At 37.8% G+C, this 230,686-nt stretch carries 233 protein-coding genes, 9 pseudogenes and 3 riboswitches (2 of these 245 only partly in view); of the genes and pseudogenes, 62 read left to right on the top strand and 180 right to left on the bottom strand.

Annotated elements, in window-relative coordinates; genetic code table 11:
- From Q5794_RS06370 to Q5794_RS06350, 5 genes and pseudogenes are all read right to left on the bottom strand, one after another.
- On the bottom strand, positions 1-989 hold the 5' portion of the coding sequence (locus Q5794_RS06370) for a M20/M25/M40 family metallo-hydrolase (RefSeq protein ID WP_192996895.1). 625 nt of this gene lie to the left of the window's left edge; 989 of the gene's 1,614 nt are visible here — the first part of the coding sequence; its start codon is at positions 987-989; its stop codon lies beyond the left edge, outside the window.
- A gap of 469 nt (positions 990-1,458) precedes the next feature.
- A complete protein-coding gene (locus Q5794_RS06365; protein ID WP_028414204.1) occupies positions 1,459-1,701 on the bottom strand; it encodes a hypothetical protein in 243 nt (80 codons plus the stop codon).
- 67 nt (positions 1,702-1,768) lie between these two features.
- A riboswitch (SAM riboswitch) is annotated at positions 1,769-1,870 on the bottom strand.
- A 63-nt stretch (positions 1,871-1,933) separates the two neighbouring features.
- Positions 1,934-3,087: pseudogene (locus Q5794_RS06360) on the bottom strand (amidohydrolase).
- 47 nt (positions 3,088-3,134) lie between these two features.
- A complete protein-coding gene (locus tag Q5794_RS06355) occupies positions 3,135-3,641 on the bottom strand; it encodes a GNAT family N-acetyltransferase (RefSeq protein WP_214985469.1) in 507 nt (168 codons plus the stop codon).
- A 204-nt stretch (positions 3,642-3,845) separates the two neighbouring features.
- The gene (locus tag Q5794_RS06350) at positions 3,846-4,040 is read right to left on the bottom strand and encodes a hypothetical protein (protein WP_223272336.1); all 195 of its coding nucleotides are present in this window, start codon (positions 4,038-4,040) and stop codon (positions 3,846-3,848) included.
- Between the two features lie 301 nt (positions 4,041-4,341).
- Between Q5794_RS06350 and Q5794_RS06345 the strand changes: the two genes are divergently transcribed.
- Positions 4,342-5,094 carry a M48 family metallopeptidase gene (locus Q5794_RS06345; RefSeq protein WP_192996892.1) on the top strand — a complete coding sequence of 251 codons (753 nt, stop codon included), beginning with the start codon at positions 4,342-4,344 and terminating at the stop codon, positions 5,092-5,094.
- 212 nt (positions 5,095-5,306) lie between these two features.
- On the opposite strand, the gene Q5794_RS06340 is transcribed toward Q5794_RS06345, so the two are convergent.
- Positions 5,307-5,714, bottom strand: coding sequence for a DUF1259 domain-containing protein (locus Q5794_RS06340; protein WP_016763340.1), 408 nt, complete (start codon positions 5,712-5,714; stop codon positions 5,307-5,309).
- A gap of 253 nt (positions 5,715-5,967) precedes the next feature.
- Between Q5794_RS06340 and Q5794_RS06335 the strand changes: the two genes are divergently transcribed.
- From Q5794_RS06335 to lepB, 3 genes are all read left to right on the top strand, one after another.
- Complete coding sequence (locus tag Q5794_RS06335; RefSeq protein ID WP_214985467.1) at positions 5,968-6,306, top strand: YmaF family protein; 339 nt, start codon at positions 5,968-5,970, stop codon at positions 6,304-6,306.
- Positions 6,307-6,709: 403 nt separating this feature from the next.
- Positions 6,710-7,045 (top strand): lipopolysaccharide assembly LapA domain-containing protein, encoded by a 336-nt coding sequence (locus Q5794_RS06330; protein ID WP_014461129.1) that lies wholly within the window; start codon positions 6,710-6,712, stop codon positions 7,043-7,045.
- Positions 7,046-7,235: 190 nt separating this feature from the next.
- Entirely contained in the window at positions 7,236-7,787 is a 552-nt protein-coding gene (gene lepB / locus Q5794_RS06325) for a signal peptidase I (RefSeq protein WP_374988893.1), read from the top strand.
- 36 nt (positions 7,788-7,823) lie between these two features.
- Here the strand turns inward: lepB and Q5794_RS06320 are convergent, their stop codons facing one another.
- A complete protein-coding gene (locus Q5794_RS06320; RefSeq protein ID WP_374988892.1) occupies positions 7,824-8,270 on the bottom strand; it encodes a YndM family protein in 447 nt (148 codons plus the stop codon).
- A 140-nt stretch (positions 8,271-8,410) separates the two neighbouring features.
- Here Q5794_RS06320 and Q5794_RS06315 point away from each other — a divergent pair, with 140 nt between their 5' ends.
- Positions 8,411-9,286, top strand: coding sequence for an aldose 1-epimerase family protein (locus tag Q5794_RS06315; protein WP_214985461.1), 876 nt, complete (start codon positions 8,411-8,413; stop codon positions 9,284-9,286).
- Here the strand turns inward: Q5794_RS06315 and Q5794_RS06310 are convergent.
- The 3 genes from Q5794_RS06310 to Q5794_RS06300 all read right to left on the bottom strand — a co-directional run bounded on the left by Q5794_RS06310 (position 9,239) and on the right by Q5794_RS06300 (position 10,877).
- Positions 9,239-9,487, bottom strand: a complete 249-nt coding sequence (locus Q5794_RS06310) for a hypothetical protein (RefSeq protein WP_374989253.1) — start codon at positions 9,485-9,487, stop codon at positions 9,239-9,241. The two genes, Q5794_RS06315 and Q5794_RS06310, sit on opposite strands and share 48 nt — an antisense overlap.
- A 119-nt stretch (positions 9,488-9,606) precedes the next feature.
- Positions 9,607-10,473 (bottom strand): gamma-glutamylcyclotransferase, encoded by an 867-nt coding sequence (locus tag Q5794_RS06305; protein ID WP_192996887.1) that lies wholly within the window; start codon positions 10,471-10,473, stop codon positions 9,607-9,609.
- Between the two features lie 5 nt (positions 10,474-10,478).
- Positions 10,479-10,877: a VOC family protein gene (locus Q5794_RS06300; RefSeq protein WP_192996886.1), complete on the bottom strand. Its 399-nt coding sequence runs from the start codon at positions 10,875-10,877 to the stop codon at positions 10,479-10,481.
- 147 nt (positions 10,878-11,024) lie between these two features.
- Between Q5794_RS06300 and Q5794_RS06295 the strand changes: the two genes are divergently transcribed.
- The 3 genes from Q5794_RS06295 (at position 11,025) to Q5794_RS06285 (ending at position 13,233) form a co-directional block, all read left to right on the top strand.
- The gene (locus Q5794_RS06295) at positions 11,025-11,225 is read left to right on the top strand and encodes a hypothetical protein (protein WP_029325051.1); all 201 of its coding nucleotides are present in this window, start codon (positions 11,025-11,027) and stop codon (positions 11,223-11,225) included.
- Between the two features lie 227 nt (positions 11,226-11,452).
- The gene (locus Q5794_RS06290; RefSeq protein WP_013055894.1) at positions 11,453-11,818 is read left to right on the top strand and encodes a MerR family transcriptional regulator; all 366 of its coding nucleotides are present in this window, start codon (positions 11,453-11,455) and stop codon (positions 11,816-11,818) included.
- A gap of 59 nt (positions 11,819-11,877) precedes the next feature.
- Positions 11,878-13,233, top strand: a complete 1,356-nt coding sequence (locus Q5794_RS06285; protein ID WP_374988891.1) for a hemolysin family protein — start codon at positions 11,878-11,880, stop codon at positions 13,231-13,233.
- A 52-nt stretch (positions 13,234-13,285) separates the two neighbouring features.
- Here Q5794_RS06285 and Q5794_RS06280 read toward each other — a convergent pair whose 3' ends face one another.
- The 5 genes from Q5794_RS06280 to Q5794_RS06260 all read right to left on the bottom strand — a co-directional run bounded on the left by Q5794_RS06280 (position 13,286) and on the right by Q5794_RS06260 (position 18,063).
- Positions 13,286-13,996, bottom strand: coding sequence for an ABC transporter ATP-binding protein (locus Q5794_RS06280; RefSeq protein ID WP_374988890.1), 711 nt, complete (start codon positions 13,994-13,996; stop codon positions 13,286-13,288).
- Positions 13,993-15,144 carry an ABC transporter permease gene (locus Q5794_RS06275; RefSeq protein ID WP_374988889.1) on the bottom strand — a complete coding sequence of 384 codons (1,152 nt, stop codon included), beginning with the start codon at positions 15,142-15,144 and terminating at the stop codon, positions 13,993-13,995. The genes Q5794_RS06280 and Q5794_RS06275 overlap by 4 nt, the downstream gene beginning before the upstream one ends.
- Entirely contained in the window at positions 15,132-16,355 is a 1,224-nt protein-coding gene (locus Q5794_RS06270; RefSeq protein ID WP_374988888.1) for an ABC transporter permease, read from the bottom strand. The genes Q5794_RS06275 and Q5794_RS06270 overlap by 13 nt, the downstream gene beginning before the upstream one ends.
- Positions 16,356-16,369: 14 nt before the next feature.
- The gene (locus Q5794_RS06265; RefSeq protein ID WP_374988887.1) at positions 16,370-17,446 is read right to left on the bottom strand and encodes a hypothetical protein; all 1,077 of its coding nucleotides are present in this window, start codon (positions 17,444-17,446) and stop codon (positions 16,370-16,372) included.
- 152 nt (positions 17,447-17,598) lie between these two features.
- Complete coding sequence (locus Q5794_RS06260; RefSeq protein ID WP_374988886.1) at positions 17,599-18,063, bottom strand: hypothetical protein; 465 nt, start codon at positions 18,061-18,063, stop codon at positions 17,599-17,601.
- Positions 18,064-18,575: 512 nt separating this feature from the next.
- Here Q5794_RS06260 and Q5794_RS06255 point away from each other — a divergent pair.
- On the top strand, positions 18,576-18,893 hold the full coding sequence (locus Q5794_RS06255; protein WP_192996882.1) for an iron-sulfur cluster biosynthesis family protein: 318 nt from the start codon (positions 18,576-18,578) through the stop codon (positions 18,891-18,893).
- 55 nt (positions 18,894-18,948) lie between these two features.
- Here Q5794_RS06255 and Q5794_RS06250 read toward each other — a convergent pair whose 3' ends face one another.
- Positions 18,949-19,266, bottom strand: coding sequence for a hypothetical protein (locus tag Q5794_RS06250; RefSeq protein ID WP_328244541.1), 318 nt, complete (start codon positions 19,264-19,266; stop codon positions 18,949-18,951).
- Between the two features lie 15 nt (positions 19,267-19,281).
- Positions 19,282-19,752, bottom strand: a complete 471-nt coding sequence (locus Q5794_RS06245; RefSeq protein WP_013055886.1) for a MarR family winged helix-turn-helix transcriptional regulator — start codon at positions 19,750-19,752, stop codon at positions 19,282-19,284.
- 160 nt (positions 19,753-19,912) lie between these two features.
- Here Q5794_RS06245 and Q5794_RS06240 point away from each other — a divergent pair, with 160 nt between their 5' ends.
- Complete coding sequence (locus tag Q5794_RS06240; RefSeq protein WP_374988885.1) at positions 19,913-21,583, top strand: alpha-keto acid decarboxylase family protein; 1,671 nt, start codon at positions 19,913-19,915, stop codon at positions 21,581-21,583.
- Positions 21,584-21,635: 52 nt separating this feature from the next.
- Here the strand turns inward: Q5794_RS06240 and Q5794_RS06235 are convergent, their stop codons facing one another.
- A complete protein-coding gene (locus Q5794_RS06235; protein WP_016763328.1) occupies positions 21,636-22,355 on the bottom strand; it encodes a DUF554 domain-containing protein in 720 nt (239 codons plus the stop codon).
- Positions 22,356-22,547: 192 nt separating this feature from the next.
- A complete protein-coding gene (gene nagE / locus Q5794_RS06230) occupies positions 22,548-24,428 on the bottom strand; it encodes an N-acetylglucosamine-specific PTS transporter subunit IIBC (protein ID WP_374988884.1) in 1,881 nt (626 codons plus the stop codon).
- 327 nt (positions 24,429-24,755) lie between these two features.
- On the opposite strand from nagE, the gene nagA reads away from it, so the two are divergent.
- The 4 genes from nagA (at position 24,756) to Q5794_RS06210 (ending at position 28,285) form a co-directional block, all read left to right on the top strand.
- A complete protein-coding gene (nagA, locus tag Q5794_RS06225) occupies positions 24,756-25,940 on the top strand; it encodes an N-acetylglucosamine-6-phosphate deacetylase (protein ID WP_214985436.1) in 1,185 nt (394 codons plus the stop codon).
- A gap of 2 nt (positions 25,941-25,942) precedes the next feature.
- Entirely contained in the window at positions 25,943-26,674 is a 732-nt protein-coding gene (gene nagB / locus Q5794_RS06220; RefSeq protein WP_192996877.1) for a glucosamine-6-phosphate deaminase, read from the top strand.
- A 144-nt stretch (positions 26,675-26,818) separates the two neighbouring features.
- Complete coding sequence (locus Q5794_RS06215; RefSeq protein WP_214985430.1) at positions 26,819-27,544, top strand: GntR family transcriptional regulator; 726 nt, start codon at positions 26,819-26,821, stop codon at positions 27,542-27,544.
- A 15-nt stretch (positions 27,545-27,559) separates the two neighbouring features.
- Positions 27,560-28,285 carry an SIS domain-containing protein gene (locus tag Q5794_RS06210; protein ID WP_328244536.1) on the top strand — a complete coding sequence of 242 codons (726 nt, stop codon included), beginning with the start codon at positions 27,560-27,562 and terminating at the stop codon, positions 28,283-28,285.
- A gap of 216 nt (positions 28,286-28,501) precedes the next feature.
- On the opposite strand, the gene Q5794_RS06205 is transcribed toward Q5794_RS06210, so the two are convergent.
- The 4 genes from Q5794_RS06205 to Q5794_RS06190 all read right to left on the bottom strand — a co-directional run bounded on the left by Q5794_RS06205 (position 28,502) and on the right by Q5794_RS06190 (position 30,845).
- Positions 28,502-28,987 carry a hypothetical protein gene (locus Q5794_RS06205; protein ID WP_192996874.1) on the bottom strand — a complete coding sequence of 162 codons (486 nt, stop codon included), beginning with the start codon at positions 28,985-28,987 and terminating at the stop codon, positions 28,502-28,504.
- A gap of 476 nt (positions 28,988-29,463) precedes the next feature.
- Positions 29,464-29,922: a GNAT family N-acetyltransferase gene (locus Q5794_RS06200; RefSeq protein WP_214985422.1), complete on the bottom strand. Its 459-nt coding sequence runs from the start codon at positions 29,920-29,922 to the stop codon at positions 29,464-29,466.
- Position 29,923: 1 nt separating this feature from the next.
- Positions 29,924-30,202, bottom strand: coding sequence for a YesK family protein (locus tag Q5794_RS06195; protein ID WP_192996872.1), 279 nt, complete (start codon positions 30,200-30,202; stop codon positions 29,924-29,926).
- 133 nt (positions 30,203-30,335) lie between these two features.
- Entirely contained in the window at positions 30,336-30,845 is a 510-nt protein-coding gene (locus tag Q5794_RS06190; RefSeq protein ID WP_268587865.1) for an SUKH-4 family immunity protein, read from the bottom strand.
- Between the two features lie 453 nt (positions 30,846-31,298).
- Between Q5794_RS06190 and Q5794_RS06185 the strand changes: the two genes are divergently transcribed.
- Complete coding sequence (locus Q5794_RS06185) at positions 31,299-34,487, top strand: Ig-like domain-containing protein (RefSeq protein WP_374988883.1); 3,189 nt, start codon at positions 31,299-31,301, stop codon at positions 34,485-34,487.
- Positions 34,488-34,525: 38 nt separating this feature from the next.
- Here the strand turns inward: Q5794_RS06185 and corA are convergent, their stop codons facing one another.
- A complete protein-coding gene (gene corA / locus Q5794_RS06180; protein ID WP_013055874.1) occupies positions 34,526-35,497 on the bottom strand; it encodes a magnesium/cobalt transporter CorA in 972 nt (323 codons plus the stop codon).
- A 549-nt stretch (positions 35,498-36,046) separates the two neighbouring features.
- On the opposite strand from corA, the gene Q5794_RS06175 reads away from it, so the two are divergent.
- Together Q5794_RS06175 and Q5794_RS06170 are read left to right on the top strand one after the other, a co-directional pair.
- Positions 36,047-36,418, top strand: a complete 372-nt coding sequence (locus Q5794_RS06175; RefSeq protein ID WP_028407825.1) for a PilZ domain-containing protein — start codon at positions 36,047-36,049, stop codon at positions 36,416-36,418.
- A 76-nt stretch (positions 36,419-36,494) separates the two neighbouring features.
- Entirely contained in the window at positions 36,495-37,325 is an 831-nt protein-coding gene (locus Q5794_RS06170) for an LCP family protein (RefSeq protein WP_374988882.1), read from the top strand.
- Positions 37,326-37,376: 51 nt separating this feature from the next.
- Here the strand turns inward: Q5794_RS06170 and Q5794_RS06165 are convergent, their stop codons facing one another.
- The 6 genes from Q5794_RS06165 to Q5794_RS06140 all read right to left on the bottom strand — a co-directional run bounded on the left by Q5794_RS06165 (position 37,377) and on the right by Q5794_RS06140 (position 43,753).
- Entirely contained in the window at positions 37,377-38,012 is a 636-nt protein-coding gene (locus Q5794_RS06165; RefSeq protein ID WP_374988881.1) for a cupin domain-containing protein, read from the bottom strand.
- 110 nt (positions 38,013-38,122) lie between these two features.
- Positions 38,123-39,445: an MATE family efflux transporter gene (locus tag Q5794_RS06160; RefSeq protein WP_240717448.1), complete on the bottom strand. Its 1,323-nt coding sequence runs from the start codon at positions 39,443-39,445 to the stop codon at positions 38,123-38,125.
- Positions 39,446-39,507: 62 nt separating this feature from the next.
- The gene (locus Q5794_RS06155; RefSeq protein ID WP_374988880.1) at positions 39,508-40,641 is read right to left on the bottom strand and encodes a DUF2087 domain-containing protein; all 1,134 of its coding nucleotides are present in this window, start codon (positions 40,639-40,641) and stop codon (positions 39,508-39,510) included.
- Between the two features lie 106 nt (positions 40,642-40,747).
- Complete coding sequence (locus tag Q5794_RS06150) at positions 40,748-41,194, bottom strand: VOC family protein (protein ID WP_251442261.1); 447 nt, start codon at positions 41,192-41,194, stop codon at positions 40,748-40,750.
- A gap of 261 nt (positions 41,195-41,455) precedes the next feature.
- Complete coding sequence (locus tag Q5794_RS06145; RefSeq protein ID WP_374988879.1) at positions 41,456-42,319, bottom strand: GRP family sugar transporter; 864 nt, start codon at positions 42,317-42,319, stop codon at positions 41,456-41,458.
- Between the two features lie 456 nt (positions 42,320-42,775).
- Entirely contained in the window at positions 42,776-43,753 is a 978-nt protein-coding gene (locus Q5794_RS06140) for a carbohydrate kinase (RefSeq protein ID WP_374988878.1), read from the bottom strand.
- Between the two features lie 455 nt (positions 43,754-44,208).
- Between Q5794_RS06140 and Q5794_RS06135 the strand changes: the two genes are divergently transcribed.
- Positions 44,209-44,535, top strand: coding sequence for a cyclic-phosphate processing receiver domain-containing protein (locus Q5794_RS06135; protein ID WP_063670890.1), 327 nt, complete (start codon positions 44,209-44,211; stop codon positions 44,533-44,535).
- 218 nt (positions 44,536-44,753) lie between these two features.
- Here Q5794_RS06135 and Q5794_RS06130 read toward each other — a convergent pair whose 3' ends face one another.
- The 5 genes from Q5794_RS06130 to Q5794_RS06110 form a co-directional block, all read right to left on the bottom strand.
- Positions 44,754-45,590 carry a formate/nitrite transporter family protein gene (locus tag Q5794_RS06130; protein ID WP_374988877.1) on the bottom strand — a complete coding sequence of 279 codons (837 nt, stop codon included), beginning with the start codon at positions 45,588-45,590 and terminating at the stop codon, positions 44,754-44,756.
- A 24-nt stretch (positions 45,591-45,614) separates the two neighbouring features.
- Positions 45,615-46,385, bottom strand: coding sequence for a uroporphyrinogen-III C-methyltransferase (gene cobA / locus Q5794_RS06125; RefSeq protein WP_057274502.1), 771 nt, complete (start codon positions 46,383-46,385; stop codon positions 45,615-45,617).
- 71 nt (positions 46,386-46,456) lie between these two features.
- On the bottom strand, positions 46,457-46,783 hold the full coding sequence (nirD, locus tag Q5794_RS06120) for a nitrite reductase small subunit NirD (protein WP_025749523.1): 327 nt from the start codon (positions 46,781-46,783) through the stop codon (positions 46,457-46,459).
- 18 nt (positions 46,784-46,801) lie between these two features.
- Positions 46,802-49,216 carry a nitrite reductase large subunit NirB gene (gene nirB / locus Q5794_RS06115; RefSeq protein WP_374988876.1) on the bottom strand — a complete coding sequence of 805 codons (2,415 nt, stop codon included), beginning with the start codon at positions 49,214-49,216 and terminating at the stop codon, positions 46,802-46,804.
- Positions 49,217-49,593: 377 nt separating this feature from the next.
- Entirely contained in the window at positions 49,594-50,340 is a 747-nt protein-coding gene (locus Q5794_RS06110) for an SGNH/GDSL hydrolase family protein (RefSeq protein WP_063670882.1), read from the bottom strand.
- Positions 50,341-50,708: 368 nt separating this feature from the next.
- On the opposite strand from Q5794_RS06110, the gene Q5794_RS06105 reads away from it, so the two are divergent.
- Complete coding sequence (locus tag Q5794_RS06105) at positions 50,709-51,200, top strand: sigma-70 family RNA polymerase sigma factor (RefSeq protein WP_268587849.1); 492 nt, start codon at positions 50,709-50,711, stop codon at positions 51,198-51,200.
- A 106-nt stretch (positions 51,201-51,306) separates the two neighbouring features.
- On the opposite strand, the gene Q5794_RS06100 is transcribed toward Q5794_RS06105, so the two are convergent.
- On the bottom strand, positions 51,307-51,786 hold the full coding sequence (locus Q5794_RS06100) for a competence protein ComK (RefSeq protein WP_374988875.1): 480 nt from the start codon (positions 51,784-51,786) through the stop codon (positions 51,307-51,309).
- A gap of 353 nt (positions 51,787-52,139) precedes the next feature.
- On the opposite strand from Q5794_RS06100, the gene Q5794_RS06095 reads away from it, so the two are divergent.
- Positions 52,140-52,766 (top strand): GntR family transcriptional regulator, encoded by a 627-nt coding sequence (locus Q5794_RS06095; protein WP_374988874.1) that lies wholly within the window; start codon positions 52,140-52,142, stop codon positions 52,764-52,766.
- 25 nt (positions 52,767-52,791) lie between these two features.
- Here the strand turns inward: Q5794_RS06095 and Q5794_RS06090 are convergent, their stop codons facing one another.
- The 4 genes from Q5794_RS06090 to Q5794_RS06075 all read right to left on the bottom strand — a co-directional run bounded on the left by Q5794_RS06090 (position 52,792) and on the right by Q5794_RS06075 (position 57,882).
- On the bottom strand, positions 52,792-54,372 hold the full coding sequence (locus Q5794_RS06090; RefSeq protein WP_374988873.1) for an FMN-binding glutamate synthase family protein: 1,581 nt from the start codon (positions 54,370-54,372) through the stop codon (positions 52,792-52,794).
- 43 nt (positions 54,373-54,415) lie between these two features.
- On the bottom strand, positions 54,416-56,137 hold the full coding sequence (locus Q5794_RS06085) for a pyruvate oxidase (RefSeq protein WP_374988872.1): 1,722 nt from the start codon (positions 56,135-56,137) through the stop codon (positions 54,416-54,418).
- A 100-nt stretch (positions 56,138-56,237) separates the two neighbouring features.
- Positions 56,238-57,005, bottom strand: a complete 768-nt coding sequence (locus tag Q5794_RS06080; RefSeq protein WP_374988871.1) for a tyrosine-protein phosphatase — start codon at positions 57,003-57,005, stop codon at positions 56,238-56,240.
- 634 nt (positions 57,006-57,639) lie between these two features.
- Positions 57,640-57,882: a hypothetical protein gene (locus Q5794_RS06075; RefSeq protein WP_374988870.1), complete on the bottom strand. Its 243-nt coding sequence runs from the start codon at positions 57,880-57,882 to the stop codon at positions 57,640-57,642.
- Between the two features lie 334 nt (positions 57,883-58,216).
- Here Q5794_RS06075 and Q5794_RS06070 point away from each other — a divergent pair, with 334 nt between their 5' ends.
- Both Q5794_RS06070 and Q5794_RS06065 read left to right on the top strand, forming a co-directional pair.
- Positions 58,217-58,429, top strand: coding sequence for a helix-turn-helix transcriptional regulator (locus Q5794_RS06070; RefSeq protein ID WP_098598508.1), 213 nt, complete (start codon positions 58,217-58,219; stop codon positions 58,427-58,429).
- A gap of 222 nt (positions 58,430-58,651) precedes the next feature.
- Complete coding sequence (locus Q5794_RS06065) at positions 58,652-58,840, top strand: hypothetical protein (RefSeq protein WP_374988869.1); 189 nt, start codon at positions 58,652-58,654, stop codon at positions 58,838-58,840.
- 199 nt (positions 58,841-59,039) lie between these two features.
- Here the strand turns inward: Q5794_RS06065 and Q5794_RS06060 are convergent, their stop codons facing one another.
- On the bottom strand, positions 59,040-60,746 hold the full coding sequence (locus tag Q5794_RS06060) for a hypothetical protein (RefSeq protein WP_374988868.1): 1,707 nt from the start codon (positions 60,744-60,746) through the stop codon (positions 59,040-59,042).
- Between the two features lie 298 nt (positions 60,747-61,044).
- Between Q5794_RS06060 and Q5794_RS06055 the strand changes: the two genes are divergently transcribed.
- Complete coding sequence (locus Q5794_RS06055; protein WP_374988867.1) at positions 61,045-62,136, top strand: acyltransferase family protein; 1,092 nt, start codon at positions 61,045-61,047, stop codon at positions 62,134-62,136.
- Between the two features lie 63 nt (positions 62,137-62,199).
- Here the strand turns inward: Q5794_RS06055 and Q5794_RS06050 are convergent, their stop codons facing one another.
- From Q5794_RS06050 to Q5794_RS06005, 10 genes are all read right to left on the bottom strand, one after another.
- Positions 62,200-63,024 carry a peptidoglycan-binding protein gene (locus Q5794_RS06050; protein ID WP_374988866.1) on the bottom strand — a complete coding sequence of 275 codons (825 nt, stop codon included), beginning with the start codon at positions 63,022-63,024 and terminating at the stop codon, positions 62,200-62,202.
- A 270-nt stretch (positions 63,025-63,294) separates the two neighbouring features.
- Positions 63,295-63,492 carry a GH25 family lysozyme gene (locus Q5794_RS06045; RefSeq protein ID WP_374988865.1) on the bottom strand — a complete coding sequence of 66 codons (198 nt, stop codon included), beginning with the start codon at positions 63,490-63,492 and terminating at the stop codon, positions 63,295-63,297.
- A 54-nt stretch (positions 63,493-63,546) separates the two neighbouring features.
- Positions 63,547-63,741 carry a hypothetical protein gene (locus Q5794_RS06040; RefSeq protein ID WP_374988864.1) on the bottom strand — a complete coding sequence of 65 codons (195 nt, stop codon included), beginning with the start codon at positions 63,739-63,741 and terminating at the stop codon, positions 63,547-63,549.
- A 25-nt stretch (positions 63,742-63,766) separates the two neighbouring features.
- Positions 63,767-64,150, bottom strand: a complete 384-nt coding sequence (locus tag Q5794_RS06035) for a phage holin family protein (protein ID WP_374988863.1) — start codon at positions 64,148-64,150, stop codon at positions 63,767-63,769.
- Between the two features lie 148 nt (positions 64,151-64,298).
- Entirely contained in the window at positions 64,299-64,724 is a 426-nt protein-coding gene (locus Q5794_RS06030; protein ID WP_098598514.1) for a VanZ family protein, read from the bottom strand.
- Between the two features lie 42 nt (positions 64,725-64,766).
- A complete protein-coding gene (locus Q5794_RS06025; protein WP_374988862.1) occupies positions 64,767-66,041 on the bottom strand; it encodes a cellulase family glycosylhydrolase in 1,275 nt (424 codons plus the stop codon).
- A gap of 1 nt (position 66,042) precedes the next feature.
- The gene (locus tag Q5794_RS06020) at positions 66,043-67,323 is read right to left on the bottom strand and encodes a hypothetical protein (RefSeq protein WP_374988861.1); all 1,281 of its coding nucleotides are present in this window, start codon (positions 67,321-67,323) and stop codon (positions 66,043-66,045) included.
- 239 nt (positions 67,324-67,562) lie between these two features.
- Positions 67,563-67,757, bottom strand: a complete 195-nt coding sequence (locus Q5794_RS06015) for a phage terminase large subunit (RefSeq protein WP_374989200.1) — start codon at positions 67,755-67,757, stop codon at positions 67,563-67,565.
- A 22-nt stretch (positions 67,758-67,779) separates the two neighbouring features.
- Complete coding sequence (locus Q5794_RS06010; protein WP_374988860.1) at positions 67,780-68,460, bottom strand: FtsK/SpoIIIE domain-containing protein; 681 nt, start codon at positions 68,458-68,460, stop codon at positions 67,780-67,782.
- Positions 68,461-68,631: 171 nt separating this feature from the next.
- Positions 68,632-68,865, bottom strand: coding sequence for a hypothetical protein (locus Q5794_RS06005; RefSeq protein ID WP_374988859.1), 234 nt, complete (start codon positions 68,863-68,865; stop codon positions 68,632-68,634).
- 347 nt (positions 68,866-69,212) lie between these two features.
- Between Q5794_RS06005 and Q5794_RS06000 the strand changes: the two genes are divergently transcribed.
- Together Q5794_RS06000 and Q5794_RS05995 are read left to right on the top strand one after the other, a co-directional pair.
- The gene (locus tag Q5794_RS06000) at positions 69,213-69,437 is read left to right on the top strand and encodes a helix-turn-helix transcriptional regulator (RefSeq protein ID WP_374988858.1); all 225 of its coding nucleotides are present in this window, start codon (positions 69,213-69,215) and stop codon (positions 69,435-69,437) included.
- A 251-nt stretch (positions 69,438-69,688) separates the two neighbouring features.
- Positions 69,689-69,859 carry a hypothetical protein gene (locus Q5794_RS05995; protein WP_374988857.1) on the top strand — a complete coding sequence of 57 codons (171 nt, stop codon included), beginning with the start codon at positions 69,689-69,691 and terminating at the stop codon, positions 69,857-69,859.
- Between the two features lie 53 nt (positions 69,860-69,912).
- Here the strand turns inward: Q5794_RS05995 and Q5794_RS05990 are convergent, their stop codons facing one another.
- Positions 69,913-71,190 (bottom strand): cellulase family glycosylhydrolase, encoded by a 1,278-nt coding sequence (locus Q5794_RS05990; RefSeq protein ID WP_374988856.1) that lies wholly within the window; start codon positions 71,188-71,190, stop codon positions 69,913-69,915.
- A gap of 116 nt (positions 71,191-71,306) precedes the next feature.
- Positions 71,307-71,528: a hypothetical protein gene (locus Q5794_RS05985; RefSeq protein WP_374988855.1), complete on the bottom strand. Its 222-nt coding sequence runs from the start codon at positions 71,526-71,528 to the stop codon at positions 71,307-71,309.
- 217 nt (positions 71,529-71,745) lie between these two features.
- Between Q5794_RS05985 and Q5794_RS05980 the strand changes: the two genes are divergently transcribed.
- Positions 71,746-73,071, top strand: a complete 1,326-nt coding sequence (locus Q5794_RS05980) for a hypothetical protein (protein ID WP_374988854.1) — start codon at positions 71,746-71,748, stop codon at positions 73,069-73,071.
- 471 nt (positions 73,072-73,542) lie between these two features.
- Here the strand turns inward: Q5794_RS05980 and Q5794_RS05975 are convergent, their stop codons facing one another.
- From Q5794_RS05975 to Q5794_RS05955, 5 genes are all read right to left on the bottom strand, one after another.
- Complete coding sequence (locus Q5794_RS05975) at positions 73,543-74,595, bottom strand: acyltransferase family protein (RefSeq protein WP_374988853.1); 1,053 nt, start codon at positions 74,593-74,595, stop codon at positions 73,543-73,545.
- Positions 74,596-74,729: 134 nt separating this feature from the next.
- Positions 74,730-75,473, bottom strand: coding sequence for a LysM peptidoglycan-binding domain-containing protein (locus Q5794_RS05970; RefSeq protein WP_374988852.1), 744 nt, complete (start codon positions 75,471-75,473; stop codon positions 74,730-74,732).
- The gene (locus tag Q5794_RS05965; RefSeq protein ID WP_374988851.1) at positions 75,419-75,736 is read right to left on the bottom strand and encodes a hypothetical protein; all 318 of its coding nucleotides are present in this window, start codon (positions 75,734-75,736) and stop codon (positions 75,419-75,421) included. The genes Q5794_RS05970 and Q5794_RS05965 overlap by 55 nt, the downstream gene beginning before the upstream one ends.
- 59 nt (positions 75,737-75,795) lie before the next feature.
- On the bottom strand, positions 75,796-76,035 hold the full coding sequence (locus tag Q5794_RS05960) for a hypothetical protein (protein WP_374988850.1): 240 nt from the start codon (positions 76,033-76,035) through the stop codon (positions 75,796-75,798).
- Positions 76,036-76,048: 13 nt separating this feature from the next.
- On the bottom strand, positions 76,049-76,327 hold the full coding sequence (locus Q5794_RS05955) for a hemolysin XhlA family protein (protein ID WP_374988849.1): 279 nt from the start codon (positions 76,325-76,327) through the stop codon (positions 76,049-76,051).
- 368 nt (positions 76,328-76,695) lie between these two features.
- Between Q5794_RS05955 and Q5794_RS05950 the strand changes: the two are divergent.
- Positions 76,696-77,925: pseudogene (locus tag Q5794_RS05950) on the top strand (IS110 family transposase).
- 295 nt (positions 77,926-78,220) lie between these two features.
- Here the strand turns inward: Q5794_RS05950 and Q5794_RS05945 are convergent.
- The 8 genes and pseudogenes from Q5794_RS05945 to Q5794_RS05910 all read right to left on the bottom strand — a co-directional run bounded on the left by Q5794_RS05945 (position 78,221) and on the right by Q5794_RS05910 (position 88,186).
- Entirely contained in the window at positions 78,221-78,562 is a 342-nt protein-coding gene (locus Q5794_RS05945) for a hypothetical protein (protein WP_374988848.1), read from the bottom strand.
- 134 nt (positions 78,563-78,696) lie between these two features.
- Positions 78,697-79,704: pseudogene (locus Q5794_RS05940) on the bottom strand (PBSX family phage terminase large subunit); the annotation flags it as partial.
- Positions 79,705-79,729: 25 nt separating this feature from the next.
- Positions 79,730-80,575 (bottom strand): phage terminase small subunit, encoded by an 846-nt coding sequence (gene terS / locus Q5794_RS05935; protein WP_374988847.1) that lies wholly within the window; start codon positions 80,573-80,575, stop codon positions 79,730-79,732.
- A gap of 221 nt (positions 80,576-80,796) precedes the next feature.
- On the bottom strand, positions 80,797-83,814 hold the full coding sequence (locus Q5794_RS05930; protein ID WP_374988846.1) for an Ig-like domain-containing protein: 3,018 nt from the start codon (positions 83,812-83,814) through the stop codon (positions 80,797-80,799).
- A 542-nt stretch (positions 83,815-84,356) separates the two neighbouring features.
- Positions 84,357-85,004: a sugar transferase gene (locus Q5794_RS05925; RefSeq protein WP_374988845.1), complete on the bottom strand. Its 648-nt coding sequence runs from the start codon at positions 85,002-85,004 to the stop codon at positions 84,357-84,359.
- A gap of 855 nt (positions 85,005-85,859) precedes the next feature.
- The gene (locus tag Q5794_RS05920; protein WP_374988844.1) at positions 85,860-86,168 is read right to left on the bottom strand and encodes a hypothetical protein; all 309 of its coding nucleotides are present in this window, start codon (positions 86,166-86,168) and stop codon (positions 85,860-85,862) included.
- 251 nt (positions 86,169-86,419) lie between these two features.
- A complete protein-coding gene (locus Q5794_RS05915) occupies positions 86,420-87,148 on the bottom strand; it encodes a CpsB/CapC family capsule biosynthesis tyrosine phosphatase (protein ID WP_374988843.1) in 729 nt (242 codons plus the stop codon).
- A gap of 249 nt (positions 87,149-87,397) precedes the next feature.
- Entirely contained in the window at positions 87,398-88,186 is a 789-nt protein-coding gene (locus Q5794_RS05910) for an SGNH/GDSL hydrolase family protein (RefSeq protein WP_374988842.1), read from the bottom strand.
- A 196-nt stretch (positions 88,187-88,382) separates the two neighbouring features.
- On the opposite strand from Q5794_RS05910, the gene Q5794_RS05905 reads away from it, so the two are divergent.
- Entirely contained in the window at positions 88,383-89,333 is a 951-nt protein-coding gene (locus Q5794_RS05905; RefSeq protein WP_374988841.1) for a LytR family transcriptional regulator, read from the top strand.
- A 51-nt stretch (positions 89,334-89,384) separates the two neighbouring features.
- On the opposite strand, the gene galU (Q5794_RS05900) is transcribed toward Q5794_RS05905, so the two are convergent.
- The 14 genes from galU (Q5794_RS05900) to galU (Q5794_RS05835) all read right to left on the bottom strand — a co-directional run bounded on the left by galU (Q5794_RS05900) (position 89,385) and on the right by galU (Q5794_RS05835) (position 104,963).
- Positions 89,385-90,266, bottom strand: coding sequence for a UTP--glucose-1-phosphate uridylyltransferase GalU (gene galU / locus Q5794_RS05900; RefSeq protein WP_374988840.1), 882 nt, complete (start codon positions 90,264-90,266; stop codon positions 89,385-89,387).
- Between the two features lie 46 nt (positions 90,267-90,312).
- On the bottom strand, positions 90,313-91,080 hold the full coding sequence (locus Q5794_RS05895) for a tyrosine-protein phosphatase (protein WP_374988839.1): 768 nt from the start codon (positions 91,078-91,080) through the stop codon (positions 90,313-90,315).
- Between the two features lie 212 nt (positions 91,081-91,292).
- Complete coding sequence (locus tag Q5794_RS05890) at positions 91,293-92,006, bottom strand: CpsD/CapB family tyrosine-protein kinase (RefSeq protein WP_374988838.1); 714 nt, start codon at positions 92,004-92,006, stop codon at positions 91,293-91,295.
- Positions 91,996-92,754: a YveK family protein gene (locus Q5794_RS05885; protein WP_374988837.1), complete on the bottom strand. Its 759-nt coding sequence runs from the start codon at positions 92,752-92,754 to the stop codon at positions 91,996-91,998. Before Q5794_RS05885 ends, Q5794_RS05890 begins: the two co-directional genes overlap by 11 nt.
- Before the next feature lie 120 nt (positions 92,755-92,874).
- Positions 92,875-94,623: a phospho-sugar mutase gene (locus Q5794_RS05880; RefSeq protein ID WP_374988836.1), complete on the bottom strand. Its 1,749-nt coding sequence runs from the start codon at positions 94,621-94,623 to the stop codon at positions 92,875-92,877.
- A complete protein-coding gene (gene manA / locus Q5794_RS05875; protein WP_261591088.1) occupies positions 94,583-95,590 on the bottom strand; it encodes a mannose-6-phosphate isomerase, class I in 1,008 nt (335 codons plus the stop codon). Before manA ends, Q5794_RS05880 begins: the two co-directional genes overlap by 41 nt.
- A gap of 100 nt (positions 95,591-95,690) precedes the next feature.
- Entirely contained in the window at positions 95,691-97,076 is a 1,386-nt protein-coding gene (locus tag Q5794_RS05870; RefSeq protein ID WP_374988835.1) for a sugar phosphate nucleotidyltransferase, read from the bottom strand.
- 16 nt (positions 97,077-97,092) lie between these two features.
- Entirely contained in the window at positions 97,093-98,163 is a 1,071-nt protein-coding gene (locus tag Q5794_RS05865) for a glycosyltransferase family 4 protein (RefSeq protein WP_374988834.1), read from the bottom strand.
- Between the two features lie 39 nt (positions 98,164-98,202).
- Positions 98,203-99,261 carry a glycosyltransferase family 4 protein gene (locus Q5794_RS05860; protein ID WP_374988833.1) on the bottom strand — a complete coding sequence of 353 codons (1,059 nt, stop codon included), beginning with the start codon at positions 99,259-99,261 and terminating at the stop codon, positions 98,203-98,205.
- Between the two features lie 87 nt (positions 99,262-99,348).
- Positions 99,349-100,677, bottom strand: coding sequence for a UDP-glucose dehydrogenase family protein (locus tag Q5794_RS05855; protein ID WP_374988832.1), 1,329 nt, complete (start codon positions 100,675-100,677; stop codon positions 99,349-99,351).
- A 38-nt stretch (positions 100,678-100,715) separates the two neighbouring features.
- A complete protein-coding gene (locus Q5794_RS05850; RefSeq protein ID WP_374988831.1) occupies positions 100,716-101,855 on the bottom strand; it encodes a glycosyltransferase family 4 protein in 1,140 nt (379 codons plus the stop codon).
- A gap of 41 nt (positions 101,856-101,896) precedes the next feature.
- Complete coding sequence (locus Q5794_RS05845; RefSeq protein ID WP_374988830.1) at positions 101,897-103,333, bottom strand: lipopolysaccharide biosynthesis protein; 1,437 nt, start codon at positions 103,331-103,333, stop codon at positions 101,897-101,899.
- Between the two features lie 36 nt (positions 103,334-103,369).
- Entirely contained in the window at positions 103,370-104,002 is a 633-nt protein-coding gene (locus Q5794_RS05840) for a sugar transferase (RefSeq protein ID WP_374989199.1), read from the bottom strand.
- Positions 104,003-104,081: 79 nt separating this feature from the next.
- A complete protein-coding gene (galU, locus tag Q5794_RS05835) occupies positions 104,082-104,963 on the bottom strand; it encodes a UTP--glucose-1-phosphate uridylyltransferase GalU (protein ID WP_374988829.1) in 882 nt (293 codons plus the stop codon).
- Between the two features lie 1,877 nt (positions 104,964-106,840).
- Here galU (Q5794_RS05835) and Q5794_RS05830 point away from each other — a divergent pair.
- The 3 genes from Q5794_RS05830 (at position 106,841) to Q5794_RS05820 (ending at position 108,140) form a co-directional block, all read left to right on the top strand.
- Positions 106,841-107,194, top strand: a complete 354-nt coding sequence (locus tag Q5794_RS05830; protein WP_374988828.1) for a helix-turn-helix domain-containing protein — start codon at positions 106,841-106,843, stop codon at positions 107,192-107,194.
- A gap of 209 nt (positions 107,195-107,403) precedes the next feature.
- Positions 107,404-107,532, top strand: coding sequence for a DNA-binding anti-repressor SinI (gene sinI / locus Q5794_RS05825; protein WP_328575119.1), 129 nt, complete (start codon positions 107,404-107,406; stop codon positions 107,530-107,532).
- Positions 107,533-107,654: 122 nt separating this feature from the next.
- Complete coding sequence (locus Q5794_RS05820) at positions 107,655-108,140, top strand: VanZ family protein (RefSeq protein WP_374988827.1); 486 nt, start codon at positions 107,655-107,657, stop codon at positions 108,138-108,140.
- 17 nt (positions 108,141-108,157) lie between these two features.
- Here Q5794_RS05820 and Q5794_RS05815 read toward each other — a convergent pair.
- Positions 108,158-109,894: pseudogene (locus Q5794_RS05815) on the bottom strand (phospho-sugar mutase).
- Between the two features lie 237 nt (positions 109,895-110,131).
- Positions 110,132-110,224: riboswitch (cyclic di-GMP riboswitch) on the top strand.
- 19 nt (positions 110,225-110,243) lie between these two features.
- On the opposite strand from Q5794_RS05815, the gene Q5794_RS05810 reads away from it, so the two are divergent.
- Positions 110,244-110,369, top strand: coding sequence for an anti-repressor SinI family protein (locus tag Q5794_RS05810; RefSeq protein WP_268587862.1), 126 nt, complete (start codon positions 110,244-110,246; stop codon positions 110,367-110,369).
- Positions 110,370-110,413: 44 nt separating this feature from the next.
- On the opposite strand, the gene Q5794_RS05805 is transcribed toward Q5794_RS05810, so the two are convergent.
- Positions 110,414-111,205 (bottom strand): histidinol-phosphatase HisJ family protein, encoded by a 792-nt coding sequence (locus Q5794_RS05805; RefSeq protein ID WP_374988826.1) that lies wholly within the window; start codon positions 111,203-111,205, stop codon positions 110,414-110,416.
- Positions 111,206-111,438: 233 nt separating this feature from the next.
- Between Q5794_RS05805 and Q5794_RS05800 the strand changes: the two genes are divergently transcribed.
- Positions 111,439-111,996 carry an HPP family protein gene (locus Q5794_RS05800; RefSeq protein ID WP_252284778.1) on the top strand — a complete coding sequence of 186 codons (558 nt, stop codon included), beginning with the start codon at positions 111,439-111,441 and terminating at the stop codon, positions 111,994-111,996.
- A gap of 95 nt (positions 111,997-112,091) precedes the next feature.
- Here the strand turns inward: Q5794_RS05800 and Q5794_RS05795 are convergent, their stop codons facing one another.
- Both Q5794_RS05795 and Q5794_RS05790 read right to left on the bottom strand, forming a co-directional pair.
- Positions 112,092-113,549: a zinc ribbon domain-containing protein gene (locus Q5794_RS05795; protein ID WP_374988825.1), complete on the bottom strand. Its 1,458-nt coding sequence runs from the start codon at positions 113,547-113,549 to the stop codon at positions 112,092-112,094.
- Between the two features lie 64 nt (positions 113,550-113,613).
- Complete coding sequence (locus Q5794_RS05790; protein WP_374988824.1) at positions 113,614-114,525, bottom strand: zinc ribbon domain-containing protein; 912 nt, start codon at positions 114,523-114,525, stop codon at positions 113,614-113,616.
- 375 nt (positions 114,526-114,900) lie between these two features.
- Here Q5794_RS05790 and Q5794_RS05785 point away from each other — a divergent pair, with 375 nt between their 5' ends.
- From Q5794_RS05785 to Q5794_RS05770, 4 genes are all read left to right on the top strand, one after another.
- Positions 114,901-115,605, top strand: coding sequence for a DUF969 domain-containing protein (locus Q5794_RS05785; RefSeq protein ID WP_013055804.1), 705 nt, complete (start codon positions 114,901-114,903; stop codon positions 115,603-115,605).
- Positions 115,606-116,571, top strand: a complete 966-nt coding sequence (locus Q5794_RS05780) for a DUF979 domain-containing protein (protein WP_374988823.1) — start codon at positions 115,606-115,608, stop codon at positions 116,569-116,571.
- Positions 116,572-116,585: 14 nt separating this feature from the next.
- Positions 116,586-117,227, top strand: a complete 642-nt coding sequence (gene pcp / locus Q5794_RS05775; protein ID WP_374988822.1) for a pyroglutamyl-peptidase I — start codon at positions 116,586-116,588, stop codon at positions 117,225-117,227.
- A gap of 230 nt (positions 117,228-117,457) precedes the next feature.
- Complete coding sequence (locus Q5794_RS05770) at positions 117,458-118,150, top strand: flagellin (RefSeq protein ID WP_374988821.1); 693 nt, start codon at positions 117,458-117,460, stop codon at positions 118,148-118,150.
- A 60-nt stretch (positions 118,151-118,210) separates the two neighbouring features.
- Here the strand turns inward: Q5794_RS05770 and Q5794_RS05765 are convergent, their stop codons facing one another.
- The 18 genes and pseudogenes from Q5794_RS05765 to Q5794_RS05680 all read right to left on the bottom strand — a co-directional run bounded on the left by Q5794_RS05765 (position 118,211) and on the right by Q5794_RS05680 (position 135,940).
- The gene (locus Q5794_RS05765; RefSeq protein ID WP_374988820.1) at positions 118,211-118,642 is read right to left on the bottom strand and encodes a peptidoglycan-binding protein; all 432 of its coding nucleotides are present in this window, start codon (positions 118,640-118,642) and stop codon (positions 118,211-118,213) included.
- Positions 118,643-118,666: 24 nt separating this feature from the next.
- On the bottom strand, positions 118,667-120,316 hold the full coding sequence (gene ggt / locus Q5794_RS05760; protein ID WP_374988819.1) for a gamma-glutamyltransferase: 1,650 nt from the start codon (positions 120,314-120,316) through the stop codon (positions 118,667-118,669).
- Positions 120,317-120,320: 4 nt separating this feature from the next.
- On the bottom strand, positions 120,321-121,478 hold the full coding sequence (locus Q5794_RS05755) for a CapA family protein (RefSeq protein WP_374988818.1): 1,158 nt from the start codon (positions 121,476-121,478) through the stop codon (positions 120,321-120,323).
- Positions 121,479-121,487: 9 nt separating this feature from the next.
- Positions 121,488-121,940 carry a poly-gamma-glutamate biosynthesis protein PgsC gene (pgsC, locus tag Q5794_RS05750; protein ID WP_098534743.1) on the bottom strand — a complete coding sequence of 151 codons (453 nt, stop codon included), beginning with the start codon at positions 121,938-121,940 and terminating at the stop codon, positions 121,488-121,490.
- 11 nt (positions 121,941-121,951) lie between these two features.
- Positions 121,952-123,139, bottom strand: a complete 1,188-nt coding sequence (gene pgsB, locus Q5794_RS05745; RefSeq protein ID WP_374988817.1) for a poly-gamma-glutamate synthase PgsB — start codon at positions 123,137-123,139, stop codon at positions 121,952-121,954.
- Positions 123,140-123,939: 800 nt separating this feature from the next.
- Complete coding sequence (locus Q5794_RS05740; protein ID WP_374988816.1) at positions 123,940-124,866, bottom strand: NAD(P)/FAD-dependent oxidoreductase; 927 nt, start codon at positions 124,864-124,866, stop codon at positions 123,940-123,942.
- Positions 124,867-124,902: 36 nt separating this feature from the next.
- Complete coding sequence (folE, locus tag Q5794_RS05735) at positions 124,903-125,547, bottom strand: GTP cyclohydrolase I FolE (RefSeq protein WP_029324984.1); 645 nt, start codon at positions 125,545-125,547, stop codon at positions 124,903-124,905.
- Positions 125,548-125,586: 39 nt separating this feature from the next.
- On the bottom strand, positions 125,587-126,411 hold the full coding sequence (locus Q5794_RS05730; protein WP_374989198.1) for a putative bifunctional diguanylate cyclase/phosphodiesterase: 825 nt from the start codon (positions 126,409-126,411) through the stop codon (positions 125,587-125,589).
- Between the two features lie 63 nt (positions 126,412-126,474).
- A pseudogene (locus Q5794_RS05725) lies at positions 126,475-126,923 on the bottom strand (diguanylate cyclase domain-containing protein); the annotation flags it as partial.
- A gap of 17 nt (positions 126,924-126,940) precedes the next feature.
- Positions 126,941-128,134, bottom strand: a complete 1,194-nt coding sequence (locus Q5794_RS05720) for a HAMP domain-containing protein (RefSeq protein WP_374988815.1) — start codon at positions 128,132-128,134, stop codon at positions 126,941-126,943.
- A gap of 326 nt (positions 128,135-128,460) precedes the next feature.
- Positions 128,461-128,820 (bottom strand): helix-turn-helix domain-containing protein, encoded by a 360-nt coding sequence (locus Q5794_RS05715; protein ID WP_374988814.1) that lies wholly within the window; start codon positions 128,818-128,820, stop codon positions 128,461-128,463.
- A 151-nt stretch (positions 128,821-128,971) separates the two neighbouring features.
- The gene (locus Q5794_RS05710) at positions 128,972-130,759 is read right to left on the bottom strand and encodes an ABC transporter ATP-binding protein (RefSeq protein ID WP_374988813.1); all 1,788 of its coding nucleotides are present in this window, start codon (positions 130,757-130,759) and stop codon (positions 128,972-128,974) included.
- 93 nt (positions 130,760-130,852) lie between these two features.
- Positions 130,853-132,025: a nucleotidyltransferase family protein gene (locus Q5794_RS05705; protein WP_374988812.1), complete on the bottom strand. Its 1,173-nt coding sequence runs from the start codon at positions 132,023-132,025 to the stop codon at positions 130,853-130,855.
- Positions 132,022-132,501, bottom strand: coding sequence for a lasso peptide biosynthesis B2 protein (locus Q5794_RS05700; RefSeq protein WP_374988811.1), 480 nt, complete (start codon positions 132,499-132,501; stop codon positions 132,022-132,024). The genes Q5794_RS05705 and Q5794_RS05700 overlap by 4 nt, the downstream gene beginning before the upstream one ends.
- A gap of 43 nt (positions 132,502-132,544) precedes the next feature.
- Complete coding sequence (locus Q5794_RS05695; protein WP_374988810.1) at positions 132,545-132,844, bottom strand: lasso peptide biosynthesis PqqD family chaperone; 300 nt, start codon at positions 132,842-132,844, stop codon at positions 132,545-132,547.
- Positions 132,837-133,769 (bottom strand): aldolase, encoded by a 933-nt coding sequence (locus Q5794_RS05690; protein ID WP_374988809.1) that lies wholly within the window; start codon positions 133,767-133,769, stop codon positions 132,837-132,839. Before Q5794_RS05690 ends, Q5794_RS05695 begins: the two co-directional genes overlap by 8 nt.
- Positions 133,770-133,862: 93 nt before the next feature.
- Entirely contained in the window at positions 133,863-133,988 is a 126-nt protein-coding gene (locus Q5794_RS05685; protein WP_014461234.1) for a paeninodin family lasso peptide, read from the bottom strand.
- Positions 133,989-134,002: 14 nt separating this feature from the next.
- Positions 134,003-135,940 carry an asparagine synthase-related protein gene (locus Q5794_RS05680; protein WP_374988808.1) on the bottom strand — a complete coding sequence of 646 codons (1,938 nt, stop codon included), beginning with the start codon at positions 135,938-135,940 and terminating at the stop codon, positions 134,003-134,005.
- 450 nt (positions 135,941-136,390) lie between these two features.
- Here Q5794_RS05680 and Q5794_RS05675 point away from each other — a divergent pair, with 450 nt between their 5' ends.
- Complete coding sequence (locus Q5794_RS05675; protein ID WP_374988807.1) at positions 136,391-136,597, top strand: DUF3231 family protein; 207 nt, start codon at positions 136,391-136,393, stop codon at positions 136,595-136,597.
- A gap of 151 nt (positions 136,598-136,748) precedes the next feature.
- Here the strand turns inward: Q5794_RS05675 and Q5794_RS05670 are convergent, their stop codons facing one another.
- The 9 genes and pseudogenes from Q5794_RS05670 to Q5794_RS05630 all read right to left on the bottom strand — a co-directional run bounded on the left by Q5794_RS05670 (position 136,749) and on the right by Q5794_RS05630 (position 147,400).
- Positions 136,749-137,387: an SdpI family protein gene (locus Q5794_RS05670; protein WP_374988806.1), complete on the bottom strand. Its 639-nt coding sequence runs from the start codon at positions 137,385-137,387 to the stop codon at positions 136,749-136,751.
- Positions 137,388-137,651 carry an autorepressor SdpR family transcription factor gene (locus tag Q5794_RS05665; protein ID WP_374988805.1) on the bottom strand — a complete coding sequence of 88 codons (264 nt, stop codon included), beginning with the start codon at positions 137,649-137,651 and terminating at the stop codon, positions 137,388-137,390.
- Between the two features lie 101 nt (positions 137,652-137,752).
- Positions 137,753-137,926 carry a Fe3+ hydroxamate ABC transporter substrate-binding protein gene (locus Q5794_RS05660; protein ID WP_328244469.1) on the bottom strand — a complete coding sequence of 58 codons (174 nt, stop codon included), beginning with the start codon at positions 137,924-137,926 and terminating at the stop codon, positions 137,753-137,755.
- A complete protein-coding gene (locus Q5794_RS05655) occupies positions 137,914-138,192 on the bottom strand; it encodes a hypothetical protein (protein ID WP_374988804.1) in 279 nt (92 codons plus the stop codon). Before Q5794_RS05655 ends, Q5794_RS05660 begins: the two co-directional genes overlap by 13 nt.
- Before the next feature lie 146 nt (positions 138,193-138,338).
- A complete protein-coding gene (locus Q5794_RS05650) occupies positions 138,339-141,368 on the bottom strand; it encodes an efflux RND transporter permease subunit (RefSeq protein WP_374988803.1) in 3,030 nt (1,009 codons plus the stop codon).
- 331 nt (positions 141,369-141,699) lie between these two features.
- The gene (locus Q5794_RS05645) at positions 141,700-143,037 is read right to left on the bottom strand and encodes an MFS transporter (protein WP_374988802.1); all 1,338 of its coding nucleotides are present in this window, start codon (positions 143,035-143,037) and stop codon (positions 141,700-141,702) included.
- 130 nt (positions 143,038-143,167) lie between these two features.
- Complete coding sequence (locus tag Q5794_RS05640) at positions 143,168-144,574, bottom strand: sodium:solute symporter (RefSeq protein ID WP_374988801.1); 1,407 nt, start codon at positions 144,572-144,574, stop codon at positions 143,168-143,170.
- Positions 144,575-144,640: 66 nt separating this feature from the next.
- Positions 144,641-145,956 (bottom strand): annotated as a pseudogene (locus Q5794_RS05635) (aspartate aminotransferase family protein).
- Between the two features lie 73 nt (positions 145,957-146,029).
- Entirely contained in the window at positions 146,030-147,400 is a 1,371-nt protein-coding gene (locus Q5794_RS05630) for a sigma-54-dependent Fis family transcriptional regulator (protein ID WP_251033935.1), read from the bottom strand.
- Between the two features lie 192 nt (positions 147,401-147,592).
- Between Q5794_RS05630 and Q5794_RS05625 the strand changes: the two genes are divergently transcribed.
- The 5 genes from Q5794_RS05625 (at position 147,593) to Q5794_RS05605 (ending at position 152,147) form a co-directional block, all read left to right on the top strand.
- Complete coding sequence (locus tag Q5794_RS05625) at positions 147,593-148,399, top strand: MurR/RpiR family transcriptional regulator (protein ID WP_374988800.1); 807 nt, start codon at positions 147,593-147,595, stop codon at positions 148,397-148,399.
- 22 nt (positions 148,400-148,421) lie between these two features.
- Entirely contained in the window at positions 148,422-149,249 is an 828-nt protein-coding gene (locus Q5794_RS05620; RefSeq protein WP_374988799.1) for a GNAT family N-acetyltransferase, read from the top strand.
- Positions 149,246-150,355, top strand: coding sequence for an o-succinylbenzoate synthase (gene menC, locus Q5794_RS05615; protein ID WP_374988798.1), 1,110 nt, complete (start codon positions 149,246-149,248; stop codon positions 150,353-150,355). The genes Q5794_RS05620 and menC overlap by 4 nt, the downstream gene beginning before the upstream one ends.
- Positions 150,356-150,405: 50 nt before the next feature.
- Positions 150,406-150,546, top strand: coding sequence for a hypothetical protein (locus Q5794_RS05610; protein WP_374988797.1), 141 nt, complete (start codon positions 150,406-150,408; stop codon positions 150,544-150,546).
- 245 nt (positions 150,547-150,791) lie between these two features.
- Entirely contained in the window at positions 150,792-152,147 is a 1,356-nt protein-coding gene (locus tag Q5794_RS05605) for an arsenic transporter (RefSeq protein ID WP_029324963.1), read from the top strand.
- A 529-nt stretch (positions 152,148-152,676) separates the two neighbouring features.
- On the opposite strand, the gene Q5794_RS05600 is transcribed toward Q5794_RS05605, so the two are convergent.
- From Q5794_RS05600 to Q5794_RS05540, 13 genes are all read right to left on the bottom strand, one after another.
- A complete protein-coding gene (locus Q5794_RS05600) occupies positions 152,677-152,880 on the bottom strand; it encodes an IDEAL domain-containing protein (RefSeq protein ID WP_016766443.1) in 204 nt (67 codons plus the stop codon).
- A 49-nt stretch (positions 152,881-152,929) separates the two neighbouring features.
- Complete coding sequence (locus tag Q5794_RS05595; RefSeq protein WP_192996821.1) at positions 152,930-153,097, bottom strand: Fur-regulated basic protein FbpA; 168 nt, start codon at positions 153,095-153,097, stop codon at positions 152,930-152,932.
- A gap of 404 nt (positions 153,098-153,501) precedes the next feature.
- A complete protein-coding gene (locus Q5794_RS05590; RefSeq protein ID WP_374988796.1) occupies positions 153,502-154,344 on the bottom strand; it encodes an aldo/keto reductase in 843 nt (280 codons plus the stop codon).
- Positions 154,345-154,527: 183 nt separating this feature from the next.
- Positions 154,528-157,842: an Ig-like domain-containing protein gene (locus Q5794_RS05585; RefSeq protein ID WP_374988795.1), complete on the bottom strand. Its 3,315-nt coding sequence runs from the start codon at positions 157,840-157,842 to the stop codon at positions 154,528-154,530.
- 218 nt (positions 157,843-158,060) lie between these two features.
- Entirely contained in the window at positions 158,061-158,936 is an 876-nt protein-coding gene (locus Q5794_RS05580) for an N-acetylmuramoyl-L-alanine amidase (protein WP_214985244.1), read from the bottom strand.
- A gap of 196 nt (positions 158,937-159,132) precedes the next feature.
- Positions 159,133-159,597 (bottom strand): C40 family peptidase, encoded by a 465-nt coding sequence (locus tag Q5794_RS05575; protein WP_214985241.1) that lies wholly within the window; start codon positions 159,595-159,597, stop codon positions 159,133-159,135.
- A gap of 437 nt (positions 159,598-160,034) precedes the next feature.
- Positions 160,035-160,214 (bottom strand): YfhD family protein, encoded by a 180-nt coding sequence (locus tag Q5794_RS05570; protein ID WP_013055768.1) that lies wholly within the window; start codon positions 160,212-160,214, stop codon positions 160,035-160,037.
- Positions 160,215-160,284: 70 nt separating this feature from the next.
- Complete coding sequence (locus Q5794_RS05565; RefSeq protein WP_214985238.1) at positions 160,285-160,479, bottom strand: hypothetical protein; 195 nt, start codon at positions 160,477-160,479, stop codon at positions 160,285-160,287.
- Positions 160,480-160,551: 72 nt separating this feature from the next.
- On the bottom strand, positions 160,552-161,823 hold the full coding sequence (locus tag Q5794_RS05560) for a cation:dicarboxylate symporter family transporter (RefSeq protein ID WP_074894094.1): 1,272 nt from the start codon (positions 161,821-161,823) through the stop codon (positions 160,552-160,554).
- A gap of 216 nt (positions 161,824-162,039) precedes the next feature.
- Complete coding sequence (locus Q5794_RS05555; RefSeq protein ID WP_214985235.1) at positions 162,040-162,963, bottom strand: response regulator; 924 nt, start codon at positions 162,961-162,963, stop codon at positions 162,040-162,042.
- 1 nt (position 162,964) lies between these two features.
- Positions 162,965-164,272 carry a HAMP domain-containing sensor histidine kinase gene (locus Q5794_RS05550; RefSeq protein WP_214985233.1) on the bottom strand — a complete coding sequence of 436 codons (1,308 nt, stop codon included), beginning with the start codon at positions 164,270-164,272 and terminating at the stop codon, positions 162,965-162,967.
- 580 nt (positions 164,273-164,852) lie between these two features.
- Positions 164,853-166,307 (bottom strand): sodium:solute symporter, encoded by a 1,455-nt coding sequence (locus Q5794_RS05545; protein WP_214985230.1) that lies wholly within the window; start codon positions 166,305-166,307, stop codon positions 164,853-164,855.
- On the bottom strand, positions 166,304-166,504 hold the full coding sequence (locus tag Q5794_RS05540) for a DUF3311 domain-containing protein (protein WP_013055761.1): 201 nt from the start codon (positions 166,502-166,504) through the stop codon (positions 166,304-166,306). Before Q5794_RS05540 ends, Q5794_RS05545 begins: the two co-directional genes overlap by 4 nt.
- 201 nt (positions 166,505-166,705) lie before the next feature.
- Between Q5794_RS05540 and Q5794_RS05535 the strand changes: the two genes are divergently transcribed.
- Positions 166,706-167,668 carry a bile acid:sodium symporter family protein gene (locus tag Q5794_RS05535; RefSeq protein ID WP_374988794.1) on the top strand — a complete coding sequence of 321 codons (963 nt, stop codon included), beginning with the start codon at positions 166,706-166,708 and terminating at the stop codon, positions 167,666-167,668.
- 194 nt (positions 167,669-167,862) lie between these two features.
- On the opposite strand, the gene gdh is transcribed toward Q5794_RS05535, so the two are convergent.
- Positions 167,863-168,648: a glucose 1-dehydrogenase gene (gdh, locus tag Q5794_RS05530; protein WP_025749618.1), complete on the bottom strand. Its 786-nt coding sequence runs from the start codon at positions 168,646-168,648 to the stop codon at positions 167,863-167,865.
- A 62-nt stretch (positions 168,649-168,710) separates the two neighbouring features.
- Positions 168,711-169,562, bottom strand: coding sequence for a RhaT/GlcU family sugar-proton symporter (locus Q5794_RS05525; RefSeq protein WP_374988793.1), 852 nt, complete (start codon positions 169,560-169,562; stop codon positions 168,711-168,713).
- Positions 169,563-169,851: 289 nt separating this feature from the next.
- On the opposite strand from Q5794_RS05525, the gene Q5794_RS05520 reads away from it, so the two are divergent.
- Positions 169,852-170,166 (top strand): helix-turn-helix domain-containing protein, encoded by a 315-nt coding sequence (locus tag Q5794_RS05520; RefSeq protein ID WP_057239017.1) that lies wholly within the window; start codon positions 169,852-169,854, stop codon positions 170,164-170,166.
- 23 nt (positions 170,167-170,189) lie between these two features.
- Here the strand turns inward: Q5794_RS05520 and Q5794_RS05515 are convergent, their stop codons facing one another.
- The 8 genes and pseudogenes from Q5794_RS05515 to Q5794_RS05480 all read right to left on the bottom strand — a co-directional run bounded on the left by Q5794_RS05515 (position 170,190) and on the right by Q5794_RS05480 (position 178,149).
- Positions 170,190-172,163, bottom strand: a complete 1,974-nt coding sequence (locus Q5794_RS05515) for a PAS domain S-box protein (RefSeq protein ID WP_374988792.1) — start codon at positions 172,161-172,163, stop codon at positions 170,190-170,192.
- Between the two features lie 219 nt (positions 172,164-172,382).
- The gene (locus tag Q5794_RS05510; RefSeq protein ID WP_374988791.1) at positions 172,383-173,156 is read right to left on the bottom strand and encodes an EAL domain-containing protein; all 774 of its coding nucleotides are present in this window, start codon (positions 173,154-173,156) and stop codon (positions 172,383-172,385) included.
- A gap of 240 nt (positions 173,157-173,396) precedes the next feature.
- Positions 173,397-173,581 (bottom strand): annotated as a pseudogene (locus Q5794_RS05505) (hypothetical protein).
- A 174-nt stretch (positions 173,582-173,755) separates the two neighbouring features.
- Complete coding sequence (locus Q5794_RS05500) at positions 173,756-174,145, bottom strand: PepSY domain-containing protein (RefSeq protein WP_192996811.1); 390 nt, start codon at positions 174,143-174,145, stop codon at positions 173,756-173,758.
- Positions 174,146-174,350: 205 nt separating this feature from the next.
- Complete coding sequence (locus Q5794_RS05495; RefSeq protein WP_192996810.1) at positions 174,351-174,533, bottom strand: DUF3973 domain-containing protein; 183 nt, start codon at positions 174,531-174,533, stop codon at positions 174,351-174,353.
- Positions 174,534-174,762: 229 nt separating this feature from the next.
- Positions 174,763-175,743, bottom strand: coding sequence for a UDP-glucose 4-epimerase GalE (gene galE / locus Q5794_RS05490; RefSeq protein WP_374988790.1), 981 nt, complete (start codon positions 175,741-175,743; stop codon positions 174,763-174,765).
- 325 nt (positions 175,744-176,068) lie between these two features.
- Positions 176,069-176,953, bottom strand: coding sequence for a fumarylacetoacetate hydrolase family protein (locus Q5794_RS05485; protein WP_164797255.1), 885 nt, complete (start codon positions 176,951-176,953; stop codon positions 176,069-176,071).
- Positions 176,950-178,149 (bottom strand): amidase, encoded by a 1,200-nt coding sequence (locus Q5794_RS05480; protein WP_374988789.1) that lies wholly within the window; start codon positions 178,147-178,149, stop codon positions 176,950-176,952. Before Q5794_RS05480 ends, Q5794_RS05485 begins: the two co-directional genes overlap by 4 nt.
- Before the next feature lie 203 nt (positions 178,150-178,352).
- On the opposite strand from Q5794_RS05480, the gene Q5794_RS05475 reads away from it, so the two are divergent.
- From Q5794_RS05475 to Q5794_RS05460, 4 genes and pseudogenes are all read left to right on the top strand, one after another.
- The gene (locus Q5794_RS05475; RefSeq protein ID WP_214985209.1) at positions 178,353-179,063 is read left to right on the top strand and encodes a M50 family metallopeptidase; all 711 of its coding nucleotides are present in this window, start codon (positions 178,353-178,355) and stop codon (positions 179,061-179,063) included.
- Positions 179,064-179,211: 148 nt separating this feature from the next.
- Entirely contained in the window at positions 179,212-179,925 is a 714-nt protein-coding gene (locus Q5794_RS05470; RefSeq protein WP_308345815.1) for a suppressor of fused domain protein, read from the top strand.
- A 184-nt stretch (positions 179,926-180,109) separates the two neighbouring features.
- On the top strand, positions 180,110-181,042 hold the full coding sequence (locus Q5794_RS05465) for an aldo/keto reductase (protein WP_057239041.1): 933 nt from the start codon (positions 180,110-180,112) through the stop codon (positions 181,040-181,042).
- Between the two features lie 125 nt (positions 181,043-181,167).
- A pseudogene (locus Q5794_RS05460) lies at positions 181,168-181,397 on the top strand (hypothetical protein).
- Here Q5794_RS05460 and Q5794_RS05455 read toward each other — a convergent pair.
- The 3 genes from Q5794_RS05455 to Q5794_RS05445 are packed head-to-tail and all read right to left on the bottom strand — an operon-like array spanning position 181,377 to position 182,633.
- Positions 181,377-181,730, bottom strand: a complete 354-nt coding sequence (locus tag Q5794_RS05455) for a DUF4181 domain-containing protein (RefSeq protein WP_374988788.1) — start codon at positions 181,728-181,730, stop codon at positions 181,377-181,379. The pseudogene Q5794_RS05460 and the gene Q5794_RS05455 overlap by 21 nt on opposite strands.
- 32 nt (positions 181,731-181,762) lie before the next feature.
- Positions 181,763-182,440 (bottom strand): substrate-binding domain-containing protein, encoded by a 678-nt coding sequence (locus Q5794_RS05450; protein ID WP_374988787.1) that lies wholly within the window; start codon positions 182,438-182,440, stop codon positions 181,763-181,765.
- Positions 182,406-182,633: a LysR family transcriptional regulator gene (locus Q5794_RS05445; protein ID WP_374988786.1), complete on the bottom strand. Its 228-nt coding sequence runs from the start codon at positions 182,631-182,633 to the stop codon at positions 182,406-182,408. Before Q5794_RS05445 ends, Q5794_RS05450 begins: the two co-directional genes overlap by 35 nt.
- A 131-nt stretch (positions 182,634-182,764) precedes the next feature.
- Here Q5794_RS05445 and Q5794_RS05440 point away from each other — a divergent pair, with 131 nt between their 5' ends.
- Positions 182,765-183,439, top strand: coding sequence for a class I SAM-dependent methyltransferase (locus Q5794_RS05440; protein WP_374988785.1), 675 nt, complete (start codon positions 182,765-182,767; stop codon positions 183,437-183,439).
- A gap of 567 nt (positions 183,440-184,006) precedes the next feature.
- On the top strand, positions 184,007-185,071 hold the full coding sequence (locus Q5794_RS05435) for a peptidoglycan-binding protein (RefSeq protein ID WP_374988784.1): 1,065 nt from the start codon (positions 184,007-184,009) through the stop codon (positions 185,069-185,071).
- A 68-nt stretch (positions 185,072-185,139) separates the two neighbouring features.
- Here Q5794_RS05435 and Q5794_RS05430 read toward each other — a convergent pair whose 3' ends face one another.
- Positions 185,140-187,071 (bottom strand): hypothetical protein, encoded by a 1,932-nt coding sequence (locus Q5794_RS05430; RefSeq protein WP_214985161.1) that lies wholly within the window; start codon positions 187,069-187,071, stop codon positions 185,140-185,142.
- A gap of 136 nt (positions 187,072-187,207) precedes the next feature.
- Between Q5794_RS05430 and Q5794_RS05425 the strand changes: the two genes are divergently transcribed.
- Positions 187,208-187,801, top strand: a complete 594-nt coding sequence (locus Q5794_RS05425) for a YdbC family protein (RefSeq protein WP_013055735.1) — start codon at positions 187,208-187,210, stop codon at positions 187,799-187,801.
- A gap of 32 nt (positions 187,802-187,833) precedes the next feature.
- On the opposite strand, the gene rpiA is transcribed toward Q5794_RS05425, so the two are convergent.
- From rpiA to Q5794_RS05340, 17 genes are all read right to left on the bottom strand, one after another.
- Entirely contained in the window at positions 187,834-188,502 is a 669-nt protein-coding gene (gene rpiA, locus Q5794_RS05420; protein ID WP_013055734.1) for a ribose-5-phosphate isomerase RpiA, read from the bottom strand.
- Positions 188,503-188,584: 82 nt separating this feature from the next.
- Positions 188,585-188,827, bottom strand: coding sequence for a hypothetical protein (locus tag Q5794_RS05415; protein WP_374988783.1), 243 nt, complete (start codon positions 188,825-188,827; stop codon positions 188,585-188,587).
- Entirely contained in the window at positions 188,797-189,174 is a 378-nt protein-coding gene (locus Q5794_RS05410; RefSeq protein WP_374988782.1) for a hypothetical protein, read from the bottom strand. The genes Q5794_RS05415 and Q5794_RS05410 overlap by 31 nt, the downstream gene beginning before the upstream one ends.
- A 132-nt stretch (positions 189,175-189,306) precedes the next feature.
- Complete coding sequence (locus Q5794_RS05405; RefSeq protein WP_374988781.1) at positions 189,307-190,065, bottom strand: carbon-nitrogen hydrolase family protein; 759 nt, start codon at positions 190,063-190,065, stop codon at positions 189,307-189,309.
- A gap of 67 nt (positions 190,066-190,132) precedes the next feature.
- Entirely contained in the window at positions 190,133-191,395 is a 1,263-nt protein-coding gene (locus Q5794_RS05400) for a PTS ascorbate transporter subunit IIC (protein ID WP_013055731.1), read from the bottom strand.
- A 3-nt stretch (positions 191,396-191,398) separates the two neighbouring features.
- Entirely contained in the window at positions 191,399-191,674 is a 276-nt protein-coding gene (locus Q5794_RS05395) for a PTS sugar transporter subunit IIB (protein WP_013055730.1), read from the bottom strand.
- Between the two features lie 15 nt (positions 191,675-191,689).
- Entirely contained in the window at positions 191,690-193,708 is a 2,019-nt protein-coding gene (locus Q5794_RS05390; protein WP_374988780.1) for a BglG family transcription antiterminator, read from the bottom strand.
- Positions 193,709-193,876: 168 nt separating this feature from the next.
- The gene (gene murQ, locus Q5794_RS05385) at positions 193,877-194,791 is read right to left on the bottom strand and encodes an N-acetylmuramic acid 6-phosphate etherase (protein ID WP_374988779.1); all 915 of its coding nucleotides are present in this window, start codon (positions 194,789-194,791) and stop codon (positions 193,877-193,879) included.
- 35 nt (positions 194,792-194,826) lie between these two features.
- Positions 194,827-195,735 (bottom strand): BadF/BadG/BcrA/BcrD ATPase family protein, encoded by a 909-nt coding sequence (locus Q5794_RS05380; RefSeq protein ID WP_268588123.1) that lies wholly within the window; start codon positions 195,733-195,735, stop codon positions 194,827-194,829.
- Positions 195,725-196,813: a DUF871 domain-containing protein gene (locus Q5794_RS05375; RefSeq protein WP_374988778.1), complete on the bottom strand. Its 1,089-nt coding sequence runs from the start codon at positions 196,811-196,813 to the stop codon at positions 195,725-195,727. The genes Q5794_RS05380 and Q5794_RS05375 overlap by 11 nt, the downstream gene beginning before the upstream one ends.
- Positions 196,810-197,145 (bottom strand): PTS lactose/cellobiose transporter subunit IIA, encoded by a 336-nt coding sequence (locus Q5794_RS05370; protein ID WP_214985141.1) that lies wholly within the window; start codon positions 197,143-197,145, stop codon positions 196,810-196,812. The genes Q5794_RS05375 and Q5794_RS05370 overlap by 4 nt, the downstream gene beginning before the upstream one ends.
- A 17-nt stretch (positions 197,146-197,162) precedes the next feature.
- Entirely contained in the window at positions 197,163-198,308 is a 1,146-nt protein-coding gene (gene anmK, locus Q5794_RS05365; RefSeq protein WP_374988777.1) for an anhydro-N-acetylmuramic acid kinase AnmK, read from the bottom strand.
- 1 nt (position 198,309) lies between these two features.
- Entirely contained in the window at positions 198,310-199,626 is a 1,317-nt protein-coding gene (locus tag Q5794_RS05360; RefSeq protein ID WP_214985135.1) for a 6-phospho-beta-glucosidase, read from the bottom strand.
- Between the two features lie 16 nt (positions 199,627-199,642).
- The gene (locus tag Q5794_RS05355; RefSeq protein ID WP_214985133.1) at positions 199,643-199,909 is read right to left on the bottom strand and encodes a hypothetical protein; all 267 of its coding nucleotides are present in this window, start codon (positions 199,907-199,909) and stop codon (positions 199,643-199,645) included.
- A 54-nt stretch (positions 199,910-199,963) separates the two neighbouring features.
- The gene (locus Q5794_RS05350) at positions 199,964-201,265 is read right to left on the bottom strand and encodes a PTS sugar transporter subunit IIC (RefSeq protein ID WP_374988776.1); all 1,302 of its coding nucleotides are present in this window, start codon (positions 201,263-201,265) and stop codon (positions 199,964-199,966) included.
- 82 nt (positions 201,266-201,347) lie between these two features.
- Positions 201,348-201,653, bottom strand: coding sequence for a PTS sugar transporter subunit IIB (locus Q5794_RS05345; protein ID WP_214985127.1), 306 nt, complete (start codon positions 201,651-201,653; stop codon positions 201,348-201,350).
- A 14-nt stretch (positions 201,654-201,667) separates the two neighbouring features.
- Entirely contained in the window at positions 201,668-202,522 is an 855-nt protein-coding gene (locus tag Q5794_RS05340; protein ID WP_214985124.1) for a MurR/RpiR family transcriptional regulator, read from the bottom strand.
- Positions 202,523-202,737: 215 nt separating this feature from the next.
- On the opposite strand from Q5794_RS05340, the gene Q5794_RS05335 reads away from it, so the two are divergent.
- The 3 genes from Q5794_RS05335 to Q5794_RS05325 all read left to right on the top strand — a co-directional run bounded on the left by Q5794_RS05335 (position 202,738) and on the right by Q5794_RS05325 (position 205,196).
- The gene (locus Q5794_RS05335; protein WP_374988775.1) at positions 202,738-204,288 is read left to right on the top strand and encodes a family 10 glycosylhydrolase; all 1,551 of its coding nucleotides are present in this window, start codon (positions 202,738-202,740) and stop codon (positions 204,286-204,288) included.
- Between the two features lie 90 nt (positions 204,289-204,378).
- The gene (locus Q5794_RS05330) at positions 204,379-204,873 is read left to right on the top strand and encodes an NUDIX hydrolase (protein WP_214985118.1); all 495 of its coding nucleotides are present in this window, start codon (positions 204,379-204,381) and stop codon (positions 204,871-204,873) included.
- A gap of 140 nt (positions 204,874-205,013) precedes the next feature.
- Positions 205,014-205,196: a CsbD family protein gene (locus Q5794_RS05325; protein ID WP_374988774.1), complete on the top strand. Its 183-nt coding sequence runs from the start codon at positions 205,014-205,016 to the stop codon at positions 205,194-205,196.
- A gap of 30 nt (positions 205,197-205,226) precedes the next feature.
- On the opposite strand, the gene Q5794_RS05320 is transcribed toward Q5794_RS05325, so the two are convergent.
- The 3 genes from Q5794_RS05320 to Q5794_RS05310 form a co-directional block, all read right to left on the bottom strand.
- On the bottom strand, positions 205,227-205,886 hold the full coding sequence (locus Q5794_RS05320; protein ID WP_214985112.1) for a haloacid dehalogenase type II: 660 nt from the start codon (positions 205,884-205,886) through the stop codon (positions 205,227-205,229).
- 129 nt (positions 205,887-206,015) lie between these two features.
- Positions 206,016-206,489, bottom strand: a complete 474-nt coding sequence (locus Q5794_RS05315; RefSeq protein WP_214985109.1) for a hypothetical protein — start codon at positions 206,487-206,489, stop codon at positions 206,016-206,018.
- 231 nt (positions 206,490-206,720) lie between these two features.
- Positions 206,721-206,888 carry a hypothetical protein gene (locus Q5794_RS05310; protein WP_013055713.1) on the bottom strand — a complete coding sequence of 56 codons (168 nt, stop codon included), beginning with the start codon at positions 206,886-206,888 and terminating at the stop codon, positions 206,721-206,723.
- Between the two features lie 148 nt (positions 206,889-207,036).
- Here Q5794_RS05310 and Q5794_RS05305 point away from each other — a divergent pair, with 148 nt between their 5' ends.
- Positions 207,037-207,486 (top strand): staygreen family protein, encoded by a 450-nt coding sequence (locus tag Q5794_RS05305; RefSeq protein WP_214985106.1) that lies wholly within the window; start codon positions 207,037-207,039, stop codon positions 207,484-207,486.
- A gap of 26 nt (positions 207,487-207,512) precedes the next feature.
- On the opposite strand, the pseudogene Q5794_RS05300 reads toward Q5794_RS05305, so the two are convergent.
- From Q5794_RS05300 to pgsB (Q5794_RS05275), 6 genes and pseudogenes are all read right to left on the bottom strand, one after another.
- Positions 207,513-209,074, bottom strand: a pseudogene (locus Q5794_RS05300) (gamma-glutamyltransferase family protein).
- 123 nt (positions 209,075-209,197) lie between these two features.
- Positions 209,198-209,401 (bottom strand): CapE family protein, encoded by a 204-nt coding sequence (locus Q5794_RS05295; RefSeq protein ID WP_013082014.1) that lies wholly within the window; start codon positions 209,399-209,401, stop codon positions 209,198-209,200.
- A gap of 20 nt (positions 209,402-209,421) precedes the next feature.
- Complete coding sequence (locus tag Q5794_RS05290) at positions 209,422-210,984, bottom strand: gamma-glutamyltransferase family protein (RefSeq protein ID WP_214985103.1); 1,563 nt, start codon at positions 210,982-210,984, stop codon at positions 209,422-209,424.
- A 29-nt stretch (positions 210,985-211,013) separates the two neighbouring features.
- The gene (locus Q5794_RS05285) at positions 211,014-212,210 is read right to left on the bottom strand and encodes a CapA family protein (protein WP_374988773.1); all 1,197 of its coding nucleotides are present in this window, start codon (positions 212,208-212,210) and stop codon (positions 211,014-211,016) included.
- A 40-nt stretch (positions 212,211-212,250) separates the two neighbouring features.
- Positions 212,251-212,700, bottom strand: coding sequence for a poly-gamma-glutamate biosynthesis protein PgsC (pgsC, locus tag Q5794_RS05280; RefSeq protein WP_013055707.1), 450 nt, complete (start codon positions 212,698-212,700; stop codon positions 212,251-212,253).
- Between the two features lie 16 nt (positions 212,701-212,716).
- Positions 212,717-213,898 (bottom strand): poly-gamma-glutamate synthase PgsB, encoded by a 1,182-nt coding sequence (gene pgsB, locus Q5794_RS05275; RefSeq protein WP_268576386.1) that lies wholly within the window; start codon positions 213,896-213,898, stop codon positions 212,717-212,719.
- A 909-nt stretch (positions 213,899-214,807) separates the two neighbouring features.
- On the opposite strand from pgsB (Q5794_RS05275), the gene Q5794_RS05270 reads away from it, so the two are divergent.
- The 5 genes from Q5794_RS05270 (at position 214,808) to Q5794_RS05250 (ending at position 217,083) form a co-directional block, all read left to right on the top strand.
- Entirely contained in the window at positions 214,808-215,461 is a 654-nt protein-coding gene (locus Q5794_RS05270; RefSeq protein ID WP_374988772.1) for a hypothetical protein, read from the top strand.
- 135 nt (positions 215,462-215,596) lie between these two features.
- On the top strand, positions 215,597-216,136 hold the full coding sequence (locus tag Q5794_RS05265) for a TetR/AcrR family transcriptional regulator (RefSeq protein ID WP_374988771.1): 540 nt from the start codon (positions 215,597-215,599) through the stop codon (positions 216,134-216,136).
- A gap of 42 nt (positions 216,137-216,178) precedes the next feature.
- Positions 216,179-216,520: a quaternary ammonium compound efflux SMR transporter SugE gene (gene sugE, locus Q5794_RS05260; RefSeq protein WP_192996761.1), complete on the top strand. Its 342-nt coding sequence runs from the start codon at positions 216,179-216,181 to the stop codon at positions 216,518-216,520.
- Between the two features lies 1 nt (position 216,521).
- Positions 216,522-216,836, top strand: a complete 315-nt coding sequence (locus Q5794_RS05255; RefSeq protein ID WP_047933611.1) for a multidrug efflux SMR transporter — start codon at positions 216,522-216,524, stop codon at positions 216,834-216,836.
- A gap of 73 nt (positions 216,837-216,909) precedes the next feature.
- Positions 216,910-217,083 carry a twin-arginine translocase TatA/TatE family subunit gene (locus Q5794_RS05250; protein WP_013055701.1) on the top strand — a complete coding sequence of 58 codons (174 nt, stop codon included), beginning with the start codon at positions 216,910-216,912 and terminating at the stop codon, positions 217,081-217,083.
- Positions 217,084-217,181: 98 nt separating this feature from the next.
- On the opposite strand, the gene Q5794_RS05245 is transcribed toward Q5794_RS05250, so the two are convergent.
- The 11 genes from Q5794_RS05245 to Q5794_RS05195 form a co-directional block, all read right to left on the bottom strand.
- Complete coding sequence (locus Q5794_RS05245; RefSeq protein WP_374988770.1) at positions 217,182-218,006, bottom strand: GGDEF domain-containing protein; 825 nt, start codon at positions 218,004-218,006, stop codon at positions 217,182-217,184.
- 18 nt (positions 218,007-218,024) lie between these two features.
- On the bottom strand, positions 218,025-218,645 hold the full coding sequence (locus Q5794_RS05240) for a LytS/YhcK type 5TM receptor domain-containing protein (protein ID WP_214985085.1): 621 nt from the start codon (positions 218,643-218,645) through the stop codon (positions 218,025-218,027).
- 373 nt (positions 218,646-219,018) lie between these two features.
- A complete protein-coding gene (locus Q5794_RS05235) occupies positions 219,019-219,246 on the bottom strand; it encodes a helix-turn-helix domain-containing protein (protein WP_214985081.1) in 228 nt (75 codons plus the stop codon).
- A 4-nt stretch (positions 219,247-219,250) separates the two neighbouring features.
- Complete coding sequence (locus Q5794_RS05230) at positions 219,251-219,397, bottom strand: YvrJ family protein (RefSeq protein ID WP_013055696.1); 147 nt, start codon at positions 219,395-219,397, stop codon at positions 219,251-219,253.
- Positions 219,390-220,001, bottom strand: a complete 612-nt coding sequence (locus Q5794_RS05225; protein ID WP_048020133.1) for a sigma-70 family RNA polymerase sigma factor — start codon at positions 219,999-220,001, stop codon at positions 219,390-219,392. Before Q5794_RS05225 ends, Q5794_RS05230 begins: the two co-directional genes overlap by 8 nt.
- A gap of 241 nt (positions 220,002-220,242) precedes the next feature.
- Positions 220,243-220,377 carry a hypothetical protein gene (locus Q5794_RS05220; RefSeq protein ID WP_264295255.1) on the bottom strand — a complete coding sequence of 45 codons (135 nt, stop codon included), beginning with the start codon at positions 220,375-220,377 and terminating at the stop codon, positions 220,243-220,245.
- 148 nt (positions 220,378-220,525) lie between these two features.
- On the bottom strand, positions 220,526-220,969 hold the full coding sequence (locus Q5794_RS05215) for a redoxin domain-containing protein (protein WP_192996758.1): 444 nt from the start codon (positions 220,967-220,969) through the stop codon (positions 220,526-220,528).
- 116 nt (positions 220,970-221,085) lie between these two features.
- Positions 221,086-221,628, bottom strand: a complete 543-nt coding sequence (locus Q5794_RS05210; protein ID WP_014461319.1) for a peroxiredoxin — start codon at positions 221,626-221,628, stop codon at positions 221,086-221,088.
- Positions 221,629-221,985: 357 nt separating this feature from the next.
- Entirely contained in the window at positions 221,986-222,186 is a 201-nt protein-coding gene (locus Q5794_RS05205) for a hypothetical protein (protein WP_374988769.1), read from the bottom strand.
- A 142-nt stretch (positions 222,187-222,328) separates the two neighbouring features.
- The gene (locus tag Q5794_RS05200) at positions 222,329-223,315 is read right to left on the bottom strand and encodes a Gfo/Idh/MocA family protein (RefSeq protein ID WP_214985079.1); all 987 of its coding nucleotides are present in this window, start codon (positions 223,313-223,315) and stop codon (positions 222,329-222,331) included.
- 171 nt (positions 223,316-223,486) lie between these two features.
- Positions 223,487-224,119, bottom strand: a complete 633-nt coding sequence (locus tag Q5794_RS05195) for an NAD(P)-dependent oxidoreductase (RefSeq protein ID WP_214985077.1) — start codon at positions 224,117-224,119, stop codon at positions 223,487-223,489.
- 425 nt (positions 224,120-224,544) lie between these two features.
- Here Q5794_RS05195 and Q5794_RS05190 point away from each other — a divergent pair, with 425 nt between their 5' ends.
- Positions 224,545-224,742 carry a cold-shock protein gene (locus tag Q5794_RS05190; RefSeq protein WP_013055689.1) on the top strand — a complete coding sequence of 66 codons (198 nt, stop codon included), beginning with the start codon at positions 224,545-224,547 and terminating at the stop codon, positions 224,740-224,742.
- A 47-nt stretch (positions 224,743-224,789) separates the two neighbouring features.
- Here the strand turns inward: Q5794_RS05190 and Q5794_RS05185 are convergent, their stop codons facing one another.
- The 5 genes from Q5794_RS05185 to Q5794_RS05165 form a co-directional block, all read right to left on the bottom strand.
- Positions 224,790-226,118, bottom strand: coding sequence for an amidohydrolase family protein (locus Q5794_RS05185; protein ID WP_214985075.1), 1,329 nt, complete (start codon positions 226,116-226,118; stop codon positions 224,790-224,792).
- Between the two features lie 505 nt (positions 226,119-226,623).
- A riboswitch (purine riboswitch) is annotated at positions 226,624-226,725 on the bottom strand.
- Between the two features lie 161 nt (positions 226,726-226,886).
- Positions 226,887-227,762: a sugar phosphate isomerase/epimerase family protein gene (locus Q5794_RS05180; protein ID WP_374988768.1), complete on the bottom strand. Its 876-nt coding sequence runs from the start codon at positions 227,760-227,762 to the stop codon at positions 226,887-226,889.
- A gap of 91 nt (positions 227,763-227,853) precedes the next feature.
- Positions 227,854-229,302 (bottom strand): aldehyde dehydrogenase family protein, encoded by a 1,449-nt coding sequence (locus tag Q5794_RS05175; protein WP_374988767.1) that lies wholly within the window; start codon positions 229,300-229,302, stop codon positions 227,854-227,856.
- 151 nt (positions 229,303-229,453) lie between these two features.
- On the bottom strand, positions 229,454-230,410 hold the full coding sequence (locus tag Q5794_RS05170; RefSeq protein ID WP_164797217.1) for a hydroxymethylglutaryl-CoA lyase: 957 nt from the start codon (positions 230,408-230,410) through the stop codon (positions 229,454-229,456).
- Positions 230,410-230,686 carry the 3' end of a CoA transferase gene (locus tag Q5794_RS05165; protein ID WP_214985051.1) on the bottom strand. 932 nt of this gene lie beyond the right edge of the window, so only the last 277 of its 1,209 coding nucleotides appear in the window; its start codon lies beyond the right edge, outside the window — the gene reads right to left on this strand; the stop codon is at positions 230,410-230,412. The genes Q5794_RS05170 and Q5794_RS05165 overlap by 1 nt, the downstream gene beginning before the upstream one ends.

Genomic DNA, 230,686 nt, shown 5'->3' with positions numbered 1-230,686 from the left:
TTTTTCACATTCAAAGCCGATTTGTCAGCCGATTTCAACAGCAGATCTGTTACTTCTTTAAGAGAGCGGTTTAACATAAATAAATTAAATAATACAACAGCAGAGTGCGGAACTTGAACTGAATACTCTTCTTTTAAATCTTTTTGTATCAGCACCGTAGGAGGTGGACTCGTTTCTTCTCTTACTTTTTCGCAAAAATCAACGTTTAATTCTATTTCTTTTGTTAAATAAGAAGCTAGTAAATTAGCATTTAAACCAGCTAGCGGTTCCCCTACATGAGTTTCTTTTCCATAACACAAAAAGCTTGGCATGATTTTCCCAATCGATCCTGAGTACACATAGTTCGTTTGATCTCCAGGATAGCGGCTGAACACTGGTTCTGCATTTAGCATGAGAGAAAAATCCAGCTGATGTTTGCGGGCAAGTTCTAAAAGAACAGGCACTGCTTTTCTCATCCCAAGCGAATTTACTTCTTCATCCGGTACCGACAGCAGCAGGATGTTTCCGTCAAACTCTCCGTTGCATGCTCGTTCAACCATACTGATATGCAGGGCAATGCCTGCTTTCATGTCCATCGTTCCTCGGCCAAAAAGCCAGTCTCCTTTTATCATATCTTTTTGTACGTGCGCCGGAACTTGTTCCATATGGTTATAAAAAGTACTCGTTAATGTATCAGCGTGAAAAGCATCCTTTTTCCACTGTCCATAATCTTGTACATCCACTACATCGTAATGACTTACTAGTACAACTGTTTTATTCGTATTTTTCCCTTGAACAAAAGCTGTGACAATCGATCGCCCGTCTCCTGTTGAATGAAGCTCGACTTGCTCGTTTCTTTGAAAGTAAGGCAGCTTCAATAAATAAGACGCTATCGATTCAGCCATTTCCACTTCTGCCATCGTTCCTGTCACGCTAGGTATAGAAACCAATTCGCTTACAAGCTTTTTTAATTGTTCTTTTGTTTGATACAAAGATGTTTTGTTCGACATACCCTTCATCTCTTTCCTTTTTCTAAATTTTCTATCAAACAAAACCATTCGTCAATCCCTTTGACAGAGACCCTTTCATTCTATCCCTATGTATCATAGTATGGCGCTGCCTTTACGCACATGATAAAAAAAGAGTGCGCGGCTAGGGATAGCACCGCACACTCTTTTTTTACTTTTCGTCATCTTCTAAAAAGTCTAGGATACGATCAATAAGCTGTTCGCTTCCTGCATCGTTTCCATGTTCAAGAGACATTTCCATTTCAATGCTCCTTTCATAAAATATTCTTGTTTTATAACATACCACAATTCATTTCGAATGTAACCTTTAATTTGTGTAAAAATTTCGACAATTTATGATTAATTTTAAAAGCTAGTGAGTATTGATTATACCCACCAGATTCTTTGCTTGTCAAAAACCATGCTTTCTATTTAAAAACACTTAAATAATAGAGGCGCGAGCAGACTTCTTCTATAAAAGACAGCCTACTCGCTCAAGCTTGGAACAGCATGATGAATAAATTTCTAGTTCATTTGCTTTTTGTACATCTTTAATATCTATGCCTACAGCATATGTACGAACATGGTTTTCGACCACAATTTCATAAAATGTTTCTAATTCACGATAAGCTACTTGATAATGCTTTCCTAATAATTTCACTGCTTCCTTTAATGCTTTCTCTCCTGTATGTGCTGCAACTGCTGTATGACTCATAAAACCCTCTCCTTTTAGAAAAATAAAAAAACTCATTTTGCTTTGATGCAAAATGAGTTTTTCACCCGTTTTATCACCCAAAGCACATGCTTTGCTGGTAGGAGCACCTTACATTCGTAGGTTGCTGTGGAGTCAAAGAGCCAGATCTCTCGTCCACTCGTGATAACTTTTTTAATTTAAAATTTATTCTATCAAACAATTTCATCCGCGTAAATAGAAAAATAAAAATATTTTAATTTTTTGGGTAATGGAATGAATTCAAAAAATGAAAGCTTAGATTAGCAAAATAAGAAGCTGCTACAAGTAATGCCTCTTCATTTAATGAAAAAGAAGGATGGTGCCATTCATATTCTCCAGCTGTACCCATCCATACAAAAAATCCTGGTACATGCTTCTGATATACGGCAAAATCTTCTCCTCCAGGCGATTGTTCAGCTTCTACGACTTGATAACTAAGACCCTCTGCCGCTTTAATAGCCAGTTTTTCCAGCGTATCATCATTGTCTACTACAGGAAGATATGGGTACCATTTAACGTCTACTGAAGCCCCGAAAGCTGCACCAATCCCTTCAGCAGTTCGTTTCATAAGAGCCGGTATTTTTTCTCTTGCTTCTTCTTGAAAAGTACGCACCGTTCCTTCAAGCGTTACTTTGTCAGGAATGACGTTCCACGAGCTTCCCCGTGGATTTGAGTTATGCTGACAACAACATTTTGAAATGGGCTGAGATTACGGCTGACAATGGTTTGTAAACTAGTGACAATTTGACCAGCAGCAGCAATCGAATCTATTGTTTTTTCAGGAATACCCGCGTGACCTCCTACTCCTTTGACCTCAATTTCAAAACGATCAACACTTGCCATTAAAGGTCCCGGTTTGATACCAATGGTTCCTACAGGAAGATCCGGTTTGTTATGCATCCCAAATATCGCTTCCACTCCTTCAAGCACACCTTTTTCAACTAGCATTTTTGCCCCAGAAGCCGTTTCTTCGGCTGGCTGAAAGATAAATCGAACCGTGCCGCAAAGCTCCTGCTGACGCTCTTTAAGAAGAATGGCTGCTCCGATTATAGAAGCCGTATGAAAATCATGGCCGCATGCGTGCATAACACCGTTCACTTCAGAAGCAAATGGCAGATTTGTTTTTTCTTCAATTGGCAGCGCATCAATATCAGCTCGAATAGCGATAGTAGGTCCCGGCTTTCCTCCCACAATTTCTGCTACTGCTCCTACGTCTAAATGGAATGTATCCGCTATAGAAATATCATAGTGCTTTAACCACTTTTTAATACGTTTAGTTGTTTCATATTCTTTCATTGAAAGCTCTGGAAACCGGTGCAGCTCACGGCGTATGTCTATTAGCTTGTTTAGTAGTAATTGATCTGTCATATTTATCACTCTTTCACATTTCTTAATTTGGAGCACTTCTCTATCTTTTACGACAAAGAGTGTATCTCATTGAGTTTTTTATAAAGAAATACGGTCGTATAACCTTCTGCAAGGTGCTTTTCTTTAGCTTGAACATATCCTTTTCGTTCATACATCTCAACTAACCAAGGATGTTCTTTTGCTGTTCCTAAAGACACACCTGGTGATTTAAACGTATTTTTTATTACCTCTTCCTCTACTAGATGCAGCAGCTTAGATCCAACGCCTTTCCTGGCAAACGACGGGTCTACTGCAAACCACCAAAGATGCGGTACAGCAAACGGACCTGGATGTTCTCCCCAAGGCATTCGTATGGAGACAGTTGCAGCGATTCTTTTATCTTCTTCATATACATAGCAAAGGTTTTGAGAAATATTTTTCTTGACAAGGGCAAGATCAGCAGTAGCTGCTAAGAAAGGAATGCCTAGCTCTCGAATAGGCTTATATGCTTGTAGAGTTAAGTTCAATAAGTTATCTGCATCGTCATTTGTTGCCAAACGGAATTCATTTTTCATCTCTTCGTCTCCTTATGCAGTGCTTAAATATTTTATTTAACTTATATGTTTACTAAGAATTAAAAAAGACAGACTGCCGCCTTGCGTACTCACTATACAACTGCTTTTATAACGTGTCAATTTTCATTATCTCTTTCTATGAAAGCTATCATAAAAACCAATACTTACAGTTTATTATACTGAACAAATATCAATAAATCCCCCTTACGAAACCCCTTTCATTACTTTCGTTAAATTTTCAACCGCAATTATAGAGCGACGTATGATAAAATAGAACACGGTAGTTGTGAGAAAAGCAAACAGAAATGTAATCACTAGCATAATCGAGGCTGCTTGCTCTTGTTTCATAATAAGATAATAATTTGTCACTTCAATTACAGTAAGTGTTATAACCATCATATATAGCATTTCACATGTAAACTTTGAAACGCTTTTTTTATTTTTCATTCCCTATACCATCTAAAGACATAGAATGTCTAATCTATATTAGTAGTATCGGCATATTTTTATATGTTTTTGTAAAAACTAAAGAAGAATTGAAGCAATTATTATTGGCGCTTTTCCACTAAATATTGGAATACATATCATTCTGCAAGGCGCTGCAACAGCAGTTGATAACTGTCTGATTATTCTTTCATTTGACCAAACTCTACCTTTGCTTATAAAATGAAGATTTGTAGAAAGGAGTACGAAAAATTTTATGTATACGTATCAAACAGGCAATCAAACAATTGACTACAAAATTGAAGTCGTTCCAAATAGAACCGATATCACGGTGCAAATTTGTGACAAAGAAGGGGTAAAAGTTATTATCCCAAGAGGTCTTAATGAAAACAATGTGCGTTCAATCATCGCACGCAAAGCAACATGGATTTTAAAACAACTAAACGGTTCACAACCAGCTGAGGAAAAGCCAGCTGCTCCAAAGAAAGAAGCAGTAAAAAAAGAAACAGCTAAAAAAGAGGCTCCTAAAGCAGCAGCTTCTGCAGCTAAAACTGGTTCTTTTGAAGAGGGAGACAAATTCCCTTACCTAGGACGTCAATACCGCTTAAACATCGTTCGTGGAGATGTAGCAAAGGCTGAAATGACATTCCGTGCAAAATTCATTGCTACAGTACCTGAAAGCTGGAACGAGCAGCAAACAAATGAAGGTATTGGACAACTATTAACAGAATGGTACCAAGGCCGCGCAGGTGAAAAATTCCAAGAAGCTTTAAAATCTGTTAAAAAAGCAGCAGACAATGCTCCTGAATCTGTTAAGTGGGGCGAGTTAGGTGAAGAATACGCTACGACTCAAGATAATACAATCGTATTAAACTGGCGTTTGCTAACAGCTCCTCTTGCAACAATTGAATATGTCATTGCTTCTCAATTTACAAATGCAGATGAGTTATTCGAAGATGCAGCTGAACGAAAACAGTGGTTAAGCGATAACACCCTAAACGCATTTTAAATTTATACATAAAAAAAGCACGCGGCGAACGCGTGCTTTTTTTATTTGGATAGAAGTACTCGAATAATCTCACTGCTCAAAAATCAGTTAACCTGATAGGTTCATTCAAGTGCAGTTTATAAACCAATATATAATATATATGTTTAAAGTTTTATTAATCTAATTTTAAAAGCAGTAATTAAGAATAAACTGATTCTATAAAAAACTGCTTTCTATCCTTTTAATACTCTAAACGCTTCTCTTACTTTTCGTGCAAAATCTAACGGTGGCTCTACGGATTCAAAATGCATATACATTGCTCTCGGCTCTTCAAATAGCCAATGGTTGTGAACGGCCGTAACCTTAATATCCCTTTTTCTAAGCTCCGTTAATAATGGATTTACCTCTTCTTGCAAAAGCACGGTTTCACCTAGATTTAGCGCTCTTCCTTTGCTATCTAAATCTTCAAAAGTGAAAAATTGAGGAGTAACTAATGGAGAGCGTGTTGGACGTCCTAAAATTTTAAAACGAATCGTCCGAAACTTTTGTACCAAACAAACGCCATTTTCATCTAAACTGCCTTGTCCACCTAGAATTCTCGCAAACTCCTGACATAGACTCTTTTTATTTTCCCAACTCATTATGCTGACTTCCTCTCTTATAATAACTTGTCCTTCCTTAATAAATGTATGTGAAAGTTATCAAGTAGAAACGGCAAACACACAGGAAAACTGCCCATTTTATAAATCCTGATTATCAAAAGTCATATTTATTTTTCTTTATTCATATCAATAGCATGTATTTTTGAATTTAACTAAAAAGAGAAATTCAGATGCTCATTTAAAGAATTGATTTAAACAGTTTTTTTAAATTGAATTTGTAGGGGGAAGTAAAATGAAAAAAATAGGCAAAGATGATTTTATTTCAGGGTTTGTTCCTCATCATAATCATGGCTCAGTGGACTACACTTCTGTTGCGTCAGGACATGTCCATCAGTGCCTCGATGTAACGTCTCCTCCAATTCAAAGCGAGGAGGGAAGCCATATTCACTATACAGAAGGCTATGTTGTTTTTGAAGACGGACATACACATCATTACAAAGCCTACTCTGGTCCCGCTATTCCCATTGGCAACGGTATGCATGTTCACTATTATGATTTTTATACCAGTGAAGACAACCAGCATCGGCATCATGTCAAAGGTGTAGACCACCCTGCTCCGGGCGATAGATAATGAAATAATTTAATGCAATTAAGCCAAAGTCTCAGCTTCTGTACTGATTTATATCTTGCGTTTATATACCCCTTTATTAAAAGTGAGACCTTTAATAGATAAAGGTCTCTTTGTACATATATGATTTAAATGAAAGTCTCTCCCCCTGCTTAATCTGCTTAAGCAAAAAAGGATACGCGAGCTCTTTATTCCAAAAATTCGATATACCAGGTCTTTGGACATGTCAAAGTTTCTACACCAATCGATATATTCTGTTTTAAAAGAAAGATATATATAATCAAGAAAATGTTTGATTTTGTTTAAATGTGGATACGTATACCTATAAGCAAGATAGCAAACACTTAAGATGAGTGGTTACGCTGTAAAAGTTGTAATGACCATGTAAAGAAAGGAAGTGCAGCTTATGAAAGGACAGAGCTTTTTTATTTTAGGACTTATATTTGCTCTTATCATTGCTGTTTTAGCTGTAATTAACAACGATCCTGTACAATTTAACTATGTATTTGGTTCACAAAAATGGCCTCTTATTTTAATTATCTTAACAACGGCCGTGTTTGGAGGAGTTGTTGCTGCTTCATTAAGTTTTGTAAAAATTGTTCAATTAAGAGGACAAGTGAAGCAGAAAAACAAGCGAATTGCTGAACTTGAAGAAGAAATCAAGCAGCATAAGCCTGTTGAGCCTGTTGTGGAAGAAGAACCAAATCAACCAGCTACTCGAACTGAGCGCGCTCAGTTATAATAAAGAAGAGCCGTTATTCTCTCGAATAACGGCTCTTTTCATTTTTTGTTCCGCCAAGCATATTTTTGGCATACACGCATAAACAGATAGATATGGAAAACTTTAGTTCTGAATGGTACAATCAACACTGTTATATCTCTATGAAAAACTTAAATTGACAGTCTTACCGTTAAGAAGGTGTTCATCCATTATGGTCAATAAAAAAATAAAGCGTGAAATTCTTACATACACAAGCGTCATCCTCGGCACCGTTTTGCTTTCTGTTGTCGTTCAGCACTATTGGTTTCAGCCCTACACTGTAAAAGGCGATTCTATGAAGCCTATTTTGCACGAAGGCAATCGAATTATTATTAACAAACACAGCAAGCTAGAGCGCTTTGACATTGTTGTTTTGCAAGCTCCCTACAGCAGTGATTTTCTAGTAAAGCGTATTGTGGGCTTACCAGGAGAAACGATTGAATACAAAGATGATGTTCTGTATATAAATAACAAAGTCAAAAAAGAACCGCATCTTCATAAATATTTATCCAAAGTGCCCGCTTACGAGCGATTTACTGAAAATTTTTCCACGTCCGAACTGTCTCCAGACGGCACGATACCCGATGGATACGTATTAGTGCTAGGTGACAACAGACGCATTAGCCGAGACGGCAGACATTTTGGCCTCACTCCGATTTCTTCAATCATGGGAGAAGTCAATATGAAATACTGGCCTTTAAAGGAAATAACTTTTATGCATTAACACATAAAAAAGAAAGCTCAAAAGTGAGCTTTCTTTTTATTTTGGATTTTCTCTGTTTTCTACATGCTGTTCTTCTGCAAATTCTGTGTCATACGCTAGTTTTCGCTTAAAAGCCGGACGCGTTCTCGCTGTATGTCTGGTTTCAATATGGTTGAATAAGTAGCGGTGAACAAAAACCTCGGCAAATGTAATAATAGCTGCAGAAATAATACTTCCCCAAGCAATTTGAACGTAGCTGTCTAATAACAATGTTCCAAAAATCCATACGCTCATATAGGTTAGAACAAATTCAACAATAATGGCATCACGGTTGCCCACTCGAGGCAGTACAATTCGATCCACTACTAAATATGTCACAACTGTCGTTAGCAAGCTAAAGGAGATAATGTCTCCGATGGTTGCATCAAAAAACAAATCAAGGCCTATACCAAACGCAATAAGTGCCGCTGCAAATTTAATGAGCAATAATGTTGCATGATTCATATTTGAACCCTCCTTTTTCTATTTAATTTGAACAAAAATAGGGAAATTAATACCTTTTTTGCCAAGAAGGGTATAATATAAGCAAAGCCAGTACGTTTGAGACTGCTCTAGCGTACAAGAATGATTTGGGAGATGTTGTAATGATTGTACTAGAAAACAACGAAATGAAAGTCAGCATTCAAGAAAAAGGAGCGGAAGTTGTAGAAGTATTTCATAAAGAAAAAGACCTGCAGTTTATGTGGAGCGGCGACCCCGCTTATTGGGGAAGAGTATCGCCCGTATTGTTTCCGATTGTAGGCCGATTAAAAAATGATCAGTATACCGTTGATCAGCGCGTATACTCTTTGCCTCAGCACGGTTTTTTACGTGATTCTGCTTTCAGCGTGATCGAACAAACAAACGAAACAGCACGGCTGCAATTTGCTACAAACGGCCGTTTTAAAGACATATATCCGTTTGAATGTGCAGTTGAAATCAGCTATCGTCTGGAAAACAATCGATTAACGTTTCAGTGGAAAGTAGTGAATGAAGATAAAGACGATATGTATTTTTCAATTGGAGCCCACCCTGCTTTTCGTATTCCGTTACGTGAAAACGAGCAGATTTCTGATTACTTTTTAGAAATAGAGCCTTCTGAAACTACGCCGAAGGAATTTGTATTAAAAGACGCTCTTATTCATGAAAAAGGGGCTGCAGAAAATTTGCACCAGCTGCCGCTAAGCGCAGATTTATTTGCAAATGATGCGTTAATTTTTAGTCATATTGACGAAATTACGATTAAATCGGCGGTTAATGAAAATCAAATTAACGTTCAGTTTAATGATTTCCCGTATGTCGGTATTTGGTCAAAGTATGATGCAGAAAATCATACAATCGCTCCTTTTCTTTGCATCGAACCTTGGTTTGGAATTGCAGATACGCATGATCACAACGGAAATTTCAAAGAAAAATTAGGCATCAACCGTTTATCAAAAGACGGTGTATTTCAAACAGAATTCTCTGTTTCCTTTAACTAATTCAACACATAACAAAATCGATCCAATCTTGAGACGAACAAATGGGGTCAATGATCTGGACTGCTTGTTACACCGCTGTTGATTTCCGTGCAAGACTTCGCTTTCCGCGGGCGGCTGGTGAGCCTCCTCGTCGCTTAGCTCCTGCGGGGTCTCACCTATTCCGCTTTTCCCGCAGGAGTCTTCGCCTTGCCCTCCAATCAACAGCTAGAAGCAGTTAAATAGATTAAGCCTGCGTTCACCATAACAATGAAAAGCTCCGAACGATTACTCGTTCGGAGCTTTCTTCAACTAAACTGCTTTTGTCCCTGCTTCTTTTTATATTAGTTATTTACAACATCACTATTTTTTAGCGCATGGACTTGCTCTATTAGCTTCTGAACGTATTCTTCACTGAGTACACCTGTTGCTCCTCGAATAATTTCAGTCGAATAGTGATCCGGAGGTGCGACTTCTCTTTCTTTATTTAACACAAAAAAAGTAAGAACATGATCTACCATCTTACCTTCATGCTCGACAGAAATAATAGCAGGACGATAGCCGTTATTATCTACTCCTTCTCTGCCATACAGGTACGTAATTGCTTCAGGCGGCACGCGGTATAGTTTGCCTTCAACGACTCCGCCTTCTTCAACCATGTCTGCACGTCCTCCGTCATGAATAACGTGGTTATATCGAAGCGTATAGCCTTTAAAAACAGCTCTGCCGAGACAGTCTTGGAAATGCTGATCTACCCCGTGCTTAATAAAACGATCGTTATCCATACATGAACCATAAGCAAAATACAGCATACCTTCTAATAAATCTTCTTTCCACACGCGCCAGTTTCCGCTCGGGATAAATTCGTGCAGCAGCGAACGATCGCTTGCCACATAAACAACGGCTTCAAATTCACCTTGGTCCGTTTCAACCGTTTGCACAACTTTATCATATTCATTGTCTTTATGACCTTCATGAATGTATCCTTCTAATTCATCAAGAGCCTTCCACATAAGCTGATCGGTCACTTCATATACTTCTCCGTACACAATGTGTTCACTGTCGATATCAAGCATAGGATAGCCTTGCTTTGTGTCATATAATTTCCCTTTCGTTTTTGCCTGCTTAGCAATAGGGCGCGCATGATGCAGCAATCCGTGATTACCTTCTCCTTCAAGAAGCGTTCCGTATACAAATAAATAATTGCACATACTCCTTATTCCCCCTCTTTCTCTTCATAAAGCTCTAGCGGTAACCCGTCCGGATCAGCAAAAAAAGTGAATTTTTTTCCCGTTAGTTCATCTACCCTAATAGGTTCCACATCAATCCCTTGCTGCTCTAGTTCACGCTTGGAATCCTCTACGCTTTCAACCGCAAAAGCTAAATGGCGTAAGCCGCACGCTTCAGGTCTTGAAGGACGTTGTGGCGGATTGGGAAACGAGAACAACTCAATTTGAAAGCCAGGAGCTACTTCTAAATCTAGCTTATATGAATCTCTTTCTTTTCTATATGTTTCTTCTATAATCTTGCATCCTAACACATTTACATAAAAAGTTTTTGAACGTTCATAATTACTTCCTATAATGGCTACGTGGTGCATTCGTTTTAAATTCATTTCATTCTCCCATAAAAACCCTTTTCTAATCATCCTACACAAAATGCCGGCAAACATCAAATAATTACGTTATCACCTTTGACTAGAGTGATAAAAGTCACGGACATAGCGCCTCATAACAAGTAACATAACAACGAGGTGAATAACATGATTTCGTTAACATTTAAAGCAAGAATTGACCGAACTCAAAATTTAGATTCGTTAAAAGAAGAAGCTGCTATTATGCACCGTATTGCTGATCAGCTATCTCCAATGAGCCCTGAGTTCATAGAATATACTGAACGTATTCAATATGTGTATGAACGCATGCACATTATCGTACGTCATCCTACTAAAAAACTCGCTTAATATAAGCGAGTTTTTTTATAAAATCTTTGTCAAACTACCTTATTTTGAGATATACTGAATGCTAATAAAAAAATGAAACTTTTTGATCTTACGCGCGTATACTTAATTACGATAGGATAAAAGATAAATAGTTACGTAGATAAAAACCATCACGTGATGGTTGACATAGTTAAAGGAGGTGGTATTCTGATGGGGTTGCGACATACAAAATTGGCGAACTTGCAGAGATGGCACATGTAACGAAACGCACGGTTGACTATTATACCAACATTGGGTTGTTAAAAGCAGAACGCTCTGCTTCTAACTATCGCTTTTATAACGAAGAAGCGCTAAAACGTCTTTACTTAATTGAAAAATTAAAAAGCGAAGGCCGTTCTCTTGAAGAGATTTCTTCTCTATTTTCTATAGAGCAATCCGAGAATAGCCACTCCAAAGACGAATTAGCATCCAAATTTTACGTACTAAACGACAGTTTAAAAGAAGTTGCACCGCTTATGGAAAAGCTTAATGAAGAAGATCGAAAAGTAATGATGAATCGGCTTTCACCAGAAAGCGTCACTCTTTTGCACTCTTTACTGCTGCTGCTGTCGTAAATTTATTATTTACAGGAGGTGTTTACTTACTTTATAGCATTATAAAGTAAGTATATTCATTGATAACCATTAACTTAATTATTTTTGCGATTTTAATTGTACTCACTGCTTTTTTCGTTGCTTCAGAGTTTGCAATTGTGAAGCTTCGTAGTTCACGGGTAGATCAACTTGTTGCTGAAGGAAAAAAAGGAGCGAATGCGGTTAAAACCGTGACGACACACTTAGATGAGTATTTATCTGCGTGTCAGCTTGGTATTACGATTACTGCTTTAGGACTCGGTTGGTTAGGAGAACCGACTGTTGCGAAGATTTTAGAACCCCTGTTTGAAAAAATGAGTGTTGCTGCATCTTTAACACATATTCTTTCATTCATTATCGCATTTGCGCTTGTAACGTTTGTTCACGTAGTCGTTGGTGAATTAGCGCCAAAAACATTTGCGATTCAAAAAGCTGAAACAGTTACGTTATTGTTTGCTCGTCCGTTAATTTTATTCTATAAAATTATGTTCCCCTTCATTTGGTTACTAAATGGTTCTGCCCGTTTATTAACTGGAATGTTTGGATTAAAGCCAGCTTCAGAGCATGAACTTGCGCACAGTGAAGAAGAGCTGCGCATTATTTTATCAGAAAGTTTTAAAGGCGGGGAAATTAACCAGTCTGAATATAAGTACGTGAACAACATTTTCGAATTCGATAACCGTGTTGCTCGCGAAATCATGGTACCAAGAACAGAAATTTCAGCTGTTTCTGAAGACGACAGCATTGAAGATTTCTTAAAGCTTGCTGTAGAAGATCGCTACACTCGTTACCCTGTTACCGTTGACGGAGACAAAGATAACATTATCGGCTTAGTCAACGTCAAAGAGATTCTAAACGATGTCGTAATTAACGATGCGTTAAAAAAGCAAAGTGTGAAGCTTTATATGAATCCTATTATTCAAGTAATTGAAACCGTAGCGATTCAAGACCTATTGCGCTCGATGCAAAAGAAACGTACGCATATGGCTGTGTTGATTGACGAATACGGCGGTACGGCTGGTATCGTTACCGTTGAAGATATTTTAGAAGAAATCGTTGGAGAAATTCGAGATGAGTTTGATACAGATGAAAAGCCGCTTGTTCAAAAAATCAGCGATCAGCATTTTGTCTTTAACTCAAAAGTACTGCTTGAAGAAGTCAACGAAGTGCTTCATATCGAAATTGAAAACGACGATATCGATACAATTGGCGGCTGGATGCTAATGCAAAATATCGATATCCAGGAAAGCGAATCGTTCAAACTTTTTGGATACGAGTTTATTGCAAAAGAAATGGACGGTCACCAAATGAAAGAAGTAGAAGTACGTGCCCTTCCTGAAGAAGAACGCGTGCAGCCTGAAAGTCATTCACCAGAACAAGAAGTTACACAAGCATAATAGAAAGAGCCGCTTCTTCATGAAGCGGCTCTTTTTTCATTATTGCTTTACTTTAATTATGCAGCAGCTTATACACAACGTTCTCTTCTGCCTCTTCCCCAGTCTTTTCCTTCGCTTGGTCCATCGTGCCGACAAATTCCAGCTTTCCTTCCTTTAAGACCGCAAACCGATGACACACGTCTAAGATTTCATTCAAATCGTGGGTAATATAGATAATCGTCTTTCCTTTTGCCGCCAGCTGTTTAATATAACGAATGATTTCAAGCTTGGACTGTAAATCAATTCCGACTGTCGGCTCGTCCATTAACAATACGGACGGTTCATGAATAAGTGAAACGGCTATGTTGAGCTTTCGCTTCATGCCTCCTGATAAATTTTTCACTTTTTCCTTCCATCTTCTTTCGAGCTGTACAGCTGAGCAAAGAGACTGAAGCTGTTCATTCGACAGAGAGCGTGAAGTCATTTTGCTCCACATTTTCATGTTTTCTTTTACGCTAAGCTCTTCCCACAGCGCTATGTCCTGTGGAACGTAGCCAATGACTTCTCGAATCGCTTTTTGATTTTTCTTAAGCGATAAGCCTCCAATCGTGACATCCCCGCTTGAAGGAGCCGTAATGGTAGACAAAATAGACAGAAGCGTCGACTTACCAGCGCCGTTTGGTCCTAAAAGACCAATGACTTCTCCACTTTCTACGGTCAGCGTAACATTTGCTAACGACCGTTTTTTTCCGTATGTTTTGCTAACATTGTTAATTTCAATCATTTGATGCTCCTCACATTCCACACTATTTTAAACGCGCACAAACATATACATGCAATGGAAACAGCTATCTCTTTCCAAATGAACGTAAGCGGCAGTGCATGCTGATACAGAAGCAGATGCTGCGGAAGCCACTGACTTATTCTTTCAATCGTTGCAGAAAGCTCTCCTACCGGGAAAAAGCTCCCTCCTATTATACTGATTCCTGTGACCATGACAACGCTGATCATATAATAAGATCCAACTCGCTGACTTTCACTTGCAAGCCACGTGCTAAAAGCAACGCACACAATCACATAGATACACATATACAGCAGCACACCGTAAGACTCTATTCCATAAAGCCATTTAAATAGAGCAAAGCTTATGAGAGCTTGAAACACGTATAGCACAGCATAAGCAGCGCTGACGCTTCGAATATAACCGTAAAGTCCTTTTTGCACCGTTTTCATTCGTTTGAAAAGGTGCCTCCGCTCTTTAATCATCCAATCTGATGTGAGGCAGCAAAGTAAAAGCGTAAAGAATCCCCATAGCGGCACGTATCCGGTCATTTGAACGTTCCCTTGCTTCGTATGCTTCGTTCCTTGCGCCTCGTAATCAATTGTCATCAGCGGCTTTGGCTTCCACTGGTTATCGGTATAACGATACGCTTCTTTCCATAAATCCGGTCCTGCATGAATGTTATAGACTTTATATAAAAAACGCACTTCATTTGCCGCTTTAACATTTGTCGTTAACCTTGTCACTTCACTCGCCACGACTTCTCGAACCGCTTCTGTGGCAACTGAAGAAGGCAGCGTGAGCAAATCAATGACTCCTTGATAATTCCCCGCTTCTACTTCTTGTTGAAATCCGTTAGGAAACATAAAAATGCTGTCAATTTTATTTTTGGCCAGCTGCTTTCTCGCTTGTTCTTCGTTCAGAGAAAGAAACTGAATTTCTGTTGTTTTCTTTAGTCGATTGATCACTTGTTTAGACATTTTGCTATGATCTTGATCGACAAGAGCAACAGGTATTTTTGAATCACTTTGTACTTTTGCTAAAAACGAGTTGCTAATAATCGTTCCTATTAAAGGTAAAAAGAAAAGCATGATAACAAGCATAGGGCGCTTCAGCAGCTGCTTTATTTTTTCACTGATTATTTTCTCCACCGCCTTTGCAAAGTCATCACGTAGCCAACAGCAAGAACAAAACTTCCTGCTGCCGTAATGAGAATAGGCTTAAGGTAAAGAAAAGCTTCGTTTGTGTTATATCCATCAAATTCATAAAATAACAGCTCTAAAACGTGGGTATTGAGTGACCCTTTCTGAAAACCACTCGCCCAGTCTGGTAAATAGACGACTGGCACGACATGTCCACTTAAAATCGCACTCAGCAAAATAAACAGCAAACCGGTTATTTGATAAGCTTTTTGTGATAAAAAAAGAACCCGAAGCAGTAAAAACAAACATAAAAAAGCAAACAAAATTCCGCTTACCCCTAAAAAAAGCTCTCCGTACGTACCGGTTACAGGCAGTTTTAGTCCTTTAATGAGGCTTCCAAACAAAACGACAGATACCGGTAGCAAAAGAACATACAGAGCCGTCAGCTGCGCTAAATAAATGTGGACAAACGATACACCTCTTGTTTTCATTCGAGCCAGCACGGGAGAAGTCTGCGTTTCACTAGCAAGCAGCCATCCGCCGTAGCTCCAAATCATAAGCAGCAAAGCAGCAAAAGACAGGACATAATATTGCTTCATATCCTGCTGAAAGAAACTCGTTTCTATTTGTTCATTAAATAAACTTCCTCGATCTAATACATGAAGACCAAACGTCACTAAGCTCTTTTTAAACTCTGTTCGTCGATTTTCATCAGAAACGTTTCCTTTTTCTAAAAAGGCGTCAATCGTATTAATACCGCTTTGAGCGGCTGACGTATAGTCCGCTGCACTTTCCATCACGTAGCGAAACAGCTGTGACTGAAGCGGCTTATTGCTATTTCCAATGACGCTTAAAGGCTGATTTTTCCCATGAGCAATATCATGACTAAAACCTTTTGGGAGCGTCACAATGGCTGCCACTTTATTTTGCTGCAGCAGCTGTTTTGCTTTCTGTTCATTCGTGTAAAGAGGTTTCATGATCTTACGGAGCTTGCCTTCAGTGAGCTGTTCGATGACATACTTCGTTTGTGCAGTATCATCTTTATCCACAATTGCCACGGGAAAACGATTGACTTTCTCCTCATCTTGCATGGCCTGACTAATAATGATCCCTGCTCCGAGTAAAAACAGAGCAGGGATCATTATTAGCAGTATGAGAGATTTTATATTTTTCAATAGAGCTTTACATGTAAAAAGAGTCAAAGAGAAATATATCTTCATCTGCTATGCACCTTTTAGTAACCAGCGGTTCCCATATTCATCATGAGACCTTGAACATTTTTAGCAAAATTTTCTTGAATCGACAGCATGTCTTCAGGCGTTACATCTTTTACGTTTGTTGCATTAGATGCGTCAAGCTCTGGAATAGCTGCTGATTTTTTTAATTGAGAAGCAGAGTCAATTTTTAACGTAACGTTTGCCGGATCTGCTTTTGGTCCTATCTTTGTACGAATATCAAACGAATAATCTGCTTTTCCTTTTGAAGCACTTATTGCTTGATTTTGCTTTACTTCTCCTTTAAATACTAAATCTTCTTGATTGCCTAAGTCTAAAGAGAACGTACGGTCAGCCGTTTGCTTCGCATCGGTTTTACCGTTGATCACGGAATCCATTTTAAACGTCATATTCGTATCTTCATCTTTCGAACCTTTTGTTAACAAATGAATAGACATATTTTCTTTTCGTTTTTCACTTTCCGTTGTTACGTTATTTTTCATATCAAACGTAAACGCATCATCGGTAGTGCTATCCGCTAGAACTGCTTTAAACTGCTTAGCCGTTTTGTTGTCTTCATACGGAATATTTTTAGTCACTACGTTAAGTTTCCCTTTATCGTTAGAAGCATTTTTTACGCCCATGTTCATATCGCGAGCTACCACAACATCATTTTGAACGTACACAGTTGATTTAACACCGCCAGGGTAAGTCGTATCTTTTGCTTCTTTTTGGAAGTCTTGAAGGCTTTCTTTTACTGATTTTTTCAATTCTTTTGGATCTGCCATATCTTTTAATTCTGGATTTGTTGCTGCCGAAGATTTAAACAGCTTAGATACGTGATTTGCATAGATGGTATGAAGCTTGTCATCTTTTGCTACCTTCGCAATAAGCTTATCCATAAATTGTTTTGTTTCTTTATCAGACATGTTGAGCGTCACGCTTGTTAACTGAAGCGTTTTGCCATTTGTTTTATAATCCACATTTTTTTCTTTTGTAAAGTAATCGCTGTCTAACTCATCATAAATGAACGTTCCGTACTCTTTTGCAATGTAGGTCTTTTCTTTTTCCGTTAACTTTAAGTCTTCTAAACTCACGTTGCTTGTGTTAATATCAAGCGTTTCAGGACCAGAATAAGAAGGATCGAACTTACGCGCTACCTGTCCGTATTCGTCTAAGTTTAAATAGAAATATTCATTTGCTAGAATCGGAGCTTTAAAGCCTATTCTTTCTTTCGTTTGAAAACCTTCTAGGTCAAGCGCTTTTGAACCGCCGATATTAAGAGCCAGTGAACCGTATCCTTCACTTTTTTCGGATCTTGTTCCGCTTTAATTTTAATTTCAGCTTTACTGATAAGATCTTGAATCATTTTAAAGCTTGGATCATACGAAAGTGAATCCATGTTAAAGCCGCCTTTGATAGTAGCATTTGTGGTAGAAGGCTGCTTCATTGCTTTTTCCTGATAAGCCATCGTTTCACTGTACTTCGTTTCTAATTCATCAGCTGTTTTTTGATACGTATTCACTTCAGAAATTAAGTATAATTGCTTAGGAGATTTTTTAAATACCGTAGCAAATGTAATTGCTCCTCCAATAATTACAATTAAAGCTGCTAAAATGATAATCCATTTAGCCGGCGCTTTTTTGGGAGCGGGCGCTGTTTCTAGCGAAGCCGCTGTTTCGTCTGTTGTTCTGTTTTGATCTTTCTCACTCATCTACACCAGAACCTCCTATGTATTTTGTTAGTCACTTCGTACATGATAAGGAAAGGTTTCCATAAATTCTACTACTTCGACAAAATAAGACAATAATTAGTCCGATAAACCGATGTCTTTCGGTGCAATATCGTGTGCAAAGTACTCTACTTAAGTACCCAATATATTGAAAATAAAACCAATTATTCAAAACTATCTCAATAACTATTAAAATAGGTAAATGACTTAACTTCTTATTTTTTTACAATATGTTCCTATTTTTAAGCATTTACACCTAAGAATTACGAAGCGGCGTTTTTCTATAGTTGATCTCTTTTTCCTTTAATCATATACAGGTGATATCTATGTACGCCTTTATGAAAAGATGATAAAAAAGCAGCGTTTTGTTCCGGTTCGAAAGGGAAATAATATAAGAAAGCTTTTTTCTTGCCGATGATATAAAAATCGAGTAAAGTATTTCTAAATATATTTTACACAATTTAATTTGAGGATAGAAAAAGGAGGATATCATTATGAATATACGCGTCACTCCTTCTGCAAAAGAAGCTTTGCGGAACGTAGAACAAAATCAAATGATTCAGCTTTCTTTTGATCGAGGAAGCTGCGATATTGTTAATACAATTTATGAAATGAAGATCATCTCAAAGCGCAGCCTTCAGCCCTATGAAAAAATTGTAACGGTTGAAGGCTTAGAATTTATTGTTGATGATGAAATGGAAGAAGTGTACGACAATGAGCTGGTGATTGATCACGCAGCAGGCGCTTTTGTCTTCAAAAATCATAACCAAATTTTTAATAACCGCGTAGGATTGCGCTATATCAATTCATAGAAAAAAAGCAGGGAACTCCCTGCTTTTTTCCTTGCATATGTTAGGAAAATCGCTTCTATCGATTGACCTTTAACCGCTCTTGGATAAATAACAACACGTTCACAAGGCTATTTTCTTCATATACATTCACTTGCTGACGCTTAAATTCTCCTTGTTCATGGTAGTAAATAATATCTCCCGTTCCTTTGTCTTCATTCATATGTAAATGAAAACTAAGGGGCGTTGCCAAAATAGATCCGTCTTCATCTCGCTGAAGAATTTGACAAAGCGTTTGATTCCCTTGTTTTTCAGATAAAAAGTCATAGCCGAATTGACGTGCTAACTTCTCCACTTGTGCGGTAATAAGAGCTGTAATCTGTTGATTGTCTTTCATATCTCTAGTTTCTCCTTACTTATTTTCTTTTTTTATATTCCATGCTTCATAGCCGGAACGAGTTTTTGATAGTTTTTCCATAATATCGAACCACGCTTGTTCATGACCTTCACCAGCTTCAGAAAAAATAGCCGATAACTGCTCACGCTGTCGATTACTTAATTCTTTTTCTAATTCCCGTCCTTCATCCGTCAAAAACAGCTGCTTTACTCGACGATCATGCGCTGCTTCTTCACTAATCATTAATTCTTTTTCAACCAATTTTTTCATTGGACCGTGCAGCGCTTGTTTTGTGACTTCTAGCAATGCCAACAGCTCGTTTACACTAAGGCCCGGAAACCTCGCAATGAAAAATAAAATACGATGATGAACGCGCTGAATTCCATACTTTTGAATAATTTGATTCGGCTCCTCTGTAAACGTTTTATAGGCAAAATAAAATAAAGCCAGCACATCATTCATTTGCTGCTTCTTATTTTCGTCCATTTATGTCACCTGCTTTCTCTACGCTCTGAGTATCTTCTTATCAGTATACTATATTCTGGACTTATAGCACTAAAGGTCAATACACTTGACTAAAAACACTTATTCTTCTACACTGTATTTAAGTCAACCACGTTGACATATTATTTCGAGGTGATGAAGTATGAGTAGCAACTATACGATCGGACATTATTTATTAGATCGTTTAGCCGAATTAGGTGTTCACCATATGTTTGGTGTACCTGGCGATTATAATTTATCTTTTTTAGATGAAGTCATTGATCATAAAGAAATAGAATGGATTGGAAATTGTAATGAGTTAAATGCAGCTTATGCTGCTGATGGCTATGCAAGAGTTAATGGAATGGCCGCGCTCATTACAACATTTGGCGTTGGTGAATTAAGTGCTGTTAACGGTATTGCAGGATCTTACGCTGAACGTGTACCCGTCGTTAAAATTACGGGAACTCCTACAACAAATGTAATGGATAATGGTTTGTACGTTCACCATACGCTTGGAAACGGAAAGTTCGATCATTTTTCAACTATGTATAAAGAAGTAACTGTAGCTCAAACGTTCCTTACACAGGAAAATGCGGCTCAAGAAATTGACCGCGTACTTCTTACATGCTGGACTGACAAAAGGCCTGTTCACATTAATTTAGCAACCGACGTATATGATAAGCCTATTAGCAAACCCTACAACTCATTATTAGACAGTGCCATTTTAAGTAACGAAGAAACATTGAAACAAATGATAGTAGACGTCCCCGAAAGAATCAATTCAGCCAAAAGGCCTGTTATACTGGCAGACTTTGAAGTAATTCGATACGGAGCACAGAAAGCTTTGCTGCAATTCGCTGAGAAAACCGGCTTTCCTGTTGCAACATTAAGTATGGGAAAGAGTGCTTTTAATGAAGCACACCCTCAGTTTATCGGTGTTTACAACGGAGATTTAAGTTCTTCTTATGTACAAAAACGTATAGATCAATCAGATTGCATCATCAGCGTTGGAGTAAAATTAACGGATTCAATAACAGGCGGATTTTCTCACCAATTTTCAAAGGACAATGTTATTCATATTCACCCATTTTCCGTTCAGTTTAACAACACAAAATATGCACCCGCTACAATGATTGATTCTTTACACGCATTAAGCAGTGCAATTGCAAAAAGAAAAGCGGAAGATTTAGATATTCTTTCTCTCACTTCACAGATGGCTGCTAAATCATATACTGCAGCTGAAACCGAGATAACGCAAGAAAGGTTCTTTGAACGAATTGCTGCTTTCCTTCATGAAAATGATGTACTGTTGGCGGAACAAGGAACATCTTTTTTCGGAGCAGCAACCATGCCGCTGCCAAAAGACACAACATTTATCGGCCAGCCGCTTTGGGGATCTATCGGCTACACACTCCCTGCTCTTTTAGGATCACAGCTTGCCGACAAAAACCGACGCAACGTATTGCTTATCGGCGACGGTTCATTTCAATTGACAGCACAAGAGCTGTCAACTATGCTGCGTCAACATATTAAACCGGTAATTTTTCTAATTAATAATGACGGCTATACGGTAGAACGTGCGATTCACGGCGAAAATCAAGTATATAATGATATTCAAATGTGGAATTATCAAGAGCTTCCCGCTGTGTTAGGCCCTAAAGACCGGAGTATAACTTTTAAAGTTCGTACAGAAATAGAGCTGGAGGAAGCTTTAATATTGGCCGAACAGAATTATCAACATCTCGTATTTATTGAAGTTATGATGCACCGAGACGATAAACCTGCTCTGCTTGCCGAACTTTCAAAACGATTTGCAAATCAAAACGTATAAGCTAATAACTGTAACACAAAAAGCTTGTGAGTCATGCTCACAAGCTTTTTCCTCATAAAAAATATGTATGCTGCACAACTACAATCACAACCGCAATTAAAATTGAAGGCAATAAATTAGCTACTTTAATTTTAATAATTTCTAATAAATTAATCCCTATTGCTAAAATTAACACCCCGCCTACTCCTGTGACTTCGGCAATGATACTATTCATTAAATCTTGCGGCACGACCGCATTAATTTGCGTGGCAAATAACGCAATGATGCCTTCGTATAGAAACACGGGCACTGCTGAGAAAATGACGCCTATTCCAAGCGTAGTGGTTAATAATAATGAGATAAACCCATCCATCACCGCTTTTGTAAACAATACGCTGTGATCGCCGCGTATTCCGCTGTCTAATGCCCCGACAATCGCCATCGCTCCAATGACAAAGATTAACGTTCCTGTTACAAAGCCCTGTGAAATACTGAATGTTTGCTTGTCATTTTGCTGAGATTGAAATTTTCGTTCAATCATATTGCCTAAAAGGTTTAGCTTTTCATCTAAATCAATGAACTCACCAATAACCGCTCCAATGGCTAAGCTCAAAATCACAATTAAAAACTGATGACTTTTAAAGCCCATTTGCAAGCCAAGCGTGATAACGGATAAACCCATCACTTGCATCACCGTCACGCTTACTTTTTCAGGAATGCGGTGAGCAAGCTTGCCCATTAATGTTCCTACAACAATCGCTAATCCATTGACTAATGCTCCTATAATAAACATGCCGTCACCTTTACCATGAATAATGCCGTTTCTGTTTTCATTTGTTCTACTCCCTCTCTGCTCCGCACTAGCTGTATCAAACACACTAAATTTTAACACAAAATTCTTTCAATTATGAAGAAAAGAAAAAAGATCCGAACGATGAATCATTCGGATCTTTAACTAAAACACGTTTGTTCCAGCCTCTTTTGATTAAAATGTAATAACGTCTTTTGTGCCTTGCTTTTGATAGCCTGTTTTTAACAGCTTCACTTCTTTATCCGCTGGCAAGTTGGTAAATACAACTGGCGTCACAATAGACGGTGCATGCTTTTTAACATACTCTATATCCACTTGTAAAAGAGGTGTTCCTTGTTGAACACTGTCACCTTCTTGAACAAGAGCTTCGAATCCTTCTCCTTTTAAATTCACCGTATCTAACCCAACGTGAATCAAGATTTCAATTCCTTCTACTGTTTTTAAGCCAATTGCATGTTTTGTTGGGAATACGGTCATGACTTCACCGTTAATCGGTGATACGAGCGTTCCTTCAATCGGTTCAATCGCAAAGCCGTCACCCATCATTTTTTGTGAAAATACTTGATCTTCCACTTCACTAAGCGGCTTTACCACGCCTTCAAACGGTAACACAAACTCCGTGTGTGCATCTGCTTGAACAGCCTGTTGTTGTTCACCAGGTGCAGCTGTTGATGCTGTGCCGTATTTAACTAACTGATTCATTGCGTCTGCAACAAACTCTACTTCTGTTCCAACAATGACTTGAACATTTGTTTTGCTGAGCTTCATGATTCCTCTCGCTCCGTGACGCTTTAAGGCAGCTTCGTTAATGTTGCCGGCATCAGCTACTTGTAAACGAAGACGAGTCGCACAGTTATCAATTACGGTTAAGTTTTCTTTTCCGCCTAAATCTTCAATAAAGTAAGACGCCATATCAACATATTTATCGCCTGTTGCCACAACCGTTTCGTTTGACGTATCTACTTCTTCATCATCTTCACGTCCCGGTGTTTTTAAATTTAAAGCTTTGATCAGCGTGTAGAAAACGACAAAGTAAATGACTGCGTACACAATTCCAATTCCCGCTAACAGCAGCGGTTTTTGTGAAATTCCATAGTTTAAGAAGAAATCAATGGCCCCTGCTGAAAATCCAAATCCAGCGTGAATACCCAGAGCAACGGCTAAAGCCATCGAAATTCCCGTTAAAACGGCATGAATAACGTATAATAACGGTGCTACGAACATAAATAGAAATTCAATTGGTTCTGTAATTCCCGTTAAAAAAGAGGTAACAGCAAGTCCGATTAACATACCGCTGACTTGTTTGCGTTTTTCTTTTTTAGCTGCTGCAACCATCGCAAGCGCAGCTGCCGGTAGACCAAACATCATAACCGGGAAGAATCCAGACATGAATGTTCCTGCGGTTGGATCGCCTTTAAAGAAGCGGTTCAAGTCTCCCGTTACGCCGTGATAGTCTCCGAATACAAACCATACTAAGCTGTTTAACACGTGATGCAGGCCAATTGGAATCAATAGACGGTTTAAAAATCCGTATATACCTGCGCCAAGTGCTCCTGCTCCTGTAATCCACGTTCCTAAGTTGTTAATTTGATCTTGAATCGGCGGCCAGATAACTCCAAAGATTCCTGCAAGCGCGAGCATAACGACTGAAGTAATAATCGGTACAAACCGCTTTCCTGCAAAGAAGCCGAGCCACTCCGGCAGCTTAATCGCTGAGAAACGATTGTATAATAGACCAGCCGTTACCCCTGAGACGATTCCGCCGAGTACACCCATGTTAATATCTTTATCAATAGCTACAGTTCCTTTTGTTAGAACAAAATAACCGACCACTCCGGCAAGTGCTGCTGCGCCGCTTCCATCTTTTGAAAGTCCTACAGCAATTCCGAGGGCAAACAGTAGTGCTAAATTCGCAAAAATCGCATCTCCGGCTTGAGCCATAAATGGAATATCCAATAAGTCTTTTTGGCCCAAACGAAGAAGCAATGCCGCAGCAGGTAATACTGCGATTGGCAGCATAAGCGATTTACCAATACGTTGTAAAAAATTCAGCATGTTTCTATCCCCTTTGTATAACGTATTTAACCCGATGTTACGAGCAAGGATTTTCGTAACAATATTTATCGGATGACAAGTTACCGCATTCATCCCGGCCTATGATTACATCATCAGCTGAAATGACGGCGGTTTCACTGCATGGACTCATACTAGCACATAAAATATATAGTTGTCTATACCAATTTTATTTTTACAAACCTTTCTATATCAATGTTAAAAGCCCTTACAAACTTTTCTATTTTTATAAAATCACTAAACTGGTCTAGACAACTATTCCAAAAAGCGTTACACTTATATTACTACAACGAGCAAAGGAGTGTATGTATGGATACACATTCATCCATCATTATTTATAATGTAACCGTTTATAGTGAAAATCAGACATTAAAAAATGGGTATATTAAACTAACGGATAAAAAAATCACTGAAATTGGAGATATAAATCAATACGTACGTCAGCCAAAAGACCATGTCATTGAGCTTTCTCCTTCCTATAAAGTTATTCCGGGTGCCATTGATGTGCATATTCATGGCGTTAACAATGCGGATGCAATGGACGGTACGGCAGAAGCATTAAAAACAATGGCGCGCACGCTCCCAAAAGAAGGTACAACAAGCTTTTTAGCAACCACTATGACGCAGTCGAATGAAGCGGTTGAAAAAGCGCTTCGCAACGCGGGCGCTTATATCGAAGAGCAAACAAATGCGGATGCTGAAGTAGTAGGTATTCACTTAGAAGGTCCTTTTATTTCACCAAAACGTGCGGGTGCACAGCCCCCTACTCATATTCAAGATCCGAATGTGGCACTGTTTCAAGAATGGCAAAAAGCAGCCGGAGGACATATTAAACTTGTTACATTAGCTCCGGAGCAGCCAAACGGCTTAGCGCTTACTTCTTATTTAAAAGAAACAAACGTCGTCGCTTCTATTGGCCATTCTGACAGCACATATGATCAAGTTGGTGAAGCCATCGAAGCAGGAGCTTCTCATATTACGCATTTATATAACGGCATGCGCGGTCTTCACCATAGAGAGCCGGGTGTATTAGGCGCCGCTTATTTGAGAGATGAATTATTTGTAGAGCTGATTACAGACGGCATCCACTGCCGACCTGAAATGGTCAAGCTTGCGTACGATCAAATCACAAGTGAACGCATGATTCTTATCACGGATTCTCTTCGTGCCAAATGGCTAAAAAACGGTACGTATGATTTAGGAGGACAGCCTGTTCACGTAAACGACACAACGGCTACCCTTGCAGACGGAACGTTAGCAGGAAGCATCTTAAAGATGAACGATGCGATTAAAAACACGATGAGCTTTACGAACTGTTCATTAGAAGACATCGTAAAAATGACCGCCGAAAACCCAGCAAAACAGCTTAATCTGTTCGATACAAAAGGAAGCATCAAAATTGGAAAAGATGCGGATATCGTGGTGTTAAATGAAAACTTAGATGTTGAAATGACATTTTGCCGAGGCACATTGAGCTTTAAAAAGGAGGACTAACAATGAATATCATCCAAGTGAAAAATTACAGTGAAATGAGCGCAAAAGCAGCTGATATGCTGATTAGCAAACTTCATGAAAAGCCAAATATGAATCTGGGACTTGCAACGGGAGGCACGCCGAAAGGATTGTATGATCGTTTAATTCAAGATCATAAGGAGCACGGCACGTCTTATAAACACGTTACTTCCTTTAACTTAGATGAATATGTCGGAATGAAGATGCAAGATCCAAACAGCTATCACTACTATATGGCAGATGCGTTATTTAATCACATTGATATTGACGTAAGCAGCACGCACGTTCCTAACGGCCTAGCTGATACGCCTGAAGAAGAATGCCGCCGCTACGATGAAATGATTCAAAATCACGGAGGCATTGACCTTCAGATTCTTGGAATCGGCCAAAACGGACATATTGGCTTTAACGAACCTGGTACGTCATTCAATTCTCCTACTCATATTGTGACGTTAGAAGAGTCAACGCGAAAAGCGAATGCGCGCTACTTTAATTCTCTTGACGAAGTGCCTACTCAGGCTATTACAATGGGAATTGAATCGATTATGAAAAGTAAAGAAATTTTACTGCTTATCTCCGGGGAAGCCAAAGCAGAAGCGATGTATCAGCTGCTTAACGGAGAAATCACAGAGAACTTTCCTGCTTCTATTTTAAAGAAGCATCACTGTGTTACAATTATTGCGGACCAAGAAGCTTTAGCTAAAGTGAACCTTTGAAAGAATAGTCAAGTAGCCTGCCCCGGCTATAATCAATCCGTCTTTATGAAAGAAAGATATCTGACTATTAGTTAGAGCATATATAGATAATATACCTCCTCGTCTTTTTTAGATGAGGAGGTTTACATAAAGGAGAGAACTTAAGTGATTGATAAAAGCTCACCTCTTCCGATTTATTATCAAATTGAAGAACAGTTGAAAAAACAAATTGAAAACGGAGAGTTAAAACCAAATGATTCGCTTCCTTCTGAACGAGAGTTTGCAGAACGATTTGAAATCAGCAGAATGACTGTTCGCCAAGCGATTAACAATTTAGTAAACGACGGTTATTTATACCGTCAAAAAGGCCGCGGCACCTTTGTATCTGAAAAGAAACTGGAGCAGCAGCTCGTTGGATTAACGAGTTTTACAGAAGATATGAAAGCGCGCGGAATGGTGCCAAGCAGTAAGCTGCTGAGCTTTGAAATTATTGCGGCTTCAGAAAAAATTGCCGAGCAGCTGCACATTTCTCTTCATGCACCTGTTTATGAAATCAAACGTATTCGTTTAGCTGACGACGTGCCAATGGCGCTTGAAAGCGTCTATGTATCCGCTAACTTAGTCAAAGGATTAACAGAATCTATTGTTAACAACTCTCTCTATCGCTATATTGAAGAAGAGCTCGGGCTGAAAATTGGTGAAGCCAATCAAACGTTAGAATCCATCTTAGCTTCTGAAACCGAAGTGAAGCATCTTGGAATCAGCTCATATTCACCCGTTCTATTGATTCAAAGAAATACGTATTTGCAAGACGGCACGCCGCTTGAAGTGGTGAAATCTTCGTATCGAGCAGACCGCTATAAGTTTACGATTAACATGACACGATCTTAACTAAGGAGTTTTTTTATGTCTAGTTTATATCTACAGGAACTAACAAAACTGCTTGCTAAAGTGGAGGCGCATGAACAGCAGACAATGGAATCCGCAGCCGAGAAAATCTCACAGCAATTAGCTTCTCATCACCTCATTCATTTATTTGGGTGCGGTCATTCTCATATTTTAACGGAAGAAGTGTTTTACCGTTCCGGAGGGCTTGCGCCGATTCACCCTATTTTTGTAGAAGAACTGATGCTTCATAAAGGAGCTTCGCGCTCTTCACAGCTGGAGCGTAAAAACGACTATGCCTCTACCTTTATGGAAAAAGAAGATATCGTACCAGGCGATATCATGATTGTGATTTCTACGTCGGGCGTAAATCCCGTTCCGATTGATGTGGCCTTAATTGCAAAAGAAAAAGGCGCCTTTGTTATCGGGCTTACCTCTCCTTCTTATGCCACGAGCCGGGCTTCGCGACATAAAAGCGGAAAATACCTTCATGATGTCGTGGATCTTGTTATCAATAATCATATTCCAAAAGGAGACGTTCTTCTTCATCAGCAAGACATTTCTTTCGCTTCTGGTTCTACTGTAATTGGAGGCGCTATCCTAAATGATGTCCTATCTAAAGCCATCCAAAAACTGCTCAGCCGCGGCATCACGCCTCCTGTCTTTTTAAGCGGAAACATGGAAGGTTCAGATGAACATAACCAGCGGTTGATTGATGCTTACAAGGGAAGAATTACTGCCCTATAACAGCCCCCTGCGGCTGTTTTTTTGCGTAAAAAAAGATGCTTGAAAGCATCTCATCAAAGTCGGACTGTACGATTTGGACTAGATCTCCTCTTTATTAGTAGAAGTCTTGTTCACAGCACAATAACCTACTTATCCGACATAATTACTATGTTTAACATTAGTATACTCTTTTATACTTTAGGTGTCAAATAAGTTATAAGAAATTTCGTAGTGCATTCATTTGAAGATTTTTTTACGGTAATGTTCCAGCTGACTTTTAGCTTCTTTCATAATTGTTGTATGTATGATTTCATCCGTGATGTTAAAATAATTGTCTCCGTACTGATAGTCATCTATCATATCACTAATTTCAAGCCAACCTACTAACTTCGTCGGACAGTCGAGTTCAATGAACATGGTGTATAAGTGATTGGCTTCTGTTAGCGCCCTCTCTTCATGCTGCACAATTGTTTGAAGCCGCGTATAGATCAGGTAATCTGTACATTCCTGTTCACTCGGTTTCAATAAGGAAAGCTCTTTTAAAGTACGCTGAAAATAATCTTCTACTTCAAAGAGATTATAAGATGGGCGGAGAGAAGCTAAAATCGAAAGAGATAAAGAATTCTGTTCATGTTCCAGCATAGAAAGTGCCCATGGTAAATAATGTTTTTCCGCTGTGACACTCTTTTGATAAATGTAATAAAAGAGCTCGCGTGTATCCATAGAACTCCTCCTTCCTTTTTCATGCCGATACAATTTCAAATAGTTTACCATATCTATAAATCTTATCTATAAATTTCTGCTAAAGTTTTGTATAAGATTTCCTGCCGTATCTCACAAAAAAGAACCTACATCAAAACTGATGCAGGTTCTTTCCTTCATATCATGCTAATTATTTCATGTTCATTTGCCCTTGTGAGGCCCTTTCGCTACGTATATCGGTTCATAACGAGAGTGCCAATTGTCAGATCAGAATATCTGCTTTTCATGTGAGGTAATACGTTTGTTGAAGTTGCTGTTAAGTATTCCAAAACTAAACCAGTCCCTTCATAAAGCTAAGTATTTACCTTTCACAGTAGCCTTAGAAAAATTTCTATCGGCTCTGTACTATTTATATACCACGTTTCAATTGAACTAAACGAAAAAATTCATTTTAATCAAAAAATTCTTACCACAGGGATACAACCATTAACAGCGAATTACAAATGGAGCTTTAATCCTTCATGAGAAGCTGTGAACCCAAGCTTTTGATAAAAACGCAAAGCCTCTGACCTTTCCTTGTCCGTTGTTAATTGTACCAACTGACAATTACGTTCTTTCGCTCGTTCAATCGCCCATGTAATCAGCTGATATCCAACCCCTTTCCCGCGCTCTGACGAAGCGGTTCGAACTCCTTCAATCGTTGCTCTCCATCCGCCTTGTCGTACAATGTGGGGCGTAAATGTTATTTGTTGAACACCTATTACTTTACTATCTTTACATGCGACAATCAGTTCATTGTTTGGATCCCCATCAATTGCCTGAAATGCTTGAACATAAAAGTCTGGAAGCGGTAATTCGTAGCGCTCTCGTTTGCTTCCGAGCATATCATCAGCGAGCATTCCAACAATTTGATCTAAATCTTCCCGCACTGCTTCTCTAAAGGTTATTTCTCCCATTTCACACAGCACCTTTCCCTCTTCTATTTATAATGTTAAAAAGGACGCTGACGAACAAGCTCAGAATCGACGCCACAAACAAAGCAGCTGCTACGGCTCCAACTCCCATTCCTTCAAAGCCTCCTATTCTGAATATACTATATAAAAATAAAAAGATGCTTGCTAACATACCTACCAATGAAATCACATACTGAACAGGCGAGTTCTTTCTATAGAAGACATAAGACGCACTAAAAAGCAAAACAAAGAAAGCACCCATTAATCCAAATAGAGAAATCATTTATACCCTCCTCCCCCTTCAAGAAAAGGAATTTATATCCATTATATACTATCATTTTTATTTATTCTATCTAGCCCTTCAGCCACAACTAAATAGACATGACCAAAATGGCCATGTCTATTTTTCTACTATATTAAAAAGAAAGTTCTTTGAACCAAAAAGAATAAGGTGCTAAGCAAGCTTCATCAATTTCATTCATACGTTTTCTGCATCGCTGCAGCACCTCAGCAGGAATGTGTCTTTCTAAGTATGCAGATTCTCCGTTAGCTTGAATCGTTTCTTCTACTAGCTCTTCAAACACATCTAAGCATGCTAAAAACTGCGGAAAAGTTGTATTCACGAAGCGCTCGCAGTCATCGTTGGACGTATCGAGCAGCACAACTGAACCGTTTTTTTGATGAAGACAAATTGGATCTCCAGCGCCTGTTGTTCCTAAAAACCAATAGTGCTGGTAGCGAGATGATAACTCAAATGTTTCGCATAGCGTTGTTAGCTTTCCTTTGGATGAAACGAACTCTAGAAATGGTGAAGCTTCTTTGGGCAATCCTTTTTCTGTTAGCAACTTCTTTGTCTCTTTATCAATATCAAGGGGTGCAAGCTGTTCGGCATCAAACTTCATTCGTTTTTCCTGTCGTTGCATCACATTTGACAACTTCTTTCACTCCTTTTCACCATTTGCTCTTTCTTTGCTTTTGTTTATTATAAAAGAAATCCAGCTCGTATTATATGCTACAAATGAACTTAATTAGACTGAAAATTTTTCCAATCTTTATTTATATAGCCCGATTTCCTCTTTATAAACACAGGTAAAAAGAAACCGATCAGATTTTCTCCAGTGAATTCTGCTTTGAAAAATAATTCTCATTCCCTTCTTCCCTATTCAGCGTACTCTCGCCTCTTATAAACAGGCTCAACCTTTATTATTCCAATTTTTTCTACTTTTTGCAACTAGGACTTATCTCACCATTTATCCTATGAGATTAATAACTTGACAAAATACCAAAATAAGCAACAGTAATTATTTACAAATTTTTAAACTTTATGGTTTAATAGGTATGTAATTCCTGTTTTTTACTATATTTTTTGGAGGTTTAACATGAAAAAAGGGTCAATTTATCGTTTTATTGCTTTTGCTTTAATGTTCACCTTGTGTTTTAGCCAATTAGGCTTATTGAAAACACAAGCGGCAGGCAATCCTCCTGCTAATGAAAAAACATTAAGCATTGGTAAAGCAGCAAAAGGAACATTTACAGAACCAGAACAAGCACAGTGGTACAAAATTAATCCTTCTAAGCAAGAAGTAGCAAAGTTTTCACACTACCGAATTAAGCTTCAAAGTGATGATGAAGTAAACATCACGGTTTACTCTAGTCTTGAAAATGCCAAAAACAACGTGGCATTTGACCGTTATATGGGATACTCTTACAAAGATGAGCCTGCTCAGCTTGATTTTCCAATCGCTTGGACTGGCCCTTATTATGTGAAAGTTGAGTATTATGGAAGCGAAGACGGCATGATTGAAGAAGATGCGGAAGATGGTTCGACTTCTCCAGAACTACAGCCGGAAGAAAAAACAGAAGTTCCTTACACAATCAGCTATGAAGGCGCTTCACTTCCCCCTTCTCAAATGGAGGCCGAAGAATGCCCGGCTGAATTAAGTACAAGCCAAAAAGAAAACGGAAAAGGTATTTTAAAAGATTTGCGTACGATTCGCGACGCTGTGCTTTCAAAAACAGCAAGCGGAAAAGACCTTTCTTCTCTTTACTACAAAGCCGCTCCGTTTATCAGCTCTAAAATGATTATCGATAAATCGATGCGCGAACAAGTATACAAAGATTTAGTTCAGCTAAAGGGTCTATTTACAGATGTGGCGAAAAACGGTGCATCAAGCACATATATGATTACAAGTGCTGACCAAAAAGCAATCAATGATTTATACAGCATCGCTTATAAATCCGTTCCAGCTGCTTTAAAGAAAGACTTAGAAAAAGTAGCAGCACAGACAAAATTAAAAGACGTAACGGACTTAAACGTATCGTCTGTATTAGTAAGAGCTAAATTAGTCAGCGCAAACAGCGTTTCAACAAAAGCTGAAACTCGCTATATCGTTAAATTAAAAGATGGTGCAAATGCTAAATCATTCAAAACAAAAGCACAGTCAAAATCAGCAAGCATTGAATCTATTAATCCATTAAAACAATCAGCTGCTTCTTTTGATAATATGTTTGTTATTCAATTAGATGACAGCAATGCAAAAAGCTTCAGCACGTCATCTGCTCAAGGTAAAATGACGGCAAAACAAATTCAGGCACTTCCTGAAACTGAATTTATCGAGCCAGTTCAAGAGTATCACGCTCTTTCGATGGATTCACAATATCCGTATCAATGGTCATTAAACAATACGGGTAAAAATGATGGTACTCAACATGCCGATATTCAATATGAATCGCTTGAAAAATTACTAAACGGTCAAAAATTAAAAGATACAGTTATTGCCGTTGCCGATACGGGCGTCGATTCATCACTAGCTGATTTAAAAGGCGTCGTGGATACAAAAACAGGCTATAATTACGTTGATCGTTCGTCAAATGCAACTGATGACAACGGACACGGAACTCACGTAGCAGGTATTATCGCAGCCTCTGCAAACAATAACTATTCAATGGCCGGCATCAATTCTCACGCTAAAATTTTACCGGTTAAAATTCTAGACGCATCTGGAAGCGGAGATACAGAACAAATTGCGTACGGTATTAAATACGCGGTTGATCACGGTGCAAAAGTCATTAACTTAAGCCTTGGCGGATCTTACAGCCGCGTGCTTGAATATTCGTTAAAATACGCATACGATCATAACGTAACGGTTGTAGCTGCAAGTGGAAATGACGGTATGGAAGAGCTCTCTTACCCTGCTTCATCTGCCTATGCGATATCAGTAGGCGCATCAAACCGTTTAGATATCGTATCTGACTACTCAAACTATGGAAAAGGATTAGATATTACAGCTCCTGGCTCTGATATTCCAAGTCTTGTTCCAGACGGGAACGTCACTTATTTAAGCGGAACATCAATGGCAACACCTCACGTGGCAGCCGTTGCGGGATTATTGCTATCACGAAACCCAGGCTTAAAGCCAAAAGACGTTGAAAAACGCCTAACGGATACAGCTAAAGATATTAAATTTGATGAAAAAGATGCTCCTGTATACGATGATGAAGAAAGTCCAGCAGAACCCCCTGCTCCAGGCTATGATTACGTATCAGGATGGGGACGTTTAAATGCGTACAGCGCGGTAAGTGCACAGCAGCTGCAAGCGCAGGTAAATACATTTGTCAGCACGCAAAAAATTGTTACAGGTAAAGCTCAAAGCGGTTCAACTGTTAAAGTAATGAACGGCTCAAAAACACTTGGCACAGCCAAAGCCGATGCAAAAAATACGTTCTCTGTGAACATTCCAGCTCAAAAAGCTGATACCGTTTTACAAGTGGTTGTCACAAACGGAAAAGCAAGTACGAGCATTCGTGCAGTTGTTCAAAAAGCACCTGCCAAACCAGCGGTAAAAGCCGTAACGAATAAAGATGAGTATGTAACAGGAACGTCTAAAGCGAATTTTACGGTAAATGTTAAAAACAGCGCCAAGAAAGTGATTGCTTCAGCAAAAGCTGATGCAAAAGGCGCGTTCAAAGTGAAAATTCCAAAACAAAAAGAAAATACAGTTTTGTATATCACGGCTACAAACAGCCAACAACAAGAAAGTGAAGAAGCAAAAGTAACGGTTCGTGACGTTATTGCTCCAAATGCACCTAAAGTAAATCCAGTCAGCGACGCGGATACGGCTATTAAAGGAACAACAGAAGCAAATGCATCTGTTGTAGCGAAAGTGAACAACAAAGAAATCGGCAAAGCAAAAGCCAATGCAAAAGGTCAGTACAGCATAACAATTAAAAAACAAAAAGCAGGTACAGCAATCAGCGTAACAGCAGCAGACGCAGCCAACAACACAAGTAAAGCTACGACTGTAAAAGTGAGCGATAAAACTCCCCCTGCTGCACCAAGCGTAAATGCTGTCACAACAAAAAGCACGGCTGTAACGGGTAAAGCAGAATCAAATGCTACCGTAACGGTAACAGTAAACAAAAAAAGCATTGGCTCTGCTGCTGCTAACAGCAAAGGGCAATACTCCGTAAAAATTAAAAAGCAAAAAGAAAAAACAGTCTTAAGCGTAACTGCAAAAGACAAAGCGAACAATACGAGTAAAGCAACAGCAAAAACGGTGACAAAATAACAAAAAGGCGCTTGGCTTATGGCCAAGTGCCTTTTTTGTTATAAAAGCTGTTTGTTTTTAAAGTATTTCCACATTCCCCACGTTAACACAATTAACATAACAATAATAACAGCAGTAGCCCAGTGGGAATTTTGATATGGAATCGGTACGTTCATCCCAAAAAATCCGGTTACGAACGTCAGCGGAAGCATAATCGTTGAAATCAGCGTTAAGACGTTCAGCTTTTCAGATGAAGTTGCATTGGTAATAGAATAATACGTATCAAGTGCACTGTTTACGAGGTCTCTAAATGTTTCAGCAGAGTCTACAATACGCTCTAAGTGGTCAAGCAAGTCAATGTAGAAAGGAACATTTTCTTCTCGTATGTCGAATTTCCACTTTCCATTCACCGTTAAGAAAATTCGGCGCTGAGGCAGAATAACGCGCCGGATTAAGATAATCGTTCTTTTTAACGCCAAGAACTCTTCCGTCACTCCGCGCACTTCTTTGTTGTAGATTTCATCTTCTAATTCATCAATACGCATGTCAATTCGGTCTAAAATCGGAAAATATTCGTCCGTGATGCCATCAATCAAAGCGTACAGTAAAAAGTCGGCGCCGCGGTTCATAAACTTTGGATAGCGTGAGCACACAGCATCCATTTTGCGAAGCCAGCCCATTTTATGTTTATGAATCGTCACTACGTAATTTGATCCGACAAAGGCATTTAACTCAAGCGTCGTAATCTCGTCATCACTTTCTTCGTTATAGCGAAGCGCGTGAAAAACGAAAAATTTATAGTCTTCGTAATCATCCATTTTAGCGCGAGGACTGTCGTGTAAGCAGTCTTCAATCGCCAATGGGTGAAAATCGAATAATTTAGCAATTTGAGCAAGCTCTTGTCCGTGGACATCATACAGATCAATCCACAGCAAATTATCAGGATTGCGCAATTTTTCATGCACGTCTCCTAAATCAAGATTCGTTACCATTTCTTTTGTTTCATCATCATATAAGTATGTTTTAATCATTGATTTTTCACCTCACATCATTGAGGCATTAAGGAGTATTTTCCTTCGTTGAAATGAGAGGAACATATACACCTTTGTTGCCCCTATCTTGTTTTGCAGTAACCTTCATCGAAATGGGGTCATCAGTGCCCATTCATCTCACCTCCTAATTAGTTGAAGGAACGCTGATTTGTAATACAGCTACTTCACAAAGTTTAATTTTAACATACAATCCAACTCTAGCGTAGCGCTTTTTTCAAAACCTTTCCCTCACCATTTAAAGTTTCAAACAAAACTTCCAATACTATAAAAGCAGTTATAATCGGCAATCGATAACTAAGACCTCTTGAATCCTCCCACAAAGGTTCACCTAATCGTAGGCGATCAACCCCGCAAGGGGGATCGCCTACGATTAGGTCTAGAATATCTACCATGGCCGGTCTTTGGTCATGATAGATATTCTACATCGATAAACATTATATGGGTGATGGTGAAAAACGTGTAGGAATTTTTAGACTTTCATCGAATACTTACTTAACAAACTTAGATTACGAAAAGGACTGATGATACATGCATTTCAAACGTGAAGAACCGTTTCGCTTTTTATTTGAGACTCCCATTGTTGGAACGTTTTCCATTGCTAAATACGACAACAAAGAAATCGATTCTAAGCCAGGTCCTTTGTCTGTTATCGACCTTTCACCGAAAGGAATCAAAATAATTACGCCGCTTGATTTACCTATTTTCAACCATCAAATTCAGCTAAAAATCAGCTTTTATTTAAATGAAAAACCCATCCATATTACCGGACTTTGCGTATGGAAAGAAAAACGGCACACCGAATATCTTTATGGCATTGAAGCGTTTAACGATGTGGAAGAGCAAGCGATCTTAATTACAGAACTCAAAACCTATGCCAAGAAAAAGCAAGATAAGCAATAAAAATAGCGCTCATTTGTTTTACTCCCCTTTTAAGATGGCAATACTACGAACGACTTCGATAGAAAAAGGTGAGACGATGAGCAGCAAAGCAAAAAAAGAGTGGATTGGCGGTCTCGTACTATTTTTACTCGTCAGTTTTGTCAGCATCACATTTGCAGGCTATCATACGGTGAAAGCTGCCGTTGATCAAACGTATGTACCGCTTGAGCATGGTAACAAAACACACGTCAATTTAAAAAAAGGGCAACCGTTTTCCCTGCTTTTAATTCAAGAGAACCATCAAAATACGTCATTTGTATATATGACTGTTAATAAGCAGCATGAATCAATAAAAATGACCCACTTGCCAGGGTCAACTCAGCTCGGCAATGAAACACTGCGAACGATTTATCACCAAGGAAATATGAATGCTGTCGTAAAGAACGTCGAAACGTATGCAAAGCTTCCTGTTGATTATTATGTCAAAATGGATCAGCAGTCAGTCGTCGATGCTGTAAATAAATTAGGCGGCATTATCGTCACAAACAAACGTGCTTTTGAACATAGCAACATTGTTTTTCCAAAAGGATCGATTCGCCTGAACGGAAAAGAAGCGCTTGTTTTTTTAAAGGAGCGTAATGAGCAAGACATCTTTACTGCGCATGAAAGACAGCTATCCGTCGCGAAAGCTATTTTCAGCCAAGCAGCTACGATTCCCAATGTTGCAAAGCTGCACTCTCTTGTATTTACGCTCGCTGACCACATTGAAACCAACGCAACCTTTAATGATATCAAACGGATTCAAAAAACCTACAAACCGGCCGTTTCTCACGTAGACAAGCAGCAGTTTCCCCAAAACGAATGGAACCAAAGACAAGTCACAACGCGGCTGTACAAGCACTTAGAACGTAACGAGCTGTTTTTATAAAAAACGCCTCACGAAAAAAACCATTGACCGCAGGCTCAATGGTTTTTTATGCTACTTATCTTCAGCACGCACAACTTTCTCATTTATTTTAATAACAACTTTTTCATCACGTTCATAGCCCTTCTTATAAGAAGAATGATCATTAGGCGGCCCAATCACAACCGTATCCGTAATCGGAGCAATGGCTTCTGCTACTTCACTTCCGCTTACGCCGTATGCTTTTTGAAACACGATCGGAGGCGTTAAGCGCAGCACGTCGGATCCTTCTGTAGACTCAAATTGATCATTGTTAAAAAAGAGATGAAGATGCGCTTCTTCCGATAGGGGCTCAATCCAATGCCACCAGCCCATCGGTATAAAAACAACTTCGCCTTCTTTTATCCGGTAATTGTGCATGCTGCTTGTATCAGGGTCCAAGACAGACACCTGCACTTCACCTGAAACGACAACATCTAATTCCCACGCGTTTGGATGCCAGTGCGGTTCTCTCATATGCCCTTTCGTCATATATAAATCAACAAAAGCACCTCCGAGCATAGCAGGCAGCTGAGTTGAGGTTAGTTGATACGCTATATTTTGGTCGTTTCGTTTGAACAGGATATTTTGCTTATAATTCACTGACAGATTAGGCGTTCCTGAGCTTTTTTTAATATTTGAATTATCCGGCACAAATCCAGATTTACTCATAGTGTCATACCCTCTTTTCATCAAAAAGTTATATGCACTATCCTATTAAAACTCTTAGCTAAGGGTGTTTTAATTAGGAAAAGTAAAAAACGAGCGTTTCCGCTCGTTTTTTATCCGACAAGACGTTCAATTTTCTTTTTCTTCCATACAAATTGATAATAGCTGTACTGCAGGATTAAGCTGACCACAAACGCCGCTGGATATCCAATCCAAATTCCTTTAATCGCAAGAGATGTAAACTGCGATAACACGTAGGCTACGGGCACTTCTACACACCAAATAGCCATAATGCTAAATACCGTAGGCCAAAGCACCGTACCGCTTGCTCGCATCGTGGCGGTAATAATTTGCGCATGACCGAAAATCAAATAGCTCCAAAGTGTTATCACTAACAGCTCTTCGGCAATATGGAGCGTGTGCTGACTTGTTAAAAACAGAGCTAAAATTTGATTGGAAAAGAGATAAATAAGTAAAATCAATACGCTGCCAATAACATAATTCAGCATAATTCCAGAGCGAATAACTTCTTTTAAACGCTCAAATTTATTGGCGCCAATCGACTGCGCCGCAAAAATAGAAACCGCAATTCCTAAGCTGATTGCCGGCATTTGTACATAGCTTGCCACTTGGTTCACCGCTCCGTACGCTGCTGTAGCGTCTGAGCCAAATCCGTTTACAAACGTAATAACCGCAATTTCAGAAAGAGAAACTAAAATCATATTGATACTAGCTGGAATCCCTAAACGCATAAGCAGCTTTAAAAGCGTTCCGTCCATTTTTAATGAAATAGATGAGTCAAACTTTAACGGATGATTTTTCTTGCGCAAATAAACAATCATAATAATGAACGTTAATACGGTTGAAAACACTGTTGCGTACGCAGCGCCGTACACTCCAAGCTTTGGCACTCCGATCCATCCAAAAATTAAAATTGGAAGGAAAATGATGTTTAAGACCGTACTCACAACTAAAAAATAAAAAGGCGTTTTAGAGTCTCCGGTTCCGCGCATAAACGTCGTATAAACAAAGTATAAAAACAAAACAGGAATCGCCACAAACAAAATGCGCGCATAGTGAACCGTTACGTCAATAATATTAGCCGGCGTTCCCATGATCCGAAGAATATCCGGAGCAAATATGCTTCCCAAAACAGCAAGCACAATCCCTACTAAAAACGTAAACGTGAGCGTGGTACCGATAATTTCTTTGACTCGCTTTTCATTTTGTGCCCCGTACGCTTGCCCGATTAAAATGGAACTTCCTGAACCAATTCCAATCGAAAACGACACGAGCAGAAAAAACAGAGGAAAAAAAGCGGAAATAGCGGCTAACGCATCAACTCCAAGCGCTCTTCCGACAATAATACTCCCCGCCAGCTGCCCAACTGACTGCATAGCATTACTTAACATGAGCGGAATCAAAAACACAAGCATCAGCTTACTGACGGATTCTTCTGATTCCACTACTTCACTTTTCACATCTTGATTCTTCACACCTATTTCTCCTTTGTATCAGCTTTCAGCGAATGATAGCCTTTTTCGCCGTAAGGCTGCAGCTTCTCTAACCATTTCGCTTCCAGTTTCAGCAAATCCTTTTTTGAAAGTGCTTTTTCTTCTTCTCTTTTAATCGTTTCCAGCATCTCAATTGAAAAAGCATCCGCCCCGTACGTATTCCACTCGTTTTGAAGCTCTTTATTTTGATGAGTGTTCGTCTTTAACGTGAACTTTACGCCGTTTAACGTTTTGATGTTAGGCGTAGAGCCAATGTAAATCTTATCGTTGTGAAGGTTTTTAATTTGATACACGCCGCCTTCTGTTTTTACTTCTTTCGCTAGCTGCTTCATTTGTTTTTTATAGTCTTTTGAGTCCATACTCATCCCTGTCTCTCCTTTTCTCCAGTAGCTGCTTCCGTCTGCGCTGCGCTCTAAAAAACCGTACTCAATTAAATAGCGTCGCAGCACGGCGTAGTCGTCATAAAAAGGTGTTAACCTATCATTTACTTCTTTTTCGGTATACGTGCTACCAAAATCAAAATGCCTGCTTAATTCTTCAAGAACAACAAGACGGTGTTTTTCTTGCAAGTGAAAAGTACGAAGAGGTCCGTTTAAACCTTGCGGAAAATTCTTCGCTAAAATTTTTTCACGTTCTTCATCGCTGGCGCTGTAGCGCTGACTTCTTCTAGGCGCCGTATTTGTTACGGGTACCGTCTTCTCTTCTTCCCCGTCGTTTAACAGTTCCATCAGCGTTAAAAACACTTTTGCCTGACGCTCTTTTTTCTTTAACGTAAAGCGGTGGTTCCGAATGGTGGATGAACTGCCAATTCCCATTTCTTTTTGAATATCACTATCGCTTTTTCCTTCCTTAAAAAACTTCACTAAATTTTTTTGATGATCAGACAGACCCGTTACATCTTTATCTAGCTCTATTAAATGATGGAATACAGATCCGTGCTCCTGTTCAACATGAAGCTTCATATAACGTTTTGCTTCATAAAAAACACCTTCTACTGGATAAATAATGCCTTTTTCAATGCTTTCACCGCACAGTAAGCAGTGGTAGTGATCTTCGCTTTCCCCGTATCCTTTCTTCATATCTTTAAAAGATGATTCCCAAAACAAATCATTCAACATATAAATAGACACCTTTCTGTTTTGTTTATTAATTTATAAACAAATATATTATATGTTTATTGTTATGTCAATCATACGTTTATGATACATAAAAAAACAGCAGTGCTCACTGCTGTTTTTTGTTCCATTCACTTAAATATGGAAAATCCTTAGATACAACGGGCTCATCATCCAAAAGCGTAATTAATTCCAAGCGGTTGCCGTCAGGGTCATTAAAATACACGCAAGCTGCCGGCATCCACGTATGAACAATCGGCTCTGTCTGCGGCTTTCCAAACGACGTTTCTTCGGGTTCAATGCCTTTTGAACGCAGCCACGTTAACGCTTCATGAATATCCGCTGCTTCAATTCCAAAAGCAAAATGACTCCTTTTCAACTCTTTTTCGTCTGTTTCCCAAAGCCCAAGCATCTGCTTTTGTTCACCAACAAAGAAAAAAGCACAGCGCCTCTCTTCAATTCGATGAACAAACGTCAGCCCAAGACGTTTATAAAACTCAATCGAATCCTCCAAACTCCGCACCTGTACATGCGTCTCATAAATACTCTTAATCATAGCCTTCCCTCCATCCTTTTCTACTACTATAAGCCATTTCACACAAAACAGCTTCCTAACAAAGAATGAAAAACATTCAGCCTTAAGAATGAGAAACCCTCAACAGGAACATACAGCTTTGAAATTCAGAAGAGCACTAAGGTTTTGATCTTGACTTTGACTAAGGTTTTGAGGCCACCCCGCAAGGGGTGCCTCAAAACCTTAGGTCTAGAAAAACCCCATGGCTGCACTTTAGCCATGGGGTTTTTCTACATCGATAAATTAAGCGTGTGCTTTTGCGAGGCCGATACAGATACCGCCTGAAATAATCAGTACACTCGCAAGAGATACATAGAATAATTGACGCTTTGTTTTCTTTTCTCCCAAGAAGACAATACCGCCAAAAATTGAAATAACGATACCCATTTGCGATAATGAAAAGCTTGTTGCTACGCCTAGTCTTGATTGAGATAAGAATAAGAACATGTTTCCAGATGCCCAGATTAGACCTGGTAAGATATTACGAATCGTATATTTGTTAAATGGCTTATGTTTGTATGTAATGATTAAACCGCCAATTAACATACCGATTGCTTGCGGGAATAAAGCTGCCCATGCGTCTACGTTGAAGATACGTGCGATAACTACGTAAACTAAGAATCCAAGACTTGAAATGATAAGAGTGATAACTCCTTTTTTCGTTTGTCCTGGAGCCCCTTGTGCCCCTTCTTTTTTACCATCTAATGAAGAAAGCACAACGCCTGCTAGTATTAAAAGAATCGCAATAGATCCAAGTACAATCGTTTGAAGCGTTGACCATTCTTTAAATACAATAACACCAAAAAGAGCTGTTGATACTAATTGCATACCCGTTGAAATCGGCATTGACTTTGAAACCCCAAGGTATGGAACACTTTTAAACTGATTGCTTTGACCTACTGACCAGAACAAACCTGAAATAATTCCGACAATAACGAGCGTTGGCGTTAACACCGGCTGCACAATCATAAACTGAACAAATGAAAGAATCAAAGCTCCAATAATTGTTCCCAGCGTTTGACTGTAAGGTCCACCGCCCATCTTCATACTAACTAAAATCATGCTTCCCCACGCAACGGAAGGAAGAACACCTAGCAAAATATCCATCTTTCTCTTAACCTACTTTCCTATTTCTAATCTATGTACGTAGTACGTAATAACTTACTGCTTTTCTTTCACCAAGGGCTACGCGCTCGCTTATTCCCCCTTGAATATTCCCCCAAAGGTTCACCTAAGCGGTTGCTGCCTACCCCGCAAGGGGGCAGCAACCGCTTAGGTCTAGAAAATTTAATAGGATTGCTCTTTTATCCTATTAAATTTTCTACATCGATAAATATATAACGTTTTCATAAATGGTGGTAAAACTGCTATTTCTTACTGCTCGTATTATACTAACACGAACATTTATTATTTAGCTATAAATTTTTTTGATTATTTTTTAAAAACAGAAAAAAATTTTTTCTTCTTGCTCCGCAGCTCGCTTCCCCCTCTTATGTGATCTGCAATCAGCAGAAACTAGCGCCTCTGCTGATTGAAAATAAGAAGAGATAAAGCCTTTTCATTTTAGTTAGCTACAGGCTTACAAAATTGCTCTACTACTTCTTTGGCTGGAATTGAACTGATCGCACCTTTTCCAGTTGTCGTTAAGGCACCGCTTGCATTTGCAAAGCGCAAAATAGCATCATGGTCGCGGTCAAGAATAGCCGTCAAGTTTTCTTGTGACACATCGCGGCTTAATAGCTGATAAAGGAATCCGCCAATAAACGCATCTCCTGCACCTGTTGTATCAACAACCGCTACTTTGTAACCGTTTGATTCATAGACAGCTTGTTTTGTATAAAGCATTGCGCCTTCTGCACCTTTTGTGAACACAACTACTTGAACGTCACCTGTAAATAGAGACTGAATCGCTTGCTGTTCATCTTCAATGCCTGTGATAAACGATAGCTCGTCGTCTGAAATTTTGACAATGTGCGCTTGTGGAATAAATTCTAAAATCGTTTGACGGCATAGCTCATGGTCTTTCCACAGCGGAAGACGTACATTTGGATCAAAGCTGATAACTCCGCCTTTTTCTTTCATGCTTTTAATCGCTTTCATATGAGCGTATTTCATAGGGCTTTCAACTAAATCAACCGAACAGAAGTGAAGAACATCGTTGCTTGCAAACCAATCAGGGTTAATTTCGTCTTCTGTTAGTAATAAATCTGCTGAAGGATTACGATAGAAGCTGAAATCTCTTTCTCCGTCTTCACGCAGGGAAACAAAAGCTAAAGCTGTGTTTGCTTCTTCTGTACGATAGACCATATCAGTCCCTACTCCTACTTCACGAAGCGTATCTACTAGAAAGTCTCCAAACGCATCTTCTCCAACTTTTGTAATAAGTGATGACTCATTACCGTATGTAGCAACAACTGCCGCAACGTTTGCCGGCGCTCCGCCTGGCACACGCGTAAACGATTCCACTTCTTTTAATTGAAGACCTTTTTGAGCTGGAATCATATCAATTAATACTTCACCGATACTAAATAACTTACCCATTCTATTCACCTTACTTTTCTTTTTTGTCATATTGTCATACTATGTTCCAAAAAATCCTTAAATCAAATTATACGTCCCAACCATCTTTTTCGTAAAGAGAAATTTCCAATTTATTTTTAAAAAATCGCAAATTATAGTTTTTTTCTGACAATCTTTTATAGGTCAACCCCCTTCCATCCCTTGTCAAACCTAGGAATGAGATGACCTTCTTACACAAAGATCACAGAATAAAAAAAGCTAATTTCCAGTTTAAACTGTTTTTCTATTCACTTTTCGTTCGACATCTCTTTCCTTATTCCCTGTTTATTCGCCGTAAATATGCAAATAATGATAAAAATTCGTGTTTTTACCCCTATTCAAGAAGGAATAGCTTAAAATGTGTCGAATAGACTTAGGTAGGTATATGACATTATGTATGTTACACTAAATACAAGGCAAAGAAGGGAGAATCAGTCATGAAAATCAATGTTTTTCTAGACGACTATCGCAAATGCCCTGACGGTCATGTTTTGGCCGAAACGATTGATGAATGTATTGATCTGCTAAAATCATTCGACGTTGAACATTTGTCACTCGATCACGATTTACTGAGCAAGACACGGAATGGATTAATGCTCGTGCGTTTTATGGTAAAGCATCATTTATATGCCGATCGAATTACGATTCACTCCGCTAATCATTCAGGCAGCAAAGCAATGTACAACTGCTTTAAGGAAGCTCAAAAAGAGCATAAAATGCCAAACAACATTAAAATTCTAAGATGCCCTCTGCCTCTTCGATGATACCTGCACCCTCACACATTCATTTCAACAGAATCTGTCCGATTCAACTTTCACAGACTTCCTGTTTTTATAAAATGAAGAACGATACTGCTTGTTCGATACGTATAGATGTGAATACGCTTTAAGCAGTTTATATTATATATAGAAGAAACCGCTCTAAAATACCGGGATGATAGCTTTAAAAAGCAGACTATATGGTATAAAGAGCGGTTTTTTTGCTATTTAGACAGTTTAGCAGAATCCAAGTCAGCTGAGAGAGCAGCCGGCTGTTTTGCGTTTTCTTTCAGCTGCCTAGCGTTCACGAACCAGTAAATGCTTCCTACAAACAATCCTCCCCCTACGATGTTTCCGAGCGTAACAGGAATCAAATTATGAAATAGTCCAGCGGCCGAAATCGCATCAGGATGCGGAAGTAATAAAGCTAGCCCAAGAAACGTCATATTTGCCACGCTGTGCTCGTATCCTGATGCAACAAATGCAAAAAGCATCCAAAAAATTAGCATGATCTTTGCCGCATCGCTTTTAGTGCGCGCAGCCGTCCAAATTGCCAGGCAAACAAGCCAGTTGCAAAGAATGCCGCGAAAAAACAATTCACTGACCGGCAAATTCATTTTTTTAGTTGCCAGCATCATAAGTAAATGGTTCGGTTCAATTCCTTTAAACAAACCGGTGCCGGTAATTAACAAACAAAGCCCAAATGCACCTATCGCATTTCCGATAAAACACCACGTCCAGTTTTTAAACGTATCTTTCCATGTGGTGACTCCTGATAGCGTACTGACTGTATAAATCATATGATTCCCCGTAAACAATTCAGCTCCTGCAAATACGACAAGCAGGAGAGCAACAGCAAAAGATAACCCCATCACAAGAGAAACGACCGGTAAAGAAGCAGAAGCTAAAGGCGCTCCTACCGATAGAGCTAATATAACACCAAGTCCTACGTAAGCACCCGCTAGCACAGCTAACAGCAAATAACTCGGCAAATGCTCATTCACAAGCTTCGTTTTTTCGCGGGCTAACTCATTCATTGACTGCAATGAATTCTTAAGCAAAAGTGTTTCCTCCTTTTATTCAGCTTAGACGCATACTTTTTCTTCTGTTTTTTCCAAAAACCAAGAAAGGGCAGAAGCTTGCTTCACCACTTCACCAATCACAATCATCGCGGGATTACTCACTTGCTGTTCAGCAGCCGTTTCTACAATAGTGCCAAGCGTGCCTGTAACCGTGCGCTGATAAACCGACGTGCCTTGTTCAATAAGAGCGACCGGCGTATCCGCGCTTTTTCCGGCGTCTAAAAGCTGTCGGCAAATATACGGTAAGTTTTTAACGCCCATATAAATCGCAAGCGTATCAACTCCTTTTGCTAAATGCTCCCAGCGAATACTTTCCGGCTTGCCGCTCAAACAGTGTCCCGTCACAACGGCAAACGAACGGCTCAGCTCACGATGCGTCACAGGAATTCCAGCATAAGCAGGTGCCGCAATTCCCGCTGTAATACCCGGAACGATTTCAAATGGAATTCTATGCTGAGCGAGCACTTCTGCTTCTTCACCGCCTCTTCCGAAAATAAACGGATCTCCTCCTTTTAACCGGACGACGGTGTTTCCTTTTCTTGCGTAGAATACAAGCAAATCATGAATATCCTCTTGAGAAACGCAGTGATCACCAGGCTTTTTCCCGCAGTAGACGAGTTCGGCTCCTTCTTTTGCATACTGAAGAAGAACAGGGTTCACTAATCGGTCATATAAAATAACATCTGCTTTTTCTAAACATTTGGCTGCTTTTATCGTTAGTAAATCTGGATCTCCTGGTCCGGCTCCTACAATGTACACTTTTCCTGTTCTCATTTTTGCTTCGCTCCTTTTAATGTGTCCCCTTGAATTTTTGTGGCGCGTTGAAAATCAACGCGCCACGGTACTTATTCTTCAATTAAAAGATACAGTAAATCTCCTTCAACAGACGCTTCGTACGTGTCTACACATCCGCTGTCAGGCTCTTGCACGTTGCCGTCATGCAAGCAAATTTTCCAGTCGTGCATCGGACAGAACACCGAGTCGCCGCTCACGATTCCTTCACTTAACACCCCGCCTTTATGCGGACAGCGATTTTCAATTGCTCGTATTTTTCCGCTTGATAGCTTAAACACCGCAATTTCTTTTCCGTTTACTTTCACTGTTTTACCTAGGCTTACCGGAAAATCATGAATCGACCCTATGCATACTTTTGTAATGTTTTTATTCACCATCTTTATTTCCCCCCAGCTTTATGATGTGACAACTGTTTCGAACAGCTCTTTTTTCGTCTTTTTGCTTTCGACGATTTCTTTCCAAGGATCACGGTACGTAGATAACGCTTCGTCCATACGCATATTCAGCTCTCTTCTCGTCTCAGCGTCATCAAGCACGGACTGAATGTGCGAAAGTCCCATGCGCTCAATCCATGCAGACGTACGCTCTAAGTAATTAGCCGTTTCTCGGTAATACTGCAAATAAGCTCCTGTGATGTCCATCAATTCTTCGTCTGTTTTTACTTTATACAATAAATCTCCGCCGCGAAGATGGGTACCTCCATTTCCGCCCACGTAAATTTCCCAGCCGCCGTCAATTCCAATAAAGCCAATATCTTTAATACCTGACTCAGCACAGCTTCTCGGACAAGCAGATACAGCCATTTTCACTTTATGAGGCGTCCATAATCCTTCAAATTTTTTCTCAAGCGCAATTCCAACGCCCATTGAATCCTGCGTGCCAAAACGGCAAAACTGTTCGCCGACGCATGTTTTCACCGTCCGCAGCGACTTGCCGTACGCATAGCCAGAAGGCATATCTAACTCTTCCCATACGCTAGGCAAATCTTCTTTTTTAACACCAAACAAATCAAGACGCTGACCACCCGTCACTTTTACGAGCGGAATCTCATATTTATCAACAACATCTGCAATTTTTCGTAAATCTTCTGCATTTGTGACGCCTCCGTACATGCGAGGAACAACAGAATACGTGCCGTCTTTTTGAATATTTGCGTGCATGCGTTCATTCACAAATCGTGATTCGCGTTCATCAACGTATCCGGTTGGATTCACCATACCTAAATAATAATTTAGCGCCGGACGGCATTTCGAACAGCCTTCTTCATTATTCCAGCCAAGTACATTCATAACTTCACGCGTATGCGAAAGGCCTTTTGCTTTAATTTCTTCGACAACTTCATCTCGTGACAGAGTCGTACAGCCGCAAATCGCTTCTTTTTGAACCGCCGCGTCAAAGTCAGCGCCAAGAGTATGCTGAAGCACTTCCGCTACAAGCGGTTTACATCCTCCGCAGGAGCGAGAGGCACTTGTACAAGCTTTGATTTCATCAACCGATGAGCATCCTTGTTTTTGGATAGCTTCGACAATCGTACCTTTTGTTACGCCGTTACAGCCGCAAATAATATCATCGGCGCTCATACTTGCTACTAAGCTTTCACCCGCGTTACCGCCAGATGGCTGTAAAATCGACACTTTTGCGACATCGGATACATCTTCTTGCTTTTGAATCATTGAAAACAGTCGATTTCCGTCGCTGCTGTCTCCAAAAAGAACGGCTCCTACGATTTGATTCCCTCTCAGAACAAGCTTTTTATAAATGCCGTCTTGTTCATCGAACACTTTGATCGCTTTTTTCTCTTCATCTTCCATGAAGTCTCCTGCGGAGAACACTTCAACACCTGATACCTTTAGCTGTGTTGATAAAACCGATCCTTCATAAGGCACTTTTTCTGCCCCGCAAATCGCTTTTGCTAATGCTTTTCCTTGTTCATACAGAGGTGCCACCAGTCCGTATACCATTCCTCTATGCTCTGCACATTCTCCAACCGCGTAGATGTTTGGAATATCCGTTTGCATATAGTCATTTACAACAATTCCTCGATTTACGTTAAGTCCCGCTTCTTTTGCAAGCTGAACATTTGGCTTAATTCCAACTGCCATCACGACTAAATCAGCTTCTAAAAACGTCCCGTCTTTAAAAGATAATCCTTCAACTCGCTCATCCCCGACGATTTCCGCCGTTTGTTTTTCAAGCAAAAACTTCATGCCTTGTTTTTCTAATTCGTTTTGAAGCAATTTGCCGGCTGTCGGATCAAGCTGACGTTCCATTAAATACGGAGCTAAATGAATCACAGATACGTCCATTCCCAAATTTAATAGTCCGCGCGCTGCTTCTAATCCAAGCAGTCCGCCTCCAATAACCGCTGCTTTTTTATACTGCTGAGATGCCTGCACCATTTCATCCGTGTCTTTTATATCTCGAAAAGCCGTAACTCCTTTTTTATCTGATCCCGGAATCGGAAGAATAAAAGGAAGAGAGCCCGTTGCTAAAATTAATTCATCATACGATTCCACTCTGCCGCTGTCTGTAGCTACTTCTTTTTTTATCGAATCGATACTAGTAACCGTTTCGCCCGTATATAATGTAATATTGTTTTCTTGATACCAGTTCCAATCGTTTAACGTAATGTCTTCAACATTCGTATCTCCTTGCAGCACTTTTGATAGTAAAATACGATTATAGTTCGGATGCGGCTCGCTTCCGAAAATCGTAATCTCAAACGCTTCGTTTGAAACCTTCAATACTTCTTCAACCGCTCGAACTCCAGCCATTCCATTTCCAATCAATACGAGTTTCTTTTTTTGCACGTTCCATTCCTCCCCTGACGTCTATACCTGCTTGTTTCAAAGATATATTTTCTATGCATCTTTAAAGATATACTTAAGATATACGAATTTTCTGAATCGTTCAACTTATGTGTCAGGTTATCTAACACGCTTATGGTATGTATGCGATTCCATTGCTTTAGCAGCAAGCAAAAAAAATAAGTGGTCTAATTATGTTTTAATTTATCATCCTTTGCATTTTATTTTGTGATGTTTTTCACAACATTAATGTAGCAAAAAGAAATAACCTGGGCTATGATAAAAATCACTCCTATTAAAAATGATCACTGATTTCATAGTTTTGTTCTAAAAGCTATAAAAAGACAAGCCCTATTCCGCATTTAATAGGGCTTGTCTTTTTATTCTCCTGTAAACCAATTCACAACATACTCTCCCCACACTTCATTTCCTTTTTTCGTTAAACTGCCGCTGTCTTTATTTATATACTCCCCTAAATGAAACGGCCAAATGAGCGAGTGATTCATATAATATACCCAGTTTGCTTCAGAGACTCCCCTGATCGCTTCTACCCCTTCTTCATAGGACTCGGTTTGTGAAATATATGGCTGTGACGGCTGAATCATAAGGGTTTTTTTCAAGTCTTTGAGCTGATGAATGAGCTTGTCTGTATTTTCAAGCGTCTCATCTAGCGTAAGATGCTGATAATCATTTTTAAGAGGTGCTTCAAACAGAATAATGTTTGGCTGAAGTTGATCAATTTGATCGGCAATATGTGAAGATAAAAGCTCATCAGTTGTCCTGTTACCGTATGAAAGTGTTTTAACCGTAAATACATCACTTCCATATGTAGCTGCTAGCTCTTTTTTTAACTGCTGAGGCCACCCTGTTTCCTTTGCGGATGTGGCAATTACAAGAGTCAGAGGTTTTTTATTTGCGATAGATGACTCAATTTGCTTTGTGATAAAGTCTGGAAGATTTTTTGTGTAAGCAGATACATCAGAAAACTGTCTTTCTTTATGTACAACAGCAGTTTTTACTTCACTTGCCTGCGCTTCCGTTTGCTCCTGCCAGTGCTGCGTCCCCGCATACATCACCGCCCCGCACAAAACAGCCGCCGCCACATTTACCCCAACCATCGCCTTCATTCAATCTCCCCTTTACCCGTTTTAAAAAACCAACTATATTCTCTCCACCAAACTTACATTCAATAGAATAAACAAATGGATAATAAGAAAATACTTCACTGAATGTACCCTAGAAGGTTCACATCGATATAAAGATAATTATAGATTAGTAGAATTTGGAATGGGGGACCTTTCGTACGTAAAATCTCTACAAATACACGTATACTTCGCATATTTCCTAGCGAAACGTGAAGTTTCCGGGGAAATTACGTCACGTTTCTTAAAAAGAAAACATAATGTACGTTCATTCGCACATGTGATCTTCCCCTTGTACAGTAGAGGTACCGGCGGAATACAGCAAAAACGCGTTTTTGAAAAAGGAATGCTGCATGCAAAAAAGCTCGTTTGATCAAATCGCTTCATCTTTTCATCCATTAATTGTGTCGATGATTAAAAAATTTCATATTTACAAAGACTACGACGAATATTATCAAATTGCGTTGATTGGTTTATGGAGAGCGTATCAAAAATTTGACGAAAGCAAAGGATCTTTTTCTGCTTATGCTTACACAACCGTGCGCGGTACCATTCTTTCACATTTAAAAGGAACTATTTTATACGAGGAACGCGAAACACCCGCTGAGCAGAACCTGCTTTCACTAAACGAAGATCCTGCTCTTCCCGTCCCGCTAGAAGCTGAAATCATCGAGCAGCATATCGAACATTTAACAGGAAGAGAAAAAATCTATGTACTCGAACATTTGCTAGAAGGCTACTCCTATAAAGATATCGCCTACAAATACCAAGTATCCACGGGAGCCGTTAAAAACTGGGGAAAGACAGCTCGCAGGAAGCTAAAGGCCTCGCTCCTTAAAGAGTAAGAAAAGGAGGAAGCTTATCATAAGCTTCCTCCTTCAGTACATATAAGAAGTCCTGTGCAAGCGATTGTACATATGTAGGACAAGTTCGTTTAATAAATCGAACGCATTACACTAAAAAAAGCGGACTTTCTAAACAATAATTGCGAATAACAGCCGCTCTGGCCAGCTTTTTTTCTAGACTATAATAAGAAAGCTTCACTGGGATGAACGTTCCGTCTTTGAAGTGAATCAGCATAGAGGCTGGATTAACTGTAGCAAGCGTATGTGAAGTATGAACATGAGAGGCAAAAATCCAGGCGCAGCTATAGTCGTTGGGCGAAGATGTCGGAAATGCAATGATGGCTTGTGAACGACTAATGACAAGAGGCGTAAGCTGTTTGTATGGAAACATTTTTCGAACGGCGGCAATGGAGCCGTTAAACGTACTTAATTCTCGAATGCACGCTTCTTCTAATAATTGCTTACATGTCTTGCTTAGCATGTATTCTCCTGCTTCATCTAGCACCTTTGTGCGGTGAATAGGATCGTTCACTGGAATCAGTGCTTTTGTCGTCAAACCAATTTGATAATTTTTATCATTTGTCATACATCTACCCCCTTTTGCTACTTTATAACCATTCTATACTATCGAAACGGGGAAAATCTAGTCTTTTTTTCTCATTATTTGAAATATTTTGAATTTATTTTATGTCGAAAGAAAAAAGCGCTCAAACCAGCGCTTTTTCCCTTAGATGAAAATATCTAAAATAAGAACCATCGCAAATGCTAACACGATCGCTAAAGCCAGCCATCTATCTCTAAAAACGAAACTTTACGTCCCAAGAACTCACAAATTATAGTATGATTTGGGTATATGCGTACAAAATTATCAAAAATAAAGAGAGAAAGAGAGAAAGAGACGAGATTTCCTCGTGTCGAATGCTAGAGGTGAAGCAGATTATGTTAAGAAATCAAGGGTCTCGTTCGTCTCATCACCCTTCTTATGAGATGATTCGAGATAAAATTTTAAATGGTGAGCTTGAAGGCGGTACAAAAATCGTCGAAGAAAAATTAGCAAGCGAGCTTGGATTCAGCCGAACGCCGATTCGTGATTCCATCAGACGCTTAGAATATGAAGGGCTGATTGTTCGAAAAAAAGTGGTGTCCCCTACGGAAAAAGACCTGCGTAACTTGTTTGAAGTGCGAATGCTGCTAGAAGGCTCTGCTTCTAAAGCTGCGGCAACTTTTCTGTCTGACGGAGAATTAGAAGAATTAAAGGAATGCGTAGACATCGGAAGAAACGGCTCGTTTGAAGAAATTATGAGCGCGAATGAACGTTTCCACGCCCTTATTGTGAACGCAAGCAACAATGACGTGATGATTAATATCATCGACCGGATGCAGTCAATCATTTACTTATTCCGTCATACCGTGGTGTTTTACAACCGCCCGTTTTTAATTGACGAACATGAAGACATTTATAACGCCATAAAAGAACGCAATGCTGAAAAAGCACAAGCGTTAATGCAGGAACATCTTCAAAAAGACTTAGAGTTTTGCCTGCATTTGCTTCAGCGAAGAAAATAAAAAAGCTGCCAACCGGCAGCTTTTTTTATACGTACATCTTTTCTTTTACAGAAATATCAGCTAATTGTCCGCTGCTGTTTTTGAACACTACGTGTTTTTTTGAAAACTTCGTCGGGGAATCAATACCGGCTGCTGCTGCTAAATTAAACAATCCTTCACGAAGCGACAGCACGTAGTTGCACACACGGTACGATTTTTCTTCAATAATAAGCGCTTTTTGCAGCTTTGGATCTGTTGTGGCTACACCGACTGGGCACCTATTGTTGTGGCAAACCTCCGCTTGAATACAGCCAACAGAAAACATAAAGCCTCTGGCAATATTGACGCAGTCAGCACCCAGCGATAAAGCCGTTGCAACTTTGTCAGCCGTTAACAGCTTGCCCGATGCAAACAGCTTCACTTCATCACGAACGCCATATTTTCTAAGCAGTTCATCCACAAAAGGCAGTCCTGAAAACAAAGGTACGCCGGCTCCGTCCGCTAATTCTTGAAACGATGCACCTGTTCCGCCTTCTGCTCCGTCGATTGTAATAAAATCAGGTCCACTTCCCGTCTCTTTCATATACGCTGCCATTTCTTCAAGATCATTTGTGTTTCCGACGACCATTTTAATGCCTACTGGCTTGCCGCCTATATCTCGAAGCTTTTCGATAAACTTAAACATTTCAGGATATGACGCAAACTCTTTAAAACGGTTTGGACTGTCTACCGATTCTCCTGGCTTCAAGTTGCGGATTTCGGCGATTTCTTCCGTTACTTTTGAACCGTCCACGTGACCGCCTCGCGTTTTAGCTCCTTGAGCGAGCTTAATTTCAAACGCTTTGATTTGCTTCATTTCACTTTTCTTTTTAAATTCTTCCCATGAAAATTCGCCTTCTTTTGTCCGAACGCCAAAAAGCCCTGGACCAATTTGAAAAATAATATCGACGTTTCCTTTTAAATGATACGGTGACATTCCGCCTTCTCCCGTGTTCATCCACGTGCCGCCTGCTCGTCCTAATCCTAGTGATAAAGCCGTAATCGCGTGGTCACCAAGCGCTCCAAAGCTCATTCCGGATTGACCAATTAATCCTTTTACAACAAACGGCTTTTTGCATGAAGGACCTATAACAACCGCATCTTCATCCCGCAAATAAAACGGATCCGCTTCTTTTTCTTCTCGGTGCTCTCTTCGGCTGAATAAGTTATCGGCGTCCATTTTATATACTTTTGTTTTAATTTTTTGCGTATTATCCGCTTTCATTTCATCGCGCTGCTTTGGAAACACCGCGTTTCGAATGTAATAGCCCGGTTCGCTAAAATCACGCTCTGAGCCAAACCCCATCATTCGGTTCAAGTAATTACCTGACTTAACGGTTTGTTCATATTGATTTCTAGAAAACGGCTTGCCTTCGTTATTATTTAAAAATAAATACTGACGCAGTTCAGGCCCCATTTTCTCGAAAATATAGCGCATTTTCCCAAGCAGCGGATAATTTCTAAGTACCGAATGCTCTTCTTGTTTTTCATCTTTCAGCCAAAGAATGATAGCGATGATAACCGGCACTACAATCACAAGCATCATTACCGCGCCAAAAATAAGTAAAATGATTTCAAACACTCCCATGATATCCCTCCTAAAAAGACTCTCCTGTAAGGAGAGTCACTGCTTAAAGCATTCTGCTTAGTCCTTTACGAAGCGGCGGCATTTCGAGCTCATGTTCTTTGAAGAACTTTTTCATAATATGCTTCGAATAATTGGCTGCTTGTCCGAATGAAATTTTGCCTGGAAGCGGCGGTTCATCCGCGACAACGACGTCGATTACAACAGGGATATTCGCAAGCGCTGCTTTTTCAAAAGCTGTTTCCAGCTCTTCATACTTTTCAACTCGGTAACCAATCCCTCCGCACGATTCAGCAAACTTCGCAAAGTTCATTTCACCAAGCTGCGTTTGATAATCCAAGTGACCTTGAAGCGCTTGTTCATATTTAATCATCCCGATTTCACTGTTGTTCAGCACCACTACAACAATCGGCAGCTTATACTTCACAGCCGTTACAAAATCTTGCATGACCATCGTAAAGCCTCCGTCACCGCACACGGCTACCGATTGTTTTTCAGGATGGGCAAGCTTTCCTGCAATGGCTGCCGGAAGTCCGCAGCCCATCGTTGCCAGCCAGCTGGAGACTACAAATTTTTGATTCGTCATGCGGAAATGTCTCGCCATCCATACCGTCACGTTCCCTACATCAACAGATACAATCGCGTCATCATCAACGATTTTTTGAAGCTTAGGAATGACTTGCTGAGGCTTGATTGGCGTGCTCACTTCATTTTCTTCTTTTTCTACGTGTTTCCACCAGTTTTCCATATTAACTTGACACTCTTCTAAAAAACGGCGGTTTTCTTGATAATCTAAATTATGCGTAAGCTGTGACAGCGTGGTTTTAGAGTCTCCGACTAAGCCGATTGATACAGGATAGCGCCTGCCAATTTGTGTGGCATCCGAGTCCAGTTGTATTGCTTCGACTCCATCTGGTAAAAACTCACGGTATGGATACGAAGTCCCAATCATAATTAACAAATCGGTTTCTTCCATTGCTTCATACGCAGGCTTCGTCCCAAGCTGCCCGAGCTGCCCTAGGTTATAAGGATGATGATCAGGCAGTATTCCTTTAGCGGGAAGCGTAAAAATAACCGGAGCCGCAATTTTCTCCGCAAACTGGGCTAATTCAAGCTTTGCGTGCTTTGCACCTGTTCCTGCTAAAATAACCGGTTTTTTTGCATATTTAATCGCCAACAGCGCTTTAGCTACATCTTCTGGGTCGCTGTGAGAAATCGATTTTGATACATTGGCAATTGGCGTTTTTTCATCAATTTTAATCGTTGAAGACGGAATATCATCGGGAATGACTAATACGGCGACGCCTTTTTTCGCGTAAGCCGTTCGAATCGCTTGCTGCAGCAGATGCGGAAACGATTCAGGCGAGTCCACTCGGTGATTAAATACCGATACATCGTCAAAAACACGTTCTAAGTTCACTTCTTGAAACGATTCGTTGCCAAGCTTTGCACGAGGCACCTGTCCGGCTAGCACTAACACCGGTGCTCCGTCTGCTTTGGCATCATACAAACCATTTAACAAATGAATCGCACCCGGCCCCCCAATTGACAGACATACGCCGATTTTGCCTGTAATTTTAGCGTAAGAAGATGCCGCAAGTGCACCTACTTCCTCGTGACGGACTTGAATAAATTCAATTTCGTCTTTTTCACTGCGCAAGTTGTCCATAAAATGATTGATTGAATCTCCCGGCATACCGAAAATGTGATCGATATTCCATTCTTTTAACACGGACATAGCTGCTTTTCCAGCTGTAGTTTTTATCATATTCAGCCTTCCTTTCTTTAACTTTGTTTCTATTCCATACCACAATGAGAGAAAGATAAAACAAGGGACTTTCCCGTTTTTATGGAAAAGTCCCTTGTTTTTAGCTAAATAATTTAAATAAACTAAACTTTTTCATCGGCTCAGGCTCTAACTGGTGGACCGGACGACCGTCGATAATGGCCTCTGCATTTTCAATAAAAAAATAAAGTTCTGACGCACCGTACATATCGGAAATGTAATCATACGCTTTTGAAAGTGAATAGTCGTGGTAATTGCGGGCATGAACGCCAGAGGCAATCACGTGGGCTAAGCGGTATTTAATCAACGTAAACGCTGCTTTTCTTTCTTTTTTTCCGTTTAAACCGAGAATACTAGCGGCGCTTAGCTGGACGAGTACGCCTTTTTTAACAAGCTCATACAAACGCTCAGGGTGATCTCGGAACATCGGATGACATTCTGGTGAACGCAGAATAGGCACAACGCCTTTTGTAAGAAGATCATACAGTATCTTTTCAAAATAAGGTGAGACATCAGATTCAGGCAGTGAAAGAAACAAATATTTATCGGTGTGATTAAGCGTAAGAAGCTGATTTCGCTCATAGTTTCGCAGAAGCTGAGGCGATAAAGGGACAAGCTGACCTGGTAATACTTGAAGAGGAATATATGAATTCGTGAGCAATTCATTGGCTGCATTTACGTAGAGAAATAAATGGTGTTTCATAAACTCTTGATCGCTATCATAAAGCGGTGTGGCGACCACGGACTGAACGCCTTGATCTGCTAAGGAGCGTGCCATCTTCAAAAAGCCGTCTACTTCCTCAGGTCCGCTATCGATATTAGGCAATATGTACGTATGAATATCAATCACTTTATTTCCCTCCCTGCGTTTTGTATAGCTCTATTCTACGACGATTTTAAATGTGAAACTATGTATTCTTCTCGACATTTACCACCACGAACCCCGTAAAACCGCGTACTTTCCTGTTACCTACTTAACTAACAATATTTTACTATCACCCTCTATAAAAACGCAAACAAATTTTGTAAAATAAATCCAAATAATAATGAAAAAAGAAGGACCTGAAATAGATCTTTATATGCAAATATCCTGTTTATTGTGCAAGAGGTTAGCAATGAACATTCTTAAAAAATTAGATTTTCCAAATGTAGTAGCGACAGCAATAACGATGTGGCCACTTTCTGTATCATGGATAACGGCACCGTTACGGCTTTCTCCTACATAGATTCTCCACCCGTTTGTTTGCTCAAATAGCTCAACATTAAAACTGAAGCAATCAATAAGATTTTGCTCGTAGACCTTTATACGAATGGCACCATCAAAAGACATCATGACTTCTTTACGTATTTTCTTCTTTTTGGAGAGGAGCGTTTTACTTTGCTGTATAAGATCCTTATTAATCCGAATTTGCTTAATACCATCAAAACTAATCCAGAACCTCTTTTTTATTACTTAAACCATCTTGAAGAATGTGAGCCTTATCTTAAAAATCTTGAAAGGACATTCCAAGAGGGATTTTATAAACGTACTCGGTATAATCCTTGTGTCGCTTTTTACGCTGGATAATAATCTCTTGCTTCTTTCCATTCGATTTATTAAACAACCCACAGTTGGAACAGATTTGTTTAATTTTTTCATGATCATTTGTGCGAACTGGGTCATTCTTTTTTAGAGTTGTAAAAATTAAAACTCCACCCATTGCTACTGAAGAAACTATTTCAAACATCAACACACCCTTTTCCTTAATATCCTTTAGGATATTTCACCGAAAACAGCAGGTTATTTTGATAGAGTTAACTTTGATATAACGCCGTTTTTCAATTCTTTGAATATAAAATATAGGGAAATGAAATGGGTGCTTAGAAGGGAAGATAAAGAGAATGAACTATACTTGTTTTTAGGAAATTTCTAATGAGTATAGTAAAGGGTATTAAGTACAGAATGTCTGATATGCCTGAATTCGCGAAAAAAATTTACTGCTAGTTGTAAAGGTTTTGCATACGAGCAGTGAAAAGTGGGCATGACTACGGGTATAAAGTTAGCAGAAAGGAATGAAAGTTATGCCCAAGCATCGTAGCAAGTTGGGAAAATGGATCGATAAAGAGGGAAGATCACAGGAGTGGTTAATTGAGCATTCTAAGGTGTCCAGAAATACCATTAGTGAAATTTGTGCTGGAAAAAGAAACCCTTCATTCCCCACTATACAAAAAATTATGAAGACAATTAAGAAAGTTGATAAGAAAGCTAAAACAGAAGATTTTTTCGATATATAAACAACTCTCCAGACGTGAGGAGTTGTTTATATATCAAAAATGAAATTCCCCCCAGAATTTTGGGCCTTTACTACATTTTTTACTTATAATTTATAATATAGGGATAAAAAATATAAGCCCCCTTTATTTTTAAGATTTACAAACTGTAAAAGGGACTTATACTATGGCTTCTCTCTTATCAAATACTCAACAAAAGAATATATAGAAAAAGGGGAAACAAACGTGAAAAAAAAGAAAGATTTAGAGGCTTTAATTATAACTATTGGTGAAAGTAACTATCCGAACGAGGAGCTAATAAAGGGTATTAAGAGCCTTAAACCTGTTAAATTAAAGCAGGTTATAGAACATGTTAGTACTGTAGGTTATCTGACTGAAGATCAAGAACAAGTACTTCACAATGTCTTTCAATAAAAAAATATAACAAGCCTTCTAACTTATAAAGCTAGAAGGCTTGTTATATTTCTTTATAATTTTTTGTTTTTTTCCCCTAAATAATTCGATGGTATAACACCTAATGAAATAATCATAAATCAGCCAGAGATAGAGATATAGTTTTTTTCCAAGGGAGGGCACCTACTAAAGCCAATTGAAGAGATCTTAAAGATAAAATCTATAGTTCACCTAAATAAACATCGTCAATGTAGAATGTATTACCTGCTGTAAGTTCGGATAAATTAAAATCTAGAATTATGTGTGTGGCCCATGACGGTTTACGGACTTTAGGAGAGCTTCGGACATTTACCCAATTATTAACATTGGACAAATCTAATACTGAGGATGAAAGTGGAGAAGAAGAGTATTTTATGAAAGGAACACCATCTTTATTATTTTCAACAATAGCCCACTTCATATCTACATATACCTTCCCAGCCCCAATGTTCGCATTAGCTTTTTTATAATAAAATGAACTTGAGTATCTGACATCATTGTTTGAAGTAGGCACAGCTAAACCTATTTTAGCTATTTGACCACCAAAAGTAAGTTTTTTTACTTCCAAGGATTGCGTAGAACTTTGAGAATCTTCAGCACTAATACCCAGAGACAAATTGGTAGCTTTATTTCTGTTTACAATTGGGGAACTATCAGCGGAAATAAACCAGTTATCTACTAAAGAACCATTATTAAATGAGCCGTCTGCTAACAAGTTATTTTGCAAAGACAAAAAAGCAAAATTTTCGGAATTATCATAACTAAACCAGTTTTTCATTGTAATGTATCCATTTCCACTGGCAAATATGCCTGTAGTAGGCTTTATGTTAAACATAAATACTCCATCAAATAAAGCTCCTCCACCTATACTACGATCTGATTGAGCTTGAATATTAATTACATTTGGATAGGATGGTGTGTTCCCTAATAACATTAGCTTTCCCCCACGCATGACAAGGGTTGTTCCATTTCCTTCTAATGTAAATAGTGGGGTTGTAAATGAATTTCCATCCCCCTCTATATGACAATCTGTTAAAAACACTTGAATACCAGAAATTTCGAAGAATTTAATAGAAGGATAGTCAAATGAGCACTGTGAAAAATGAAAAGCACCTTGTGGGTTTTCTCCTTTAACTAACACATCAGAATTAGAAAATTCACAACAAGAGAAACTAATTCGTTCTCCTGTATTCCTTACATACGCTGGGGCATGGATAGCACATGAAGCTTTAGAAAAAGATGATCCCAAAAAACTAATAAGATATGCATTATTTGAAAACACCACGTCTCGTTCAAAATGAGTTATATTTACACAAATAAACTTACATTCAGATGGACCAACGCTACCTACTCCATCAAATTCAATACCAATTGTACCGCTCAGGCCGCGAGGACTCTTTGTATCTCCTTGCAAAGAAAATGAAGAAAAGTATGCACAGGATTGGTCCACAGTAGGGAGACTATTTTGAGATTTTGTACCTACAACACGCAATGCTGGACCACCCACAATATTTGAAGCATTAAGAATGGCTCCTCCTCCTGATACTTGCACATATGAAACGTCTAATTGCACCAAAGAATTTATTCTAGCCTTCATTCCATTTAATTTAATTGTTCCCCGTTTACCTGTTGCTACAATTTTATTATTAGCCGCTTGTAATGCAGCAGATATATCCCAATTAGACATACTATCTGTTTTATTTGGGATTAAATCTTGGAATTCCATAATACTAACTTCTCCAGTAGATGCAAGAACTAGTTTATCCAAAAGAATTTTTTGCTCTGCAATATCTAAACCTACATTTTTAATAGTTTTATTTAAACTGTCAATAAAATTCTGACCATATGGAGTGTTCCTATCAAATGATGGGTACGGAAAGTTTGACAATTAGCCCACTTCCTTCTCTTAATAAAAGTTTTATTATTATATGTTGTGGATCTATGTCGCGCTTGGACATTTCTATAAATAATTAAATACATAGAGTATGTCATATAAAACAAAGAACCCCCTATCTATTCGAGTAGGAGATTTTTAAATATTTTTTCACAACACACTTTGTACATTCACTTAGAGATTTGTTGCTCTAGTAATCGCAAAGGCCAACTATGAAAAAAATTACTAGTATTTCTAAAATTTTACGGAATATGTGGTGCGATTCAAGTTATTAATAAAATTGGAAGTTTATATGAAAAAGAAATTAGTAAATGAAATTTTTTGGTTAAGGGCTCTCGCATGTTTAGCAGTAGTAACTATTCATTCTATTCAAAAAGGGATTGATTACTACTTTACAGGTAAAAATACACCTATGGTCTATTTTCTGCATTTGTTTTATGCGGCTTCATTATTTGGAACACCGTCATTTGTTTTCATCTCAGAATTTTTACTAGCTAAAGCATATCCTTATAGTCTACCTCAGAGCTTCTTTAAGAAGAGAGTAAAGTTTTTACTGACACCTTTTGTTTTCATGGGAATTGTTTATGCTTTCTTTGAACTCGGCACATCTATTACATTAAAATCTTTTTTAGTTGAGGCATTAAAAAATACCTTAATTGGTGATTATGTAGCCTGGTTTATTTTATTGATTTTGCAATTCTATTTGCTTCATACGTTTGCGCCAAAGTACTTAAGCAAAATGTCTCCAAAAGTGGTACTACCTATTTCATTAGTTACAAATGTTCTTTATTTATCCTTCTTTAAGTTTGTAAACCCTATTCAAGCTATACCTTTTCATAACTATATATGGGATAGAGGTTACTGGTTATTATTTATTGGATGGATCTTTTATTTTGCTCTAGGTTATTATGTTGGTAAAGATTTTGAATCATTTAAATTATGGTTACAAAAGAACGGAAAGTTAATTTTACTTTTTGCTGCAATTGCTTACTGTATGGTCGTAGGACTAAAATTAACTGGCATACTTCCAGACTCAACTTCAAAAAGACCAGATATACCAATTTATACAACTGCAATCATCTGTCTAATTTTTCATTTATCTGGAAAGCTTAACTCTACTCCGAGATTAATTATATTAATAAGTAATTACTCTTTTAACATTTACTTATTGCATATGATATTCTTGTACACTATTAAACCATTACCACATATGAATATGATTACATACACTCTATTTCTATTTGTATTAAGTATCACATGCTCAATGGTCTTAGCAACTGTAATTAATAAATTATCATTTGGTAAGTACCTTGTAGGAAATATATTAACTATAGGGAAAAAGCAAAAAGATAATGTCACTATTAAACCTGAAAAAGCAGTATAAATCCAATAAAAAAGCTATCCTTTCATGGAAAGGTTAGCCTTTTTATTGGAGGGTTTCTTTTTATTATGAATTACTTGTTTCATACCACCAGTTGTTTTTCATTAAAAGTTGTTTGACTTTTACAAGATTAAGTCCTGCTGCTGTAATTTCAGCTGTGGGATTGCCCTGGGCATATAAATTTAATTCAGCATTAATTCCTTCTGTTTTTAGAAAAGAACGGAAGTTAGTCTCCATTTCTTTATTTAACCCACCTGTAACAAGTTTAACAGGTAGAGGTTCAACATCTTTCATTTGGAGAAATCCTCCTGGAACAGCCCATGTTGCATACGTATATCCATAAACGGAAAATACCGTGCCATTTTTAATTGCACGAAAATTTTTAGATATATTAGCATACTTGTACACACCAATGTCTTTTTTGGCTTTTACTTGTACAGCGTAACGATCACCTAAGCTTGTTACCTTCGGTAAATCTTCTGCTCTTGATTTCTCAAGGTCTTCAATTAGCCCATCTACTTTTCCAAGTGTAGATTCACCTGCAATCCCATCTACACCAAGTCCATTTTTCTTTTGAAAAGCTTTTACTGCAGAAAATGTTTCATCTCCATAGTTGCCGTCATCCTTATATTTAGGAAGCTCATATCCTATTTTCATTAACTTTTGCTGTAGCTCTTTTACTCCCAGGCCGCTATCTCCTTTATGGTAGGAAGCAGGGGGATTTGCATCATCAGTTAAAACTACACCAGAATCAATACTTTTAAAAAATGTTATGTCCATTTCATTCACATCTACGTTACCACGAATACCATTAATTCTACCCTCATCTGTAAACTGAAACATTGCCCATTGATTCCAAACTTTTGATTCATCAGGATTATCAAATCCCATTGGCCGCTTAGATCCTGCTGCATAGCGGGCTACCCCTAACGGATATTTAGCTATCGCACTTGTAAAGTTACTTCAAAAACCATAACCATTGTAAAGAATAGGGCAATTGCAGTTTTCTTTTGAATATATCCTAACCAAGCTAGCGCAAATGCTTTAACCTTTGTTTTCCTCTAAATCTAAACAGTGGGGAAGATCCGCTTTCATTTTCCCTAGTTGACTTAGAAAAAAAGCAACCTCTTTTTTATAGTCATTTGTACAATGAGAATAGCATTAAAATCCTACACGTAAACCTACACTTTTAGTACCCAGATAGTTTTTATATGCACCTGCATCTACATAGCTTTTTCCTTCAGTTAGCTTAATATATACTCCTTTAACTCCTGAAGCAGCTATCTTCTTCCAATCTTGAATTAAATTGTGGTGAGATACATCAATCGCCTTAATATTTTCTTTGCTTCGATTTTGCATCTTACTTCATCCTCTCAATAATTAAATTTGTATATATAAAAAACCCACTAAAGATTAGTGGCTTAAATCAGCTTTGTTTTTTTCTGTTTTATTGTTGATTTGTAATGATGTTATAGGTTCACTTGTAGGAGCTATAGGAGGGATAGAATCTAAAGGATTTAATTCTATTTCTCCTCCTTTAATAGCTTCTCTTCGTCCTTCTGAACGTGTAATTTTCGCATTAATTTCAGAACCTACCTGTTTTAACATTTTACTTGGTATCCATTTTTCATATCTAGTTCGCACAAAATTGGCTATCATACTCATCCAGCTGTGATAAATAAAATCCACTTATCTCTACACCTGCTACTACAATAGGAATGCCTGAGATTACATCAATTAGGCGACCAATTAACGGTAACACAAACATAATGGTTGCCCTAAAAATGCCACTTATGCCATAGTCACTAGAATAAGAACTATCTTTTAATGCAACACCAATAGCCCTGAACCAATCTAAAGCCACAACAGCAAGTAGTAATAACGCTACATACATATTTACTTTTTCACTATATAGAATACTCATTACTCCGCTTATAGCTCCTCCTACAACCCCGGCCATACCTAAAGCAGGATTTGCGAGGTTTTTCAATTCATATATTTCTGGTGCAAATCTCATTTTGTTTTTCACTCCTTTAATGTATAATAAAAACCTTTTTATAAAAGTTTACATTTATATTTTCAGTTATGGACTAGCATAAAAATCACATCCTTTCCAATAAAAAAAGAGAACTGGTATCAGTTCTCTCTAATGTAAAATGTATATGTTATGTTGGTTTGTAAACTTTTTCAAGCCATCTAAATAAGCTATAGCCTATCCCTGTTCCAAGAGTATTTAAAATTACATCGTCAATATCTGTCCATCGGTTAGGCATCCACAACTGGATAATCTCAATGACAATAGAAAAAGCCATTCCAACAAAAACGCTCTTTGCCATTCGATTTACATTCTTAAATTTAATTGGCAATAAAAAACCAAAAGGAATAAATAAAATTATGTTACCAATATTGTTTACTATAAATTTACCTAGGGAATGATTAGATAATAAATCTTTTATAGTATGAAAGGGAATAACATTAATCCCTCCTGATCCTATTCCAATATCTAGTGAAGCATCCGGTAACATAGTCAAATCAGCAATAAATAAGATTGATCCTAAAAATAGGATATTAATTAGTGTTGTTTTAAACATTTATGTATCTCCTATATCTTATTTACCCATTATTGTTAGCAATTACTTAATAACAAGATAAGTAGGACTAGTAAGGAGATTTATTCCTTTTTTATTTTCCCATTTAACTTTACGCTCTGCTCCTAGCATCGAAATAATTTTCCCTTCACCACTTTTTAGAGGTACTTCAATGTAATGGCTGGTATCCGTAGTCCAGCAGACAATAACCTTCTTCATATCGTTATTTACAAATTCTAAAATATAATCATTACGGTTTTTAGTATTAATTCTCCTCGAGAATTTATAACCTTCTAAAGTTGTAGTTAGTGTTTGTATAGATAAATAAGGCAATTTAGGAGTTGAATGGTAAGAATTAATACCAAAATTGTGCTCACGGTTATTTAAGTCTTGTCCATCATTTTTCCAATCATACCATATGCTAATAGGGATCTTTTGAGAATTATTTATTAAAAGCATTCTTGCTATATACTCAGCTTGTTGCATTTCTGTAATGGGCTTTTGTTTATCAGTATTGGCTAATGAATATCCCCACTCTCCTGATATAATAGGGATATCTTTTTTGCTATATGTTTTAAGCATTTGTTTCAATCTTGAATATCGCTTAATAACAGTTTCTGGATTGTCATATTGATAGGGGTGTACAGAAACAGCGTCAATATAAGGTAAGACATTTTGACCTAGAACTTTTTCCAACCATATCAAAGCCTCTTCACTTACTCCTGCAAGTGCAGGAGCTACAGTGATAGAACTTTTATCTTTATCTTTAATAATTGGTGCTACCTTTTTCACTAAGCGAGCGTAGTCTCGTTCACTAGGCTGCTCGTTCCAAAAGGTTTGAGTATTTGGTTCATTCCATATTTCCCAAATTCCATTTTGATTACCATATCGTTCTACTGTAGCTTCTACGTATTTAGCAAAAGCCTCTCTTCCTTCATTTGTAGTAATCGACCTGTTTTTTTGATAAATAGGATTTTCATAATCTAGAATATAATAAGGCCTAATACCCTTTTTTTTAAGGGCTGAATTTAATTTATCGTAACCAGAACTTTCAAAATCGTATTTCCCTTTTACTTTTTCTACATCTGACCAAAAAATATCTATTCTGGCCCATCGAAATCCAGCATCTGCAACGGCTTGTATATCAGAATCTTTTATACCTTTGTGGATACTGACACCAAATCCATCAGGAATTTCATTATACTGCTCATTAATATCTACTGGATAATCCTTCTTATTATTAAGATAAATTACAAGAAGGACAATTAGTATTAATCCTAAAATCAATATCGATTTTCTCAACTTTATTATTTTGAACATTTCATGAAACTTTCTGCATACTTATTCTTTGTTTTCGTTCTTTTGCATAATTAATCCTCGCTATCTTTTGTTGTTTCACGTAATAATAGGATATTCCCAAAAATAGCCAAGTCGATAAATAACTAAACTCAGGAACAGATATCATCATCGCTATGTACAAAACAATTAGAGAATATTTTAGTCCAACCTCTTTGTCTGTTTTTCCTAACTTAAATACTGGATAGAAAAAAAGTAAAGTGAATAACGTTATCCCTATGAGACCCGTATTTACTAATAAAGTGCTAAAGAAATCGGTTGACCTAACATATCCAAAACCTAATCCAAACAGTTTATTAAAAAAAGGCATATTCATAAAGTAATCAATGTGTTGTTGCATAAACTCTGTTCGTGCCCCTCCAGAAACATCTTGTCCTGATAACTTTTCAACTACGTTTGTCTGAAAGATAGTTGATATCTTTTCAAAACCTATAATTAAACTACCTATAAACATAGAAGAAAATACTAAATACATTTTTATAGGACTTTTCAAGATTTTACTCCCTATTAGAAGAAAGTATATTGCAATTCCAAGAAAGGCTGTAGTTGAATTAGAAAGTATCAAGAGTGTGAAGAAAAGCAATGATAAAAACTTTTTCTTTAAACGGGCAGCATATATCCAAAAAGGAAGAATAGTTAGAGCAAACATAGAGGGCTCTCCTGTTAAACTCTTTACCCTTTGTAACGTCATTCCTGCTACAGTATATGTTTGGAATAAACTACCTTTAAATGAACCATCTCCAAACGTTCGATTACTAATAAAATCTCCGTTATCTTTAAAAATGAAGAAGTACATAAATTCATAAAGTCCATATATAGATATGAGAATAGCACCTCTAAAGATGTATTTATCCCATTTTTCGTTATAAAAGTTTTTAACAAACACGAATAAAATAAAACAGGCCACTAGATAAATAGATTGTGTAATCATAGATGAACGCATCATTATAGGTTGTAAATTTTCATCAACTAAACGTAGGCCCTCTAAGGAGACATTCTGGCGGAATCCTAAGACCATTTGTGCTGACATAGTTATAAAAATAAAAACTACCATAATTCGCATGAAATCAAAATAAAATTCACCTCGTTTATTTTTGTACAAAAGAACAAACACAGGGAGTAGGAATGTTAGCAAATACCCAAATGTTGTACCTTGTACCGACGGAATTAGTAAATAAGAAGAGATAGGTAAAAAGAATGCTAAAATAATATAGTAACGATCGAATGCTTGTAATTTACGGTTCATTTGAACCACCTCTTTTGTCTATTATGATGATTAATTTTACCACTTATCACACAATAAACAACTATGTTTTTTACAAGTTATTAAAGAAGGAACGTAGTTTCCCTTTAATATCAACATTTGTATTACTCTGTATTAAATTAGACATAAAAAATAACTAATTCGTCCTCGCTTTGAGTAAATGATAAAACTATAAATATTTACTAAATACTTTAATATTTACACAAATATATATTTTTTTGCTAAGCTGATAATCTTGTCTCCACCCATTCTTCACAAGTAAGCTTAGCTAACTCTTCATGTGTCTTAATCTCTGCTGCTTCCTCAATCCATAATAAAGCAATAGGATACTTACTCACTTTAATGGATTTCATTTTAGCGGAATCATCTGCTCCACAGAATATGATACTTGTTTCCTCTATAGTAGGAAGATAAATGTTATTAGCATCCTTATCAATATCATGGGAAAGTTCGATCTTTTCTTTCTTCAGCTCTCTTGTTAAGATTATCCTGATCTTTAATGCTTTTTAAAGGGTATTGGATCGCAAACACGAGTCTATAGCCCAAAGACGCTCCAAGCTGGGGTATTTTACTCATGAGAGCCTGGCATTTTTCCCCTAGTTCCTTTTCTGCCTTACCAACCACCATTTCAGGAGATAGCTGTGCTGCCTCATCGACAATAATGAAATGCCACTCAGGATCTTTAGCCTCTCTGATATTCTCAAACCCTTGTTCCAAATAACGTGCCTGCTTCTCCTTCATCTCATGCACAATCCCCTCAAGTACCACTAAGGAACTCTCTAAGTCTAGAGCCAACGTTGAGCATTGTTTAAGAGCATAATAACGGGCAAATGATAGACCACCTTTTAAATCGATAAGAGTAAGCTTTGTATCATCTGGTTTGTTATATAAAAGATTAGCGATAAACATTTTTAGAAAGTTAGATTTACCAAATGTAGTAGCGCCAGCAATGACGATATGGCCGGTTTCCGTATCATGAATAATAGCACCATTACGACTTTCCCCTACGTAGATTTTCCAACCAGTTGTTTGTTCAAAAAGTTCAACATCAAATCCGAAAAAATCAATTAGGTTCTGTCCATACACCTTAATGCGTAACGCACCATCAAAGGACATCATGACTTCTTTACGTATTTTTTTCTTTTTAGAGAGGAGTATCTTAATTTGGTGTATGAGGTCCTTATTAAGTCGAATTTGCTTAATATCAGTAAAGTTAATATCTAGAACTTCCTTCTTGTTATTTAAGCCATCTTGGATAACATGGGCTTTATCTTGGAAATCTTGGAAATCTTAGAATGACATCCCTAGCGGGATTTTATAGACATACTCTGTATGATCTTTGTGCCGCTTTTTACGCTGAATAACAATTTCTTGTCTCTTCCCATTGGCTTTGTTGTATAATCCGCAATTAGAACAAATTTGCTTAATCTTTTCATGATCATTTGTAGAAGTTAAGCTACCTTTTTTTAGACTAGTGAAAAGTAAAACACCACCCATTGCTACTGAAGAAACTATTTCAAACATCAACACACCCCTTTTCCTTAATATCCTTTAGGATAGTTCACCGAAAACAGCATGGTATTTTCATAGATTTATTCTTGATGTGCCGCTGTTTTTCAATTCCTTGAATATAAAACCATAGGGAAATGAAAAGGGCGCTTAAACGAGAATATAAAGAGGATGAGCTATACTTGTTTTTCAGGAATTTTTAATGAGTATAGTAAAGGGTATTAAGCACGGAATGTCCCTTATAACCAACTATTTAAAATATTTTCGTTTTCTTCTAAAAAAGTTTCCTGGAAAGGGATGTCTATGTGTATAAAACTGTGAAAGTTAGTCAAGCCTATGGGATAGAAAGGAAGGTGTCCCGCATGTGGGGATTTGGCAAAAAACGATCTAAGGTAGGTAGATTTATTGACCGAAAAGGATATACACAAGAGGACTTAATGGCAGCTTCCAAGGTTGGACGTAACACGATTAGCAAAGTCTGCAATGATCCTAGCTATACTCCATCTGTAGCAACTATCAAAAAGATCATGAAAGCTTTACGTCAATTAGATCCTAATTTGAAAACTGATGATTTTTTTGATATATAAAAAACTCTCTATAAATGGGAGTTTTTATTTTTTTTGCAAAAAATGAAAATGTTCCCTCGATTTTGGGTTTTTGAGGTATAAACTGTTTATAATTTATAAGATATAAACTGTTTATGATTTATACTGTCGAGAAAAATATGAAAAAAATTTGATTTTTTTCATTTTACAGTGAAAATTGGGCCTTAAAATATGGGACGCTTACGTAGTTTATAGTGAGCAGACAAATATACCACTAAAAAGGGGAAACAAATGTGAAAACAGAGAGAGAATTACATCTATTAGGTCACATCATTGAAAAAAGTAATTATCCAGCGGAGAAACTACAGAAAGGAATTGATTTAAAGTTTATCCTAGAACATGCTTGTACTGTAAATTGTATAACTGGGGATGAAAAATTAAAACTACAAGCTGTATTTCAATAAAAGAAAAGCCTTCTAGCTGTGTAAACTAGAAGGCTTTTCTTAAATATACAATCTTATTCGGGTGTAAATACAACATATCTTGGACTATTAATAATCTCTAAAAATATTTGCGATCCTTCACTGACATCGCCTATTTTTTCTCCAAACGTTGATAATACCCTTCCTCCTGTAGAGTTAAAAGGAATAGTGATTTGGTGAGTATCTTTAGATGTCCAGAAAACGATAACACTGTTATTGTTCTCATTAGTAAAATGAAGAACGTAATCATTTGGGTCTACAACATTAATTCTCTCCTTTAATTCATAACCATTTAGATTATAATTTAAAGCATTAGCAGCAAGATATGCTTTTTTACTTACTTTCACATCGTTCTGTACTAGCCCGTAATTTTGATCTCTATTGCTGAGGTCTGTTCCATCGTTTTTCCAACCGTACCAAATACTAATTGGTACATTAGAAAGTAAGTTAATTAGAAACATCCTAACTAGGTAATTAGCTTGTGTATATTCGTTAAAGTTAGTAGTGCCAGCACCCTGAGCGGTTGAATAACCCCACTCTCCTGAAATAATAGTAATATCTTTATTAGAATACTTACTTAGCAGAGTTCTCAATTTTGTATAGTCACCTATAACTGTTTCTGGAGTTTGAGTTCTATAAGGATGTACAGATACACCATCTATATAATCTAAGACTCCTGTTTTTAAAATTTCCTCCAACCATACTAAAGAATCATCGCTTAGTCCTGCTAATGCAGGAGCTACAACGGTTCCACTAGGATCGTTATTTCTAATCATTTCAGATGCCTCTTTGACTAAAGTAGAATAGTCAGAGTAATTGGGTTTAGGTAGCCAATACTGTCCATTGGGCTCATTCCATATTTCCCATATAATTCCGTTCCCCTTATATCTAGATGTTATGTTGTCTACATAATTAATAAAAGCTTCTCGTCCTTCTGGTGTCACAATAGACTGATTACTTTCATACAATTGATTACTATAAGCTAATATATAATATGGTCGTATTTCATTTTCTATTAAGGAGTTTGTGAGGCCATCATAACCTGTCGCACTATAATCATAAACTCCCTTTACTTGTTCAATTTGACTCCAGAAAATATCCTTTCTGACAATTTTAAAACCTGCATCTTTTATTAAATCAGTATCTATTCTGTCATCAGGATAGTGTATACTAACACCAAAACCGTTAGGAATAGTTTTCGAAAAGACATTTTCTTTCTTTAGATGTTCCGCTTCATAAATTTCTATGAAGATTGAGCTTATTATAGATAACCCTGTGAACCATGCAATATTTTCTTTTTCACTAATTTCCATGTACATCCCACTTTCTGAAGCTTTAGTAGTATCATATATACTATATGCGAGTTGTACATGTTTGGCGCATCATATGTATTTTAGTCCCCTGCTTTAGAAGCAGGGGACTTTTACTGTTATTTCGTTTTATACCACCAATTGTTCTCACTTAAATACTGCTTAACTTTTACAAGAACAAGTCCTAATGCCGTAATTTCAGCATCTGGATTACTTATTGCATGTAGGTTTAATTCTGCATTAATTCCGGCTGACTTTAAGAAAGAGCAGAAGTTACCCTTCATCACATCTACGTTACCACGAATACCATTAATTTCACCTTCATCTTTAAACTGGAACATTGCCCATCGGTTCCATACTTTTGAATCCCCAGGGTTGGAAAATCCAAAATGGTGGAAAATGTTCCCTCGATTACCGTGATATTTTTCCGTTCCGCTTTTTGTTAAATTTAGAGATTATAAACAATAAAATGAAGAAAATGTCTTTTTTTGGTGATGGATTAGTTTATAATAAACAGTGCAAAAGAATTATATTACATTTAAAGGAGTGTATTACCTGTTGGCTATAAAACGAATACCATCTAAGCTGCTTCTCCTCTTTATAGCACTGTCAATGTTAACTGGAGTTATAGCAAGGATATCTACTGTGATAAATAATCCCATTTTGAAATTATGGAAAGAGTTCTTTATTATCGGAATTTTAGGTCTTGCGATATTAGTTATATTACCAAGAATAAGAATACGTACACTATATTTATTTTGTATTACAGCACTTATAACGATTGCATTTCTGACTATGAACCTAAACATCAATATGACAATTTTATTTTATCAACTAAAATTAGACTTAGTATTATTTTTATTCATTATTGCTGCGTATGATAGTTTAATAATTTTAAAAAAGGACGAGCTTGAGAGCTACATAAAAAAGATTTATAAAATATTTATGGTATTTGCTGTAATTAATGCTATTTTGATTATAGTTGAACACTATTTCCCAGCTCAATTCATGGCATTTCTTGGTTTCCAAGATGAACAATGGGGTGCTGACACTGGAATAAAGATTGTAGCAACAGGTGGCGTCATTAGATCTCCTGGACTATTAACTTATTTTGTACCCGCTGGAACCTTAATGCTTCTAGCGTTTATTGTTACTATTGAAACGAGAAAAGCTTTTAAAATGCGTCGTAGGTTACGTTTGATATTATTAACTTTATTTGTAATATCAATCTTTTTCACAACATATAAAACTGCTATTATAGGACTTATCTTTTACTTAATTATTAAAACAATTGAGTTTTTATTCAGACAGTTACGACTGATACTTACTACTCTTTTAACATTGATTTTTTTCACAACATTCTTTATTTCAACACATTTTATGAACATTTACTACTTTGTTAATAAATATAGCCCGGACATAGCTTACAATTCTATCCTAATTCGTATTCAGCAGCATCTTGCAATTTTAGAAACTATGAAAACGACTAAACAAATGTTTTTTGGTGTAGGGATGGGACTTAACGGTAAATTCGGTTTGGATAAAACCGTTTTTAATGTTGATGCTCTACCTACAGATAGCACATATATTTATGTAGCAAGTAACTATGGATTTGTAGGTGTCTTTGCTTTCTTAGCTATTTTTATCTATGTAGCAGTCAGATTATTTAATAATCGTCCTTTTGATGTTTTCGGGATTAGATATATCGTCATCTACACAATTGCTATAGAATTCTTTTACAACAATTTCATCTCGTCATTCCCTACTAACATTCTTATTATTGCAATGATCCTGGTTCCTTTTGCAAGAAGCTATCATGTAAAAATTGCTGTTAAAAAAGAAAAGAAACTAAAAAGAGAACTAATTTATTCTAAAGCAGTATAAAAGAGCCTTTTTAAGGGCTCTTTTATACTGCTTTTTATTTTGTAAGTATTTTAATTTTAATTCAACGGACTTTTACAATTGTTGACGCTCTGAATAGAATAAAAGTGGTAAAAGTTGTTACATTCTTAGGACTATATGACATTGGCTTAGCAAGAACAAGGCTTCCCGTTTTTATTGCACCGTCGAACGTAGGAAATAGTCCTCCTTTTTGTAAATTCGTTTTATCAAATAGAGTCGGAGAAATAGAGTTTCCTATCTCGACATGAGCCTAATCGACGTGGTGGAGTCCGTCCAATGACATAACACTGGAAATTGGTTTTCCCGTTCCGTCCATCCCGTCAATCGTTCCACCCTAGTCACTTTGCGTATTTGTCTTGTTGATTTTCCATATTTGCTAGCTTACATTCTTACATTATAAACAAATAAAAAAGCCCCTACTTAAGCAAGTAGGGGTCTTTTAATGACAATTCTTTATTTAACTGAAGTTTTTCCTAGAACTCTGACTCTTCGTGAAGGATGATACAACTTTTTCTTCAATAAATCATGGACATAAGTTACAACTAGAGCACAGACAAATATGAATGCAAATCGCGTTACAAAATTATTATTAAACATTGAAAGCTCGTCTCCGAAGAACTTGAGCAAATAGATAAATATAATATGCCAAAAATACAACCATATGGAATTTTGAGCTATGAACATAATAAACTTGTTATTAAATAAAGATTGTATTCTTGTAATGTTTAAGGCTATATAGAGAAACAGACTTACAAACATTCCATAAGATATGTAGTACAATTGTGGTGGATATTTATAGTGTTGTGTAGAATTGAAATGATAGTGCCAACTAAAGAACAGGAACATCATAAGAAAGGCAATTGTCCATGTATATAGCTCTTTCTTTGATAATAGCTTCAATCTCATTCCAAACGCTGCTACTAGTCCATAACCAATACCATACAAAATAAAATTCTCAAAAAATACTTGGAATGATCCTGTTAAAATTGGATTTAATAACTGTAATAGCGCATAACCTACATAGCTACTGATTAATATAAGAAAATATTTTGTGTTTGATTCAAATTTTTGATTTAACTTTAGTAAGAAAGGACTTACTAGAGCAATTAAAAAGAATACTTTCATAATCCATACGTACCCAATGCCTTTGCTTTCATCAAACATTGAATATGACATAAATACATCGTTAAAGTTAAAATAGTACTTAGATCCTTCTATGAGTGAAATAATGTAGAATAAGACAAAAAATACAGTTAGGAAAATCCACGTAGGAACAATTAATCTTTTAAACCTCTTACCTAAATAAACTGGATAACTTACAGTTTGTTTCTTTTTTGTGTTACTTAAATAAAATGAAGTACCTAATAATAAGACCATTAATATTACATCAAAATTCCTCAATTGAAATATCAATCCGCTTGGTTCACTGTGGGCCAAGATAATCGCAACAATGGCGATGCAACGTAAGATATCAATTCTCAAATCTCTTTTTACTACTTTCTCCATCTTCTTCCTCCTTAAAATTTATAACAACTTCAAATATAAGACTATTGGAAACAGATGTAAATAAAAAAAGAATAATATAGCAATAAAAAAAAACCTTAGCTCCTACTCCGAAGAGCAAGGGCTAAGGGATTTAATTAATATCCTTTAGATTTCAAGACAGCTTGTAGTTTATCTTTCGTATTAGGCCCATATGTTCCGTCAACTTCATACGGTAAGTAAACCTTTTGAAAACGTGTCACAGCACCCTTTGTCTTAGCTCCATAAATGCCATCAGGTGTACCACATTTAAAGTTAACTGCATTTAAAGCATTTTGAAGTTGTTCAATTGCTGGTTTATCTGTTGAACCTGTTCTAAGCACCCCAGAAGGTAAAGGATACTTGTATGCTGACTGCTCTTTTTTAGGCGCTTCAGGCGTTGGTGTATACGTGTTTTTTGCGGTACCAAACTTAATTGTTTGACCTACTTTCAACTGTGATGGTTTTACATCTGGATTAGCTGCGATTAAATCATTAACGGTAATACCTTCTTTTCCGTCTTTTAAAGCAATGGACCAGAATGTATCTCCTTCTTGAACTGTGTATAGGCCTGGAACTGCTGCTGGCTTTTGCCCTTTCACAGGAAGGGTGATAATTGCTGTATCTTTAAATGCTTTTTTGTAATCATACACACAGCAAGCTTTCCAGCTGTACCCTGGCATTTCGTTGTGTGCTTTGTCATATTTACCAATGCCATCTTTGATTAAGGATGCATGCAAGTCTTGAATAGATTTAATCGTAGAAGCATCTAGTTGATCAGTGCGATAATCGCCAATAACACAAATACCTAAACCAATAGTGTTACTGTTACCAACATGATAGCTACAGAAATATCTATGCAATAATAAATAGCTGCTTTCCCATCAATTTTATGCTTTGGATCAATAATTAAAGCATAAGCAATTTCTGGCCAACCGTTTGTGTTAACATGAAAATCAGCAAAAGATTCAATTCTAGATCCACCAGCTAACAATTTGGTTAAAGAATGATGCCAACAACGAGTTGCAATAGAATCTACACCATTTTTTCGTTTTGCGTACTCACCCTTATGAACTAATTTACCTCGTTTATCAACTAACTGTGGCAACTTTTGAAATGCATACATTCTCATCTTCCTCTCAATTTTTTTATATAAAAAAGCCACCCATAAAGAGTCGCTGAGTTTTACTTATTTTGTTTTTTAGCGTCTCTTTTTCTTAGCCAAGCTTTAAGTCCTTGGGTAAAGTGTGTATTCTTCCACACTGCATATGCATTGACTGCAAGAGCTGCAAATGCTGACACAAGAATTACAAATGCATTGATACTTTCTGTGGTAAACCAATCAAATGATACACCGATTGTTCCAAAGAAAAACAAAAGAGCTGTTAAGAACCCTCCTAACAGCGTGAATACATCCTTTTTCATTTTCAACTACCTCCTAATTTTGTAGAACGGTATAAAAAATAGCGATTGCACCGCCAATTACTCCGGTACAAATCGCTGTAATAATCCCACCCGTGATAGTTCGCTTAATCCATGTAGTATTATCCTCAATTTTGCTTAATTTTTCATTTAACATAAAGATTTGTTGATCTTGTAAGTCTGATTTCCTTTCAACCGCATAAAGCCTAACACTTATTGATTCAATTTTCGCTTTCAATTCGGTTACGATATTTTGTGGTGCTTCCATTGTTTGTCCCTCCACGGTTTGTGACATCTCCCTCACCCCTCGTATATTATATTTAAGCTCTATTTCAAGCTTAGACTTTCTCTACAATGAGAGCCATTTAAATAAAACGCTTGGACGTCTCAAGATATTTCTAGATAATGATCTTAGGATCATTTGGGACAATTCTTCTCGCCCCTGTGGATCTACCACATTATAAAGAGTGTTTCTCAGTGAACGCGCGGGACATCCTACTCGCAGGCTGAGCAACCTGACCCTCGAACCTAGATGATAGTGGCTCTAGGGCGGCTTTCGATTCAGGATAAGCTCTTATACACGAGGTTGTTGGTCGGCGTACACACTAGAGATATCTCGAGACGTCCAAGAAAATGATTCTAAATCGAAAGGAGGTCTCTTACGTGAGATTATTTGTTGGTCTAGATGTAAGTTCGTTTGATATGAAAGTTTGCTTTTTGAATGAAGAAGGAGACAAAATAGATGCTTTTTCGGTCAGTAATGACTTACCAGGAGCTACCACACTAAAAGAAAAATTATTACAGTGTGTCACTGGTAAAGAGGTAGAAATGCTTAAAATAGGCCTAGAATCAACATCTGTTTACAGCTTTCATCCTTCTATGTTTCTTCATCACGATACAGACTTACAGCGCTTTGGAGCAAAGGTATTTCTCCTAAACCCTAAGCAAATCGCAAACTTTAAGAAAAGCTATTCTGATATGGATAAAACAAATGAGCTTGATGCCTTTGTCATTGCCGATTATTTACGATTTGGACGTAATCAAATGTCAATCGTGAAAGAGAGCCAATACGTGGCGCTGCAGCAATTAACAAGAACTCGCTATCAACTCGTAAAGATGTTAACAAAAGAAAAGCAGCACTTTCTTCAACATCTAAGTTTTAAATGTAATACATTTTCACAAGAAGTAGATTCTTCTGTATTTGGCAACGCTATGATGGAACTATTTCTCGAGAAATTCAGTTTAGAGGAACTCGCCAATATGCCTTTAGAAGAACTCGCTGAGTTCCTATAGGAAAAAGGCAAAAATCGCTTTGGTGATCCAAGATGTATAGCATCGTCCATTCAAAGAGCTGTAAAAGCTTCTTATCGTTTGGATAAGGTAGTCGAAGATTCCATAGATGTCATTTTAGGTACATCAATCACAGTTATTCGTACGTTTCAACAGCAAATCAAGGAATTAGAAAAGTCTATTAAGAAAATTATGGCTGGATTAACACAAACACTTGAATCCATTCCTGGAGTGGGTCCTGTATTCGCTGCCGGTATCATCGCTGAAATTGGTCAAATCGAAAGATTTGAAGATGAAACCAAAATCGCTAAATACGCCGGAATATACTGGAGGAAACATCAATCTGGTCGTTTTACAGCTGAAGATACTTCATTATCTCGCACTGGTAATCACTACTTGCGTTATTACTTAGTTGAAGCCGCCAACTCAGTAAGAAGGCATGTATCAGACTATCAAGAATATTACATAAAAAAATATAATGAAGTACCAAAACATCAACACAAACGTGCACTCGTTCTAACCGCAAGAAAATTTGTGCGATTGGTGGATGCGCTACTACGCAGTCACCAACTCTTTACGCCAGAAAGGTGCGTGAAAATATGACATAAAACTTGTCATCGCTACCTTTCAAATTATTTCCAGTAAATTACATTAGTTACTGGTCTAGTTTCGTGATGCTTTTTTTAAGTAAAATGCCCTTTGATAACTTTAGATTCTTTTATTTTTCAATTGACATAATACCGCAGGTCTTTTATAAAATTAAAAGAGGGCTAATTTCAGCCCTTTTACATACGTTTCTATCTATTAAAGTTATATTTCATACTATTTCAAAAAAATAAGTCGTCAATATTAATAGATGTCTAATTGATACTTCCGAGTTTTTATCCAACCTATTTCCTTAATTCTTTGTTATATAAACATCATCTACCCACGCACTACAATCGGTATTCCATAGACCTGTACTAAGTCGTAACTGAAACTTTTCAGTTCCAGGAGGTGCTGGTTTGTTGCCCTGAAAGATACACAATCTCCAATCTATATCCTCAGAAAAAATTTTGGTCATATCTAATAGAACATTTCCATTTGCGTCTAAATAAAGTCTTTGTATATAAAAGTTTTTTGCATTAATCGCTAAGTTTTCTGTTTTCACAAAGAGTGTAGTTGTTACCAGTTCATTAGGAGAACAAGCAAATTCTTTATTTATCACTATACCTTTAGTATCTGGGGATACAAACTTCAAAGAACTTTGTCCACTGTTATAAACTGTAGTGTCAATAATAGGAACGCCTCTTACTATATTCCAATCAAGTAAAGCATCATTATTTTTAAACTCCCCATCCCTTAAACGGTTAGATCCCTTTGAAATGGCAAACCTAAGGCATTTGCTACATTGCGAATACCCTCAATTACATCATTCTTTGCTTTAATAACCTTAATGCGATTCTTTTTCAACAAAGCAATAAAGGAGGCAGCAGGTGGATCCACTATAGCGCCTTTAAACCCTTTTATATCTCCAATAAACTCTCTCAAGTCCTCTAAGTATTCCTGATCTGTCTTTTGCTTATTGTTTTTCCGGCCGTCATAGTGATATTCCTTTACTTTGTACCAAACACCAGCACAAAGACCCCACAAACCAAATGTTGTCGGGTTTTGGGTACCATAATCGCATGATACATAATACTGTGTATAGGCTCTTTCTAGCGGTTTAACGGTATGCTTGTCTTTATCAAACATATCGTATACAACACCTTCAGCAAGCACCCTTAAACCTAAGATATACCGTTTATAGAATACGCCGCTATACATGTTGTAATAACGTTTCTTGATAGCTTCTGAAAGAGATAGGTTATCATTCATTGTAAAATGAACATGCAGCAAGTTCTTCTCTTTTTTTCTATCAATCCAGTTTGTTTTAAACCAATGATAAGGACCAGCAGGGTTACAGTTAAACTAATACTTTGAACCATCTACAGAACAACGACCTGTTGCTTGGTTAACAAAGCTCTCAGGCATTAAAGCTACCTCATCAAAGAACATACCCGCTAAGGTGATATCCTGAATAAGATCCTGTGATGCTTCATCTTTACCACCGAATATATAGAAAAAGTTAGTTACACCGTTTTTAGTAACAGATAGCATATTATCTGAGCGGTGGTCACGTACCTTGTACTTACGTGATTTAAGCATTTTCTTTAGCGGTGTAATAATATTACGTCTTAAAGAACCAATGGTTTTACCAGCACGAATAGAGCCATCGCATATAATGCCGTCACTATCCTTCACTGGCGAATCCTTACGCCACCAAGTTAATACTTTAATTTGCTTATTAGAAAATGGCTTAAATGTAAAGGGAGCGGGTTTAAGCTTCTTAGGCCTAGACATCAAAATAGTTTGAAATGACTTCTGATCAACTGTCTTTGTTTTCATCGTCATCATTCCACACCTCAGCAGTCTTACCATTTAATGCAGCAATAAAGCCGTCATCTTCATATTCTTTCTCATCACCAATAATACGAAGTTTATCAAGCTCAAGCTTCTGCTTAGAAATATCCAGCATATCCTTCTCAACAACAAGGCTCTGCTGCATCTTCTCCAATTCTAAGCGGCGCTTATCGTCTTGACCGCTAATTTGAAGAAAGTTTTTAATTAGATTACTCAGTGTACCCATTGACCTTGCTTGAGCATTCATAAAGCTGGCTTGTTTATCCCATGCAAATTGGATCTCATACTCTACCTCACTACGAGTAGGAAGAGAGACAACATTCCCATCCTTATCAATATCATTTTCAAACTCGCCTTTTTCTTTACGAATCTCCTTAGTCATATCATCCTGATCAGTGACATACATAATCCGCTGAGCACGAAGAATAGAAGCATATAACATTTTGATTTGATCCCATATCATATCAGCGGGAGAACGCAAGTCTATTTCTTCCATGATCTCCATAGTCTCTGCAGGAAGGAATTTAGAAAATAATCCATGTGTAACAGCATTCTGATTACCTTTTGGAGCTCCACCTTGATTATTAAGAGCGTTCTTGTTCCCTAATGGAGCACCGCTCTTTTTAGAAGAAGACTTTTTCTTTGGCTTACTAGCTTCAGTATCCTCTTCCCATTTATCTTGGGACTTCCATTTACGAATAGTATTACTTGTCTCACCTAACTGATTAGCTAAGTCTTTAAGCTTAATATCCTTGTCATTTAGCCATATCTCTTTTGCCTTATCACGATTAGGGTTTCTAGGTCTAGCCATATCACATTTGCACCTACCTCCTATAACTATTTACGAGTTAAATTATTCTCTCTCGACTTGAAACCAGTGTTCTCTAAACGCACTAAAAAGGATGAATAGTGCCTAACTGTTATCACGTAGACAAAGAACAAAAAACCACTCATCCTAATGGATGAGCGGTTATCATTTATTGCTTATATATTGTTACTTTATATAGCATTCAATTACATACAAACATAATATCATTTGCTTACAGTCTTTGTACTTTTACTTTCATTGCCTGCATTATCTTTAGCTATAATCGTTACTTTTGTTCCTGCCTTCTGCTTTGATATTTTAATACTAAAGGCACCTTTTGAATTAGCTTTTCCGCTCCCGATGGTTTTAGTACCGACCTTCACCGATACACTTGCATTAGCTTCTGTTGTACCTGTTACCGTTGTAGATCGAACAGAAATGTTATTTACTTTTGGAGGAACTGGTGCAGTTTTATCCTGTACCGTTACCACGGTTGGTTTGCTTTCGTTCTCCGCATTATCTTTCGCTGATACAGCGACCTTTACGCCAGCCTTTTGTTTAGAGATTTTCACGCTGTATTTCCCATTTTTATCTACTTTCCCACTCCCAATAACTTTTGTTCCTACTTTGACCGATACACTAGCATTAGCTTCTGCCGTGCCCGTTACTGTTTTGGATTGATCACTGACAGTATTTACTTTCGGGGAAGCGGGAGCTGTCTTGTCTTGTACAGTTACCACGGTTGATTTGCTTTCGTTTCCTGCATTATCTTTCGCTGAAACGGATACATTGGTTCCTGCCTTCTGTTTTGATATTTTAATACTAAAAGAACCTTTCGAGTTAGCTTTTCCACTTCCAATAGTTTTAGTGCCAACTTTCACTGATACACTGGCATTAGCTTCTGTCGTACCCGTTACGGTGATAGATTGATCACTGATAGTACCTACTTTCGGAGAAGCTGGAGCCGTCTTGTCCTGCACTGTTACCACGGTTGGCTTGCTTTCGTTTCCTTCATTATCTTTCGCCGAAACCGCTATAGGGGTTCCTGCCTTCTGTTTAGAGATCTTTACATTGTATTTCCCGTTTTCATCCGCATTTCCACTTCCAATGACCTTTGTTCCTACCTTCACTGATATATTCGCATTAGCTTCTGTTGTACCCGTTACTGTTGAAGATTGATCACTGACAGTATCTACTTTCGGAGAAACTGGAGCTGTCTTATCCTGTACTGTTACTACGGTTGGTTTGCTTTCGTTCCCTGCATTATCTTTCGCCGTTACTTCTAACAAGTTTCCTGCCTTTTGAGGTTCAATTGAAATAACAAATGTTCCGCCTGTTTGGGTATTCCCATTGTACGTCTTACTTTCTGTTTTTACTGAAACTATCGAATCAGATTCTGCTAACCCCGTTACCATCGTGTCTTGATCATTCACCATATTAACTTTCGGTGCATCTGGAGCAGTTTTATCTTCTTGGATTGATACTTTAACTTCTTGGCTTTCATTTCCATCCTTATCTGTCGTCTTAACTATTAGTACCGCTCCTATTTCTTGTGGAGCAATTTGCACTTTGAAATTCCCTTCATTATCCGTTAATGACTTACCTAGCAACTTCCCATCTAAACTTACAGTTACATCATTGTTTGGCTCTCCCTTCCCAGTAACTACTTTATCGCTATTGCTTACTGGGTTTACATTGGGAGATAATGGCCTCACTACCTTATAAGTTGTAGGTGGCACTTTAATTAATTTACCTTCTGATATAAATCCAATATTATAATCACCTGGCGCCACGTCTGGAATAATTAATCCTGTATAAAATGATCCATCTTTTTCAGAAGTTAAATTCACCTTTGTTTCATCTTCATCTAATGAACCATTGTTATTACTATCGAAATAAAGCGTTCCTACTTCATAAGGAAAGAAATTCTTTCCGGTGATAAAAACTGTATTACCAATACTTCCGGAGCCCGAAGAAGCAATTAAGGTCCGCCCTATCACCTTAAACTTCATAACCTTCTCAATTACAGGATTGGAACTCGATACATACCGAATACTATATTCACCTGGTTCAATATTAGGGATTTTCACTTGGGCAGAGAATTTCCCCTGACTATCCGAGGAAACAACTTGTTTCACTTCGTCTTCATCTAATCTCCCGTTATTGTTGTTATCAAAATAGACTGTTCCAGAAGTATAAGGTGCTGAATATGCTCCTGTTACTGCTACTGTCTTACCTGCTGCACCCTCAGACGAACTACTATTAATCGAAGGGGCCATAATACGATGCGTTAAGCTATTAATTTCAATTGTTCCAAAGGAAGACTCATATCTAATATTGTAGGTTCCCGGTTCAACATTGGGTGTTTTTAGACTAGTAGCTACATTACCTATACTGTCCGTCTTTATACTTTGGCTCGGCTCCCCATTATCTAATTCATTGTTGTTATTACTATCAAAATAGATTACACCTTCATCACTACCCGGTAAGTTCTTCCCTATAATATTTATACTAGTGTTAACTCCACTGGGATTACTATAATTCTGCAAAGACGCAGCTATTACATCGTATTGAACTGGATCCATATAGATCTTTCTAGACGAAGATATATACCTAATATTATATTTTCCTGGTTTCACATTAGCTGATTTCAACTTAACTTCAGCAGAACCTGTATCGCCTACTTGTAGACTTTGTGACGATTCACCTTCATCCAACTGATTATTATTATTACTGTCGAAATAGACCGTCCCCTGCTCTCCTACAGGAAGATATTTAGCCGTAATGTTTATCTCCTCATTAATTCCTCCTTCTTTAAAAGAAGAGACTAAAACAGGATCTAAAACTCTATATTGAGCTGGTGTAGCATCTATATTTCCTGATGAGGATACATATAGAACATTATATGTTCCTACTTGGACATCAGGTACTTTTAGTGTAGCCGTAACACATGGATTCTCTGCCCATCTCCCACAATAGGAGGCTGCTTGCATAATTTGACTAGGTTCATCACTATCCAATTGCCCATTACCATTTATATCAAAAAAAACTTTTCCTTCATCTTCGGTAGCAGACCATTCCCCCTTTACAGTTAAATCCCTATTACCCCCACCAAATGTAGGAGAAATTGACATATAACCCGCTGCAAACACAACCCCCGTATTATTTAGGAATAATACGGAACAGAAAGTTAAAACACATACCATGGAAATTAAACTCTTCTTTAACAACGTTCTCCTCAACTATAATTCCCCCTTAATATATGACTAATGTTACCTAGAAGGTTAGGATTACTGAGCACCTTCTTCTTTTGTAAACGAAGGCAACATTTTCCTGAAACTATTATACCAATTTTATGTAATTTACTACTAGATTTTCTTTCTTAAGAAGGAGGACTTATTGGTAAGAATATAATTCTTTTAACCTTTTAATAATAAATAAAATTTAAATTTGTAAAAAATAAGTATGTTCTATTAATTCTATGAGGGAACAGTGTTCAATAAAGTATACTTTTACGAACACACACAAAAGCGACGCATTTTTATTTTATTGACGTTCACAAACATATATCAAACATATATAATGATTTTACAAACGTTCTTTTTTCGAGACACACTTTATCGAACGTTTTTTATTCAAAAGGTTAATTTATAAATAGATTTCCTATAATGAAAAAAATTTACATGTAATTCTGTTTTCTAAAAATTAGAGCATGCGTATAGAAAAAATATTAAGCAAGTAAATACCTCTTTTTACACAATAAAAAAGATACACTATTAGCTATCTAGCAATGTATCCTTTCGTGCTTTATTTTAAATTTAATAAGCTCCCTTTTTTTCAATACACTTATAAAAGTTTTTCCTATTATGGAAATGTCAAAAAGAATATTTTTTCGCTCAATATAATATAATTCTAAATTAACACGTTCTGGATATCCTATATTACTACGACCACTAACTTGCCAATATCCAGTTATACCAGGTTTAACAGACAAAAATATTTCTCTCTTATTTCCGTATTCTTTTAACTCATCCAATAAAACAGGACGAGGTCCTACAATAGACATGTCACCTATTAAAACATTTAAAAATTGAGGAATTTCATCTAAGCTAGTCTTTCTTAAAAACTCCCCCAATTTTGTAATTCTAGGATCTTCTGAAGGATCTAACTTATAACTGTTTTCTATGTACTTTCTATATAAAACAGGATTTTCTTTCAATTTCTGTTCAGAATTAATTATCATAGTTCTAAATTTTAAAATTAGAAAGGCCTCTCCATCCTTTCCTATTCTTTGCTGTTTAAATAACACTGGTCCTCTTGAATCCAATTTAATTAATAAAAAAATAATTAGCATTATAGGTAACAAAATAATAATGAATGTTATTGCTAAGATAATGTCAATTAATCTACTTGCTCCTCGTTCAAACTTCAATATAAAGCCCCCTCATTTATTATTGGTATAAGAGGTAATAAATTCTACAAAAATAGACTAAATACCTTTTTTTTAGTATTTAAAGGATAAAAAAACAAGTCTGCTGATCTAATTATGAAAAATAAATTAATTTTTTGTAATATTTATCACAATGAACTATCTGCTCTTCAACTGACAAACTTAGAAATAAAAATTTCTTAGCGTGGGAAAAAGCCGTTATTGATGTTTGTACACCATTGGTTTCAACGAAAAAAATTTTTTCATATTTATTTTGCTGTTAAATAAACTATTTTTCTCACATTTATGTAAATATTATGAATAAAAAAGACTATAACAACCACATATAACAAGAAAATCAGTTTAATTTAGCATAATTTATCATAAATTAACAGAACTTCCTACCTATTAACCATTTAATATTAAAAATGTAATATTATACAATAAAATATTTGATGGAGGAATTGTATGCCTATTGCTTATTCAGTACGTAAAGTATATAAACCGTTGACCCTTATAAATGTTCATTTATACAGATCTCTCACTAGCAGTAAATACTACTATAAGAAAAGAGATGCTGCAGTATTGAGAAAACTAAACACAGATAATGTAAATTTAATGCTTCGACAATTACTTTTGAATAAGGGCTAATTATATAATTACGCTAGTTATGTTGCTTATTATATTATGGGAATCTTTGTCTGGGCTTATTCCAACAAATAACAAAGCGCTTCACTACAAATAGCGAAGCGCTTTGTTTAACCTTGTCTGTTGAGGGAATCAGTTATTGAAAAACTAGTTTATATATATAGGTGATTTTGGGGTTACAAAATGTATACGAAATGAAACATTTTAAGCTTAAAAATCCTCACTTTTTAAATTTTTCCTGTTTTTTTCAGATCTGTCCAATATGCTCTTAATTGTTCCGCTTGCCATCTTTGTATACTCCGCGATTTCTTCTACACTATAGCCGTATCCATTCGCCATCATACATACCGTTTTTTCTATTTTAGTCAAAAACCAAAGCAAGTCTAATACCTTGTCTTCAAGAATTTGAATCTCTTTATCAGTCCCACTTTCAACTTCTATACTTTGCATATGTAAAAAGCAGTTTGGATCTATGCTAATTTCGTGTTGATAAGCAACAAGATTTTCTGCACCTCTCATAGATCCCCATCCAATCAATTTCAAAAAACATATCTGTTATCATGCTACTGTATAAACTTCGCTCTGATTTAATAGCTGGTATATCATCAATAAGAGTGGCTAACTGCTCAACATTACTAATGTGACGTTTTTTAACTTCTTATCCTTCTTACGTAAATCCGCTAAAGCATACCAATATTGAATAACTAAGTCTTTCACAACTGATCCCTCTCCTAATTAAACGAATGTTAATCAGGGTATAAAAGGAAAGTTTAAAAGATTCCTAGGAATTTTGTTTTTTTGATGTGTTCAGGCTCTTGTTTATAGACAGCCTTCCCGCTTGCAATGGCTTCAGCATTTTCCATGAAATGATAAAGCTTGCTGTTGCCGTATTTTTTAGAAACTGCTGAATAAGCTTTTTGCAGCCCGTACTGCTGATAGTTTTCACGATTTACACCTGATGCAATAACATGTGCTAGTCCGTGATAAATGAATTGATAGGCTGCTCTTTTAGCTTTACTGCCGTTGCCTCCTAACATACTTTGTGAAGATAGCTGAACGACTGCCCCATTTTTTACAAGCGTGTATAAATTCGCCGGATTACCTATAAATAACGAATGGCATTCAGGTTCATTTAAAACAGGCACAACTCCCTTTAACTGCAGCTCATATGAAATATTTTCCATAACTTTATTTTCCATATACTGTGGAGTTTCCAAAAAAATATATTTTTCATTTACATTTATAGTCATCCTATAGAAATTCTGATGAAACAAAGTCATATGATTGGAGGCAGTTACTTTTTGCCCTGGTAAGATGGTTAATGAAAGTGAGGCTTTTCGTAGATACTTATTTGCAAGGTCTACCGCTGATGTACAGCTTGAAGCAAGTTCTTTATATTTAGGCGTCGCAATAACTTTTGTTATTCCGTGCTTCACCAATGTATCTGCCATCTGCAAAAGTTCACCTTGACTCTTAGGTCCATTTTCCATCTCCGGCAAAATGTATGTAAGTCAATCATTTGTTTGTCTCCTCTTTCTATGTCTCAATTTGTGGGTAATATTCCATAAATTATATTATAGCATATACGCCGAATGAGCTTTTCCACATACAGAAAAACACCTTCTTATGTACATGTTTAGAGTATTAAAAACTATATTTCCGTCTTAAGATGCACAATATCATCATTTTTAGTTCATTATATCTATAAAAATCCAAACAGATTAGCCGAAGAGGTAACCTGCTTGTTCTTATAACTCTGATGATGAATTAGTAAAATACGTTTCCAAATAGTTTGCCCATAGTTTTTCTCCATCGGCATTAGGCTGACCAGGAGTTTTCGCTAAAAATGTTAAAATATCTTTAGAACGGTAGTCAGGCCATGCATTCCAATGATCAAGATACTCGTATCCATTTTCTTTAGAAAATTTCTCTAATGCCTTTACATCATTTGGATAATTTTCTGCTTTATATACAGGTGCTGATGGCTGTAGAATCGTAACGAGTTCACTATTATGCTTTTTTAAACGGCTCATAATTACAGTAATATTTTCTAGCGTATTATTAATTCCTACTACTCCGTTATCATTTAACAGAAACGGCTCAAACAACAAAACGTCCGGTTTTTCATTTAAGATTTGTTTGTAAGCTTCATTTTTTACAAATTCCAGCGTTGTCATATCTGTATACTCATATATTTGTGTAGTTATCAAATCTTCACCGTATGTACTTTGTAAGTTTTCCTTCAGCAAAGCTCCCCAGGTCTTATCTACCTTCTCTTTAGGAGCAGAGCCTACAATTACTAGCTTGATAGGTTTTTGTGCTTTTTCAGCTTGCTCTATTTTTTCTGTTACCGATTTAGGAAGGTTTTGCGCATATTGCTTCCACGAAACGTCTTGACCTTCTGTGTAACGTGAATCTTCTATTTTCGTTGGTCTTAATGCTGACTGTTCGGAAGCCTGATGATTCCAATACATTTTTCCTGCTACTAAAGATGCTATAAGCAAAAGTAACGCTAGAATATTGACCCCTATTTTCATAAATTGTCTCCTCTACTATATCTTTCTTTTTTGCTTTTATTATAATATAATTTGAGAATAAGTGGATAAAAATAAGTCAATATGTCATATTTTTGTAGACTTGCTGTTATGTATAAAAAACAGATAAGAATTAATGAAGTACATAAGTAGTTCATTTGTTTTATCAATATATTAAGCAAAGGAAGAGAAACTGATTATGACAGAGCCTCAAACTCGACGACGTAAAAGAAGAAAACCGAAGAAAAGACGCGCTTTAAAAATTACAATGGCCATTATTTTAGTACTAATTCTTGGAGTAGGAGCTTATGCCTACAGCATTTGGCATTCGGTTGAAAAGACTTTTACACAAACGCACGAGCCGTTAAACCGTGATGTTTCAGAAAAACGCTCGGAAAAAGTCTCATTTAGTAACCGAGATCCCATCTCTATTCTGCTTCTAGGAGTAGATCAGCGCGCTGGAGATCGCGGCCGTTCAGATTCGTTAATCTTAATGACGGTGAATCCAAAAGATCAATCGATGAAAATGGTTAGTATTCCTCGTGATACGCGTACAGAAATTGTAGGAAAAGGAACTACCGATAAAATTAACCACGCCTATGCATTTGGAGGCGTAGATATGGCTGTTAATACGGTAGAAAAATTCTTAGACGTGCCTGTAGATTATTACGTCCAGGTTAATATGGAAAGCTTTAAAGACATCGTAGATGCGGTTGGAGGAGTTACGGTTAACAACGACCTGAACTTTAATTATGACGGATACAGCTTTAAAAAAGGAAACCTTACGCTTAATGGAAAAGAAGCTCTTGCTTACTCACGTATGCGTAAACAAGATCCTCGAGGAGACTTTGGACGTCAAATGCGTCAGCGTCAAATTATTGAAGGAGTTATTGAAGAAGGAGCAAGTGTTCAATCTCTTGCTAATTATGGTACAATCTTAGACACAATTGGAACAAATGTTAGAACAAACCTTACATTTGATGATATGAAACAAATTCAATCTAATTACAAGGATGCACGTCATAATGTAGAGCAGCTGCAAGTAGATGGTAAAGGTGAAAAAATCAATGGCATTTACTACTATACCGTATCAGATGCTACGCGCGAAGCGCTCTCAAGCAAGTTAAAACAGCATTTGAATATTAACTAATAAAAAAAGTGATGAAGGAAACTTCATCACTTTTTTTATTGAAAATGAGTGTTATACACGCACTTTTTCTTGCTTCAGCAACTCTTCCATAAATACAAGAAGATTTTCACGTAGATCTTCGTGCTGAAGAGCAAATTCTAAAGATGTTTGAATAAAGCCTAACTTTTCCCCTACGTCATAACGTTTTCCTTCAAAATCGTAGGCAAATACGCGTTGAATTTCATTTAGCTTTTGAATCGCATCTGTTAATTGAATTTCACCGCCCGCTCCTACTTCCTGCTCTTCTAAGAACTTAAAGATTTCCGATGTAAACACATAGCGGCCCATAATTGCTAGATTAGAAGGAGCAGTCCCTGGCGCTGGCTTTTCAACAAACGAATTAACCTGGTAACGGCGGCCCTTACTTGAAGTTGGATCAATAATACCATAGCGATGCGTTTCATTATCAGCAACAGTTTGAACACCAATAACAGATGATAACGTTTGTTCATACTCATCCATCAACTGACGTAATCCTGGCGTCTCTGCTTGTACAATATCATCTCCTAGTAATACAGCAAAAGGCTCGTTGCCAATAAAGTTACGCGCACACCAAACTGCATGTCCTAATCCTTTTGGATCTTTTTGGCGAATGTAGTGAATTTCTACGTTTGAAGATTGACGAACTTTCTCTAGCAGCTCAAATTTTCCTTTTTCAGCTAAGTTTTGCTCTAGCTCAGGTGCATTGTCAAAATGATCTTCAATCGCACGCTTGCCTTTACCCGTTACAATAATAATATCTTCAATTCCTGATTCAATTGCCTCTTCGATAATATATTGAATCGTTGGTTTATCCACGATTGGAAGCATTTCTTTTGGCATAGCTTTTGTTGCTGGTAAAAAACGAGTTCCTAATCCTGCTGCTGGAATAATGGCCTTTTTAACTTTTTGCATGTTCATTTCTCCTTTTTAATACGTAGTTTAGTATAAATAAAGCACTTTAAAAAATGCCTAAAAACTTTTTCTTTTTCACCATCTCTGGGGGCTCTTTGTAGCACATTTGCCCCTGTATCACATACTGAGCATTTTCTAGAAACGAATATACTGTATCCTGTCCATGCTCCCTTTGTATGACTTCTAAAGCTTCTCTCATATAAAACGAGCGGCCTTCAAGATTATGGGCATCAGAGGATACAAAGTGCACGAGATTTGCTTGGATTAACTGATGAGAAAACTTTTTAATTTTTTTCCCAAAACGCCCCGTCACGCTTCCAGCTGTTACTTGAGCAAGCGCTCCGTTCGTTATAAATTTATACAGCAGATCGGGCTCCTCGAGCAAACGGCTATTTCTTTCAGGATGCACAATAATTGGAATCAGCCCTTTTGATTGAACTTCAAACAACAATTGCTCTGCATAATGCGGCACCTGACTCGATGGAAATTCTATAAATAAATATTTCCCTGTATCATTTAACGTCAAAATTTTCCCTTCTTGATAATCATCAAGAAGCTCACCGTAAAGCCGTATTTCCTGTCCAGGTAAAATTGTTAGTGGAAGCTTTTCCTGCTTCAATAGCTCATTTAATTTCTGTACGTATTGTACGATATCTTTCTTCTCATTAAGGTAGCGCCCATTCTGATGATGAGGTGTAGCTACGATTGTATGAATACCTTCTGAAACGGCTTTTTGGGCCATTTTCAAACTAATTTCTTCGTTTAAGGCGCCATCATCTATACCCGGTAGAATGTGACAATGTAAATCAATCATCTATTATCCTCCTTTCCAACACCCTATCTTAAGACCTAATTAAAGTAGTGTTATAGTTGCGTATTTTTTTCTTTATTTCTATGTGTTTTTTGTTAAATTTTTCATATTCTAAAAATTTCATTTGCTAGATTCATATATAAACAAAACCTCGAAACTATTAAAGTTTCGAGGTCTTGTTACATATAAGCAAAATCTAAAGCATAACAGAATAATTAATTACTTCCATAATAATAATAGTAGTAGCTTCCACTGTCTACCTTACGATTGTTGAAAACTGCACCAAGCAGCTTTGACTTTGCATGAACTAACAATTCTTTTGCTTTTACAGCCGCTTCTTTTTCTGTTTTTCCACTGCTTACCACTAAAATAGAAGCATCTACTTGATTGGCTAAAATTTGAGCGTCCGCAACTGCTAAAATAGGCGGCGTATCAAAAATAATCATATCAAACTGCTGCTTCATTTCTTTCAACAGCTCTTTCATTTGAGAAGAGGCAAGAAGCTCAGACGGATTTGGTGGAACGGGCCCACTTGTTAACACATAAAGGTTACTAACTTCCGTCTCTTGGACCGCTTGTCCCAAACTAGACTGTCTTGTTAGAACGTTTGTAAGACCACTGTGGTTTTCTAGACGAAATGTGTAATGAGCAGTTGGCTTGCGTAAATCCGCATCTACTAATAATACCTTTAAGCTCTGCTGAGCATAAACAGCTGCTAAATTTGAAGCCGTTGTTGATTTGCCTTCAGCTGTTCCACTTGAAGTTAGAAGCAATGATTTAATATCCTGATCCACACCTGAAAATTGAATATTTGTACGAATTGTACGATACTGTTCAGCAATCGGATCTTTCGGGCTGTTATGCGCCAGAAGCCTTCGCTTTAATGTCAGCATTTTATCATTTTTATTTTCTTTTCCTTTACGAGCCAAATGTCTCACCTCTTTGCGGTACGCGCGCTTTCACATCAGGACGCTGTACGTTTGTTGCCTTAGGTACATCCTTAATATTTGTAATGACGCCCATTACTGGAAGCTCTAGAATATTTTCAATATCTTGCTCTGTTTTAACCGTATTATCTAAGTATTCCAATAAGAACGATAATCCGATACCTACCACTAAACCTACCACCAACGCAATTGCAATATTTAAGACAGGCTGGGGTTTAACAGGATTTTTACTCGCTGCAAGATCTGCCTTGGATAGAATACTCACATTATCAATGTTCATATTCATAATCTTAGGAACTTTTTGTTGAAAAACAGATGCTGTTGTATTAGCAATTTCCGTTGCACGCTTTGCATTTGTATCTTGAACGGTAATTAGAGCAACCTGCGAATTTTCAGCGCTAGTTACTTGAATTTGCCCACTTAAAGATTTAGCTGAGCTATCTAATTTTAGTTTTTCAATAACTGTATCTAAAATAGCAGGACTCTTAATAATATCATTGTACGTATTAATTAATTGTACATTCGTTTGCACGGCTCCTACCTCGTACAATTGCTGCTCTGACTTAGCCTGATTCACAAGGATTTGTGTGCTTGTTTGATATACGGGTGTTAATACAAAAAAGCTAATAACTGCACTAATGGTTGCTGCGATAATTGCTATTAATGCAATAAGCCATAAACGCTTACGCAATACTTGAAACAAATCTCGCAAACTAATTGTTTCTTCCATGATTGACCTCCGAACGTAATAGCTTGTAGTAACATAGACATACCTTTCATTATACTTGACAAAATATACAATTACTATATGCTTTCGTCAATATAGTCATTATTTTACTACTTGTTTCTTTTATATCGGTGTCGATAAAAGATTGTTTACACTTTCCATTACTTTTTCTTCTAATATTTTTAGAGCTTTTTCACTTTCTTTTAAAGAATCTTTCTTTACACCGAAATAGAACTTTGCTTTTGGCTCCGTCCCAGAAGGGCGAATGGTAAACCAAGAGCCATCTTCCAAATGGTATTTAAGTACATTTGACTTTGGCAGCTGAATGGCTTCAGCAGCTTGATTTACCATGTTTGTTCTTTTACTAATAAGATAATCCTCAACAGTAATTACTTTTAAATTAGCAACTTGTGTTGGAGGGTTAAGACGAAACTCAGTTAAAATACTAGCAATCTGTTCTGAACCATCTTTTCCTTTTAATGTTAAAGACTGCAGGGATTCTTTATAAAATCCATATGTCTCAAAGATTTCTACTAAACCTTCATACAATGATTTTCCTTGTGCTTTATAATATGCTGCAACTTCAGCTGCAAAAACTGCTGACTGGACAGCATCTTTATCACGGACAAAGTCCCCGATTAAATATCCATAGCTTTCTTCGTAGCCAAATTGGAATTGATACTCTTTTGTCTGTTCAAATTCATTAATTTTTTCACCAATAAATTTAAAACCTGTTAATGTATCAATTGTTTCTAATTCAAAGCTAGTAGCAATAGCACGGCCAATTTCAGATGTTACAATGGTTTTGACCACCACTCCATTTGCTGGAAGAATGTTTTGTTTTTGCTTTTGTGTTAACAAATAGTGAAGCATTAAAGCACCCATTTGGTTTCCTGTAAGTACTACATATTCACCATTTTCATTCTTTACTGCCACACCTAAGCGATCAGCATCTGGATCTGTTCCCATTAGAATATCAGCATCAATTTCTTTGCCATATTGAATAGCTAATTCGAAAGCTGCATGCTCTTCAGGGTTAGGCGATTTAACGGTTGAGAAGTTAGGGTCCGGAAGCTCTTGTTCCTTTACAACCGTAACATTTGTAAAACCAAATGCTTTTAATCCGTCACGAACAGGCTTATTGGCAGTACCATGTAGAGGTGTAAAAACAATTTTCAAATCTTTTCCCGCTTGCTCTACAACTTCACGATTCAACTGAATTGTTTTCAATTGTTCCGTATAAGCTGCATCAACTTCGTCGCCAATATACGTCAATAATTCACTAGCAAGAAGTTCTTGTTCTGCTTTTACTGGTATCAATAACTCGTTTTCCACTGCATTTACATAAGAAATAATAGTATCTGCAGCAGCAGGCGGAAGCTGTCCTCCATCTTCTCCGTACACTTTATATCCGTTATATTCTGGAGGGTTATGACTGGCTGTAATCACGATGCCTGCAAATGCATTTAGATAACGAACGGCAAAAGACAGCTCAGGCGTAGGACGCAACTCTTCAAAAATATACGTTTTAATTCCATGGTGCCCTAATACTTTTGCTACTTCTAATGCAAATTCAGGTGATTTGTGACGAGAGTCGTAAGCTACTACAACTCCTCGTGTCTTTGCACTATCTCCATTTTCCTCAATATAAGAAGCCAGGCCTTTGGTAGCTTTACGAACCATATAAATGTTTAAACGATTTGTACCAGGTCCAAGCTCTCCTCTCATTCCGCCTGTGCCAAATTCTAGGTTTTTATAAAATGCATCTTCTGCTGTTTTTTCATTTTTTTCCATTAAAAGTAACTCTTTTTTTAATTCTTCATTCAAATCATCAAACATTAGCCATTTGTCTAGCTGTACTTGCCATCTCACGTTGATGACCTCCTTTACTATTTGGTTGTGAAGCAATTAATTGTACCTGTCCTTCAATTGTAAATGAATGCATTTCATGTGGAATAATAAAGTGATCACCATATTTAATTGAGTATTCTTTATCTTCTGAAATTATTTTACCTTCACCATTAATCACACTTACTAGTGTAAAGTAGCGTTCCTGAGTCAGTGATAAGGAGTTAGTAATGTCCCATTTATATAGAGTGAAATAATCTTCTTCCACGAATGTTGTAATGCTTCCCCCAGCTGTTTTAGCGATAGCCGGCTCAATTTTAGCTGCAGTATGAGGAACAGTAGTAACATCAATTGCTTTATCTAAATGAAGCTCTCGAAGCTTACCATCTTGTCCTCGGCGATCATAGTCGTACACGCGATATGTAGTGTCTGAACTTTGCTGAGTTTCTAGTACAAGCGTTCCTTTACACAAAGCGTGAATCGTACCGCTTGGAACGTAGAAAAAATCACCTGGCTTAATTTTGACTCGTTGCAGAAGACCTTCCCAATTACCATCTTCCACCAACTGAACAAATTCTTCTTTGGACTGCGCATGATGTCCAAAAATCATATCTGCATCTTCATCGCAGTCAACAATATACCAGCATTCTGTCTTGCCCAGTTCACCATTTTCAAACTTATTGGCATACTCATCATCCGGATGAACTTGAACAGATAAATCATCATTTGCATCTAGAATTTTAGTTAACAAAGGAAAACGATCGCTTTCAAAATTACCAAATAAATCTGGATGTTCTTCCCATAGTTCTCCTAAGCTTTTTTCAGCAAACTTCCCAGATGCTACAACACTTTGACCATGTGGGTGAGCAGAAATTGCCCAGCACTCTCCCGTTCTCGAGGATGGAATGGTATATCCGTACTTTTTATTTAGCTGATTTCCACCCCAGATCCTCTCTTGAAATGATGGTCGTAAAAAAATAGGTTGTTTCAATGATTGTACATCTCCTCTATTATTACTTATATAACGTTTTTAGCTGCAAAAATACCAAACAAAAAAGAGTAGATGAAGCTACTCCTTTTTGCTTTTGCTCCTACACTTCTTTTACACTTAATACATGCTCCTGAATAGCGTCCCATTCCATATATAGTCGAACAATGTCTTCTTCGATTAATTGAGAACCAGTTTGCACTTCAATGAATTCCATATCCGAGATTGCTTTAATTGCATGCTTCTCTCCTGCTGCTATTTTTATTACATCCCCCGGCTTTACCATTTGCAAGCGGTCATTTAAAACTAGTTCCCCTTCCCCTTTAATGATTGTCCATACTTCGTCCCTATAATCATGCAGCTGATAGCTTAAATTCTTGCCTGCTGCTACGCCAATTCTTTTTGTTAAAACTTCTTTTTCTTCCTCAAGCTTTGTATAGTCTAATACGCGATACCATCCCCATCGACGTTCTTCGTACATAGGGCGATTGTCAAACTCACCTACTAACTCTTTAATACGAGGACTGGATTCTTTATCCGATACAAGAATGCCGTCAGGACTTACAGCTACTACCAGGTTAGAAGCTCCAAGTACTGTGACAGGGATATCTAGCTCGTTAATTAAATGAACTCCTTCGCTGTCTTCACTGATAACACCTTTACCAATTTTGACTGTGCCCATTTCTTCCGTTAATGTATTCCAAGTTCCTAAGTCTTTCCAATAGCCGTCATATGGAAGAACCACAATGTCTTTTGTTTTTTCTACTACTTCGTAATCAAAGCTAATCTTAGGAAGAGTACTATATTGTTTCAGCAACTTTTCATAATCAGTTGGCCAGCCCTTAGCCTCAAGAATAGAGATCACATATTCTAGTTTGAAAGCAAATACTCCGCAATTCCACAAAGCGTTATGCTTAATTAAATCAGCGGCTGCCGCTTCACTCGGCTTTTCTGTAAATCGGTTAACTGAAAGGTAATCCGCTTTACTTTCTTCCTTTTCTTCTGCAGGAACAATATATCCATATTTAGATGAAGGATATGTAGGGGTAACACCAATAAGGGCCAGCTGTGCTTCACTCTCTTGCACAACTCTTTCTAATTCTTTTACTCTATTAAAAAAAGCATCATCTACATACGGATCTACTGGGAGAATAGCTACTACTTCGTCTAATGAAGCTTTTTTAACGCTGTATATATAAGAAGCAGCAAGAGCAATAGCCGGAAATGTATCTCGGCGCATAGGTTCTACAATCAGGTCAGCTTCATTCGATAACTGACTGTGAATCATATCAACCTGAGATTTGCTTGTCGCAATGACTGAGGATTCAGCGAGTCCAACATTCTTCAGCTGATTCCATACTCTTTGAACCATTGATTCAAGCAACTGATTTTTATCTTCTAATACTTTTAGAAATTGCTTTGAACGCGCATCATTTGACAGCGGCCATAGGCGCTTACCAGACCCACCTGATAAAAGTACTAAATTCAAATTTATGCCCACCTTATTAAATTATTTGTTTGTATACATCAATAATTTTTTTATTCATTATTTCGCTAGTAAAGTTGTCTATAAAATAGTCATAACCATTTAGACCTTTACGTCGCAACTCAGCTTTATTAAGTGAGTTCAAGATTTGTTCCAATGTACTTAACTGATTAAGCGAAAAAATATAACCATTATCATTTCCAACTAAATCAGGTAACGCTCCTCGATCACTTACTATGATTGGCTTTGCGTTTTTCATTGCTTCCACGGCAACTAATCCAAAACCTTCCCATCTGGAAGGAATAATCACCGCATCAAATAACTCATAATATGAATCTAGTTGATTATTATCTACCCAGCCAACGCTTATCACATTTTCAGGGATTTCAATTGCACTATTTTTCAGCACACTATCACCAATAATATATAGCTGGATATCTTTATTTTTATAGCCTGTAAAAAACTCAATTAAGATATCCAGTCCCTTTTGTCGGTCAAATCTCCCTACAAACAAGAGGTTTATTTTTTCCTTATCGATTTTGAGGTTTGGATTTCCATCACGTACAGTTGTATTGATCCCATTGTTAATGAGCGCTAATTTATTATCAGTAAACCCTAATTCAAGAGATTTCTTTTGTTCGTTTTGCGAAATATTGATGATTTTATCTGTCTTTGTAGACAGTACCTTTTCAACAAACGTAAATACCTTTTTCTTTAAGGAAGATAACTCCATCAAGAAAGCCCACCCATGTGAACAATAAACAACTTTATATTTCTTTCTTCTAAAAAATAAAGGAAACCTTACAAACACTCCTGCAAACGTACTGTGAACATGTACGACATCAGGCTGTACTTGATCGATTACTTTTTCTATTTGTTTAACCGCACTTGCAACACTCTTCAAATTACGTTCATATTTATAAAAAAACAGGTGTTCAGAGGGAAGATCAAAATCTTTATCAGAATTTGTGTCACTTGCAACAAGATAGATTTCTTCAATATCTTCGCAGTGTTTCTGGTAATCAATAACTTCCTTTACATAAGTGGCTACTCCGCCTTTTACGTATTCACCTACATGCATTACTTTCATAGGGGATAAATCTCCTTTCATAAAAAGACCTTTGCCTTTTTATGCATCCAGCGACTTTGTATATCCAATCAGCTGATTAGCTGCTGTTTGCCAAGAAAATTTTTCAGCTTGTTTTAAACCTTTTACTTTTAGCTCTTGCTTTACATCATCACTATTCATGACATATCTAATTTTATCTGCAAGTTCTTGTGAATCGTTCGGATTAAAGTAAATAGCAGCTTCACCAGATACTTCAGGCATCGGGCCGACATTGGACACAAGTACAGGACATCCTGTAGACATTGCTTCCAAAGGAGGTAATCCAAATCCTTCATAAACGGACGGAAATACAAAACAGCCTGCATTCATATACAGACCTTTTAAATCTTCGTCTGTTACATATCCAACTTGCTTAATATTTTCATTTTCAATGTCAATTTTATTAAAAACTTTTAAATCCGTTCCGCCAGCTATAACAATCTGAAAATCTTCGTCTTGCAGATACTCGGTAGCATCGACTAGCGCTTTGAAATTTTTGTTTGGATTCATACTGCTCACAGCCAGAATGTATTTCTGGGGCTTCAAATCAAATTTCTTAAGGATTGAATGATCTTCTTTAATAGAATCAAAATGTTCTTTGCCCTCAGAAATTAACTCTAATTTCTTTGAGCTAATTTTTAGATATTTTATTAATTCCTCTTTTGAAAATTGAGAAATAGTTAATACTTTTTTCGACCTAAGCTTGAAGAACGTGAACATTGTTTTGTACCATACTCTAAAAGCTTTTGAAAAGCCTTGCGGTGAAGCATAGACAGCCGTGTCATGAATCACAACAATTTGATTTTTTTTCAAAATAGGACCCGTATTACAAAAATTAATTAAAGGCTTTGCTTTTACATAAACCGGTAGCTCTAACTGCTCCCATTTATGTCCTGTAGATTGACCAATTGATTTGATTTTAATGTTTTGAAGCGAATGCTCCCCCTCATAATTAGGGGGAACTAAAATCGTGAACTGAACGTCTTTTTGTTTGTCTAAGCGCTGGATGATTTCCCACGCAAACCGTTGCACACCTGTTACGCGCTGAGTCAAAAAGCGTCCATTTATATATACATCCATAATATTCTCCTTATATTCATTAAAATTTATTCCTAATAGGAAAGGGAAGCTTTGAAAAAGAGAGAAGGCAATTAACCTTCTTACCTCTTAGGAATTAATTAATGACTTAGAAGTGTAAATAGATTTTCGACCAACAGAATGATATTCAATACCTGCTTCTGTTACGGCTTTTTCATCAAAACAATTACGTCCGTCAAAAACAACTGCTTCGTTCATGACTGTATGCAAGTCTTTTAAGTTCATATTTTTAAATTCATCCCACTCTGTTACAATTACTGCTGCATCGGCATTTTGTAGAACACCTGAGACTGATTCTTCGTAAGTAACTGCTTCTGGAAGAAGTGATTTTGCATTTGCCATAGCAATTGGATCGTATGCTTTCACTTTAGCTCCTTGAGCAATTAATTCTTTTGCTAAAACGATAGAAGCTGCTTCACGCATATCATCAGTATTTGGCTTAAATGCCAGACCTAATAATGAAATAACTTTTCCTTCTAAACTGCCAAATTTAGAAACAATCTTATCTACCATTAGACGCTGCTGATTGTTATTTACTTGAATAACAGATCTAAGCAACTCAAAATCATGCTCCACTCCGCCCGCGATTTGTACTAATGCATGTGTATCTTTTGGGAAACATGACCCTCCGTAACCAATTCCCGCATTTAAGAAGTTTCGTCCAATGCGCTGATCATAGCCCATACCATTTGCTACATCTTCTACATTGGCCCCTAGCTTTTCACAAATGTTAGAAATTTCGTTAATAAAGCTAATTTTCGTTGCTAAAAATGCATTCGATGCGTATTTAATCATTTCAGAACTTGAAATGTCTGTTTTAAATACTGGAATCTTTAACGGCTTGTACATCTCTTCAAGAATAGCCGCTGTTTCAGCGTCATCTGTTCCAACAACAATTCGATCCCCATTAAATGTATCTTGAACCGCTGAACCTTCACGTAAAAACTCAGGGTTTGAAGCAATGCTGATTTTTACGTCATTTTTAAGATTTTCACGGATAATTTTCTCTACTCGATAATTTGTTCCTACTGGTACCGTACTTTTTGTTACAACAACCACATCACTTGTTACCTCTTGAGCAATCTGCTCTGCCACAGCTTCAATATATTGCAAATTAGCAGAACCGTCCGGAAGCTGAGGTGTTCCTACTGCGATGAACACGACTTCTGAATTTTCGAAGCCTTCTTTATGGACATTTGTAAAATGCAAGCGACCTTCGTTAATATTTTTAACCATTAGCTCAGCTAAGCCTGGTTCGTAGATGGGCGATTGCCCTTGTCTCATTTTGTTAATTTTGTTGATGTCTGTATCAATACACGTAACATCATGGCCAATTTCCGATAGGCATACCCCTGTTACAAGCCCTACATATCCAGTTCCTACCACACTAATTTTCATGTTATACTCCTCCTACATGCGTGCCTTTATAACACTTATTACATTACTTTCTCATACACGCGTTTATAATCTACAAGATTGTCTCTGAATTTAACTGAATTTTGGTAACTATCAGAAACTAACTTTTCATATGATTTGCGCGACATTTTTTGGATAAAGATTAATTTTTCTTTTAACTCTTCTATATTTTCTCTTTCAAACAACATATCTTTTTCAGGAATTAACTCGGGAATTCCACCTACAGCTGTGGCAAGAACAGGAGTGCCCTGCTGATAAGATTCAATAATCACCCGTCCAAAAGGCTCAGCCCATTTTGACGGTACGACGGTTACATCTACACTGGCCATCTGCTGATATACTTCTTCTTGAGAAACTTTTCCTTTTACTACAATTCTGCTATCTGTCTTAGCAATTTCTTTTATTTCGTCAAGTTGATCTCCTGTACCGCAAATGACCAACTTATTCACAATCGAAGAATCTAGCTCTCGAATTGTATTTACCAGCATCATGATACCCTTGTTAGATGCCACTTGCCCGAAGTACCCTACCGTTAGAGGCTCACCCTCTACTCTTGGATTACGATCAAAACGTTCAGCATTTACTACATTGCCAATAACGTCTGCGTCGGAGCGTTGAAACAATCGATGATCTTGATGATACTTTAAAATGTAATTTGAAATACCAACCACTTTTTTTACGTTCAAGCTTCTTTTTACGTTGACCTTGTGAATGAAGCGATTAACCACACCACTATTAACGGGCTCAATAAGAGCATAGTCACGCGTTGTGTGAACAATTGGAATAGATAGCCGGCTGCAGATATTCCATAGATAAGTCCCAATCCCCATTAAATTCTGAGAATGAATGAGGTCAGGTTTAATTTCTTTTAACACTTTAGTCAGTAACTTCGCCTGAGCCGGCTGATACATGTTAATAAAATGCCAGGTTAACTTTTTCAAAGTTCCTTTATCTTTTCGATCTAAAGGCGAATAGATATTTAATGAAGGCAAACGGTGCACCGTAACTCCGTTAATAACCTCTGTAAAAACTTTCTTTTTTTGTTCACCCGTTGTTAATACATGCACTTCGTAATCCGCTGACAACCCCTCTGCAAGCAATTGAGTTGAAATTTCAGCTCCTCCTACGATGGTAGGAAAATAGAAGCTATTGACAATCAATATCTTTTTTTCATGCTCTCCCTCTTTTTAACGACAAAAGTTTATGCTGCTTGTTTCTTTTTAACGTAGTTAAGAATCCATTTAGACTGGGATTTATTAAAGATAAACGAACCGGCAATATAAGCAGCCGCACCAATTGCAATTTTAAGTACAAATAGAATCAATACGTTTATTTCAATCTCTAACAAATTCATTCCATATAGTACAATAATCATGAGCACTAACGATTGCACAGTAGGCAGCAATTGCTTACATACAGCTCGTACAGATACACCTAAATGCTTTCTGATGAGCCATAATCTTGTTGTCTCTACAAGAACAACGCGGCAGCATTCTGCTATAGCAACTGCTAGAAGGCCATGCTTTACTCCAATAAGAACTAACGCCGTAAAAGAAACAAAAGAAAATACACTAAGCTTCATTTCTAAATCAGGTCGCCCGATACCTCGCAGCACCGGTCCTCCTACTACACTGATAGAAGATATTCCCCCTGCTATGAGCAGCAACTGAAGAACAGGCACAACGTCCATCCACTTCTCTCCATACAGGACATAAATAAACTCATGTGCCACAAGGGCTAAACCGAAGCAAATTGGAAGTGTAATAAAGGCTAATTTTGAAACGACGTTTAAATACATATCTTTTAGTTTGCTAGGATCGTCTTGCTGTCTGGATACTTCTGGAAAGACAACCCTCATCACAGCTCCTGAAAGATAATATCTAGCTAGTGCTCCCCACTGAAAAGCTAGTGTATAAATTCCTAAGATTTTATCTCCTAAAAAACGCCCTACTAAAAAGAAATCTACGTTGTTATTCATATACATAAATAATTGAGAACCCAGTACATTTGCGCTATACAAGAACAAGTCCTTCAACTCATCCATGTAGATAGCAAATTGAATACGGTATTTAGAGTATTTAAAGACAACTAAAGATTGAATGAACGGTCTAAATACATATTTCGCTGATACTGCCAATAACCCGTTGATATAGAGTGCTAGGATAATAGCAGCGATACTTGATACTACCTCAGCTAAGATATCGACCTTTGTCACATCTTTAAATTGATTATTTTTCATTAACAGCGCTCGATGGGTACTTCCAATCGAACCTACTAAAATCCCTATACAAATAAAATGTAAAATGATAATTACGTGTGTATCGCGATAGAAATCAGCGATAGCCCCTGAACTAAAGTACAGAGCTCCTGCGATGACAATAGAAAAAATGATATTCAACCAAAAAGTAGTAGAGACAACTTTTTGAATATCACCTTTTTTAAAGATTAAATATGAGTTTAAGCCAGCCTCTTGCACCACAAATGCAAATCCAGCGAATACAATAGCCATCCCTAAAATCCCAAATGTTTCTGGACTCAGGATTCTGGCTAATGCTACATTGGTCATAATATTAATGAACTGAACGCCGACAATACTCAAAAACGACCATATAGTATTACGAGACATTGAAGAAGACATAATTTCACCTATTTATTTCTGAATTTAATCGTTCGTTTAATATGCATCTTTTGATCCAAATAAAACGCCGACTGTTTTTAAAATGATATTGATGTCGTATCCAATCGTACGTTTTTGGATGTACTGCAAATCAAGCTCCACCATTTCTTCAAAGCCGATATTGCTTCTGCCGCTTACTTGCCAAAGACCTGTACAACCTGGTGTTACAAGAAGTCTTTGTTTATCGTATTCAGAATATTGGTTCACTTCTCGTTCTAAAGGAGGCCTTGGACCTACTAGGCTCATCTCCCCTTTTAATACATTCCAAAGCTGAGGCAGTTCATCTAAACTGGTTTTTCGAATAAAACGTCCAATCTTTGTGATACGAGGATCATGCTTCATTTTGAACATGATGCTTCCTGTTTCATTTTGCTCTAGCAAATCTTTTAGTCGTTCTTCAGCGTCAGAAACCATGGAACGAAACTTAAACATATGAAACTCTTTCTCATTTTTCCCAATTCGCTTTTGACGAAAAAAGACAGGCCCTTTAGGGTCTTCTACTTTTATAGCAATTGCAATGATAAGAAATACCCACGATAACAAAATAATTCCAATTAATGCACCTGAAATATCGATCATCCGTTTTCCCATGTAGTAAGAAACAGATTGTTGTTGAACAACCGCTTCTATGTTCTGAGTTGGGTACGAAACCGATGATTTACTTTGTGCTACTTTTGATGCGCTCAAAAACAAACCCTCCCATTCGCCCTTATTGTTTTACAGTATTTAATTGAGCAAGCTCATCGATTAAATTGCGCACATCATCACGCAGTTCTTCGTGATTTAATGCGAATTCAAGCGTTGTACGGATAAAGCCTAATTTTTCACCCACATCATAACGTTTGCCCTCAAAGTCGTAAGCAAATACGCGTTGGATTTCATTTAGCTTTTGAATCGCATCCGTTAATTGAATTTCCCCGCCTGCACCAATTTCCTGCTCTCCTAAAAATTTAAAAATTTCTGGTGTGAATACATAGCGTCCCATAATAGCAAGATTTGAAGGTGCTGTTCCTTTTGCTGGCTTCTCCACAAATGTATTTACTTGATGACGACGGCCTTCATTTGAAATAGGATCAACAATTCCATAACGGTGAGTTTGATCGTCTGCAACTGTTTGAACACCGATTACAGATGATAATGTTGTTTCGTATTCATCCATTAATTGACGCAAGCAAGGTGTATCAGCTTGAACAATATCGTCCCCTAACAATACAGCAAAGGGCTCGTCCCCAATAAAATTACGTGCACACCAAACCGCATGTCCAAGGCCTTTTGGCTCTTTTTGACGGATATAGTGAATATCTACGTTAGAAGACTGGCGAACTTTTTCCAGCAAATCAAACTTCTCTTTTTCTATTAAATTGTTTTCTAGTTCTGGTGCATAATCAAAATGATCTTCAATTGCACGCTTTCCTTTTCCCGTTACAATAATGATATCTTCAATACCTGACTCTACTGCTTCTTCAATTATGTATTGGATTGTTGGCTTATCGACAATAGGCAGCATCTCTTTTGGCATTGCTTTTGTAGCCGGTAAAAACCTTGTTCCCAGCCCTGCAGCTGGAATAATAGCTTTTCTTACTTTTTTCATAATAGAATATTTCCTCCTCTGTAAATAGATAAAAAGGTAATTATTAATAAAAGTGGGCATTTAACCCCCCTCACACCATACTTTTGACGACATGCGTCTAAGGTTATTCAAGCACCCACAGTATAATCGAGTACCTCCATTGATAAAGGTTGGGAGATATCACCTAGATTACTAAAAACATTATATATTTTGTTAAATAATACTATATATTTTTTATAAAGTAATAAACTTGTAAGGGTATCTTACAAAATGAAAAATTCCGATTTTTCCGACCGATTGTTAGAAGAATTTTCAATTATTAAAATTAATATACCTATCTTTTAATTACCCGGTCTCAGACACTTACCAAATTAATTTAAGTATATTCAACTATAAAGGAAATAAAATATATTAATTTAACTAAGAAAATATCGTTACCTGATCCAAAAGTCCCAAAAATACACTTTATGTTAGCATAAGAAAAATATAGTTTCAATATCTTATTTTGTCGAAACATTCTTCATGCCCTTTTATTGCCTTATTATGTTCTCTTTAACTCCTTAAATAGAGTTGATAACTACCATAAATACTCTTCTATTAATTGTATAATATTAAAATCAATATAATTTATCCGAGGGAATAAATTATATTTTTTCATATTTATTCCTTTAATGAAATATTACCAATAAACAGTCTTACTTTCTTGGGTCTAGAGGCTTGTTTCTAAATTTTTTTATCCTATAAGAAAATATTCGGCAAAGTATAATGTTAGCGTTATCATACCTTACTCCTATAAAGTTACTGTTTTTGTCATATTCGACTTCAAACGAATAACTATGTTTTTAGAACTAATACCAAAGACCTAATATAAATTGAGTCAACATAGTGAAATTTTATAATGTTACTGTAATCAGAAAGTTATTTAAATTGCTAAGAACAAAAAAGCCACTGTTTTAACACTTTTCAATGACTTAGCTTATTTATAATAATACAGGCAAACTAATGCAAGTTTCTAACAGCCTTTCCGTCCCTTCTACTAAATCAACTCACGTTCTTAATATTAAAAAACAAGTGTTACAACTAAAATTTTAATCTTCTGTTTAATTCTTTTTAACATTACTTAATTCTATAATTTTTTCACTATCTAAATAATAACTTCTATCACACTCAACTCAGAAGGCTTCTCAAGCATGTCTCTAATTGTTCTAAGACAAAATGTTTATCTCATTTTCCACAATCGTTTCTAATATCTGAGGAGGTAATTTAATAACTTTGAAAATGACAAACCGGCCTATTTTTTGATCTTAAATTTAAATTAGAACATTTCTTTCTAAATTAATTCTTCTACTTCTACTACACAAGATAAAGGGATGTAAGACCAAACAGGTTATCATTAATAAAATGTAACCTGCCAATTATTATTTGATCCTTTGCAGATTGAATTAATCTCATAATTAAATCTATTCACCTATTTAAATATGGAAGCAGAATAGCCAAGCATAGCTATCGTCATATCATTGGCTAAGACTTTAAAGTTTTATCTAAATTTTACGTTTGAGATTCCACTATAATTTAGTAATTTTTCTTTATACTAAATTAGTGTCAAAAATTAAGATATCTAAATTTTGTAATAAAATTGAATAATTTTTAATTTTTTTCTCCTTGATCAGTTACTAACATTCTCTAAAAGATATATAGTTATATATAAAAAGGTTATTTTATAACTTAAATATAAAAGGTTAGAACTATCACTAAAAAGCGGATAAAACCCTAAATTGTTCTTTAAGAAGAACATAACCTTGAATTAAATGTTATTTTTTCAATAATTTCATATTGAAAACGCAAAAAAACCCTTTATAATGAACAACAGACGCTACATATAAAGGAGAGGTTTTCACGTGATCGGTGATCGCATTAAAGAAATGAGACTGCAAAAACGTTATTCTATTACTAGGCTAGCGGAGAAAGCACAAATATCAAAATCCTACCTTTCACAAATTGAAAAAGGTTCAAACTCAAACCCTTCCTTACAAATGCTTCATAAAATTGCTGCTTCTTTGGGCACAAGTGTTGACTATTTAATTGATGAAACAAATGAACATATCGAAGCTAATCCCTATATTACGGAAGAATGGATGGAGTTATTAAGCAAAGCTATAGGCCAGGGCATGACAAAAGAGGATTTTATTGAATTCTACCAGTACCTGTCCTTCAAAAAAAATCTACAGGCAGTGAAGGATTCTAAGCATTAAGTAAAAACACTGCGTGACAATACTCTGATTAACTTCTTTTCACCTATTCTTATTGACGTATAAATAATCCTTTATAACTATATTCTGCATAATATTTGCAAAGTAAAATTGATTGTTTGTATAATTGTTAATAAAAGTAAGTAAGGCTAGTATCGAGAGCTTCTTCAACCACGACAGCTTTACTCCTTAAGGTCTGGGGAGGAATAATCATGACTGACAAATTAAAAGAAAAAGTAGATTTAGAGAAAGAGTGGATTTTACTCATGAAAGAAGCCTATGAGATGGGTTTATCGATTGATGAGGTAAAGAATTTTGTTCAAGAAAGTAAACAAAATTAGCTGAATTTTGTTTCTTTTATATTAGATTATTTAAAAATTTGTTATCAGCCCTTAAATTTCTTGCTTTTTTCTCTTTTTTTTCTTAAGCTAATACAATCAAGTAAAATAAAGGAAATGTCATCATGATAAAAAAAATCGCTGTTATATTAATGATGCTTGGCATCGCCCATTTTTCCCACACACCTCATTTACAGGTCACAGCTCCAAGCAGCTGGAGTAACTCCTCTGTTTGGGACCATAATGCTACGCTCTGGTCTATTTTAAAACCTGGCAGTGAGTTTTACACTTCCTACAGCTACGGATTTAATCTAGAATTTATCCTTCGTAAAATTGCTCATATTTCCTTCTTTGGTGTATTAGCTGTTTTAATTTACTGGAACTTAAAAGAAAAGCCTGGGCGTTATGTAAAAGCAGGACTATTGCTTGCTTCCTTTGCTTTTTTGGATGAGGTTCACCAAGCTTTTATTATTGGTCGAGACGGCCGGATTGTAGATGTACTCATTGATTCATTTGGAGGCGCTTTGTTTTTGTTTCTTCTATATAAAAATAAAACAAAGCATAGAAAAGCAAAGCGAAATGAATATAGTTCTTCTATTATAAAAAAATGAGCCCTTTAAATCAGGGTTCATTTTTTTATGTTTTTATTTACACCTACTCTCTTAAATACCTCTTGTTGAAGCTCTTTTATTCTTCCTTTACTTTCTGTCATGCTGCTGCCTGCTACTACGAAATAAAACTTAATTTTCGGCTACGTTCCCAAAGGACGAACAGCTACCCATGAACTATCTTGCAAATAGTATTTCAGTACATTTGATTTTGGTAAATCAATCGTTTCATACGTCTCTTCTACTGTATATATGCGCTCTTTGCTTTGATAATCTTCTATCTTTGTAACAGGTACGGTTCCAAACTCTAAAGGCGGATTATCTCGTAAATCCGTTAAGATATCGTTAATTTGCTCGATACCTTTTTGTCCTTTTATGGTTATAGAAGAAAGAGCTTCTTCGTAATAGTCATATGTTTCAAAGAGTACCATCAAACGTTCATAAAGAGAGCTTTCAATAGATTTATAGTAAGCTGCTGCTTCTGTAATTATCGCCGCTGCCTGTACGGCATCTTTGTCTCTCACAAAGCCTCCGATTAAATAGCCATAGCTTTCTTCATATCCAAATTGAAATGTATATATCTCTTTTTTACTATACTCCTCAATTTTTTCCGCAATATATTTAAATCCCGTTAATGTATCAACGGTCTTCACCTCAAAGTCTTCGGCAATTACTCTCCCTAGCTCTGATGTTACAATGGTTTTCAGTATAACGCTGTTACCATCGAGATCGCCTTTTTTCTGCTTTTGTGTTAATAAGTAATCAAGCAGCAAAGCACCAACTTGGTTGCCAGTCAGAAGCCTATACCCTCCCATAGGATCTTTTACGGCTATTCCTAAACGGTTGGCGTCAGGGTCCGTTGCCAGCAACAGTTCAGCTCCTGTTCTTTTTCCATACTGAATGGCCATCTGAAAAGCTTCTGAATCCTCAGGGTTAGGTGATGCTATAGTTGAAAAGTCAGGATCAGATGATGCTTGCTCTGTGACCAATGTAATGTTTGTAAACCCAAATGCACGGAGGGCTTTGGGAACAACTTTGCTTCCCGTACCGTGCAACGGCGTATACACTATCTGCAGCTTCTCTTTTTCTAGTAGCTCTGCTTGTTGCTGTAGACCTTTGACGTAATCCACATACACATGATCCAAATTTTCTCCAATGTAGCTTAATACGTTTTCTTTCAGCATCACGTGTTCATCTTGTACGGGAATATGGAGTTCATTTTCAACTTTATTCATATAAGAAATTATCTCATCTACGGCTGTTGGCGGAAGCTGTGCACCGTCTTGTCCATATACCTTATATCCGTTATAAACGGCGGGATTATGACTTGCGGTAATCATAATCCCTGCATAAGCATACAGATAGCGCACGGCAAAAGACAATTCAGGTGTTGGGCGCATCTCTTCAAATACGTACGTCTGAATATCATGTACACCCAGTGTTTTAGCTGCTTCTAGCGCAAACTCTTGTGACTGATGACGGGAATCATAAGAAATGACGACACCTCTTCTTTTAGCATCGGTTCCTTGCTTTTCAATATATTTCGCCAGCCCTTTGGTTACTTTTCGAACTGTATAGATATTCATGCGATTGGGGCCGGGTCCTAACTCTCCTCTCATGCCTCCTGTTCCAAATGCCAATTGTGTGTAAAAAGCATCTTTCAGCTGCCATTTTGTCATTTGCTGCAACTCTTCTTTTAATTCCGGCTGCAAGTCTCTAAAGTTTCTCCATACCTTATATGTATTCACCCAGTTCATATTCATCTCTCCCTGTCCTATGTTTTCTTTATTTTATTGTGAACCTTATTTATGAACTGTTTATGAATAACAAAATGCGAATTAGAAAAAAACATCACTTTCAAGTTCAATCATTTTACTATTCATTGAAGTTAGGATATAAAGATGGATATAAAATGTTTTTTAGAAACTCGCCCTATTTCGACACTATTTCTAATTGCTTTCTACTAAAATAATAATAGTTATTTAAAAAATTTATTCAGATAAAGGCAAAGCTGCTGAAAAGCAGTGACGCAAAGCTTCAGGTCTAAGGCTATGTTTAAAACATGCTACGATAGCTGAGTTCCCTGACAAGGGTGGATGAATAGTGATGAACACAAATGAAAAATTAGCAGTAGATCAAGAATGGATTGATCTATTAAAAGCGGCTCATGAACTCGGATTAAAAATAGAAGAAGTCCGAGAATTCTTATTAACGAATAAGAACAACCAATAGTAAAAGCACGCTTCTTCTATGTTGAAGCGTGCTTTTACTATTATTTATATTTTAATCCCTTTTGCCTCACGTTGATCAAATGTATAAATCTCCGTAAATCCGCACTGTTTCGCCATTTCAACCGCTTCTTTCATATGAGCTCCTACGGTTTCGGCAAAGTGTGAATCAGATCCAATCGTTAAGATTTCTCCGCCTAAATCACGGTACAGCTGAACGACTTCAAGTGCCGGCAGCGCTTCGCCCAGCTTCCCTCTTATGCCTGATGTATTAATTTCAATACCGATATTTCGGTCAATCGCTTTTTTCAAAATATCAGCAAGAATATCTTTGAATTGATGAAATTCGTAAATGCCGTATTGCTCAAACGCATAGCGCTTCATTAAATCTAAATGAGCCAAAACATCAATATCCGCTTCGCTTACTAGCTTATACATTTCATTAAAATAAGCTCGGTAAATCGCTTCTTTGTCATTCAGCTCCAAATGCTTGCGAAGCTTGATGTTATTAATATTGTGAACCGACCCTAAAATAAAATCAAAGTTCTCCTGCTTCACTGTTTTTTGATACTTCTCTTTCAAATAGTGCGGCTCACAAATCTCAATACCTTTTTTAATCACTAGCTGATCTTGAAACTGATCTCTGCATTCCGCTAGTTCTCGTTCATATTTATTAAAATCCATATGACCATACGTTGGCACTAATGGATTTAATGAAAAGTGCTCGGTAAAACAAATTTCGTTTACGCCGTTTTTTATAGCCTGCTCGCAAACTTCTTTCATGACTGCCTGTGAGTCAAATGAATTGTTCGTATGATGATGATAGTCTACTAGATACATAATTTAGTCACCTCTAGGTTTATTATACATTTCTCTTGCCTTCCCTGCACATAGAGACCCTTTTCCCCTCCTATCCCGCCTTTGTTCGGTCATAAAAAGTATTTCCAATAAAAAAAGACGTTTTTCCTCTTCCAGTAATCCTTTTTTTCTTATAAACTAACTTAATATAGCAGATGTTCTGACATACAACTTGACAAACAACTTTTACTTACAAAAGAGAAAGGAAATAAGAAATGGAAATTGAAAAGAGTTTTTCTCAAAGCAAAAGCCCCTTTCTGTCTTACTTAAGCTCTTATACGAAAAAGATGAAAGGAGAACTAAAAGAAGAACCGAAAATTAATTACAGAGATGCAGTCGTTTCTTCTTTAGGAGGCTTAATTGCGATTATCATCAGCAGCTCGATTGCACTCGCACTTGGGTATCCAATGGCGCTTGCTCCGATTGGCGCAAGCTGCGTGCTTGTCTTCGGTGCTCATAAAGGCCCTTTATCACAGCCTCGTCACGTGCTTGGAGGGCACTTGCTCGCAACGGTTTCAGCACTTATCATTTGGAGTTTATTTCATCGAAGTCTTATCACGATTGCGATTGTGCTTGCGTTTGTTCTTATTTTAATGATTCTTACCAAAACCGTTCATCCTCCCGCGGCGGCTAGTGCGATTGTAGCCATTAACACAGGAGCCGGCTGGGGATTTTTAGGGGTTATTATACTTTGTGCATGTGTGGTTGTACTGATTTCTACGGTGTATAATAATTTATTTCAAGATCGGCAGTATCCCAGGTATTGGGTTTAATACATAAAAAAGACGTCTCCTCATAGAAGACGTCTTTTTTATTTGTTTTTCCTTACAATATATTTTTTGCTGTTTCAGGGTCCATTTAGTAGCTTTTACTTTACTTCAGTTGAACTAATAAGCTGGTAAACCCCTAGACTTCCATCAGGTAACTCTTTTACTTTATGAATACTATTGAATTTTTTATATTTAACAGATCCGTCTCCGTACGAAATATCATACTCTTCTGTTGTATACACTTTATACATAGTATCATCAAGTTTTGTTACTCTATTTACATTAAAGCTTAATAAATCTTCTGTTATTCCTTTTTTGATTAGGTAAGCTGTATACTCTTTTTGTTCCTTGTATTTTGGTCCGTTAGAATCGATATACGGCTCTGCAATAGAGAAGTCTCCACTGTTGATTGATGAAATTGTAGCATACATATATTGTTCAATAAAACTCGAAACCTCGCTAGTAGATATTCCAGAATCAGCTTTTGAATCTTGGTCACCCGACTGTTCTTCCTTAGAAGGAGCTGATGCTTCTGCCGTATTTTCTTCGTCAAAATTAAGCGCAATATCTTCCATTCCTTTTTTGATTGACACTTCTTCCGTTTTCTTTTCTCCAGAATCAAATTTGCGTTCTGCATATACTTTTACAGAACCATCCATTGGCAGTGGACCTAGATAATCAATATCGCCAATTTCTGTTTTTGTGTCTTTACCATTAACGAACAGCGTCGCGTCATCATAATCTGAAGAAACGTATACTGCATGATCTGACCAATCAAACTCAACGTTCACATCTTCTCCGTTGGTACCGTCAATCTCTTGTTCGTTTTCAACTTTTCCATAATCATTTTGAACTTCACCTTTTATGGCATGTGTCCCAGGTAAGAACGGCCCAATCTTTTTAGAAGAGTCACTGCTTACCGTTCCAGCTTTTTTACCGTCAATATATACCGCTGTCGCATCTTCTGTAGACTGAACTTTTGCATATACAGGGTTTACTTGTACCGTGTAATGATCAAAGATTCCCCATTTCTTTCCGTCTTGTTCTAGCTTAGCATATGAAGAGTGATCTTCGCTTGGGACTCCTGCTTCAAGCGCTCTGCTATCTGCCGCTAACCCTTCAGAGATTGATTTCATTACATCCGGATTTTCATGCAAATATGTAATAAATGATTTTGTTTGCTCATCGTTGGCTTCTAGTTGAATTTGACCATCATTTACATATTGTTTTACTTTATCAACATCATTGCCCTTTACTGAAGCAATAAATTGTTCTGATACTGCTTTAGGCACCATCATTGTTTTATCTATTCCGTAATAAGCGCCGCCAAGTATAGCAGCTGCTGCTATAACTGAAATCGCAACAACCTTTGTTTTTTTATTTGGAGGTTTTATCGATTCTCTCCCTTCCTTTACTGAAGGTGATGCAGATTCTACGTAACGCTTTGATTCTGCTCCTTCACTAGAAGCCGCTTTCCTTTCGACGGGATGTCCACACTCTGGACAAAATTCATGCTCATTTGTTAACTGATGTCCACACTCTCTACAATATCCCAATTTCTACACTCCTTTTTCATAATGGTATGAAAAAGCACCGCTGTACACGATGCTTTCTGTCGACTTAAAATAGATCATTCAATTCAGTGCTGTCTCCCATTCTTGTAATAATGGTTCTGGCTTCTTCTCCTAAACCATTCGCAATGAACGTCAGCACAATCGTAATTACTACGTACACAGTAAGAGTGCTATAGATACGATCAAGCCCATTTGTTCCGCTTTGCTTAAAGCTAGCAATCGTAAATGGAACCACAAGGAAAATACTCAATAAACCAAAATTCATAAAATAAGAAAAGTATTCAACATGGAGAAATGCAAGCACAAGCCCAATTAAAAGAAGTGCTGTTGGAATAATCAAAAACGTGCCAAAGCGTGAGAAAAATTCTTTAAAGGAAACGTCTACTTTTCCAAACTTTGCTGCAATGTATGTGGCTCCAATAATAACCGCGAGTCCAATAAAAATGAGAATCCCTTGCTTAAAGACAAAGTCCGTAAAATTAAAATGAATAATACTATTGATGTCTGTCGCTTTTATAAAATTAATGCCCATATTAAATTCCTCTATATCAGATGGGTCCATCTCTGCACTTATAACAGGCAGTTTGAACATGCTTCGAACAAATTGAATCAACAATAGCTTCCAGCCTGCATACAGCATAATAGGTATACTAAGAGCATAAAGAATGACTGTGATAAGAGCATTAACGAATTGGCTTTCACCTGCTGCTTGTGCTGTAGCTGTTGGGTTTTTAATCCCTTCTGCAAAATAACTAAAAAATGATTTTGACACCTTTTTCGCCTGACGAACACGCTGATTAGGTTGTTGAGGCACATACGCTGTTTGCGGCTGGTGTTGAGGCTGGTATTCAGATGCTGCTGCCGCCTGGCTTACAGCTGCCTCTTCTTGTAATTTATAACCGCATTTCACGCAAAACTTCCCGCCATCATTAAAATGACCGCAATTTGAACAATTCAAATACTTCTTCCTCCTTCAATAAATTGTTTAAAATATAGTCATATAGATTTACCTATATGTAATCTATATAATTCTATATTCATACCTTTTAGCATTATACACCATTTTTGGTATTTCAGGAGAGGTGTTTTCAGCAGATCAGCTTAAAAAGTTTCTACCCAAACTTCTTCGCAGAATTCTTTCTTTTATTTCTACATGCATGTTGCATATAAACCTTCCTTTTATGCTTTTGGTTCACCAATAAAACTATTTTATGCCTTAACTATCTTGTTTTAATTTTCAGAATTGTTTATACTCAAGACATCTTTGTTTTTTTAGAAAAGCATTGGAGGTGAATTCACAGCACGATTTATACATACTCAAGGGGGATTTTTTATGTTGAAATTAATTGGGGTTTTGCTAGTGGCAGTGGGATTTTTATTTCGTCTAAATACACTGCTTGTGGTGACTGTCGCAGGCATCGTGACAGGTCTTGTATCAGGCTTATCGCTCCATGAAGTGATTACGATGTTCGGCCAGTTCTTTGTAGATAATCGCTATATGTCTATGGCTATTTTACTTACTCTTCCTATATTCGGCGTGTTGGAAAAATACGGGCTGAAAGAACAAGCGGAAGTGCTGATAAAAAAAGCAAAAAACGCTTCTTCTGGAAATGTTTTACTTATATATCTTTTTATACGTGAAATCTCAGCCGCAGTCGGCTTAAATATAGGAGGACATGCTCAATCCGTGCGTCCGTTAGTTGCACCTATGTCTGAAGGCGCAGCTCGTGCCAAATACGGAGAGCTTCCTCCTAAAGTAAAAGAAGATATTCGCGCTCACGCAGCGGCAGCTGAAAATACAGGCTGGTTTTTCGGAGAAGATATCTTTATCGCAACGGGTGGAATTCTCTTAATGAAAGGTTTCTTTGACTCAGTAGGCATTCACGTAGACGTCTGGGATATGGCGCTTTGGGGTATTCCCACTGCAATATCAGCTTTAGTAATCAGCGCTATTCGTTTCCGTCAATTAGACCGACGTATTCACAAAAAAATGACGAAGCACAAACCAACATCATCTTCAAAGACGGAGGCGAGCTAAATGAAAAGCATCCTGACACTTGATACGATTTACTACTTACTCGGTATTATTGTCGCTTTTATCGCGATTCGAATTGCACGTGACCCTAACCATCCTAACCGTTTAGGATCTTCCCTATTCTGGGCGCTGTTTTCTATTACGTTTTTATTTGGCAACGTGATTCCGTCTTTTTATGTAGGGTGCTTAGTTATTATCATGGTGCTGCTTGCTTCGTTTAATCGCGTGACCAAATCTAATGAAGCGCAAACACCTGCTGAAGAACGAGTGGCGCACGCGCAAAGATTAAAAAACAAAATCTTTTTACCAGCTTTATTTATTCCTATTTTTACGATTATCGGTACTCTTCTTTTTGGCAAAATTAAATTTGGAAACTGGGCGTTAATTGACCCAGAAAAGGTCACGTTAATTTCACTAGCAATCGCAGCTGTCATTGCCTTTATCGCTTCACTTGGTGTTACTAAGGCGAAAATGGACGTGCCTGTTAAAGAAGGAAGCCGTTTGCTTCAAGCAGTCGGCTGGGCGGTGATTTTACCGCAAATGCTCGCAGCGCTTGGCGGCATCTTTTCAAAATCAGGCGTTGGAACAGTAGTCTCGGATATTGTAAGTGACGTACTGCCGACTAACTACGCGTTTGTTGCTGTGCTTGCTTACTGCCTCGGGATGCTGCTATTTACGATTGTAATGGGAAATGCGTTTGCGGCGTTTGCTGTGATTACCGGAGGCATTGGACTTCCACTGATTGTACATATGCACGGAGGGAACCCTGCTATTATGGCCGCGTTAGGGATGTTTGCGGGTTACTGCGGAACGCTTTTAACACCGATGGCAGCGAACTTTAATGTCGTGCCTGCCATGCTGCTTGAATTGAAAGACAAAAACGCAGTCATTAAAGCACAAGTGCCAATTGCTCTTTCAGTTTTTGTGATTAATACGTTGCTGATGTACTACCTTGTATATCACTTTTAAAGGAGATTAATAGAATGACGACTGTATTATTAACCGGGTTTGAACCATTTGAAGGCGAAAGCATTAACCCGTCCTTAGAAGCTGTAAAAACTTTAGACGGTGTTGCTGTTGAAGACTACCGAATTATTGCTAAGCCTCTCCCTACTGTTTTTGGTGAATCACTCTCAAAGCTTCATACTTATATAGAAGAAATAAGTCCCTCCATCGTCATTTGCGTTGGACAAGCAGGCGGCCGAGAAGGTTTAACGGTAGAACGCGTAGCCATTAATGTAGACGATGCACGCATTCCTGATAACATCGGCCAGCAGCCTATTGATCGTCCTATTATCGAAAACGGCCCTGCTGCATACTTTTCGACACTGCCCATCAAAGCAGCTGTCGAAAGTCTGCGCCAAGCAGGCATTCCAAGCAGCGTCTCACAAACCGCTGGAACGTTTGTGTGTAACCATGTATTTTACGGACTCATGAACATGATTCAAAACTGTTCGATTAAAGGCGGATTTGTGCATATTCCATACCTTCCTGAACAAGCTGTCCATCACCCAGGGAAAGCGAGTATGTCGCTGGATTTGATTGTGCAGGGGCTGCTTAGCGTGGTGAAGACGACAATTTTGGTTAAAGAGGATATCTTAGTTTCAGGCGGAGCTACTCACTGAAGATGTAAACCAGTTCTTATCTAAAGAACTGGTTTTTTTTGTGACAATGACATTTCTATAAATAAATTCAAACAAACTATAAACACCTTCTCTTATAAACCGATATATAGTATGAACATATTCTATTAAAAAATTGATGTTCGACTATTATCATCCCTGTCCAGGTCGGGGCACTTCTTGTATACAAGGATGTAATCAAGAAGTAAAACCATTATACGGAGGTAAGGAAAATGAGAATTAATCACAACATTACAGCTTTAAACACGTACCGTCAGTACAACACAGCTAACAATGCACAAGACGGCGTATCAATGATCCAAACTGGTGAAGGTGCATTAAACGAAACACACTCTATTTTACAACGTGTTCGTGAGTTAGCTGTCCAATCAAGTAGTGATACTAATACAGCAGATGACAGAGCGGAAATTCAAAAAGAAGTAAATGATTTAGTAAGCGAAGTAGATAGAATTTCTGGTGATACAGAATTTAACACTCAAAAACTGTTAAATGGTGAGGGCGGAACCAGCGGAACTTTTACGTTTCAAATTGGTGCAAACAAAGATCAAACCATCGATGTGACATTTGCTAGTATGAAAGCCAGTGACTTAGGGATTGACGGCCTTGACTTAGGAACAGATGCAAGTACTTCTTCTACTGCAATCGAAACAATCGATGGAGCAATCAAAAAAGTATCTGATGAACGCGCTCAGCTTGGCGCTAAACAAAATCGTTTGGAGCATACTATTAACAACTTAAATGCTTCATCTGAAAACCTAACAGCATCTGAATCACGTATTCGTGATGTAGATATGGCGAGAGAAATGATGGAACAAACAAAGAATTCAATTCTATCTCAAGCTTCTCAAGCTATGCTATCTCAAGCTAACCAGCAGCCACAAAACGTACTTCAATTATTACGTTAACACAAAAAAGAGCTTTCCTAGGAAAGCTCTTTTTTGTGTTAACTATTTCTACATAAATATTTATAGGCTATTACTAGTAGATTCAGCTGTATCTCCTGCATTCTTACTCGGATTTACCAACGCATCCCACGTCTGAGGCCCTACGACGCCATCTGCTGTGTAACCGTTTTTCACTTGGAATTCTTTTACTGCTTGTTCCGTTTTCAGGCCAAAGAAACCATCTGGGTTAAGCCCTAGGGATTTTTGAACTGCTTTAACTTCTTCTCCCGCCGATCCTTTGCCAAGAGCAGCTACACTGCTAAGCGATAGAATTTGAGTTTTGTCTTCTTCTTTTGCCTTTGCTTGCTGCATTAAGCTAGCATATTCTTTTATCCTTTTTTCTTCTGCTAGACTCAATGTTTGCGTGTATTTGAAATTAGACATGATAAAAAAGAATCCTGCGACGATAATAATTGGAACTATTATTTTAATAAGATTTCTTACGACAGTCATTATACTCTCCTTTAAAATAAGTGTTTATTTGACTTTCCATGTTCCTTGTCTTCTAGGGTCAGCCCCTCCATAGATAACATTGTCTTTTTGATCAATAACGATAGCTTGTACGCCTCCATAATAGATAGAAGAGCTCTTCTCTTCTACGTCATAGCCCATTCTCTCTAATTCCTCTCTTACACTTGTAGGGTATTGGAACTCGGTATAAAGATGATTGTTTTCTATCGAGAATCTAGGTGCATCAATCGCGTCCTGTAAAGATTCCTTAAATAAAAGATGGCGCACTAAAACTTCCGTAAGCATCATCGGTATTCTGCTTCCTCCTGGTGTACCTATTCCAATAACCTCGTTATCTTTTCGAAGAATAGTAGGTGCTGTAAACGTTCGTGAACGTTTTCCAGGCTCATAATAGTTAAGAGAACTCTTTATGTTATTGAAATTATTTAGATTATTATTAAGGAAAAATCCTTCTACATTTTCTCCCGAGCCAAAAAAGTTGCTTAATGTATTTGTAACGGATACAACCATTCCGTCTTTGTCTGTTACAACAAAGTGAGTTGTACTAATATGCTCTTCTTCAAGATCGTTTCCTTTAAGCTGATACTTTTCAGACAGCTTATTCAGGGAAACATCTTGTGCTAGCTCTCTAGAATATTCTTTGTCCGTTAACTCTTTCTCATCTATTTCAGAGAAAGCAGGATCTCCAATATGCTTAACGCGATCACTATTTGCCCGGTTCGTTATTTCAGAAGTTACATGCGTAAAAAGTGCTGTATCTTCTTCTGTCTTTTCAATGTGTAATATTTCAGCCATTTGCAGAGATTGTATTAACGTAATTCCTGCAAACGGAGGAGGTGCAGAAATAACATCGTATCCAGCAAACTCTCCTTGAACGGGTTCTCTTTCTTCAACAGAATACTTTTCTAAATCTGATTTCTGTATTCCTGGAACTTCATCCGCTATTTCTTCTGCAAGTTTTCCATTGTAAAACACGTCTGGACCTTTTTCTTTAATTAGCTCAAGCGTCTCTCCAAGCTCAGGTTGTTTGAGTTTTTCACCTTCCTCAATAGGTTGGTTCCCTGGAAAGAAGTTAGGAATTTCATCTTCCGATAGACGATATTGTGCTCCTTTTAGACGCTCTGCAAGCTGCTGTCCGACTGGAAAACCATCATTAGCTAATTTAATAGCTGGCTCTATTAACTGATCCATCTTTTTACTTCCGTATTTTTCGTGGACCGTTTCCATCCCTTTTACAAATCCAGGCACACCTATCCCTTCTTCGGAATCTCCCCCTGAAGTAGGACTGGTTTCTCTGTAATCAAAAAAAGCCGGCTTGTCTGATTGGTTGCCAGGAAGGATAAGCATCCCTCCTCCTCCGCCAATACCAGACCCATAAGGTTCTACGACCCCTAAAGCATAAGAAACGGCAATAGCAGCATCTACGGCATTTCCGCCTTCTTCTAACACATCCATTCCGACTTCAACAGCTATCGGATTTGAAGAGCTTACACCGTATCCTCCGGAAGAATGATTAATCTCCTTGCTAGACTCAAATTTATTAATTTTTTTATAGAGCTTGTTATCTGTTTCACTATTAAACTGCTGTACAATTGCGTAACCGCCGACTAGCAGAACTGCAAGAAAGATCAGCGAGTACATCCATTTTCTTTTCATTTCTTCAGTTAACCCCTTTTTTTACTACCCGAGAGTGGTCGACTGTAAATACCAACTTATTATTTTCTTCTTTGATTGCAAGTGATTTTGAAGAACTTTTAGTCAGACGTTTGAAGATTTTTTCTTTATAGTACGTATCCCACTTTCCTAACGGAGTCGGCGTAGCTTCTTTTATAAGTACAGGTGTAATTTCAAAACGAGCTGTTCCGTCTTTCTTTAACTTATACTGAACAAGTGCGCTCTCCCTTGATGCTGACCATCCTTGGTCGAAGACAAAATTCCCTAAGCTGTAAAAGATAACGGTATTTTTATAGACATCCACAGATTGCAAAACATGAGGATGGTGGCCAAGAATGATATCGGCCCCTGAATCTGCCATTGCTTTGGCTAATCCTTCTTGTCTAGGAGAAGGAGTCGTGTCATACTCTTGCCCCCAGTGCGCATGCACCACAACTAAATCAGCATTCTCTTTTGCTTCTTCAATTAGTGGAATAAAAATTTCCGGTTTAGCAGGAAGTATGCCTGGATTATTTTGATTAGCTGCTGAATCAGCAACATATGCATCCGTGAAACCAAGTGTAGCTATCTTAACTCCGTTAACTGTTTGATAGTTAATTTTACTAGCGTCTTTAATATTTTTTCCAATTCCCACAAAGTCCAAGTCTGACTTATTAAACGTCTTTATTGTATCGTTTAATCCGTTTTCCAAATAATCCATCGAGTGATTATTTGCTACATTCAAAACAGACAGATTAAGATTCTTCAGAGTTTTCACGGATTGTGCGTCGGTTTGCAAGTGAATATACTTTTCCTGCTCTGCGTACTTTTTGCTAAGCGTAACTGGATGTTCAAAATTCCCTGTTGAATAGTCCGCTTTTTCAAAATAAGGCTTCACGTATCGAAATAAATTATCTTGTCCATAACGGTTAGCCACTTTTTCTACATTACGTCCAAACATGATATCTCCAACCATTGTTGCATTAAGCAATGTATCATCTGTTGTGTTATTTTCAATCGCTTCACTTGGTTTGCTTAGCAAAATGGTTCCGTACATAAAAATCACAAGGATAAATAAAGTAATCCATACATGTTTATCCGTTTTCTTCTTCGTTACTTTTATAAATTTCAATAACTTTTCTTTAAAATCCAATTTTCTATCCATCAAATCACCCTAAATAAAAAAGTTATATACAAACATTAAGCTGAATGTAGCACCGCTTATTAATAGCGTGCTTCCCATCGTCATTGCCAGCCCCTGCTTTTGAATCGTGTTCGCAATTAACCCAGGGACAATGACGCCAATTCCGCGAAACTCGTAAATTTCAAAAGGCATAACGGGATAAAAATAGTCAAATATTAGCTTCAGCGAAATTCCCACCACTAACATCGCAGCGAATTTACGACGGCCATATAAAATCACAAATCTTCCAATACCATGTTTTACGATAACGTAGGTTAATAGACTAATAATTAATACCATGACTAAGAAAACCGGCTGATCGAAAATCAAACCAATATAACCTGGAACAACCAACCCTGCTGGAATAATTCCTGTTTTTTCTGTAAAAATTAAACTTAAAATAACTCCTAAAACTAATGCTACGTATAAATCTGAGCCAAACATTCAATTTCCTCCTAGACAACTTCCTCGATATGTTCATATTCCTTCATTACTTCAATTAGTGGTTCAGCAGCACCATGTATATTTCCTACTCCGTAAATCATTCGATTATGTAATTCAGGTCTTAACTTATTAAATATCTCTTCTGTACTATGACCTTCTAAATCCCAAATTTCTTTTACTGGAATCTTTCCTTCATTGTAGGCATCCATGATAGGGCTTGTTGTTTCTCCAATCAATACTAAAATATCAGTTTTAATATATGGTAAAACATCTCTCGCGAATTGCTCTGTACGATCTACACGATCAGGACGGCAATTCATAATAACGATAGGTGAATCTACTGAATAACCAATCTCCCCTACCCTCTCCCAAATACGCAATGTGGAAGCGGCATCATTTGCAGCAAATCCGTTTACTAGGAATGCAGGTGCCTTAGGGTTACCAAACTTGGTAATTCTCATTGCACCAGGATCTGGATGAGCATTTAACATTCCTCTAAAAGCAATTTCTTCAGGAATATCTAATGCTTCCGCTACGGCTAAAGCAAGGGATGCGTTATCTGGGAATACCATATAATCGAATTTTCTTAAGAACTCATCTGTAATCCTTGAATTATCAGCTACAATCACTTTCGTTCTTCTCTTTGCAGCAACTGTTTTAAAATATTCAAGGTAAGGACCATCGACTGTAATTAAATGTCCTTTGTAAGGAATCGTTGCTAGAAATGCTTCAGCTACCTCGTCTAATGTCGGACCCATAACATCCATATGATCCTCTAATACATTTACAATGACACCGATATTAGCTTGAATCATTTTTTCTTGGAAAGTAATTTGATAGTCTGGATTTACAGCCATACATTCACTTACCAATGCCTCAGCTTCTAACCTTGCAGCTTCTTTTACTACGCGCCTTTGCTCCCCGATATTTGGTCCTTCAGGTCTTCTGACAATTGGCTTTTCTTCATCTGTAAACCAATAAATCATTCTGGCTGACGTTCCTGTAGTTTTCCCTACAGTTTTATATCCAGCCTCCGTTACAATACCGGTTATTAATCTAGTAACCGTTGATTTCCCGCGAATTCCATTAATGTTAATCCTTACAGGAATAGAATCAATATTTTTTTGATGTTTAATCTGCTCCCATGCTCCATAAGCAAGGACTAGAAACAAACAGATTAAAATAACACTGAGCACCATTAAACCGTTTCCTCCTTATTTACGCCGACTTTTGTCGGTATAAGTATGTTAGACCATTAAAAAATAATTATAATTACGCCCTATTTTTCAATTTTTTTACTCAACTTTTATAGTTAATCATACCTAGATAAGTTTATCAACAGGAGAATTAAATGTAATTTATGTTATTTAATAGAAATTGAAGCACTTTAAATGTAACTAACTTTATGGATCTTACTATTAGATAAGAAATAATCTCCTAGTGGATTGCCAATGTACTTATTTTCTACTTTCCCATAGGTAAGAGCTCTTCTTTTGTCCAAAATAATATTCGGTAACATTAGCCGTACAACTCAACCTAATTTAACCAAGCCATAAACTTTCGAATCAAATATAGAAATGCACCTCCTTTATGCCTTATTAATTGGTAAAATAAAACATACACTTACCTACGTAAAGGAGGAACTCAATGAATCCCCAAAGAAAAAACCTTTATCTATTTTCTAGAGGCTCTTTTCAGATACTGACTATTTTACTTTTTTCTCACCGCTTTTTACACGGATGTTCCGAGAGAATGTATTGCTTTATGTCATGTTTTCTTTGATTATTCTCTTCGTTGATTTCATTATTGAATATATTCTCATCAAAAAACGAGGATCCCACCCCAAAAGCTACATGGCTTTTTTTCAAACCATTTGTATGCCGGTGAACGTGTTTCTCTTATGTTTATTTTACTGTGCAAGCTAAAAAGCATCTATCACTAAAGATAGATGCTTTTTATTTTTATATCCAACACTTTGTAAGATATATCTAACAAAACGTTAGATATTTAACATGCTCGATAACTGTTTAGCAACAATCGCTCCTTGACCGGCTGAAGAGCTGATACTAGAAAACAAGGGAGTCGTGCACGCGTCCCCAATTGCATAAATGGCTGGATTGCTGCTTTGATGCACTTCATTAATGACGATGAGCCCGCTTTGTGTAGTAGTGACTTTTTCTTTAATGAGTTCAACATTGGGCGCTATGCCCAGTCTAATCAGCACTGCGTCTACTGATAAGTTCTCGCATTCACTGTTTTTACTTTTTAAATCGATCGATGTGACATGATGCTTTCCGTGGATAGCCGTCACTTCGGTATCTGTTATCACCTTAATACCAGGATCGGAAAGAACTTTTTCAACGTATTGCTCTCTTGCTTTGAAATGCGTAGAACGATGAATCAGATATACTTCTTTTGCTTTTGATGCTAAAAGATGTGCTCCTTCAAAAGCCCGGTCTCCTCCGCCAATGAGAGCAACCATTTTACCTTTTAACCGTTCGCCGTCTGCTGAAGCAGAGTATACTTCTCCTCGGTCAATCATCTGCTGCTCACCGGGTACTCCCAGCTTTCGCTGACTAGAACCCGTGGCTAAAATGAGATACGTATAGCAGATTTCCTGTTCTTTAGCTTGCTTCTTAACTTTCACAGTTTTGGAACGTTCATCAATGAAAAGTACTTTTGTATTTACTTCATATAGGCAGTCCATCTCAACAAAGTGCTTCACCATTTCACGCTGCATTTCTATTCCGTTCTTTGTACGCATTCCAGGGTAGTCAATAATTTCATTAAAGATGTTAAACAGCTGACCTCCTAATTGTGACTGTTCTTCAAGAAGCAAACAGTCAATCCCCAGCCTCTTGCACCATATAGCAGCTGAAATGCCGGCCGGTCCTCCACCAATAATTAGTACATCAACGTGTCGCATACAACTTACCTCGCTTCTACTTCTCAGCTTCTATCACTACATTTGTCTCTGTAAAAGAGATAAAAATTCTCCTCGAACCTCTGGCTTTTCCATAAATGTTCCTCGAACGGATGAAGTTGCTGTAGAAGCTGAAGATTTTTTGATTCCTCTTCCGCACATGCACATATGCTTCGCTTCAATAATCACCATAACTCCTTTCGGCTCTAACACCTCTTCGATTGCATCTGCAATTTCATTTGTTAGACGTTCTTGAACTTGAAATCTCTTTGCATATCCTTCTACCGTACGAGCGATTTTAGATAGACCTGTAATTTTTTTATCCGGTATATATCCAACGTGGGCAACACCAAAGAACGGCGCAAAGTGATGTTCACACATTGAGTGAAATTCAATGTCTCGTATCAATACCAGTTCATTGTGATTTACATCGAATGTTTTTTCCAAATGAGCTTTTGGATCTTCTCGGTAGCCTTCCGTGTATTCTAAAAATGCCTTTAATACTCGGTACGGCGTCTCTTCAAGGCCATCTCTTTCAGGGTTATCTCCGCATAAATCGATCAGTTCTTTCACCGCATTCATAAATGTGTCAGCTTGACCTATTTTTTTATCTATTTCAGTTGAATTCGTGCCTAATGTTTCTAAAAATTTTTGAGCAATTAAATTTTGTGTACTAAGTGTCATATTTCTATTTCCTCTTCCCTTTTCAGTTACTTTTTCATCTTAGTCGATACTTTGGCCATCGCTACTACAAAAAAGCGATTCAAAGCCTATTGCGCATAGCGGTCGACTAAATAAGTATCCTTGCATATGCACACAGCCATTTTCAAGCAGAAAATCTTTTTGATATTCTAGCTCGACGCCTTCTGCAATTACGTTTAAATTTAAGCTTTGAGATAAGCTGATAATTGCTTGTATAATTTTACGGTTGCTGTCATCTTCGTTCATATCCATAATAAAGGATCGATCGATTTTTAAACAATCTATAGGTAAATTTTTCAAATAACTTAACGAAGAATAACCTGTACCAAAATCATCGATAGAAATTGATATACCATATTCTTTTAGTTCATGTAAAGCTTTAATTGTTTCTTGTGTATTAATAAGCAGTGTACTTTCAGTGATTTCCATTTCAAAACTTCCTGGGTTAAGTTTATACGAAGAGAGAGCAGCTTTGACCTCGTGAACTAATAAAGATGAGTCTTGAAATTGGCGTGGTGAAAAATTCATAGCCAATGTTAATTCTTGATTGAACATTTTATTCCACTTGCTGATTTGACAGCAGGCTATATTCATCACACTTTCCCATAACGAATGAATCAAACCCGCCTCTTCTGCTATACAAATAAATACCTCAGGCGAAACAAAACCAAGCTCTTCATCGTGCCAGCGCACAAGAGCTTCTACTCCCGTTATAATATTGTGTCTAGCATCCACTTTGGGCTGATAGTATACCTCAATAGTCTCTTTTTGAATAGCTTTGCGCAAACGTTTTTCAATCTGCATTTTTTCAGTTTGCTTTTCATTTAATAACTCATGGTAAATCATGACTTTGTTGCCTCCCTGCCTTTTAGAAGCATACATTGCCATGTCAGCATACGTAATGAGTGTATCCAGATTTGTAGAATGCTCCGGATAAAAACTTAATCCGCTGCTTATACTTACAACTATTTCATCACTTTCGATATAGCAAGGCTGCTGAACATCTAAAATAATTTTCCGAGCAAGCTTTTCAACCTCTACAGGTGGAAAATCACTGAATAAAACTACAAATTCATCTCCCCCTGCCTTGTCAGAAAGCTATTGTATGGAGGCAGGCAAGCTTTAATTCTATTAGCTACAAGCAGTATCAGCTGGTCACCTTTTGAATGTCCCAATGTATCATTAATGTCTTTAAACCGGTCTATATCCATAAACAGTACGGCTACATGTTTAATTGATTTTTGCTCAGATTCCATTAAACGCTTATTGAGTTCTTCTTTGAAATACCTTCTATTAGGCAGTCCTGTTAAAAAATCGTGATACGCATGAAATTCACTTTCTTCTTTGCTGCTTTTCAAATCATCTAAATAGGTTTTCAAGAAATGTGATAAATGATTAATATTTTCGATAAGCCCCCCAGTTCATCCCTTCTTCTTACAGTCGATATTTCACCGAAATTCCCTTTCGCAATATAATTCACGTGCTCTACCAAATTTTTAATAGGGCGTGTAATAGACGTAGAAAAGATGATGCTGACGATCAGTACAAGGATGATAAAAGGGAGAGACAGAAGCAGATGCTTTACTAATTCATCATGAAGCTCTGTTTCAATCAAATCATAATCATAGACGACCCCTATTACATAGGAAGCAGATTTTTCTTCCTTAATTGGTACAAATGTTTTCAGTACTTTTTTCTTGTTGATTTCTGAAATATAGCTTTTTGACATTCCTGTTTTCAAGACATTTTTAATGAATGCTTTATCACGATTCGTATTTTGATATGTATATGTTCCATACCAAATTGGCTGATCTTTCATTTTTACATATCTATTTCCATTTAAATAGACGCTTTGATTTTGTTTTCCAAAATTATTGGGATTAAACACTGTTAATTCAAGAACACCATCTAAACTCTTCGTAAAGCGATTCATAACATTAGTAGGACCAAATTTTTTTTCGATATCTATTACATTCTTATCACGAAAATAAGGATTAATAATATAGTTAGTGGAACCATCATAATAATATCCCCATTTATCAATATGCTTTGGGTTACTAGAAGCTACTTCAATTGGACCGCTCCAAAAGTTAAGCAGGACTACACCTTTTTTTGTAGTGACCGGTCTATTATCCAGAAGCTCCTGAAAAGACGTATACCAATACCCCCATTCTTTAGTAGATATATTGATTTCTTTTGAATCCGAGGACCTCACACCAATAATGTCATCTCCTCTAGGAGCTAATAATGTAATATGAGATACTCTAAGCTGCTTTGCTAGCTCTGTAAGCCGCTCGTTACTTACATCCTGATATTTAGAAGGAAGAGAACGTTGTATAGCAATTGAAGCTGTTCTTAACTCTTGTGCCATTCTATCTTCCATATACAAAGCGCTGTTTTTAGAATTTTCTACTTCATATGCAATTTCTTCCGTTACAAGAGTAATTTCTTTTTGATTAAAATCGATTAATCTATTTTTAGATCTAATGTAATGTAGTGTGTTATTTGCTAGTAAAATACACAATACCAGCAAAGTAAAAAACAGAGATATTTTTTTCTTTATAGACACAAGTGCTGGCCTCCCATTGGTACCAAAACGCTCTTATATTTTTAAATATAATAAATTTCTTTGTGTATCGGTATATTTATTCTAATTTTCACAAAATAATCACCTTATGCAAAAAACCAACCGTATCGGTTGGTTACTCTCAAAAAACAATATGTAAAATAATTCAATATAAAAACTTTTATTTACACAGATAGAATAATTTTATATTCTTATAATATTCTATCTGTTTTCTCAAAAATATCAATGTATAAAATTTGTCTTTTTCGTAAAATTAACTTTTTTTAAAGATGCGAAGGTACCATGAAACTATCCTCTTTTCAACACATTTATATTAAATTTCCTAAGTCACTTAAAGGGACTTTTTCTCTTTTCCAGACGACGATATCAATGGAATCCCTTAGTTCTTTAAGCTGTAAGCTGTCTAAAGTACTGATATGCCTTTTTATACAGCTGAAAGAATCCTCTATGCTCTCAGAACCCAGCTCTTTTATTTCCCAACTTAAAAGAACAGCGGGGTGCACCTTAAGGGCTTTAGCCAGCTTTTCGACTACATCAATTGTTGGATTAATACAAATATCACGTTCGATATTGCTTAAGTAAGATTTAGCAATTTCCGCACGTTCTGCAAGCTGTGAAAGCGACAGCTTTTTCTGCATCCTTATTTCTTTCACACGACAACCAATCATTATTATTAAGCACTCTCCTTATTAAAATGTAGATTTAGCTTAAAGAACACTGTTAATAGTTGTAAGTGAAACTTGTAATAATATTGCGCCTTTATTTTATTGTGAGTTAAAAATCAAATAGATTATGCTGATGAATGAAGATGGCTTACCTTTATTGAACAGTTTGAAATTGACCTTCTAATAATTTATGAAACGCACCTTCTTCTTCATAAGCAAGTTGATCAAAGCTTCCTTTTTGAATCACTTTTCCTTCTTCTAACACAAGAACCTGATCCGCAGCTTGTATAGTAGACAGCCTGTGAGCTACAACAACAATCGTTACTTTCCCTTTTAGCCGGTCGATTGACTCTTTAATCTTATTCTCATTATTAGTATCTAAGGCGCTTGTGGCCTCATCTAAAATCAGGAGAGCTGGTTTTTTTAGGATTGCTCTTGCCAAAACAAGCCTCTGGCGTTCTCCGCCGGATATCTTCATTCCTCTATCTCCAATAACAGTATCTAGACCCTGAGGCAAATTCTCTACAAATTGAGCTGCCATCGCAAATTCTAATGCTTCCCATAATTCTCTTTCACTAGCCTGTGCATTGACCGTCAGCAAATTCTCTCTCACGCTAGTGTTAAATAAGAAGGAGTCTTGGGGTACATAGCTGATGGCTTGTCTTAAAGACAGTAGAAGTTCATCTTTAAGCGGCTGACCATTTACAAGCACCTCTCCCCGTTCAGGAGAGTTTAGTCCCATTAATAAGTCAATAAGCGTACTTTTTCCTGCTCCAGAAGGACCTACGATAGCTGTCATTTGATTATGAGGAATAGTCAAGTTAATATCTTTTAAAACATAATTATGACTGTCTTTTTTGTAGCGAAAATAAACGCCTTTACACTCTATTTGTGGCTTTGTAACTAGTGAAAGTGCATCTGCTTGCTTAAATTCTTGTTCTTTAGAGCAGTCCTCTATGAGCTTCGTAACAGCCTGGCAAGCAGGAAGAGTCGCTGCTATTTGTTCAAAGTTTGACTGAATAGTAATAAACCTTGGCCATAGTCGAGAAAAGATAAGAATAATTAACAAAAGCTGCTCGCCTTGAGCGTGAAAAGCTTTTACGGATATAAATATAAATACTGTAATCAAAATAGCCGCACTCACTTTATATATTAGCTGAGAGCTTGACTTAAGCCTTACATATTCAATTTGTTCTGCATTCATTCTAGAAGTTAAAGAACGCAGCCAATCAATATAGCTATATTCCAATTTATTACTTTTAATATCTTTAATACCATTAAGCTGGTCTGTTATTCCAGCCATATAGTCTTCTCCTAATTGCGATGTTCTGCGTCCTAAGTTTCTAGATCTTTGTACGAACTTTCTTGAAAGATATCCTAGTATTAAGCCGAACAGCACGATAAAAAGAGTCATTTTAACAGACAGCCAGAGTGCAATAGCTAGTTGTATAACCATAAAAATAGTATTAGACAATAGCTGAAGGAAAAAATTAATTCCTCCTATAACCCGTGCTAACTCTGCAGTTAATAAATTGATAAGAGTTGATTTTCGTTTTCTTAAAAATAATGCCCACTTCGAATGCAGAAGCAAGCTGTAAATTTCAATTCTCAAGTCCCTGCTAAATTTTTCTCTAGCTTTGACATCTCGAATAGCTAAGCTTCTCTGAAGAAGGTTTTGCCCAACAATAATCACCACATAGATACATAAGATTAACGGTAAATACAGAGGCGGCGGCAATACGGTAAGAAAGTTGAACAGCTGACTAAGCTTGCTTGATCCAGCATTTGTCTCTATCACTCCTCCAATACTTAACAGTGGGATAATCAATAAGATGCCAAATCCCTCCATTAAACTAACGATTGCCATTCCTAAAACATTAAAATATATAATTTTCCCTGTGGAAGAATGCAATTTCTTTATATAATATAATAACGGTTCCAATATACGTTCTCCTGCCTCCTATCGGTTTGACCTATGGCTTATTCACCCCACCCGCGCGTAGTTCTTATATGCTAACCATTTGGCAAGAAAAGTTTAAAACAACACTGGCTTCTTTAGTTTTCTCCACGACCACAAAAATGGTCTTAGTAAGAAATATAAAAAATATAAACTTTTCGGTAGCCTAAAGGTTCGTTCGTCTAGAGGGTTGGGATAAAATGAAATAATGAAAAATTTACATTTTTGTCGTTTAGTTTTTATCGAGAATAAATAGTTTTTATAGGACTTTTCTAGATTTTTTGGCTGAGGATGAACATGTAATTGAACCATTTCCTTTATATAAGGGATTGCTTTTTTCGCTAATCGATTAACTCTCCTTGTATTTACAATATCCTGAAGCTCTTCATGTACCGGAGTTTGAAAAAGCAGAGTAGCTAGTTGAAACGCCTGCCCTACTAAGTGCTTTTGCTGATGCTTGATTGCCAGTGCCTTAAAACGTACATAGTTGATATCTTTGTTCCTTACCATTTGATCGATATCTTTTAACCAACGCAGACGAAACCAGCCGTGACGAGCCCCATGAGAAATTAAATACAGCAGCAAATCCTCTGTACCCATAAAAGATATAGGATGCTTGGTTAATTGACTTTCTCTTTTTCCGTTCCACAGTTCTTCAAACCTTGTTCTTTTCATTGAACGAGGGTGCAGTCGCCAATGAACTTCAACCTGAATCTTTTTTTCTGGATGATAATAGGCAATGTGGTGATGGCGCCATTTTATCTCATTTAACACAGTTGGTATTTCTTCCTTTTCATAGCCTAGACTGAGAAGAATATTTTCTGCTTTTTCGAGTTCTTCCTCTCTCACTAGAATATCTAAATCTTTAGACATCCTAAGAGAAATATTTTTAAACAGGTCGTAAGCGACTGGTGGCCCTTTTAAAAACAAAGTTTCAATATTATTTTCATTGAAGACCTTATCTAGTGCTTCCATTTCTCCACTCAACTGAAGCATCTTAAAGGTATTTTTTTTATATTCTTGAAGCAGTACTTCTATAACGTGCGATGGGACAGCATCAGGCGTATCTTTTAACCTTATATAAATTAAAGGACAAACTCGATGATGTTTTACTAGCTCAAGAAAATGATTCCAATCAAGCTCTTTTAAGGGTATGATTTCTTCAGATGTGTTCTCTTCTCTTAACAGCGTTAATAAAAAATGAAGCTCTTTGGACTGACTTATATCAATTATGGGTTGTTTGTCTATCATCGTTTTTCCTTTCGCTTTCCTTTATTATTTAAGGTTTTAGAGAAGTTCCCTACGACTGTAAACCTTTCCATTCCCTCTGATCCTGTTACGTATGTTGAGCCGCTTCGCAGCCAGGCATGTGCAATAAAATTCCCGTTTTCATCTTTTCCTGTACCCAAATACAGCGTACTTTCAATACGGCGCCTTTCTAGCATCTTCATACCTGCGAAGGCTTTTACGAGACATTGACTTTCCCAAAAAGTATATCTGCTCATTTGATAGATAGCTTTTGAAATATGCCTTAACGTTTTTGTTTCATAGCTATTTTCATCCATGCTGCTCTCTTTCATACGCTCGCCTAACATAGGTGTAACCTTTGAAAATGGCAATGCTTTAAGGATTCTTCCGTAAGCAAGATAATAAAAGGCTTCTATTAACAAAAGCTTTTGACTGGTATCTAAGCATAAAAATTTTTTAGCTTTTTTTATCAATTTCATTACAGCTACTCCAATATTATTCATATAAAATACACATAAAAATTTAGTCTTCCACAACCAGCTTAATCAAATTTTCTTGATACATGTTCTCTAAAAATGAAATAACTTCTTCTTCACATTTATCCGTTTGAACATCGTACTTTTTTACGATATGATTCACTAATTCGTTTACTTGTGTCGGTTTACTAATACTTTCCCAGATGTCTCCTCCAATTTCACCTAGGTTGTAGTACTTACCGTTTTCAATATTTAGCATAACTTTCTCATTTCCCATATCGCTTACGATATTTCCCTCACTCTGTGTCACAATATGCTTAGGTAGAATCTGGTCTGATTTAATCAATTAAATTCCCTTCTTTCACTATATTTAGTATTTTGGATACCGACTCATACGGCGTAAAGTTAGAAGAAGATCGCGTTACTTGAAACGTATTTACGCTTTTAAGAATCTCCGAAGAATAAATAAAATGCCACTCCTTTAATCCTAGTCTTTGCAGGAGTGAACCTCGAAACGTATGGTGAAGTAAAATCCGAAAGCCCTCTAATCCATTTGTTTGGCGGATTTCCACAGACTCACCACTCCCTTTTACGAGTTCAAAGATGCCTGCTAAAGGAATTGGTTGATTATAAAAGCTGTTTTTTACTGGCACTGAATATTTTGTTTCTCTTTCAAATAAAGGCTGATACTTTTTGGCATCAACACCGAATTCGTTTAGGCTTTCTTCCCATAGCTTTTGCTGAGGATATGTTGGTTGAACCATCGGAATACGGTCATTCGAAAATGTGACAGGAATTACGTCATCGCTTATGAGCTTATATCCTTTCTGGATAAAAGCTGACGCCAAGGTAGACTTTCCGGCTCCGGAATTGCCAATGATAGCATAAGCCCTTCCATTTATAGCTATTGCACTGCCGTGGAGAGGCAAAGTTTGCTGCTGCATTAAAATGACTCCCATACAAGTTCCCAGTATATATAGCCTCGCCTTAGCTTCATCAAAGTCATTAAGGGGTGCTACTACAATTTCTTTTCCGTTCTTTATAGAAAAAATGGCTAGACTGGGAACTTCAAAGGCTACGTAATGACTTCGGACCGTAAAGCCGTTTTTTTGATCTAATTCAATTTTGTCTAGTGATAAGTCTGAAAGTTTAATAGAAACGTCTATATGATCACCTGGAAAAACTGGACGATTTAATTCTGGCAAAGGCAGCTCACTCAAAATATTTAGCCCAAAAGCATCGTAAGTATATTTTTTTTTGATACTAATCATTGATTTCACTCCAGATGTTATTAATTTTTTGAAAAGCCCTCATACAACTTAATGTGTATAAGGGCAATTGTTGTCTATAATCATTTATTCAAATTAGCTGTAGTGAACTGTTTCGTCTGGATCTGGCTGTACCGCATCAGGAATACTAGTTCCTGGACCGGCCATAGTCATATTTACATCAAGTACTTCTAGTACTGGCTTCTTCCACTCTTTTTTCATAGTTTCACCCCCTTTCAAAGAAACTTATTTATAAATCTATACACTATTAAGCTTCGCATCAAAATTTTAAAGTCAGTGCTGAATACAGATTGTGGCTGAGGATTATCTCTTAAGCTTTCCACAGCGGCTTGTATTAAGTTAATATCAAAATATTCAGCTATAAAATCAGACTTCTTCACTTTTTCCATTTCATTCATAAAAAGGTTCCAGTGTGGTATCATACGCTGAATGCCATCGGCTCCTTGCAAGCCTCTTGTCCTTTGGTTAAGCCTTATATCATCTGGAAGAAGATTCTTAGTCGCTCTTCTGATCAAAGACCTGTCTTGGCCATTTTGTACAAATTGCGTTTCAGGAACCGACAAGCAAAAGCGAATAACTCTTAAATCGTTTGTCGGATCACGATCCCACAAAGAATGATGTAAAGAAAGCTTTGTTGTATATGTACCGTTAATACTCCAATAATACGGCTGTAAAAATTGAGTTTTCTTTATTTCATAAGCACTTTTAGTAAGTAATCCGTTCGTATTTATGTCATGTTCTTTTAATCTGGCATATACATCAAATCTCTGTGCAAAATCAGGATTAATGATAGGAGGATAAGGTGTACCCTGCCTTGATGAGATGAGCGAATGCAACCTTGGAAAAGCTTTTTTCGCTACTACAGGAAGAACACGAGATCTTCCTACTCCTAAATTCCTGCTATACAAACGCAGCTCTCGAAAGAATTTAGCTAGATTTCCCTTCTTTAAAAGCTGTGCCTGATAATCTAGCGCAGGCCCCCAGGAGATTGTCCAATTTCCCCTCTGCCCATTTAGTAAAACTCCTACTCCTTTTTTAGAGGCTTGTTCATAAATACCTTTAAGCCAAAAGCTGTTTTCAAAGAATTTGTAAGGTGTTTCTAATATTTCGAGCCATTCATCAATTTCGGAAAAAGGACTTTTTTCTTCAAAATCAAAGTAATTATCTTCTATATTACCTATGTAATTGACAGTTGATTCGATAAAGGGCTTTTCATTTGCCACTCTGCTTTTAGGCGACCAATCCTCAAACTCATTTATTGGGATATAGCTAAATGTATGTAATTTTTTGTTTTCTTTATAAAGAGATTTAGAAGCAAAACCAGCTACTGATCCTGAGTCCAATCCTCCGCTTAAGTGAGCGCCGACCTGTAATCGCGTTCTTAGCTTAGAATCCACGGCTTGCTGAAACACTTCGCGAAATGCTTCTTCGTACTCTTCGTTTGACTTTAGCTTCAGCTTTTTCTCTTCTTGCACTATACAATACCTTTTCACTTCAAGCCGCTTATGACAAACGGTTATTGTATGGGAAGGCGGTATTTGTTGAATTTCCTTATAAACAGTTGAAGCAGCATCCGTTGACTCAAATGTTATTGGAATGGCTAAAAATTCTGCAAGCCACTCTTCATTTAAAGATTTTTTTATATAAGGTAATGAAAATAACGGATTAATAGCGGTGCAAAAAGCCATGCTTGTAGCATTTTTGAAAAAATATAGAGTACGGTTTCCTGAAAAATCCCTTGCTCCAAATAACTTTTGCTTTTTCTCATCCCAAATTACAAAAGCAAAGTCTCCCACTAGAAATTTGGGGGCTTCCTCTCCCCATTTATGATAAGCAAGCAAAATCAATTCACTATCTGTAATTTTCGTTTTATAGATATCCTTGATTTGCAACTGATCTACCAATTCTTCACGATTATCAATAATCGCATCTGCGGTAATAGCTAATTGCTTCTCATAGTCATAATAAGGTAATTTTTCTCCAACAGATTCTGACGTAATCCATTGAGTATGGCTCAAAAGTGCAACACTTCCTTTTTTCCATACCTGTATGTCATCAGCTGGATATTTGGATAAAGCTTGAAGAACGTTAGCTACCTCTTCATGAGATACGGGATTGTTATTGAAATGGTAAATTCCAGCTATTGCACTCATATTTTCTCCTCTCACGACTTCTTTGTTCTTTATTAAGAACGAAGATAACCACTACACCCTGTTATTTGTCATATATATCTAATCAAACTTTGTTTTTAATTCTTTTTTACTAAATAATCACCAAGTAATGACTATTATAGAGAACTAATACCAAAAAGTAAACCTCAATAAAGAACATTTTCCGATAAATATCCACTAATTAGTGCAAATGTCGTGTTAAGTCAGATGTTGATCTTAATTAAGAACAAAGCTTTCTTATACTCTTACATTATTTAGAGAAACCGTTTAACTACTTAACAATCAGCGAGCACCTTTATTACTTCTTCATTGATAAGCTTTTTGTATATGGAATAATTTAACACGACCTTGTCCACACTATACTTATCTGTTTTTCGTAGATACGTACCATTTTTGTAGATAGGAGGAAGGCCTATTGAACGCAGAAAGCTGATGACGTTTCACGCAGGAGCGATGTTTAAAGTAGCCATTACCTATTACGCAACGGCGATGACCACCAGCATGAGGCTTGATATTGTCGGGTACTGTGAAGCGTGCATTTTAAGAGACTTAAAAGTAGCGGGGCGCTGCAGCGAAGTAATGATTAAAAACGGCTGGATTGAAAAGCCTCCTGAAGCAAGCGACTGCAAACAAATGTAAATTTTTCATGGTAATCCTTGACCTGAAACGCGTTTCATACTTTATGCTTTGTTTATCCCCATCAGCCGGCGTGACACAAACGGTGGCGTTACGGCTGGTATTTTATCCATAAAAAAATCCGGTATGTTCACCGGATTTTTTTGATGTATTCCTACATATTCATTTCTTTTTTATACGCCACGTACGAATACAGATAAGGAACCGCTACGCAAAGAACGATACTAACCCACATGATAACTGACTTGTATCCCTCAGGTAAAAAAGCGCTAATAAGAATTAGCAGTCCGCCAATAAAAAAGAGCTTTCCAGATAAACGATGCGTCTTTTTCCATACGGTTTCATTGCTTAGCGTCCATGGTGTACGAATCCCCATAAAATAGTTCGAGCGCACGCGCTGCAAATAGTTTCCGATAATGATAAAAACGAGTCCAGCCATAATTGGAGCAATGTACGACATCGGCACGTTATAGCCAAGCCCCTGTAAAATGGTACTCATATTTATAAAAAAGAATAATAGCAGTACGGCGTTTAACACGATGTTATACGTTTTTGAAAAGTACTTATAATTTTCTTTACGCGGGTCAATTCGTGGAACAAATGCGATGATAAAATAAATAAGTACCATGATTCCTACTGTTAAGATCATTGCATTTATCTTCGTTGCAAATCCGTCTGCTTCTCCATTTGCTCCCCAGTGGATGGGCATCGTAGCTGGAAGGTGCGGCAGTGCAAACAGCCATACCGCCAGTGTTAAAAGGGTAATACCTAAAGGAAATACATGCTTTTTCATTTAATTATCTCCTTTCTGAAAGCTGAAAAACCAGCCGATTAAATCTTGAAAAACGGTTGTATTTAATGAATAAATCACAAACTGCCCTCTTTTTTCATCTTGAACGAGGTCCGCTTGCTTCAAGATTTTTAAATGATTTGAGATGCTTGGTTTGGTCATATTAAAATACTCGGAAATTTCTCCTGCGGTTAAATCCCGCTCTTTCAGCAGCTCTAAAATCTTTCTGCGAGTGGGATCCGCTAAAGCTTTAAACGTTTCATTCAATTGAAGTTCATCTCCATCATATTTAAGTATTTAGATAATTATCTAAATATTAAACTATAAAATATAATATGTCAATATTTTGAAAAGAGAACGCATTTGACTCATTTTTTTGTTGCTTCAAAGCAGTCCATGCATACAAACTGCGCTTCTTGATGTAGGAAAGCTTTAATTTCGGTCATGCCTCTTTTACTTGGATACTTCATCCGCATCCATACTTCTTCATTCGGCTGAATTTCTTTTTGACAAACATAACATCGCTCTTTTATTCCAAACATCGTATCCCTCCGTCCCTTTTTATATCTATACGTTTTACTAACCAAAAGGTTTCATAAAAAAGAGCCTGAGACATAACCAAATCAACCCCATCTAAAGAAAAACAAATGAGAGGAATGAGCTGAACCGCTTGTGACACCGCTGGTAATTTCCATGCAAGACTTCGCTTTCCGCGGGCGGCCGGTGAGCCTCCTCGTCGTTTGCGCTCCTGCGGGGTCTCACCTGTTCCGCTTTTCCCGCAGGAGTCTTCGTCTTGCCCTCCAATCACCAGCTAGAAGCAACTACGGACATGAAGCCTGCGTTTACTCTACCAATAAAAAAATCCGAACGAGTCGGATTCTCTCTCAAGAATCTCAATTCATCGTTCGGATCTTCCTTCAACTAAAATACTTATGTCCTAGCCCCTTTTAAACATTATAGCGGCGTTACGTCTTCCTGCTGTTTTTGCTGTATTCTTTGCTTTTTCGATTTTCTGAAATGAAGCAGTTCATACACAACCGGAATGACTACAAGGGTAAGAAGAGTCGCAACGGCTAATCCTCCAATTACAACGACTGCTAGACTTTGAGAAACAAGGCTTCCGCTTTCGCTTTGTTTGAATAAAAGCGGCAGCATCGCACAAATCGTAGCAGCAGAAGTCATGACAATTGGACGCATACGCGTAGCGGAAGCTTCAACAATGGCATCGCGCATAATCATTTTCTTTTCATTTTGCTTCACGCGGTCTAATAGTACAATTGCATTGGTTACAACGATACCAATCAGCATCAATGCTCCTAATAAAGCCGTTACATCTACTGTAATGCGGCTGACTAATAACCCTAAAACGGCACCGATTGCAGCAAGCGGAAGTGAAAATAAAATCGCAAACGGCGTGCGGATCGTTTTAAACGTAATCACCATAATTAAAAATACAATACCAATCGACACAAGCATTGTAATGAACAAGTCAGAGAAATCTTCTCCTTGCTGCGTGCTTGCTCCGCCGATTACAACGTCAACATCTTTTGAAATCGACAGTCCTTTATTCTTACCGTCTCCAAAAATTGTTGTTTGAATGTCTTTATTAATCTCTGAAAGCTTTTCTGGATTGACATCCGCTGTTACTTGTATATACGGGTCTCCATTTTTATGAAACTGATTTGTCGGCTTTTCAGCTTGCGTTAGTGAAGCCACTTTTGAAACAGGCGACGGTCCTGTCTCTGTCATAATAGAAATATCTTTTAACTCTTGAGACGATGTTGGATTTAGGACAGATTCAAGAAATACGTTTGCTTGTTTTCCTTCTACATCCACTGTTCCAATCGGCGTTTTGTTCAGCATAACGCCAAGCTGCTGCGCTACTTGCTGCGTATTCGCTTTTGTTGGATCTACATCTAAAGAGTAAATGGTTTTCTTTTCATCTTGGTTGGTAGAAACTTTGTCTACTCCTTTTATATCGCTAATTTCTTTCTTGATGCTGCTTGCCGTCTTTTCTAATTTGTTCATGTCGTTTCCAATTACATCAACGGTAATGGAAGTAGTGGAAGCTCCCATTAGTGAAGCAGCACTGACGCTAAGGTCCCCTCCGTCATAGAGTTTCTTTTGATTTTGGATTCGGTTCATCAGCGAATCAATGTTTTCACTGTCTTTTACTATAATCGTATACGTAGCTTCAGTAGGCGAGCCAACGTCTCCCCACTTTGCTCCTTCGTCTGTATTACCAAGCTGCATATATACATCTTTCACTTCTTTTTGAGCTAAAATATAGCGTTCAAGCTGCAGTGATTTTTCTTCTACGGTTTTAATTGGCGTATTATTTGGATAGCTTAACGTCGTGCCTACAAAGTCAGATGAAGAGTTATCCACCGCTCCTTTAGGCATCATCGTGTACGCGCCAATGGATCCGACAAATAAAAGCAGCGAAAGCAGCAGCACAACCCATTTATGATTAAGCGACCACGTAATGACCTTTGTAAAACGAACGGGCTGTTTGTGCTTGCGAAGTTTTTCATTTTTTAATAGTCCCGCACTCATTAACGGTACAACGGTAAGTGCCACGATTAATGAAGACAGCAGCGAATACGTCAGCGTTAAGGCGAACGGAAGCATAAAGTCTTGAAGACCTCCGTTTACAAGACCGATTGGTAAAAAGACGGCCACTGTCGTTAACGTAGAAGCAGTAATAGCAGAGCCTACTTCTTTTGTCGCATCAATAATCAAGCCAAGCGAAAACTTTTCTTTTTGCATTTTCCGAAAGATATTTTCAATAACAACGATGCTATCATCTACCAGTCTTCCAATCGCTACCGCTACTCCTCCAAGCGTTAAAATATTGAGCGTGACGCCTGATTTGGATAATAAAAAAAGCGTAAAGCAAAGCGATAGCGGAATGGATACAATTGTGATAAACGTAGAGCGAACGCTGCGTAAAAACAGCATGATTACAACGGTCGCAAAGAGTGCGCCTAGCAACACTTCTTTCATCATTGAATGAACAGAGTTTTGTACGCTGTCCCCTGTTGCAAAAAATACAGAAGCATTCACATTATTATAGTCTTTGTTAATTTGCTGAGACAATTGTTTTACTTCTTTTGTAATGCTCACGGCGTTTGAGTGACTGTCTTTTGTAACAATAAGTAAAAGTGCATCTTTTCCGTTAATATGCGTCACGACGCCTTCAGGCTTTTTCACTTCTACTTTTGCAAGGTCGCCCAGTATTACATTTGGTGCAACCGGCAGCTTTTTCACTTTGTACAAGCTGTCAATTTTACCTGTTACGTTGATGTTGCTCGACTTGTTATTAATGACTTTTTCTCCAACTGCAAGCGACGTGTTTTTTCCTTCTAACACGCTGATGACTTTATCAATAGTCACGTTCTTTTGTGACAATTTTTTATTATCAACTTTAATAGACACGTAGGAATCCGCTGTTCCATACGTTTGAACACTTGCAATGCCTTTAACGTCTTTATATTTAGGGATCAGTTTTTTCTCTGCAAGATCCAGATTGTCTCTTGTTAATCCTTCTTTAAATGTGAGTGAAATATCTGCGATGGGAATCATAGAGGTATTTAATTGAATAACATTAGGCTTTGATACGCTGGCTGGAAGCTGCACCGAAGACAGCGCTTCTTGGACGTTTGTTTTTGCTTCTTTCATATCCGTTTTAGATTCAAATGAAATATCGATTTTGGAATAGCCGTCTCCCGTCGTCGAATACACGTTGCTTTTTCCTTTAACACCGGCTACCGCTTCTTCAATCGGTGACGTAACTTGTTTTTCCATGGATTCTGCATCCGTTCCTTGCCCCATAACCACTACTGACACCTGAGGCTGATCAGCGGTCGGCAGGAATTCCATCGGAAGTGTAAAATAACTAATGACTCCTAAAGCTAAAATTAAAATAGACATAATGGTGATAGCCGCTTTGTTTTTAAACGACCATTTGGTAAGCCATGACATGAAATTTCCCCTTTCACTTTTTCGTACGAACTCAGTCAAACATTTCTAAAATATGCTAAATAACTACTAAATTATACCTAATGTCTCTTACCATTTAAAGACTTATTTTTGTAAAAAGTCCCATTATTTGAATAAAATCGTTTATGTATATGCTTTTGGTTATATAATCAGTCTCTTTACAGCACAAAAAAAAGACGCCGATACCCGGCGTCCCACATGTAGTAAGTGAAAGAAGAAGAAGAATATGCCTACGATTTCTCAGGCAATTCTATGACCTTATTTGGTTTCTTCCCGTTTTTTTATGAAATAAACATATTTAGCATAAATTCCCTCAACTAGCAGCTCGGCTGTGCTTTGATTCCGTATCATTTTGAATTTTTAAGGAAGTTAATAAAGCCACGATGCTTCCTGCAAAGCCAAATAAAAACAAGTGATGAATGCCTGCCATGAAGCTTCCGCCTGAAGTCAGCAACGCACCCATAATGGTAACGCCGATTGCTGTTCCCATGTTTCTGCAAAACATAAAAAATGACGTTGAAATACCTCTTTCATGTCCTCCTACTAATTGCTGTACACCAATGACTCCAACCGTAGAAAGCAGACCAAACGATAGTCCTTGTACAATCATGACGCAAAACACATAAAAGAAACCGTGACTTTCATTTAGCATAAGCAGAAGCGTTCCCGAGCCAACCAGCAGCACATTCCCGATTAACAACAGCTTTCTGTAGCCGTGTTTTAAAATCCATTTACCTGCAGGCACGGATACAGACATCCATCCGACCGCTGTTCCTAACAGCGCTACTCCGCTCATAAACAGTGACAGATGCGCTACTCGCTGTAAAAATAACGGAATGTAGCTTGACGTACCGAATAAAGCCACCGTTCCAATAAACGCATTGATATTAATCCATGACAGCGTTTTGTTTTGGAACATGGATAGCGGTACAATCGGAGAAGCATGTTTTCGTTCATGGAGATAAAAAATCACTAATAAAATAAGTCCTGCTGCTGTATATACGACTCGGTTTTGTTCCACTACCGTAACGAGCAGCAGTGACGTAACGCCCGCTCCAAACAATATAGCACCGATGTAATCGACTTTTGCTCTTTTCGGCTCATAGCTTTCTTGATATGGCATTAACGTCAGAAATGAAACAATACATACGGGTAAATTAATAAAGAAAATCCATCTCCACGTTAAATAATCCACAAAAAAAGCGCCTAAAAGCGGAGCTAATACAGCTGATAATCCCCACATCGTTGTAAACAGTGCCTGAATTTTCCCTCGTTTCTCGACGGGAAATAAGTCTCCGGCAATAATAGCGGGAAACGCCACCATAAACCCGGCACCTATTCCTTGAACCGCACGGAAAAGAACAAGCTGAATCATCGTATTCGCCACGCCGCAAAGCATCGAACCAATTAAAAAAGCGATAATTCCAAACCCAAATACTTTTTTGCGGCCAAATAAATCCGATAATCTTCCCGCTACCGGAGATAAAATCGTACTTGCAATCATGTACGAAGCAAACGACCACGCGTACAAATCAAATCTTCCAAGCTCTTTTGCAATAACGGGCATCGTCGTATTCATAATCGTTGAATCAAGCGAAGCCACTAGCATTGCTAGCACAATACTACCCATTACAGACGTTCTGCTTTTCATGTAACAATCTCCTTATCCCTATAATCTGAGCGTCTAGTGTACTCCCCCTTGCCGGTTGTTGTCTATACTTATGCATACAAAATGCTAAAAAGCTTCTCACTTTACTATGAGAAGCTTTTTAGCTGCTTATTCACATATCTTCTTGAACCTTTTCTTGATCAGATAGTTCTTTGTTTCGAGCCATAACCGCAAATCCAGCCATTATAATAATGCTGCTTGAAATTCCGTATAGGATTGGCGTGGTAGAAGAAAGTCCTTCAATCAATAGACCTCCAAGTACTACTAGCGTACTGACAACAATCGCTGAAACTCCGGCTTTTGGATGAATGTCTTTCCAAAACAGCGACACAACAAACGGAACAAAAATCGCTCCTGATAAAATGGCATACGCAACGTCTAAAGCAACAAGCACGTCTTGAATCCAAAGAGCAAAGACAATAGCAAGGACGCCGACAATAAGCGTATTAACGCGGGTTAAAATTAAATAATTTTTCTCTGAAATATTTTTAAGCCACACTTTTTTAATAATATCGTTGCTAATCAGCGTAGAAGATGCAAGCAGCGTTCCTGAAGCAGTTGACATCAGCGCCGAACAAACCCCTGCTAGTACTAATCCTAATAAGCCTTGAGGCAGGATTTGAATTGCAAGCGCCGCAAAAATGCTTTGACTGCTTTCTGCGTTTGGCAGCAGCAAATATGCACACATTCCAATTACACTTCCTGCAATGGCATAGGCAATGCTGTACACCCCTGCAAAAATGGAGCCGTTTCGCGCAATTTTTTCTGTTCGCGCCGTGAATACTCGCTGCCAAATATCTTGAGACACTGCCATACCAAGCGTATATAGAAGGAAATACTGAAAAATTTGACTGTATCCAATCGATGAAAAATCAAAATAAGATGATGGCAAATCTCCGGCAAGGATTTTGAAACCTCCTGCTTCTGATACGCTCATTGGAAGCATAAATCCAAAAATCGCCACCGTCATCACAACAAACTGAATAATATCAGTGACCGTTACGCTCCACATTCCGCCTAAAATCGTATAGAACAGAACAATCGAACCTCCAATTAACATCGATGCCGTCATGTTCCATCCAAGCAAAGCATGAATGATCGTTCCCATTCCAATCACTTGAGTGACCGATACCATTAGTGTATAAATAGCGGCAACAACGGCGCTGATAATTTGCGCTTGAGCGTTATATCTTTTTCCTAGCAGTTCGCTGATAGTAGTTACTTTCAAAGACGAAATCCGCTTGATAAAAATCGTGCCAAGCGTAATGATTCCAAGTCCTATCATCGTCACAAACCAAATGCCAGACAGCCCGTGCTCATAGCCAAGCTGCGCCGTTCCAATCGTCGACGCTCCGCCTAAAATAACGGCAGACAAACACCCTAAATACATGAACATCCCTAAGTTTCGTCCGGCTAAAATAAAATCTTCTGATGACTTTGCTTTTAACGAGCCAATAATACCAGCTACAACCAATACGCCAAAATAGACAAACATAACCGCCATATCCAGTCCGTTCATAACAGATTCCTCCTTAGTATGGGTCAATCTATCTTTCACTGAAGCAAAGAGCTGTCCTGATTTTAATTAAATCACGTGAAGACTTGTGATTTCTGTCAATGCTTCGTCTAACACGCGAAGCCCGGCATCAATTTCTTCTTTTGTAATCGTTAAAGGAGGAATCATTCGAATCACTTCTCCGCTATTTCCGCAAAGGTAAAACAGCACCCTTTTTCCAAACATTTGTCTAAAATCTCAAGAAGAAGATTTCCGTCACCTTGCTTTGTTTTCAGATTAATAATTTCAATTCCAATCATTAGCCCCACTGAACGAATGCTTCCAATAACTTCATGCTTCGCTTTCAAATGCTGAAGCTGATCCGCTGCATATTTCCCCATTGCTTTTGAGTTTTCAATCAGCTTTTCTTCTTTTAATACGTCCAGCGTCGCAAGTGCTGCTGAACAAGCAATGGGATTGCCTCCAAAAGTTGTTCCGTGTGTACCAATCGGCCACTTTTCCATTAGCTGTTTGGAAGCTACGGTAGCACTTAACGGAAGTCCGGACGCTATACCTTTTGCGATGGCCATAATGTCAGGCGTCACGTCAAACGTTTGAGCTGCAAACCATTCGCCCGTGCGTCCAAAGCCGGTTTGCACTTCGTCAAAAATAAGCAGAATGCCGTGTCTGTCACACACTTCTCTTATTTTTTGCAGCCACGCTTTCGGAGGGATCACGTAGCCGCCTTCTCCAAGAACCGGCTCTACAATCATGCACGCTACTTCTTCCGGCGTGACTTGATGCTTAAACAAAGTGTCAAAATCTCTTTCCAGCTTTTCCACGCAGTAGATTTCCGGATCTTCTCCTTTTGGACACTGAGTCACGTCTGCATAAGGCACTTGATACGTTAAGCCCGATGGCTGAAGAAATTTCCGGTATTTGCTTTTTGATGTCGTCACACTAAGCGCTCCGAGAGAACGGCCGTGAAAGCAGCCTGTAAACGAAACCGTATAAGGTCTTTGCGTAACGTACTTTGCCAGTTTTAACGCTCCTTCAATTGCTTCGGTTCCGCTGTTGGCAAAGAAAAAGCAGTCCAATCCTCTTGGCAATACTGTTTTTAATTCTTCGGCAAGCTGTAAAATAGATTCGTACATAATCACACCTGACGGGCCGTGCATAAGATGGTCAACGCTATTCTTAATCGCTTGTACAACTTTAGGGTGACGATGACCCGTATTCGCTGTTGCAATACCTGATGTAAAATCTAAATACGTTTTTCCGTCAGCTCCGTAGTAGTAGCAGCCTTCTGCTTTTACCACGGGTAAATTAGGGTGATCTTTTGCCATGCTTGGTGCTAGTAAATCCGGTAGACTGTTCATTAACTGTGTAAGTGATGCCTGCGTCATCTGACTTCCTCCTCGCAATCTATCAAGTAATGTGTTTGTACTTGTTTTACATGCAAAGAGCGTGCCAAAGACGTTAAAAAACGGAATGTTTTTTTAATTTTCTTACAACTGAAGGCTGACTGATTCCAAGTGCTTCACCTATTTCTGTTGTCGTTTTATACTGTTTTTTTGCTTTTACTAATATCTCTTTTTCCAGCTCATTTAACGCATCGTTAAGCTTCATTTCCCCATGTTCTTCAACGTGTTGAATCCGTTTTTTTCTATGCAGAGAATGCGGCAAATGCTCCATTGTAATCAGCGTTTGTGAAGACACAACCACGGCGTGTTCAATCACATTGATTAACTCTCGTACGTTTCCTTTCCACTCGTGGGCAAGCAGTGCGTGAATAACCGCATTATCAAACGTTCTTTTTCGGTTATATTTCTTTTCAAACTGCTCGGCAAAATGTGTGAGCAGCGGAAAAATATCTTCAGAGCGCTCGTTCAAAGATGGAATTGTAATCGGTACGACGCTTAAACGAAAATATAAATCTTCTCGAAATTCTTTTTCAGCTACGGCTTTTTCTAAATCTTTATTCGTTGCTGCAATTAAGCGAAAATCCACGGTTTTAGGCTTTCTTCCTCCAACGGAATAAAACTGTTTTTCTTGAATGAGCTTTAAGATTTTTACTTGATGCGCCGGTGACAGTTCTCCGACTTCATCCAAAAAAAGCGTACCTCCATCTGCTAATTCGACCAGTCCCACTTTCCCATTTTTAGATGCACCGGTGAAAGCACCCGCTTCGTAGCCAAACAGTTCAGCCTCAAATAAATGATCTGGAATCGCCCCGCAGTTCACTTCAATAAACGGCCCTTTGCTTCTTGTACTTTTGTTATGTATCAGCTTGGCTAAGTGCGTTTTTCCTACTCCTGACTGCCCTAAAAGTAAAATATTTACGTCTACATTCGAAACGTGAACAGCCGTACGAAGAACGTGCTGCATCTTTTCGCTGTTGCATACAATTCCTTCTGTTGATAGATTTTGGTTCCGCAGCAGCATAAGCTCGCTCTTTACGCGCTGCATTTCGCCTTCCATCGCATCAAGATATGTTTTCATTTCCATAAGCTCCGTCACATCATGAGAATAGCTGACGATTCTTTTAATCTCTCCTTTTTCATCTTTGACAGGAATGCCTGTAACGAGCACTTGCTTGCCTTGTTTAGTTGTTTGTACAAGTGTAATTTTCTTCTTTGTTTCAAGCACAATTGGCGTGACGATTGGCGTAAACAACCCTTGTTTTTCAAGCTCATAAACAGACTTTCCCAGCAGTTTTTCAGCTTTTACATCGTAAATGTTTCCCGTTCCTTCATGTATTCGGACAATGATGCCTTTTTCATCCGTGACAAGCAAATCATCTTTTAATGAATGAAGGATCCACTGATTTTCATTCCATTCTGAATTCATGTATGCTCCCCGCTTTCTATTCATTTTTGAATAAAATACAATTCGTTTTTGAATAACGGCATTTATTTTTGAATAATCAATTTATTATATCACGAGGACTTCTTTTTATTTTGAAACAGCAATTGAAATGAAGTTAAAAATGCATTAATATATTTTTATGAAGTTATAACTTCTCTTTTTCTAGGAGGCTATATGAATCAATCATTTCAAGAATTAATTAAACATAAATTCTCTGACCTTTCTCGCGGTCAAAAAAAAGTGGCGGAGTTTCTCGTCAATTTTATGGAAAAAGGCTCGCTGTACACAGCTGGGCAAATTGGCAAAGAAGCAGGTGTCAGTGAAACAACTGTTATTCGTCTAGCTTACGCACTTGGGTTAAATGGTTTTTCCGATTTGCAGGAGCTAATGCGAAAAGAATGGCTTTCTTCTGCCGAATCAAAAGAAGCAGCTAGCAAGCCTGCAGCTGATTCTGCAGCGGAAGAAAAGAAACCTTTTAGTGAATGGCTTTCCCCCGTTGACGAAAAGGAATTATCTCAAGCAGTAGATGCGCTTATCAAAAGTGATCAAGTGTATATTGCGGGTTTCCGCGAATCTCATACGGCAGCTTACTGGCTGTATTATAAAATGAATCAGCTTCGCAATCATGTTCTTTTATCTTTTCCAACAGGATTTTTGTTTGAAACGCTATGCAATCTTACTAGTGAATCTGCTGTTGTTGTATTTTCACTGCCGCGGTATACAAAAGAAGCACTTGAAGTAGCTCAGCAGGCTAAAAAACAAGGAGCGAAAGTAATTGCTATTACAGACCGCCGTTTGTCTCCGGTAGGTCAAATCGCTGATATCACGCTTTTAGCCGGAACAACCGAACATATTTTATCGCTTCTTGCCCTATCTCAAATTGTAATTAGCAGCATGCAAAAAAGAGAGGAAAAAACGGCTGGAAAACGACAAGAACACTTGGAAAAGCTCTATGCTGAGCAAGGCATCTTTTTAGAATAGATAATAGAAAGGAAGTAAACAAATGACTGAAGCCTTAACGATTCGTTCACTTACAACAACCACTGAACTAGAAGACGTACGTGCATTAGAAAGCCGCGTCTGGGGAGAAGAAGAAGCAACGCCCGTTCATCAAACCTTAACCGCTGTTAAAAACGGAGGTCTTGTGCTCGGGGCGTTTTTAGAAGAAAAGCTGATTGGCTTTCAATATAGTTTTCCAGGGTTTGACGGAACGTGCGTCTACTTATGTTCTCATATATTAGCAGTTGACCCTGCCTATCGCAGCATGGGTATCGGTGCTAAGCTCAAGCATGCGCAGCGCCAGGAAAGTAAAAAAAAGGGCTATTCATATATCAGCTGGACGTATGATCCTCTAGAAAGCGCCAATGGGTATTTAAATATTGGAAAGCTTGGAGCCGTTTGTTCTACATATATTGAAAACTGCTATGGAGACATGAACGACCCGTTAAATGCCAACTTGCCTTCGGATCGATTTGTTGTAGAATGGGCATCCGCAGAGGATACAAAACGAGCTCAGCCTCTTTATACGCCAGATCAAATAATGGACGCATCGCTTACTCAATGGACGTTAACGGATAAAGGATTTCCTTCTGTTACAGATATTGATGAAAAATTGTTGGATCATAACGTCGTGTCTGTAGCTATTCCTTCTGCTTTTCAGCAAATGAAAGAAGTCTCTCCTTCTCTTGCATTGGACTGGCGGATACGTACAAGACACGTATTTCAAACGTGTTTTGCAAAAGGATTTGAAGTAACAGGCTTCATGAAGTATCCAGAAAGCAGCGCACCCGTTCATTTTTATATTTTAATGAAAAAAGAGGTGCAAAAATGAACATAAAACACGTCATTTTAAGGCATTTAAAAATGGATTTACTTCATCCGTTTACCACAAGTCTCGGAAAAGAAGTGGATCGAGATTTTATTTTAGTAGAAATTCAAGACGAAGACGGACGTTCCGGCTGGGCTGAATCCGTAGCGTGCGCGGATCCTTTTTATAAAGAAGAAACGCTCAAAACAAACTGGCACATTATGGAGGATTTTTTAATTCCCTTGCTTCAACAGAAAGAAATTCAGCATCCTGACGAAGTATCTCAACGCTTTGCTCATATTCGAGGCAATTACATGGCAAAAGCGGCGTTAGAAGGCGCAGTTTGGGATTTGTATGCGCGCAGGCAAAACCTCTCTCTATCTAAAGCGCTAGGAGGCAGTAAAAGTCAAATTGAAGTCGGTCTCAGCGTTGGCATTCAGCCTACGTTTGACGAAACGCTTCGAAAAATTGAAGCCGGCTTGAATGAAGGATATAAGCGGATCAAAATTAAAATTAAGCCGGGCTGGGATCTTAACTTGACGCGCGCGGTTCGAAACGGGTTCCCTTCTATTCCGCTGATGGTTGATGCGAACTCTGCTTATACGCTTGCAGATGCTGATCACCTTGCTCAGCTTGATGAGTTTGATTTAATGATGATTGAACAGCCGTTGGCTCATGATGATTTAATTGATCACGCTGAACTGCAGGCCCGCATGCGCACGCCCATTTGCTTAGATGAAAGCATTCATTCAGCTGAAGACGTTCGAAAAGCTATTAAACTTGGAAGCACACAAGTTGTTAACATTAAAATTGGACGAGTAGGCGGACTAACAGAAGCCAAAAAAATTCATGACCTTTGTCAAACTCACGGTGTGCCCGTATGGTGCGGCGGCATGCTGGAATCAGGTATCGGACGAGCACATAATATTGCCATTACCACACTTGCTAATTTTAAGCTTCCCGGAGATACGGCCGGATCATCTAAATACTGGCCGCGTGATATCGTTCATCCGGAAATCACGGTCGACAACGGTATTATTTCCGTTCCTGATACACCAGGCATCGGCTATGAACCTGATCACGATCAGATACAAGCGCTAACTTTACACGAAAAAGTCTATACTTGCTAATCTTAAACAGGCTGGAACAAAAGTATGTTAGCTGAAGGAAAATCCGAACGATGAATGGTTCGGATTTTTTTATTGATATGGTGAGCGTAGGTTTCATGTATATAGTGTATCTGTGGATTGGCGGGCAAGACGAAGACTCCTGCGGGACAAGCGGAAAGCAAAGTCTGGCATGGAAATCAACAGCGTTTTAAAAAGCAATGCCGACTAGCTCCTTTATCCAATTGATTTCTCTTTAGATTGGATGGGTTTAGTTATGTCCCAGCCTCTTTTTCATAGGCTCCTCTCCCGAGATGATACGTGCCTTGGCAAGATAAACAAACATATTAGCAAAAATGGTCTTATGCACAATCCTTCTAGTAATAAATGAATATAAATAGAGTGTAAGGGACATGCAAGGGTATATTCATTACAAATTTTAGAAGAAAGGAGCATACTGATGAATATTGAAATTGGAATTGCCATTTTCGTGTTTACAATGACAATGCTCGTCATTTTTTGGAGGCCAAACGGCATCAACGAAGCATGGCCGGCATCCATAGGAGCAGCCATTATCCTGCTTACAGGCATTGTATCTAAATCAGACATTGTTGATATTTTCGGAAAGATAAGCGGCGCTTCTATCACCATTATTGCCACCATTGTCATGGCCGTCATATTAGAAAGTTTCGGATTCTTCCACTGGGCAGCTGCACGGCTAGTGAGTTTATCCAAAGGCTCAGGGTACCGATTATATTGGTACATTCAACTGCTTTGCTTTTTAATGACTTTACTATTTAATAATGACGGCAGTATTTTAATTACCACTCCAATTTTAATTCTACTTTTGAAAAACCTTCAGCTAAAACCCCACCAGCAGATCCCCTACCTTTTAAGTGGAGCGCTTATTGCTACCGCTTCCAGCGCGCCTATAGGTGTAAGTAATATTGTCAATTTGATTGCCTTAAAAATTGTTCATATGTCGCTTTATATGCACACGGCGATGATGTTTGTACCGGCGACACTTGGTTTATTATTTATGTCTTGGCTCATGTATACGGTCTTAAAACGCCATTTGCCAAAAAAACTGCCGCATGCTTCAAAAGATATAGAAGAAAGTTTCTTTACGAAACAGTTTCACCCCTTAAAAGGAAGCATTTCTGTTGAAACAAAGCGTAAACGCACACAATTTATGCTGAAAGTTTTATTATTTGTGTTTGTTATGCGCTGTCTCCTATTTGTCGCCTCTTATTTCGGCATACCAATCGAATTGGTTGCTGTACTGGGCTCACTGATCCTACTTATTTGGAGATGGTATCACTTACGTACAAACCCGATTGATATTTTAAAGAAAACGCCATGGCACATTTTCGTTTTTGCATTTTCAATGTACGTTATTATTTACGGATTGCATAACGTAGGATTGACAGAGCTACTTGTAAAAATTTGCGAACCAATTGTGAATCGAGGGCTTTTTGAAGCAAGCTTTATCATGGGAGGACTTGTTTCCATTCTCTCTAACTTGTTTAACAATCACCCCGCCCTAATGGTTGGAACCATTACCTTGACTGAAATGGGGCTCGATCCCATTACTCTTAAAACCATTTATCTTGCTAATATTATTGGAAGTGATATGGGCTCGCTTTTATTGCCGATTGGAACACTGGCTTCTCTTATTTGGATGCATATTTTAAAAGAAAATCATATCAAGGTAAAATGGAAAGATTATTTAAAAGTATCACTTATCGTTATCCCGCTTACCACCATCGTTACGCTTTTCCTCCTATTCTACTGGGTTCAGCTCATTTTTTCTTAATACTGATTTACAGGACGGATTGTACTCTTTTGAAGCTTACAGTCCGTCAGAAATAAACAAATGTCTCTCATAAAAACCCACTATATTTTTCTATTGTTTTTTCATAGATACACATTCACCTAATAAAAACATTTTTTTACATTCACTAATTATTTAGAACAATTTAAAAAGAAAATCAATAAATATATTGAATCGAATTTCCTTCATGTGATAAGATATGGTTATATTGTTACTTTAACAATACATAGAGCGAATGAATTAGAAAATATGCAGTTGCATAGAACTTTCTAAACCCCACACGCAACATTTAGAGAGTGACATTCATTTTCTCAGTAACACCCATACCTTTCTGAAAAGAGTGAGTACATTAGACTTGCTCTTTTTGTCTTTATTACTAGCAAGGTGCACTTCTTATGTAAGGCTTTGTTTTGCAATAAGACAACAAAAAAACAGGTAACTAAGCATGCCGCTTCTTACCTGTTTTTATATGCTAAAATGATAAAATCAAATTCTATCGCGCGAACGCCCTTCACGAAATCGATTTTAATTCTTCAATTAATTGAAAAAATTTCTCTTTGTTTCTTTCTTCTAATGTTTGATCGACTTCACGTAAAATTTGATCTCTTCTAAAATCTCGGATAGCCTTATTTAATACCATTTTAGCAAATATAGAATCGAGGATATCCATACGGATGGGCTGCGAGTCTGTCGGGTGCTTTTCGATATAAATCAACTCCTATCCTTTCCTCTATTATAACAAATTCTAGCAATGTATCAAAATTTCATCGGGATATGTGCTGTTGTAAAATAGCTTCGTATTCTGTTTCTAGCTCTTGAAGCGTAAGCTCATATAGCTGCTTGTTTCCTTTTTTATAAACCCCTGCATCCAGCAATAAATCAATCATTGATGTTTTTTTACATTGTATGTGAGAGTAAGCTTGTTTTGTCATCGTTACACCGCCTATTTTACACTTAAAAATGAAATGATTTCTCTATCTTTCACGACCTTTCTTTATCATACGGCCCGTCCTTTAGCTTACTGTGAAGAAAATGTTAAATTTATGTAATAATGCATAAAAAGAGGCCGGGACATAACTAAATGAATCCAACCTAAAGACGAACAAATGAGATACATGAGCTGAACCGCTTATAACACTGCAGTTGATTTCCGTGCAAAGCTTCGCTTTCCGCGGGAGTCTTCGCCTTGCCCTTCAATCAACTGCTAGAAGGGACGAAACAGATGAAGCTGTATTCACCATAACAAAAAAAACAAACCACTCATCAAACTTGTTGATCAATGGTTCGTTTTTCCCCTGGGCTAAAATACTTTTCTCCCAGCCTCTTAGTTCTTCTATTAAAAATCAAAATTATCCGGATCTGGACCTACTCGGTGATTTTGGTTTAATTCATTAATTTTACTTACGTCTTCAGCATCCAATTCAAAATCAAATAAGGATGAATTTTCAACAATACGATGTTCTTTTGTCGATTTTGGAATCGTTACAACTCCGTTTTGCAGATCCCATCGCAGAATAATTTGAGCAACTGATTTACCGTGTTTTTCAGCAATTCCTTTTAACACATCGTTATCTAGCAATTCTCCTTGCATAAGAGGAGACCATGCTTCTAGCTGAATATCGTGCTTTTGACAAAAAGCATGCAGCTCTTTTTGCGTCAAACGAGGATGATACTCCACTTGGTTAATAACAGGCTTAACATCTCCATCTTTCATTAAGTCTTCTAAATGATGAATTTGAAAATTACTTACGCCCACAGCTCTTACTTTTTCTTCTTTATAAAGCGTTTCTAATGCTTTCCACGCTGCTTTATACTTACCTTCTACCGGCCAGTGAATTAAGTATAGATCTAAATATTCTAAGCCAAGCTTTTGTAAGCTTGTTTCGTAAGCAGCCAGCGTCTCTTCATAGCCTAAATCTGCGTTCCAAACTTTTGATGTAACAAAAATGTCTTTGCGTGAAAGACCTGCTTCTTTCAGACCTTGGCGAATTCCTTCTCCTACACCTTCTTCATTTCCATAAATAGCTGCCGTATCAATGCTGCGATAGCCTTTGACAATAGCTGTTTTCACCGCATTCACTAATTCAGGCCCTTCTTCTACTTTAAATACACCTAGTCCAAGCCAAGGCATTTTGACTCCGTTGTGAAGTGTTACTGTATCTTGCAAATGATTACTCATTATAAAAAACCCCCTACTAATTTCTTTACATTTGTTATTATGAAACAGAAAAAAAGAAAAAGATAGAACCCACTTTAAAGTAAGTTAGGCACTTCAAAGTTCTAAGGTAACTTTTTAGTAACCTTCTATCCCACTTAAAAATCACTAAAAAAAGAATCCTCCGCAGAGAATTCTTTTTTGTTTTTATTTAACGTTTATATTGACTGCTGAACTTGTATTTCCAGCGGCATCTTTTGCCGTCACAGCCAGCTTTACGCCTGCTTTTTGTTTTGGAATAGCGACTTTAAACTGCCCTTTGCCATCTACTTTGCCTGATGCGATCAGCCTTGTACCGCTTTTAATCGTAATCACGGCATTTGCTTCTGTTTTTCCAGAGATAAAGGTGGACAAAGACGTAACGGCATTCACTGCCGGAGGTGCCGGCGGCGTTGTGTCTTGTACTTTTACAATTTTATACGGACTGTATCCTACTTTATTTTGCAGAACTGCCGTCACTTCTGTTCCTGCTTTTTGGGCAGGAATTTTTACGCTGAACTTGCCGTTTCCATCAATTTTTCCACTTGCTATAATCTTTCCGCCTACTTTAATATAAATAGATGCATTTTTTTCTCCTGTTCCCGTTACGGCTGTACTTTTTTCAGTAAGCATATTAACGATTGGAAGCGCTGGTTTTGTCTGCGCGGCACTGACCGTTACAAACGCGTTGGAGCTGTAGTTATTGGCTGCATCTTTTGCAATAACCCCTAATTTTGTAGAAGCAGGCTGCTTTGGAATGGTGATGCTGAACGTTCCATCCGATTTTGTATTTCCTTTGCCAATTACTTTTTTGTCAATTTTCACATGCACTTCTGCGCCCGCTTCTGTGCTTCCCGTTACTACTGTATCTTGATTGCTTACAGCGTTTACTTTTGGTGTAGGGGGTGCTGTTTTATCCTGCACGGTTACAGTTATAACTGGACTTACGCCCGCTGTGTTTCCAGCCGTTACAGACAGTTTGCTTCCTGCTTTTTGTTTTGCAATCGAGATGCTGTATGTTCCTTTGGCATCCGCTTTACCAGCTGCAAGCTGAAGACTTCCGTTTTTAATGATAACCGTCGCATTTGCTTCTGCTGTACCCGTAACGGCTGTACTTCGATCACTCACTTCATTAACTGTCGGTTTTACCGGAGCTTTTTGCTTTGCTGTAACGATTACAGTCGATGCAGAGCTGTTATTTCCTGCTGCATCTTTTGCTTGTACGCTTAGCTTTGTATTCGCTTTTTGCAGAGAAATGGCAACAGAAAACGCTCCGTTTGCACCTGCTTTAGCCGTTCCCACAGTTGTTGTTCCCACTTTTACAGTAACCGTCGCATTTGCTTCTGCTGTACCTGTAACTTTTGTATCTTGATCACTTACTGCGTTTACTTTTGGCGCAGCTGGTGCCGTTTTATCCTGTACGGTTACCGCAGTGGCTGAACTTGTTCCACCTGCATTTTGAGCTGTTACAGACAGCGTGCTTCCTGCTTTTTGTTTCGCAATTGAGATGCTGTAATTTCCTTTAGCATCTGCATTGCCTGCTGCAAGCTGAAGACTTCCGTTTTTAACGATGACCGTCGCATTTGCTTCAGCCGTTCCTTTAAGCATTGCGTCTTGATCACTTACTGCATTTACTTTTGGTGCAAGCGGTGCTTTTAACGTAGATTTAACCGCAAAAGAAGGAGCTTGACTTTCGTTTCCTGCTTTATCTTTTGCACTTACCGCTATTGTTGTTCCACCTATTTGTACTGGAATTGAAACAGTAAATGTACCGTTACCATCCGCTACTGCAGAGAACGTTGCATCGCCCGCTTTTACCGTCACGGCGGCGTTTGCTTCTGTTACGCCTGTTACGGTCGTATCTTGGTCACTTACTTCATTTACAATTGGAACAGAAGGCGGCGTTTGATCCGTTACGGTCACCACTGTGGCCGTGCTTTCATTTTCAGCTGCATCTTTAGACGTTACCGATACTTTTGTATCTGCTGGCTGCTTGGCAATCGTAATTGCAAATTTTCCAGCTTCGTCAGCAAGACCCGTTCCAATTACTTCATTTTCCACTTTTGCAATAACAGAAGCATTTGGTTCTGTCACGCCCGTAAGCGATGTTTGGTTGTCTCCTAGTGTACTAACTGAAGGTGCATCAGGCGCAACCGTATCTTTCGGTGCTTCTTGCTCCTGCTCTCTTCGCGGATATTTAGTTGTATAAAAACTTAAAAGAGTAGTTGTTGGATAATAAAAATCTAAAATTTCACGATAGTCTTTTCCTACGCTTGCCATTTTTTGAGCACCGTATTGACTCATCCCAACACCGTGTCCATTTCCTTTACCATTAAAAGTTGTTGATGTGCTTGTTTCATTTGTTTCCGTTACAAGCAGACTAAGCATTGCACGGCTGTTTAACATCGATTTTAGCTTCGTCGATGTTAAACCTGTTAATTCCAAATGATGAACCACTAGTTTTTGCGAACTGTCTACATCTCCTTTAACGAGATAGTCCACTGTAATCGCACCTTTAGTCACACGGCCTCCTGATGAAGTAGCATAAAAACTCACCTTTGGAATAGACGTAATTTTAATCGTTTTACCAGGATGCTTATTGGCTACTAACCATGACTTCAAATTATCCGTAACGGTTTTATCTTTTTCAGAAACCGTATTCCACCAAGCGCTATAGTTAGCTAAATCTTTTCCTGTTAAATCAATTTGCGTTTTTTGAATAGCTAACGTCCACGGTGTCTGCTTGTCGTATGGATCTTCTTTCACCGGAAAATAAGAAAGCTGAGTTCCTCCCCAGGCATTGCTGTTTGATTCGGTTCTTCCGCCGTTGCTTGATGAGAAAACGGCGTTGATTAATTTATTGTTGTACGTTACTACTTGTCCGAATGTCTCATCTACTGCTTTGTTTGTGCTGTCATACCACGTATAGCCGCCGTATACTTGATAGCTTACCGTGTCATTGATTACTTTTCCTGCATAGCTCATTGCGTATGTTCTCGCTGCTACTGCCTGAGTTTTTAAGGCTTGCAGATTCCAAGATGTATAGACTTCATTTGGCACAACACCTTTTAAATAGTCTTCAATCGGCAGCGTATTAACAGGTCTGACGTAAGTTCCCTTTTCATTTGTAAACGCAACGTCCCCTAAGTACTGTCTGCCGTTAATAGATACGGGATTTTTATAAAGAGACGGTGTAATTTCAAAGCTTGTAAAATCACCTAAGACAGTGCTTCCTTGTTTTAGAGTGACACCTTGAGTTGTGGCGGTTACCGTATACTCTGTATTTGCATTTAAGACCAAATCCGAGTTTTTAATAGTGTATAAATAAGACGGCTTAATTGTAATTGCATGCTGATCTCCTAAATAGTTTACTAATTTTACAGACACAACTGGTTCTACCGTTTCAGCTTTCACGCTAGCAAGCGGCGTGAATTGAAACAGCAGTACGCTTAGTACTAAAGCTAATGCCGTTAACTTTCTCATCTTGTTCCCCCATTTTCATGTACTGTCTAACGCATTTTAATATCACTCGTTATATCGACACAGTTTTATAAAAATTAAAGCATTTTACCCAGTTTTCTTCTTTGCTCGTCCATTTTTTTGTCGAAAAAATGCTTTTTTATATCATATGAACGACAAAAAAAAACGTGTGACATAAATCAATTGATTTAGTCACACATTTTTATAGGTCTTTTCACCTTTTAATTTGTCATTTCTTCATATGCCGCTATACCATCTGCAATATGATTCATCAGCTTTGTAAGATAAGCCTGATCAGACAGGTTCCGGTCTTCTTCTGGATTCGTCATATACCCGAGCTCTACTAGCGTTACGGGTACAGTCGACCAGTTAAACCCCGAAAGATCACTGCGATAACGAATGCCGTCTACTTCGACAAACTGATCTTTTTTCACCTCTGTCAAAATAGCTTGAGATGCCTGCAGACTGTTTTGATAAATAGACTTCGTATAGGAATTATCTTTTGCAGGAGTGAGCACAGAAAATCCTTTTACAGAAGCATTTTCAGAACCATCTGCATGGATACGTACGTGCAGATCAGCTTTTGAATTATTCGCAAGCTCCGCTCGTTCCCGGTTGCTGATATCTACATTATCAGAACTCCGAGTAAGCTTTACGGTTATGCCTTTTTCTTCGAGCAGCTGTTTTAATATCATAGAGGCTTCCAACGTCAGCTTGTATTCCGGCTTCTTGGTCACTACGCCTGATGTGCCTCCGGAAACCTTTAATTTTGTTTCTGCTGATCCCGGTCCGATTGGCTCTTTCTCTAGGTTAGCCTGAGATTGATGACCAGGGTCAATGTAGACTAAAAAAGAAGGAGGATCCGCTTTTTCAGGCATGTTGTTTTTTACATTTTTCACTTCATTACCTGCTTCATGAGGCTGTACTGCCCGGAACTGTGAGATGGACTGCTTCACTCTTTCTCCCTGCGCATGAGCTTTTGGTACATTTCCGCTAACGACGGCTTTCTCTGTTTGACCTTTCATCATAAAGAAAAATGAGAGTACTGCTACTATTGCAACAATACCTATTCCATAACTCCATACTAAGCGCTTCATCTTCGCTCACCAAACTTTCGAATAGAGTGGGATATTCCTTATGTTAAAGTACAAAATGTGTTAACGTTATTATCTCATAGAATATGGATTTTTTTGTATAAAACGTTAAAAAATAATATCGGCAATATGTTATGTATATGCAAACAAAAACAACACTACATAATGTAGTGTTGTTTTCCAAAAAAATGACGGATGGTTAAATCCGTTTTGCACCAATATAACGTGCTTTCCAGTAGCTGTTGCTAAGAGATGTAATCGTCACGCCTTTAGACGTAGAAGCTTGAAGAAACTGATTATTTCCTAAGTACACGCCTACATGTGAAGGACCTTTTTTATACGTTTGAAAGAAAACTAAATCTCCTTTTTGAAGCTTTGCTTTTGAAATGCTTGTCCCTACTCGATACATTTGTTCCGTTGTGCGCGGAAGTGTTTTTCCAGCCTTTTTGAAAATGTATTGAATAAATCCAGAGCAGTCAAAACCTTTTGTTGTTGTGCCTCCCCATTTATAAGGAACACCCATTAATTTTTTACCAGTAGCAATAGCCGTGTCTTTGTATGAATATGACGCTGCTTCTACTGTTTGAGCAGGTGCAATAAACGGACTGCCTCCGCTAAATAAGACTGTCGCTGCCGTTATAGACCCAATGATGGCTTTTTTCATTTTTTTCCTCCATTATGTAACCGAACGTTACGTTTCTATGAACTTATTTTTCAATATGTTCGGTTTAATTATAATGAAAAAAGCCTCAAAAACTATTACGCTATGATTAAATAATGTTACAAAATGGTTACTGAGGTATTTTTATCTTCCGATGTATATAGAAGAGATTGAGACATACCGAAATCAACTCAACTAAAAACAAACAAATGAGATAAATGATCGGGTATAAATTACTTGTTACACCGCTGTTAATTTCCGTGCAAGACTTCACTTTCCGCGGGAGTCTTCGTATTGCCCTCCAATCAACCGCTAAAAGCAACTACATACCCGAAACCTACGTTTACCATCATCGTAAAAAAATCCGAACGAGTTAGAGTCTCCATTCATCGTTCGGATTTCCCTTCGATTAAAACATTTTTGTCCAACCTCTTTTTCTTTTACTTTTCTTTTTGCTGTTTCAAAATTAAGTCCTGTTTCGCTTTAGCATCATGATGCTGCGCTAACTCACGTGAAAATTCTTCATTTGCTTGATCAGGAGCAATTTTTAACTCTTTTGGTGTTTGAGGCAGTGACCCTTTGTTGTTATGTGATGATTTGTGATTATTTGCTCTTCCCATGTTGTGACCTCCTTGTATCAATCATTTGTTTTTCATCTTTAGTTACTATTCCCAATTTTTTAAAGCAAATTCAAACGAAAAAAGATTGAGACATAACTAAATAAATCTCATCTAAAGCCGAATAAATTGGATGAATGAGCTGGTATGGATCACTTGTTACACGGCCGTTGATTTCCATACAAAATTTCGCTTTCCGCGGGAGTCTTCGCCTTGTTCTCCAATCAACAACTAGAAGCAACTGCACAGATAAAATCTGCATCGACATGAAAAAAATCCGAACGATTATTCGTTCGGATCTTTCTTCAACTAAAATGCTTTTGTCCTAGACTCTTTGTTGTTACGATACTTTTTTTGTTACTTCGTTAATATAAGCTTTCTTATGTTCGTCGTTAAATTGTCCTTCCCACTTCGAGATCACAATCGCGCCAAGTGAGTTTCCAATTACGTTTACCGCTGTACGTCCCATATCTAACAAACGGTCGATTCCAGCGATAAATGCAAGCCCTTCTACCGGAAGTCCTACAGAGCCAAGCGTTGCAAGCAGTACAACAAACGACACGCCCGGAACTCCTGCAATTCCTTTAGATGTAACCATTAAAATTAATATCAGTGAAATTTGCTGTGTGATGCTCATATCAATACCGTACATTTGCGCGATAAAGATCGCAGCAAGCGCTTGATAAAGAGTAGATCCGTCTAAGTTAAACGAATATCCCGTCGGAATAACAAAAGATGTAATCGCTTTAGGACATCCGAACTTTTCCATTTTCGCAATAATACGCGGCAATACTGTTTCTGAACTTGCAGTTGAAAATGCTAATAGCAATTCATCTTTTAGCACTTTTAATAAGTGGAAGATGTTAACGCCAGCCCATTTAGCTACAAGTCCTAGTACAACTAATACAAAGAAAATCATTGTGCCGTAAGCAACAATTACAAGCTTACTAAGCGGAATCAGAGACGCTAGTCCAAATTTTGATACGGTTACACCGATTAATGCAAATACGCCAAACGGTGCAAACTTCATAACTAAATTCGTCACCCAAAACATCGCTTCTGCCGTGCCTTCAAAGAATCTTAAAACCGGCTTGCCTTTTTCACCGATTGATGCAATTCCAAGTCCAAATAGGACTGAGAAGAAAATAATTGGCAGCATGTCGCCTGCAGCAATTGACTCAAATACATTCGTTGGAACGATGTGAACAAATGTTTCTACAAATCCTTTTTGCTCTGTAGCTTCTGCCGTTGATGTGTAGCTGCTGATATCTGATTTTTCAAGACCGCTGCGGTCCACACCAGTACCAGGGTGAAGCAAGTTAGCTGCTAATAAGCCTACAACAATGGCAACCGTTGTAATGATTTCAAAGTAAAGAATTGTTTTTCCGCCTAATTTACCAAGCTTCTTAATATCACCAACACCCGCAACGCCCACAATGATACTAGATATAACAATCGGCACCACGATCATTTTAATTAAATGAATGAATACGTCTCCGATTGGCTGGAGCACCTCAACTGCTTTAGGATTTCCGTAAAAAATAGCCCCTACAATAATACCTGCAATCAAACCAATTAGAATTTGTCCTGCTAATCCAAGCTTTTTGAACATATCTTTGCACCTTCCTTCTTTTTTCTAACAGCTCGAAGCTGTTTATTTGCACTTAATGTATTCAAGAGATACAATTCCATTAAGAACTGTTTATTAAGTAGTTCTTTTATTCATAAGATTACATTATCACAGGCATCACAAAATCTAACAAAAACCTACTGAAACTAACAAAAAGTTTTTAGAAAATTGCAAAATGAAAACGCTATAGTTTTTTTACTACAGCGTTTGTTTGACTTCATAATAGAGCATTTGGATAAATTTTTTTACGTTTATACGACTCGGAGTACTGCTTTTTCCCGTGCCTTTTTCTATATCTCTCATGCGCTGATGCACCATTGAAAAATCGAAAAACTTAGAAGCGTAATTTTCAAATTTAGGATTAAAGAAGTCAACCATGCCAAGAGAGGTCAAATGATTTAAAGACTGATAAATGGCTCTTCTTACTCGCTGCTCGGCTGCTTTCATTTCTTTTTGCAGCACGTCTTCTGAAAAAGATGAACCAAGCTTTCTCACGGTAATTTTCTCAAATATTTCTTTGAGAGAAGGAAAATGCTGTTCATACATCGTGCTTTTTTCCGTTTGATGCAAGTAATTGATGATTTCAATCAAATCTTTACTTCCGCTTTCTCCTAAAATCCCAAGTTCTCTTAAAAGAAACCTGCAGGCTTCTGCCGGATCGCTTTCTTTTTTACCAAAAGAAGGCGTTTTTTGCTGGTTTCCTACATTAAGTACGGTATTTAACGATTCTTGAATTTTCTCCATTGATTGTTGAACATGAATTCGTTCAATTACTTTTTGAATGACCATGAGCACTTCCATACGATTAAGCGGCTTCGTGATATAGTATTCAATGCCAAGCGAGTAGGCTTTTCCAATCAAATCTTTCGTTTCTACTTGTGACATCATAATAATTTTCCCTTTAAAACTATCCTTTATTTTGCGCACGGTTTCGATTCCGTCTTGAATTGGCATTAATAAATCAATAAATAAAATATCGATCTGCTGCACTAAAGAAAATTGATCATTTAACACAATCCCGTCTTCTGCTTCTCCTATAACCTCTCCTAGATCATTATCTTCAATAATTTCGGCTAACATTGAACGAAAGACTTCGTCATCATCTATGATATAAAATCGCATATTAGTCCTTATCCCCCATTAACGTAGAAATAGGTAAATCTATAGCAAATTGAACACCGGGGCTTGGAGACAGATTAACAAATTGAATATTCCCTCCCAGCTGCTCGGTCATTTGCTTAACGTAGACAAGCCCAAGACCCGTAGAAGGCGTCCCGTCCTTTGCATACTTGGATGTAAATCCCGCTTTAAAAATGAGACGTTCATGCCTTTTTTTCACTCCGGGACCGCTGTCTCTTACATACAATAAAATACGGTCTTCTTCTCGACATACGTCGATAATAATCGCGCCTTCTTTTTCAATCGCTTCGACCGCATTCGTTACTAGGTTATTAATTAATGATAAAAACAAGTACACATGATAGCGAGGATGCTCTCCTAAAATCGAATATGAAAAATGAATATCTTTTGTTAACAGCGCCGCATATTTTTCATTGCTGCGCATGACGATTTGAAGCAGACTTTCGATTTCCATATACTCAGAAAATTCTTCTTTTGTAATGACCTTGGACAGTCCTGCTGATATCCGCTGGTTGTCTTTTTTAATATCATGTACTTCTCCTGCAATTTGTAATGCTTTTTGGCTAAATTCGTGCAGCGAAGTAAGCTGGTGAATATCCGCTTCGTGTAGTTCTTCATATAAATCATACGACTTTTTCGTAATCCGCTCAGCGTCCTGCAGCGTTTTTTTCAAATGAATGGATTCCTCATATAAATTTGAAAGCACAACAAGCAGCTGATCATTTTTTTGAGAGATTTGTCGTTCTCTCAGCTGACCTTCGTAAAGTTTGATCATGCTAAACAGGCATAAAACAAAGAAACTTCGAAAGACGCCTACAATAAAAATTTGCATGAACGCCGGAAACACAATATGATGATGAACCATTACATACATAAAAAACAATTCCATTCCGCCTGAAACCGTTTCGATGATGATGCTCCATATGCCAATAATCCACGGCTTTGAATGAAAATCGTTAATCTTAAACCAAGAAAAAGCAATTGCATAAACAAGATAATAAATCCCTGCTGAGCACCGGATCTGCAAAGAATGCAGAAAATCAAATGATTCATAGTTATACCAGTCAAGGTACATTCGAAAGCCCACTATAGCACTCGCAACTAAAATACCTGGTATTACAGGAGAAACTCTTCTTAAAAGCAGCAGTGAAAAGAAAAAAATGGGCACTGCAAAGCTAACTCTATACGTATCATGAAAAGGATAATATTTAAGCTCTCCTGCTAGCGGCACAACGACTATCATCACCAGAATGAGTAAAACATCTTTTTTTACTACCGTATCAACTTTCATCGTTCACTTCCTGCACTTTTTGAACATAAGTATATAGTTTAGCAATCTAAAAGACAATCGCTCTTCTCTTTATTTTTTTACATTCCTACTTCCATTTATAAATATAGCCCATATATAAACAGTTATTTATTCTCTTTCATTATTCTCTGTAGTTTTTTAGATTTTCTTGTTTTATTTTGTAATTTTTGTTGTATAGTAGAAGTACCTTTTAAAATGTGAGGCTGTATCACAACTATTCAATTATTATTACATCACCTGATAGCTACATTAAAAAGGAAAACTATTATTTTATAAGGGGAGCTTATTTTACAATGTGGATCATTACCGTTTACTCGAAAAACCAAAGTCCGACTATGTTTGAATTTGAATCAGAGGTAGAGGCGAAAAAGACATTTCAGGAGATTAAAGGGTGTAAGATCCTATCGGAAGTTATTTACTATAACGACCGAGTTCCCGCTTTAGCGTAAATCAGTTGATGTAGGAAATTTTACAAATTATTGGTTAAAAGCCACATGAAGAGCCAAAGGATGATCCTGTTCCTTTGGCTCTTTGCTGTTTGATCAGAAAAAAACAGCGCTTCTTATACAGAAACGCTATTTTTTTTCGTGAGCATACTGACTGCCCACATTACTATAAAGTTGACAAGCAGCGCAATAAATCCGACATTGATATCCTTCATTTGCTGAGGCAGTGACGGAAATAACGTCCCAATAGTAGACCCGCTGATTGTAATATAGGCTACTACAATAATTCCAGCAACAATCCCCCATGCTGCTCCTTGTTTCGTTACAAAGTTATTTTTCTTCAAACTGAAAAGCAGAGATGGAAACAGCTGTGTCATTAGACTATAGCCCATTAAAATAATGGTTGACAGCGTCGTTCCTCCATTTAGCGTAAAGTAAACAGAAATAAGGGCCACAATCGGTACAAAGCTTTTCGCTAAAAGAGCAATACGCGCTTCGCTTGCTTGAGGAGCAAACGGTTTGTATATGTTTTTAGCCAGCAGCGTTGACGCACTCATTAACAGCATCGACCCCGGCACAAGCGCTGTCAGCAAACCCGCTCCTCCTATAATTCCAATAAACCAAGGATCAAAGGTTTGGATTGAGATCCGTAATAGCGCAAGATCTACGTCTCCTCCGCTTAAACCAGGAACTTTTAGAATAGCTGCAAATCCAACAAAAAATACAAAGAGCAGCATGAGCGTATAAAGAGGACTAATGATAGCATTTTTACGAAATACCTTTGCATTTTTTGCTGTATAGCTTGAACTAAACACCTGCGGCCACATATAAAACCCAAGTACTAGTAAAATAACCGTCGAAATGAACCATGAGACGCTTAAGCCTTGCTCAGGAAATTTTAAAAACCCTGGCTTCGCCGTATTCACAGCCTCAAACATCGGACCGTATCCTCCGTAATAATGGAAAGGTAAATAAATACCTAAAAACCCAATGACAGCAAGCATCATAATATCTTTAATAACGGCCGTCCATGCAGAACCGTGAATACCCGATATCATCACATACAGCGTTAAGCTGATGGCTCCCATCCAAATGGCTGCCGGCATCGAAATAGCGCCGTATGATGCTTGTGATACAATAATCCCCAATCCTTTTAACTGCACAACAATAACAGGAATGACGGCAATCACTCCTACAGCAGCTACAAGCACACCAAGATAAGGGCTTTTATATTTGCTTACAAAAAAATCAGGCTGCGAAACGAGCTTATGATCTCTTGCATACTTCCAAATAACAGGAAGAAGCCAGTATGATAAGACATATGATAAGCTAATATAAATTAAGACATAAAGTGCAGGAGCTCCTTTTCCATAAGCCCATCCGCTTCCGCCTAGAAACGAAAACGTTGTATAGATTTCTCCGGCCATCAGCACAAACACTAAAACAGCCCCGAAACCGCGTCCGCCTACCGTCCACTGCTCCAAGTTCATATCCTTGCCTTTGGTTGATCGTATGCCAAGAAAAATAGCTGCCACTAAAAATAATAAAATAATAATAAGTGCACTATTCATTCTTCTTCCCCTTCCCGATTTCTGGGATCAAGCTTGTACATAACCCCTAAAATAATGGACGTAAGCACCACCCATATCACCATCCAAAACATATTGAACGGCATACCGAGAACAAACGGAGTCACTCGATTAACAAAAGGGAGAAAACCTAATATGCCTACGAACGGAAGGACCGACAAAATATAAATAAATTTCATGACTAAACTCCTCCGACTTTCTAAAACTAACTTCTTTATATTACCACATATTCTGTGTATTCAATGAAGGAATGCTTGCATTTAAGCTGAAATAATCTCCAAAAAATAAAATATTCTGTACCGTTTTACAAAAATACTGTTTTCATTTTTCTGAATAAATAGTATAATTTCTTCTTATAGTTCGCAGGAGGTATCGTACAGATGAAAACAATAGAGAAAATCAGTACATTTGCAGGAAAAACATTTACGCTTTGGGTTATTTTAATTTCCGTTATTGCCTACTCATTCCCAGAGCACTTTGTATGGATTGGTAAGTACATTGTTCCACTTTTAGGAATTGTCATGTTTGGAATGGGATTAACGCTGTCAGCGTCTGATTTCAGTGAGGTATTTCGAAGACCGAAAGAAGTAGCACTAGGCGTGGTGGGACATTTTATCATTATGCCGCTTCTTGCATTCGGTTTGGCGATTGGCTTAGATTTACCAAAAGAAATAGCAGTGGGCGTTATTTTAGTAGGCTGCTGTCCAAGTGGCACATCATCAAACGTAATGGTCTTTTTGGCTCGAGGAAACGTTGCGCTCGCAGTTGCTATCGCTTCTGTTTCAACCATTTTAGCACCGATTGTTACACCGCTTCTCATTTTATTATTTGCAAGCAAGTGGGTCGATATTGATATCATGTCTCTTATTGTTTCCATTATACAAGTTGTCATCATTCCGCTTGCCCTTGGATTTACAATCAAAAAGTTTTTTGGAAAAGCTGCAGAAGCAAGTTCCAAAGCTCTTCCCCTTGTTTCAGTAGTCGCGATTGTCTTGATCGTATCTGCCGTTGTGGCAGGAAGCCAAGCACAGCTTGCTAAAACAGGCGGTATCATTTTTGCCGTAGTTGTTCTTCACAACATTCTTGGTTTCACAATCGGCTTTTTCTTTGCCCGCTTATGCGGAATGGATCTAGCCAAACAAAAAGCAGTGGCAATGGAAGTTGGCATGCAAAACTCAGGGCTCGGCGTAACTATTGCTTCCACTCACTTTTCGCCGCTAGCCGCTGTCCCAAGCGCCATCTTCAGCGTCTGGCACAACATCTCAGGCTCAGTGCTAGCCTTTATCTTCAGCAAACTAAAAGACAAAAACCAGCCCTCTTCTAACAAAAAAATGGCTGGCTAATACAATAAAACTTATAAGGGAGCCATAAAAAACTCCCTGGACTCTTCTCCCAAAGGTCTTAAAAAGATCTTAAAAGCTTTTACCTAGGCGAATGCCACCAACCCCGAAAGGGGGGTGTCATTCGCCTAGGTATAGAAAAAAAGAGACATGGCGCTTTTTGCCATGTCTCTTTTTTCTACATCGATTAAAAACTATTAGCCTCTTCCTGCTTGGAAAGAAGGGTATTTCGTCATACCGCCATCTGCAAATAATGTAATACCTGTTACATAGCTTGCTTGTGATGAAGCTAAGAATGCTGCAACTGCTGCTACTTCTTCTGGTTTACCGATGTAACCCATTGGAATCATGCTTTCTACGTCTGCACGTTGTTCTGGATCTGCAAATTTCTCTGCGTTAATTGGTGTGTTCATCGCACCTGGTCCAATATTATTTACGCGGATACCTTTTGGCGCATATTCAAGAGCCAATGTTTCCGTCATTAGTTTCATACCGCCTTTACTTGCTGCGTAGTGAACAAATAATGGCCAAGGAATCATTTCGTGAACGCTAGACATGTTGATAACATTTCCTTTAATGTCGTTTTCAACGAAGTATTTAATTGCTTCACGGCTTCCTAAGAATGCACCTGTTAAGTTTGTATCAATAACTTTGTTCCAGTTATCTAGAGATAGCTCATGAGAAGGAACTGGGTTTTCAACACCAGCGTTGTTAATCATTACGTCTAATGTACCAAATTCTTTAATAGCTGTTTGAACAAGATTTACAACGTCTTCTTCTTTTGTTACATCGCCTTGAACGATGATTGCTTGGCCGCCTGCTTCTTCTACTTCTTTTTTCGCATCTAAAGCTTCTTCTTCATTGTTGTAATAGTTAATAACAACTTTTGCTTCTTCTTGACCGAAACGAACAGCCATTGCACGTCCTAAACCTGTTGATCCACCTGTAATTACAACTACTTTATCTTTTAAATCTGTATACATAATAAAATCCTCCTAGTGTTTTCATTTATTCATACATACTATCATTAACTTTTACGTAAACGTTAACTTTTAACCATTCCGAGGAATACGCCACCTAAAATGATGAGCACAATACCAATCGTAATCGAAATAAGCTGACGCTTCGTTTTCTTTTCTCCTAATAAGAAGATACCGCCAAGCGTTGAAATAACAATTCCCATTTGTGATAATGAGAAGCTTGTTGCAACCCCTACTTTAGGTTGAGAAATAAATAAGAACATATTACCAGCTGCCCAAATCAGCCCTGGAATAATGTTGCGAATTGCGTATTTATTAAACGGTTTGTGTTTATAAGTAAGTATAAGTCCCCCAATTAACATACCAATAGCTTGTGGGAATAGCGCCGACCATCCGTCTACATTAAATAAACGAGCGACAACTACATACACTAAGTATCCAATTGTTGAAATAATAAGGGTAATAATCCCTTTTTTGAATTGTCCAGATTGCTCTGCATTTTTTTCGCTTTCTAGTGATGTTAACACAATACCGATAACAATAAAGATAAGAGCTAACACGCCTAAAATAACGGTTGTGGTTGTTGACCACTCGTGAAATACGATAACACCAAACAATGATGTCGTCACAAGTTGCATACCAGTTGAAATTGGCATGGTTTTTGAAACACCAATATAATCAATCGTTTTCAACTGATTACTTTGCCCAACTGCCCAAAATAATCCTGAAACGATTCCGACAATAAAAATAAGCGGCGTCAATACGGGATGAACTACGAAGTAAATAACGGCTGAAAAGATCAGCGCACCAATTGTAGTCCCAAGCGTTTGACTGTAAGGACCTCCGCCCAATTTAACGTTGAACAGGACAATACTTCCCCAAAAAATCGCAGGAAGAATAGCCAAAAGGATATCCATTTGATACTAACCTTCTTTCTCAAACTCTTGATGTAATTGTAAATTTAAAGTACCTTTTATTTAACTAGGTAACTTTATGTAACCAATCTTAGACCTTTTTTCTTGATACGTCAATAATAATATGTCGATTTTGTGACTTTTTTTAAAAACTTTACAATACAGCGTTTCCAAGCTACTGAAAGTTTTGAAAATAAAAAAAGATAGCCTTTTCATTATCCAAATGCTAGTATATAATAACATTACAGTGGTTACTTTTAATATCCTATATACAATAAAGCAGGTGACATCAATGAATGATTTTGATGATTTATGTCCAAAAGTTTGGAAAACATTCGATATAATAGGAAAAAGATGGAATGGGTTGATTATTTATGTCCTTATGAGCGGACCTAAACGATTTAGTGAAATTCACAGCAGCATTCCTTCTTTAAGTAAACGAATGTTAACCGAACGAATGAAAGAGCTGGAAGAAGAAGGAATTGTGATCCGGCACGTTATTCCTGAACGTCCCGTTCGCATTGAATATATCTTAACCAAGAAAGGATCAGAGCTTGGTATGATCTTAGGGCCCGTCAGTAAGTGGGCAAAAACATGGATAAAATAAAAAAGCCTCCAGTGAGGCTTTTTTTACGTTTGATAGAGGATATAATTATTTTTCCCTTCTCTTTTCCCTTTGTATAACGCATCATCTGCATTTTTTAATAATAAAGCAGCCGATGCCCCGTCCTCTGGATAAATAGACACGCCGATGGTAGTTGTGGTACGCAAACAATAGCCCCGTACATTCCAGCTTTGCTGAAGAGATACATGAATCCGCCTAGCAATTCGTTCAATTTCCAGTCCATTTGTTACGTTTAAAATAATGATAAACTCGTCTCCGCCCAAACGATAAATGCGATCGCCTTTCCGTACACAACTTTTTAATCTCTTCGTGTATGCTTTTAGAAATTCGTCGCCTATATGATGGCCATATTCATCGTTAATCTGCTTAAAATTATCACAGTCGAGAAACAAAAGCGCAAAAAACTCATCGCTTTTTCGCTGCCCTTTTTCAATTACTTTGTTTAACTCTTTTAATAACATCGCCCGGTTGGGAAGACCTGTTAAACTATCGTGAGTTGCTTCAAAATGAAGTTTATTTTCTAGCGCTTTTTGTTCAGTAATATCATTATGAATGGATACATAATGAGTAATATTTCCGTCTATATCTTTTAACGGCACAATGGTTTTTGATACCCAGTATGACCGATGATGCTTCGTTCCCATCTCAAGCTGTCCTCGCCATACTTTTCCGCTTTTTATTGTTTCAAGCAGCTCAGCATGATCATGATGAAGCCCTGCATCTCGATAATACTTCCCTAATAAATCTTCTTTTTTATAACCTGAATACTGTACATACATATCATTTACATAGGTAATAGTTCCACTTGCATTTATAATCATAACGCTAGCTGATTCATCAAGCGCATATTTTATATTTTCAAGTTCTTTCAGCGTATAAGCCAGCTGTTCTTCTGCTTCTTTTTGAGGGGTAATATCGTGTAAGATGGCATAGGCGCCAACCGTTTGATTATTTACTTTAACAGGAATGGTGGTAATATACACGTGCTGTGTGGAATCTTGATTTCTATGGAACGTTAACTCGGTGCTATGGCTGATTTCTTCATATACATTCCAGCGTTTGTAATTACAGGCTCCCAGTCTTTTAGCAATATCTCGGTAATTTTGATGCAGCACATCGCTTGCAGAAAGCTGCAGCGTTTCTAAGAATGCGCTGTTGATATTTAAAATCGTACCGTCCAAATTCAGCATACAAACCGCGTGGTGGTAGTTTGTAAATAACGATTTGTACCACTGTCTGCTTTTTATGAGCTCCAATTCTAATCTTTTAATAGCTGTGATATCTCGGTAAATCACTGAATAAGCGACCAGTTGATTTTGATAGTCATAAATCGGCGAACAGCTGACAGATACACACACGCTTTCGCCGCTTTTTGTGTACCTGACTGTTTCATAAGGAGGCAGCGTCTTACCATTTTTTAATTCTTCTATCAATTTAAGGTTTTCTTTTTCTTCTTTCTTTGACACGATGTTCATCTCTTGACAGCTTTTTCCTATAACTTCTTCTTTTCTCCACTGAAATAACTTTTCAAATGCACCATTGACTGTTAAGACCTTCTCATCACAATCAGCAATTAGAATGGCGCCTACCGTGTTTTCTAGAAACGCATCCAGTAAACGTGTGCTCTCTTCTTGTGTTTTTTTATAATGAATTTCTTGAGCCATGACAAGGACATGTGAAGGGGTTGTCGCTTGATTAAAAAGAGGGGTAAATGTTACTTCATATGCATGCCGGTCGGGCTGAAAAAGCTGTATGTATTGATATTGAATCGGTTCTTTCGTGGCAATAGCTTTTTCACAAAGTGTGTAAAAAAGCAGATTTTCTTCTTTATTGATTATCTTGTCTTCCATTTTGTCAAAGAATTGCTGAGCTGCTTTGTTACATTCTTTATAATATAGCTGATGTCTTTCTTGCTGGATTAAAATAACAGGCTGCGGCATATTCATAAAATAAAATTGGAATACCCCTTCACTATACATACTAAATATCCTCCATCTGCCTTTGGAATTTCACTAAACGTCTTGTTTTCATATGTAACTCACTATCCCAAACAAGCACGTTCCCTTCATTACTTGAAATATTTAACAACGGCATAAAATCACATAATTTTATAAAAATTCAAGACGTCTATATTGTGTATAGATATAACTACCTACTTTTATACTGCGATAGATCACTTATTTAGTGAAATGAATGGTTTAAGAGTGCAGCAGCCTTTCTCGCCTGAATAAACTACGGTACTTATTATAAGTTAAGTAGGAAGAGATTGACTGCGGCATGCCCAGCAAATAGCCCTGAGCAGCATGTAGGTTTAACGAAATCGCTGCGGCTAAATCTTTATCTCGTTCCACGCCTTCTAAAATGAGATTCGTATGCGGATAATAGTTAACAAGCAAATCAATCAGATCTTTCTTTTGCTTGCAGTCGGCTAGCCCTTCAGCATAGCTTCGATCCAGCTTCATATAGTGAGGTTCGTACATGCTCACTTGTCTCATCGCTGCGGTTCCTGCTCCAAAATCATCAATCGCAATTTTGAATCCTGCCTCTTTCAAACTCATTACTCGGGCAAAAAGAGCAGGCGATTCCCATAAAATCTTTTCATGAGGCGTTTCATTTAACTCCCATACAATGCGATGCTTCGCATTTTTATAGGTGTTCAACAGATACGTTAAAAACAGTTGAAAATGCGGATGGAGAAGAGTAGATGGAAACACATTGATAAATACATCCTCTGATTTCAACACATCAAACGGAAAGTGCTTGATCGCTCCTTCAATTGCCATCGTATCAAGCTTGTACAAATAATTATGGCGTCTTGCCAGTGAAAATAACTCTTCAATTTGCCCTTTTGCGAAAGCCGTGCGCAGCAAAGCCTCAAAACCTAGCGTCTCCCACGAATTCAACGCATAAATGGGCTGATATACAAACTGAAAGTCTTCATACGTCAGTTCCTTTAAAACATGAGCATCCATTCTTTCGTTTAATCACCTTTCGTTTTCAATATACTATTTCTTCCATAACCTAAACTTATAAAAATATATCCTAAAAACAGATAATTGTCCATTAAAAGTAAGATATTCCATTAGGTGATTTAGGTGTTTTGAGACTTGCTGGGGGCTTATGATAGCAACAAAGAAGTGTTTTAGAGACTTTTATGCTTTTGATAGATAGGCTGTAAAGGATTTTCAAAAAAAGAGCAAAATCAATCCCATCTAAAGACGAAAAAATTGGATAAAGGAACTAGTATAGATTGCTTGTGACACCGCGGTTGATTTCCGTGCATGGCTTCGCTTTCCGCGGGCGGCCGCTGAGCCTCCTCGTCGCTTACGCTCCTGCGGTGCGGGGTCTCACCCCTTCCGCTTTTCCCGCAGGAGTCTTCGCCTTGCCCTCCAATCAACCGCTAGAAGCACCTATATACATAAAATCTACGTTTATTTTTACTATCAGTTACCCTTTCTATTAACGAAACAATCACTTCTTTTTTTATCATTGTTACTTTTATTAATCGTTTCTCCAAATAAAGAAAACCCCACTTTCAAAAAAGTGAGGTTGATTACATAATATAGGCCACTTATTGAATGTTTCTCTCTTCTTGTGCTAGCACATCCATTTCAGCGTCAATCTTCACGCTGTGGGTTTTTCCATCAAGTCCAAGAATCACAATTTCGTATTGTTTGTTAGCAAGAACAACCGATTCGATAATGCCTTTATGCTGTCTTAACGCGTATGCTTTTGCACGGCTTTTAGTTAAAGGAATCGTTTTTTCTTTCAAAATATTGCCGGTTTGGGCGTTAATTTTTACTTTGTGCTCTTCTCCGTTTAACGTAAGGATGTCTACTATATAAATAGGAAGAGTGAGTATTTTACTCAGCGATATGGATTTGACAATGCCTTTATATTCTTTTAATGCGAGAAGCTTTGCTTGTTCTTTCAACAAAAGAGATCGTTTTTCAGAAATCATTTGACGCCATCCTTTCTAGTTTATAAAACGGACTGCTGTTTCAATTTCTTAACGTACCATATCCTATGTATACGTCTACTAACTAGTATAGCGGGCTTGTCTTAAATTTCTCTTAATATTACATGAAAGATAGCTGAAGAAAGCTGTTATTCACTGAAAAAACTAGACCTGATTAGATCTAGCTTCTTATTGGTGAATGTGAATTCTACATCTTTTTCGTTTCGAATCGTTCTACGGCTCTCATTTGTTTGATTGACGGGGATTTGTGCCCGCACATGCCCAGATGAACTTTTTGAAGCAAATAGGGATCAATGTAAAAACCATTTTGAAAGATGTTTTCTTTTTCCTGTTCGTCATGAAATTTGGAGCATCTTACACAGTAATACATATCATAACCTCCTTGCGGACTATTTTATAAACGGGGATAGTTGTGAATGGTATATTTACCTACATCATATGGAAAAGAACAAAAGTCGTGCTTGTTTAGGGAAAATGTCCGAAAAGGAGAAGGCTTGTCCATGGGCTAAACCGCTGGCTTTTCAAAATGATTATTTAGAACATAAATCAGTTTAATCGTAACAAAAAAGCCTCTTTCAAAGAAAAAAGAGGCTTTTTTATTAATTTGTTACTTTTGCGCTGTTTTGATGCCAGTTCCAAGCTGATGCGATGATTTTTTCTAATGAAATTTGCGCTTTCCAGCCTAATTCTGCGTGAATTTTATCAGAAGATGCAACTAGGCGTGCCGGATCTCCAGCGCGACGGTCTGCCATAACGCCATTCGCTTTTTTACCCGTTACTTTTTCACACGTTTCGATCACTTCTTTTACAGAGTAGCCAAGGCCGTTTCCAAGATTGTACGTTGCTGTTTTCTTCGTGCCGTCTAACAGGGCTTGAAGCGCTGAAATATGAGCATTTGCTAAGTCCGTTACGTGAATGTAGTCACGGATGCACGTTCCGTCTGCAGTATCGTAGTCTGAGCCGAATACAGAAATGTTTTCACGTTCACCAAGCAGGTGCTGAAGAATGATTGGAATTAAGTGCGTTTCAGGATCATGACACTCGCCAATTTCTGCTGTTTCGTAAGCACCCGCTGCGTTGAAGTAACGAAGCACCACATATTCCATATCGTAAGCACTTGCAAAGTCAGCTAAAATCTGTTCAATCATTAACTTTGAACGTCCGTACGGATTAATTGGGTTTGTTGTCGTATCTTCTGTAATGATATCTACAGAAGGAATCCCATATGTAGCAGCAGTAGATGAAAAAATAAACTTTTTCACATTGTGCTTCATCATCGTTTGTAAAAGGGTTAACGTCGCAGCTACGTTGTTTTGATAATATTTAAGAGGATCTGTTACTGACTCCCCTACTAAACTATTAGCAGCAAAATGCATGACAGCATCAATTTTATGATTCGTGAATACGCTTTCTAAATCTTTCTCATTACCTAGATTTCCTTCTACGAATACCGCTTTCTCATCGATTGCCCAGCGATGACCCGTTGATAGATTATCAAGTACCACAACTTCATTTGTTTTCACTAATTCTTTTACTAGGTGGCTTCCGATATAGCCTGCTCCTCCGATGACTAAAATCATACTGTCAGTCAGCTCCTTTTTATTAAGTGTCGCTACAGATATCGTACCCGTTTCTTTTCTATTTGTAAATATTTCATTTTTCAGTATATGATAACGCAAATGCTGTCTTTTAATTAGTATATCTACTAATTATGAACTGAGTGTGAGGATATTCATTTCCGTTAAAAAGCAATTAAGACATAACTAAATCAACCGCTAGAAGCAACTAAGCAGTTGAAATCTCCTTTCACCATGACAGTGAAAAAATCCAAACTATTAATTAATAATTTGGATTAACAGTTTGGATATTACTGCAAATAACATACTTTTGTCACAGCCTCTTTTTTTATATTTGCTGAGGCACTTTCTTCATATCTTTTACTTTATTTTTTAATGGAAGCATCCCTTCAATATGACATTCAATACAGTCTCCGTCTTCAATAACAGCCGGTCCCGGCGTTCCGGTGAGGATGATATCACCTGGATGCAGCGTCATGACTTTTGAGAAAAATGAAACACAGTATGCGATGTCGTAAATCATATTAGACACTGTATTTTCATGCTGTACGTTTCCGTTTAGCAATGTGCGCACTTGAAGTGATTTCACGTTTGATATACTTTCTTTTGTGATAAATTCTGAGCCTATACTGCAAAATGTATCAAAGCTTTTCGCTCGCATTAAGTAGCGATGATTCGCCGCATGAATATCAGCTGCGGTTACGTCAATTGCTGACGTATAACCGGCAATTACGTTTATGGCTTCATCTGGCTCTATATCCTTACACGTTTCGCCGATTACCACCGCTAGTTCCGCTTCAGCCGTTGTTTTGTAGGACTGCTTTGGAATACGAATGCTGTCGTCTGGTCCAATAATGGCGGTTGCGGGTTTTAAAAAACTAACTGGATCAATGGCACGGTCGTAGTCTTTTAGTTTTTCTTCAGAAGCCGCATAATTAAACCCAATGCCTAATAATTTCGACGGATTACTAATGATAGGAGCTGTTTTTCTGCCCTGCAAGTGCAGTACGGGAAAAGAGCTGTTCATACCAAATTTATTATGGGCGTACCATGTTTCAAGGTGGCGAAGTTCTTTATATTGAATAAGATCCCAAATTGTTGTAGACCAGTTTGTTAAATATTTAGTATTGATATCTTCTATAAGCAGAATGCTGTCATTGTCTAAAATAGCTGCTTGTTCTTTCCCTTGCTCTATTATATTTACTAACTTCATGATACGCTCCTTACCGATGCTCGAATGATACGACCGCTGTTTTCTTTTACCCAATTTAATAATTTTTCATCTTGGTTGTATCCTGCAATAAAAGATAAACCGACTGGCAAACCGTCTAGTTCTCCTGCAGGTATCGTAACTTGGGGAAGACCGCTTAGGCCGGCAATACACGTCATTTGAAGTGTTCGCAATCTTCTGTTTTCTAACTCCGGTCCTTTTGCATCTTTTACAGGCGCGGGTCCTGGAGCTGTAGGAAGTACTAATATTCCTTCTTCTCCAAGCTGTGAGTACATAAAATAGCGAAGTTCACGACGCTTTTCTTCTATATAATTCATATTTAATAATGTAAGAGTGCTGGCCCATTGAAAGCGGATTCCGATGTCTTCTCCAAACGTTGGATTTTCTTTTTGAATCCACTCTCCGTGCGTTTGCCAGATTTCTTTTCCTTGCAGCAAACGGAAGGTTTCCATATATGTAGAAAAACCCTGAGGAGCAATCGCTATCTCTTCTATAGTAGAAAAAGACTCCATTACGTGGTTGATAGACGGCGCAAGAGCTCGCATGCTTTGTTCATCCACAAGTTCCATCACATCTGTTGGTACATACAGCCGTGTAAATCCACTAGCACGCGACGTTGAATTCAACAAAACTGCTCCTGCTTTTTGCAGAGTATGGCCGTCTCTAGCCATTACACCAACTGTATCAAAGCTTGGAGCAAGTGGAATCAGACCGTTTGTAGAAATGCGTCCGTGAGAAGGACGATACCCGAAAATACCGCAGTAGCTTGAAGGAATTCGAACCGATCCTCCCGTATCTGTTCCAATCGCAAAATCAGTTATTCCCGCTGCGACAGCAACCGCTGATCCGCTTGAAGAACCTCCCGGAATTCGATCTGCGCTTTTTGGATTTACCGGTGTTCCGTAATGCGCGTTTTCTCCATTAAGTCCGTACATAAGCTCGTCGGTATGGGTTACTCCCTTTAGTGCAGCTCCTTCTTTTAAAAGAGCAGTTACTACGTCTGCATGTTCACTTGCAGGCTGATGCGTGGCGAGCCAATCTGGATTTCCTGCACTTGATATATGTCCTTGTACATCAAATACGTCTTTTAACGCAAAACTCAAGTTATTTAACATTCCCGTCCCCGTTGGAGCTACGTAAAGGTCACTGTCTACAAATGCGTTCCACGTATCTTTCATTCAACCATCTCCTCATTTCTTATATCTGTTTAGAATATAAAATTTGGAATAAGCTGGTCAATGAATGTGTCAGGTCTGTTAACATTAATATTATGTAAATCTTCCAGCTTCTCTTTTCCCAGAAAAACTAGCCTTTTCATTTCCCTTTTAGCACGTTTGGGAGTAAAGTAGAAACATATCATTTTACGAAAAGGACTATCGCGATGGAACAATCTACTACGCTTTTCTTATTTATTTTATTAGCTTTTGTGCTAACAAGAGGCATTCCCTTTATAGGTTCATTTGCTCCTAGCATTAATCAGCTGCTTCGGCATATTGGACGCTATTTTTCAAATTTAAATACGATGTTTCATGAAGATGGCCACGCGTTAATGGGGCTTATTGTCGGAAAAGGCGTCAATCGCATTGAGCTTTATACCAATAATGAAGGCGTAGCTGTAACTGCCACCTACGCGGGATCCCGTGGATGGCTGCCGCGCGTCATTATTGCTTTAGCCGGCTACCCGTTCAGCTCAGCAATGGCTTATTTGTTTTTCTACCTGCTCGTTCACCATCACTACGACTGGCTTTTTTACGGGTTAGGAAGTGTTGTTGTTATTAATTTATTGCTTTGGGTACGTAACGGATACGGAATTGTGTGGCTTTTTTCTATCGGTTTGATCCTCGGAGGTATTTATTATTTACAAGATCCACAGCTTACGCGCTACAGCATGATGTTTGTTGGTGCACTCTTACTTGTAGAATCTCTATTTTCTGCCTTTATTATTTTTGTGTTAAGCATCAAATATCCACACGATGCAGGTGACGCTACGAGTTTAAAGCAGCTTACCCATCTTTCAGCACGCTTTTGGGGTTTTTTATTTTTCTTACAGGCCGTGTATGTGGCTTATTTAATTTTTCAACTGATTTATTAAAGACAAAATTCTATAATTTCCCAAGAGATTTTTGGGAATTTTATAATTTAAAGGAATAATTTACTTTCATGCACTAAATAATGGTTTACGAGTTCCCTTAATGAGGTATATATTGGGTACTATGAAGTCGTAAAGAGGTGTGGGATACTTGTCATTATTTTTAAAGTGGAAGCAGAAGAAGCAGGAAAAAGAAGTAGAGCGTGTTCTTGAGGAATCAATCTCAAAAAGAAAAGACTACTGGAACACAATTGGACATGTAGACGGAGACGTATTAACTCATTTGTTAAATCCCATGTTTTTTGGCGGGCCTGCTTGGCCATCTGGACGTCAAACATTTATTCGTGTTCAAAAAACAGAGACGGTTATTCTCGCCAGCGACGGCTTGTCCGATCCGTTTCAATCCCCCGAAGAAAAGAGCCGAAAGCAAGGAAAAGGATTAGAATTCTATATCGAATGCGATGATGAATCTCTGCGCGGCCCTTTATCGGATATCCAGGATCACTGGGCATTTGACCTTCTTTATCAAATGAGTCAAAATGCTGCCGCTCATCCTAATATGCTAGAACTATTCATGAAGCACGATATTCTTTCAATTGAATTTACTGATTTGGACGTACCGTCTCATTTTGTAAATAAAAATGGAGAAATTGGTGTATTGCTAGGCGTTCAGTCTCCTTCTGTTTCAGCTAGCCTCTCTTTACCTTACGAATCTATTAAACTGATTAGCATGAAGCTTCTTACACCAAACGAATTAGAGTATGTACGCGAACAAGGAGCGCAAGGACGCAGGCAGCTTGCTGAAACATTTCAGCTGTCAAAAAGTTATCATATTACCATGACTAAAAGAGAATCTCTTATTTAAAAGAGGTTCTTTTTTTATTTCTGCTATTGAAATAGAGCCCTGTAGAATATACTCCTTATTTAGATGTAACTCAAGTTCACATACTTTTTTAAAGTTGCTTTTCATATGAGCGTACTATTTTTGATTCATGGTATATTTTGCTATAGTAAAAAAGAAGATATAAAAAAGGAGATGGACGTTAGACATGGCAGAAAAAGTACAGATTGGAAAATCCGAATTATATGTTAATCCTATTGGACTTGGAACAAACGCTGTAGGAGGACATAACTTATATCCTAACCTAAACGAAGAAGTCGGCAAAGACCTTGTTCATAAGGCGCTAGATAATGGCATAAACCTCCTTGACACAGCGTTCATTTATGGCCCAAAACGTTCTGAAGAACTAATTGGTGAAGTGCTAAAAGAACGTGGAAATCGTGAAGAAGCGGTTATTGCCACAAAAGGAGCACATAAAATTGTTGGAGATGAGGTACTGCTAGACAATTCTCCTGCGTTTTTAAAACAGTCGGTTGAAGATAGCTTAAAACGCCTTCAAACAGATTATATCGATTTATATTATATTCACTTTCCAGATAAAAACACACCAAAAGACGAAGCCGTCGGTGCGTTAAAAGAATTAAAAGATGAAGGTAAGATCCGTTCTATTGGCGTATCAAACTTCACATTAGATCAGTTAAAAGAAGCAAATAAAGATGGTTATGTAGACGTGGTACAAGGGCAATATAACTTAATTCAGCGAGAAGCAGAAAACGATATTTTACCTTATACGGCTGCAAACCGCATTTCATTTATTCCGTACTTCCCGCTAGCTGCTGGTTTACTTGCTGGGAAATACGATAAAAATACAAAGTTTAATGACTTGCGCGAAGATATGCCTCATTTTATCGGGGAAGCATTTCAGCAAAATCTAGAAAAAGTAGAGCGTCTTCGTCAAATCTCTAGCGCAAAAGGCGTAGAAGTAGCTCATCTTGTTCTGGCTTGGTACTTAACGCGCGATTCAATTGATGTATTAATTCCAGGGGCAAAACGCGCTGATCAAGTACTTGATAACTTAAAAACATTAGATGTTCAGCTCACTTCTTCGGAAATTAAAGACATTGATCATATTTTTAAATAATATAAAAAGAGGCTCGGACAAAATAGCTGAAGGGAAATCCGAACAATCAATCGAAACGATTGATTGTTCGGTTTTTTTATTGTTATGGTGAACGTAGGCTTCATATGTTTAGCTGCTTCTAGCAGTTGATTGGAGGGCAAGACGAAGACTCCTGCGGGAAAGCGGAATAGGTGAGACCCCACAGGAGCGTAAGCGACGAGGAGGCTCACCAGCCGCCCGCGGAAAGCAAAGTCTTGCACGGAAATCAACTGCAGTGTCACAAGCGTTTCAGCTCAGGTATCCAATTTGTTCGTTTTTAGATTGGATTAATGTAGTTATGTCTCACCTCTTTTTCCTATACAGTTCCGCTGGCTAATAGAACAAAAGCCGTAAAGAAGAATCCCATCTGTACAAAGCTTGTTACGTATTCTTTTGTTTCTTGTTTATATTTCCATTCATCTATACTTTTCAACAAAATATTCATGACTAAGAATAGGAAAGATACGATATAAGGTTCGACAAACATAAAGATCATATCGAGTACCAGAAAAAGAACAAAGGCTATCGTCACATATTTATCCCATCGTCCTAAAGCTAGACTTTCATACTCATATTTGCCCCAAAATTTGCTGCGAGGTATATCAAGCACTTTTCTTAAAATAAAATCTACTAAGACTGCTGCTACTACTAGCATGATCAATATATACATCGTCATCTCCCCTTCCTTTTTATGGTATCATTTCAGCTCGTTTCTGTTAAGGTCTCAGCTACAAAGTGCTTAAACTGCTTTATTTCTTCTGTTTCACCTTTTGTTACGATATACGTATGTGAAGAAGGCCGGATAATTTTTTGCTGTGAAATTACGCTTAACGTTTGATTTTCAACTTCCTTTTTCACCATAGAAAATGGCAAATAAGATACGCCTAAACCTTCTTCAATAAAGCGCTTTGTAATTTCTACTTGCGTCACAGGAAGCAGCTGAATGTGAGGATAACAAGCCTTGATTTGAAGGAGTAAATCTTCCCAATAAACAGGATGATTATTCGTAAGCAGCCGGTAGGAAGATAACAGCTCCTGTTCCGTACGTGCCCCTGCAGAAAACGGGGCGACTAAGACTGCTTTTTCTTTATGAATTAACTCATAAAAAACATCTGCCTGACCCGGAAGCATCCTTGTTAATCCAATATCTGATTTTCTGTCGCTGATGTCTTTTCCCACTTGAAACGAATTTGTGATATTAACCGTGACTTCAATATGGCGATATTTCTCTACAAATTGTTTGATTAAACTAGGCAAAACAGATGCTGCTATTTGAGGAGCAGCGGATATAGTCAGTTTTCGGTTATATCCTTGCTTCCATAATTTAAAATTCCCTACTCCTTCCTCATATGCCCTCACCATTTTTTGAGCATGAGGCAAAAAAAAAGCGTCCTGCCTCAGTCAGCGCGATGTATTTACCTTTTTTTTCAAAAAGCTCATCTCCTAATTCTTGCTGCAGTCGCTGAATATGCTTGGATACAGCAGGCTGCGTTAAAAATAAATCTTCAGAAGCTTGTCTGAAATTTTCATAAGAAGCCGCTATGATGAATGTTTTTAACCATTTGATCTCCATTTTCTTCTCTCCCTCTCTTTCTATTCATAACAAACTGGAATCAATACTGCTTATTTTTGTTTATTTTCTTTTCTATCAAACTTCTATACGATATATGTATCTCAATATTACCAAATAAAGGAGCTGTAAAAATGAAAAATAACGTTAAAGAAAAATTTAATGCTCATGCTTCTCAGTATGATGAGCAGCGCCGCAAACTCATTCCTTGCTTTTTTGATTTTTATTCTATTCCCGTTTCGCTTCTTCACTTTTCAAAAAAGCCGATTCGCATACTTGATATTGGAGCAGGTACAGGCTTGTTTTCTTCTTTTGTTAAAGAAAAGTACCCAGATGCGCATTTCACGTTGATTGACGTCTCAGATCAAATGCTTGAAAAAGCAAAGGAGCGCTTTAAAAATGAACAGCATATAGAATTTATCGTATCAGATATAACAAGCTACAAATTTGAGCACTCATTTGACATTGTGATTTCTTCACTTGCTATCCATCATTTAGAAGACGAACAAAAACAAAAGCTGTATGAACAAATTTATGATTTGCTGCATACAGGAGGAATATTTATTAATGCTGATCAAGTATTAGGCCATTCTTCTATTATTGAAGAGTTATATAAAAAAGACTGGAGCGAAAGAATTGCCGCAAGCGGATTAACTCATGAGCAAATTGAGGCTGCTCATGAACGTACGAAGTTAGATAAAATGGCAACTTTGCACGATCAGTTAAATTGGTTAACAGCAAGCGGGTTCAGCACGGTGGATTGCATCTATAAATTTTTTAATTTTGTTGTGATGTATGCTCAAAAATAACGGTTTAAAAACTACTTGCTCTTTGCAAGTAGTTTTTTTACTCTTTCCCTCCCTATATTCGAATAAGAATATTTATCTATTTCCACAAAACTACGCATACTTCTTTTCCAGTTTCGTATATCTAATAATAGCTTCGTTCTCTAAACTTTTGAATTTTTTGTACATAAAACCCATATAAAGTATTTTTATACTATTTTATGTCTTTTTATGGTACAAAAAATACAAATATGTTACAATATGATTACAAAACAATCTGTATAACGCTTTCATTTCTTTACACGAAAATGAAGAACTGGAAAGGATGTGGTGCTTATGTAAATGTGAATCCGCTAGATTAGTAAACTTATATTCCGAAAGTTGTACAAAGCATCAAGAAAAGCTTAGTTATTCTTATTATTATAAATTCCCGCTAGTAAAGTCTTTCTACTTAATGATTTCCTTATTAAGCTCATACATACAGGTATAGAAAATGCAGCTATTCGTCTTTTATTTTATTAGTGAAGAATTTATAGCATCGCCCGAAGCATCATACGTTTTTCATTAATGCAGCCTAAGGAGGCGCAGCACATGGCAAATAGAATATCAAGAACAGCAATCGTACTCATAGCGGCTATTTTAGCTCTAGCCTGCTTGTTTGTAGGAGTTCCAAAAACAGAAGCTGCTTCAACACCATCTCATTTAATTATCATTAACAAAGCGACGAATAAACTCGCTTATTACCAAAATGGTTCACTTGTCCGAACGTTTTCAGTAGCAACAGGACGCACGCAGTCTCTTACACCAGAAGGCCATTTCAAAGTAGTGAATAAAATTGTCAATCGCCCTTATTACTCAGGGAACATTCCTGGTGGAGATCCTAGAAATCCCCTTGGCAATCGCTGGCTAGGTCTAAATGCGAGAGGTACATACGGCACGACGTATGCTATTCATGGAAATAATAATCCTGCTTCCATCGGCAAATATGTAAGCAGCGGATGCGTTCGTATGTACGATGAAGAAGTAGCATGGTTATTTAGTAAAGTGACCGTCGGTACGCCAGTTGTGATTACAACTTCTTCTAAATCATTTAATGACATTGCAGCAGCAAACGGGTACAACGTTTCTGGAAACTCAGGTTCTACTCCAGCTCCTTCTACAGGAACTGTTTTAAAGAAAGGCAGTAAAGGAAATGCAGTTAAAGAACTTCAGCAGAAACTAACTTCACTTGGCTATAATACAAAAGGTACGGACGGTGTGTTCGGTGCCAATACAGATTCAGCTGTTCGTAAGTTCCAAAAAGACCACGGCTTAACAGCTGACGGCATTGTTGGCCCATCAACATATAAAGCTTTAGGAAGTTTAGGAACGAACCCGAACCCGATGACACCAACAAACCCAACAAATCCAAAGCCAACAAATCCACCAGCAGATACAACAATTAACACAAAACAAACGCTTAAAAAGGGAAGCAAAGGCAGCAATGTTCAAGCTCTTCAAAAGAAATTAACAGCGATTGGCTATAATACAAAAGGTACGGACGGTATCTTCGGTGCCAATACAGAAGCTGCTGTACGTAATTTTCAAAAAGACAATAAGCTAGCAGTTGACGGCATTGCCGGACCTAATACTTTAACTGCTATTTCCAAACGCTAATAGAGCCTGATTTCAGGCTCTGTTTTTTTTATTGATAAACCTCTTTTTTTACATCGCGCCTTGACCCCTTAATGAACCATTACGCCGTCTTTCTTTTCTACGACATACTTAATCAGCTGATAAACCGTTCTCATAAGAATTTGCTGCTGATAGATATCATTTTTGGCAGGAATTACGTTTTCTATCAGTCTGCTATATTTGTAGGCTTGATCGTCTTCTTTTTGTTTATAAAGAGCTAGCCAGTCATTCCGGGATTTTTCAAGCAACTGTTCGTTGAAATAGGAATAAACGACGGTTGCAAACTCACCTGCCAATTCTTGAATAACCTGCTGTCGGTCGGTGACCGAATGATAGGTACTTGACCACCCAGACGGCTGGCTTAGAAAATGCTCGTAGACAGATGAAATAAAAGCGGACGCAATGACTGGCACCGGCCCCTCATGCTCTCCTAAGGAAATGTTCAAACATGTTTCTCCATCCATATAAGGAATGTTCAGCGACTCCATCGCTTCATAAAAAGCCTGAGAGACAGTCAAGTTTAAATAAATAGGATGCAGCTCTTGCTGCTTTTTTCTCGTTTCTGATACTAAAGCTGCCTTTAAGTCTTTATACAGAAGATGACTCTCTTTGAATTCCTCGTGTACACATTCTAAAATAGACGTATTCCCTACTGTTAAATAGTAGTGAAGCTGCTTTTTCATAAGAGGTGAAACGCTTTTAAGCGCATAATCTATCATTTTAGCCATGGCATGTTTTTTAGCATAATTCGTACGGCAACTTGGAGAGGTAAGCAAATCTCCGTGTGTAACACAAACGTTTACCTTAGCACCGTGACCATGTACGATGAGCTGTTGAAGAAATTGAATATCTAATTCTTTAAGCCCATGATGTACGTATAAAATAGAAGCTGCTTTTTTAAAAGAATCGTGAATGGTACTCGTATATTCAAAACACGGATGCTCGCAAATCGCTACCCCTTTTTTAAAAGAAAAAGGGCCGCAAACTTCAATTCTACGAAACAATGGATAAATAAGACGTCCGTTATTTTCTTCTTCTTCATTTGTTAGAGAACCAAAGGAAGACAGCTCTTTTGCTGTATGACGGCAGGATATTGGCCAGTCGTCTTCTCCTATTTCCCATGTTCCTTCCTTGTATTCTTTCAATCGGGATTCAATTGCCAGAAGCATTTGCTCAGTGATTTCCCTACATTCAAGCCGCTTGTGCCATACCTCTGCAAAATCTCTTCCTTCTTGATCAACAGCGTCTTTTACTATTTCACTTTCTCGTTTAATTGCATCTACAAATTGTTTGAATGAACTATTTTCGTCGCTCATTCTTAAAGGAACATCGTCATTAAAATAACGGGCTTTGTATGGGATATCTCCCAAAAGAGCGCGCAGATTAAAAGAGGAATCTCCGTGTAACAACTCAAAGACCAAGTCATAATCCGTGCCTCCTTCAGCATACACTTCAGCGCTTCTTAGTAGGATATTCTCCAATTTCCTTTGCACTTCACTTCGCGTAAAAAAAGAGACAGCAGCTTCATAGTGTTGGGAATCCTTTACCTTATACGTAGCAGAATAAGCGCCTTTACTGCCTATTCCTAGAAAGCCACATTCCTTTTTTATACCAAGAAGCTGGCGGATTAAGGATGTTTTGCCGCTTCCTTGTTCTCCGATTACATGAACGTACTCATACTCGCTGTCAATTTGTTCGCTCGTCCTTTTTTCAATATCGTTATAAAAAGCATTCACTACTCGTTCATCATATCTTGCTTTTGCTCTTCCTTTTGCAGTACTTGTCCAAAAATCCTGCACTCTCAGCAGTTCATTCATCTCTTCAACCAGAATGTCAATTTCATCGTGTTGCTCTGTATACATAAACCGCTTAACAAACGGGTGCGATCTTCCTCTTTCATCTTTTTTAAACGGATGCTGAAACATAATTGACCAGCCTTTTCGCATAGGAGATTGACAGGCTTTTGCACGAAAAACTTTCATTCAGTTCCCCTTCTTTCTCTAACATTGTCCTATTTGAAATGTATGGCTTTTAAAGGGGGGATATGTCTATGATTTTCCTCTTTTTAGAAGGATTTTTCCTTCATTTATCGAAGTAATTAATTGAGGTGATGGGAGAATGTTGACAAAAATTGTGAAATGCAGCATACCGACTGATAAAAAAGCATCTTTTTCATATACGCAACAGCATTGGGCTGCTCTTGCACACGTGAATGGTTTCATTGGCCAATTAGGGGGTTGGAACGTGGAAGATGAAACAGATGCTTGTATTCTAGCTCTGTGGGAAGATGGAACAACTTATCAAGAATTCATGAAGCATACTCATGATTCTATTTTTTATAAAAGCAAGCAGGATCAAACATATACGAATTTGGACGTTTCAACATCAGATCCGTCCTACTTCATAGGAGCACGCTACAATTATTATCGAAGCAGCGCCATTGAAAGCCGTTATTTAGTAAAGACGGAAATTGAAGTCGATTTTTACGACAAAGAAGATATCCATGAGATGGTAAAAAGCTTGATAAATCCTTCTTATCGCTGTTTATCTCACGTTGTATCACCAATCGAGCATAGCAAGCTTGTCATTTTTTCATTATACGGATCTGCTTGTCCGCAAAAAACAATTGATACTTTCGTTCATCCAAATGTACTGAACGCGTCTCAATACATATATCAATTAGAGAAAAATTGGAACGTTCTTTCCAATTAAAAAATAGAAGCCTAGGCCCGACGCCAAAGCTTCTATTTTTTTATGATATGAACATCTTGGTTTTGTACGGTAATGACTTCCTCCGTCATTCCTACAAACAAACCGCTTTCTACTACGCCCGGGATCCTTATTAGCTGTTTTTCCAACTCAGCAGGATTTTCAATTTCTGAAAAATGGCAGTCTAGAATGTAATTTCCGTTATCGGTGATAAACGGCGTATGATCATCTAAAAGTCTAAGCTGCGGTACACAACCTGCACTGCGAATGTGCTTCGCCGTCATTTCCCAGCCAAAACGTATAACTTCAACAGGAAGAGGAAAAGCTCCTAGCGTCTTCACTATTTTCTTAGAATCCGCAATCACGATAAACCGCTTCGCTGCGTACGCAATCATTTTTTCTCGAAGCAGCGCGCCTCCTCCTCCTTTAATTAAAGAAAGTTCGCTATCCACTTCATCTGCTCCGTCAATTGCTATATCAATATATTCAACATCCGCTAAGGTAACAATGGGAATACCTAGTTTCCTTGCCAGCTCTTCTGTTTTTTGAGAAGTAGGAACCGCTTTGATGTTTAATCCATTTTTTACTCGTTCACCTAGTTTTACAATTGTATAATAAGCTGTTGAACCTGTCCCTAGCCCTACAATCATTCCATCTTCCACAAATTGTGCTGCTTTTTCACCAACTGCTTGTTTTTCAATCATACAAAGGCCTCCTTACTCATATTGTACCCGTTTACATAAAAAAGCAAAAGCATTATGAACCCTTTCAAAAAAACTCAGCTGACTATTCAGCTGAGTTTTTTTGAAACTGTGTATTTAGAAGAATTTTTTCTACCCAATACTGCTGTTTTGTACTGTTTGTCTGTTCGCTGCTTTTTAGTTCAAACGTATAGTAAATATACTTGTCTGAATAATCATCATTCACATAAGCATGATAAATGCTATGCTTTCCATTTCTTGTTTGTTTTTTCACATAAATCGTTGCATTTTTACCTTTTAACATGTAATCAGGCTGAAACGCATCCATTTTATTTTGAGCTGCTTTGCTTTTTTCTTAGAAAATAAAGCCGTTATTTTCCCAGCATTGTATGAATCATTTTCCTTCGTTGATGCTGTCCATACTTCACTTTCATCTTCACTGCTTTTATAAGAAGATTTATGAATAACATACTGAAGCGGAAACCACATCCTATATTGATTGGTATCCGAAGTAAATAATTCAAATCCATTGTCTGTTTGTTCATGATCGACCAAAAATGTACTCGTAAACTTATCTGCCTGCGCTTCACTTTTAAATTTCCCGCTTTGAAACAGCCAAATTCCTACGGCAATGACCAATGCTCCAGCTACTGATGCGGCTTTTTTTCGATCCATTGTTTCCACACACCTTTTAATACCCCTTTAACTTTTGATAATACCATATTGACGTTTATATCGTCATAAGGAGAAATAACCAAAGGGTTATAAGAGCGCACATGCTAATTTAACTAGAGAAAATAAACTTTTTTACAATAGTAAATTTGATAACAGACGCTGAGCTAACAGCCGGTTAGCCTCACCGGGCTCTATCGTATACGTTAGTAGTTCTTGCTTTTCTGCTTTCGCTTTTATCAAACATTCACCCCTTGGAGAAAGAAGAGAAGTCGTGCTTTTTTGGTTCTCTAGGGCATAATTCACGCTTGCAAAGTAAATACCATTCTCCGTACTTCTTGCAACCATTGCATAATCATAAAACTTCGGATCTGGTACTTCACCAGTAAACTGTGGATGAAACACAATGCTTGCTCCTCTTACAGCAGCCCATCGGACAGTTTCAGGATAGCGCCATCCCTCATGGCAAATAACAATACCTAATTTCACACCGTTTATTTCAAACAACTGGCGGCCATTTCCAGGCTTATAACCAAATTTATCTTCTGCTGGATCAATTTGATTTTTAGTTTGATACCCTAATTCTTTTCCATTTTCATCAATTACAAAAGCAGTTAAATGCATACCAAGTTCGTCACGCCACTCCAGTGGTAAAATTACGTTGAGCTTTAACTGTTTGGCAAGCAACTTAACTTTATAAAGCGTATTCTGTTGAATTTCGTGATTGTATGTCTCAACTTCAAAACCAACTCCTCTAAGTCCCGGCACAATTGATTCTGGAAAACATACAAGGTTACACCCTTCTTCTGCTGCTTGTTTCATAAAATTTTCTACCGTTTCTACACCCTCTGCGGCTGACTTTGGAAATCTCACTTGCGCTAACCCAGTTTTCATTCATTGCTCCTCCACTTCCAATATCATAAAAAACTCATGCTACTAGCGTAACATGAGTTTTTTATCTTTACGTAAATAATTTAATTAGCATGCTAAGAAGAATACCTACCGCACTAAAGTCCGAATCTCCAAATGTTGTGCCTTTAAAACCTAACGATGCGAGAACAGGCAGTAAAATAGCCGGTAAAAAACTAATTAAGATTCCATTGGCAAATGACCCGACCACTGCTCCTCTTCTTCCCCCCGTCGCATTTCCAAATACTCCGGCAGCTGCTCCCGTAAAAAAGTGCGGAACGAGGCCTGGCACGATAATACTTAGACCAAATAGAGGCAAAAAGAACATTGAAATGAGACCTGCGATAAAGCTTGAAAAGAATCCAATGACCACTGCGTTAGGAGCAAACGGAAACACAGTTGGACAATCTAGAGCTGGAATGGCATTTGGTACCGCTTTGTCAGCAATTCCTTTAAATGCTGGTACAATTTCTGCTAAAAGCATACGAACACCCGCCAGCACGACATATACTCCTGCTGCAAAGGTGATTGCTTGAATCAGCGAGTACACAATAAAGTTTTGACCCCCGCTTAATTTTGTTTCGATAAATGCAGGACCTGCAAAAAGTGCAACAACAATAAATAAAACGGTCATGGTCAGTGAGACAGAAACGGATGTATCCCGGAGAAATCCTAAGGATTGAGGAACTTTAATTTCTTCTGTTGTTTTTTCGCGATTTCCTACTCGCTTGCCGATAAACCCTGCTACTAAATAGCCTAAGGAACCAAAATGACCAACGGCAATATCGTTTGACCCTGTAATTTCACGCACATACGGCTGAAGCAGTGCAGGAAATAAAACCATTAAAATACCTAATAATAGTGCACCGATCAAAACCAAAGGTGCTCCCGTTAACCCGCCTGTAGATAAAATTGCTGCAATCAAACAAGCCATAAACATGGTGTGATGCCCAGTTAAAAAGATATACTTAAATTTCGTGATGCGCGCAATAATGATATTTACAATCATACCTAAAAGCATAATCATCGCTGTTTCTGTACCAAACGTTTGTTGAGCTACAGCTACAATTGCTTCATTATTAGGAATGATGCCTTCAACGGAAAACGCTTTATTAAACATTTTCCCAAACGCTTCAAGTGAAGCAATTAATATGTTAGCTCCTGCTCCTAATATAAGAAAACCCATAATTGTTTTTAAGGTGCCTGATACAATATCTGCACTTTTTTTCTTTTGAAGCAACAAACCAATTAGTGCAAACAACCCTACTAGAATAGCGGGTGTTCCTAATATATCTTTCATAATTAAATCAAACATGGCTTACGCCTCCACGAAGTATTTTTGCAGTGCTCCTTTAATTTCCGCTTGATTTAAAATGTTTTGCAGTGCCACGACCGTGCGAGTGCCATCATCCAATTGATTTACAATATCTGCAGATCCTAAATAGATATCTGCCTGCTCCGTTTTACTAGTTGTTAAATCCGTATGAGATACCTGTGCTTCAACACCAAGCTCTACTAAAATTTTCTTTACATTCATTTCTACAATAAAACTGCTTCCTAAACCGTTTCCGCATACAACTAAAATCTTTTTCATTTTTTATCTCTCCTTTTAAGTTGAGTAAGCTTCAATTAATGCAAGCATTTCTTGTTTTGTATTCATAGCAATAAGCTTGTCAATATTATCATTTTCAGATAGCATCATTGAAAGCTGTGACAGTGCTTTTAAGTGGGTTTCATTATCAGTAGCAGCAAGTACGATAATAAGCTGCGCTCCGTGCTGTTTTTCAGTAGAAAAATAGACCGGCTCCTTTAAACGAAGCATGCTCATACCCACACGATTTACACCTTGTTCCGGCCTTGCGTGAGGGAGCGCAACTTTTGGCGCAATAACAATATAAGGGCCTAACTGTTCTACACTTTTGATCATTGCTTCTACATAAGAAGGTTCAATATATTCATAGTTCAACAAAGGCTTGGCAGCCAGCCTAACAGCTGATTTCCAATCATCTGCTGAATCTGTAAGCTGCAAGAATGGCTCTTGCAATACTTCATGCAACATTGGCTTTTTATCCTCTCTTACCATTTTTTTAGATTGTTGTATCACTAGTTTTAAATTAGCTAACAGAGCTGGTTCATCCTGAATATTTGCATGCTGCTTAATAATACCCATGATGGCTTGAGTGGTTAGCTGAGAAGAAGCTGGTTCAACTAAGTCGATTAACCGCTGCTTTTCATCATCCGTTAAAATAGGATTCACAAGCATCACATTCATTCGCTTTTTTAATGGCGTAGTTGTAATAACTAAATCATAGGTTTCTTTAAACTGCTCATAATCTCTTACCGTCATTGGCCCTATCAATTCAGCATCTGTTAACAGTTGTTCAAGCTGATACTGAAGCATACGGGACGTTCCAATTCCATTGGCACAAACAATAACAATACGCTTTTGTTTTTGCCTTCCCTCTTGTTTTTTCATCCATCCTCCGAAATGAAGAGCAAAATAAGAAATTTCGTCTTCATTAATACGTGTTTGAAGGCTGTTTTCCAAAGGAAGCAACGCTTTTTTTGTCAGTTCCACTATATCCTGATACTTTGTTTGAATAGCCGAAAGCATAGGGTTAGGGAGGTGAATATTATAGAGAAGCCTGTAATAAGCTGTCTTCAAATGAATATATAAATTTTGTTCAAGACGATTTCGATCTTCAAATACCACACAAGCATATGCTTGAAACCGTGATACCATTTCTTTTACAATGCTTCTCATCCAATCATCACTATCTGCTTGATTTACTACATTTACTTTTGCACTTAGTAAAACCGTGGCCAGATAATGTTTTTCATGACGTGGAAAATCAAATCCTAAAACGCTTTCAATTTCTTGCAGCGCTTTGTACTGCCTGGTTTTTTCTAATTCGTCTTTTCTAGTAATCAAGGCGTCTACATAGCGCTTGCCTCCAATACGCTGAATACAGCACGTGAGCATATAGGCTAATTGCGTCAGCATCTTGTCTGTAAACGCCATTCCCAGTTTATCTTCACACTCTACAAGCCAGTTATAAATCATTGAATATTCGTAATCTGCTTTCATAACCCTTTTCAACAACTCTTCCTGATGTTGACTTAATAATTCTGTGATGTGTATATAAAGCAAATTTCGAATGTCGCTTTCAGATCCTTTTACTTCGTACCCATCTTTATAGCTGTATGTCAAAGATATGCCTTTCTTTGCCCACTTGTTTTTTAAGTCTTTAATATCTTGTAAGACAGTGTTGCGACTAACTTCTGTTTCATCCATGAGCTGCTGAGTTCCGATTTTCCCGCCTCGAAGTATACACATCAAAGCAACGTATATTTGCCGGTCCTCAACTGATAAGTAAGCAGATGGCATAACATAAGAAAATTGTTTAGCAACTTGGTCCTTTGCTTGATCGTTTAGAAAAAAGCCTTTTCCATATGTGTACTGAACAAACTCTAATTCTTGCTGACACAGCCAATCGTTAATTTTCTCAATATCATAATAGATAGTACGTCTTGACACTTGAAACTGCTTCATTAACTCTTGTACTGATATAAATGTTGCGGCTTGAAGCAAAACTTGCAATACGGCCGTACTGCGTTTGTCTAACAAATGAATCACCTTCAGTCCAATTCGTGCACAAATTGAAATACTTACTATGCTTTATGTTTCTACTATACTACGGGTCTTGCAAAATGATTAGACCGAATTCACCCACATACATTGTGCAAAAAATGTACTCAACAAAAAAAGAAGTGCTGTATGCACTTCTTTTAAGGGTTAATCTTTAATCTGCTGTTCCATTGCTTCTCCAATGGCTTTTTTTAAATGTCCGTCATGTTTATCAAGCAGCCGATGCACCTTATCACCTTCTATAGAAGTAAGAAGCGCAAGAATGGCGGCTTTTGGCGTTTTGTATGTTTGTAAACTTTCCGCTGCCTCCTCTGGTGAGACGCCTGTTAGTTCCGCAATAATATTTTTAGCACGCTGTACGAGTTTATCATTAGTCGGCTGTACGTCTACCATTAGATTGCTGTAGACTTTACCAATTTGAATCATAGAAGCGGTCGTCAGCATATTAAGAACAAGCTTTTGAGCAGTTCCAGCTTTCATTCTTGTTGAACCTGTTACAACTTCCGGCCCTGATTCTGCTACTATTGCATATTTTGCTTCTTGTTCCATAGGTGATTGAGGAGAATTTACAACGCAGCCCGTTACTGTCCCCAGGCTGTTTGCATACGCAAGCGCTGAGAGTGTATACGGAGTTCTTCCACTTGCAGCTATACCTACAAGAATATCTTTATTTGATAAATTAATCGCTTTCAAATCTTCTATCGCTTGTTTCTTATTATCTTCTGCCCCTTCTAACGCATGACGGAGCGCTTTGTCTCCCCCGGCTATGATCCCAATTACTTGTTCGGCAGGTGTACCGAATGTCGGTAGACATTCAGATGCATCTAACACACCTAGCCGCCCGCTTGTACCTGCTCCGATATAAATAAGACGTCCGCCTTGTTTAAAAGTACTGACAATTTCATCTACTAACAGAGCAATAACAGGCAGCACTTTATTGATTGCCTGAGGCACTTGATGATCTTCTTCATTAATTTTTTTTACAATTTCCAGACTTGATAATTCATCAATGTTTAAGGTTTGCGGATTGCGTTTTTCTGTTAAGATATGATTTAAGTTCACTGTGATCCCCTACCTTTTCCACCATCATTTTTTCTCTATTTATACTCTTTCATGAACAGCTGATAAGCTCCTTTAGCAGATGATACTCGCTGTGTTGCCCACTGGATATGCTTTATTTCTTTTTCACATGTTTTTTTATAAACATCAAACACTTCTGGAACTTCCGTTAAAATGCTGCCTTTGCATGCCAGCAAGCAGCTCCCTTCAAACCGCTGTTTCGTATATAAATGAAGAGTCATGTTTGCAAGGTTCTTTCCAGCTTGTTGAAGAATGTCACTTGCTTCTTGTTTATGATTTCTCGCTTGATTTACAACAAGCGGAGTGAGTGAAGCAACTTCTGATTTAGGAGATGAATAGACAAACTTTTTTATATCGTGTATGGTATCTGCTTTTACATGTTGCAAGATTGTCTGACTAAGGCTGCTGTAAGCCCGGCTTTGATCATGCTCTTTCGTCAGCAATATAAGTGCTTGAAGACCAATCCAATATCCGCTTCCTTCATCTCCAAGAAGGTGTCCCCACCCTCCTCCGTATTCGTACACCCCGTCTTTTTTCCCAATGCTGACGGCTCCAGTTCCTGCAATGGTTAAAATCCCGTCTTTTCCATGCAGTAGTGCTTCATGTGCAATCATGGCGTCATCATATAAACCTACTTCTACCTGATAACGATCATAAAAATATCTTTTTATTTCTTCTTCAGATAATGCTTTACTTCCAGCAAGCCCTAGTGAAATGCCTTTACATGTATGACCAGCAAGCGCAGTTTTGCACGCCGTAATACATTCATCAATATGAGTAATAGCCGTATTGTAATTAATGAGCAAATTTCCATAGCCGCTTTTTGAAGCAGCGAGCTTTTGACCGTCTAAGCTGTACGCAACGGCTTCTGTTTTTGTTCCGCCCCCGTCGATACCAATAATATAGTCCATTTTATCACCGTTCACAAAAAGCAAATTTATCCCATGGCTGCAGTTCATTTAGTAAGAATATTTCCTCTTCTGCAATGCGTCCTACTACGTTTGTTTTACCTGAGTTTTCCATGTCTAACAGCGCAATTTGCAGCTCTCCTTTGTACTGACCATAAAGTTCATTTTCTATTAAAATATCGCCTCTTCGAATGGAAGGAGTATGCGTAGGCTTGAATTCTTCTTTTTTATATTTTACTCGGCTTTGCGTAGAGCGAATTAAATAATCGGATACGTCTCCGCGGTAAAAATGAAACTCTTCCAGCACAATTTTTTTCTCAAGTTTAGTAACCGTATCATACAGCGTCACATTAAAAGTAAAGCGCTCTTGCTGAATAACATCACGCAGCGACTTCATTTCTTCTTCTGATGCATAAGCATTCGCAATAATGGCACAATCAATTAATCCTGTTTTAAAAAGATGCTTAGCCTGCACGTCAATGGGAAGCGTGCGATGCATTTCAAGCGTACAAAGTCCTTCAGTAACAGGCCACGGTCCAAAAGTAGCGCTTGGTGAATTAATAAAGGCTGCTGTTTCAAGGTTATGTTCTTTAAACAATGCTGAACACTTCATAAAGTGATCATACGACAATCCCGCGTATCGATGAGGATAGAAGTTGTGCGACCCGAGCAGCTGCTTTCGATTTGGTCGGTAACTTAAAATATTATCCACATATTTCGTTGCATTGCTCATATTAATTTCAATTTTTAAGCCGTATGGATTAAAGGTCATAATGGACTCTTCATTTCCCGTATAGCCTAGATCAAGGCGAATAGCATATGCCCCTAATTCGTGAAAAAAAGATAAGTCATCATAAGAAATGCCAAGTGCTCCAAATACGCGAGGAGCGATGTCCACTACTACTTCCATCTCTAGCTCATTGGCAAATTCAATAATTTCTTTAAAATTTTCCATTACTTTTTTCTGATCGCCTTCACCAGAAAGCAAGCATGTAAAAATGCGGGTAAATCCGTACTGATGCGCAAGTGCTATATACGCTTTATCTTTTTCGACAGTCGAATGTTCCGGGTAAATCGCAATACCTAGCTTTTTCATTGATTTTCGCCTTCTTTTTTAAATTTTTTAATAAGCTTAATCATATGCTCAATTAATTTTTGCTCTGAAATAGCCGTCATTAAATGATCTTGTGCGTGAATTAAAAGCAGCGACTTTTCAATTGTTTTTCCGTTCAATTCACGTTGAATAAGCGTAGTTTGCGTTTTATGAGCATGACTAAGCTCTTCTCGAGACTGCTTTAAAAGTTCGTCAGCTTTATTAAAATCATAGTTTTCAGCTGCTTCTAACGCTTCATATGCAAGTGACCTAGCATTTCCTCCGTATGCAATAAGTTCAAAAATTTCATTTTCCATATTTGCTGCTTCTGTCATTTCTTCCATCCCCTTTTTTATAGTGGTACAGGCGTAATGTTTCCTAATATTACAGGAGACAAGGCGCCGGTTGCGCTTGGTACATTGCTTGGATAACCTGAAAGTGTTTCATTTGCGAGCACCGCAAAAGCTACGGCTTCTTTTGCTTCTGAAGACATTCCAATTTCTTCTTGTGTGTACACGCTGCAGCGCTTTCCGAGCTGCGCTTTAATCATATTCATCAGCGTATTGTTATAACTTCCGCCTCCTCCAATAATCACTTCGTCAATAGAATAGGCAGGAAAAATAAATGTTTCATAGTGATGTACAATGGATGATGCCGTGAACATAGTAATCGTAGCTAGCAGATCTTCTTTTTTATGTTTGCTATATTTCTCTAGCAGTCTCTTTGTGTACTGTGTACCGAACAACTCTCTTCCCGTCGATTTAGGAGGAGAAAGCTTCATATAATCATGATTCATACAGTCTTCTAAAAGCTCTGAGATAATAGTTCCTTCAGCTGCTAAACGCCCATTTTCATCAAATGAAACATTAAAAAGCTGCTGACACGCTTCATCTATCATCATGTTTCCCGGCCCCGTATCAAAAGCTACTACCGGTATAGGAGATTTTTTTGGCGGAATTAACGTTACATTTCCAATACCTCCAATGTTTTGAAGCAGCCTTACATGGTCATCGTGGCTGTACAAAATCCGTTCCGTGTGAGGAACTAACGGAGCACCTTGCCCGCCCGCTGCCATGTCCATCACCCTGAAGTTTGCTACTACCTTCGTTTTGGTTTCATAGGCAATAACAGCCGGCTCTCCAATTTGCAGGGTAGACATCGCTGTAATTCCCGAAGCATAAGGCTGATGGTAAATGGTTTGCCCATGCGATCCAATAAAATCTATTTGTTCAAGAGAAAAGCCGGCTTCTTGGCACACTTTTTTCACTGCATCTGCAAATGCATAGCCAAGTTTAAAATTTAAGCTGCAGATCAGCTGTACATTTGAATGTTCAAAAGAAAGCGCCTGCTCAATTTCCTTTTTTAACTGCGGTGAAAACGGCATGGTAATGAAATGAAGAAGCTTAACTTTACTTTCATAGCCGCTTCCTTCAATTTGAACAAGAGCTGCATCAATTCCGTCGAGTGACGTTCCTGACATAAGTCCAACAGCATACATACTACGCGTTCACTTCCTTAAAAAAAGCAGGTAAATACTTGCGATGAGCTTGAAGCAGTTCATCTAAGACCGACTTAGCCAGCTCATCACTTGGAACAAGCGGATTAATGCTCAGCGCAACCAGTGCTTTTTCATAAGATCCTGTAACCGCAGCTTCTGCCCCTACTCGTTCAAACGATTTAATTTGCTGCACAAGTCCGTTCACTTCTACAGGAAGTTCACCCACAGCGAGCGGTACCGGTCCTTGTTTTGTTATGATACAGTTTACTTCAACCGCTGATTCATTTGGCAGTGAAGAAATTGAGCCGTTGTTTCTTACATTTACTGTTTGAATATCACCTTTATCGTTATAAATGGATGAAATTAAATTACATGCGGCATCGCTGTAATAAGCGCCTCCTCTTTTTTCCAGCTGCGGAGGCTTCATTTCTAGATTTGGATTTTTGTAGAGTTCAAAAAGCTCGCCTTCCAGTACTTTGACCACTTCAGCCCGCGTAGTACCTGATTGAAAGGCCAAAAGCTCTTCTTCTAATATTTCTTTTGTTTTGTAGTAGTAGCGATGATACGGACATAAAATCACGCCGAGAGCTTCCAAAAAGTCCGGTTGCCACGGAATAGGAGCTATGTTTTTCATTGTTACTTGGGACTTTGGATCACTTAAACGCTGAATTACTTCTTTTGTTACTTCCTTTCCTTTTGCATACACATGCAGTCCATATACCAAGTGATTTAACCCCGCAAATTCAATATAAACATTTTCTTTTTCTATTTGAAGCAAGCTGGCGATCGAGTTTGTCATATGGACAGGCAGGTTACAGACCCCTACCACTTTAGAATGCTTTCCGTAGCGAAGCAGCGCTTCGGTTACCATACCAGCAGGATTTGTAAAATTAATAAGCCAGGCGTTTGGACAAATTTCGTGTATTTCCTCGGCAATTTTCAACAAAACCGGGATCGTTCGCAAGCCCTTAAATAACCCTCCCGCCCCGTTTGTCTCTTGACCAATCATTCCGTACTTAAGAGGAATACGTTCATCATGAGTACGTGCATCAAGCTGCCCTACTCTAAGCTGTGTCGTTACAAAATCGGCATTCACCAACGCTTTTTTTCGATCAAGCGTTAAATAAATTTTTATATCAACACCTGCTTTTTTGACCATTCTTCTCGCAAGTGCTCCTACAATCTCAAGCTTCTCTTTTCCTTCTTCAACATCTACAAGCCATAGCTCTCGAATTGGAAGCTCATTATATCGTTTGATAAACCCTTCGACCAATTCAGGTGTATAGCTGGATCCTCCCCCTATTGTCACTACCTTCATTCCTTGTCCCTCCTTGTTAAAAAACAGCTAAATATGTAACGGCTGTACACCCTGCTCCAAGTAAAGCGAAGCGTATACAAACGGCAGTTTTAGATAAAGCTGCGGTTGAAAGCCGGATAGAAATAAATGTTGTAAGCAAAGCTGCTGATAGACTTGTAACGGTAAACAAACTATGCTGCGCCGATAAACCAGCGTACTGCAGCAAAGGTGTAAAAATAACGTTACAAAGCACCATGGTTAACAGAAATAAAAACACCGTTTTATATCGAAACCGAACAAACATTGATCTCAACTCCTATTAAAGAGATAGAAGCCAAACAAGTTGGCTTCTCTTTTTTTACATTTGAACTGAATTATCGGATGGTGCAACCGTTGCTTCATCGCTTTTTTCCATTTCGACCATCTTTCGGTCGTACATTTTAAAGAACGGAAGATAAATGACAACAGAAATAGCAATATTAATAACGACTAGCACAACCGCCCGCCAGTCTCCTCCGGTTGATAGATAAGCTCCGATCGGTGCCGGGAGCGTCCAAGGAACCATTACGTAGGTTGGCGTAATAAGACCTGTTGCCGTTGCTGCGTATGAAATGATCGTTGTAATAATCGGGATAATGATAAATGGAATAATTAAAATAGGATTTAACACAATTGGCAGACCGAAAATAATTGGTTCGTTAATATTAAAAACCGCTGGAATAAAAGATGTCCTAGAAAGCGCTTTCGAATATTTAGATTTTGAGAAAAACAGCATCGCTAAGGCAAGGCCCAGCGTCGCTCCAGATCCTCCGATCCAAACAAACCACTGAAAGAACGTTTCAGGTGCAATATAAGGAAGTGTGGAAGCTCCGTCTGCTACCGCTTCAGCATTTTTGGCTAAATACACTTCCCATACAGGCCTTGCCACTGTCCCAACAACAGAGACGCCGTGGATTCCAAATGACCAGAAAAACGTAATTAAGAAAACCGGTATTAACACTCCTGCTAAACTATCTCCAGCTTCCACAAGCGGAGCAACTAGTTTATCAACTAAATGGTGAAGATCGATACCTAAAACAATAGTAATAATCGTCATAAGTACAACAACAATCGCAACCGGTATTAGTGCTTCAAAAGATCTCGATACCGAAGGCGGCACTTGTTCCGGCATTTTTATGGTGGCATTTTTTGCTTTACAAAACCTGAGAATTTCGACCGATAAAATCGATACAATCATCGTTACAAATAAACCGTGACCTCCAAGGTTTGTCATTGGAAGCATAAACCCTTCTTCTTCAATCAGCTTTGGAGTCAGCGTAAGAAGTAGTGCAGCTACCGCAATTTGCGCTCCTGACAGCGGATCGAGATTATAGCTTTTAGACAAGTTGTATCCTATCCCAAAGGCTATATATAAAGACATAATAAACATCGTTACTCGATACGGTATTAAAATGTTGGCGCTGTTATCAGCGGCCCATTTCGCAATTGTGCTATCTTGCGGCACAGGCGGAAATGCTAGAATCAAGAAAAAACTTCCGATAATGATAAACGGCAAAGCGGAAATAACACCATCGCGAATGGCTTGAAGATGCCGCTGTTCTGATAACCTGGCCATAGGTCCCGATAAATTGTTCTCTAAAAAAGACACAAATTTGCTCATATACCCTTTCCCCCTCTATATTCTCCCCTTGTGTAAATAAAACCCCTTATCTATTTAAAAAGCAGGAATACACCTGCTTTTCTTAGCTAACGAGCTGTTGAACCGTTTTAAAAAGCGTCGGACCTCCAAGCGGCGTATAAGCCTGCGGCGGAATGGGCCCGCATGGAACAGAAGCTTTATCTGCTTCCGCTTTCACTGCGTTAAACCGGTGACGAATCTGCGGTGCAACCATTACAACGTCCCAGCCCTTTTTAATTTCCTCTGCCACTTCATTCGTTCCAATTGCCAGCACTTCCATATCCGTTCCGTGCTTTTGTGCTTCCGTTTTTAATGCTTTTACCACAATCGCACTTGACATTCCTCCAGAACATACAAACAATACCTTCATTTTTTCGTTTCCCCCTACCTCTTTATTTTTTGAATTACATTATGTGTATCGATTATGCGTTCAAACACTTGATTGCCTTTTTGAATACATAACCGTATAAACATCGCATCTACAATGGCTAATTGAGCAATACGAGCGCTCATCGTTCCAATTCGAATATGCTGTTCTTCTACCGAAATAGTCAGCAGAATATCAGCTAACCTAGAAGCTGGCGATGATCCGTGCTGCGTTAGCAAAATGGCGGCTGCTCCTTTGTCTTTGGCTATTTGCATCAGCTCTATTACTTCTTTTGTTTGACCGGAAGTGGATACCACAAACAGCACATCATCTTTTGTCATATTCGTAGCCATCACCATTTGAACATGACTATCTAATGAAAACAGAGCCGAAATATCAATTCGAAGCAGTTTATACTGAGCATCTAGTGCAACTACAGATGATCCTCCTGCTCCGTATAAAAACACTCGTTTCGCTCCATGAATGGCTTCCGCAGCTGCATCAATTGCAGAAGTGCTCACTAATCGACTTGTATTCATCAGTGCGCTCATACTTTTGCTTATGACTTTTTCAAGCACAGCATCGGTCTCATCTTCAAAATTAACTGGAAGATTCGGCAGCTGTTCGGTATTCACCTTATGAGCATCTTTTGCTAATTCAATCTTTAATTCTTTAAAACTATTAATGCCTACACGCTGACAAAAGCGAATAATCGTAGCTTCGCTGCACTGACACTGCTTAGCTAGCTGTTTGGTCGTTAAGTTCAACGTGGTCGTGGGATTTTCTAGCACGTAATCAGCTACTCTTCCTTCAGCGGGACTGTAATGATTCATTTGTGCATCGATTAAAGTAAGTACGGAAAATTGGCGCATGAATTCCTCCATCTTTAAGTAACGTATTTCTAAAATATTCTTTAAATTACCATTATTATATTTTTTCTGAAGTTTAATTTCAATATTTTTCTGATATTTTTAAAACTTTATTTTATTTTTCAGAATATTTCATTAAAACCTATTGTGAATATAACGACCGCATGCTATATTATGAAAGAAATTTTATCTCAACCAAAAAAGAAGGAGGAACGAACATGCATATTAAAAAATGGGTTGGAGGCATCTTGTTTTTGCTGCTGTTTTGTTCGAGCACATTATCTGCTAAAGCAGACGTACCTACTACGTATCAAAAGCGGGAGCTTCGAGCCGCTTGGATTGCAAGCGTATACAACATTGACTGGCCTTCTCAGCCCGGTCTTCCGGTTGAACAGCAGAAAAAAGAGTTTACCTATTTGCTAGATGAAGTAAAAAAGATGGGAATGAATGCTGTTGTTGTTCAGATTAAACCGACCGCTGATTCCTTTTATCCGTCAAAATATGGCCCGTGGTCAGAATATTTAACCGGTACACAAGGAAAAGATCCCGGCTATGATCCTCTGGCCTTTATGGTAGACGAAGCACACAAGCGCAACTTAGAATTCCACGCATGGTTTAACCCTTACCGCATTACAATGAATCATACTGATTTAAACAAACTAGCCGATAATCACCCTGCCAAACAACATCCTGATTGGGTCGTCTCCTACGGAAAACAACTCTACTATAACCCAGGTATTCCAGAAGTAAAAAACTTTATTATTGAAGAAGTGCTCGAAGTCGTAAGAAACTATGATATTGATGCTGTTCATATGGACGACTATTTTTATCCTTACAAAATTGCAGGTCAAACGTTCCCAGATCAAAAAACATATGAAACCTACGGTGCTCAAACGTTTTCAAATGTTGAAGACTGGCGGCGTGACAATGTTAATCAGCTTGTTCGAGATTTAAATAAGTCTATTAAAAAAACAAAATCATACGTGAAGTTTGGCATCAGTCCGTTCGGCGTATGGCGAAACATCGCTAATGATCCAACCGGCTCTGAGACGACTGCCGGACAAACAAACTACGATGATTTGTATGCCGATACGCGTACGTGGATTCAAAATGGATACATTGATTACATCACTCCGCAAATTTATTGGAATATCGGATTTGAACCCGCTGCTTACGATACGCTGCTCAACTGGTGGAGAGATGAAGTGCGCGGAAAACCAGTCCACCTTTATATTGGACAAGCTGCTTACAAAATTAATAACAACGCGGTGGAAGCTTGGTCTGATCCTGATGAGTATCCAAGGCAAATTGCTCTGAATCACCAGTTTCCAGAAGTACAAGGGAGCATGCATTTTAGCCTGAAAGATTTGAACCGAAACCCGCTAGGAATAAAAGACAAGCTGCAAAACGATATTTATAAACACCCTGCGCTTATTCCAGCAATGCCTTGGCTTGATAATACGGCCCCAAAAGCACCAAAATTAAAAAATGCGCGCCCTCATACAAAAGAAGCAGCATTTGAAATTCGAGATCACCAGCAGAATGATTCCGCTTATTATGCCATTTATCGCTTTCAAGGCAATAAAAAAGGCGACATTAACAACGCAGAAAACTTGCTGACAACCGTTCGAAAAACAGGAGAAAAACAATTGTTTGTAGATCAAAATGCACTCAAAAATCAAACATACACATATGTTGTAACCTCTGTTGACCGTTTGCATAACGAAAGTGCCGTTTCCCGCACGCTTACTCTAAAACCATCTCATTAAAAAAGGTTCTATAGCAAAATGTATGGTAGGATAAAGAAATCAAACTATGCTTTATCAAGCCATTCTGTTATAGAAAGTAGTGAAAAAAAGATGGAACCAAACTATGATCGCGCTTTTGGCGTATATGGAATTTGTATGCGAGATAACCAGCTGCTTGTTATTCGAAAAAATAGAGGTCCGTATATTCATCGTTTTGATTTGCCAGGCGGACAGCTAGAGCACGGTGAAACATTAATGGAAGCGATGAAAAGAGAATTTGTGGAAGAAACGGGCTTTGAGATTAACATTGTTTCTCAAGCGGGTACAACAGATTTTCAGTATCCTTGTAAGTGGAAAGAATTTACTCACGTGCATCACATTGCTGTTTTTTATTACGTAAACATTGCCGGCGGTAAGCTTCTTTCCCACCCCGTACAGTTTGAAGGACAGGATTCTTTGGAAGCATTGTGGATTGCACCGCAGGATCTCAACATCGATAATGCTTCGCCTCTTGTTCTAAAAGCAGTGGAATCTTTAAGCTTATTATCATGGCCTTACGAATCTCAGATTTATGATGATTGGGAGCTTAAAACCGCCGAACAATAATAATAGTGCCTAAACATTACTTCTGAATATCGTACGCTTAGCTTCTGTTTAAGTTGAAATCAGAAAATATGTTTAATTTCTTTCTAATGGTGGAACAGACAAGTAACACTACTTAATTACTAATAGAAAGGAAGATTAAAATGAGTAAAGGTTTAGGAGATAAAGTTAAAGGAAATGTATCAAAAGCTAAAGGTGAAGTAAAAGATCAAGTAGGAAATGCAACGAATAACTGCGACCTTCAGCGTGAAGGAAAAGCTGAGAAAACAAAAGGAAATGCTCAAAAAGCAGTAGGCGAAACAAAAGATACATTTAGCAATAAATAAAAAAGGACGAGCTTAATGCTCGTTCTTTTTTTATTTAATAAGCTGATTTAAGCTTGTAATGATTACGTTTGGCTGCAATTCTTTATGTTCAGCTACATTTCCTTTTCGGTTGACCCAAGCCGTTGCGAACCCATAGTTTTTAGCACCGGCAATATCCCATGTATTCGATGACAAAAATAATACTTCTTCTCTTTTTGCGTTCATTTTGTTTTTTGCATAGTGATAGCTTGCCATCGTAGGTTTGTACTGTTTGATTTCGTCTACGGAAATAACGTCTTCAAATAAATGATTCATATTGTGATAAGAAACAAGCGGATCAATCATGTGCTTAGGACCATTCGTAAAAATAGCCAGACGATATCCTTTTTCTTTTAAATAGGCGAGCACCTCTTTGACCTCATCGTAGACATTGAGCTTCATGTAAGCACTCAGCAGCATTTTTTCTTCGTGTTCCGTTAAATCAATATCATTTGCTTCTGCTGCATATTTCAGGGATTGATTTGTTAATGTATAAAAGTCAACGTATCGTCCCATCAGCTGATATTGCATTGCATATTCAATTTGCTTCAAACGCCATAAATGGCTAATACTTTCTCCTCGTTCCGGATACAGCTTATCACACGTTTCAATAACGGTATGTACATCAAACAGTGTTCCATATGCATCAAATAAAATCGTTTTAAATTTCATCGGTGTTCGCCTCCTTCTTTCATTTTACCCACTCGCAAAAAAACATAACGTTTTTTCTGTTAAAAAAGATGCCTATTAACAGCTGAGGTATGCTCATTTCTTATGAAGATAAAAAAACAGCAGGCTCTCCTACTGTTTATAATCCCACACGACTTTCCATTCTCCTTTTTCACGAACAGCATACACTTTCTGCACCAAATCAAAGTTTCCATATTTCCCTTTATACGTTTGGATCACGATCATTTCGTAAACAACAGGAAACGCTTTACGATCATTTTCCATCTTCCAGCTCTTTCTTTTTTCAACATCTTCAATGGAATAAGTAAAGGTGTCTACCCCAAAATGATTGAGAAATACGTGTGCTCGATCTTGTATGTATGCACCTTTTGTCCACTTCTTTTTCATGGATGAATGAAAAAGGTCCCATGATTCCGAAAAGTTCCCTTCCTGTTCCAGCGTATAAAATTCTTTTACGGCAGATTTAGCTTGATGACTCGGAGAAAAGAATGTAAATTGAAACATCCAAATTCCCAGCGCAATAACAGAAAGAAACACAGCTACTCCTAAACTTCGCTTCAAAAGCAGTGTTTTTTTTCGATACAAGTAAAAAGCCCCTTTATCAAAAATGCAGTATACAACAGCTTATTCGATATCCAAGCTTTTTAGTATTGCCGGACTAAACTTATCCGGCATATCTTCAAAAAAGAGGTTGGGACATAACGAAATCAATGGGATAAATGAAATCTACGTTCACCCTAACCATAAAAGATCCGAACGATTCATCGTTCGGATCTTCCTTCAACTAAACTACGTTTGTCCCAGCCCCTTTCGTCGCTATACAATGTGAAAAGCCATTTGCATGGCTGCTAAAAAGCCCACGAACACAAGGCCCGTCACGAGACCCTCTTTCCAATCTGGCCGGTCCCCTCGAACAAATTTAGCAATATCATACGATAGCATCGCTGCTAAAAAAATCGATAAAACAATATACAGCGGCTCCATCTTTTATCACCCACTATTTCTTTTCTTCAGTGTAACAACTTTTTCATAAGTATGCATGTAAGAAAAACAGCTTAAAATTCTTGACGAATGTGTGAAATTTCTCTTTTTTATGCATAAACTACTTAAAAGCGTGAAAGGAAGATGCCGTTTGTCTGCTTTTAATCCTCAGCAATTTAGCGTCACATACCGGCAAGGAAGCACACCCACCTTTCCTTTTATTGGGCGACGCTATACGCTCACACATTCTGAACAAACAGACGATTTATTTCTTTGGATCGACGAAAAGTTTGCTGTTGATCAATTAAATGAGCAGCGAAATGAGCTTTTTGCCGAATGGCTCCACAAAGACGGTGTTGATACGCTGTATGTATACGTATTTATTGGAAATGAACAAACGGAAAAATCCGTTCAAGCCATACGATATACTATTTTCAAACAGGAAATGCCTTACTTGCTAAAAGCTTTGCGCTACGGTGATGCCACGTTTTTCAACGCTCACCCTGCTTTAGATCGTTCCCCCATTTACGTACATTTTCATTCCAGCGACAAAGATTTTCATTCCATTCGATATTTTCAAACGCCTTCTCACTATGCCTAAGCATATGAGAAGGGATCTTTACTTCGTTAGTCTCCTGTTTTCCAAACTCCATTCCTTCTAGGGTCTCCCGCTCCTTCCATTTGTTTATCTTGAAAATTAATGGTTAACGCTTGGATACCTCCATAAAAGACGTCGCTTTTCTTTTTTCTATTCGAAACGCAGAAGGAATATTTTTTGTATTTAAATCGGGCTCTACATAAATAGTCGAATCGTCAAAAATAAATCGCGGTTCGTTTACAGCCTCTTGAAGCGGTTCATTTCCTTCAAGGTTTTTAGAAAGTACCTGAGTTAAAATTTGGGGAATCCGCGTTCCGCCCGGAGAACCTATTCCCATCGCCCACTCACCTTTTTCTCTTATAATAGTTGGAGCCGTAAAGGTTCTTGCCCTTTTTCCTGGCTCGCGATTATTCGGCTCTTTGCTTCCAAAGGTATCAGCGTTGTTATTAAGAAAAAAGCCGTCAACTTGTTCGCCTGTACCAAAGAAGTTACTCAACGTATTGGTTGTAGATACGACGGTTCCTTCTGAATCAATAACTACAAAATGTGTTGTACTTTCGTGTTCTTCATCGCCTTCACCTAAAGAACGTGTCGGGTGATTGACCAAGTTTGTTATATAATCATCACTAACTAATTCACTTGAGTTTTGATTATGAAAATCTGGATCTCCGATTTGTTTTAACCGGTCGGAGTAAGCTGCTTTTTTAATTCTGTTCATCGTTTCGTAATATTCTTTGTCAGGCATTGTTTCAAGATTTTCTTTTTCTGCCATTTTTAACATTTGAATCAGTGTAATTCCGGAAAAAGGCGGAGGCGCTGAAATCACTTCCGTTCCATTGTAAGTTGAAACGACAGGCTTGGTTTCTGTCACTTGATAGGAAGATAAGTCTTTTTTAGAAATAGGCGTTGCATCAGCAAGATCTTGTGCCACATCTCCTTTATAAAATGCAGATGCACCTTCTCGCTGAATCTTGATTAGCGTTTTAGCTAACACGGGCTGCGACAGCGTTTCTCCTTCTTCGATTGCTTCTCCCTTCGGATAAAAAGCGGATAGTTTGTCTACATCCATCCTTCCTCTAGAGTAATATAATCGAGAAGATAAAAGAGAGTCTACTTCAAACCCTTTTTCAGCGTATTCAACAGCCGGCTGAATTAAATCATTCATTGATTTTGTACCATACTTCTGCTGAATATATTCCATACCAGCGACAAATCCCGGCACGCCGTTTTTACCGTTCATAGAAGTTGGAGCGGTTTCCCGGTAATCGATAAAGGTAGCAGGCTGATCCTTTTTGGCAATCAGCATACCTCCACCTCCGCCAATTCCAGATCCAAAAGGTTCGACTACGTTGAGGGCATACGAAATAGCAATGGCCGCATCTACTGCATTCCCGCCTTCTTTTAATACGTCCATCCCTACATTTGCTGCCAGAGAATTAGAAGAACTCACACCATAAGAATGATCATTATTTTTTTTAAGCAGCTTTTCAGGACTAAGGTCTGTACTCGATTGAGTCATAAAGAAAGCGGCTATAACGCAAATTAATAATAAAAAAGCAATAATATTAAACAACAGTAATTTTTTATTCACATATTACCCTCCATTTTTACTCATCTGTATATTTTGTGAAGCGCTTTCATTTTTATCCATACATTACATTGAACACAAAAAAGACATCGTCTTGGACGATGCCTTTTTGTTACTACATAAGACTTATTTTCCAGCAGCTGCCGCAGCATCATTTACTGCATCTGTAGCAGCTGATTTTGTTTGCTCAATCATTTTTACATTATTTTCAATTTTTTGCTGTTCATCCGTTGAAAGAGTAGCCGGATGTTTTAAAGCACCAAGTCCTGCTACTACTCCTGCTACAATAGCAATTGGTCCTACAATCCCTACGATTCGTTTTGCGATCATTTTCTATTCCTCCAATTAAGTTAGTCTGTACTTTTTTCCCATAAACCGTGGCGGCGCGGATCAGCGTCACCTTGAATTTTGTTTTTCTTTAAGTCTTTCACAAGTGCTTGAACGCCTCCGTAAAACATCGCGTTATCATTGTTTTTTAAGTCATAGCCGTACGTTTTTAAACCATCTTTAGTTGACTGTTTAAGCTTAGCTTCTGAATAAAACTTATGAGAATCAAAAATGACACGCTTGTTTTCTACTGCGTTTTTAATGGAATCTTTGTCTTCAAAATAATCCCCAATTACTTGCGTTAACACTTGAGGAATGCGATTTCCTCCCGGTGTGCCAATGGACATTACCCATTCATCACCTTCACGAATAATGGTAGGGGCTGTAAATGTTCTTGGACGCTTACCAGGTTGACGCTTATTAATTCCTTCCCCAAACGTATTGAGCGTATTATTTAAAAAGAATCCATCTACATATTCACCGCTGCCGAAGAAATTACTCAGCGTATTTGTTGTTGATACAACGGTTCCTTCACCGTCCATGACAACAAAATGAGTGGTACTTTCATGTTCTTCGACGTCGCTTACTTTGGTATGATCTGTTTCAGTATTATTTAATTTATTACGAAGTAAATGCACGTAATGATCGTCGATCCAATCATTTGGCGTTTCTTTTATAAAAGCCGGATCAGCGATTTTTTTCAAGCGGTCTTGATAAGCTACTTTTGAAATTTGACCAAGAAAATGATAATAAAGACTAGGATGCGATTCCTTCAGCTTCCAAATATCTTCTTGATCCGTCATTTTTAACATTTGAATAAGCGTAGCACCAGCAAAAGGCGGAGGTGCTGAAATAATTTGATGACCTTTATAATTGGTCGATAGAGGTTTGCGTTCAACAGGCGCATACTTTCGCAAGTCTTTGTGACTTACTTTTGTTTCTTCTGTAATATCGTCTGCAATTTTCCCTCTATAAAAAGCATTTGGCCCTTCTTCCTTAATCTTTTGCAGCGTGTTCGCTAATTCATGCTGTTTGACAATTTCACCTGTGTTAATGGGGTCTTTATCTGGATAAAAGCTAGGAATTTCATCTTCATTCACATTACTTTTGTATGAAACCAGCCTATCGTGCAAATCTTTGTCCACTTTGTACCCATTCTCGGCATAGTTAATGGCCGGGTCGATTAGTTTGCTCATCGACATAGATCCGTAGTGATGCTGAATATAATCCATACCAGCAACGAACCCTGGTACGCCAATCTCATCTTCTTTATCATTCTTAGGTGCAATTTCTCGGTAGTCAATAAATGTTGGAGAGGCATCTGCTGGATCAATCAGCATTCCGCCGCCTCCCCCAAGTCCTGATCCGTACGGTTCCACAACACCAAGCGTGTAGGAAATGGCAATAGCTGCATCAACTGCTGTACCGCCTTGTTTAAGAATTTCCATACCTACTTTTGTGGCGCGAGGATCTGAAGTACTTACTGCATATTCTTGTTTTGGAAACATAAATTGATAAACACATACACCTACTATGAGTGAAAAGATGACAATGGAAACAATAATCGTATTACGTTTATTTATCATCTTTTACCTCCTCTGTGTATGACGGGCTATTAGTTAGCTTGCGCTTCGTTCTTTTTGCGCTCCTCTGCATGTTTTATAATGCGAGAATGATCTAAGTTTAATTCAAACTTGTTTCGTTCTTTTTCTAACAGTTCAGGGTTTGAAGAAAACTTGTTTAAATCGTTATAAATACGCTTCATGCGCCAAGGGTTATCTGTTGGAGTTGGTGTACCTGCTTTAATAACCATTGGAATAACATCAATTTTAGCTTGGCCCTGCTTGTTTAAATGATACTGAACCATCGCTGTATTTTTTGTACTTGACCACCCTTGGTCAAAAATAAAGTTTCCTAAGCTATAGAAAATAACCGAACCTTTATATACGTCATATGACTGTAGAACGTGCGGATGGTGACCAATGATAATGTCCGCACCAGCGTCTACCATCGCTTTTGCTAGTCCTTCTTGACGAGGACTTGGCTGTGCATCGTATTCTTCACCCCAGTGGGCATTTACTACAACTAAATCAGCATTTGCTTTCGCTTGCTGAATCGTGCTGAAAATAAGATCCGGATCTGCTTTTAAAATACCTGGGTTGTTTTTTCCAGCCGACATTCCGTCTGAATATACATCCGTAAACCCTACGGTTGCAATGCGAATACCGTCAGCATCTTTATACGAAATATGCTTTGCTTCTTCAGAGTTATGGCCAGCACCAACAAAATCTAATTTGTTTGCTTCAAAAGTAGAGATCGTATCTTCTAACCCTTTTGCACTGTAGTCCATTGAATGGTTGTTCGCTAAGTTTAATACGTCGAAACCTGCATTTTTAACAGTCGCTAGATCAGCAGGCTTACTATATAAATGAATACCTTTATCCATTGCTTTATATGAATCTACGTCATTTGTTAAAATCGGCGTTTCGTAGTTCCCACTTACGTAATCCGAATTTTTAAAGAACGGCTCCACGTTGCGGAATACAAAATCTTCTCCGTAGCGTTCAGTTACTTCTCTTACATGGCGACCCATCATAATGTCTCCGACCATAGTCATCGTTAAATCATTATTGGCCTCTGGATTAGCCGTCTCAGGGTTTTCAAGAGCATCCGAACGCTCCATCCATCCTGAAAGAGCTAAAATTACGATTAAAATTGGCGTTAAGATAAGAGCTTGCTTGCCCGTTGTAGGCTTTGTTTTCTTTATAAACATCAATACTTTTTCTTGAAAATTTAATTTTTTCTCTTTCAACGCTTTCACCTTCCTTTACCAGCTGCGGTTTGTCTGTGTATTAAAATAAATAATAAACTTGCATAATTCCAAATGTTACACCACTTAATAAAACCGTTGTTCCAACTGTTAAAGGAAGACCTTGCTTTTGCATTGTATTTGCAATTAAGCCCGGTACAATGATACCAATTCCGCGTAATTCAAACACTTCAAACGGCAAGATCGGGAAGAAATAATCAAATGCAACTTTAATCACAATACCCGTAATTAACATCGCTGTAAATTTGCGACGTCCATATAAAATAACTACTTTTGAGATTCCGTACACGACGATAACATACGTTAAAATACTAATTAAGAAAATCATTAAAATAGTAATTGGCTGATCAAATACAAGAGCTAAATATCCCGGTACGATAAGACCGGCTGGCAATACGCCCGTTTTTTCTGTAAAAATTAAGCTTAGTGTAACCCCTAACACAAGGGCAATATATAAATCTGATCCGAACATGAAATGGCCTCCTAGATTAAACTGCTTTTCTCATCTTTTTCATTTCAATAATAGCTTCAACAAGCGGCTCGGCTGAACCGTGGATATTTCCGACACCGTATACGATACGATCTTTTAAATAAGGCTTCATGCGCTCTAAAATTTCTTCTGTAGAAGCGCCTTCCATATCCCAGAATTCTTTTGTCGGCAATTCGCCTCTTTGATATGCTGCAGCGATTGGTGAGGTCGTCTGACCAATTGCAATCATTACGTCCGCTTCAATGTATGGCATTACATCTTCAGCAAATTGCTCCGTGCGATCTACACGGTCCGGACGGCAGTTCATAATGACAATAGGAAGTTTTTCACTATAGTTCATTGAATCTACACGTTCCCAAATACGAAGCGTGGAAGAAGCATCGTTGGCAGCAAATCCATTCACTAAAAATGCTGGACTTTTTTCATCGCCAAACGTTGTAATTCTCATTGCTCCTGGGTCAGGCTGGGCATTTAACATTCCTCTCATCGCTGTTTCAGCATCGATACCAAGTGCTTCTGCTACTGCTAAACCGATGGAAGCATTATCAGGGAAAACCATATAATCAAATTCACGTAAATACGCTTCAGATACTTTATCATTGTCAGCTACAATAACTTTTGTGTTGCGCTCTGCGGCTATTTTTTTATAGTATTCCAAATATGGACCTTCAATTGTAACAAGGTGGCCATTATAAGGAATAGTAGCAGTGAACGCTTGAGCAACTTCATCTAGAGTTGGACCCATTACATCCATGTGATCTTCTAGTACGTTTACAATAACGCCTACCTTGGCTTGAATCAGCTGATTTTGGAATGTGATTTGATAATCGGGCTGTACAGCCATACATTCACAAATAAGAGCTTCCGCGCCAATATCGGCAACTTCATTTACTACTCGTCGCTGTTCTCCAATGTTCGGACCTTCTTTACGACGAATAATTGGTTCTTCTTCACTTGTATGCCAGTAGATCATACGCGCTTGTGTTCCTGTCGTTTTCCCTACTGTTTTGTAACCTGCTTCTTTTACAATACCTGTAATCAATCGTGTAACGGTGGATTTTCCGCGAATACCATTAACATTCACTCGTACAGGAATTGAATGCAGCTTGCGTAAATGTCTGCGATACTCCCAAACGCCATACCCTACTAAAAATAGGCAGCATAGGATAATTAAGATCATGTTTCATTCTTCTCCTTCCAAACTTCTCCTGTTGGATACGTTATGAATGCTTTTGATTCATAATGATAGATATACGATTTCATAGTTTCACTCCCTTTATATATGTATGGGAGCTAAATCAATTAACAGCGCTAGCATGCTGCTAAAACACCTGCTTTGAAAAATGGACTCGAGTACCAATTTCAACAGCTCTAAAACTATCATCTGCGCTCATTAGTGGTCAATAGCTCAAATGTTATATATTCTTACAATTCCGATTGTCTATTTACAGAATTAAAAACTCATTGTTTTATTTAAAATTTACAGAATAGGTCTAAAGTTTATTTACCTAGAAAAATCCCATTAATACCTTTTTTTACCATAACAACAGGAATATTTTATACATCACTCTTACAATTAACACACGGAAATATTACGTAATTAAAAATTTCTTAACTTTAGAAAACGTTTTGTAATATAAAGGCGGGATAAAAAATATTTTATTCCATTAATACCTTTTTATGGATATACCAATTTAATTTGTCTAACAACCGTACTTGTAAGGATGATAGATAGATATAAAAGTTAAAAAAATACATTTACTTATCATTTTCTGCTTACATTTAACTTACTTAAATAGAAAGGACATTAAATATTTTTTTCTAATTATATAAGTATTTAGGCTTCATACGCGTCTAGTTCTTTTGTTGTTATTTTATAGATTTCCTTTATTTAATAATCAATTCAGTAAATCTAAATCTCTTGACTATGGCCTCTTTTCCTATTTTTATTTCAATATTTTCTGAATCTTTCTACCGATGAAGGCAGCTTTCGTCCGATAAGATTGCCTAGAAAAATGCATGATTTCTCACTTTTTTGGCATATGATGTTATCATAAAAAGAAGAAGTATCATCAAAAGGAGGAAAACAATGGTTGATACAATCCTTTATTTTCTATTTTCCTTTTGCTATATTGTCCTGTTTTTCTTTAGCATATATGTAGTAAGAAAAAACACTTCGCCGTTTTACATGCTTTTTCTTCCTTTAGTAATAGCTGGACTAATTTACGATAATATAATGATTGGGATTGGTTCATTTATCGGTGAAGGCGATACTTTACGTTCACTCAGCATGCTTCGCTTTTGGTTTCACGCTTTATTTACCCCTACTTTGGTGCTCTTTGCGTATGGCGTAGCGAAATATTCGACAATTACATGGGCTAAAAAACCTGTTGCCGGCATTCTTTTTTTGCTAACCACGTTTGCCTTAATTAGCTATGAAACAATCGCGACGATTAGTCAGCGCATGGAAGTTGTACGTGAATATGGCATTGTTCGCTATACATTAGTGGGATCATCCGGTCCCCCTCTTATGGTTCTCATTGTGGCGATTATTTTGCTTTTTGTTGGAATTTCCTTATTTCGCAAGACGCAATGGAGCAGCATGATTATTGGAGTAGCCGTGATGATTGTAGGAAGTGCCGTGTCAATTCCTATACCAAGCACAGCTGTAACAAATACGTTTGAGCTTATTTTTATCTTCTCTTTATTTTTAACTCAGCGTCATTTAGTGAAAATACATTAAAAAGAAGCGATTCCCTTGCTTCTTTTTTTATATTTGATATCTTTTACCTAACGACCGTTAGTTAGATTGAGGAGGAGCATTTCTTGAGCGAATTATCAACTGTAGAAAAAATTAGAGCTGCAGCAATGGAGCTCTTTGGAGAAAAAAGGCTATACAGAAACATCGCTTGCTGATATCTCATCAAAAGTAGGCATAAAAAAACCTTCCCTGTATGCTCATTTTAAGAACAAAGACGACTTATTTTTACTAACCGTGCATGATTTAATGAATTTATTCCTAACAAAGTTACCTGTTATATACGAACAGCATAAAACAAAGTCTGCTAAAGAACAGCTTCACTGCTTTGTTGTAGATTTCTGCACGATGATTGAAAAAGATTCTTTTGGCCAGATGTACCGTCGTCTTATTTTGTTTCCACCTGAACATTTGCAGTCGGAAGTAAAAGCTATTTTCTTAAGAAGCGAACGATTGTCTGATCAAATTCTGCATGCTATTTTTACACAGGGAATGGCTGAAGGCGAAATAATTGAACGTCCAATTGATTTGTATATCAATAGCTTTTATTGTTTAACCGACGGACTGTTCATTCAGCGCTTTTATTATGAACCAGAGTATTATGACCAGAAAATCCACGATGCTTGGACGATATTTTGGGAAGGCATACGTGCTAAATAGGCCCTGTAAAAAGGGCTTATTATTATGCAAGGAGGAATTAACATGGCTTGGATTTACCTTATTATCGCTGGTTTGCTCGAGATTGTATGGGCAATCGGCTTAAAATATTCACACGGATTTACTGAAGTAACTCCAACAATTATTACGATCATCACAATTGTCATCAGCTTTTATTTCTTTTCAAATGCCTTAAAAAAAATTGCTGTCGGAACAGCTTATGCAGTATTCACTGGTATAGGAGCTGCTGGCACAGCGATACTTGGAATGACCGTTTTAGACGAAGGAACAAATATTGGAAAGATTTTATTTTTAGGATTAATGATCTTTGGAATCGTTGGTTTAAAGTTAATTTCTACTGAAGAAACAGAAGGAGAGGAATCTTAACATGGCTTGGATTGCATTAATAGCTGCCGGTTTTTGTGAAGTGGGATTTGTGATTTTTTTAAAACTTTCAGATGGGTTTAAGCGGCTGTTTCCTTCGATTGGATTTATCCTTTTCGGTGCAGGAAGTTTTTATCTTCTCTCCTTAGCATTAAAGGAGATACCTATTGGAACAGCTTACGGCATATGGACGGGAGTAGGAGCTGCCGGAAGCGTACTTCTTGGCATGCTTTTCTTTCATGAAGCAAAAGATATGCGTCGAATTTTATTTATTTTTTGTATTGTAGCAGGTGTAATCGGCCTTAAAATCACTGGATAATGCTGTACTACTTCCTTTCTTTTCATGCTATACTAAACTTGTAAACACTTTCAAAAAATAGGAGACGATGACAATGAACCTTGGGTTTGGAGAAATTGCCTTAATTGTATTTGTCGCTCTATTGCTTTTTGGCCCAAAGAAACTTCCGGAATTAGGGAAAGCTGCCGGAAAAACGTTAAAAGAGTTTAAAAACGCTACAAAAGGAATTATGGAAGAAGACGAAAAAGAAAAAGCTCCTCCTAAATAAGGGGCTTATATCTCTTTTAAAAGCTGACTCAAACGTTTGAGTCAGCTTCTTTGTGGTGAGAATATACTAAAATTCGATTTCGACCCGTACGCTTTGCTTCATATTAAAGCCTGATCTGCTTGATGGACAATTGAAATCGGCGGTATGTTTTCGGATGGAACAACTGTCATTATTCCAACACTGATTGTGATACACTTAAACACGTCAGAAGCTTGATGGATAATGCCACGCTGCTCCACTTGCTGTCTAATAGCTTCTGCCATTTTTATCGCTTCATATTGATTAGCTCGAGGAAGCAATATACCAAACTCTTCTCCTCCGTATCTTGCGACAAAAGCCGATTCGCCAAAGACAACGCTTTTAGCAATATTCGCTACTTCTTTTAAGCATTCGTCTCCTTGAATATGGCCATAGGTATCGTTATACGCTTTAAAATAATCAATATCAAATAAAAGAAAAGAAAGCGGCTCTTTTTCTTTCCGTGCGTATTCCCACTCGATTTCCAGCTGTTTATCAAGAGATCGGCGGTTGTTCAGACCCGTTAACCCATCTTTCATGGACAGCATTTCAAGCTTTTTATTGGCTTTGCGAAGATTACACTCAGCCTTCTTTTTCTCCGTAATATCTCGATATTCCCAATAGTGGCCAATATACACATGACCTTCATAGATTGGAATGTAGTCACGCGCATAAATTTTACCGTTAATAAACGTAATTTCTTCATCTACTATTGACTCTTTTGAATAAACGGTGCTTTCTACCGTTTTTAAAAACCTAGCAGGATCTTTCAACATAGGAGCGTGAGATAAAAACAGCTGATTACTTTTCAATCCAACGTATTGATTAGGAGGTCCGGGTATATCAAACATGTCACAAAAAGTTTGATTACTAACGGCTACTTCGCGCTCTGGCGTTTCAATCATGGTACCTGTCTTTGCATTTTAAACCATAACCGAAAACATTTTAGACAGCTTTTTATGCTGACTTGTCGTTACTCGAGATACATATATATATCTACCTACCAAATACACTAGACACCCACCTATAAAAGAAGCAGGCAGTAAATAGATGATAATTGTAGCAGCGCGCTCGATATCTTTAAAAAGAAAGGACAATGAGAAAAATACGCAAAGCAAGCTGATAGAATTCATTAATTGAAAACGAATAAATGGACGATAAGGTAAGCGAACCGTCCACCCAGACAGTAAAGCCATTACGATAATTGTAGAAGCGCCTACTATTCCGCTTGCCGTAATTCCAAACAAAAGCAGACGCATTACCCCTATAATACAAGCCGCAATGATAGCCGGTACCATTCCTGCATAAAGACAAACAATTGTCACCGCTAAAAAGCGAAGGTCAAGAATAATAGTAGAATCTATTTTAATTGTATATATCATTAAAATGCTGCCTAATAGTCCGTAAGAACATCCGTAATAAATTAAGCGATACATTTTGTACCGTTTTATTCCTTCTACTCTATAAATGATTTGCTCTCGAACTATACTCGCAGCAAACATGAAAGAAATAATTAACGTGATATTAAAGAGAAGTTGACTCACTTTATTCTTAACCTCTTTCCAAAAAGCTAAAACAAAAAACAATAGGCTTCTTAGCTTACATATTGTTTACTGCCGCTTTTTTATAAATAGTGCTGTTTTATTTATCGAACAGCACTATTTTTTCCTTCATTAAATAAAACTCTTCTATCCTCTATTCATTGCCGATAATCCTCTCTATATAAAGAGTGACTATCTTCCTTTTATACAAGAAATTCTACTTGTTAGTATACTACTAAACTCTATTTGTACACATCACCTTTTACCTTTTTTTTAATATTTATCCATTTCTATTTTTTGTATTTTTCACTGTAAGGTAAGTAGTGGAACTTCAGCAAAAATAAAAAAAGAGCGTCGATACAACGAGCGCTCTTTTTTATTTATGGCGTAAAAATTCCCAAAGTCCTGGCGTTTTGGAAAAATCAAACGTCTTAACAGCGGAAAGAATTTTAATCTTTAAATCTTGCTTTATGTCTTCTCTCTCATGCAGTGAAAAGCTTTGGACAGCTTTATTTAGTTTTGGTTCCAGCTTTTTTAATAAACGCCTTGACGCCTCTTCATCCCCAGCTTTCACTTTATTTACAAGCTCATATAAAGTTTCCATTTCTTCACTTCTTTCTTAAGTCAGTTGTTAATTCTTCCACTTTTTCTTCAAGTCGCTTTATATTGTTTTCTACACGCAGTAATAAATAAAAAGAAAGGACAGCGGGAAATCCTACGTTTCCAACAAGTTGAAGCCACTGAGGATCAAACATATCTATCACTCACCTTCATAATTTTTTTCAACTTGCTTAGCGCACGTTGATAATGATTAGAAACCGCTTGCTGAGAAATAGAAAAATAAGCAGCGATTTCTTTATGAGTCCAGCGTTCGACAATAATCAAGTGCAGCATACACTGCTGCTTGGCCGTTAATTGGCGAAAAGCATGATGAAGAATACGATTTTCAAGTTGATTTCCTAAAAATTCATGCTCCCATACAGCCCCGTCCTGTACTCCTAGCATATCTTCAACTGTTCGATTTCCATCTAGCGCAGCCGGCTGCTGCAGGCGAAGAGGAATATAAGAACGCTCTTTTTCTTTGACACGCATAACATCTCTGGAATAATGTCTGCAAAGCTTGTTAATATAATGAAGCAATCTAACTTCGCTATAAAACTGATGAAATTCTTTGTTTAGAAGTCTTTGTTCTTTTGTATCATTTTTAACAACCGCTTTTTGTAATCGCTCATAGCGTTCTGGTGTCAAAAATGTATTCATTATATGAGTCTGAAGAGTTGCGCTGTGGTTTGTAAGAAATGTATGAAAGGTACATTCTTTGTCGTGCCGCTTTTCTTGCTGCGAATAGAGCTGAGTCATTGTGCAAATCTCCTCCTTTTTTTCTTATACTTATTAAAAAGGGAGAAAAGAGTAAAATAACAACACCGAAAACGAACATTTGTTCTTATATAAATTTAACTATATTAGGTTTTTTATGTCAATATGATGAAAGGCTCATTAATAATAGAAAAGAATCAGTAAAAAACAAAAGAGGTTGAGACATACCTAAATGAATCCAATCTAAAGACGAACAAATAAGATACATGAGCTGAATCTCTTGTTATACCGCAGTTGATTTCCGTGCAAGGCTTCGCTTTCCGCAGGCGGCCGCTGAGCCTCCTCGTCGCTTGCGCTCCTGCGGGGTCTCACCTATTCCGCTTTTCCCGCAGGGGTCTTCGCCTTGCCCTCCAATCAACTGCTAGAAGGAACGAAACAGATGAAATCTACGTTCAGCATAACAAAAAAAACGAACTACTAATCAAACATTTTGATCAGTGGTTCGTTTTTCACTTCGGCTAAAATATTTTTATCCCGGCTCTTTTTATTTCTTCTTCATGTAGAGATTATTCTTCGCCTAAGACGCGGTTAATACGTTTGCGAAGCATCGGCATTCCATTTCCACCCGCTTGGAAATGACGAAGCTGACCTTCTTTATCAAATACATAATATGCTGGTACATATTTATTTTCAAAAGCGTCTGTTAACTTATGCTCACTGTCTACGTAAATTGGCTGAGTAATATCGTGTCCCATGGCCATTGCCTCAATAACACCCATATCTAAGTCATCTTCCGAACGAGGCATATGAACCGCTACAACATTCAATTGATCATCATACTCATCACGAAGATCATTAACTTCAGGCATTGCTTCTTTACATAAATGGCAGCTTACTGACCAAAAGTGGATAAGCGTTGCTTTATCGCCTACTAAATCTTCCTTTGTTAATTCGTCGTTAATCCAAGATGTTGCTCCAGTTAATTCAGGCATTTGTTCACGTAATTTCATTTTAAAATCCTCCTTGTTAACAAAACTGAATATTCTGTATTTTTTAATTAGAAAACTATCTTTTCTATTTTAATGGCAGCAGTAGAGGAATTTCTCCTCTACTCTACCGCTGTTTATTAAAGTGTTTTTTGACCTGGTTTCCAGTTAGCTGGGCAAAGTCCGCCAGTTTGAAGTGCTTGAAGTACACGTAATGTTTCTTCTACGCTGCGGCCGATGTTGTTATGGTTTACAACTGCGTATTGCAATTCACCTTCTGGATTAATAATAAACAATCCGCGAAGCGCTACGCCTTCTTCTTCAATTAACACGCCGTAATCACGTGCTACTGCATGAGTTGGATCTGCAGCCAATGGATAATTCAAATCTCCAAGTCCATTATCTTTACGATCTGTGTTAATCCAAGCTAAGTGAGTATGAATTGTATCTGTAGAAACACCTACAACTTCAGCATCTAGATCTTCAAACTCTTCGTAGTGATCTGATAGAGCTGTAATTTCTGTTGGACATACGAATGTAAAGTCCATTGGATAGAAAAACAATACTGTCCATTTACCGTTTTTCATATTTTCTTCTAAACTTACTTTTCCAAATTCCTTATTTGCAAGTACAGCTTCCATTTCGAAGCGTGGTGCTTGTTTTCCTACCATACGTTCTGCCATGTCAAAACCTCTCCTTGTACAATGTATTTCACAAGCTTATGCTTGTATGTATTATTTTTAATGCAATCAATGACACCTTCTATTTGATAACGATTATTAGTATCATTATAAACTAGTAATGACTATTGATTACATTCTTTATTATACACGAGCTATTATTATAGTCAATACTTTTTTATAATCATTTTAATCTAGGATTAATTATCGAATATTTTCCACTCTTTTTATTCTGTTCTTTGATTAATCCTATGTATGCAGGGATGAATAAAGATAGAAGATACTAAAAAACTTCCCTTGTTTCAACATATTTGCTTTTAAAATGTGCTGCAGCAAGATTTCGAATCTCAATTATGTTCTTTATAACCACAATAAAAGAGAATGAGACATAACTATCTCAATCCGATTTAGAGACGAACAAATTGGAAAATGATCTAGTATGGATGACTGGTTATACCGCTGTTGATTCCCGTGCAAGACTTCGTTTTCCGCGGCCGGCCGATGAGCCTCCTCGTCGCTTGCGCTTTTTCCGCAGGAATCTTCACCTTGCCCTCCAATCACCAGCTAGAAGCAGCTTCATACATGAAACCTACGTTCACCCTATCAATGAAAAAATCCGAACGAGCTTGATTCTCCATCAAGAATCAAACTCGTTCGGATCTTTCTTCAACTAAACTACTTTTGCCCAGCCTCTGTTATTTATTTATTTATTATCATTTGGATATACAAGACCGATTTGCTCTCGCACTTTATCCATCACGTGCATTGTTAAATATGAATTCTCATAAGAATTTGTGTTCGATTCCATCTTTCCTTGCTTTAACAGCTCTACGAATTCATTTATTTCATAGTACATAGCAGGATAAGGCTGATCGACCGTTAACTCTTCTACCCGTCCGTCATTGTATCGAATTTCTACTTTTTCAGCGGTATGTATTTTGTCAATAACCATACTGCCTTTTTCTCCTTGAATTTCACTTGGCAAATGCGAATTTGTAATTTTAGAATACATGATGACCGCGTCTCGATCTTCGTACTCTAAAGCAACTGACCCTTCTCCATCTACTCCAGATTCTAGCATAAACGCAGTTGCCTTTATTTTATGAGGTCCTCCAAACAACGTAATCAGAGGATAAAGACAATATACACCTAAATCCATCAGTGAACCATTAGCAAGCTCTGGCTTAAAAGCATTAAGCACGATACCTTCTTTGTATTTATCATAACGAGAAGAATACTGACAGTAAGACGCCACGTATTTTCGAATTGGACCAATTTTATGTAAGTTCTCTTGAATCACTTTGAAGTTAGGAAGAAGAGTTGATTTCATTGCTTCCATTAGTAACACCTTGTGATTTTTGGCTGCTTGAATCATGCGAGTTACTTCTGTTGCATTGGCTGCGAGCGGTTTTTCACACAGTACATGCTTGTTATTTTTCAAAAATAAGATAGCTTGTTCCGCATGATAAGCATTTGGAGTAGCAATATACACTGCGTCAATTTCAGAACTCGCTGCCATTTCTTCTAAATCAGTAAATATATGAGGAATATCATATTTACCTGCAAATTCTTCTGCTTTTTCAATGGTTCGAGAATAAACAGCTGCAAGCTGAAAGTCGTCTACATACTGAGCTGATTCTAACAGTCGATCTGTTATCCAGTTCGTTCCTATTACGCCAAAACGAATCATCTTTTCATCTCCTTTTTATCATCTATGTTGTATTGTATCGTTTTTAAAAAGAAAAACGAAGAAATAATAAAAAATCTATACCTTTTTCCATTGCTTTATATCTATTTTGTTCCATAAAAAAACAGCTTACATCAAATGCAAGCTGTTTTTCAATATGACTCAAACCTAAGCTTATGCTTTCTCACCCACTACAGCAAAACGTTCATTCACATGGTTTTTATTCTCTAACTCATCTATTAAAGCAATCGCATAATCAGCATAGCTAATATAGCTTTCATTTTGACTATTTGTGATCACATGATCTTTTCCTAATTGATAGGCTCCCGTGCGAGCACCTTCTGCATCAAAAAAGGCTGCTGGGCTTAAATAAGTCCAATTTATAGTCGACTTTTCAAGTTCTTTTAAACCTTTACCCATGTTTGAAGCCGTTGGATAATAAGCCGCTGGAAAACCTTCTGTGCTCATTAAAGGCGTTGTTTTTTCTGCATCTACAAATAAACTTCCCGCTCCGCCCACTACTGCGAGTCGCGTTTGAACACCTTGAAATACTTTAATAAGTGATTGTATAGACTCAACGTGGAGCTGTTCGCTTCCAGGAGGTGCATTAAATGCATCTACCACAGCATCGAACTGTTCAATGTCTTTTGAAGTAATGGCAAAAATATCTTTTTCAATTACGTTTGTTTGATTTTTTAGTTTAGAAGCTTTTCGAACAACGGCTGTTACTTCATGTCCTCTCTGTTTTGCTTCTTCCATAATTAATTGACCTGCTTTTCCTGTTGCTCCAATAACACCAATTTTCATTTTTATTCTCTCCTTTTATTTTTGTTGTAACCATTACAGTTACATATAACACAAAAAAATTTGAGCTTTTTATAGCACTGCTAATTCTTCTCAGCTCGTTGTAACCATTATAGTTACACATCACTCAATTTGTCAACCTCGCTATTCATTTTTTTTTACGAGATAAAAGATTTTAATGATTGCTAAAAATTCACAAAACAATAGCTCATTTACTATTTCAAAATATATCCATATTTTCAACTTATTTTTATCTCAGAGTACTTTTTTATGAAAAAAGGTTTCTTTTTTATAAAAAAGTGTTATAATAGGTTTATTATTTCTTGTTCGGTGTTAACAAATAGAAAGACTTTCTTTAAAGTGATTCTTATTGAAATTGAGCAGAGATAGTAATATATTCGTGGATTTTCCACACAGGAGGTACTACAATGGTACAAGGTAAAGTAAAATGGTTTAATGCAGAAAAAGGTTTTGGATTCATCGAAGTAGAAGGACAAGACGACGTATTCGTACACTTCTCAGCTATCCAAGGCGAAGGTTTCAAATCACTTGAAGAAGGTCAAGAAGTTACATTTGAAATCGAAGATGGAGCTCGTGGACCACAAGCTGCTAACGTTCAAAAGTAATTGATTAAGAAGCTGTCACATTAGTGACAGCTTCTTTTTATGTCTATTTAACCAATTAAAATTTGATTTTCCTGCCAAAGGTTAGTCAAGTTCGTATCAGCGAGCCGCTGATGCGTCTCTTTTACGCTAAGCCAGCGATGCTTGTTGAAAACAAAGCGAGTTTCGGGAAGTTCAGTCCATATTTCCTGTACAGACTGGACATTTAATAGAACAAAGTTTGCTTCGTTTCCTTCCTCCACTCCATACTTTTCTTTTCCAATCAGCCGGGCTGGTATACTTGTAATCATTCGGAGCAACTGCCGCTGATCATCCGGACTTCCCATATGTGCAGCATAGGCAGTTAGTAACCCTACTTGCAGCAAGTCTGCTTTTCCAAACGGATGAAAGGGGTCGTTCACGTTATCAGATGCAGTAGCAATTGGAATCGCTGCTTTTTGTATGTCGCGAATACGCGTTACGCCTCGTCTTACAATTCCTTTATCTTCTCTTCCCTGTAAATATAAATTAGAAGCAGGTAATGTGACAACTCCAATTTTCGCCTGTTTCAAAAGGTTTAAGATTTCTTTCACTTTTGCATCAGTCATTCCTGCAAGCGAGCAAAGATGCCCCACTACCACTTTTCCTTCCATATTTAATTCAATTGTTCTATGAGCAATATTAATTATTGTATCAACAGACGGATCATCGCTTTCATCCACATGTAAGTCAAGAGGTTTATTATAGGCTTGAGCCAGCGAAAATAGAGCATCAATCTCTTTTTCTGGATTTCTAGCAAAATGAGGACAGCCTCCAATCGCATCAATTTCAAGGTCGAATGCTCGTTCAATTTTATTCATCTTCTGCATATCATCAATGTCTAGGTTAGAGAATAGCGGAACAACCTGCACGTCCATATACGGGCTTAATTCATCTCTCACTTCGACAGCCGCTTGTAAACTTCGAAATAAACTATCTTCTTCCATGCTGCAGTCAAAATCAATATGCGTTCGAATCGTAGTCGTACCGTTAGCTAATGCCTGCAAAGCAGTTTTTAACATTCGCTGCTTAATTTCTTCTTCTGGAAAAGCCGGTAGGCTGCTGCTGTAATTTTTAATGGCTTCCTGAAGAGTTCCAGATATATTGGGCACTTGAGGAAGCGAATGAGCTTTGTCTAAATGCATATGCATATCTACAAATCCTGGTAATAGCACACGCCCCTGTGCATCAAGTGACGTTTCTTTTCCTAACACGGCCGCGTGTAGCGGAAAAAACTCGTCACCTTCAAGATAACCGTTTTGTAAAACGATAGAAGTATACATTCCATTTGAAATTTTCACTTCAAAAAGAGCGTGATCGTGCATAATTGGCAAACGAACATTAATTAAGTGAAGCAACATAATTCCCTCCTCAATTTTTCAACTTCTTCATTTTTCATAGACCGCTTTATCTTCTCTATCATTTATTGTTTAAAGCATTAATTCGCCAAATTTCGCAAATCACCTTCTCTTTAGAGACCTTTATTTACAGAGAAAAAAGCGAGCGCAAAAAAAAGAGCAGCGTCCCCACGCTGCTCATCAAAGAAAAAATGCTAGAAAATAGATAGAATGTACTTCCCATGGTTAAATGAGGGCTTACAGATAAAGCTTCAGTGAGTGATTTCATGCTTTGCATCGCTATTCTCCCCAGAAAGCAATGCAGATACAAACAAGAAATTTCCATCACTCGCTCATACTGTAAATAGACACATAAGAAAAAGCCCAAACAAAGGCAGGTCTCTCAAATACAATGAGCAAAAACCTACCCGCCTGGGCTTTTATCCCTTCGGTGTCATATCCACTTCTTTTCAAAAATGAATATGTGAATCGCTTGGACCAAACTTTCTACTAACGTAAAAATGGGAACCTAGATTCACTTTTTACTCATAGTCCTATCATTTACGGTGATAAGGTAGAAACGTCTGAGCCATATTCTCAAACATATATGAGTGAACCGTATTTAGCTTTTTCTTGTCTACAAATATACTATAGGTCTTTCTGTAAGTCAACTATAAACGAATAATCTTTTTAATAAAATTATATATAGTTCGCCTTTTACAAAAGTTTACTTTTTTAAAAAGTTTGTTAAACTATTTAACATCAGTTAGACCTAAAAGGGTATACAAGAACCTATCGTGTAGAATGAAAACGCAGCTGATCTTGTCCCACAGCGTCATGAGAAACATACTTCTTGCGCGGATGCTTATCTAAGTATTGTTTAGCAGTTTGTAAACACTGGCGCGCAAACTCTTCATATCCTAGTTCGTTGGCACGTTTTACATTTGGCAACTCTATGGAATAAGGAACCTGCGGGATACGATTAATAATACTTGCAACATCAATACCTTCTTCATTTAAATACAATCGTTCTTCTCTAAGAACTCGAGTCATCTCCTCCTTTGAACTCGGAATTTCCGCAGAAGCATTGCAAAGATGAAGATAGCGAAACCACTCACGAGGCACGTCGTCCAAATCTTCCACCTTATCTCCTGATCGATGAAAATGGTGGATATCAATCATAAGACCTGCATTTTCACGATTAGCCGTATGAAGAACATCCATTGCGCCTTTAAGGTTGTATACGCTCGCAATAGGAACAAATTCTAATTCAATGGATAACCCAAAAGGCTTAGCTAGATCACAGAGTTCAGCAAAGCATTCGATACCAAAATTGCGATCGTCCGTCCAAATGCTGCTAAGGACGTGACGTCCTCCAAGTTCAGCAGCTGCTTCCATTGCAGGCAAGTAACGTTTTGGATCAACTCCTTCATAGATACGTGCTAACTCTATATCAAGAAGCTTCACTCCTGTATCTGACATAGCAGATTTTGTTTCTCGCATCAGCTGCTTATTTTCAGCTAACGCATAGTTAGGCTCTCCAGGCAACCCCATGTAAATAGGCCTTAAACTAACAAAATCATATCCTGCCTTCGCAGCCATATACGTCATTTCAGGCGGCGAACATCCAAGAACAGTAAGATACGCAAGGGAAAATTGATTAGGCATTTTATAAATTCCTCCTTTATTCAAATGAATTAGATCGATCTAATTAAAATGACGATATATACTTATAAACGTCCTACATATTGATTTGATTTTAATTCTCTGTAGGCAGTCTGAATACAATCATCTTCGTTTCAGTCATTTCTTCAACGGCGTAACGTGGACCTTCTCTGCCAATACCGCTGTTTTTCACTCCGCCATATGGCCAATGATCTAATCTAAAGTTAGATGTTCCATTAATAACTACACCGCCCATTTCAAGAGAATGAGCTACTTTATAAGCCAAATCCATTTTGTTCGTAAAAATCCCTGCTTGCAGACCAAAAGCAGAATCATTTGTCTCTTGAATAGCCTCTTCAATCGAATCGTACGGCACAATACTAATAATAGGGCCAAATACTTCTTCACAAATAACTTTACTTTCTTTAGAAGGGTTTAGTAGAACGGTAGGTTCCACCGTAGCTTCGCGGCGCTTTCCTCCGCATATCACTTGTGCCCCCGACTGTACGGCCTCATCAATCCAGCCCGTCACTCGCTCAGCTGCATAGACATCTACTACGCACCCTACATCCGTATCAGGCAATAAGGGATCTCCGATTTTAAGTTTCAGCACCTCTTCTTTTAAAAGATTGGTAAACTCAGAGACCACAGATTGATGTACATAAATTCTCTGAACAGAGATACAGCTCTGCCCAGAATTGCTAAATCCGGTTTTAGCACACATAGCCGCAGCACGGTTTAAATCTGCGTCGTTATGGACGATCGTTGCAGCATTTCCTCCTAGCTCTAGCAATACTTTTTTCATTCCAGCTAGCTCACAAATGTTTTTACTAGCTACCGTTCCACCTGTAAATGAAATAATGTTCACACGATCATCTTTTACAATTTGCTGTGCAACCTGTCTTCGACCAAGCACCATATTTACAGCATCTTTAGGAAATCCCGCCCGCAGCAGCAGCTTTAAGAGCTCTGTTGCAATTAAAGTTGTTTGCGAAGATGGCTTTAAAATCACGCTATTCCCAGCAGCAATAGCCGGCCCAATTTTATGGCATACAAGATTTAAAGGGGCGTTAAACGGTGTGATAGCCGCTACAACACCAACGGGCACTCGGAAAGTAGATGCAATAGCTTGTGCGCCTCGTTCTGAAACGTCACCCGGCAATGTTTCACCAATCAATCTTTTTGCTTCTTCCCCTGACAGTTCCAATGTTTCGATTGAACGGGCCACTTCGTCCAGCGTATTTTTCAAAGGCTTTCCTAATTCTAAAGAAATAAGTCGAGCGAATTTTTCTTTCTCTTGTTCTAGTAATAGAGCCGCTTTCTTTAAAATTTTAGAACGCTGGTAAGAAGAAAGGGCGGCGACATGTTTTTTTGCTTCATAGGCTGATGCTAATGCTTTTTCAACATCTTCTTCATTCGCTAATAGCTGCTCACCTATGACTTCTCCAGAATAGGGGTTTTTTATTAAAGTAACTTCTCGATCTTCAATAATCCATCCACCGTTAATATAAGGCTGTGATTTTTTTTTAATAGTTTCTATCATGTTTAGCACCAACTTTTCATTTTTATTAAACAAACTTTTATATAAAACAAGGCCTGAACGTTTTTACATGAGAAGAAAATAGATCGATCTAATTTATTTTAATTTAAATGCTCCCATCACCTCCTAAAAGGCTATCATGTTCGCGGCTTAGTTATACTAATTTCTCTTGAACCTTCGGCTTGGCATGAAGTTCTGAGCAAGGACCTGCTTGCAGCATATAGCTTCCACCGTCATGACCAATTACTTGCTTCACCTCTTTTGCTGCTTCAATAAGCTTGTTAAGATCAATGCCCGTATGAATTCCCATTTCACTTAATCCATGAACCAGATCTTCTGTAGCTATATTTCCAGTGGCGCCTGGAGCGTAGGGACACCCTCCTAAACCGATAATAGAACTATCAAAATGAATAACCCCCTGCTGCAAAGCAGCCACTACATTAGAAAATGCCATTCCTCTCGTATTGTGCAAATGCATGGAGAAAATAATGCCGGGATAATTTTGTTTAAGAAACCCTAGCATACGATACACTTGCTGAGGATTTGCCATCCCCGTTGTATCCGCTAAAGAAATTTCTTCGACACCCATCATTCTGTATCGTTCTACAATAGAAGAAATGCGTTCTATAGCAACTTTTCCTTCATAAGGACATCCAAACGCTACCGAAATTGAACCTCCCACTTTAACATTATGCTTTTCCGCTAATTCGATAATAGGATAAAAACCTTTTTGGGCTTCTTCTACAGAACAATTTGCGTTAGATAAGCTGTGAGAATCGGTAGCTGAAAGCATCAGCTTTAACTTTTTCACTCCGGCGTCAATGGCTCTCTGTGCACCTTTTACATTCGGCACTAACGCGCGAAATTTGATATTTGTTAAATCTTGAACACTTTCTACGACCTGCTCGGCATCCTTTAACTGAGGAATCGCTCTCGGGTGTACAAAAGATGTAATTTCCATTGATTGAATGCCTGTCTTGGCTAGCTGACGGATAATAGATATTTTTTCTTCTGTAGGAATCCACTCATGTTCAGCTTGAAACCCATCCCTTGGGGCTACTTCACAGATTATGACTTTTTTCGGTAATTCTATTTTTTGAATAGTATTCATTAAATAACCCCCTTTTCTTTTAACATCGCTAAGTCTTCACTTGATAACCCCAGTTTTCCGCCTAGAATTTCTTCATTATGTTCTCCCAATTCAGGGGCACGATGACGAATTGCTCCCGGTGTATGTGAAAACTTTGGTACTACTCCCGGAACCTTAATTTTTCCTAGGCGGGGGTGCTCTACTTCTACAATGTTTTCTCGTTCTCTATACTGAGGATCATTAAATATATCTTCAATGCTGTAGATAGGACTAACTGGCACACCAAATGAATCTAAC

This window comes from Priestia megaterium (assembly GCF_041941685.1).
In the GTDB taxonomy this organism is placed as follows: domain Bacteria; phylum Bacillota; class Bacilli; order Bacillales; family Bacillaceae_H; genus Priestia; species Priestia megaterium_C.
This window is presented reverse-complemented; position numbering and strand designations above follow the sequence as displayed.

Coding starts and splice junctions, on each gene's coding strand:
- Q5794_RS06365 (WP_028414204.1), bottom strand. CDS start 1,701: ATGAGTCATACAGCAGTTGCAGCACATACAGGAGAGAAAGCATTAAAG.
- Q5794_RS06355 (WP_214985469.1), bottom strand. CDS start 3,641: ATGAAAAATGAATTCCGTTTGGCAACAAATGACGATGCAGATAACTTA.
- Q5794_RS06350 (WP_223272336.1), bottom strand. CDS start 4,040: ATGATGGTTATAACACTTACTGTAATTGAAGTGACAAATTATTATCTT.
- Q5794_RS06345 (WP_192996892.1), top strand. CDS start 4,342: ATGTATACGTATCAAACAGGCAATCAAACAATTGACTACAAAATTGAA.
- Q5794_RS06340 (WP_016763340.1), bottom strand. CDS start 5,714: ATGAGTTGGGAAAATAAAAAGAGTCTATGTCAGGAGTTTGCGAGAATT.
- Q5794_RS06335 (WP_214985467.1), top strand. CDS start 5,968: ATGAAAAAAATAGGCAAAGATGATTTTATTTCAGGGTTTGTTCCTCAT.
- Q5794_RS06330 (WP_014461129.1), top strand. CDS start 6,710: ATGAAAGGACAGAGCTTTTTTATTTTAGGACTTATATTTGCTCTTATC.
- lepB (WP_374988893.1), top strand. CDS start 7,236: ATGGTCAATAAAAAAATAAAGCGTGAAATTCTTACATACACAAGCGTC.
- Q5794_RS06320 (WP_374988892.1), bottom strand. CDS start 8,270: ATGAATCATGCAACATTATTGCTCATTAAATTTGCAGCGGCACTTATT.
- Q5794_RS06315 (WP_214985461.1), top strand. CDS start 8,411: ATGATTGTACTAGAAAACAACGAAATGAAAGTCAGCATTCAAGAAAAA.
- Q5794_RS06305 (WP_192996887.1), bottom strand. CDS start 10,473: ATGTGCAATTATTTATTTGTATACGGAACGCTTCTTGAAGGAGAAGGT.
- Q5794_RS06300 (WP_192996886.1), bottom strand. CDS start 10,877: ATGAATTTAAAACGAATGCACCACGTAGCCATTATAGGAAGTAATTAT.
- Q5794_RS06295 (WP_029325051.1), top strand. CDS start 11,025: ATGATTTCGTTAACATTTAAAGCAAGAATTGACCGAACTCAAAATTTA.
- Q5794_RS06290 (WP_013055894.1), top strand. CDS start 11,453: ATGGCACATGTAACGAAACGCACGGTTGACTATTATACCAACATTGGG.
- Q5794_RS06280 (WP_374988890.1), bottom strand. CDS start 13,996: ATGATTGAAATTAACAATGTTAGCAAAACATACGGAAAAAAACGGTCG.
- Q5794_RS06270 (WP_374988888.1), bottom strand. CDS start 16,355: ATGAAGATATATTTCTCTTTGACTCTTTTTACATGTAAAGCTCTATTG.
- Q5794_RS06260 (WP_374988886.1), bottom strand. CDS start 18,063: ATGAGTGAGAAAGATCAAAACAGAACAACAGACGAAACAGCGGCTTCG.
- Q5794_RS06255 (WP_192996882.1), top strand. CDS start 18,576: ATGAATATACGCGTCACTCCTTCTGCAAAAGAAGCTTTGCGGAACGTA.
- Q5794_RS06250 (WP_328244541.1), bottom strand. CDS start 19,266: ATGAAAGACAATCAACAGATTACAGCTCTTATTACCGCACAAGTGGAG.
- Q5794_RS06245 (WP_013055886.1), bottom strand. CDS start 19,752: ATGGACGAAAATAAGAAGCAGCAAATGAATGATGTGCTGGCTTTATTT.
- Q5794_RS06240 (WP_374988885.1), top strand. CDS start 19,913: ATGAGTAGCAACTATACGATCGGACATTATTTATTAGATCGTTTAGCC.
- Q5794_RS06235 (WP_016763328.1), bottom strand. CDS start 22,355: ATGTTTATTATAGGAGCATTAGTCAATGGATTAGCGATTGTTGTAGGA.
- nagE (WP_374988884.1), bottom strand. CDS start 24,428: ATGCTGAATTTTTTACAACGTATTGGTAAATCGCTTATGCTGCCAATC.
- nagA (WP_214985436.1), top strand. CDS start 24,756: ATGGATACACATTCATCCATCATTATTTATAATGTAACCGTTTATAGT.
- nagB (WP_192996877.1), top strand. CDS start 25,943: ATGAATATCATCCAAGTGAAAAATTACAGTGAAATGAGCGCAAAAGCA.
- Q5794_RS06210 (WP_328244536.1), top strand. CDS start 27,560: ATGTCTAGTTTATATCTACAGGAACTAACAAAACTGCTTGCTAAAGTG.
- Q5794_RS06205 (WP_192996874.1), bottom strand. CDS start 28,987: ATGGATACACGCGAGCTCTTTTATTACATTTATCAAAAGAGTGTCACA.
- Q5794_RS06200 (WP_214985422.1), bottom strand. CDS start 29,922: ATGGGAGAAATAACCTTTAGAGAAGCAGTGCGGGAAGATTTAGATCAA.
- Q5794_RS06195 (WP_192996872.1), bottom strand. CDS start 30,202: ATGATTTCTCTATTTGGATTAATGGGTGCTTTCTTTGTTTTGCTTTTT.
- Q5794_RS06185 (WP_374988883.1), top strand. CDS start 31,299: ATGAAAAAAGGGTCAATTTATCGTTTTATTGCTTTTGCTTTAATGTTC.
- corA (WP_013055874.1), bottom strand. CDS start 35,497: ATGATTAAAACATACTTATATGATGATGAAACAAAAGAAATGGTAACG.
- Q5794_RS06175 (WP_028407825.1), top strand. CDS start 36,047: ATGCATTTCAAACGTGAAGAACCGTTTCGCTTTTTATTTGAGACTCCC.
- Q5794_RS06170 (WP_374988882.1), top strand. CDS start 36,495: ATGAGCAGCAAAGCAAAAAAAGAGTGGATTGGCGGTCTCGTACTATTT.
- Q5794_RS06165 (WP_374988881.1), bottom strand. CDS start 38,012: ATGAGTAAATCTGGATTTGTGCCGGATAATTCAAATATTAAAAAAAGC.
- Q5794_RS06160 (WP_240717448.1), bottom strand. CDS start 39,445: ATGCTTGTGTTTTTGATTCCGCTCATGTTAAGTAATGCTATGCAGTCA.
- Q5794_RS06155 (WP_374988880.1), bottom strand. CDS start 40,641: ATGTTGAATGATTTGTTTTGGGAATCATCTTTTAAAGATATGAAGAAA.
- Q5794_RS06150 (WP_251442261.1), bottom strand. CDS start 41,194: ATGATTAAGAGTATTTATGAGACGCATGTACAGGTGCGGAGTTTGGAG.
- Q5794_RS06145 (WP_374988879.1), bottom strand. CDS start 42,319: ATGGATATTTTGCTAGGTGTTCTTCCTTCCGTTGCGTGGGGAAGCATG.
- Q5794_RS06140 (WP_374988878.1), bottom strand. CDS start 43,753: ATGGGTAAGTTATTTAGTATCGGTGAAGTATTAATTGATATGATTCCA.
- Q5794_RS06135 (WP_063670890.1), top strand. CDS start 44,209: ATGAAAATCAATGTTTTTCTAGACGACTATCGCAAATGCCCTGACGGT.
- cobA (WP_057274502.1), bottom strand. CDS start 46,385: ATGAGAACAGGAAAAGTGTACATTGTAGGAGCCGGACCAGGAGATCCA.
- nirD (WP_025749523.1), bottom strand. CDS start 46,783: ATGGTGAATAAAAACATTACAAAAGTATGCATAGGGTCGATTCATGAT.
- Q5794_RS06110 (WP_063670882.1), bottom strand. CDS start 50,340: ATGAAGGCGATGGTTGGGGTAAATGTGGCGGCGGCTGTTTTGTGCGGG.
- Q5794_RS06105 (WP_268587849.1), top strand. CDS start 50,709: ATGCAAAAAAGCTCGTTTGATCAAATCGCTTCATCTTTTCATCCATTA.
- Q5794_RS06100 (WP_374988875.1), bottom strand. CDS start 51,786: ATGACAAATGATAAAAATTATCAAATTGGTTTGACGACAAAAGCACTG.
- Q5794_RS06095 (WP_374988874.1), top strand. CDS start 52,140: ATGTTAAGAAATCAAGGGTCTCGTTCGTCTCATCACCCTTCTTATGAG.
- Q5794_RS06090 (WP_374988873.1), bottom strand. CDS start 54,372: ATGGGAGTGTTTGAAATCATTTTACTTATTTTTGGCGCGGTAATGATG.
- Q5794_RS06085 (WP_374988872.1), bottom strand. CDS start 56,137: ATGATAAAAACTACAGCTGGAAAAGCAGCTATGTCCGTGTTAAAAGAA.
- Q5794_RS06075 (WP_374988870.1), bottom strand. CDS start 57,882: ATGTTTGAAATAGTTTCTTCAGTAGCAATGGGTGGAGTTTTAATTTTT.
- Q5794_RS06070 (WP_098598508.1), top strand. CDS start 58,217: ATGCCCAAGCATCGTAGCAAGTTGGGAAAATGGATCGATAAAGAGGGA.
- Q5794_RS06055 (WP_374988867.1), top strand. CDS start 61,045: ATGAAAAAGAAATTAGTAAATGAAATTTTTTGGTTAAGGGCTCTCGCA.
- Q5794_RS06050 (WP_374988866.1), bottom strand. CDS start 63,024: ATGGGATTTGATAATCCTGATGAATCAAAAGTTTGGAATCAATGGGCA.
- Q5794_RS06045 (WP_374988865.1), bottom strand. CDS start 63,492: ATGCAAAATCGAAGCAAAGAAAATATTAAGGCGATTGATGTATCTCAC.
- Q5794_RS06040 (WP_374988864.1), bottom strand. CDS start 63,741: ATGTTAAAACAGGTAGGTTCTGAAATTAATGCGAAAATTACACGTTCA.
- Q5794_RS06035 (WP_374988863.1), bottom strand. CDS start 64,150: ATGAGATTTGCACCAGAAATATATGAATTGAAAAACCTCGCAAATCCT.
- Q5794_RS06030 (WP_098598514.1), bottom strand. CDS start 64,724: ATGTTTAAAACAACACTAATTAATATCCTATTTTTAGGATCAATCTTA.
- Q5794_RS06025 (WP_374988862.1), bottom strand. CDS start 66,041: ATGTTCAAAATAATAAAGTTGAGAAAATCGATATTGATTTTAGGATTA.
- Q5794_RS06020 (WP_374988861.1), bottom strand. CDS start 67,323: ATGAACCGTAAATTACAAGCATTCGATCGTTACTATATTATTTTAGCA.
- Q5794_RS06010 (WP_374988860.1), bottom strand. CDS start 68,460: ATGATGTCCTTTGATGGTGCGTTACGCATTAAGGTGTATGGACAGAAC.
- Q5794_RS06005 (WP_374988859.1), bottom strand. CDS start 68,865: ATGTTTGAAATAGTTTCTTCAGTAGCAATGGGTGGTGTTTTACTTTTC.
- Q5794_RS06000 (WP_374988858.1), top strand. CDS start 69,213: ATGTGGGGATTTGGCAAAAAACGATCTAAGGTAGGTAGATTTATTGAC.
- Q5794_RS05990 (WP_374988856.1), bottom strand. CDS start 71,190: ATGGAAATTAGTGAAAAAGAAAATATTGCATGGTTCACAGGGTTATCT.
- Q5794_RS05985 (WP_374988855.1), bottom strand. CDS start 71,528: ATGTTCCAGTTTAAAGATGAAGGTGAAATTAATGGTATTCGTGGTAAC.
- Q5794_RS05975 (WP_374988853.1), bottom strand. CDS start 74,595: ATGGAGAAAGTAGTAAAAAGAGATTTGAGAATTGATATCTTACGTTGC.
- Q5794_RS05965 (WP_374988851.1), bottom strand. CDS start 75,736: ATGTATGCATTTCAAAAGTTGCCACAGTTAGTTGATAAACGAGGTAAA.
- Q5794_RS05960 (WP_374988850.1), bottom strand. CDS start 76,035: ATGAAAAAGGATGTATTCACGCTGTTAGGAGGGTTCTTAACAGCTCTT.
- Q5794_RS05955 (WP_374988849.1), bottom strand. CDS start 76,327: ATGTCACAAACCGTGGAGGGACAAACAATGGAAGCACCACAAAATATC.
- terS (WP_374988847.1), bottom strand. CDS start 80,575: ATGGCTAGACCTAGAAACCCTAATCGTGATAAGGCAAAAGAGATATGG.
- Q5794_RS05920 (WP_374988844.1), bottom strand. CDS start 86,168: ATGAGAGGTGCAGAAAATCTTGTTGCTTATCAACACGAAATTAGCATA.
- Q5794_RS05910 (WP_374988842.1), bottom strand. CDS start 88,186: ATGAAAATAGGGGTCAATATTCTAGCGTTACTTTTGCTTATAGCATCT.
- Q5794_RS05905 (WP_374988841.1), top strand. CDS start 88,383: ATGACAGAGCCTCAAACTCGACGACGTAAAAGAAGAAAACCGAAGAAA.
- galU (WP_374988840.1), bottom strand. CDS start 90,266: ATGCAAAAAGTTAAAAAGGCCATTATTCCAGCAGCAGGATTAGGAACT.
- Q5794_RS05895 (WP_374988839.1), bottom strand. CDS start 91,080: ATGATTGATTTACATTGTCACATTCTACCGGGTATAGATGATGGCGCC.
- Q5794_RS05885 (WP_374988837.1), bottom strand. CDS start 92,754: ATGGAAGAAACAATTAGTTTGCGAGATTTGTTTCAAGTATTGCGTAAG.
- Q5794_RS05865 (WP_374988834.1), bottom strand. CDS start 98,163: ATGAAAGTAATGCATGTAGGTGAATACGTAAAAGGCGGAGTAGCCACT.
- Q5794_RS05860 (WP_374988833.1), bottom strand. CDS start 99,261: ATGGATGTATATATAAATGGACGCTTTTTGACTCAGCGCGTAACAGGT.
- Q5794_RS05855 (WP_374988832.1), bottom strand. CDS start 100,677: ATGAAAATTAGTGTGGTAGGAACTGGATATGTAGGGCTTGTAACAGGG.
- Q5794_RS05845 (WP_374988830.1), bottom strand. CDS start 103,333: ATGTCTTCTTCAATGTCTCGTAATACTATATGGTCGTTTTTGAGTATT.
- galU (WP_374988829.1), bottom strand. CDS start 104,963: ATGAAAAAAGTAAGAAAAGCTATTATTCCAGCTGCAGGGCTGGGAACA.
- sinI (WP_328575119.1), top strand. CDS start 107,404: ATGACTGACAAATTAAAAGAAAAAGTAGATTTAGAGAAAGAGTGGATT.
- Q5794_RS05820 (WP_374988827.1), top strand. CDS start 107,655: ATGATAAAAAAAATCGCTGTTATATTAATGATGCTTGGCATCGCCCAT.
- Q5794_RS05810 (WP_268587862.1), top strand. CDS start 110,244: ATGAACACAAATGAAAAATTAGCAGTAGATCAAGAATGGATTGATCTA.
- Q5794_RS05805 (WP_374988826.1), bottom strand. CDS start 111,205: ATGTATCTAGTAGACTATCATCATCATACGAACAATTCATTTGACTCA.
- Q5794_RS05800 (WP_252284778.1), top strand. CDS start 111,439: ATGGAAATTGAAAAGAGTTTTTCTCAAAGCAAAAGCCCCTTTCTGTCT.
- Q5794_RS05785 (WP_013055804.1), top strand. CDS start 114,901: ATGTTGAAATTAATTGGGGTTTTGCTAGTGGCAGTGGGATTTTTATTT.
- Q5794_RS05780 (WP_374988823.1), top strand. CDS start 115,606: ATGAAAAGCATCCTGACACTTGATACGATTTACTACTTACTCGGTATT.
- pcp (WP_374988822.1), top strand. CDS start 116,586: ATGACGACTGTATTATTAACCGGGTTTGAACCATTTGAAGGCGAAAGC.
- Q5794_RS05770 (WP_374988821.1), top strand. CDS start 117,458: ATGAGAATTAATCACAACATTACAGCTTTAAACACGTACCGTCAGTAC.
- Q5794_RS05765 (WP_374988820.1), bottom strand. CDS start 118,642: ATGACTGTCGTAAGAAATCTTATTAAAATAATAGTTCCAATTATTATC.
- ggt (WP_374988819.1), bottom strand. CDS start 120,316: ATGAAAAGAAAATGGATGTACTCGCTGATCTTTCTTGCAGTTCTGCTA.
- Q5794_RS05755 (WP_374988818.1), bottom strand. CDS start 121,478: ATGGATAGAAAATTGGATTTTAAAGAAAAGTTATTGAAATTTATAAAA.
- pgsC (WP_098534743.1), bottom strand. CDS start 121,940: ATGTTTGGCTCAGATTTATACGTAGCATTAGTTTTAGGAGTTATTTTA.
- pgsB (WP_374988817.1), bottom strand. CDS start 123,139: ATGGTGCTCAGTGTTATTTTAATCTGTTTGTTTCTAGTCCTTGCTTAT.
- Q5794_RS05740 (WP_374988816.1), bottom strand. CDS start 124,866: ATGCGACACGTTGATGTACTAATTATTGGTGGAGGACCGGCCGGCATT.
- folE (WP_029324984.1), bottom strand. CDS start 125,547: ATGACACTTAGTACACAAAATTTAATTGCTCAAAAATTTTTAGAAACA.
- Q5794_RS05730 (WP_374989198.1), bottom strand. CDS start 126,411: ATGATTTACCATGAGTTATTAAATGAAAAGCAAACTGAAAAAATGCAG.
- Q5794_RS05715 (WP_374988814.1), bottom strand. CDS start 128,820: ATGATTGGTTGTCGTGTGAAAGAAATAAGGATGCAGAAAAAGCTGTCG.
- Q5794_RS05705 (WP_374988812.1), bottom strand. CDS start 132,025: ATGATAGACAAACAACCCATAATTGATATAAGTCAGTCCAAAGAGCTT.
- Q5794_RS05700 (WP_374988811.1), bottom strand. CDS start 132,501: ATGAAATTGATAAAAAAAGCTAAAAAATTTTTATGCTTAGATACCAGT.
- Q5794_RS05690 (WP_374988809.1), bottom strand. CDS start 133,769: ATGATTAGTATCAAAAAAAAATATACTTACGATGCTTTTGGGCTAAAT.
- Q5794_RS05685 (WP_014461234.1), bottom strand. CDS start 133,988: ATGAAAAAAGAGTGGAAGAAGCCAGTACTAGAAGTACTTGATGTAAAT.
- Q5794_RS05680 (WP_374988808.1), bottom strand. CDS start 135,940: ATGAGTGCAATAGCTGGAATTTACCATTTCAATAACAATCCCGTATCT.
- Q5794_RS05675 (WP_374988807.1), top strand. CDS start 136,391: ATGACGTTTCACGCAGGAGCGATGTTTAAAGTAGCCATTACCTATTAC.
- Q5794_RS05670 (WP_374988806.1), bottom strand. CDS start 137,387: ATGAAAAAGCATGTATTTCCTTTAGGTATTACCCTTTTAACACTGGCG.
- Q5794_RS05660 (WP_328244469.1), bottom strand. CDS start 137,926: ATGTTTGGAATAAAAGAGCGATGTTATGTTTGTCAAAAAGAAATTCAG.
- Q5794_RS05650 (WP_374988803.1), bottom strand. CDS start 141,368: ATGTCATGGCTTACCAAATGGTCGTTTAAAAACAAAGCGGCTATCACC.
- Q5794_RS05645 (WP_374988802.1), bottom strand. CDS start 143,037: ATGAAAAGCAGAACGTCTGTAATGGGTAGTATTGTGCTAGCAATGCTA.
- Q5794_RS05640 (WP_374988801.1), bottom strand. CDS start 144,574: ATGAACGGACTGGATATGGCGGTTATGTTTGTCTATTTTGGCGTATTG.
- Q5794_RS05630 (WP_251033935.1), bottom strand. CDS start 147,400: ATGAATTCAGAATGGAATGAAAATCAGTGGATCCTTCATTCATTAAAA.
- Q5794_RS05625 (WP_374988800.1), top strand. CDS start 147,593: ATGAATCAATCATTTCAAGAATTAATTAAACATAAATTCTCTGACCTT.
- Q5794_RS05620 (WP_374988799.1), top strand. CDS start 148,422: ATGACTGAAGCCTTAACGATTCGTTCACTTACAACAACCACTGAACTA.
- menC (WP_374988798.1), top strand. CDS start 149,246: ATGAACATAAAACACGTCATTTTAAGGCATTTAAAAATGGATTTACTT.
- Q5794_RS05610 (WP_374988797.1), top strand. CDS start 150,406: ATGAATGGTTCGGATTTTTTTATTGATATGGTGAGCGTAGGTTTCATG.
- Q5794_RS05605 (WP_029324963.1), top strand. CDS start 150,792: ATGAATATTGAAATTGGAATTGCCATTTTCGTGTTTACAATGACAATG.
- Q5794_RS05595 (WP_192996821.1), bottom strand. CDS start 153,097: ATGACAAAACAAGCTTACTCTCACATACAATGTAAAAAAACATCAATG.
- Q5794_RS05590 (WP_374988796.1), bottom strand. CDS start 154,344: ATGAGTAATCATTTGCAAGATACAGTAACACTTCACAACGGAGTCAAA.
- Q5794_RS05585 (WP_374988795.1), bottom strand. CDS start 157,842: ATGAGAAAGTTAACGGCATTAGCTTTAGTACTAAGCGTACTGCTGTTT.
- Q5794_RS05580 (WP_214985244.1), bottom strand. CDS start 158,936: ATGAAGCGCTTAGTATGGAGTTATGGAATAGGTATTGTTGCAATAGTA.
- Q5794_RS05575 (WP_214985241.1), bottom strand. CDS start 159,597: ATGAAAAAAGCCATCATTGGGTCTATAACGGCAGCGACAGTCTTATTT.
- Q5794_RS05570 (WP_013055768.1), bottom strand. CDS start 160,214: ATGGGAAGAGCAAATAATCACAAATCATCACATAACAACAAAGGGTCA.
- Q5794_RS05565 (WP_214985238.1), bottom strand. CDS start 160,479: ATGTCGATGCAGATTTTATCTGTGCAGTTGCTTCTAGTTGTTGATTGG.
- Q5794_RS05560 (WP_074894094.1), bottom strand. CDS start 161,823: ATGTTCAAAAAGCTTGGATTAGCAGGACAAATTCTAATTGGTTTGATT.
- Q5794_RS05555 (WP_214985235.1), bottom strand. CDS start 162,963: ATGCGATTTTATATCATAGATGATGACGAAGTCTTTCGTTCAATGTTA.
- Q5794_RS05550 (WP_214985233.1), bottom strand. CDS start 164,272: ATGAAAGTTGATACGGTAGTAAAAAAAGATGTTTTACTCATTCTGGTG.
- Q5794_RS05545 (WP_214985230.1), bottom strand. CDS start 166,307: ATGAATAGTGCACTTATTATTATTTTATTATTTTTAGTGGCAGCTATT.
- Q5794_RS05540 (WP_013055761.1), bottom strand. CDS start 166,504: ATGAAATTTATTTATATTTTGTCGGTCCTTCCGTTCGTAGGCATATTA.
- Q5794_RS05535 (WP_374988794.1), top strand. CDS start 166,706: ATGAAAACAATAGAGAAAATCAGTACATTTGCAGGAAAAACATTTACG.
- gdh (WP_025749618.1), bottom strand. CDS start 168,648: ATGTATACAGATTTAAAAGATAAAGTAGTTGTAATTACAGGTGGATCA.
- Q5794_RS05525 (WP_374988793.1), bottom strand. CDS start 169,562: ATGGATATCCTTTTGGCTATTCTTCCTGCGATTTTTTGGGGAAGTATT.
- Q5794_RS05520 (WP_057239017.1), top strand. CDS start 169,852: ATGAATGATTTTGATGATTTATGTCCAAAAGTTTGGAAAACATTCGAT.
- Q5794_RS05515 (WP_374988792.1), bottom strand. CDS start 172,163: ATGTATAGTGAAGGGGTATTCCAATTTTATTTTATGAATATGCCGCAG.
- Q5794_RS05510 (WP_374988791.1), bottom strand. CDS start 173,156: ATGGATGCTCATGTTTTAAAGGAACTGACGTATGAAGACTTTCAGTTT.
- Q5794_RS05500 (WP_192996811.1), bottom strand. CDS start 174,145: ATGATTTCTGAAAAACGATCTCTTTTGTTGAAAGAACAAGCAAAGCTT.
- Q5794_RS05495 (WP_192996810.1), bottom strand. CDS start 174,533: ATGTATTACTGTGTAAGATGCTCCAAATTTCATGACGAACAGGAAAAA.
- galE (WP_374988790.1), bottom strand. CDS start 175,743: ATGATTTTAGTCATCGGAGGAGCAGGCTATATCGGAAGCCACCTAGTA.
- Q5794_RS05485 (WP_164797255.1), bottom strand. CDS start 176,953: ATGAAGTTAGTAAATATAATAGAGCAAGGGAAAGAACAAGCAGCTATT.
- Q5794_RS05480 (WP_374988789.1), bottom strand. CDS start 178,149: ATGAAAGATACGTGGAACGCATTTGTAGACAGTGACCTTTACGTAGCT.
- Q5794_RS05475 (WP_214985209.1), top strand. CDS start 178,353: ATGGAACAATCTACTACGCTTTTCTTATTTATTTTATTAGCTTTTGTG.
- Q5794_RS05465 (WP_057239041.1), top strand. CDS start 180,110: ATGGCAGAAAAAGTACAGATTGGAAAATCCGAATTATATGTTAATCCT.
- Q5794_RS05455 (WP_374988788.1), bottom strand. CDS start 181,730: ATGTATATATTGATCATGCTAGTAGTAGCAGCAGTCTTAGTAGATTTT.
- Q5794_RS05445 (WP_374988786.1), bottom strand. CDS start 182,633: ATGGAGATCAAATGGTTAAAAACATTCATCATAGCGGCTTCTTATGAA.
- Q5794_RS05440 (WP_374988785.1), top strand. CDS start 182,765: ATGAAAAATAACGTTAAAGAAAAATTTAATGCTCATGCTTCTCAGTAT.
- Q5794_RS05435 (WP_374988784.1), top strand. CDS start 184,007: ATGGCAAATAGAATATCAAGAACAGCAATCGTACTCATAGCGGCTATT.
- Q5794_RS05430 (WP_214985161.1), bottom strand. CDS start 187,071: ATGAAAGTTTTTCGTGCAAAAGCCTGTCAATCTCCTATGCGAAAAGGC.
- Q5794_RS05425 (WP_013055735.1), top strand. CDS start 187,208: ATGTTGACAAAAATTGTGAAATGCAGCATACCGACTGATAAAAAAGCA.
- rpiA (WP_013055734.1), bottom strand. CDS start 188,502: ATGATTGAAAAACAAGCAGTTGGTGAAAAAGCAGCACAATTTGTGGAA.
- Q5794_RS05415 (WP_374988783.1), bottom strand. CDS start 188,827: ATGGATGCGTTTCAGCCTGATTACATGTTAAAAGGTAAAAATGCAACG.
- Q5794_RS05410 (WP_374988782.1), bottom strand. CDS start 189,174: ATGGATCGAAAAAAAGCCGCATCAGTAGCTGGAGCATTGGTCATTGCC.
- Q5794_RS05405 (WP_374988781.1), bottom strand. CDS start 190,065: ATGAAAACTGGGTTAGCGCAAGTGAGATTTCCAAAGTCAGCCGCAGAG.
- Q5794_RS05400 (WP_013055731.1), bottom strand. CDS start 191,395: ATGTTTGATTTAATTATGAAAGATATATTAGGAACACCCGCTATTCTA.
- Q5794_RS05395 (WP_013055730.1), bottom strand. CDS start 191,674: ATGAAAAAGATTTTAGTTGTATGCGGAAACGGTTTAGGAAGCAGTTTT.
- Q5794_RS05375 (WP_374988778.1), bottom strand. CDS start 196,813: ATGAAAAAGCTAGGTATTGCGATTTACCCGGAACATTCGACTGTCGAA.
- Q5794_RS05370 (WP_214985141.1), bottom strand. CDS start 197,145: ATGACAGAAGCAGCAAATATGGAAAATGAAATTTTTGAACTTATTGCA.
- anmK (WP_374988777.1), bottom strand. CDS start 198,308: ATGTATGCTGTTGGACTTATGTCAGGAACGTCACTCGACGGAATTGAT.
- Q5794_RS05360 (WP_214985135.1), bottom strand. CDS start 199,626: ATGAAGGTAGTGACAATAGGGGGAGGATCCAGCTATACACCTGAATTG.
- Q5794_RS05355 (WP_214985133.1), bottom strand. CDS start 199,909: ATGTTTGTTCGGTTTCGATATAAAACGGTGTTTTTATTTCTGTTAACC.
- Q5794_RS05350 (WP_374988776.1), bottom strand. CDS start 201,265: ATGAGCAAATTTGTGTCTTTTTTAGAGAACAATTTATCGGGACCTATG.
- Q5794_RS05345 (WP_214985127.1), bottom strand. CDS start 201,653: ATGAAGGTATTGTTTGTATGTTCTGGAGGAATGTCAAGTGCGATTGTG.
- Q5794_RS05340 (WP_214985124.1), bottom strand. CDS start 202,522: ATGCGCCAATTTTCCGTACTTACTTTAATCGATGCACAAATGAATCAT.
- Q5794_RS05335 (WP_374988775.1), top strand. CDS start 202,738: ATGCATATTAAAAAATGGGTTGGAGGCATCTTGTTTTTGCTGCTGTTT.
- Q5794_RS05330 (WP_214985118.1), top strand. CDS start 204,379: ATGGAACCAAACTATGATCGCGCTTTTGGCGTATATGGAATTTGTATG.
- Q5794_RS05325 (WP_374988774.1), top strand. CDS start 205,014: ATGAGTAAAGGTTTAGGAGATAAAGTTAAAGGAAATGTATCAAAAGCT.
- Q5794_RS05320 (WP_214985112.1), bottom strand. CDS start 205,886: ATGAAATTTAAAACGATTTTATTTGATGCATATGGAACACTGTTTGAT.
- Q5794_RS05310 (WP_013055713.1), bottom strand. CDS start 206,888: ATGGAGCCGCTGTATATTGTTTTATCGATTTTTTTAGCAGCGATGCTA.
- Q5794_RS05295 (WP_013082014.1), bottom strand. CDS start 209,401: ATGATCGCAAAACGAATCGTAGGGATTGTAGGACCAATTGCTATTGTA.
- Q5794_RS05290 (WP_214985103.1), bottom strand. CDS start 210,984: ATGATAAATAAACGTAATACGATTATTGTTTCCATTGTCATCTTTTCA.
- pgsC (WP_013055707.1), bottom strand. CDS start 212,700: ATGTTCGGATCAGATTTATATATTGCCCTTGTGTTAGGGGTTACACTA.
- pgsB (WP_268576386.1), bottom strand. CDS start 213,898: ATGATCTTAATTATCCTATGCTGCCTATTTTTAGTAGGGTATGGCGTT.
- Q5794_RS05270 (WP_374988772.1), top strand. CDS start 214,808: ATGGTTGATACAATCCTTTATTTTCTATTTTCCTTTTGCTATATTGTC.
- sugE (WP_192996761.1), top strand. CDS start 216,179: ATGGCTTGGATTTACCTTATTATCGCTGGTTTGCTCGAGATTGTATGG.
- Q5794_RS05255 (WP_047933611.1), top strand. CDS start 216,522: ATGGCTTGGATTGCATTAATAGCTGCCGGTTTTTGTGAAGTGGGATTT.
- Q5794_RS05250 (WP_013055701.1), top strand. CDS start 216,910: ATGAACCTTGGGTTTGGAGAAATTGCCTTAATTGTATTTGTCGCTCTA.
- Q5794_RS05245 (WP_374988770.1), bottom strand. CDS start 218,006: ATGATTGAAACGCCAGAGCGCGAAGTAGCCGTTAGTAATCAAACTTTT.
- Q5794_RS05235 (WP_214985081.1), bottom strand. CDS start 219,246: ATGGAAACTTTATATGAGCTTGTAAATAAAGTGAAAGCTGGGGATGAA.
- Q5794_RS05230 (WP_013055696.1), bottom strand. CDS start 219,397: ATGTTTGATCCTCAGTGGCTTCAACTTGTTGGAAACGTAGGATTTCCC.
- Q5794_RS05225 (WP_048020133.1), bottom strand. CDS start 220,001: ATGACTCAGCTCTATTCGCAGCAAGAAAAGCGGCACGACAAAGAATGT.
- Q5794_RS05215 (WP_192996758.1), bottom strand. CDS start 220,969: ATGAAATTACGTGAACAAATGCCTGAATTAACTGGAGCAACATCTTGG.
- Q5794_RS05210 (WP_014461319.1), bottom strand. CDS start 221,628: ATGGCAGAACGTATGGTAGGAAAACAAGCACCACGCTTCGAAATGGAA.
- Q5794_RS05200 (WP_214985079.1), bottom strand. CDS start 223,315: ATGATTCGTTTTGGCGTAATAGGAACGAACTGGATAACAGATCGACTG.
- Q5794_RS05195 (WP_214985077.1), bottom strand. CDS start 224,119: ATGAAAATTGGTGTTATTGGAGCAACAGGAAAAGCAGGTCAATTAATT.
- Q5794_RS05190 (WP_013055689.1), top strand. CDS start 224,545: ATGGTACAAGGTAAAGTAAAATGGTTTAATGCAGAAAAAGGTTTTGGA.
- Q5794_RS05185 (WP_214985075.1), bottom strand. CDS start 226,118: ATGTTGCTTCACTTAATTAATGTTCGTTTGCCAATTATGCACGATCAC.
- Q5794_RS05180 (WP_374988768.1), bottom strand. CDS start 227,762: ATGCCTAATCAATTTTCCCTTGCGTATCTTACTGTTCTTGGATGTTCG.
- Q5794_RS05175 (WP_374988767.1), bottom strand. CDS start 229,302: ATGATAGAAACTATTAAAAAAAAATCACAGCCTTATATTAACGGTGGA.
- Q5794_RS05170 (WP_164797217.1), bottom strand. CDS start 230,410: ATGAATACTATTCAAAAAATAGAATTACCGAAAAAAGTCATAATCTGT.